Here is a 178038-nt window from a genome sequence, read left to right as displayed (position 1 = left end):
CCCCGGAGCAGCCCCGCGGCCGTCGGCGGGCCTGCGCACCGACGCCCTGGAACGGCTGCCCGTACGCTCCGCGCTGCCCGGCCTGCGGGAAGCCCTGGAGGAGCGCGGAACCGCGGTGCTCCACGCACCGCCCGGCACCGGAAAGACGACCCTGGTCCCGCCCGCGCTGGCCGGACTGCTGGCCGACGGCGCTCCGGCGCGCAACGTCCTGGTGGCGGAGCCGCGGCGGCTGGCCGCCCGGTCCGCGGCGCGCCGGATGGCGTGGCTCCTGGGCGAGCGGGTGGGCGAGTCGGTCGGCTACACCGTGCGCGGTGAGCGCCGGGTGGGCCCCCGTACGCGAGTGGAGGTGGTGACCACCGGCGTGCTGCTGAGGCGGCTGCAGCGCGACCCGGAACTGCCCGGCACCGATGTCGTGTTGCTGGACGAGTGCCACGAGCGGCACCTGGACGCCGACACCGCGCTGGCGTTCCTGCTGGACGTGCGGGCCGCCCTGCGGCCGGACCTGCGACTGGTGCTCGCCTCGGCGACGGCCGACACCGACGCCTGGGCCGAACTGCTCGCCCGGCAGGAAGGCGGCAGCCCGGCTCCGGTGGTGGCCGCCGAGGGCGTCGCACACCCCGTGGACATCGCACACGCCCCGCCGCCGCGGGACGTACGACCCCCGCACGGCACCCGCGTCGACCCGTCGCTGCTCGCCCACGTGGCAGCGACGGTGCACCGGGGGCTGGAGCGCGACCCGGACGGCGATGTGCTCTGCTTCCTGCCCGGAGTGGGCGAGATCGCGCGGGTGGCACGGCAGTTGACGGACCGGCTCGGCTCCGGGGCGGAGGTGCTCCAACTGCACGGACGGGCGCCGGCGGACGTCCAGGACGCGGTGCTGCGCGGACGCGACGGAAGGGGGCCGCGCCGGGTCGTCCTGGCCACCTCCGTGGCCGAGTCCAGCCTGACGGTGCCGGGGGTGCGGGTGGTGGTGGATTCCGGCCTCGCCCGGGAGCCGCGGATGGACCACGCGCGCGGCCTCGGCTCCCTGGTGACGGTCCGGGTCTCCCGGGCGACCGCCGTCCAGCGCGCCGGCCGGGCCGGGCGCGAGGGTCCCGGCGTCGCGCTGCGCTGTTGGGACCAGGCGGAGGAGGCACGCCAGCAGCGGTTCCCCTCACCCGAGATCGCGCTCGCCGATCTCACCGACTTCGCCCTCCAGACGGCCTGTTGGGGCGATCCGGACGCCCGTACGCTCGCGCTGCTCGACCCGCCTCCCGCGGGCGCGATGGCCGCGGCCCGCGACACCCTGCGGGCCATCGGCGCGGTGGACACCGAGGGGCGGGTGACCCCGCGCGGCAGGGCAATGGCCGGGGTGGGGCTGCACCCCCGGCTGGCTCGGGCCCTCCTCGACGGTGCGCGTCTCACCGGGCCGCGGCTTGCCGCCGAGGTCGTCGCACTCATCGCTGAGCCACCGCCCGCGCAGTGGGGCGCCGAAGTGTCGGCGGCGCTGCGCGAGGCCCGGCGGGCCGGCGAGCGGGACGCCTACGGTGGACGGTGGCGACGCGAGGTGCGACGGCTGCGGGAGGCGCTGCGCACGGTCCCCGTCGGCCGGGAGACAGGGCCCGACTCGTCCGAGGGCCCACCCGAGGGCCTGACCGAGGAACTCGCCGCGGGACTGGTGGTGGCACTCGCCCACCCCGAACGCGTCGCGCGCGGACGCGGCGCGGGCAGCTGGCTGATGGCCTCCGGCACCCGCGCCGAGTACGGATCCGGTGACGGCGGATGGCTCGCCGTCGCAGTGGCGGACCGGCCGGCGGGCGCGGCCACCGCGCGGGTGCGACTGGCGGCCGAACTGGACGAGGAACTGGCCCGGTTGGCCGCGGGAGCACTGCGACGGGAGTACACGGACATCACACTGGACGCCGACCGCGGCCAGGTGGTGGCCCGGCGGGTCGAGGCGCTCGGCGCCATCGAGCTGCGCAGTCGCGTCGAACCCGCACCCGAACCGGAGGTGGTCCGCGACGCACTGCGGACCCGGCTGCGCGAGCAGGGGCCGGACGTACTGCGCTGGCCCGAGGGCGCCGTACGGCTGCGGCAGCGGCTCGCCTTTCTGCACCGCGAACTCGGGCCGCCCTGGCCCGACGTCGGCGACGACGCGCTGGTGGCGGCGGTCGGCGAGCGGTTGACCGGCACCTCGCTGGCGAAGGTGGACGTGCACGCGGTGCTCAACTCGCTGCTGCCGTGGGCTTCGGGCGCGGCGGCGCGGTTCGAGGAGCTGGCCCCCGAACGCGTCGAGGTGCCCTCCGGCTCTCGGGTGCGGATCGACTACGGGAGCGAACAGCCGGTGCTCGCGGTGAAGTTGCAGGAACTCTTCGGCTGGGACGCCGCCCCGCGGATCGCGGGCGGGCGGGTGCCGCTGCTGGTCCATCTGCTCTCACCGGCCGGTCGGCCCGCTGCGGTGACCGCCGACCTCGCCTCCTTCTGGCAGCAGGGCTACCGCTCGGTCCGGGCGGAGCTGCGCGGGCGCTACCCGCGACACCCGTGGCCGGACGATCCGACGACGGCGCAACCGACCGGACGGGTACGGCGGCGCAGTTAGACGCCGAGACCCGGCGCGCATCCCACCGCCGCATGCACACACGCAGCGTCGGCACGCCCCGCGAGGGCACGCGTACTCCCGGCCCGGTCGCGCCCGGCGCCTGTTCACGGCGTGGGCGCGAGCTCCAGGCACGGTCGCGGCGGCCTGCACTCCGTGCCGAAGGCGGACCGCGTACGGGCGGTCGCGCGGGACACTCCCAACCTGCCGGCCGAACGTCCGCAGCGGGGCGGACGGGCGCCCCCGCGCGGGGCGGACGGGCCTCTCCCCCGGGCCCGGCACCGCTGGCCGACGCCGCTCGGCCGTCCCCACCGGGTGAGGACGGCGAGGCCTGGGCCTGATTCAGGGCCAACCGCCGTGCAGGGCGCCCGGATCGGAGGACAAGGCGCATCTCTCGCAAACAGACCGCGAGGGCACTGACCGGACGGCCCGACCGGTCAGCCCGTCCGGGCCGTCCGGGCCGTCCGGACGGTCGATTCCGCGCGGCCGAGCACGCGGACGTCCCGGCGTGACCTCAGTCCTGCCGTGGCCTCAGTCCCGGCGCAGCAGCGCGGCCCGGTCGGTGCCCGCGGTGGATCCGCCGCCCCCGCCGGAGCCGTCGTCCTCACGGCCCTCGTCCGGATCGCCCCCGCTCGGCGAGGGGTCGGGCTGCTGCGGTGCGTCGCTCTCCTCCTCGGAGGGGTCCTCCGGGTCGCAGGGGTCCTGCGGGTCGTCCGGGTCCTCGGGCTCGTCCGGATTCTCCGGGTCCTCGGGCTCGTCGGGGTCGTCGGTCGCGGAAGGCGTGGGGGTGGGGGTGCCGGTGGGGCTGGGGGTGGCCGTGGGGCTGGTCGACCCCGTCGGGGAGGTAGTCGGCCGCTCGGTGGGCTTGCCGGGCTTGCCGGGGCTGTCGGTCGCACCGGGCTTGTCGGGCCGCTGGCCCGCCGGCTTCGGCGAGGCGGGCCTCGACGGGTTCCCGGCGCCCGGGGAGTCGGGCAACGTGCCCTTGCCGTCCGGCACTTCATGGGTGCCCTTGCGGTAGAACTCCAGCCACGACAGCACCGTGCGCAGATACTCCCGCGAACGGTTGTAGCTGAGGATCGCGCGCTCCAGGTCCGCCGCTCGGGAGAGGTCACGGCCACCGGCGCACAGATAGCGGCCGGCGGCGAGCGCGGCGTCGTGGATGTTGTTGGGGTCGGAAACGCCGTCGTCGTTGCCGTCGGCTCCCCAACTCGCCCAGGTCGAGGGGATGAACTGCATCGGACCCACGGCGCGGTCGAAACGCTTGTCGCCGTCGAAGGCGCCGCCGTCGGTGTCCTTGATCAGGGCGAACCCGTTGCCGTCGAGGACCGGGCCGCGGATGGGACGCAGGGTGTTGCCGTCGCTGTCCAGCGCGCCGCCGCGGGCCTGCCCGGACTCCACCCGCCCGATTGCTGCGAGGAGTTCCCAGGGGAGGTTGCAGCCGGGGCGCTCGGCGGCGAGCTTCTTCTCCGCGTTGCGGTAGGCCGTGAGCACGGTGGCGGGGATGCCCGCGGCGCCGGCACCTGCACGGCCCGGACCACTGCCGCCCGGACGGTCCTTGCCGTCGGGTATCTCCGGGCTGTCGAGCGGCGGAAGCTCGGTGTGGTACGGCGAGTTGCCGTCGGCGGAGGTTCGCCCGTCGGTTGCGGGCTCCTCCGCCCCGGGCCCCGGGGCGCCGATCTCCACTCCCGGCGCCTGCGAGGCGGTGAGCGCCACCATCGCGGCGGCGGCGACCGCGGTCGCCGTCATTCCGGTACGAAGCTTTCGCCTGCCAACTGCCATGGGGCGCCCCCTCCTTGGCCTGCTGCCGACGCGGTCCGGTGATCGTGCCGACTTCCGGGCGAGCCTACGACATGTGTCCGACAACGAGAGCCGGAAAGTCCTGTGAGGTCCGCGGAGCCGGGACACGAGTCGTCAACGCCCCGCCCCGGGCCGGTGGTTGACCGCGCGCAGCGCCCGCACGCGCCCGCACACCCCCGCGCACGCACTCCATCCACACCGACCGGGCCGAGAACCTCGCCGCGCCGCGCACGGAACACACCACGCCAGCCCCGCACCACGGCACCCACACCGCACGCACCTCGCCGCACCCACGCACGCAGCGGCACAGGGCCGGGCAGCGCGGAACGCAGCGGCGGAAGCCGCCGCCGCTGCCGTACGTGCTCCGGCGCGGCGGCGGCACCAGCTCAGTGCGCGGCGGACTCCCAGTCGGCGCCGACGCCCACCGACACGTCCAGCGGCGCGCTGAGCGAGACCGCTCCGGCCATCTCCCGGCGCACCAACTCCTCCACGGCGGTCCGCTCCCCCGCCGCGATCTCCAGCACGATTTCGTCGTGGACCTGGAGCAGCAGACGGGAGTCGAGCCGCTCCGCGGTGAGTGCCTCCTGTACGCGGAGCATGGCGAGCTTGACGATGTCGGCGGCGGTGCCCTGGATCGGGGCGTTCAGCGCCATCCGCTCGGCCATCTCGCGGCGCTGGCGGTTGTCGCTGGTCAGGTCGGGGAGGTAGCGGCGGCGGCCGAGCATGGTCTGGGTGTACCCGACCGCCCTGGCCTCCTCCACGGCGTGCTGGAGGTAGTCGCGCACTCCGCCGAACCGCTCGAAGTAGGTGTCCATCAGCCGGCGTGCCTCGTCCGTGCCGATGCTGAGCTGCTGCGAGAGGCCGAACGCCGAGAGGCCGTACGCCAGTCCGTAGCTCATCGCCTTGATCTTGCGCCGCATCTCGGCGTCGACCCGGTCGTCGGGCACGGAGAAGACCTGGGAGGCGACCGTGGTGTGCAGGTCCTCGCCGGAGGTGAACGCCTCGATCAGGCCCTTGTCCTGGGAGAGGTGGGCCATCACCCGCAGCTCGATCTGGCTGTAGTCGGCGGTCATCAGCGATTCGTAGCCGCTGCCGACGACGAAGGCGCGACGGATGGCGCGGCCCTCGTCGGTGCGGACCGGGACGTTCTGGAGGTTGGGCTCGGTGGAGGACAGCCGACCGGTCGCGGCGACCGTCTGGCTGAACGTGGTGTGGATACGGCCGTCGTCGCCGACGGTCTTGATCAGGCCCTCCACCGTCGTGCGCAGCTTGGACTGCTCGCGGTGGCGCAGCATCAGGACCGGCAGCTCGTGCTCGGTCTGCCCGGCCAGCCACTGCAACGCGTCGGCGTCGGTGGTGTATCCGGTCTTGGTCTTCTTCGTCTTCGGCAGCTCCAACTCGCCGAAGAGCACCTCCTGGAGCTGCTTGGGAGAGCCAAGGTTGAACTCCCGCCCCACCGAGGCGTGCGCCTGGCGCACCGCTTCCTGGACGGCGTCGGCGAACTGCTGCTCCAGCGAGCGCAGCCACTCCACGTCGGCGGCGATGCCGGCGCGCTCCATTCCGGCCAGCACCGTCGAGGTGGGCAGCTCCATGTCGTGCAGCAGCTCCGCCGCCCCGACCTCGGCGAGCCGCTCGCTGAACGCCCCGCCCAGATCGAGCACCGTACGCGCCTGGCCCATCAGAACGTCGGCCTGGGCCTCCTCCTCCGCGCCCAGCGCCAACTGGCCCTCCGCCGGGGACGCCTGGGGCAGCTCGCGGCCGAGGAACTCGGTGCTCAACGCCTCCAGCGCGAAGGAACGCCGGCCGGGCTGGACCAGATAGGCGGCGAGGGCGGTGTCCATGGTGATGCCCGAGGGCCGCCAGCCGTGCTCGGCGAAGGCTCGCTGCACCGCCTTGGCGTTGTGCAGGACCTTGACTCTGCCGCTGTCCGCGCACCAGGCGGCGAACGCCGTCTCGTCCTCGGCGCTCAGCTGGGTCGGGTCGAACCAGGCCGCGGGCCCCTCCGAGGTGGCGAGCGCCACCTCGGTGACCGCGCCCGCGCCCAGACGCCAGCTGTCCACGCTCATCAGACCGAGCGGGCCGGTGCCGAACTCCCCCAGCCAGCCGGCCAGCTCGCCGGGCTCCAGCACCCGGCCGTCGATCTCCACGCCCGCGGCCGGCGGGGCGTCCGCCTGCTCGGCGGCGCCCGGATCGGCCGCGAACAACCGCTCCCGGAAGTTGGCGTGGCGGAACTCCAGCGAGTCCAGCAGACCCCGCACCGCCTCCAGGTCGTACGGGACCCGCTCCAGCTCCAGGGGGCCGCAGGGCAGCTCGATGTCCTTGACCATCTCGGTCAGCCTGCGGTTGCGCATGACCGACTCCAGATGGTCGCGGAGGTTCTGGCCCGCCTTGCCCTTGACCTCGTCGGCCCGCTCGACCAGCTCGGCGAAGGAACCGAACTGGTTGATCCACTTGGTGGCCGTCTTCTCGCCGACGCCGGGGATGCCGGGGAGGTTGTCCGAGGGGTCGCCGCGCAGGGCCGCGAAGTCCGGGTACTGGGCAGGAGTCAGGCCGTACTTCTCGTGCACCTTCTCCGGGGTGAAGCGGGTCAGCTCCGACACGCCCTTGGTCGGGTAGAGCACGGTGGTGTGCTCGGACACCAGCTGGAAGGCGTCCCGGTCGCCGGTGACGATCGAGACTTCGAACCCCTCCGCCTCGGCCTGCGCGGTGAGCGTGGCGATGACGTCGTCCGCCTCGAAGCCGTCGACGGCGAAGCGGCGCACGCCCATCGCGTCCAGCAGCTCACCGATCAGCTCGACCTGCCCGCGGAACTCGTCGGGTGTCTTGGAGCGGTTGGCCTTGTACTCGGGGTACTCCTCCGAGCGCCAGGTCTTTCTGGAGACGTCGAAGGCGACGGCGAAGTGGGTGGGGGCCTCGTCCCGCAGGGTGTTGGACAGCATCGAGGTGAAGCCGTACACCGCGTTGGTCTGCTGGCCCGTGGTGGTGGAGAAGTTCTCCGCGGGCAGCGCGAAGAACGCCCGGTAGGCGAGCGAGTGCCCGTCCATGAGCAGCAGCCGCCGCACATCCGTCGGGCTCGGGGTCTGCGTCTGGTTCGATGCTGTCTTTGCCACGTCGCCGATCCTCCCACGCGCCACTGACAACGCGGTCCGCGCAGCGGCCGGCTCGCTCCCGCGACCGCTTCGCGGCAGCCTCACGACCGACGAGCGACCGCCGCGAACAGCCCCCGCACCAGGGCCCGGTGGCAGGATGGAGGCATGAGCAGCGACAGGCGCAAGGCACCCGAGACCGACCCCGCCCAGGACGCACCGCGGGTCGGCTCACCGCAGCACGCGGCAGCGGGCCTGCCCGCCGTCGGCCACGCGCTGCGGATCGGCGAACGGCAGATGGGCGTCAGGCGGACCGCGCGCACGCTGCTGCGCGTCAACCAGAAGGACGGCTTCGACTGCCCCGGCTGTGCCTGGCCCGAGGACGACAAGCGGCACGCCGCCGAGTTCTGTGAGAACGGCGCCAAGGCCGTCGCGGAGGAGGCCACCACGCGGCGTGTCTCCGACGGGTTCTTCGCCGAGCACTCGGTCGCCGACCTCGCCGAGCGCTCGGGCTACTGGCTCGGGCAGCAGGGCCGGCTGACCCGGCCGATGCTGCTCGCCGAGGGCGCCGACCACTACGAACCGATCGGCTGGGACCGGGCGTTGCAGCTGATCGCCGACGAGCTGCGCGCGCTGGGCTCGCCGGACGAGGCGGTCTTCTACACCTCGGGCCGCACCAGCAACGAGGCCGCCTTCCTCTACCAGCTCTTCGCCCGTGAGTTCGGCACCAACAACCTGCCGGACTGCAGCAACATGTGCCACGAGTCCTCCGGTTCGGCGCTCTCCGAGACGATCGGGGTCGGCAAGGGCAGCGTCCTGCTGGAGGACCTGTACCAGGCCGAGTTGATCATCGTTGCCGGCCAGAACCCCGGCACCAACCACCCCAGGATGCTCACCGCGCTGGAGAAGGCCAAGCGCGCCGGCGCCCGGATCATCACCGTCAACCCGCTGCCCGAGGCGGGGATGGAGCGCTTCAGGAACCCGCAGAACGCACGCGGGCTCCTCGGCAGGGGCACGGCGCTCACCGACCTCTTCCTCCAGATCCGCCTCGGCGGCGACCAGGCCCTCTTCCGAATGCTCAACAAGCTCGTCCTGGACGCGCCGGACGCCGTGGACCGGGGGTTCGTGGCCGAACACACCCGGGGATACGAGGAGTTCGCGGCGGAGGCGGCGGGGGCCGACTGGGCGCAGACCCTCCGGGCCACCGGGCTTCGGCGCGCCGAGATCGAGGCGGCGGCCGAGATGGTGCTCGCCTCCCGCCGCACGGTGGTGTGCTGGGCCATGGGTCTCACCCAGCACAAGCACTCGGTCCCCACCATCCGGGAGATCGTCAACTTCCTGCTGCTGCGCGGCGACATCGGCCGTCCGGGCTCGGGCGTCTGCCCGGTGCGCGGCCACAGCAACGTCCAGGGCGACCGCACGATGGGCATCTTCGAGCGCCCCGCGCCCGCTCTGCTGGACGCGCTGCAGCGGGAGTTCGGGTTCGAGCCGCCGCGCGAGCACGGGTACGACACGGTCCGGGCGATCCGGGCGCTGCGGGACGGCGAGGCGAAAGTCTTCCTCGCCATGGGCGGCAACTTCGTCGCAGCCTCGCCCGACACCGCGGTCACCGAGGCGGCGATGCGCCGGGCGCGGCTGACCGTGCACGTCTCGACCAAGCTGAACCGCTCCCACGTGGTGACCGGCGCGCGCGCACTGATCCTGCCCACACTCGGGCGCACCGAGCGCGACACCCAGCGGGCGGGCGACCAGGTCGTCACCGTCGAGGACTCGATGGGCATGGTGCACGCCTCGCGGGGACGGCTCGACCCGGCGTCCGCGGAGCTGCTCTCCGAGCCTGCGATCGTCGCGCGGCTGGCGCGCCTGGTGCTCGGGGCCGAGAGCCGAACGCCGTGGGAGGAGTTCGAGGCTGACTACGCCGCGATCCGGGACCGCATCGCGCGCGTCATCCCCGGCTTCGAGGACTTCAACGCACGGATCGCGGTGCCCGGCGGCTTCACCCTTCCGCACGCCCCCCGCGACGAGCGCCGCTTCCCCACCCCCAGTGGCAAGGCACACTTCACCGCGGCGGGAGTGGAGTATCCGCGGGTGCCCGAAGGGGCGCTGCTGCTCCAGACGATCCGCTCGCACGACCAGTACAACACCACGATCTACGGCCTGGACGACCGCTACCGCGGTATCCGGGACGGCCGTCGGGTCGTGCTGGTCCACCCCGAGGACGCGCGCGAACAGGGCGTCGAGGACGGCTCGTACGTCGACCTGACCAGCGAGTGGCGCGACGGCAGCACGCGTACCGCCCACCGCTTCCGCGTCGTCCACTACCCGACCGCGCGGGGCTGCGCCGCCGCGTACTACCCGGAGACGAACGTGCTGGTGCCGCTGGACTCCACCGCGGACACCAGCAACACCCCGACCAGCAAGTCCGTCGTCGTACGCCTCACCCCTGCCCTGCCGGCGGCGGAGGGCCAGTGATAGGACGGTTGCCGGACACACCAGGCACCGCCGCCCGCCGCCACGGGCGCGGGCACGCGAACGGAGACGACAGCCATGGGTGAGAGAGCCGCCACGCGCTTTACCGACGAGGTACTGGAGCAGTGGGCCGATGTCGGCGTCGATCTGCCCGCCCTCTTCTCCGCCGGAGCCCTCGGCAAGCGGATGGGCGTCGAGGTGCTGGAGGCGGATCCGGAGCGGGTCGTCGGCGTGATGCCGGTGGAGGGCAACACCCAGCCCTACGGACTGCTGCACGGCGGCGCCTCGGCGGTGCTGGCCGAGACCCTCGGCTCGGTCGGGGCGATGCTGCACGGCGGCCCGGGGAAGGTGGCGGTCGGCGTGGACCTCAACTGCACGCACCACAGAGGGATTTCGTCGGGCCGGGTGACCGGCACGGCCACCCCGGTCCACCGGGGCCGCAGCACGGCGACGTACGAGATTGTCGTCACCGAGGAGACCGGGAAGCGGGTCTGCACCGCACGGCTGACCTGCCTGCTGCGCGACGCCCCGAAGCAGAGCTGACCGTCCGAAGCAGAGCTGACCACCGGCGGCAGAGCTGACCGCCCGAAGCGGACGCCCGGCCGCGCCGCGGGTGTCGGCCGGGCGTCCGCCGCGGGGAAGCGCACGACGCAGGCCGGCACCCGAGCCCGGGCACCGGCCTGCGTCTTCGCTCGCGGGCTGCCGCTACGCGCCCTCGCCCAGGTACGCCGCGCGCACCCGGGGGTCGGCGAGCAGCGAGGACGCCTCGTCCGCCATCGCGACCTCGCCGGTCTCCAACACATAGCCGCGGTCGGCCAGTTGGAGCGCCTGGGAGGCGTTCTGCTCGACCAGCAGCACCGTGGTGCCCTGCTCGTTGATCTCCTTCAGGATGTCGAAGATCTGGCGCACGATGAGCGGTGCGAGGCCCATCGACGGCTCGTCGAGCAGCAGCAGTTCGGGCTTGCCCATCAGCGCTCTGCCGATGGCCAGCATCTGCTGCTCACCGCCGGAGAGTGTGCCGCCGAGCTGGGTGCGCCGCTCCTTGAGCCGAGGGAACAGGGTGTAGACCCGGTCCATCTCCTCCCGGTCGGGGGACTTGAAGCGGTACGCCCCCATCTCCAGGTTCTCCTTGACCGTCATCCGGGGGAACACCCGCCGGCCCTCGGGGACATGGCCGATGCCGAACCGCACCAGATCGTGCGATTTGATGCCGTCGACGCGCTCGCCGTGCAGGAGAACCTGGCCCTCGCGGGGGGCCAGCATGCCGGAGGCGGCACGGAGCGTGGTCGACTTGCCGGCGCCGTTGGCACCGAGCAGAGCGACGACCTCGCCCTCGTACACCTTGACGTTGATGCCCTTGAGCGCCTCGATGGCGCCGTAGTACACACGCAGGTCACGGAGTTCGAGCAGCGGGGTGCCGGTGCGCTCCGAGCCCGCGGGCTCCTTCTTCAGATCAGCGGCGCCACTCATGCCCGCTCCTCCCCAGACTGCTTCTCGCCGTCCTCGGTACCGGTGGACGGGGTGTCGGCGTCCGGTTCGGCGGATCCGCCCGAACTCTTCGGCGAAACCGGGCCGTCCGGCGCAGGTCCGGCAGCGTGCTCCTCCTGCTCGGCGACCATCTCCGCGACGGCCGCGGTGTCCTCCTCGGCGACCGCGCCGAGATAGGCCTCCACCACCGCCGGGTCCTGCTGGACCTCGGTGGGGCTGCCCTCGGCGATCTTCTTGCCGAAGTTCAGCACCATCACGCGGTCCGCCACGGACATCACCAGGCGCATGTCGTGCTCGATCAGCAGCACGCTGACGCCCAGGTCCCGGTTGATCCGGCGGATCAGCTGCTCCAGCTCCAGCTTCTCCGTCGGGTTGGTGCCGGCGGCAGGCTCGTCGAGGAGCAGCACCTGCGGGTCGGTCGCCAGTGCCCGGGCGATCTCCAGCCTGCGCTGGTCGCCGTAGGACAGCGCGCCGCCCAGTTCGTTGAGCTTGTCGACCAACCCGACGAAGGAGAGCACCTCGTGCGCCTTGCGGTCGCTCTCCTGCTCGGCACGGCGTGCGTTCGGCAGGCCCAGCATGATCGACACCGGTCCGGCCTTCAGCCGGGTCTCCGCCGCGATCTTCACGTTCTCCAGCGCGGTGAGCGCGCCGAAGAGGCGGATGTTCTGGAAGGTGCGGGCCACTCCGAGCCGGCTGACCAGGTGCGGCTTGCAGCCGCGCAGCTCGTGCTCTCCACCGCCCTCGGGCCGGTAGCCGATCCGGCCCTCCTGCGGAACGTACGCACCGGTGAGGGAGTTGAACAGCGAGGTCTTGCCGGCGCCGTTCGGGCCGATCACGGCCAGCACCTCGCCGCGCACCATCCGCAGCTCGACGTCGTTCAGGCTGGTGACGCCGCCGAAGCGCAGCGTCACGCCGGAGGCGTCCAGTACGAGGTCGCCGTCGGCCACCGCGCCACCAGCCCTGCCCGCCTTGCTCTTGCCAAGGTCTGTGGTCATGAGTGCTTGCCTCCCGTCCCGGTAGCCTCGGCTTCGGCTTCGGCGCTGCCCGTTTCGGCCATCTTGAGCTCACGCTGTCTGCGCTTGGAGGGGATCACACCCTGCGGCCGGTAGATCATCATGATCACCAGCAGCGCGCCCAGGTACATGTGGCGGTCCTTGGGGTCCACGTAGTCCCGCAGGAACTCCGGCAGCCACACCAGGAACGCCGCGCCGAAGATCACGCCGGGCAGCGAGCCCATACCGCCGAAGATCACATAGGCGAGGACGAGGATCGACAGCAGGATGACGAAGTTCTCGGAGTTGATGTAGCCGACCTTGCTCGCGTAGGCCACACCCGCCAGACCGGAGGTCGAGGCGCCGATCGCGAAGGCCATCAGCTTGTAGCGGACGGTGTCCACGCCGGTGGAGGCCGCCGCGATCTCGTCCTCGCGGACCGCGGTCCACGCCCGGCCGACCTTGGAGTGCTCCAGCCGGACGAAGAGGAAGACCGTGATGGCGGCGAAGGCCAACAGCACCCAGTAGAAGGGCATCTGGTCGACGATCCGGAACTCGTAGCCGCCGATCTCCCAGCGGTCGACCTTGACGCCACTGGTACCACCGGTGACGTCGTTGAGGTTCTTGGCCGTGAGGTAGACGATCTCGTGGAAGCCGAGCGTCACGATGGCCAGATAGTCGCCGCGCAGTCTCAACGTCGGTGCGCCGAGCAGCAGTCCGGCGACCAGGCAGGTGATGACCGCCAGCGGGATCACCGCGAAGTTGTTCAGCTCGATCGGCGGTGCGACGGGCAGTGCGCCCGTCCAGTACGCCGCGCTGTAGGCGCCGATGGCGAAGAAGGCGATGAAGCCGAGGTCGAGCATGCCCGCCCAGCCGATCACCACGTTCAGGCCGATGGCGACCAGCACGAAGATCATCACCTGGTCGACCAGCACCGTCTGCCAGTACCGGTCGAGGCCCATCGGGCCCCAGACCGCCAGGGCGGCCACCGCGGCCATCAGCGCCCAGCGGAGCCGGGGCTGGCCGGCGAGCAGCTGCTTGATCTGCCCGAGGGGACCGTCGACGAGGGTGCCCTTGGCCTGCTTCGCCGTGGCGCCGGCCTGCTTGACCGGCTCGGAGAAGAACTCCCGCGCCACCCAGATCAGCAGGGCGATCCCGACGTAGACCCAGAGGCCGACGCCGGTGAGGTTCTCCTTGATCGCGTAGAACGGGTCGCTGTTGGTGCCCTGGACGCCGGTGACCATCGCCAGCAGCAGCGCGAGTGCGAGCAGCCCGCCGAGCCGCTGCCAGCGCGGCTCCTGGTACCAGCGCACCTGCCGCAGCCGCTTGGCCGCCTGGGCGTTCATCGTCTGGTTGCTCATGCCGTCCTCCCCAGACGCTCACCGAGAAGACCGGTCGGACGGAACATCAGGACCAGGACCAGTACGGCGAAGCCGGCCACGTACCGCCAGTCGTCACCCCAGAAGAAGACGGTCATGGTCTCGACGACGCCCAGCAGCAGTCCACCCAGCATCGCGCCGCGGACGTTGCCGATACCGCCGAGCACGGCGGCGGCGAAGGCCGTGATCCCGGGCAGGAAGCCCATGGTGTAGACGACCTTGCTGTTCACGCCGAAGAGGAAGCCCGCCGCGCCACCGAGCAGACCGCCGATGACGAAGGTGCGGGAGACGACCTTGTCGATGTTGACGCCCATCAGCGACGCCACCTCGGGGTCCTGCGCGACCGCGCGGATGCCCGAGCCCAGCTTGGTGCGGTTCACCACGTAGTCGAGACCGACCATCATGGCCACCGCGGAGAAGACGATCAGCAGGTGGGTGGTCTTGATGTCGGTGTCGAAGAGCGTGAAGACCGTCTCGTTGCTGTACATCTGCGGCATCGCGACGGAACTGCGGTCGAAGAGCTTGCCCGCGAGGTTGTAGAGGAAGAAGCTCGCACCGATCGCGGTGATCAGAAAGACCAGCCGTGGCGCGTTGTGTTTGCGCAGCGGTCTGTAGGCGACTTTCTCCAACCCGTAGGCGACCGCGGCTCCCAGTGCGGCTCCGGCCGCCATGCCGAATGCCACGTAGAGCACCGACTGCATTCCGGACGGGTTCACCACGGGGGTCCAGGCGGTGAGCGCGAGGACTCCGCCGAAACCGCCGAACATGAAGACTTCGCTGTGTGCGAAGTTCAGAAGCTGGAGCACACCGTAGACCAGGGTGTACCCGATGGCGATGACGGCGTAGAGACAGCCGAGCACCACCCCTAGGACGAGATAGCCCCAGAGCTCGTTAAGGGACATCGAACTGACTTCCTTGTGGGAAAAGAAGGTCGCGGGCCCGCGTTGGTGCGCGGCTTGCGACCTGGGGGAAGCGTGCGGACCGGAGCCGGGATGGTCGCGGGAGGGGACAGCGAGATCCGGAGCGGAGACACGGAACCGGCGCGGCGCGTCGCTGCGCCGCGCCGGTCATGTGGGCAGAGCCCTGGGTCAGCCCTTGGTCAGATCGTCGATGCTGCCCTCGTACTCGATCTTCTTGCCGTTGACCTCGTACATGTAGACGGTCTGGTTCCGGAACTCACCCTTGTCGTCGAAGGAGAACTCCTTGGTGAGACCCTTGTACTTGGTCTTCTTCAGAGCCTTGAGCAGCGTGTCCGAGTTGATCTCGTCGAGTTCGGCCATCTCCGAGATGATCATCTTGGTGACGTCGTAGGACTCGGCCGAGTAGGTACCCGGGGCGCGCTTGAATTCCTTCTCGTACTTCTCGGCGAACGCCTTGGTGGCGTCCTCCTCGTTCGGGTCGGTGCAGGGGCACGTCAGCTTCCAGCCGTCCGCCGATCCGCCGGCCAGCTTGATGAACTGGGCGTCGTTGGTGCCGTCGCCCGACATCTTGATGCCGTCGAAGCCGGCCTCGTCGAGCTTCTTGGCGAACGGGCCCGCGTCCTCGTAGTAACCCGCGTAGATCATGGCGTCGGCCTTGGTGTTCGCCACGCGCTTGGCGGCGGCACTGTAGTCCGGCGTCTTCTGCGGGGTGGACTGGCGCTGGGCCTTGACGCCGGCCTTCTTCAGCTCGGCGATCGCGACGTCGGCGAGGCCGACACCGTAGTCGGTCTTGTCGTCGACGACGACGACGCTCTTGGCGCCCTCGGAGGCGAGATACTTCGCCATTCCGGCGCCCTGGGCGGAGTCGTTGGGGACGGCGCGCAGGAAGGAGCCGTAGCCCTTCGTCGTCAGGTCCGCACGGGTGGCGGAAGAGGAGACCGCCGGGACTCCCTCGTCCGCGTAGTACTCGGCGGCGGTGTCGGCGGGACCGGAGAAGGCCGGGCCGACGACGGCGAGGACTTCCTCGGAGAGCGCTGCCTGGGCGGCGGAGGTCGCCTTGTCCGGCAGGCCCATGTCGTCCGCGGCGAAGTACTCGAGCTTGAACTCGTAGTCGCCGGAAGCGTTCGCCTCGTCGATGGCGAGCTTGATGCCGTTCTCCATGTTGACGCCCAGCTGGACGTTCTCACCGGAGAGGGGCCCCTGGAAGGCGATCTTGTAAGTGCCGTCGGCAGAACCGCTGTCATTGCCGCAGCCGGTCAGTACCAGAGCCCCCACTGCCAACGGTGCAGCTATCTTCATGAATCTCTTGTTGAGCACTGTGGAACCCCCTGGATCCAGCCCAGAACGTGGACGAACGCCGCAGAATCGGCGTCGCAGAGCCGCACGTCCGTACGGCTGGGTGGGAATCTATGTCCTGGAACACAGCTCACCTAGGGAACGGTCACAGATGTGATCCCCCTGTGACCTGTGCCATGTGCCGGAAACAGGACGGTCCTTACCGCTGACCGAACGAAACACATGATCGATTGTGTCCGGCGACAGAGCGCGACAAACCGCGCAATCCACAGCGGGCCACCACCGTCGACCCGGCGGTGTCGCACAGCGACCCCGGCCGGACGCGCACACAGTCCGCAACAGACCCGAATTCGCGACCCCTTGCGGGCAGGCGCGCAGGCGCGCAGGCGCGCAGGCAGAACCCTGCGGCTAGCTCTGCTTGCGGCGCTCCTCGCCGTCCTCGATGACGGCCTCGGCGACCTGGCTCATCGACAGCCGGCGATCCATGGAGGTCTTCTGGATCCAGCGGAACGCGGCCGGCTCGCTCAGCCCGTACTGGGTCTGGAGCACCGACTTGGCACGGTCGACGAGCTTGCGGGTCTCCAGCCGCTGGGAGAGGTCGGAGACCTCCTGTTCCAACGCACGCAGCTCGGTGAAGCGCGAGACAGCCATCTCGATCGCGGGCACCACGTCGGTCTTGCTGAACGGCTTGACCAGGTACGCCATCGCGCCGGCGTCGCGAGCGCGCTCCACCAACTCGCGCTGGGAGAAGGCGGTGAGCATCAGGACAGGCGCGATGGACTCCTCGGCGATCCGCTCTGCGGCCGAGATGCCGTCGAGAACGGGCATTTTCACATCGAGGATGACCAGATCCGGGCGGTGCTCGCGGGCCAGCTCGACGGCCCGCTCGCCGTCACCGGCCTCACCGACAACCGTGTACCCCTCCTCCTCCAGCATCTCCTTGAGATCGAGTCGGATCAGGGCCTCGTCCTCGGCGATGACCACCCGCGTGGTCTGCGGCGGAACGTGCGCCTCGGCACCCTGGTCGGTGTCGGCCGGCACATGGGGCTCGGGGGCGTCAGCGGCGCTCACGGTGGTTCCTCGCTCTCGGGCAGATCAGTGCTCCACGAGCCTACCTAGCTGATGTAGGTTTGAGTCACGGCGGGTAGCTGTTAGCCTTGCTTTCCAAGGAAGCCCCGGTAGCCCAGCGGTAGAGGCAATGGTCTCAAACACCATCCAGCGTGGGTTCGAATCCCACCCGGGGTACTTTTCCTTCATTCCGAAGGCAAAAACCGACGACGCTTGATCTTCGTCCCTTCCGCGGACGGGCCGTACGTCGGCTGTGGCCGCCCTGCCTTCCCACCCGCGCCCCAGTGCGCCATCCACCACCGCTGTCCGGCCAACTCCTGTGCGCGGCCGGGGAGTTGACCCGGCCGAAGGATCCCCGAGCTCAGTCGGCCTCGCCCGCGGAGTGCGGCTCGCCCAGATGGTGCACCCGCACCAGGTTCGTCGTACCGGACACCCCGGGAGGCGAGCCGGCCGTGATGACGATGGTGTCGCCTGCCTCACACCGCCCGATGCGCAGCAGCTGCTCGTCCACCTGCTGCACCATCTCGTCCGTGGTGGCCACCTCGGGACCGAGGAAGGCCTCGACACCCCAGGTCAGACAGAGCTGCCCGTGCGTGGCCGGGTCCGGGGTGAAGGCGAGCACGGGGATCGGCGAACGGTAACGGGCCAGCCGTTGCGCGGTGTCGCCGCTCTTGGTGAAGGCGACCAGGCAGCGCGCCCCGAGGAAGTCCCCGATCTCCGCCGCGGCGCGGGCCACCGCACCGCCGTGTGTACGGGGCTTGCTCTCCGCCGTCAACGGGGCCAGACCGTGGGCGAGTTGGTCCGCCTCGGTGGCCGCGACGATACGACTCATCGTCGCCACCGCCTCGGCCGGATACTTGCCGATGCTCGTCTCCGCCGAGAGCATCACCGCGTCGCTGCCGTCCATCACCGCGTTGGCGACGTCGGACGCCTCCGCACGCGTCGGACGCGAGTTGTCGACCATGGACTCCAGCATCTGGGTCGCCACGATGACCGGTTTGGCGTTCCGGCGCGCCAGCGCCACCAGCCGCTTCTGCACCGCCGGCACCGCCTCCAGCGGCATCTCGACGCCGAGGTCGCCGCGCGCGATCAGCAGTCCGTCGAAGGCGGCGAGCACCTCCTCCAGATTCTGCACGGCTTCCGGCTTCTCGATCTTCGCCAGGACCGGACGGCGGACACCGGCCTCGTCCATCACCGTGTGCACCGCGCGGACGTCCTGCGCGCGGCGCACATGCGGCATCGCGACGAGGTCGAACCCGGCACCCAGCGCCCAACGAAGATCGTCGGCGTCCTTCTTGGTCATGGCGGGGACGCTGAGCGCAACTCCCGGCAGGTTCAGCGGCTTGTGGTCGGAAACGATGCCGCCGGTGACCACCCGGGTCCTGATCCGGGGGCCCTCCACCGCCGTGACGTCCAGCACCACCCGGCCGCCGTCGACCAGGACGCGGTCCCCGGCCGAGACGTCCTCGTGCAGGGTGTGGTGCGTGGTGCCGCAGTGCGTGTGGTCGCCCCTGGTCTCCTCGGTGGTGATGGTGAACTCGTCGTCCGCGTCCAGGAGTACGGGCCCGGAGTCGAAGGTGGTGAGCCTGATCCTCGGCCCCTGGAGATCGGCGAGCGTGCCCACGGTGCGCCCCACCTCGGCCGCGGCGGCACGCAGATGCCGGTACCTGGTGTGGTGGTCGGCCAGGGTGCCGTGCGCCAGGTTGAACCTGGCAACATCGAGGCCCGCCTCGACCAGCAGCCTGATCTGCTCATAGGAATCGGTGGCCGGACCCAGGGTGCAGACGATCTTTGCTCCGCGCATGGCTGGACCCTATGACTTACCGGCTGGTACACGGCTATCGGCAGAAGTGGCCCCGACGTCGGAGAGCTGAAGTCTCGTCGCCAACTCGCCCCCGGGCCGGCCGAGTTGCCGACCCGGCCGGATGCACGTCGCCCGCCGCGCCCGCCCGCACAGCCCCGGATCGGACGTACGGGCGGACCCGCGCGTACGGGCAGCCGCGCGCGGGCGGACCACGGTATACGGGCGGGAAGCGGTCAACTCGCGCCGGGCCCCGGTCGCGCGGCGGCACGCACCCTCAACGCCCGTCCCAGATCGTCGAGTTGGTCGACGAGCTGACGCCTCAGCGCGGGGGTCGGGTCCGCGTCGCGCAGGCACTGCTCGCCGAGCACCAGCACCTGGGGGTCGACGGCCGAGTGGGGGAAGGCGAACCGGCCGGCCTGCCGGGCGAGGGTCTCGCCGCGCTTCCTCGCGAGCGGCACCACCTCGGCGAAGTACCGCGCCCGGTAGGGCCGGGTGAGCTCCTCCTGCCCCCGCGGCCAGAACCCGCGCACCGCTGCCGCGAAGGCGTGGTGACTGAGGCTGCCCTCCGGGTCGAACAGCTCCCGCCAGACACGTTCCTTGGTGTGCGCGTCGGGCAGCGCGGCACGGCAGCGCGCGGCGGCCTCCCGGCCGGTCGCGCTCGGGTCGGCCCGGGCCTCCTCGGCGATACGGTCCGCTCCGGCCGCGCCGAGCAGGGTCAGCCGGTGCAGCACGAGCCAGCGCAGATCGAGGTCGAGGTCGATGCCGAACGGCGTGCCCCGCTGCTCCAGCCACCGCGCGAGCATCGAGTCGTCCTGGGCGGTGGCGACGAAGGCGCGCAACGCGGTCAGCCCGATCTCGGGGCGGGTGTGCTCGTCGAGGAGCCGGGCAGCGAGACGGTGCAGCCGCTCCCGGCCGGCGGGCGCCTCCTCGTCGGTGAGATAGCGGTCGAGCACGTGGTGCAGCGCGAACTCCAGCCCGGCGGTCAGCAGGGAGTTGTTCGGCTCCTGCGGCAGATGGGCCTCCGCCAGTGCCAGGTACTCGGTGGCGGGTAGCTCGGCATCGCGCACCAGATCCCGCACGGCGTTCCACAGCACGGCTCGGCTCAGGTCGTCGGGCACGGTGCCGAGCGCCTGCCGCACGGCGTTGCGGCCGGCCTCGTCGAACCGGACCTTGGCCCAGCTCAGGTCGCCGTCGTTGAGCAGTACGAGGTCGGGGCGCCGCCCGCGGAGCGCGCTGGTCAGCGGACGATCCGGCGCCAGGTCCGCCTCCAGCGGCTCCCGGGGTACGAGCCGCGGTCCGGACGGTGCGGCGTCGAGGTCGTACAGGCCGATGCGCACCCGGTGCGGCCTGCTGCCGCGGTGGTCCACCGCCAGCACCGGGCCGTCGTTTCCCTCGGTGAGGCTCGGGGTGAGGGTGTCGACTCCGGTGGTGCGCAGCCAGTGGGCGGCCCAGTCGTGCACGTCCCTGTCGGTGTGCGCCGCGAGCGAGTCGAGGAAGTCGGCGAGGGTGGCGTTGCCGAAGCGGTGGCGGTTGATGTGGTGGTTGACCCCGGCGAGGAACTCCTGCGGGCCGAGCCAGGCGACGAGTTGGCGCAGCGCGGAGGCGCCCTTCGCGTAGGAGATGCCGTCGAAGTTCTGCAGGGCGGAGGCGGCGTCCGGAATCTCCTCGGGCGTCGGGGCCACCGCGTGGGTGCTCGGCCGCTGGTCGGCGTCGTAGCCCCAGGTCTTGCGGCGGATGCCGAAGTCGGGCCAGGTCTGCGTCCAGTGGGTGGCGGCGCCGACGACGTCCTCGCCCATGTACTCGGCGAAGGACTCGTTCAGCCAGATGTCGTCCCACCAGCGCAGTGTGACGAGATCGCCGAACCACATGTGGGCCATCTCGTGCGCCAGCGTGACGGCGCGATCCTGGCGCTGGACGTCGGTGGCGGCGGCGCGGAAGACCAGGTCGTCGGTGATGGTGACCAGGCCCGGGTTCTCCATGGCGCCGGCGTTGAGCTCCGGCACGAAGACCTGGTCGTAGGAGTCGAACGGGTAGGGCGCGTCGAAGAGTTGGTGGTAGTGGTCGTAGCAGCGCCGGGTGACGTCCAGCAGCTCCTCCGAGTCGGCGTCCAGATGCGGGGCGAGCGAACGGCGCACATGCAGCCCGACCGGGACGCCGGCGTGCTCGGTGTGCACACCGTGGTACGGCCCGGCCGCCACCGCGAACAGATAGGTGCTGATCGGCGGGGTGGCGGCGCTCGTCCAGCGGCACGGATCAGCGGGGTCCCGGACGGCGACCGCGTTCGTCAGGAACGTCCACTCCTCCTCCGGAACGGTGGCGCCGACGGTGAAGGTCGCCTTGAGGTCGGGCTGGTCGAAGCAGGCGTACACCGCCGGCGCCTCGGTCTGGAAGCACATCGAGTAGAGGTAGGTGCGGCCGTCGGCCGGATCGGTGAAGCGATGCATGCCCTCGGCGGTGCCGGAGTACGGCATCTCCGCCCGCACGTACAGGGTGTGCGGGCCGGGTACGAGCCCGCGCAGCGCGAGCCGGCCGTCGGAGAGCGCCGCGGGGTCGAGCGGGACGCCGTCCAGACTCGCCTCGTGCAGGGTGTGCGGACGCAGCTCGGCGAAGGTGTCGCCGCCCCGCAGCACGGTGAACTCCACGGTGGTGGCGGACGTGAACGTCTGCTCGCCGGTCAGGTCGAGGTCGACGGTGTAGCTGTCCGCCCGCAACTGCTCGGCGCGGGACCGGGCTTCTTCTCGGGTAAGAGTGGCCATGCGGGCCATCGTGCCGCACCACGCCGACGCCGTCGGCACACGGTCGGCCCGCCCGCCGCCGCCCCGGCCCCGCGCTACGACCGACCCCGCCCCGTCGCGCTCTCGGCGCCCGCCCGGGCAGCAACTCCCTTCCGCGGGCGACCTCTTCGGGCACGTGCCGCCCGGGTCGCCTCACGGCGCTCGCTGCCCGCGACCGGTGGCCGCCGGTCACCGACCGCTGCCCGTCGACCACCGTTCGCCAGTTGCTGCCCGTCGACGGTCGTCCCCGGCCCTACGGCGTGAAGCCGTCGCGGTCGCCGGGGAGTACGCCCTCCTCCGCGATGGTCTCGTGGTGGCGGATGACCTCGGCGATGATGAAATTGAGCAGCTTCTCGGCGAAGGCGGGGTCGAGCTTGGCGTTGCCCGCCAGCTCCCGCAGCCGGGCGATCTGCCGCGATTCGCGGTCCGGGTCGGCGGGCGGCAGCTGGTGCTGCGCCTTCAACCTGCCCACCTGCTGGGTGCACTTGAAGCGTTCGGCGAGCATGTGTACGACCGCCGCGTCGATGTTGTCGATGCTCTCGCGCAGACGAACGAGCTCGGCCTGCGCTGCGGGGTCCGGCGTCCTGCGGGTGTTCATGTGGCCCGACTCTAGGTCCACGGCGCCCGCCGGCGGCCACATGTCCGCCTGGTGGAAGCCCGAATTTCGCCGACGGCACGGCGCGGTGGACCGCCCCGAGCACCGCACGGCCGCCGGCGACCGCTCTACAGTGGGCGGACGGACGCGGCGAGGGGGTTGGCGGATGGCGACGGGGCGCGGCACGGCGGACGGTGTACAGCACGGGTTCCCCCATCTGGAGACGGTCCGGGAGGCGATCACGGCGCTCTACCGGCGGCTGTCCCACGACGGGGTGCAGCAGTACGGCGCCGGCGTGCTCCCCGCCGATGTCGCCTTCGGCGAGGACGAGGAGCTCTACGCGGGAGCACAGCGGATCGCCCGCGTCATGGTGGGGCAGCTGCGGTTGCCGCAGGCGCGGATGGTGGTGGGCTTCCGGGAGATGGAGTTCGCCGCCTCGGTGGAGCTTGAGGACGGGCCCGAGTACTTCGTGGAGCTCAACTCCCGTTTCAAGGCGCACCGTCGGGACGTCGGCGCGGCCCTGGCGCACGAGGTGACACATGTCGCTCTGCACCGGCTGGGTCTGGAGTTCCCCACCACCGCCGAGAACGAGGTACTCACCGACACGGTGGCGACCTACCTCGGCGCGGGCTGGCTGCTCCTCGACGCCTTCCGCCGGGACGCGGTCGGAGAACAGAAGCTCGGCTATCTGACGCCGGAGGAGTTCGGGTACGTACTGGCCCGGCGCGCACGGGTGTTCGGCGAGGATCCCGCGGTCTGGTTCACCAGCCCGCAGGCGTACGAGGCGTACACCCGGGGGCGGGAACTGGCCGAGCGGGAGGCGACCCGGCCGCCGTTGGCGGGCGCGGGCTGGGCGGCGCGGCGGCGGTACGCCGCGGACCGGGTCCGGGCCCGCTCGCTGCTGCGGCCGGGTTCGGATTCGGTGGTCGGCGGCGACGGCTACCGCTTCGACCGCCCCTCCTCCCTGCGGGTCTCCTTCCGCTGCCCGACCTGCGCGCAGCGCCTCGGGGCTCCGGTGCGCGGGCGCGTACGGGTGCGGTGCGGGGTGTGCCGGACCGAGCTGGAGTGCGACACCTGACCCGTGCACCGCCGGGCCCGTACCCACGGCGCACACCGCCGGGCCCACACACCGCCGGCCCGGTACGCCGCCGGGGCGCGGGGCCGGGCGGCGTACCGGTGCCGGGGGCGTCAGCCCTTGACCGCGCCGGCGGCGAGGCCGTTGGAGAGCTTGCGCTGGGCCAGCACGAAGAAGACCAGCACCGGCAGGGTGATCAGCGTCGACCCCGCCATCACCGGCCCCCAGTCGTTGGTGTGCTGGCCGAAGAAGCGGTGCAGTCCGACCGCGGCGGTGAACTTGCTCTCGTCCTGGAGGAAGGTGAAGGCGAAGATGAACTCGTTCCAGGCGACGATGAAGGAGAACACGCTGGTGGCGATCAGCCCGGGCGCCACCAGCGGCAGCAGCACCGAGCGGAACATCCTCGGCCAGCCGCAGCCGTCCAGATAGGCCGCCTCCTCCACCTCCTTGGGCACCGCCGCGACGAAACCGCGCAACATCCAGATCGCGAACGGCAGCGAGAAGGCCAGATAGACGATCGTCAGCCCCAGCAGGCTGTTGAGCATCTCCAGATTCCGCATCTGCACGAAGAGCGGGATGACCAGCGCCTCCAGCGGCACCATCTGGATGATCAGCACCATCACCAGCACGGCAGTGCGGAACCGGAAGACGAACCGCGCGACGGCCACCGCCGCGAGGAGCGCGAGCAGCCCGGCCAGCAGCACCGTACCGATGGCGATCAGCAGGGAGTTCAGCAGGAACGGCCCGAAGCCGCCCTCGTCGAACACGAAACGGAAGTGGTCCAGGGTGAAGCCGCTCGGCAGCGGGCTGCTGCCGCGCGAGTTGGCCCGCGGGTCGAAGGCCGTGGTGACCATCCAGTAGACGGGCAGCACGGTGAAGACCATCAGCACCGTGACGGCCACGGCGTTGCCGACGCGTCCCAGCGGCGAACGCGGAACCGGTTTCGCCGGCCGCCGCCTGCTGCGGTCTCCCGAAGGGGAATCCTCGGCGTCGGCGGTCGGGTTGGCGGGGGTGAGGGCGCTCGGGGTGGTCACAGCTCCTCGCTCTCTTTGAAGAGCGTCCGGATGTAGACGACGGTGACGCCGAGCAGCAGCAGGGTCAGCAGTACGGCGATCGCCGAACCCATCCCGTACTGCCGCTGGGCGAAGGACTCCACGTAGGACCAGACGCCGAGGTTGAGCACGTCCCGGTTGGCACCGCTGCCCCCGGGCATCAGATAGAGCTGCACGAAGACCTTGAAGTCCCAGATGGTCGACAGGATGATCACGACCATGAAGATCGGCTTGATGGTCGGCACGGTGATGGACCAGAAGCGCTGCCAGGCGTTGGCCCCGTCGACGATCGCGGCCTCGTGCAGCTCCTTGGGAATGGTCAGCAGCCCGGCGAAGACCGTGATGGCGACGAACGGGAAGCTGTGGTGGACGACGTTCAGGGTGGCGATGGCGTAGAACCCGAGCCGGCTGGTGAACCAGTTGGTGTCCCCGGCGTCGACCACCCCGAGGCTGTCCAGGCCGCCGACCACGGCACCGCTGAGCGGGTCGAACAGCCAGATCCACACATAGGTGCCGGTCACCGCCGGCATGGCCCAGGCCATCATGATGGCGCTGCCCGTGATGGTCCGCCACAACGGCCCGAGCCGCTGCAGCAGCAGGGCGACCAGCGTTCCGAGTACGACGGTCAGCGCGACGCAGGCGAACGCGAAGCCGAGCGTGTTCGGCAACACGGTCTGCCACAGGTACGCGTCGCCGAGGATCTCGGTGTAGTTGTCCAGGCCGACGTAGTTGGTGTCGCCGCTGACGATCTCCGGAAGCCCGTAGTCCTGCACGGACATCCACAGCACCCGGGTCAGCGGCCACAGCAGCAGCCCCGCGACCGCGAGCAGCGCGGGGGCCAGCAGCAGCCAGGGCGCCCCGGCCCGCCGCCGGGCACGTCGTGCGGCGGCGGGCGGCAGCGGCGGCCGGGACTGCTTCCCTGCGGTTTCGGTGGGGCGTGGGCGGCGCGGTGCGGGTGCCTCAGTTGCCAAAGGTCTTGTCCATGTCCTTGGCGGCGTCGTCCGCGGCCTGCTTGACGCTCTTCTTGCCGGAGAGGATCGACTGGAGCATCTGGGCAAGCGTCTTCTTGCCCTGGATCTCGCCGTAGGCCGGGGTGACCGGAACGGTGGCGCCCCCCTCGATCATCTGCTTGGCGAACGGCGCGGTCAGGGCGTCGCCCTCCTTCTCGACCTTCTCCACCAGCGAGGTCTGTCCGGGGAAGTAGCCGGACTGCTCGCCCCACTTCTCGGCGAAACTGCCCGTGCTGAGCAGCTTGATGAGCTCCCAGCCGAGGTCCTGGTTCTCGGACTCGTTGAACAGCCCCAGGTGGGAGCCGCCGAGGAAGGAGGGGCTCATTCCGCCGTCGGGGCCGGGGATGGGCGCGGAGGCGAGCTTGCCCTTCAACTCCGGGGCGTCGGCCACGATGGTGGCCGGGGTCCAGCTGCCCGAGACCGCCATGGCGACCTTGCCGTTGGTGATGTTGTCGACGAGGTCGGCCTCGTTCCAGGTGGTCGCGGCCTTGGTCGACGTCTTGTGCTCGGTCGCCAGCTCGGTGTAGAACTCGACGCCCTTGATCGACTTCGGGCTGTTGATCGCGGCCTTCCAGTCGCCGTCCTTCTCGGTGGCCAGCTCGCCGCCGGCGCCCCAGACGAAGGCGTCGAGGATGTACTCGTTGTCGCCGACCACCGGGAACGGGATCATGTCCGGTTCCTTCTCGCCCAACTCGCCCGCGACGTCCTGGAGTTCCTTCCAGGTGGTGGGCGCCTTCAGATCGTGCTTCTCGAACAGGTCCTTGCGGTAGACCAGTGAGCGCACCCCCGCGTACCAGGGCATGCCGTAGAGCTTCTCGTCATAGGTGCCCGCGGTCTCCAGGCCCTCGACCAGGTCCTTGTCCAGCCCGGCTTCCCCGACCCGGTCACCGATGTCGGCGAGGGCTCCGGCCTCCGCGAACTCCGCGGTCCAGGTGGAGCCGACCTCCGCCACATCGGGGGTGGTGCCGCCGGCCATCGCCTTGGTGAACTTGTCGTGCGCGTCCGGCCAGGGCACGTACTGCACCTTGAGCTCGGCCCCGGTCTCCTTCTTGAACGCCTTGGACACCTCGGAGAAGAACGGCTTGGAGTCCGGGTTGGTGCCCTCCATGATCCAGACCGTCAGGGCCCGGTCACCGCCGTCCGATCCGCCACCGCTGCCGCAGGCGACCGCCGCGAAGGACAGGACCACACTGACGGCGATCACGCGCTTTTTCATCTGCCGGCTCTCCTAGGCTGCGCTGGGCTGCTCGGGGTCGGACCCCGACCGGGTCCCGACCGCGATTCTGACAGCGCCCACACTGAGCCATCCAGGCCGAGACATCACGGATCGGCACCGTCATTCACCCGACCAATGTCGGAAGGTCCGGCCGCCCACGGGAAGCGGACGGGCCGCCCGGACACGCGGTCCCCGGCGCGCGAGGGCCGTCTGCCCCGTCCGCAAACGGCGTTGGGGCGGTGCACGATGCACCGCCCCAACGCCATGACGCCCGTTCACTCACCGGTGGGAGCCCTTGCCCTCCTCGGTGATCTTCACCGGCTTGCCGGTGGCCGCGTCGATGATCTCGCGGTCGCCCAGCTTCTCCTTGAGCTTCACGGTCACCTCGTCGCTGACCACCTGCTCGGTGCAGAAGTCGGCCTTCTTGTCCTCCTTGGCCCAGCCGGACACGAGGATGACCTTGCCGGTCTCCTGGAGGTGCGTGCCGAAATCGGCGTCGCAACTGCCGTGTCCCACGTTCACCTTGAGGCTGGTGCTGTCGGAGTCGGCGGGCTTCACGCCTTCCAGCGGCAGCAGGGCGTTGCTCCGCTCGGCGGGGGCCACCTTCTGCGGCCACTTGGCGAGGATGGCCGAGGCGCGCTTCTCGAACGGCGTGAGCTCGTCCTTCTGCTCGTCCTTCTGCTCGTTCTTCTTGTCACCGCCCTGGCTGCCGGTCTGCACGGTCTGGTCGTCGCTCGCGCAACCCACAGCCGCCAGCGCAGTGGCTGTCAGCAGGGCGAATACCGTCGTACCTCGTCGCATGTTGCCTCCTTGTGGGGGTTGCCGATGTGACGGGAGGGGTCGCGGACCGGTTCCGCACGAGCGGAGATTTTTTCGACCGGACCTCCGCGCACGGCCGTTCGCCCTCGCCCGGAGCCTCACCCGGAGCCCCGCCCGGGCCGCTCCCCCGACCGCTCCGAAGGGCCGCTGCCCCGGCTGCGCACCGCCCACGCCCGGAGCGGCGGGTGCCGGACGCACGGAACCGCGGCGCCCGCCCTCGGTCGGGGTGAGGGCGAACGCCGCGGCGGTGTTCCGTACTTCGTCGTACGGGTGCGGTGGGTCCCCGCGCGGAACGCGGGGCACCGGGTGTCAGACCGTCAGCGAGCGGTCCGTCGGGGCGACCGGCGCGTGCAGCGAGCTGGCGCCGGAGAGGAAGCGGTCCACACCCCGCGCCGCACTGCGGCCCTCGGCGATGGCCCAGACGATGAGCGACTGGCCGCGGCCGGCGTCACCGGCGACGAAGACGCCGTCGACGTTGGTGGCGTAGTCGGCGTCGCGGGCGACGTTGCCGCGCTCGTCCAGGTCCAGGCCGAACTGCTCGACCATGCCGTTCTCCCGGTCGATGCCGACGAAGCCCATCGCGAGCGTGACCAGCTCGGCCGGGATCGCGCGTTCGGTGCCGGGCTTCTGCTTCGGTTTGCCGTCCACGAACTCGACCTCGACCAGGTGGAGCGCGCGGACGTTGCCGACCGACTCGCCCTCCTCGGGCTCGGTGCCCTCGAAGTGCGTGGTCGAGACGGAGTAGACCCGCTCGCCGCCCTCCTCGTGCGCCGAGGTCACCTTGTAGAGCATTGGGAACGTCGGCCACGGCTGGTTCGGCGCGCGGTCCTCGCCGGGCCGGGGCATGATCTCCAGCTGCGTGACGGACCTGGCGCCCTGCCGGTGCGCGGTGCCGACGCAGTCGGCGCCGGTGTCGCCGCCGCCGATGACGACGACGTGCTTGTCCTCGGCGCTGATCGGCGAGGTGACGTAGTCGCCCTCCTGGACCTTGTTGGCCAGCGGCAGATACTCCATCGCCTGGTGGATGCCGTTCAACTCGCGGCCGTCGACCGGCAGTTCGCGCGCGATGGTGGAACCGGCCGCGATGACCACGGCGTCGTAGCGCCGCCGCAGGTCGCCAGCGGTCAGATCGGTGCCGATCTCCACGCCGGTGCGGAACTTGGTGCCCTCGGCGCGCATCTGCTCGATCCGCCGGTTGATGTGCACCTTCTCCATCTTGAACTCGGGGATGCCGTACCGCAGCAACCCGCCGATCCGGTCGGCCCGTTCGAAGACGACGACGGTGTGGCCGGCCCGGGTCAGCTGCTGGGCGGCGGCCAGACCCGCGGGGCCGGACCCCACCACGGCCACGGTCTTGCCGGAGAGCCGCTCGGGCGGCTGCGGGGTGACGTCTCCGTCGTCCCACGCCTTGTCGATGATCGAGACCTCGACGTTCTTGATGGTCACCGCGGGCTGGTTGATCGCCAGCACACACGCCGACTCGCACGGCGCGGGACAGAGCCGGCCGGTGAACTCCGGGAAGTTGTTGGTCGCGTGCAGCCGCTCGCTGGCGGCGGACCAGTCCTCCCGGTAGGCGAAGTCGTTCCACTCGGGGATGAGGTTCCCCAGCGGACAGCCGTTGTGGCAGAACGGGATGCCGCAGTCCATGCAGCGGCTGGCCTGCTTGCTGATGATGGGCAGCAGGGAGCCGGGCTGGTAGACCTCGTTCCAGTCCTTGACCCGCTCCTCGACCGGACGGGTCGGGGCGACCTCGCGGTCGATGTTCAGGAAGCCCTTGGGGTCAGCCATTGGTCGCCGCCTCCATCATCTGCTTGTGGGTCTCGGACTCGGAGAGTCCCGCTCGCTCGGCGGCGTCCTTGGCGGCGAGTACGGCCTTGTAGGTGGGAGGTACGACCTTCCTGAACCGCTTGCCGGCGGAGCCCCAGTCGGCGAGCAGCTTCTCGGCGACGGTCGATCCGGTCTCCTCCTGATGACGGCGCACCACGTCGTGCAGCCAGTCCAGGTCGTCCGTGCCGAGCTCCTCCACGGCGGTGGCGAGCTCGCGGTTGACGTGGTCCGGGTCGAGGTCGACGACGTACGCGGTGCCGCCCGACATTCCGGCCGCGAAGTTGCGTCCGGTCTCACCGAGCACGACGGCGGCGCCGCCGGTCATGTACTCGCAGCCGTGGTCGCCCACGCCCTCGGAGACCACCAGCGCACCGGAGTTGCGCACGCAGAACCGCTCACCGACGCGACCGCGCAGGAACAGCTCGCCGCCGGTGGCGCCGTAGGCGAGGGTGTTGCCCGCGATCGTCGAGAACTCGGCGAGATGGTCCGCACCGCGGTCGGGGCGGACCACCACCCGGCCGCCTGACAGCCCCTTGCCGACGTAGTCGTTGGCGTCGCCCTCCAGACGCAGCGTCACGCCGCGCGGGAGAAAGGCGCCGAAGGACTGGCCGGCCGAACCGGTGAACGTGATGTCGATGGTGTCGTCGGGCAGTCCGGCACCGCCGAACTTCCGGGTCACCTCGTGGCCGAGCATGGTGCCGACCGTCCGGTTGATGTTGCGGATGTCGACCTGCGCCCGTACGGGCTGCGCCTGTTCGACGGTCTCGGCCGCCAGCGCGTCGGAAGCCAGCTTGATCAGCTGGTTGTCCAGCGCCTTCTCCAGGCTGTGGTCCTGCTCGACCACCTGGTGTCGCACCGCGCCCTCGGGCAGGTCGGGTACGTGCAGCAGCGGGGAGAGGTCCAGGCCCTGCGCCTTCCAGTGGTCCACGGCGCGCGAGACGTCCAGGTGCTCGGCATGGCCGACGGCCTCGTCGAGGGTGCGGAAACCGAGCTCGGCGAGCAGCTCCCGCACCTCCTCGGCGATGAACTCGAAGTAGTTGACGACGAATTCGGCCTTGCCGCTGTAGCGCTCCCGCAGGACCGGGTTCTGGGTGGCGATGCCGACCGGACAGGTGTCCAGGTGGCACACGCGCATCATGACGCAGCCGGAGACCACCAGCGGGGCGGTGGCGAAGCAGTACTCCTCGGCGCCCAGCAGCGCCGCGATCACCACGTCCCGGCCGGTCTTCAGCTGGCCGTCCGTCTGCACGACGATACGGTCGCGCAACCCGTTGAGCAGCAGCGTCTGCTGGGTCTCGGCCAGGCCCAGCTCCCAGGGACCGCCCGCGTGCTTGAGCGAGGTGAGCGGCGAGGCGCCCGTACCGCCGTCGTGCCCGGAGACGAGCACGACGTCCGCGTGCGCCTTGGAGACGCCCGCTGCGACCGTGCCGACGCCGACCTCGGAGACCAGCTTCACGTGGATGCGGGCCCGCGGGTTGGCGTTCTTCAGATCGTGGATCAGCTGTGCCAGGTCCTCGATCGAGTAGATGTCGTGGTGCGGGGGCGGGGAGATCAGCCCGACGCCCGGGGTGGAGTGCCGGGTCTTGGCGACCCACGGGTAGACCTTGTGGCCGGGCAGCTGGCCGCCCTCGCCGGGCTTGGCGCCCTGCGCCATCTTGATCTGGATGTCGTCGCTGTTGACCAGGTACTCGCTGGTGACGCCGAAGCGTCCGGAGGCGACCTGCTTGATCGACGAACGCCTCGCCGGGTCGTACAGCCGCTCCGGGTCCTCGCCGCCCTCACCGGTGTTGGACTTGCCGCCCAGCTGGTTCATGGCGATCGCGAGGGTCTCGTGCGCCTCCTGGGAGATGGAGCCGTAGGACATCGCACCGGTGGAGAAGCGCTTGACGATCTCGGAGACCGGCTCGACCTCCTCGATCGGGATGGAGGGGCGGTCGCCGCCCAGCCGGAAGAGGCCGCGCAGCGTCATCAGCCGCTCGGACTGCTCGTCCACCCGGGAGGTGTACTGCTTGAAGATGTCGTAACGGCGCTCGCGGGTGGAGTGCTGGAGACGGAAGACCGTGTCCGGGTCGAAGAGGTGCGGTTCGCCCTCGCGGCGCCACTGGTACTCGCCGCCGATCTCCAGCCTGCGGTGCGCGGGCGAGATCCCCGAGACCGGGTACGCCTTGGCGTGCCGCGCGGCGACCTCCTTGGCGACGACGTCCAGACCGGCGCCGCCGATCTTGGTGGTGGTCCCGTGGAAGTAGGTGTCGACGAACGCCGGGTCCAGGCCGATCGCCTCGAAGACCTGCGCACCGCGGTAGGAGGCGACGGTGGAGATGCCCATCTTGGACATCACCTTCAGCACACCCTTGCCGAGCGCCTTGATCAGGTTGCGGATCGCCGCCTCGGGCTCGGTCCCCTCCGGGAGGAAGGTTCCGGCGCGCACCAGGTCCTCGACCGACTCCATCGCGAGGTACGGGTTGACCGCCGCCGCGCCGTAGCCGATCAGCAGCGCGACGTGGTGCACCTCGCGGACGTCTCCCGCCTCCACCAGCAGACCCACCTGGGTCCGCTTCTTGGTGCGGATGAGGTGGTGGTGGACGGCGGAGGTCAGCAGCAGCGACGGGATCGGCGCATGCTCGGCGTCGGAGTGCCGGTCGGAGAGCACGATCAGCCGGGCCCCGGAGGCGAGCGCCGCGTCCGCCTCCTGGCAGATCTCGGCGATACGGGCGGCCAGCGCCTCGCCGCCGCCGCTGACGCGGTAGAGACCGGAGAGGGTGGCGGCCTTCAACTCGGGTCGGTCGCCGTCGGCGTTGATGTGGATGAGTTTGGCCAGCTCGTCGTTGTCGATCACCGGGAAGGGCAGTGTGACGCTGCGGCAGGACGCCGCCGACGGCTCCAGCAGGTTGCCGGCCGGGCCGAGCGGGGAGATCAGCGAGGTGACGAGCTCTTCGCGGATCGCGTCCAGCGGCGGGTTGGTGACCTGTGCGAAGAGCTGGGTGAAGTAGTCGAAGAGCAGCCGGGGCCGGTCCGAGAGCGCGGCGATCGGCGAGTCCGTACCCATCGAACCGATCGGCTCCGCACCGGCCTTGGCCATCGGCGCGACGAGGATGCGCAGCTCCTCCTCGGTATAGCCGAAGGTCTGCTGGCGGCGGGTGACCGAGGCGTGGGTGTGCACGATGTGCTCGCGCTCGGGCAGGTCGGCCAGCTCGGTGAGGCCGGCGGCCAGCCAGTCCTGATAGGGGTGCTCGGCGGCGAGGCCGGACTTGATCTCGTCGTCCTCGATGATCCGGTGCTCGGCGGTGTCCACCAGGAACATCCGGCCGGGCTGGAGACGGCCCTTGCGGACCACCTTCGCGGGGTCGATGTCCAGCACGCCGACCTCGGAACCGAGGACGACCAGTCCGTCGTCGGTGACCCAGTAGCGGCCGGGGCGCAGGCCGTTGCGGTCGAGGACCGCGCCGACCTGGGTGCCGTCGGTGAAGGTGACGCAGGCCGGGCCGTCCCACGGCTCCATCATCGTGGAGTGGTAGCGGTAGAACGCGTGCCGGGCCGGCGACATCGAGTCGTGGTTCTCCCAGGCCTCGGGGACCATCATCAGCACCGAGTGCGGCAGGGAGCGGCCACCGAGGTGCAGCAGCTCCAGCACCTCGTCGAAGGAGGCCGAGTCCGAGGCGCCCGGGGTGCAGATCGGGAAGATCCGCTCCAGCTCGCCCTCGCCGAAGAGGTCGCTGGCCAGCTGCGACTCCCGGGCACGCATCCAGTTCCGGTTGCCCTGGACGGTGTTGATCTCGCCGTTGTGCGCCACGAAGCGGAACGGGTGGGCGAGCGGCCAGCTCGGGAAGGTGTTGGTGGAGAACCGCGAGTGGACCAGCGCGATCGCCGAACCGAGCCTTCGGTCGGAGAGGTCGGGGAAGAACGGCTCCAACTGCCCGGTGGTGAGCATGCCCTTGTAGACGATGGTCCGCGCGGACAGCGAGGGGAAGTAGACGTCCACCTCGCGCTCGACGCGCTTGCGCACCACGAAGGCCGCGCGGTCCAGGGCGATGCCCTCGCGCGGCTGGGCGGTAGCGGCGCCGTCCTCGGCGTCGGCCACAAAGAGCTGGCGGAAGGCGGGCATGGTCGCCCGCGCGCCGTTGCCGAGCAGCTCGGGAGCGACCGGCACCTCGCGCCAACCGAGGACCGCGAGCCCTTCCTCGGCCACGATCGTCTCAATGCGCGAGACGGCTTCGGCGGCCCCGCTCTCGTCGGCGGGCAGGAAGCCGATGCCCACGGCGTACGCGCCGGGCGCCGGCAGTGCGAAGGAGACGGCCTCGCGCAGGAACGCGTCCGGGACCTGGAGCAGAATGCCCGCTCCGTCGCCGGAGTCCGGTTCGGAGCCGGTGGCGCCGCGGTGTTCGAGGTTCCGCAGTACGGTCAGCGCCTGCTGAACGAGCTGGTGACTGGCCTCGCCGGTGAGGGTGGCCACGAAACCGACACCGCAGGCGTCGTGCTCGTACCGGGGGTCGTACAACCCCTGCTTGGCAGGGTGGGCCGCCGTGGACGCTGAACGCATCGGCTCTCCCGTCGTCGTCAGTGGCAAGTGCAAGTGCCGAGGGACGACGTTGGCCCTCTGCGTTCTCAGAAATTTTCGTGCAGATTACATGATGGATCGCTTGCCAAAGGCTGGATAGACAGGTCCATCATGCGGACACGTAAAAGGGGTGCGCAACCGGTGCTGGTGGGGGTGTGACCCTGGCTGCCGGCCGCGTGCGGCGCGGTACGAGCTCCATTGCCCGCGGTGCTTCCGGCTTCTGCCCGGAAGCAAACGAACTGAAACCGGCGAGTAACAAACATTACCCACCGCAGTCGTACGACTCCGCCCGCCCCGAGGGCTCGAAGCGGTTCGCGAGCGGAGCCTCTCACGCGGTCCCGGCCGCGCGGGCCGGGAAGAGGGCCGGGAACAGAGCGGTGGCCCGTGGGCTGCTGCGCCCACGGGCCACCGCTTCGTTCGGCTACGGGCGCCGCGGCGCCCGGTTCGCTCGGTCAGTCCCCGGTCGGGGCGCTCCCCGTCCGCTTGCCCGCCGGTTTGGCAGCGCCCCCGGCGTCGGACTCGACGGCGGCGCTGTCGTCGGACGCGGACGCCTTGCCGGACGCGCTGTCGGACGTCTTGCCGGCAGCATCGTCGGACGCGCCGCGGTCGGAGCCGCTCGCGCTCTTCGCCGAGCCGTCCGGGTCGTCGTCATCCGCACCGGGTTCGACGACCTCCTCGCGCCCGGGGGCCCGCTTGGCGGAGATGACCAGGTAGGCCACGGCGGCGGCGAAGACCAGCAACGACGTCCAGTTGTTCAGACGCAGACCGAGGATCTCGTGCGCCTCGTCGATCCGCATGTACTCGATCCAGAACCGCCCGACCGTGTACGCGGCGACGTACAGCGCGAAGGCGCGTCCGTGGCCGAGGGTGAAGCGGCGGTCGGCCCAGATCACCAGGAGCGCGACGCCCACGCACCACAGCGACTCGTACAGGAAGGTCGGGTGGAAGGTGCCGCTGTCCACGCCGTTGTCGATCTCGACCGCCCAGGGCAGATCGGTGGCACGGCCGTAGAGCTCCTGGTTGAACCAGTTGCCCCAGCGGCCGATTCCCTGGGCGAGCACGACGCCCGGCGCGACGGCGTCCGCGTACGCGGGCAGCGGGATGCCGCGGCGGCGGCAGCCGATCCAGGCACCGACCGCGCCGAGGGCGACGGCGCCCCAGATGCCGAGGCCGCCCTCCCAGATCTTGAAGGCGTCGATCCACTCCCGGCCCTCGCCGAAGTAGAGCTGGTGATCGGTGATGACGTGGTAGAGGCGACCGCCGACGAGACCGAAGGGCACGGCCCAGACGGCGATGTCGGTGACGGTTCCGGGGCGTCCTCCCCGGGCCACCCAGCGGCGCCCGCCGAGCCAGACCGCGAAGAAGATGCCGACGAGGATGCACAGCGCGTAGCCGCGTAGCGGGAGCGGACCGAGTTCCAGCTCACCGGACGACGGGCTCGGGATATAGGCGAGGATGTCCATGGCGCCTCAGACGCTACCCTGCCGCCGACCGCTCGCGGCAGTCGCGTCGCGTTACTTCTTGGCTTCCTTTGCCGCTTCCTCGACCTTGCTCACCAGGATCTCGGGAGTGAAGGGCGCGGTGCGGTCGGCCGAGAGGTTCTCGCCGTCCAGCAGGAGGGTGGGGGTCGCGTCGTACCCGGAGCTGCCGAACGCCTTGGTGGACTCGGCCACCCAGCCGTCGTGGGTGCCCTCGTCGACACAGTCGCGGAAGGCCGGCGTGTCCAGGCCCTCGACCTTCGAGGCGAGTTGGAGCAGGTGCTTCTTGTCGGCGAACCGGTCCTCGCTCTCGGCGGGCTGATGCGCGAAGAGCTCGTCGTGGTACGCGGTGAAGTATCCGGCGTCCTTGGCACAGGCGGCGGCGTTGGCCGCGTTGGTGGAACCGGTGCTGTTGTCCTTGCGGTCGACGATGGCGACGATGTGGTAGTCGACCTTCACCTTCCCGGCTTCGCGCAGCTCGTTGATGGTCTTCTTGAAGCCCTGCTCGAACTGGGCACAGCCGGGGCAGCGGAAGTCCTCGTACACCGAGAGGGTGACCGGGGCGCTCTGCCTGCCCTCGGTGATCGGGTCCGAGGCGCCGCCGCCCGCGGAGTCGTCGCCGGCGCCGTCGCCACTCATCACCACCGCGGCGAGCGCGCCCGCCGCGGTGAGCACTCCGGCCACGGCGAGCGCGGCGGTGAGCGTACGCCTGCGCCGACGGGTCGCCTCCTCGCGCTCGCGGTCCGCGCGGATGCGGTCCCTGGCGTTGCGGCGGTCGCCGGTGCGCCGGGCGTTCGTCTGCTGCTCATCGTCCTGGCTCATCACACGCGGACCAACGAGCGCCTGCGCCGGTGAGTCCGCCCCCTGCCGCTGATTCGCTCGAAAGTGTCATCCGTGCAAGGGAGTTGAGTACCCGTACCCACGCACGCCCCGCCCCGCCCGGAGCACGCCCCGCCCGGCACACACCGCAGGCTGCGCGCACCGACAGGCCACGCGCCGCGCACCGCGACGGCTACCGCTCGGCGCACATTCGCGCCGCCCGTCGTACGGAGAGCTGCCGTTCGACGCGCGCACCGCGCACTCACCGCATAGCGCCGAGTGCCGCTTTCCCCCGGATGTGACGCTGCTTACGTTCCCTCCACCACAGGTCAGCCGGGGCACCGCTCCCCCGACCTCAGCACGAACGAGGAGACGTCAATGCCGACCGAACTCCCCCCGCAGTCCCGCTCCCCCGAGGACGGGGGTGAACCCACCCCCGACATCGTGATGCACACCGACCCGCGCTTCATCGAACTCAAGCGCAGGCTGCTGCGCTTCGTCTTCCCCATGAGCATCGCGTTCTTCGTCTGGTACCTGACCTACGTCGTGATGTCGGCGTACGCCCGCGACGTGATGGCGACGGAGGTGTTCGGCCGGACGAACCTGGCGCTGGTCTTCGGGCTGCTGCAGTTCTTCTCCACCTTCGGCATCGCGATCCTCTACTCGCGCTACGCCGCGCGCCGCCTCGACCCGCTCGCGAGCGAGCTGTGCGAGGAGCTCACCGGCGGAGGCGAAGCCGGCAGCAAGGACAGCGGCAACAGCACGGAGGCACGCGCATGAACCTGCTCGCAGAAGAGGCCGGCGGCAACCGCGCGCTGACCTTCGGCATGTTCCTCGCCTTCATCGCGGTGACCCTGGCGGTCACCGTGTGGGCCAGCCGCCACACCCGTTCGGCGACGGACTTCCACTCCGGCGGACGGCAGTTCTCCGGACTCCAGAACGGTTTCGCGATCGGTGGCGACTACATGTCGGCCGCCTCCTTCCTCGGCATCAGCGGCATGATCGCGCTGTACGGCTACGACGGCTTCCTCTACTCCATCGGCTTCCTGGTCGCCTGGCTGGTCGCGCTGCTGCTGGTCGCCGAACTCCTGCGCAACAGCGGCCGGTTCACCATCGCCGACGTGCTGTCCTACCGCATGAAGCAGCGTCCGGTACGGACGGCCGCGGCGGTCTCCACGATCACCGTCTCGATCTTCTACCTGCTGGCGCAGATGGTCGGCGCGGGCGCACTCATCGCGCTGCTGCTCGGCATCTCACCGGGCGAGACGTTCCTCGGCATGGATGCCGAGACCGCGAAGATCGTCGGCATCATCGTGGTCGGTCTGCTGATGACGGTGTACGTCAGCTTCGGCGGGATGAAGGGCACCACCTGGGTGCAGATCATCAACGCCGGCATGCTGATGGGCGGCGCGATCCTGATCAGCCTCATGGTCATGGGGATGTACGACTTCAACTTCAACTCCCTGATGGGAGACGCCGCGAGAGCCAGCGGCGAGGGCAAGTCGTTCCTGGAACCGGGGCAGTTCTACGGGAAGGAAGTGGCCGGCGACGCCCTCCAGACCCTCTGGAACAAGCTGGACCTGATCAGCCTCGGGCTGGCGCTCGTCCTCGGCACCGCCGGTCTGCCGCACGTCCTGATCCGCTTCTACACCGTGCCGGAGGCGAAGGCCGCCAGGAAGTCGGTCAACTGGGGCATCGGCCTCATCGGCACCTTCTACCTGATGACGCTGATCATGGGCTTCGGCGCGGCGGCGATCGTCGGCAAGAACGCGATCACCGAACAGAACGAAGCGGGCAACACGGCAGCGCCACAGCTCGCGGAGTCCGTCGGCGACTACTTCGGCGGCAGCGGGCTGGCCGCCATCATGCTCGCGGTGATCGCCGCGGTCGCCTTCGCCACAATCCTCTCGACGGTGGCCGGCCTGACCATCGCCTCCTCCTCGTCGCTGGCGCACGACTTCTACAACAGCGTGCTGCGCAAGGGACAGGCGAGCGAGCAGGAGGAGGTGCGGGTGGCCAAGTTCTCGGCGCTGGGCGTCGGCATCGTGGCCATCGTGCTGGCAATCTTCGCGCAGAGCCTGAACGTCGCGTTCCTGGTGGCGCTGGCCTTCGCCATCGCCGCCTCGGCCAACCTGCCGACCCTGCTGCTGAGCCTGTTCTGGCGGCGGTTCAACACCCAGGGCGCGGTGGCCGGCATCTACGGCGGTCTGATCAGCGCGGTGAGCCTGGTGATCTTCTCGCCGGTCTTCTCCGGCTCGGAGGGTGCGCTGGTGACGGGCATCGACATCAACTGGTTCCCGCTCTCCAACCCGGGCCTGGTCTCCATCCCGCTGGGTCTGCTGTGCGCGGTCGTCGGCACGCTGATGTCGTCCGAGCGCAACGACCGCAAGTTCGCCGAGCTCCAGGTGCGGGCACTGACCGGCGCCGGCGCGGAGAAGGCGGCCGAGCACTGAGCCGGCCGTACCACGAGGCACGGTGAACGCCCCGTCCGGACCGAGCAGTCGGGCCCGGACGGGGCGTACGTCCTCCCGCGCCCTCCCGGCGTCCTCCGGTGTTCCGCGCGCGGCGCTCTGCGGCGCACGGCCGCCGTACCGCCCCGCTGCCGCGAACGGGCGTCTCCACGACGGGTTCCACCTGCGGCGTGCTGCGTTACGGTCTCCGCGTGGAGTGGAGACCGTGGTACCCGGCACGCCGGCCCGGCAGCCTCTGGCGCCGGGGCTCGGCTTCGAGCGTCGACACGGGTGCCGGCGCCACCGTCGCCGCGCTGCGGGAGGCACGGTTGCTCGGCAGCGACCTGCGCGGCGGGCTGCACGGCAGCGGCGGCACAGCGGCAGCCCGCCGCATCCGCAGACTGCTGGACGCCGACGCGGTCGTCCTCGCCGATCTGGAGGGCCCGGCCGCCCAGCACGGTTCGCTGCCGCCGGGCAGCGAGGCCGGCGCGCTGCTCGACGAGGTGTACGCGCGCGGGGAGGCCCTGCGCCAGCCGCCGCTGTGCGCCGCGCCGTTGCTGGTCGCGGACGAGCTGGCCGGCTGTGTGATCGCCGCGGGCGAGGTCGCGGCGGAGGACCTGAGCGAGGTCGCCGGTCTGGTCGCCGAGGCGTTGGACCACGCCGAGCTGAGCGGCGCGCGCGCCCGTATCGCCGCGGCCGATCTGCGGACCCTGCGGGCGCAGATCTCGCCGCACTTCCTGCACAACGCGCTGGCGGTGATCGCCGCCCACATCCGCAGCGACCCCACCCGGGCGCGCGGCCTGCTGACGGACTTCGCCGACTACCTGCGCTACAGCTTCTCCACCAAGGGCGACTACGCGACCGTCGCCGCCGAACTCCAGGCGATCCAGACCTATTTGGAGCTTCAGAGCGCGCGGTTCGACGACCGGCTGGAGATCACCGTACGGATGGCGCCGGAGATCCTTCCCGTCGCCATCCCCTTCCTGGTGGTCCAGCCCATCGTGGAGAATGCCGTCCGGCACGGGCTGGAGAAGAAGGCGGGCCGCGGCCACATCGGTGTCTCCGGCTACGGCGAGGGCACGATGTGCGTCATCGAGATCGAGGACGACGGCGTCGGGATGGATCCCGAACTGGCCCGGGCGATCCTCGCGGGCAGCGGACCGCGGTCCAAGGGCGTGGGGCTGGCCAACGTGGACCAGCGGCTGCGCACCGTGTACGGCCAGGAGTTCGGCCTGCTGATCGAAACGGCGCCGGACCACGGCACCCGGGTCGAGGCCCGGGTGCCCCGGTACAGACGAGGAGTGGTGGCGCAGTGACCCGGCTTCCGGCGCAGTCGCGACAGACCGAGGCGTCCGGCGCCCCGTCGGCGCTGTCGGTCCTGGTGGTCGAGGACGAGCAGCACACCAGGGCCGAGCTGACCGAACTGCTCGGCGACCTCCCCGAGATAGCCGAGGTCAGCGCCGCCGACAGCGGCGAGGGCGCGGTCCGCCTGCTCGGCGGCTCCACCTTCGACGCGGTCTTCCTGGACATCTCCATGCCGGGGCTGACCGGCATGGACGTGGCTCGGGTGACCAGCATGCTCTCCGAGCCCCCGGCGATCGTCTTCGTCACGGCCTCGGAGTCGCACGCCATCGAAGCGTTCGGGATCGGGGCGGTGGACTACCTCCTCAAGCCGGTCCGCCCCGAGCGCCTGGCCGAGTCGGTGGCCCGCATCGCGCGACGGCCCCGCGGCGCCCTGTCGGCCCCGCCCGCCGACGAGTTGGCGGTGGTGCAGATCGAGCACAGCCGCCGCACCGTCTTCGTCCGCCGCGACGACATCCAGTACGCGGAGGCGCACGGCGACTACGTACGGCTGCACACGGCCGAGGACACCCATCTCATCCGGCTCTCGCTGTCCTACCTGGAGGAGGTCTGGGCACCCTCGGGTTTCGTACGGGTCCACCGCGGCTATCTGGTCGCGGTCGGCTGGGTGCACGACCTGCGGGTGACCAGCTCCGCCGGGCTGGTCGCCTGTACGCCGGCCGGCGACGTACCGGTGAGCCGGCGACACGCGCGCGGACTCAAGGAGCACCTCATCGACGCGGCCCGCAGCGGCCAGATGGGCAGGGCGGCCAGATGAGCGGGGGCCGCCGGGTCAAGGTCACCAGCCCGCAGACCAGGATCGCCCTGGCCCGGCGCTCGCGGGGTGTGCGCGGCTCGCTGCCGCTGCCCGGACCCGCCGACCCGCAGCGCGCGGCCCGCGTCTTCCGGGAGCAGCGGCGGGCGGCGCTGCGCACGGTGGCGCTGCTGGGCCTGGTGCTCTTCGGAACCAGCGGGCTGCTCGCGGCGGCCCCCGCGCCGGCGGATCTGACCGTCTCGGGGCTCCCGCTGTCCTGGCTGGTGCTGATGTCCGCGACCTACCCGGTGCTGCTGGTGATCGCGGCGCTGCATGTGCGCACCGCCGAGCGCATCGACGCCCGGGTGCCCGACCCTCCCGCGGGGGAACGGGGTTGACCGGTCTGCTGGCGATCGGTCTGCTGATCGCCGCGAGTCTGGCGATCGGCGTGTACGGGGTGCGCGCGGCCCGTACCGCCCCCGATTTCCTGGTCGCCTCCCGCCGGGTGGGCACCGGCCGGAACGCCATGGCGATCGCCGGGGAGTACGTATCGGCCGCCTCCGTCCTCGGACTTGCCGGGCTGCTGCTGAAGAACGGCATCGGCACCCTGTGGATCGCGATCGGCTTCACGGCCGGGTACGTCGCCGTGGTGGCGCTGGTGGCCGGGCCGATGCGCCGCTCAGGGGCGTACACGGTCCCGGACTTCGCGGAGTACCGGCTGGGTTCGCCTGCGATCCGGAAGCTGTGCGGGGCGATCGTCCTGGTGATCATGTGGCTTTATCTGGTGCCGCAGTTCAAGGGCGCGGGCGTGGTGCTGCAACTGGTGAGCGGGACGCCGTACTGGGTGGGGGTGGTGCTGGCCGGCGTGGTGGTCAGCGGCTCGATCGCGGTGGGCGGGATGCGCTCGGCGACGTATGTCCAGGCGTTCCACTACCTGGTGAAGCTGGTCTTCATCGCGGTGCCCGCGGTCTATCTGATGGTCCACGTCGGCCCGGAGGTCCGGGCGGACGCGCTGACCCCGGTGGGTGTGCCGGAGAGCTGGAGCCGCCCGCTGCTGGACATCGAGAACTCCGGCCATCCGCTGCTCGCCACCTGGTCGATGCTGCTGGCGACGACCCTCGGCGCGATCGGCCTGCCGCACGTGATCATGCGCTTCCACACCAGCCCCAGCGCCCGCGCCGCCCGCAGGGTCGGGGTGATCGTGATCGCGCTGCTCGGCCTGTTCTACCTCTTCCCCGCCGTGTACGGGCTGCTCGGACGGGTGTTGACCCCGCACCTGGTGCACAGCAACGCGACCGACACCGTCGCCGTCGTACTGCCCGGGGAGGCGGTGCCCGGCGCGCTGGGCAGTGTGCTCACCGCACTGGTGGCGGCCGGCGCCTTCGCGGCGTTCCTCTCGACCAGCTCCGGGCTGCTGCTGGCGCTGGCGGGCGGCCTCTCGCACGACCTCTTCGGCGGTCGGGGGCTCGTGGGCCGGCTCTCGCGGCTGCGGCTGGCGGTCGCCGCCGGCGCGCTGGTCTCGGTGGGCCTGTCGCTGCCCGCCGCGCATCTGGACATCAACATGCTGGTGGGCTGGGCGTTCGCGGTGGCGGCATCCACGTTCTGCCCGCTGCTGGTGCTCGGCATCTGGTGGCCGCGGCTCACCGTGCGGGGTGCGGCGAGCGGTCTGGTGGTGGGCGCGCTCACGGCGACCGGCGCCGCGCTCGCCTCGGCGCTCACCGAGGGCCACTCCGGACTGGTGACGGTGCTGCTGGCCCAACCGGCCTCCTGGACCGTGCCGTTGGCCTTCGCGACGATGATCGCGGTCTCCCTGCGCGGCGAGCCGCCGGCCGGTGCGGAGCGCGCGGTCCTGCGGCTGCACGCCCCGTGACCGCCCTCGCGTGCGTACTGGGACCGGCCCGCGCGTACAGCCCCGGGGCACGCGTGTGCGTAACGGCCCCCGCCCCGCGCGGAGCCGACCGCCGCGGGGCGGCGCGCTCGGCGGGCGCGGCCGGCCGGCCCGGGTTCGAGCCGGCCGGACCGCACGCCCGGGAGGGGTCAGCGGCGTACGCCGTCGGCCAGCTCCTGCGCGAGCTCACGGACGGCGGCGAGGCCGGCCTGCAGATCGTCCGGGTGGTCGAGCAGCCGCTTGACGAAGGCGGAGCCGACGATGACGCCGTCGGCGAACCGGGCGACCTCCGCGGCCTGTTCGCCGTCGGAGACACCGAGGCCGACGCAGACCGGCAGCCGGTCGTCGGCCGCCCGTACCCGCGTCACCAGCGCCTCGGCCTCGCGGCCGACGGACTTCCTGGTGCCGGTGACGCCCATCAGCGAAGCGGCGTAGACGAATCCGCTGCCGGCGGCGGTGATCTTCGCCAGCCGCTCGTCCCTGCTGCTGGGGGCGACCACGAAGACCGTGGCGAGCTGGTGCTCCTCGGCGGTCTTGCGCCACAGGTCGGCCTCTTCGACCGGCAGGTCGGGCAGGATGCAGCCCGCGCCACCGGCCGCCGCGAGCTCGGCGGCGAAGCGCTCGGGGCCGTACCGGTCGATGGGGTTCCAGTACGTCATGACCAGCACCGGGGCGCCGGTGGCGGCGTGCGCCTCGCGCACCGTGCGCAGTACGTCGACGATCCGCACCCCGCCGCGCAGCGCGATGTCGTCGGCGGTCTGGATGACCGGGCCGTCCAGCACCGGGTCGCTGTGCGGGAGCCCGACCTCCACGATGTCGCAGCCGCTGCGCAGCATCTCGGTGCAGGCGGCGATCCCGCCCTCCACGGTGGGGAAGCCGGCGGGGAGGTAGCCGACGAGCGCGGCCCGGCCCTCCTCCCGGGCAGCGGCCAGGGTGCCGGTCAACAGCGCGCGCTGCCCGGAGAGTTCGGTGCTGCCGGCCATCACTCGGCCTCCTCGTCGTAGAGCTCGAAGTAACGGGCGGCGGTGTCCATGTCCTTGTCACCGCGGCCGGAGAGGTTGACCAGGACCAGTCCCTCGCTGCCGAGTTCGCTGCCGAGGTCGAGGGCGCCGGCGAGCGCGTGGGCGCTCTCGATCGCCGGGATGATGCCCTCGGTCTCGGACAGCAGCCGCAGCGCCTGCATCGCCTCGTCGTCTGTCACCGGGCGGTACTCGCCGCGTCCGGAGTCCTTGAGGTACGCGTGCTCGGGGCCGATGCCCGGGTAGTCCAGACCCGCGCTGATCGAGTACGGCTCGGTGATCTGGCCCTCGTCGTCCTGGAGGACGTAGGAGCGGGAGCCGTGCAGGATACCGGGTTCCCCGACTGTCAGCGTGGCGGCGTGCTCGCCGGAGTCGACTCCGTGCCCCGCGGCCTCCAGCCCGACGATGCGCACCTCCCGGTCCGGCAGGAAGGCGTGGAAGAGTCCGATGGCGTTGGAGCCGCCGCCGACGCAGGCCGCGACGGCGTCCGGCAGCCGTCCGGTACGCTCCAGGATCTGCCGCCTGGCCTCGACCCCGATGACCCGGTGGAAGTCGCGCACCATCGCCGGGAACGGGTGCGGTCCGGCGACCGTGCCGAAGAGGTAGTGGGTGCGGTCGACGTTGGCGACCCAGTCGCGGAACGCCTCGTTGATGGCGTCCTTCAGGGTGCGGCTTCCGGAGGCGACCGGGACGACCTCGGCGCCGAGCATCCGCATCCGGGCGACGTTGAGCGCCTGGCGCTCGGTGTCGATCTCGCCCATGTAGATGGTGCATTCGAGGCCGAACAGCGCGCAGGCGGTGGCCGTCGCGACGCCGTGCTGGCCGGCTCCGGTCTCGGCGATCACCCGGGTCTTGCCCATCCGCCGGGTGAGCAGGGCCTGCCCGAGAACGTTGTTGATCTTGTGCGAGCCGGTGTGGTTGAGGTCCTCGCGCTTGAGGAACACCCGGGCCCCGCCCGCGTGTTCGGCGAAGCGCTTCACCTCGGTGAGCGCGCTGGGCCGCCCGGTGTAGTTGACCAGCAGGTCGTTCAGCTCGGCCGCGAAGGCGGGATCCGCCTTGGCCTTCTCGTACTCGGCGGCAACCTCGTCCACCGCGGCGACCAGCGCCTCGGGGATGAACTTGCCGCCGAAGGCCCCGAAGTAGCCGGCGCTGCTGGGCACCCGGCCGTCGGGATCGGGCAGGAAGAAGTCTGTGGACATCTCGGTGAGCTCCTCGCGGGAGCCGCCGGCCGACGCGTACGCACGGGGCGTACGGCGGCGCACGGCGGCGGACCCGGCTGTGTGCGGTGGGAAGTCGACTCGGCTCGCGGACGGCGGCAGCCGCGCGCACCACCGTGCGCACGGGCGCACCGGAACGGCCGGCGGCGGGCCGGTGTCCCATGGTGGGGTGTGTCGCGGAGGTGGCGCCGTCAGCCGCGCCATCGCCTTCCGTTGATCTGGCCGGGCTCCGCACCGATGTGGTACCTGACGCGCCGGCCCCGCACCCGGCGCGCGGGCGCGCGGCAGCCGCGGTGCCAGGGCGGCAACGCGAGGCGCGGCGCTCCGCACTCGATCGGGGCGGCGGGGTGACGGGGCACGGTCAGCGTCCGTGCCTCAGTGCCGGGTGCGCGCCGGCGGCGACCAGATCGGCCACCGCGGCCTGCGGGTCCTTGCCGGTGACCAGGGACTCGCCGACCAGGACGGCGTCGGCGCCCTCGTTGGCGTAGGCGATGAGGTCGTGGGGGCCGCGCACTCCGGACTCCGCGATCTTGACGATCCCGTCCGGGATCTCGGGCGCGACCCGGGCGAAGTTGTCCCGATCGATCTCCAGGGTCCGCAGGTCACGGGCGTTGACGCCGATGATCCTGGCGCCCGCGTCCACCGCCCGCTCGGCCTCCTCCTCGTCGTGGACCTCCACGAGCGGAGTCAGGCCGATCGACTCGGCCCGCTCGATGAGCGAGACCAGCGCGGGCTGCTCCAGCGCGGCGACGATCAGCAGCGCCACGTCGGCGCCGTGCGCACGGGCCTCCCACAGTTGGTAGGAGGTGACGATGAAGTCCTTGCGCAGCACCGGGATGTCGACCCGGGCGCGCACTGCCTCCAGATCGGCCAGCGAGCCGCCGAATCTGCGCTCCTCGGTGAGGACCGAGATCACGGCGGCGCCGCCCGCCTCGTAGTCGCCGGCGAGTGCGGCGGGGTCGGCGATGGCGGCGAGCGCGCCCTTGGAGGGGCTGGAGCGCTTCACCTCGCAGATGACCTTGACGCTGTCGCCCTTCAGCGCCGCGACGCCGTCCTTGGCGCGGGGTGCACGCTCCACGCGCTCCTTGAGGTCGTCGAGGCTGACGCGCTCCTGGCGCTCGGCGAGGTCCGCACGGACTCCGTCGATGATCTCGTCGAGCACACTCACACGAGGCCCCTCTCTCTGATCGGTCTGCGGTCTGCGGTCGCACCGGAAGCGGCGGTCTCCGCCGTCCCGAGCGGCCTGCCCGGTGGTCGTGACGAGCTCCGCCGGCAGCCGTACGGATCGTCACGGTCAGCACTGTGATGGTATCCGCCGATCCTCACGTCCTTCACATCCGCCCACCACCGGTCTCACATGCCGGATGCGGCTACGGGGCCAGCGCGGCACCCGGCGGCAGGTTGCGCAGCACCGTGAAGACCAGCAGCACCGCGCCGGCCGACCACACCAGCGTCAGCGGCACCCGCGGGCGGAACGCGGGACGCGCGAACCACGCGGCCCAACCCCCCGCCGCAGCCAGCAGCACGACCACCACGAAGGCGTTCGCGGCGAACGCGGCCGTCAGATCGCCGTGCACCAGCGCGTGCACGCTGCGCAGGCCGCCGCAGCCGGGGCAGAGCAGCCCGCTGTACCGCAGAACCGGGCAGAGCGGATAGTGGCCCGGCTCATGGGGATCGACCGCGCCGACGTAACCGAGGGCGAGCAGCACACAGCCGAGCACGCCGAGCGCGGGGAGCCGGGAGGTGATCATCCCTCCAGGGTGTGCGGACCCGGTCGGCGCACCAAACACCGACGGGCGCGGCGAGCCGCACGAATGCGGCGCCGCGCCCGGTCGGCACACGGAGACGGGGTGGTTCAGCCCCTTGCGACGGCTGTCTCCCGGGCGGCGACCCGCTCCGGGGTGTCCTTGGGCTGGCCCAGACCCATCGAACGCATGATCATGCCGACGACCCCGCCGAGGAGTACGACGGCGCAGCCGGCAATCACGCCGAGCGGCTCGGCCATCACCATGAAGACGCTGCCGACGCAGAACCCGATCATGGCGATGGTCACGCCGGTCCAGGCTGCGGGGGTGTGACCGTGGCTGGTGTCGGCCATGAAAGTGCTCCTCGTAGATCCGTCTTCGGGCCGCGGTGCGGCGGGATGCTTCCCGCCCATTGTGTCAGGAGCGTGATCCTGCTCCGCCATGGGCTTGGTCACCCTCGCCCCCGGGCCCGGCCGGGCCGCCGGAGTCGCGCACGGGGCCCGGGTCCTGCGCGGCGTCCGGGTCCTGCGCGGCGTCCGGGTCCTGTCCGCTGCCCGGATCGTGCTGCCTTCCGGGCGCGGGGGCGGCGGCCTGCCGGGCCGATTCCGTACGCCCGGGCCGTTCCCGGCCGGTGTGCTCTGTCGGGTCCTCGCCGCGATCCAGCGCCTGCCAGAGGTCCTCCGGCCGCTCCTGTGCCTCCGGCCGGGCCCGTCGCGTCGCACCGCCGCGACGAGTGGAGCCGGAACGCTCGTACCTGCCGCCCATGGCGGGCCAGTACCGGCCGAAGCGCAGCGCGAGCAGACCGGCGAGGAGCAGCAGCACACCGCCGGCCACCGCTGCGTACGGCCAGGGGCTGTGGCTGACCCGGTCGACCGCGGCGTCGGCCAGGCCGGTGGCCTCGGCGGCCCGCTCCTCGAGCGCGCCGGTGTCGGCCGTGGCCAGCAGCGCGGAGACGACGACGCCCAGCCCGCACAGTGCGAGCAGCGCGGCGACGGCGGTACGGCCCTTGCGGCGCACGGCGAACACCGCGACCAGGGCGGCGAGTCCGACCAGGGCGAGCGCACTCGGCAGCCCAGTCACCTCGCTGCCGGTCACCTGGATGTCGGTGCGCGCCCGGCCGATCGCCGCACTGCCCTCGGCCCAGGTCTGCCCTGCGGCGACGAGGATGAGGGTGGCGCCCAGCGCGCCGCCCGGCAGGGCGGCTCCCAGGGCGCGGCGGGGCGCGCTGCTGCGGGGGGTGGAGGGCGTGGCGGTCACCGTTCCACGCTACCGCCGAGGAGTTCGGCCGTCCTCACTGCCCTCAGGACCGCTGCCGCCTTGTTGCGGCATTCGGTGTCCTCGGCGACGGGATCGGAGTCGGCGACGACTCCGGCGCCCGCCTGGACGTAGGCCGTGCCGTCGCGCAGCACCGCGGTGCGGATGGCGATCGCGGTGTCCGCGTCGCCGGCGAAGTCCAGGTAGCCGACGCAGCCGCCGTAGAGCCCGCGCCTGGTCGGCTCCAGCTCCTCGATGATGCGCAGGGCCCTCGGCTTGGGGGCGCCGGAGAGCGTGCCGGCCGGGAAGCAGGCGGTGAGCGCGTCGAACGCCGTTCGGTCGGCGGCGAGTTGGCCGGTGACGGTGGAGACGATGTGCATCACGTGGCTGTAGCGCTCGACCGTCATGAAGTCGACGACCTCGACACTGCCAGGTCGGCACACCCGTCCGAGATCGTTGCGCCCGAGGTCGACGAGCATCAGGTGCTCGGCCCGCTCCTTGGGATCGGCGAGCAGCTCCTCGCCCAGCTCCGCGTCCTGCTTCGGGCTCTCCCCGCGCGGCCTGGTGCCGGCGATGGGGTGCATCATCGCCTGCCCGTCGGCAACCTTCACCAGCGCCTCCGGCGAGGAGCCCACGACGTCGAAGCCGTCCGCCGACGGATCGCTCTCGTCGTGGCCGCCGAAGCGCAGCAGATACATGTACGGGCTGGGGTTGCTGGTGCGCAGCACCCGGTAGATGTCCAGCGCGGAGGCCGAACAGGGCGCCTCGAAGCGCTGGGAAGGCACGACCTGGAAGGCCTCGCCGGCCCTGATCCGCTCCTTGATGTCCGAGACCGCCTCGCGGTACCGGTCTCCGCCCCAGCGCTCGCGGTAGTCGGGCACTTCCGAGGCCGGCAGCGGGGTGGCGCTGACGTCGGCGGACCGGGACAGGTCGGCGGTCATGGAGTCGAGGCGGTCCAGCGCGTCCTCGTACGCCTCGTCGACGCCGGTGTCGAGGTCGTTGTGGTTGATGGCGTTGGCGATCAGCAGCACGGTGCCGTCGCGGTGGTCGAGCACCGCGAGGTCCGAGGCGAGCAGCATGGTCAGCTCGGGCAGCTGCAGATCGTCGGTGGTGCTGTCGCCGATGCGCTCCAGCCGGCGTACGACGTCGTAGCCGAGGTAGCCGACCATGCCACCGGTGAACGGGGGCAGTTCGGGGTCGCGCGGGGTGTGCAGCGCCTCCACCGTGGCGCGCAGCGCCACCAGCGGATCGCCGTCGGTGGGTACGCCCACGGGCGGGGTGCCGAGCCAGTGCGCCCGGCCGTCCCGAACGGTCAGGGTGGCGGCGCTGCGCACGCCGACGAAGGAGTAGCGCGACCAGGTGCGGCCGTTCTCGGCCGACTCCAGCAGGAAGGTGCCGGGCCGCTCTGCGGCGAGCTTGCGGTAGAGCGCGACGGGAGTGTCGCCGTCCGCCAGCAGGCGCCGGGTGACGGGGATCACCCGGCGGTCCTTGGCAAGCGTGCGGAAGGTCTCCAGATCGGGTGTGGTCACGCGCGCTCCTCGATGGCGTCGGCGCCTTCGGCACGGTGCCGTGCGGCGTCCTCGGTGGGCTGTCCGGCGCCGCTCTCGCCGGCGGCTCCGGTGGTGTCGTCCCTCGTGATGTGTGCTTCCGCGGCACCCGTCTGCCCCGCCCGCACCGGCCGGCCGCTCTCCCCCGCTGCCCCGTCGGTGGCGTCGGTGGCGTCGGTGGCGTCGGTGGGTCCGGACACCGGGAGCGGGTCGGCGTCGAAGCAGGTTCTGTCGCCGGTGTGACAGGCCGCGCCGATCTGGTCGACGCGCACCAGCAGCGTGTCCCCGTCGCAGTCCAGAGCAACCGACTTGACGTGCTGGAAGTGCCCCGAGGTGTCGCCCTTCACCCAGTACTCGCCCCTGCTGCGGCTCCAGTAGGTGCAGCGGCCGGTGGTCAGGGTGCGGTGCAGCGCCTCGTCGTCCATCCAGCCGAGCATCAGCACCTCGCCGGTGTCGTACTGCTGGGCCACGGCGGGCAGCAGGCCGTCCGCGTTCCGCTTGAGCCGCGCGGCGAGAGCGGGGTCGAGCGGGCTCCCGGGGTCGGGCGTGCCCCCGGCGTCGGGCGGCGGGGGCTGCTGGGGTGACGGAGTGGGAGGCATGGTCGCATTCTGCCGCGATCGCCTCGGCCGACGAAACCTGGTTCCCGGATCTGTCCGGCGGGTGGACAGCCTGCCGAGGGCGCCGGCCGCGCGGCGCATCGCACCGCGCTCCGTACGCCCTTAGGGTGGCGTTATGTCTACACATGCCAAGCGTGAACGCCTGCTGCTGGCCGACCTGTTGGAGAGCGCGGGCCCCGAGTCGCCGACGCTGTGCGAGGGTTGGACGGCCCGTGATCTGGCCGTCCACGTACTGGTGCGCGAGCGCCGTGCGGACGCCGCCGCCGGCGCCTTCCTGAAGCCGCTCCAGTCGCGGCTGGAGCGGGTGAGCGGGGAGTTCGCCGCCAAGCCGTACGAGGAGCTGGTCCGGCTCGTGCGCACCGGCCCGCCCAAGGCGTCGCCGTTCGCACTCAAGCAGGTCGACGAGGCGGCCAACACCGTTGAGTTCTACGTCCACGCCGAGGATGTGCGCCGCGCCCAGCCGGGCTGGTCCCCGCGCGAGCTGGACCCGGTCTTCGCCGACGTGCTGTGGCGCCGGCTGGAGTCCGGTGCCCGGATGTTCGGCCGAAAGTCGCCGGTCGGCCTGGTGCTGCGGCGGCCGAACGGGCAGACCGCCGTGGCGCACAAGGGCGCCCCGGTGGTCACCGTCACCGGTGAGCCCTCGGAGCTGCTGATGTTCGTGTGGGGACGCCAGTCCGTGGCTGATGTGGCCCTGGAGGGCGAGGAGAACGCGGTGGCCAAGGTCCGGGTGGCGAAGCTCGGCTTCTGAGTCCGTCCGGACTGCCCCGGCAGGGGTGGCCGGAGGGCCGCGGCCCGCATCACAGGAGCAGTCGGAGGGCTTTCCGCCGTGGGCGGGGAGCCCTCCGAACCGTGTGCGGACCAATGGCTGCGCCAGGTGCCGGAACAACGCCCCACCAGAACAGACAGCACTGTTCGCAAATAGCTGCCGGTCCCTGCGCCGCCCCTCCCCAGAGCGTTTTCGCTGTGGCATGCTCATGCCGGTTCAATGCCCATTGCGCATCCCCCACAGTGAAGGAACCGCTCATGCGACGAAGAGCCTTCGCAAGCGCCCTGGCACTCACCGCCACCGGCGCCCTGCTCTCCACCGGCACCGCCCGCGCCGCCTCCGGAAAGAACGGGCCCGGCCAGCCGCCGGCGCCGATCCCCCCGAGTCCCGCTCACCCCAACGGCGTTCAGGTCGAGACCGAGGTCGTCTCCGGACACCGCAGCCAGTTCCCGGTACTGCGCACCAAGAAGGTGCACACCCAGAACGAGCGGGTGCTCCAGGTCGACTACTAGGTCCAGGAGACCGGCTACTGGTGCGGCCCCGCGGCGACGCGCTGCGCGCTCTCCGCCCGGGTCCCCGTCCCCAACCAGGCGACCTTCGCGGCCGAACTCGGCACCCACCAGGGCGGCACCGACCACATCGGCCAGATCACCAGGGTCCTCAACAACCGTGTCGACTCCGGGACCTACTTCACCCGCGAGATGCCCAACGACCCGCCGACCCAGGCGCAGATCGACCTGCTCTGGTCGGACGTCATCGCGGACATGGACAGCAACCACCCGATCGTGGCCAACATCGTCGCGCCGCCCGGCAACCAGCCTCCGGGCTACCCGCCGGGCCAGACGATCTACCACTACTTCACGGTCATCGGCTACGACACCCTCCACAACACGGTGCTGATCGCCGACTCCGCGTCCTTCAACGGCTGGCAGATCTACTGGCTGAACTTCAGCCAGCTCGCCAGCCTCATCCCGCCGAAGGGCTACTCGGCCTGAGCAGTCCGGCCGGCAGGTGCCCCGGACCGGGCGTCCGCACTCTCCGGGGCACCGCCGCCGCCTCGCCCAACACCGGTACTGCGCACAGCCGTTGAGCTCAGCGGCGGGAGACGTGGGCGCGTCGGGCACGGCAGCACGTGCCGCGGCCCGCGTCGTACCTCCGGAGGCGTACGTACGGTGGGGGCCCGCGAGCGGAAGGCTCAGCGCACCGGGTGCCCGGCCGCGCGCAGGGTCTCCTTCACCTCGCCGATCCGCAGATCGCCGAAGTGGAAGACCGACGCCGCCAGCACCGCGTCGGCGCCCGCCTCCACCGCGGGCGGGAAGTCGGACGGGCTGCCCGCACCGCCCGAGGCGATGACCGGCACGCCGACCCGGGCACGCACGGCGGCGATCATCCCGGTGTCGTACCCGGCTCTGGTGCCGTCGGCGTCCATCGAGTTGAGCAGGATCTCGCCCGCGCCCAACTCCCCCGCCCGCTCGGCCCATTCGACCGCGTCGATCCCGGTGCCCCGCCGGCCGCCGTGGGTGGTCACCTCGAACCCCGAGGACGTCGGCGGGTGCTCGGAGTCCTCCCGGCAGCGGCGCGCGTCCACCGAGAGCACCAGCACCTGCCGACCGAAGCGCTCGGCGATCTCCCGGATCAACTCGGGCCGGGCGATGGCCGCGGTGTTCACCCCGACCTTGTCGGCGCCCGCCCGCAGCAGCCGGTCGACGTCCTCGGGGGTGCGTACGCCGCCGCCCACCGTGAGCGGGATGAAGACCTGTTCGGCGGTGCGGCGCACCATCTCGTAGGTGGTCTCCCGGTCGCCGGAGGAGGCGGTGATGTCGAGGAAGGTCAGCTCGTCGGCGCCCTCGGCGTCGTAGACCCCGGCCATCTCGACCGGATCACCGGCGTCGCGCAGGTTCTGGAAGTTGACGCCCTTGACGACCCGGCCGCCGTCCACGTCCAGGCAGGGAATGACTCGTACGGCCAGGGTCACGGACCTATGCTCCTTGCGATCCTCGGAATGCTTCGACTTCGATCTCGACCAGGATGCGGGAGTCCACGAAGCCGGAGACCACGACCAGCGTGCACACCGGCCGTGCCTCGTCGAACAGCTCCTTGTGCGCCCGGCTGACCGCGTCCACGTCGCGGCTGTGGGTGATGTACAGGCGAGTGCGGACGACCGCGTCGACACCGAGACCGAAGCGGTCGAGCGCGGCCAGCGCGTTCTCGCCCGCCGCCCTCGCCTGCTGGTACGGGTCGCCCTCGCCGTGCAGCACCCCGCCCCGGAAGGGCGTCGTACCGCCGACCAGCACCCGGTCGCCCGCGGCCACCGCGCGCGCGAACCCGATCGACTCTTCCCACGGACTGTCGGACTGCACGCGCTCGATGGTCATGCCGAAACCGCCTCCAGTGCCTCTTCGAGGGTGAACGCCTTCGCGTAAAGCGCCTTGCCCACGATCGCACCCTCCACGCCCTGCGGCACCAGGGACGCGATCGTCCGCAGGTCCTCCAGCGAAGAGACGCCGCCCGAGGCGACGACGGGACGGTCGGTGGCGGCGCAGACGCCGGCCAGCAGCTCCAGGTTCGGGCCCTGGAGGGTGCCGTCCTTGTTGATGTCGGTGACCACGTACCGGGCGCAGCCCTCGGCGTTCAGGCGCTCCAGCGTCTCGTACAGATCGCCGCCGTCGCGGGTCCAGCCGCGCCCGCGCAGTGTGGTGCCGCGCACGTCCAGACCGACCGCGATCCGGTCGCCGTGCTCGGCGATGACCTTGGCGACCCACTCGGGGCTCTCCAGCGCGGCCGTACCGAGGTTGACGCGGGTGCACCCGGTGGCCAGCGCGGCGGCCAGGGTCTCGTCGTCCCGGATGCCGCCGGACAGCTCGACCCTGATGTCCATGGAGCGGGCGACCTCGGCGATCTGCTCACGGTTGTCACCGGTGCCGAAGGCGGCGTCGAGGTCGACCAGGTGCAGCCACTGGGCACCGGCACTCTGCCAGGCGAGCGCGGCCTGGAGCGGGTCGCCGTAGGAGGTCTCCGAGCCGGACTCTCCGTGGACCAGGCGTACGGCCTGGCCGTCCCGTACGTCGACGGCGGGCAGAAGCTCAAGTGCGGCGGTCATCTAAAGACTCTCGATCCAGTTGGTCAGCAGCTGTGCTCCGGCGTCGCCGGACTTCTCGGGGTGGAACTGGGTGGCCCACAGCGGACCGTTCTCCACGGCGGCGACGAAGTCCTCGCCGTGCGTGGACCACGTGACCAGGGGGGCGCGGATGGAGGCGCTGAGGGCCTCCATCTCCCAGTCGTGCGCGGCGTAGGAGTGGACGAAGTAGTAGCGGGCGTCGCGGGGCAGCGAGGCGAAGAGCGCACTGTCCTCCGGGGCCCGAACGGTGTTCCAGCCCATGTGCGGTACGACGTCGGCCTTCAGCGGGCCGACCGTGCCGGGCCACTCGTCGAGGCCCTCGGCCTCCACTCCGTGCTCGACGCCGCGCGAGAAGAGGATCTGCATCCCGACGCAGATACCCATGACCGGGCGTCCGCCGGAGAGCCGGCGGCCGATGACCCAGTCGCCGCGCGCCTGCTTCAACCCGGCCATGCAGGCGCCGAAGGCACCTACGCCGGGCACGAGCAGGCCGTCGGCGTTCATCGCCCGGTCGTAGTCCCCGGTGATCTCCACCTCGGCGCCGGCCCTGGCCAGCGCCCGCTCGGCGGAGCGCACGTTCCCGAAGCCGTAGTCGAAGACGACGACCTGCTTCCTGGCGGTACTCATCACGTCACTCCAGTCGCATGATGCCGGCGGCCAACGCCATCGCCGAGCAGAGGCCGAGCAGCACGATCACGCCCTTGGGCATGCCCTGCTTCCAGAAGGAGACGACCCCACCCAGCAGAAAGAGACCGACGAAGATCAGCAGGGTGGAGACCGTGTTCACAGAGCGCCCTTGGTGGAGGGGATGCCGGTCTGCCGCGGGTCGATCTCGCTGGCACCGCGCAGCGCTCGCGCGAGCGCCTTGAACTGGCACTCCACGATGTGGTGCGCGTTGCGCCCGTACGGCACGTGAACGTGCAGCGCGACCTGTGCCTGCGCCACGAAGGACTCCAGGATGTGCCGGGTCATCGTGGTGTCGTAGTCGGGGCCGATCATCTGGGCCATTCCCTCGGGCTCGCTGTGCACGAGGTAGGGACGGCCGGAGAGGTCGACGGTGACGTTGGCCAGCGACTCGTCCAGCGGCACCGAGGAGTTGGCGAAGCGCACGATGCCGCGCTTGTCGCCGAGCGCCTGCCGGAACGCGGCGCCCAGCGCGAGCGAGGTGTCCTCGATCGTGTGGTGGCTGTCGATGTGCAGATCGCCCTCGGTCTTGACCGTGAGATCGAAGAGACCGTGCCGACCGAGCTGGTCGAGCATGTGGTCGAAGAAGCCGACTCCGGTGGTGACGTCGACCTTGCCCGTGCCGTCGAGCGCCAGCTCCACGACGACGGAGGTTTCCTTGGTGGTGCGTTCCACCCGGCCTGCGCGGGTCATCGGTTGTTCTCCTTCGTCACTGCGCGTACCGCGTCCAGGAACGCGTCGTTCTCCGCCGGCGTGCCCGCGGTCACCCGCAGTCGGCCGGGTACGCCGTTGTCCCGGACCAGCACGCCCCTGTCGAGCAGGGCCTGCCACATCTCGTGCGCCGTCAGCGGGAGCGTGCTCGTGGCGGCGGGGCCCTCGAAGCGGCCGAACTGGACGAAGTTCGCGTCGGATTCGGTGACTTCGAGGCCGGTCGCACGCAGTTCCGCGACGATGCGGTCACGCTCGGCTTTGAGCTGCTCGACGTACCCCAACAGCGTATCGGTGTGCTCCAGCGCGGCGAGCGCCGTGGCCTGGGTGACGGCCGAGAGGTGGTACGGCAACCGCACCAGCTGCACGGCGTCGACGACTGCCGGATCGGCGGCGAGATAGCCCAGCCGCAGCCCGGCGGCGCCGAACGCCTTGGACATGGTGCGCGAGAGCACCAGGTTCGGCCGGCCCTCGATCAGCGGCAGCAGCGAGGGGTGGTGGCTGAACTCGCCATACGCCTCGTCCACCACCACCAGCGCGCCGCTGTCCGGGCGAGCGGCCTGGGCGGCCTCGTGCAGCGCGACCACCGTCCGCGCGGCGACGGCGGTGCCGGTGGGGTTGTTCGGTGAGCAGACGAAGATCACGTGCGGGCGCTGCTCGGCGATGACCGCCACGGCCGCGTCGACATCGATGGTGAAGTCCTCCCGGCGCGGGCCGGAGAGCCAGCCGGTGCCGGTGCCGCGGGCGATCAACGCGTGCATGGAGTACGACGGTTCGAAGCCGAGCGCCGTGCGGCCCGGTCCGCCGAAGGCCTGGAGCAGCTGCTGGAGGATCTCGTTGGAGCCGTTGGCGGCCCAGACGCCCTCCGGACCGACCCGGTGGCCGGCGGTGCGGGTCAGGTACGCGGCGAGCCCGGCGCGCAGCTCGGTCGCATCGCGGTCCGGGTACCGGTTGAGCTCGCGCGCGGCCTCGGTGACCCGCTCGGCGATCCGGGCCACCAGCGCCTCGGGCAGCGGGTACGGGTTCTCGTTGGTGTTCAGCCGCACGGCGACGTCCAACTGCGGCGCGCCGTACGGGGACTTGCCGCGCAGCTCGTCCCGGACGGGCAGCTCCTCGATGCGTGTCATCGGCCCGGCACCTCTCCGCCGAATCGGACCTTCAGCGCGTCGCCGTGCGCCGGCAGGTCCTCGGCCTCCGCGAGGGTGACGACATGGCCGGCGACCTCCGCGAGGGCGTCCCGGTCGTAGTCGACGACGTGGATGCCGCGCAGGAAGGACTGCACGGACAGACCCGAGGAGTGGCAGGCGCAACCGCCCGTCGGCAGCACGTGGTTGGACCCGGCGCAGTAGTCACCGAGCGAGACCGGGGCGTACGCGCCGACGAAGACCGCGCCGGCGTTCCGGACCCGGGCGGCGATCTCGGGGGCCCGCTCGGTCTGGATCTCCAGGTGCTCCGCGGCGTACGCGTCCACCACCGCGAGCCCGTGGTCCAGGTCGTCGACCAGCACGACGCCGGACTGGCGGCCGGTCAGCGACTCGACCACCCGCTCGCGGTGCCGGGTCGCGGCAACCTGCCGGGTCAGCTCGGCGTCGACCGCCTCGGCCAGTGCCGTCGAGGGGGTGACCAGCACGGCGGCGGCCAGTACGTCGTGCTCGGCCTGGCTGATCAGGTCGGCGGCGACGTGCGCGGGCTCGGCGGAGTCGTCGGCCAGGATCGCGATCTCGGTGGGGCCTGCCTCGGCGTCGATGCCGATACGGCCCTTGAGCAGGCGTTTGGCCGCCGCCACGTAGATGTTGCCCGGGCCGGTCACCAAACTGGTCGGCGCGCACTCGCTCGTCCCGTAGGCGAACATGGCGATCGCCTGGGCGCCGCCCGCGGCGTAGACCTCGTCCACCCCGAGGAGAGCGCAGGCGGCCAGGATCGTGGGGTGCGGCAGCCCGCCGAAAGCGGCCTGCGGTGGGGAGGTGACGGCCAGCGACCGCACCCCCGCCTCCTGCGCGGGCACGACGTTCATGACGACCGAGGACGGATACACCGCGTTACCGCCGGGGACGTAGAGACCGACCCGCTCGACCGGCACCCAGCGCTCGGTCACGGTGCCGCCGGGCACCACCGCGACGGTGGTGTCCTGGCGCCGCTGCTCGCGGTGGACGATGCGGGCGCGGCGGATCGACTCCTCCAGCGCGGCCCGCACCCGGGGGTCGAGCTCGGCGAGGGCCTTGTCGATCTCCGCTGCCGGTACTCTGACCTCGGTCAACTCCACGCCGTCGAAGCGGCGTGCGCAGTCGATGAGGGCCTCGGTGCCGCGATGGCGCACGTCCTCGCAGATCGGCCGCACCTTGTCCAGGGCGGCTTCCACGTCGAGTTCGGCGCGGGGCAGCAGATCGCGGTCGACACCGTCCGCAGAGGCGGCGCCGCGAAGATCGATTCGGTCCAGCGAGATTGCTTGCAGCACGTCACCCAGTGTCGCAGACGTGCGAAGGGGGAAAGCTCGTCGTATCAGAGCGTGATACAGGTGTCGGGACGAGGCCGCTGACCGTCGGCGCGGAGCCCGTCACGCGGTGGGTTCGTGGGAGCAGGGGGATGTCGAGAGTGGGGGACCTGGAGTGAGCGAGCCGCTGGACGACGGCGAGCCGCCGGCAGCGCTGCGGTTGACCCCCACGGAATGGGCGATGTGGCAGGCGTTCCGCAACGGCAGCAGCTACGACCTGCGCACCGGCGATCTTGTCGAGGACGATCCGAACGGCATCCGGCCCTGGAGCGAGCGCCGCACCGTGCGCGCCCGGATCATCGCGCTGCTGCTGCTCCACGGTCCGCCGCCGCTGCTGGGCAGGGTCGCCGCGCTGCATCTGGCGGGCGCCCAGATCATCGGGCGGCTCGATCTGTCCGGTGGCTCGGTCCAGCCCTTCTTCGAGCTTCGGCACTGCCGCTTCGAGGAGGAGGTGCTGCTCGCCGAGTGCCGGCTGAGCACCGGTCGCTTCATCGGCTGCCGCATCCCGCGCCTGGAGGCGGCCCGGGTGAGCACCGACGGTGATCTGCACCTGCCGCGCTGCACCGTCCCCGGTGGCATCCGGCTCACCGACGCGAGCATCGGCACCGACCTGATGATGAACGAGGTCACCGTCGCCGGCGGCCGGCGCGGACGGGCGGTGGCCGCCGACGGGTTGACGGTCGGTCAGGACCTCCAGGCCAGCCTGCTGCTGGCCAGCGGCGAGGTGTCGATGCGCGGGGCGCGGGTGGGCGGCTCGCTCTTCATGTACGGCAGCGAGCTGAGCAACCGCCGCGGCCCGTACGCCCTGCACGCCCCGCAGTTGCAGGTGGAGAGGTTCGCGCACTTCGCCGCGTTCGGGCCCTCGGGAGCGCGGCACATGCTGAGCATGACTCCCCCGACCGGCACCCGCTTCCCCCAACCGGGCCGCACCACCCCGCCACCGCCCGTCGAGCCGCCGGACCCGCTGGACCCACCGCTCCAGCACTTCCACTGCATGGGCGGGATGAAGCTGGACGACGGCCGGTTCGGGGACTCCCTCGTGCTGGACCGCGCCCGGGTGGTACTGGAGCGCGGGCAGGAGCTGTCGTTGCGGCGGGTGCAGACGCCCGAGCTGTGCTTCACCCCGGAGCGGATCAGCCGGGGCCGGGTGGTGCTCTCCGGCGCCACCGTCGGCAACCTCGTGGACCGTGCCTCCAGTTGGCCGGTGAACGAAGGCCTGTGGATGGCCGGCTTCAGCTACGAGCATCTGATCCCGCTCGGCCCGTTCCCGCTGGAGGAGCGGCTGCGGTGGGTGGCGACGGCGACGCCCGAGTACTCCGCGGAGCCCTACGAGCAGTTGGCCACCGTGCTGCGCAACAGCGGCGAGGACGCCGAGGCGCGGCGCGTACTCCTGGCAAAGCAGCGGCGGCGGCGCGAGACCCTGCCGCTGGCCGGGAAGCTGTGGGGCTACCTCCAGGACTGGACGGTCGCCTACGGGTACAAGCCGGGCCTGGCGGCCGTGTGGATGGCGGTGCTCTGGGCCTCGGGCACGGTGTACTTCAGCGCCAACAAGCCCGAGCCGCGCGGCGACGAGGGCCCGCACTGGGACGCGGCGCTGTACGCCCTCGACATGCTGCTGCCCGTCATCGACCTCGGCCACGACTCGGCCTGGCGGCCCGAGGGCCACTACCAGTGGATCGCCTCCGCGCTGATCCTGGCCGGCTGGGTGCTGGCCACGACGGTCGCCGCCGGCACCACGCGCCTGCTGCGCAGGCAGTGAGCCGGGCCCGTCAGCACCGCGGACCGCCCGCGCAGCCCGGCGGAGGCGGCGCACGGCCACCGCGGTGGCGCGCCGGTGGGCGCACGGTGGCGCACCACTGCCGTTAAGCTGCCCGACTGTGACGACGCACCTGCCGCTGTTTCCGCTGAACACCGTGCTCTTCCCCGGTCTCGTGATGCCGCTGAACATCTTCGAGCCGCGGTACCGGGCGCTGGTGCGGACGCTGCTGGAGACCTCCGAGGACGAGCCGCGGCAGTTCGGCGTGATCGGCATCCGGGAGGGGCACGAGGTCGCGCCGACCGGGTCCGGGCTGCCGGACGAGGACGACCGGCCCGCCGGCCCCGCCGACGGCTTCGGCGCCGACCCCGCCGACTCGTTCTTCTCCGTGGGCTGCGTGGCGGACGCCTCGAACATCCGGGAGCGGGAGGACGGTTCGGGCTACGAGCTGCTGGCGACCGGCACCACCCGGTTCACGCTGCGCTCGGTGGACGCGAGCGGGGACCATCTGGTCGGTGAGGTCGAGGAGCTGCCCGAGGAGGACGGCGACGGCGCCGCGGCGCTCTCGCAGGGCGTGCTGCGCGCCTTCCGCACGTACCAGAAGCGTCTCGCGGGCGCCCATGAGCGCAGCCTCTCCGGCGAGCAGGAACTGCCGGAGGACCCGTCGGTGATCTCCTACCTCGTCGCCGCCGCCTCCGTGCTGGACACCCCCACCAAGCAGCGGCTGCTCCAGGCGCCGGACACCGCGACCCGGCTGGCGGACGAACTGCGGCTGCTGCGCCGCGAGTCGGCGCTGCTCGGCAAGCTGCCCTCGCTCCCGGCCACCGACCTCACCCAGCAGCCGACCTCCCCCAACTGACCCCTTGGTGGCGGAAGTCCGGATCGCGGGCAGGCACGTACGGGCGGAGGCCGGCGCGTACGTGCGAGGCGTGGCGGGCGGGTACGGGACGGGCTGGAGCGCTTGCGGGCCGGGCCTGCGGGTGTGCCCGCGGTGTGCGCCGCTCCCCCGGCGTCGGCAACTCCCGGGCACAGAGCGGGAATTACCGTGAGGAGCCCCGACACCGCGCCGTGCACCCGTCGTACAGGCGTTCCGCACATCCGTCCGTTCTCACCGCGCACGCCCCGGGAGGGCACCGCATGGCCCGCAAGAAGACAGCCACCGCAGGCACTCCGGCGACCGTCGCCCTCACTCGGGCGGGGATCGACTTCACCGTGCACGGCTACACGCACGACCCGCGGGCGGAGGACTTCCGCTCCTACGGCGAGGAGGCCGCGCAGGCGCTCGGCCTCGATCCGAGCCAGGTCTTCAAGACCCTGGTGGCGGAGGTCGACGGAAAACTGACCGTGGCGGTGGTACCGGTGTCAGGCTCACTGGACCTCAAGGCGCTCGCCGCCGCGGCGGGCGGCAAGCGCGCCCAGCTGGCGGTGCCCGCGGCGGCCGAGCGCGCCACCGGCTACGTACTCGGCGGCATCTCGCCGCTCGGCCAGCGCAGACGACTGCCCGCGGTGGTGGACTCCTCGGCGCTGGACCATCCCACGGTGTGCGTTTCGGCCGGACGCCGCGGGCTGGAGATCGAACTCTCGCCGACCGACCTGATCGGCCTCACCGGGGCGCGTACGGCCGCCATCGGCCGCGGCTGACCCGGCGGCCGGGCGCCGCGGGCGTCGGGCTGAGAACGCCGAGCACGCTGCCGCAGGGCACGTTCCCGGCGCTCCGAACGGGATCGGCCGCGGGCCTGCCCGGGCCCTGAAGCGGGCTCGGTGCGGACAGCCGGTCGCCTCGGCGACTGCGCTCAGTACGAACGACCGGGCCCTTCGGGCGACTCCGGCGGACGGTTCCCCCCGTACGGGTGCCCGTGCTGGTCCGGCTGCCCGAGGTGGGCGTCGCCCGGCGCGGCTCCCGCGTCCGGGTGCGGGCCGTACCCACCGGCGTGCGGGTCGCCGGCGGCCGGGCCCGCGGCCCAACCGGTGTGGACGGGAAGGGTCGGCTCCGGGTCGCGCGGGCCGAAGAGCGCGGTCACCAGCAGATGTGCCAGCAGCGCGGCAAGGGGCCAGACCAGCAGCGCGATCGTGGCGTGGAGTTCGAGCGGCCCGTCGAAGGACTTTCCGCGTCCGGTCTCCGCCGCGACGGCGGCGAGGTCCCCGCTCGGGCCGAGCAGCGAGCCCACCACCCGTCCGAGGAACGCGGCCAGCGCACTTCCGAGGGCGAGTCCGACGACGACTCCGATGCCGCCGCTGCGGCGGAGGAGAAAGACCAGCACTCCGCTCAGCAGCCCGAGTCCGGCGGCGAGCGCCACATAGACGCCGTCCACGCTGACCGAGTCCTCGCCCTCGGAGTTCAGCAGGAAGGCCTGCTTGCCGTCCGAGAGGTACGGGACGTTCGGGGCGAGCCACCACCAGAGCAGGCCGAGGAGCACGCCGCAGAGGGCGACCGGGACGGCGACCAGCGCGAGGTCGCGCAGCTCGCCGGGGCCGGTCGGCCCGGTGGTTTCGGCGTCGGGGGCGCCGGGCTCCGCGGTGCCTGCGGCGGCGGAACGCTCGCCCCACGGGTCGTAGGGCTGGGACGAACCGTCTGGGGATGCTGGGGTCGGTGAACTCACCCCGCCATCGTGCCAGGCTCGCTCGCCCGACCCGCCGCGGGGGACGCCCGTACGGGGGCGGCGCTCACGGCCGCCCGACCGCCCTCCGGACGCCTCGCGCGGCGTCCTCGCACAGCGGTGGAGACCCGGCGCGGCTCGGACGACGGGCGCGGTCGGCGCCGCTGTTCAGCGCGCCGCGCTCAGCGGACGGCGGCCCGGCGGTACGCCCAGGCGGCCAACACCAGCGTGACAACGCCGACCGCCGCGCTGACCGCGAGGTTGAGCAGTACGTTCACCCAGTCCGGGTCCGGCTGGAAGGTCGCGATCATCGCCTCGACCCCGTACGTCGAGGGCAGCAGGTCCCTGGCCCACTGGAGCGCCAGCGGCATCGAGGAGGCCGGCAGCACACCCAGCAGCAGCGCACCCGACATCCCCAACTGGCCGCACAGCGTAGCGAGTTCGGGACGCGGTGCGAGCAGACCCAGCAGCGCGCCGAGGCCCGCGAGCGCGGCGCCGGAGAGCGGGATCACCGCCGCCAGCACCCACAGGCCGGTCACCGGAAGCTGGAAGAGCACGCACCCCGTCACGGCCGTGACGATCACGCCGGGGACGGTGAAGGAGGCGTACGCCCCCGCCGTGCCCAGCACCACCGCGGCGGGCGGTACGGGCAGCGTGGCGTAGTGGTCGAGTCCGCCGGAGGCGCGCAGGGCGCCGAAGTACTGGGCGAGCAGGTTCAGTCCGACGAACGCCACCACCAGCACGCTGGCACCGGCGACCACCGCACCCGTCTCCTCGCTGAGACCGCCGGAGACCACACCGCGCATCAGGATCATGATCCCGACCGACTGGAAGGTGGCGACGAAAAGCAGCGGGATGCGCGCCACCCGCGCCCGGGAGAGCTGCGCCCGGTAGACGGCGCCGAGCGAGGGCCACAGTTTGGCGCGGGGCGCGAGCGGCTGCTCGGGGCCCGTACCACCGCGACCGCCCGCGGCGGCGGCCGGCGCCGGGGACGCGGAGCGCCCGCCGAGGGCGGGGGCGCCAGGGACGCCTGTGGGCTCGGACGGGGATGCGGCGGTCCTCGAGGAAAGTGTGGTCACGCTCTCGATCCGTACCTTCCCTGCGGTTCACGGCCCTCGGGCGGACGTTCCACCGCGTTCGCGGTGGCGGGGCGGTTTGCCCCGGGTCGACCCGGCCTACACGTTCTCACATCCGCACCAGGCCCTCGCCACGGCCACCGAGCGCCAGGTACACGTCCTCCAGGCTGGGGGTGGCGAGGGTGAAGTCGTCGAGCGCGGCGAAGGCCGCACCACCCGTGACGGCCGCGACCGCGGTGCGCGCCTCCTCGGGCGGCATGCGCAACGTCCAGCGGCGGCCCGTGCGTTGGGCGTGCTCACGCAGGGCGGCCACCTCCGGGATGTTCAGCGGCGGTTCCGAGCGCCACACCAGGTCCAGGCGCACATCGTCGCCGACGACCGCCTTGAGCCCGCCGGGGGTGTCGCAGGCGATGACGCGGCCCCTGTCGAGCACCGCGACGCGGTCGAGCACCGCCTCCGCCTCCAGCACGTTGTGAGTGACCAGCAGCACGGTCGTACCGTGCTCCCGGCGCCTGCGGTCGATCGCGGCCCACACCGAACGCCGTGCCAGCGGGTCCATACCGGTTGTCGGCTCGTCCAGCACCAGCAACGGGCGGTCGCCGACCAGGGCAGCGCCCACGCAGGCGAGTCGGCGCTCGCCGCCGGAGAGCCTGCGCAGCGCGCGATCGGCGAACGAGCCCAGGCCCAGCTCCGCCATCACGGCGGAGGTCTCCTTGCGGGCGTGCTCGGCGTCGCGACCGCGCAGCCGTGCGGTGGTCTCGATCGCGAGTGAGACGGTCAGCTCGTCCAGCGCGGAGGACTCCTGGCCGAGATAGGCGAGCAGCCGGGAGGCGCGGTCGGGGTGGCGCACGAGATCGTGGCCGAGCACCTCGATCCGCCCGGTGTCGGGCCGCAGCAGACCGGTCAGCTGACGCACCAGGGTCGATTTGCCGGCGCCGTTGGGGCCGAGCAGGCCGAAGACCTCACCGGCCCGGATGCTCAGATCGACCCGGTCGGTCGCGCGTACCGCCTCGGTGGCGGCACGTCCCCGGCGGGCCCGGCGGGCGGGATAGCTCTTCACCAGACCGGTGACCGCCACCGCGACGGGCGGCGCCGCGGGTTCTTCGGGCGAGCCGTCGGCCCTGCCGGTGTCCCGCTCGTCCTCGCTGAGTTCCTGTGCGCCGTTCTCCACGAATCACGAGGGTACGCGCCCGCGGACGGGCGACCGTACCCGGCCTCAGCGCTGCCCCGGGCTCTCCTGTGCGGCGGTCGGGGGGTGCTCGGTGCCGGTGCGGTCGCTCACCTCGCGCCAGAAGCCGGCCCGGATCGCGTACCGGTCGTCCTCGTCGATCTGGTCGTCCTTGTGCGCGAGGAGACCGAACCTGGCGGCGTAGCGCAGGAGTTCACCGTCGATGCGGTGCGGGATGCGCGGGTACTGCACGGACAGCTGGCCGAGGTCGCCGCGGCCTCCCAGCCGGATGATCCAGCGGCCGGCGAAGACCTGGCCGACCTCGTAGGGGTCGCCGCTGACCGTGGTGATGTCCTCTTCCCGGTCCGCCCAGCGCTGCTCGGCGGTGGTGAGCTGGGCGAGAGTGGGCAGTCCGGCGACCTCCGGGGACTCCGGCGAGGTCCCGCGGTCGGACCAGCCCTTGTCCGAGGACCAGCGGAGAGTGGCGGGCGAGGGCGGCGACTGGTGGGCGGCGGTGTGCCGGCCCAGCGCGGCCAGGTCCTTGGGGGTGGGGACGCCCTTGTGCTCGGTGTCTGCCTCGTCCTCCTGCTCCGGCTCCGGGGCGGGCGGCGCGGTCCCGTTCTCCGCCGGGGCCGCGGGCGGCTCCGGCAGCGGCGCGGAGAGGATGGCCGCGATGTCGGGCCGGGTCGCGGGCTGCGGTGCGAAGGGCCCCGTGGGATCCTTCGCGCGCACCGCACGGGTGATCCACATCCGGTCGAGCACGCGGCGCTCGTCGGCCTCCGCGACAAGGTCCTCGGACTGGTTGTAGTCGCCGTCCGCCGCCTGCACCGCCCACAGGTGGACGGCGACGCCGTGCTCCTTGGCCGACATCAGACCCGGCAGCAGATCGCCGTCGCCGGTGACCAGCACAATGTCGGAGCAGGCGCGGTTGCGCGCCAGCTCGGTCAACTCCGCGTGCATGGCGGCGTCGACGCCCTTCTGCGCCCAACGCCCCTCACTGCGGGTGAGCGCACCGAGCCGTACGGTCACGCGCGGCATGACCCGCAGCCGCCGGTGCTCGGGTTGCGGCACCCGGTCGGGCGCACCGTCGAACCAGTAGATCCGCAGCAGGTCGCGGCCGGTGTCGGACTCGGCCCGCTCGCGCAACCCCTGGATCAGCGAGGAGTGGTCGACAGTGATCCGGGAGCGCATGGGCTCACCTGCGAGGAGACTCGCGGCGGCGCCCAGCAGATACCCGGCGTCCACGAGAACGACGCAACGGTCCACGGTCCACCCACTTTCGTCTCACCGCACGGGCCACCGGGGCGGCCAGGGCGTATTCACGTCGAGTCTGCCCGACCCTAACCGGCGTTAACTGTCGGAACTCGATCTTCGGCGTGGCGGGCCGCAGTTGGCCTCCGGCCCGACCACAGCCGCACCGTACGTCCACGGCGCGACCGGAACGAACCTCGCAGCCGCACCGCGAGGCGAAGTGACCGATATGCGAAGAATGATGGGTCATGCGAATCTGAACTCGGCCATAGTTCCGAGGACCCGGGAGGTCAGCATGGCCAAGAACAAGAACCGTGTGCCGCACAGACCCGAGGACCGGGCCAAGTCCACGCAGGAGCAGGGCAGAAGCTCCGAGGAGCAGCTGGAGTCCGGCCAGGGCACCGGCAAGATGGAGCGCAAGCGGCAGTCGAAGAAGTTCGGCCACAACTGACCGTCCCGTCGGCCGTCCTCGACGACGATCGGCCGCCGCCGAGACCCGCGCCGCCCGTACGCCCCGGCCCTCCCGCCTGTGCAGCAGGCCCTCCCGGCGGGACGGCCCCCGGAGCGGGGCGGGCGCGAGCAGGCACCGGCAGCCAGGCGGACGGCAGTGAGTGAGGGGCTCCCCGGCGGGGGAGCCCCTCACTCGTGCGTACGGACCGACCGCTACCGGCCGCCGGGCCCCGGCGCCGCGCTCAGCCGGCCAGGCAGGACGGGCCGAGCAGAGCCTTGAGGTCCCCGAAGAGCGCCGGATCGGCCGTCACCCGGTGCCGGTCGAGCCGCAGCACGGTCGTCTTGCGCGCGCCCTGGAGCTTGACCCGCACCTCGGTGGCGCCGCGGTGGTGGCCGAGGACCTCTCCCAGCCGCTCCACCAGCGGCGGGGTGATCTTCACCGTCGGAATGGTGATCGTCACCGGGGCGTTGGCGGACGCCTCGCTGAGGTCGGGGATCATCAACTCCATGGCGACCAGGCGCGGCACGTCCTCGCGCTTGTCCAGCCGGCCCTTGACGAAGACGACCGCGTCCTCCATCAGCTGGGTGGACACCAGCTGGTAGGTCGCGGGGAAGAACATGCACTCGATCGAACCGGCCAGATCCTCGACGGTCGCGATCGCCCACGCGTTGCCCTGCTTGGTCATCTTCCGCTGAAGTCCGGAGATGATGCCGCCGATGGTGACGGTCCAGCCGTCGCTGTACTCACCGCCGGTCAGCTGCGAGATCCCGGCGTCGGCCTTCTCGTTGAGCACGTGCTCGATGCCGAAGAGGGGGTGGTCGGAGACATAGAGGCCGAGCATCTCCCGCTCCTGGGCGAGCAGATAGGTCTTCTCCCACTCCTCCTCGGAGAACTCCACGTCCAGACCGAAGCCGGGACCGTCGTCCGCGGCGGCGTCGCCCATGTCGCCGAAGAGGTCGAACTGGCCCTCCGCCTCCTTGCGCTTGACCTGGACGACGTTGTCGATCATCGGCTCGAACTGCGCGCTGAGCCCCTTGCGGGTGTGGCTCATCTCGTCGAACGCGCCCGCCTTGATCAGCGACTCGACCGTGCGCTTGTTGCAGACGACGGCCTCGACCTTGTCCAGGAAGTCGGGGAAGGAGGAGTACTTCCCCTTCTCCTTGCGGCACTTGACGATGGAGTCCACGACGTTCTGGCCGACGTTGCGCACCGCGGTGAGGCCGAAGACGATCGTGTCGTCGCCGCGCGGCGTGAAGTTGGCCTCGGACTCGTTGACGTCCGGGGGCAGGACCTTGATGCCCATCCGGCGGCACTCGTTGAGGTAGACGGCGGACTTGTCCTTGTCGTCGCGCACCGAGGTGAGCAGCGCCGACATGTACTCGGCCGGGTAGTTCGCCTTCAGATAGGCGGTCCAGTAGGTCACCAGGCCGTACGCCGAGGAGTGCGCCTTGTTGAACGCGTAGCCGGCGAAGGGCACCAGCACGTCCCAGACGGCCTGGATCGCCTCGTCCGAATACCCCTTGTCCCGGGCGCCCTGCTGGAAGTTGACGAACTCCTTCTCCAGCACCTCCGGCTTCTTCTTGCCCATCGCACGACGCAGCAGGTCGGCCTGGCCGAGCGAGTAGCCGGCGAGCACCTGGGCCGCCTTCTGCACCTGCTCCTGATACACGATGAGGCCGTGGGTGATCTCGAGGACCTCCCTCAGCGGCTCCTCGAGCTCCGGGTGGATCGGGACGATCTCCTGCTGGCCGTTCTTGCGCAGGGCGTAGTTGATGTGCGAGTTCATGCCCATCGGACCCGGCCGGTAGAGGGCCGAAACCGCGGAAATGTCCTCGAAGTTGTCGGGCTTCATCATCCGCAGCAGCGACCGCATCGGTCCGCCGTCGAACTGGAAGACGCCGAGGGTGTCGCCGCGCTGGAGCAGCTCGTAGGTCACCGGGTCGTCGAGGGTGAGATCGAGGAGCTTGATCTCCTTGCCCTTGTTCTTCTCGATCGCCTTGACGGCGTCGTCCATGATCGTGAGGTTGCGCAGCCCCAGGAAGTCCATCTTCAGCAGGCCGAGCGACTCGCAGCTCGGGTAGTCCCACTGGGTCACGACCACACCGTCGTTCTTCGGGGAGAAGACCGGAACATGGTCGATCAGCCGCTCGCTGGACATGATCACGCCGGCCGCGTGCACGCCCATCTGCCGCACCAGGCCCTCGATGCCGCGCGCCGCGTTGATCACCTTGGTGACGTCCGGCTCGTTCTCGTACATCGAGCGGATCTCGCCGGCCTCGCTGTAGCGCGGGTGGTCCTTGTCGGTGATGCCGGACAGCGGCAGGCCCTTGCCGAGCACGTCCGCCGGCATCGCCTTGGTGATGCGGTCGCCGACGGCGTAGGGGTATCCGAGCACCCGCGCCGAGTCCTTGATCGCGTTCTTCGCCTTGATGGTGCCGTACGTGCCGATCATCGCGACCTTGTCGGCCCCGTACTTCTCGGTGACGTACCGGATCACCTCGCCGCGCCGGCGCTCGTCGAAGTCGATGTCGACGTCGGGCATGGACAGGCGCTCGGGGTTGAGGAACCGCTCGAAGATCAGCCCGTGCTCGATCGGGTCCAGGTCGGTGATGCCCATCGCGTACGAGACGATCGAGCCCGCCGCCGAACCGCGGCCGGGGCCCACCGCGATGCCCTGCTCCTTGGCCCACATGATGAAGTCCGCGACCACGAGGAAGTATCCGGGGAACCCCATCTCGATGATGACGCCCATCTCGTACGCCGCCTGCCGCTCCCGGTCTGCGGGGACACCGCCCGGGTACCGGCGGGCCATCCCGCGCTTGACCTCCTCCTGGAACCAGCTCACCTCGTCGTACCCCTCGGGCACGTCGAAGCGCGGCATGAGGTTGCGCGGCTTGAACATGCCCTCGGTGTCGATCCGGTCGGCGATCAACCGCTGGGTGTTGAGACAGCCCTGCTGCCAGGCGTCGGAGTTGTCGATCGCGTACATCTCGGCGGCGGACTTCAGGTAGTAGCCGGAGCCGTCGAAGCTGAAGCGGTTGGGGTCGGAGAGGTTGCTGCCGGTCTGGATGCACAGCAGGGTGTCGTGGGCCGAGGACTCGTGCTCGAAGGTGTAGTGCGAGTCGTTGGTGACGACGAAGGGGGCGTCGAGCTTGCGGGCGATCTCCTCCAGCCCGGCCCGCGCCCGGCGGTCGATGTCGATGTTGTGGTCCATCAACTCGACGAAGAAGTTCTCCTTGCCGAAGATGTCCTGGAACTCACCGGCCGCCTTCAGCGCCTCGTCCATCTGCCCGAGCCGGATACGGGTGGACACCTCGCCCGAGGGGCAGCCGGTGGTGGCCATCAGGCCCTCGGAGTACTCCGCCAGCAGCTCACGGTCCATGCGCGGCTTGCGGAAGAACCCCTCCAGGCTCGCCCGGGACTGGGCCCGGAAGAGGTTGTGCAGGCCCGTGAGGTTCCGCGACCACATCGTCATGTGGGTGTACGCGCCGGCGCCCGAGACGTCGTCCCGCTTCTGGTGCGGGGCACCCCACTTGACCGGCCGGGTGTAGCGGCGGGACTCCGGCGCGACGTACGCCTCGATGCCGACGATCGGCGTCACTCCGGCCGAGGTCGCCTGGTGGTAGAAGTCGTAGGCGCCGTGCAGGTTGCCGTGGTCGGTCATGGCGATGTGGGACATCTCCATCTCGCCACATGCCTTGAACATGTCCTTCAGTCGCGCCGCGCCGTCCAGCAGCGAGTACTGAGTGTGCACGTGCAGGTGCGTGAACGGCTTGTCGGTCACGGTGCGAGCCACCTCCGGCGGGGTCGATCCTGGGCGTGGGGAAGTCTACGGCGGCCGACTGACAACACGGATACCCGCAGGTCGGCGAGGTGTGCGGCGCCGAACGGCCGCCCGCCCCCGCACGGTTGACGGACACCGCCGAAGGCGGGCGCGCGGCGGGTTGATCACGGTCGCGCTGCGGTGCGCTCACGGATCGGCCCTCCTCACCGGACGCTTACACCCCCGCGTGGCACACTCTCCTGCGATGGGTGCGAGAAGCGACGGTCCGGCCCCCGGACCACAACCGGCCTTCCGGGCAGCACGGGCCGCGGTGTTCACCGCGGTCTGCGTCACGCTGTCCGCAGGCACCCACGTACTGCTCTCCGGCGTCCCGGTGCCGCTGATCCCGCTGTGCGCGGTCGCGCTGGTGGTCTTTGCCTGCTCCTACGCACTCGCGGGCCGCGAACGCGGTTTCTGGCCGATCGCAGCGCTCTTCCTGCCGCTCCAGCTCGCCGCGGACACGGTCTTCACCACCGGACAACTGGCCTGTTACGGCACCGCCGGCGGCCCGGTGGTCGGACCGCTGCGCTCGATGGGCGTCCATCTCATCTGCACCGGCGGCGAGTTCGGCACCCCGCTGGCGCGGCTGGCCGCCGACCAGCCGGCCGGCGCCGCCCTCGGCCACCACCCCGCGGCGCCCTGGCTGCTGCTGAGCGCCCACCTCGTGGTCGGGCTGCTCGCCGCCGGCTGGCTGTGGCGGGGCGAACAGGCGCTTCGCGAGCTGCTGGTCGCTGCGGTCGCCGAGGCCGTACAGCTGGTGAGCCCGCTCTTCCGCCGGCCCTTCGGCGCGACGACGCCGGCCCCGCGCGGGCGGGCGGTGCGCACCGCACACCGTCCGCGCCTGTCCGGTGCTCTGCCGCTGCTGGTCCACTCCGTGGTGCGAAGGGGCCCTCCGGCGCGGTTCGCTCTCTGCGCCTGAGCCCTGCCCGACCGCGTCCCGCGGCGCCCACCCCCGTTGGTGCCCGACGCACGTCCGGGCGTGCGGGGTCTTGACGCACCGCGCCCCCTCGGGCACATCCTCTGACCGGCCCAGCCGGCCAACCCTTCACACCTCTCGGAGTTCTGACCATGAGCAAGCGCAACAGCCAGGAAGCCAAGCGAGTCGCACGCGAGCGGCTGCGTCTGGAGCGGGAGAAGCAGGCGAAGCGGGAGAAGATGCGCCGGCAGCTCACCGTCGCCGCCGCGGTCGTCGGCGCGCTGGCACTGATCGGCGGCGCGGGCTTCGCCGTCAACCAGATGATGAAGGACGACACCAGCGAGGCCCAGAAGCACTGGGACGACGCCGAGAAGGTGGCCGAGGGCGAGAAGACCGCCGGCCGCTACACCTCCTACGAGAAGCCCGACAACACCGCGGGCAAGCAGGGCGTCGACATCGTCATCGGCGAGAAGGACGCCAAGAACACGGTGACGATCTACGAGGACATGCGCTGCCCAGTCTGCGCGAGCTTCGAGCAGGCGAACGGGGAGACGGTCTCCAAGGACATCGATGACGGCAAGTACAAGGCCGAGTACGTGTTCGGCACCTTCCTCGACGACGCCGAGGCGATCGCGGGCACCGGCTCGCGCAACGCGCTCAGCGCGCTGGGCGCCGCGCTCAACGAGAGCCCCGAGGCGTTCATGGAGCTGAAGAAGATCTTCTACTCCAAGGACAAGCACCCCGAGGAGCGCAGCGACGACTTCGGCGACGACGGGAACCTGATCGAGCTGGCCCAGGGCGTCGAGGAGCTGAAGGGCAACAAGGCGTTCGAGAAGGCCGTCAAGAACGGCACCTACGACCCGTGGGCCGTCAACATGGACAAGAAGTTCGAGGCGGCCAAGGACGTCACCGGCACGCCGTCGCTCAAGGTGAACGGCAAGAAGATCGAGACCGGTCAGGGCACCGCCCCGATGGCGCCGCAGCAGTTCGAGCAGATGGTCCACGGCGCGCTGGAGAAGTAACCGAAGGTGTACCGATTCGGCCTGCGGAGGCCACCCTCCGCGGTTTCCGCGGGCCGAATCCGATGGACCGCACGTCGCACGTCGGGTCGAGTCGCCCCGCCGGACGCCGAAGCCCGGGAGCCCCTCGGCGCGTGCACGCGGCACCCGAGTCCGGTGGGTGGGCGGAGCCGTGGGCCCGGCGGTGCGTCAGGCGGTGCGTCAGGCGGTGCGTCAGGCCCGCCAACGGGCCGCCGGAGCACGGGAGTCAGGCGACGGCGCGCTCCAATGCGCACTTCTCCTGTATCCCCTTGGGGCCCTTCTTCAGACAGACCTTGATCGTGACCGGCGTTCCCTCGGGGATGTCGAAGGTCTGGCGTGCGCAGGAGTTCCCGGCGCCGCTGCTGTCCTCCGTCAGAGTGTGGTGGCTGCCTCTGAGGTCGGTCCACAGCAGCCGGCCGACGACTCGTCGTCCGTCGGCCTTCAGATCGCACACCCGGAGCGTGTCTCCGTGGTGGACGAAGGTGGCGCTGCCCGCCGAGTCCGCAGTGCGGACGGTGACGTCGCGCTTGGCCGGCGCGGAGTGCGCGGGGGCGCTCAACGCTCCGAGAAGCGCGGCGCCGAGCGCGCAGACCGTCACCGTACGACCGGTTCCACGATTCATGCCGTTCCCCTCCGCGGCCCCGGGCAGGTGGTACGCCACCTCTGCCCCGGACCGCCCCGCTCACCGGCCTCGCGCCGGGCCGCCGGACAGGTCGGTTCCGGCGTGCGGCAACGATACAGGAGCCCTCCTCGGCGGAATTGCCGGATTCCGCCCTATTCCACGCCACTTCACCGTGCGAACGGAACCCCTCGCCGAATCCGCACCCCGGCACCCGGCACCCCGGCACCCGAGTCCGCCCTGGGCTCGCGCCGCACCCGCCGCACCCCGAATTCCGAACACCGCGCCGCGAACGGGGAGTTGAAGTGCCGATGAATCCCGGCCCGCCCGGAACAGGCGCCCTACCCGCCGGTCACCGGCCGCCATAGTCTTCCGCCATGACGCCGAACGGGGACCACCACAAGCGCTCCGACAGATCTTCAACACCGCGCCGCCGCACGGTCGTTGCCGCCGCTGCCGGCGCGGGCGGCCTCGCGCTCGTCCCGCTCGCCGCGCGTGCGGCGGAGCGCGGGAGCGGCTCGGGCGGCACCGGGAGCGAGGACGCGCCCGCGTTCCTGCACGGCACCGCCTCCGGCGATCCGCTGCCCGACGGCGTACTGCTGTGGACGCGGCTGACCCCTTCCCCGGAGGCGGCACCCGGCTCCGGCAGGGGTGTCGCGACCGCCGTGGGCTGGGAGGTCGCGGAGGACAGCGGCTTCGGCAAGGTCGTCGCCGAGGGCAGCGTCACCACCGACGCGGCTACCGACCACACGGTCAAGGCCGATGTGCGGGGCCTGAAGCCCGACACCGCGTACCACTACCGCTTCACCGCCGCCGGTGTGCGCTCCCCGGCCGGCCGCACCCGTACCGCGCCCGCCGACGACGCCGCCGCGGACCGGCTCAGCTTCGGCGTGGTCTCCTGCTCCAACTGGGAGGCGGGCCACTTCTCGGCCTACCGGCACCTCGCCGAGCGCACCGACCTCACCGCGGTGCTGCATCTGGGCGACTACCTGTACGAGTACGCCACCGGCGAGTACGGCACACGCGGCACCGTCGTACGTCCCCACGAGCCCGCCCACGAAATGGTCTCGCTCGCCGACTACCGGACCAGGCACGGGCAGTACAAGACCGATCCGCATCTGCGGGCGCTGCACGCGGCGCACCCGGTCATCGCGATCTGGGACGACCACGAGTTCGCCAACGACACCTGGTCGGGCGGCGCGCAGAACCACCAGCCCGAGGAGGAGGGCGAGTGGAGCCGACGCGTGTCGGCGGCCAAGCAGGCGTACTTCGAGTGGATGCCGGTACGCCCCTCGGTGAGCGGCACCACCTACCGCCGGCTGCGCTTCGGCACCCTCGCCGATCTGCACCTGCTCGATCTGCGCTCCTTCCGCGACCAGCAGGTCGGCATCGGCGACGGCGACGCCGACTCGCCGGAGCGCACACTCACCGGCCGGGCCCAACTGGACTGGCTGAAGACGGGACTTGCCACTCCCGGCGCGCGGTGGCGGATGATCGGCACCTCGGTGATGATCTCCCCGCTCGCCTTCGGCTCGCTGCCGGCCTTCCTGCTCAAGCCGCTGCTCGAACTCATCGGCCTCCCCGAGGGCGGGCTGTCGATCTTCCCGGACCAGTGGGACGGGTACACCCACGACCGCCGCGAGCTGCTGGACCATCTGAAGGCGAAGAACGTGGACAACGCCGTCTTCCTGACCGGCGACATCCACATGGCCTGGGCCAACGAAGTCCCCGAGCACGCCGCCACCTATCCGCTCTCGCGCAGCGCGGCCACCGAGTTCGTGGTGACCTCGGTGAGTTCGGACAACCTCGACGACTACCTGCGGGCGAAGGAGGGCACCATCTCTCCGATCGTTGCCACCGCACTGCGCGCGGCGAACCGGCACGCCAAGTGGGTCGACTCCGACCAGCACGGCTACGGCGTCTTCCATCTCGACTCCGCGCACGCGCAGATGGACTACTACGCCGTCTCCGACAAGACCGACCCCGACGCCACCAGCCGGCACGTCCGCTCCTACCGCACCGCCGCGGGCACCCGGAAGCTGGAGCGGATCGACACCCCGGTCCGCTGACCGCCCGGCAGGGGGCGACGGCAGACGGCCCGGGCGTCGGGGCACGAGCGTCGCCGGCACGACCTCCAGGACCCGGTCCGCTGAACGCCCGGCGCTCTGGGCCCGCAGGAGTCGCCCGGTTCCGTACGGCCCGTCCGCCGCGGACGCGGGGCCGTACGGCTCAGAACCACGTCCACCAGAACGCCGCCCGGTAGAACACCGGCAGCGGCATCGCGGTCAGCAGCGCGGAGACTGCGACGACGACGAGCAGCACCAGCACCTCGGCCCGTGCGGGCGCGGCCACGGCCACCGGGTCGGCCTGGCCGCGCAGCCGCCGGCGGGCGAGCACCGCCAGCACCGCGACCGCGGCCACCAGCAGCACTTTCGCCAGCAGCACCCGCCCGTACGCGGTGGTGAGCAGGTCGTCCGGCGGCAGCCTGCGCGCGGCGCTGACCGCTCCCGTGACAGTGAGCGCCGCGAACAGCACCAGCGCGACCCGCGAGTACGCGCCGAGCAGGGCCGTGCCGCGGGCGGGGGCCGCACGGCGCCAGGCGTACAACACCCGCAGCACGTACAGCAGTCCGCCGGTCCACAGCGCCGCGCTGCCGAGGTGGACCAGGGTGAGCGCGCTGCCGAACAGCGGGCTGTGGACCTCGGGATGGGCCCGCAGCGCCTCCGCGAGGACCACCGCGAAGAGCGGCAGCGCGGCCAGGCCCGGACGTCGGCCGCCGGCGCACAGCCCCGCGGCCAGGAAGCCGTTGACCGTGATCAGGGCGAGTGCGCCGTCGCGGGTGCCGTAGAGACCGCCGACGTCCATCCGGGACAGGTCGAGTGTCACCAGGTTGCCGGTCGAGACGATCAGTGCGAGGCCGAGGGCCGCGAGGAAGCCGACCACCGCCGCCCCGGTCGCCCAACTCCCGGGCGCCGCGGGCTCGTCGGCCTCCGTCGGCAGGGGCAGCCGACGCACCAGCAGCAGCCCGAACAGTTCACCGGCGTGGACACAGAGCGCGCCGAGCATCAGTGTCCGCAGCGCGGTGACGGCCGTCGAACCGGGCGCCGTGCCCTCCCCCGTGCCGTCCAGCGCGATCTGCGGACCGAGCAGCGGCACCAGCAGCGCCACTGCCGGCAGGACGAGTACGGCGGCGGCGCGGCGGCGCGCCGGATCCCCGCGGCCGGTCGGTTCGGAGGTGGGTCTCGGAGTTGTCATCTCTGGTCTCTGCTCGCATGGTCTGCGCTCGCATGGTCTGCGCTCGCGTGATCTCTGTCCGCACGGCCCGTGCCCGCGGCTCGACGGGTGGGCCGGCGGGGCGGAGAACGTACGGGAACAGCGGGCCCCTGTCCGGTCATACCAGTTTCTACCGCATCAACTCGGGGGCCAGCGGCGGCAGTCGGCGCAGACGGGGCCTACGCTTCATCCCATGAGTGGGGGCAGCGCGGGCCGGCGCATCGACGGCCGCTTCGAACTGGTGGAACCGCTGGGCAGCGGAGGCATGGGGACTGTCTGGCGGGCCCGCGACCACGCGCTGGAGCGCGAAGTCGCGCTCAAGGAGGTGCGGGCACCCTCATCCTCCGCACTCACCGACGAGGACACTGCCTCCCGCAAGCTGCGGGAGCGGGTGCTGCGCGAGGCCAGAGCGCTGGCGCGGATCAACCACCCCGGCGTGGTGACGATCCACCACATCGTCGACCAGAAGCCGCACCCCTGGCTGGTGATGGAGCTGGTCCCCGGCGACAACCTCCACGAGCGGCTGGCACACGGCCCGTTGGAGCCGACCGTCGCGGCCCGGATCGGACGCCAGATCCTCGGCGCGCTCCGTGCGGCGCACGCGGCGGGCATCCACCACCGGGACGTAAAGCCGGCCAACGTGCTGCTGCGCGCGGACGGCAGCGCGGTGCTGACCGACTTCGGCATCGCTGCGGTGCAGGGCTCCACCTCGGTCACCGCCACCGGCGAACTCGTCGGCTCGCCCGAGTACATCGCCCCCGAACGCATCCGCTCGGCCGCCGACCACCCGGCCGCCGACCTGTGGTCGCTGGGCATGCTGCTCTACATCGCCGCCGAGGGCCACAGCCCGCTGCGGCGGGAGACCGCGCTGGCGACCCTGGCGGCGGTGCTCGACGAGCCCGTGCCCCCGCCCATCCGCTCCGGACCGCTCACCCCGGTCCTCAACGCACTGCTGGTGCGCGACCCGGCCGCCCGCCCGGACGCGGCCCGCCTCGACGCGATGCTCGCGTACGCGAGCATCGCGTCGAGGCGGGCCGCGTCCGGAACCCCCGGCACCGCCGAACGCCCCGACCGTCGGCTCCTTTCCCGCTCACCCGCCGGCGTCTGCCACGACCCCGCCGGGCTTCCGGTCGGCCGAGCCGTCGGAGGGTTCGTCGGCCCGATCGGCGCCGTTCTCGGGCGACTTGTCGGCGTCGCCCGGGGTGGTCGTACCGGTCTCGCCGGGCCCGGCCGTGCCGTCCCGGTCGCCGCTCATCAGCTGGAGGCCGCCGATGATGCCGCCGCCCAGCAGTAGCGCACCCACCGCGGAGCCCCCGCCGCCGTCCGGAAGTCCGTTCCGCAGGCGCGGGTGCTGCGCAGCGACGACCACGCGTCGCTGAACCCGGGCTACTGGGTGATCTACGCGCCCGGGCCGTTCGCCGGCGGCAAGGAGGCCGTGGCCTTCTGCGCGGCCAAGGGCCGTACCGGCTCCGGCGACTGCGTCGGCCGCTACCTCAGCGACGCCGCCGCCGACCGGGTCTACGTGTGCCACCCGCAGGGCGGCGGCAGCGGCAGGTGCACCCGCTCCTGACGAAGCCGCCGGGCGCCCTTCGGCAGGCACCCGACGGCGACGGGCGGTGCTAGGCGGCAGAGTCCCGGCTGCCGACCTCGGCGACGAAGTCCAGTGCACACCGCCAGGCCCGCTCGGCGGCCTCCTCGTCCCAGTCGGGCAGGCCGCGGTCGGTGAAGAGGTGGCCGGCGCCGCGGTAGTGGTGGACCTCGACCTCCGCGCCCGCCTGCCGCATCTGCAGGTACCAACTGCTCAGCCAGTCGTGCGATTCGAAGGGGTCCGGGTCCGCGACGTGCAGCTGCACCGGGAGCTCGTCCACGCTCGTGTCCTCCGCGAGGTCGGAGGTGCCGTGCAGCAGCAGGAGCCCGCGGGCGTTGCGGTCGGCGGTCGCCAGGGTCTGGGCGACGGCGGCTCCGAGCGAGAGCCCGGCGTACACCACTCCGCGCTCGGAGAGCCGGGCGGTCGCGGCGACGGCGCGGCGCAGCAGTTCCTCCCGGCCGATCTCGTCGGTCAGGTCCCGTCCCTCCTCCACGGAGTCCGCGACCTTCCCCTCGTACAGGTCCGGGACCTCCACCTCGTGGCCGGCCGCGCGCAGGCGCTCGGCTGCCTCGTGGACCGCGGGCCCGGGCCCGTGGACGGAGTGGAACAGCACAACGGTGGCCACGGTGTCACTTCCTTCACATCTCCCGCCCGGGGCCGCCCGGGACGTCCGGCCGCCCATCCTGCCAGGTACGGTCTGTGGTGCCCGAAATCCAATGAGGAGTCGAAAACACCATGGAATACGTGCTGCGGCCAGCCATTGTTTTCGGCGGCGCTCTCGTAGTCGCCTGGATCATCGCCTGGGCCGTGGACCGCGCCCTGATACGAGTCGACCGCCGACACCCCGAGACCCCGATGTGGGGTCTGCTGCGGGGCATCCGGGTACCGCTCCAGGCCGTGCTGTTCGTCGCCCTCGTCAGGGTCTTCTTCGACAGCACCGAGCTGGTGCGGGACGACCGCGAATCGGCCCAGCTGTGGCTGGCTGTGATCATGATCGGCGCCTCCGCCTGGCTGGCGATGCGAGTGCTGGGCGCGGTGGTCGAGACCGTCTCCGGGCGCTACGCGGGCGTGGCGAACGACGCCGCCAGGGCCCGCCGGGTGCGTACCCAGCTCACTCTCGTCCAGCGGCTGCTGACCGCCGTGGTGTGGGTGATCGCGGGCGCCGCGATGCTGCTCCAGTTCGACGCGATGAAGACGTTCGGCACCTCGATGCTCGCCTCGGCCGGCGTGCTCGGCATCGTCGCCGGCATCGCCGCCCAGTCCACCCTGGGCAATCTCTTCGCCGGCCTCTCGATCGCGTTCGGCGACATGGTCCGCATCGGCGACACCGTCGTCGTGGACGGCGAGTACGGCACCGTCGACGAGATCACCGTCTCGTACCTGGTGGTGCTCACCTGGGACGAGCGGCGCATCACCATGCCGGTCTCGTACTTCACCAGCAAGCCCTTCGAGAACTGGTCGCGCGGCGCCTCGCAGCTCACCGGCACCGTCTACCTCCAGCTGGACCACACCGCACCCATCGCCGATCTGCGCGCCAAGACCGAGGAGTTCGTGCGCAGCAGCGACTACTGGGACGGCAGGCGCTGGAGCCTGATGGTCACCGACTCCACACCCACGACGATCGAGGTGCGCGCCGCGATGACCGCCCGTACCCCCGACGACGTGTGGATGCTCCGGTGCGAGCTGCGCGAGGCACTGCTCGGCTGGCTCCAGGAGAAGCACCCCTCCGCGCTGCCGAAGATCCGCACCGCCGCCGAACCGGCCCTGCCCCAGCCGGAGTTCAAGAGCCTCTGACGCTCCAGCGGGAGGGCACGGCGCGGTGCGCACCCGGCAGGACGCGCGCTGCAGGCAGCCGCGCACCCGGAGTGCGAGGCAGCGCCGCCGGCGGAGTCAGGAGCTCTCGGCCCGGACCCGCTCCAACGCCTGCCGCAGGTCTTCGGAGTACTCGGTCCCGAACTCCACCCAGCGACCGTCCGAGGGGTGCTCGAAGCCCAGCCGCACCGCGTGCAGCCACTGCCGGCCGAGGCCGAGCCGCTTGGCCAGCGTCGGGTCCGCCCCGTACGTCAGGTCGCCGACGCAGGGGTGCCGGTGCGCGGACATGTGGACCCGGATCTGGTGCGTACGGCCCGTCTCCAGTTTGATGTCGAGCAGGCTGGCTGCCCGGAACGCCTCGACCAGGTCGTAGTGCGTCACCGAGGGCTTGCCCGCCGAGGTGACGGCCCACTTGTAGTCGTGCTGGGGGTGGCGACCGATCGGGGCGTCGATGGTGCCGCTCATCGGGTCGGGGTGCCCCTGGACGAGCGCGTGGTAGCGCTTGTCGACGGTGCGCTCCCGGAACTGCTGCTTGAGCCTGCTGTACGCACGCTCCGACTTCGCGACCACCATCAGGCCGGAGGTGCCGACGTCCAGCCGGTGGACGATGCCCTGCCGCTCGGCCGCACCGGAGGTGGTGATGGTGTACCCGGCCGCGGCGAGACCGCCGATCACCGTGGCCCCGGTCCACCCCGGGCTGGGGTGGGCTGCGACGCCGACGGGCTTGTCGATGACGACGATGTCCTCGTCGTCGTGCACGATCTCCATGCCGTCGACCGGCTCGGCGACGATCTGCACCGGGCCGGGCGCCGCGGGGATCTCCACCTCGAGCCAGGAGCCGCCGAGCACCCGGTCCGACTTGCCGGCCTCGCTGCCGTCCAGTCGCACCTTTCCGTCGGCAGCCAGTTCGGCCGCCTTGGTGCGGGAGAAGCCGAACATCCGGGCGAGAGCCGCGTCGACCCGTTCGCCCTCCAGTCCGTCGGGAACGGGCAGGGTGCGGAGCTCGGAGGAGCCGGGAACGGGCGCAGAAGCTGGGTTGGTCACCCGACCGAGTATGACGGACCGCTCGCACCGGCCGAGCCCGCCCCCCGACCGCCGGTCACCGGGCCACGGGCTCGCGGGCGCCGTCGCGTCAGTTGCGGTGGACGGTGCCGTCCGGGTCGAGTCCGCGGAAGGAGAGGATCACGATCAGGATGCCGCCGCAGACGATCGCGGAGTCGGCGAGGTTGAAAACCGCGAAGTTCTCGGGGGCGATGAAGTCGACGACCGCGCCCTCGAAGACGCCGGGCGAGCGGAAGATGCGGTCGGTCAGATTGCCCATCGCACCGCCGAGCAGCATGCCGAGCGCGATCGCCCACGGCGTGCTGTAGAGCTTGCGCGCCAGCCGGAGAATGACCACCACGACCGCCGCCGCGATCACCGTGAGCACCACGGTCAGCGCTTCCCCGACGCCGAAGGCGGCGCCCGGGTTGCGCACGACGTAGAACTGGAGCAGCGTGCCGACCACCTCGATGGGCGGCTCGTGCTCCAGCTTCGCGACCACCACGAGCTTGCTGGCCAGATCGAGCGCGTACGCCAGAGCCGCGACCACCAGGAGGACGGCGACCCGCCGCTTGCCGCTCGGCCGCTCGTCGCGGCCGGACTCCTCGGCGCCCTCGGCTCCGTCGGCGGCGCCGGTCTTCCGCTCTGGTGCTTCGTCGATGGCCTGCTCCGCCTCTGATGTCACGGGATGAGCGTACGACACGCCCCGTCGGGCGCGTTCAGCGGCGTTCCTGCCGCTGCTTGCACTCGACGCACAGGGTCGCCCGCGGAAACGCCTGCATCCTGGCCTTGCCGATGGCCTTGCCGCAACGCTCGCACAGGCCGTACGTGCCGGCGTCCATCCGCTCCAGTGCACGCTCGATCTGGTACAGCATCTCGCGGGCGTTGCCGACGAGGGCGAGTTCGTGCTCCCTGGTGATGTTCTTGCTGCCGGTGTCGGCCTGGTCGTCCCCGGCGCCGTCCCCGGAGTTCTGCATCAGCCCGGCGAGCGCCTCCTCGGACGCGGCGATCTCGCTCCGGCGCAGGCCGGCCTCGTCCTGGAGCTCCTTGCGCGCCTCCTCGACCTCCTCAGTCGTCCACGGCTCCTCTCCGGTGCGCACGGCGAGCTCGCCGGGAGCGACCGCCGTGCCGCGGGCCTGCGGCACCGCCGAAGGCTTCTGGGTCGTGGTCTTCTTCGCAGCCACCGTCCGGGCTCCTGTCTGCTGTGCGTCCGCCCGCTCGGCGGTCGCCCGCTTCGCGGTCTTCTCGGTCGCGGTCTTCTTCGCGGGGGTCTTCTCGGCGGTCTTCTTCGCCGCCGCCTTCTTCGCGGGGGCCTTCTTCGCGGACGGCTTCTCGGCCGTCGACTTCTTCGCCGCCGCCTTCTTCGCCGAAGCCTTCTTGGCCGCGGCCTTCTTCGCGGGTGCCTTCTGCGCCGTCTTCCGCTCGGGGGCGGGCGGTTTTGCCTCGTCCCCGACCTGCACGGAATCCTGGGTGGAATCGTCTGCAGCGCTCCGGTGCTCCTGCTCGGCCCCGCCGTCCGCCGTCGTCCTCGCGGCGGATCTGCCTGAAGTCATGGCCGCGACCCCTTAACACAGTGTGATCTAGCGAGCAAACGTGTCGAGAACGATAAAGAGACCCCAATCTTCTCGCAAAGGGGCACGCCGGACAAAAGCCTCACCGAGCGTTGCGCTGCCCGGACCCGCGTTGGCGTTGTGCCCTTCCGTACGCCGTGGAAACCGTTCGCAGGCGCTCCCGTGCGCCCCGTACACTGGCGGCAGCGAACGGCAGAGATGGGGACGAGTAGCGTCCGTACGCGGCCACGAGCGACCCGGGGACGGTGGAAGCCCGGGGGCAGGCGCGACGTGAAGATCACCCCGGAGCCGCCGGAAGAAAGCTCCACGAGCGAGTAGACCCGGCACGCTGTCCTCAACGAGAGGGCGGTCGGGAGCAGGTCTTCCGCCGCCAAGGAGGGTGGTACCGCGGGACGCGCCGCACGGCGGGCGTCTCGTCCCTCTGACGGAAGTGGTCATGTCCGCCGGAGGAACACCAGATGAGCCCGACTCCGCTGTACCGCCAGGTGCCCGCGCAGGTCAATCTGCCCGAGGTCGAGCACGCCGTGCTGGACTTCTGGCGCGAGCAGAAGATCTTCACCCGCTCCCTCGAGCAGTCCCGGGGCCGCCCCGAGTGGGTGTTCTACGAGGGGCCGCCCACCGCCAACGGCATGCCGGGCGCCCACCACATCGAGGCCCGCGTCTTCAAGGACGTCTTCCCCCGGTTCCGCACGATGCGCGGCTACCACGTCGCCCGCAAGGCCGGCTGGGACTGCCACGGGCTGCCCGTCGAGCTTGCCGTCGAGAAGGAGCTCGGCTTCAACGGCAAGCAGGACATCGAGGCGTTCGGCATCGCCGAGTTCAACGACAAGTGCCGCGAGTCGGTCACCCGGCACACCGACGCCTTCGCCCGGCTCACCGAGCGCATGGGCTACTGGGTCGACCTCGACGACGCCTACCGCACGATGGACCCGCAGTACATCGAGTCCGTCTGGTGGTCCCTCCAGCAGATCTTCGACAAGGGCCTGCTGGTGCAGGACCACCGCGTCGCGCCCTGGTGCCCGCGCTGCGGCACCGGCCTGTCCGACCACGAGTTGGCGCAGGGGTACGAGACGGTGGTCGACCCGTCGGTGTACGTGCGGTTCCCGCTGACCGCCGGCCCGCTCGCCGGCCGCGCCGCCCTGCTGGTCTGGACTACCACCCCCTGGACCCTGGTCTCCAACACCGCGGTCGCCGTCCACCCCGAGGTCACCTACGTCGTCGCCACGGACGGGGAGGAACACCTGGTCGTCGCCGAGCCGCTGCTGGAGAAGGCGCTGGGCGAGGGCTGGGAGGCCACCGGCGAGCGGTTCACCGGCGCCGAGATGGAGCGCTGGACGTACGAGCGCCCCTTCGATCTGGTCGCCATCGAGGACGCGCACTACGTCGTCAACGCCGAATACGTCACCACCGAGGACGGCACCGGACTCGTCCACCAGTCCCCCGCTTTCGGCGAGGACGACCTCAAGGTCTGCCGCTCCTACGGCCTGCCGGTGGTCAACCCGGTCCGGCCGGACGGCACGTTCGAGGCCGAAGTCCCCCTCGTGGGAGGGGAGTTCTTCAAGAAGGCCGACGAGGTCCTGGTCGCCGATCTGGAGTCCCGCGGAAAACTCTTCCGCCACCTCGCGTACGAGCACAGCTACCCGCACTGCTGGCGCTGCCACACCGCGCTGCTCTACTACGCCCAGCCGTCCTGGTACATCCGCACCACGCAGATCAAGGACGCTCTGCTCCGGGAGAACGAACGCACCAACTGGTTCCCCGACTCCGTCAAGCACGGCCGTTTCGGCGACTGGCTCGGCAACAACATCGACTGGGCGCTCTCCCGCAACCGTTACTGGGGCACCCCGCTGCCCATCTGGCGCTGCTCCGAGGACCACCTCACCTGCGTCGGCTCGCTCGCCCAGCTCTCCGAGCTGACCGGCACCGACCAGAGCGGCCTCGACCCGCACCGCCCCCACATCGACGCGGTCACCTTCCCCTGCACCGATGAGGGCTGCACCCTCACCGCCGAGCGGGTGCCGGAGGTCATCGACGCCTGGTACGACTCCGGTTCGGTGCCCTTCGCGCAGTGGGGCTACCCGTACCGCAACAAGGAGGTGTTCGAGCAGCGCTACCCCGCGCAGTTCATCTCCGAGGCGATCGACCAGACCCGCGGGTGGTTCTACACGCTGATGGCCGTCGGCACCCTCGTCTTCGACCGCTCCTCGTACGAGAACGTCGTCTGCCTCGGCCACATCCTCGCCGAGGACGGCCGCAAGATGTCCAAGCACCTGGGCAACACCCTGGAACCGATCCCGCTGATGGAGCGTCACGGTGCGGACGCCGTGCGGTGGTTCATGGCCGCCGGCGGTTCGCCCTGGGCCGCGCGCCGGGTAGGCCACGGCACCATCCAGGAAGTTGTCCGAAAGACACTCCTCACCTACTGGAACACGGTCGCCTTCCAGGCCCTGTACGCCCGTACCTCCCAGTGGGCTCCGAGCGGCGCCGACCCCGCCGAGGCGGACCGGCCGCTGCTCGACCGCTGGTTGCTCAGCGAACTGCACGCACTGGTCGACCTGGTCACCCAGGCCATGGAGAACTACGACACCCAGCGCGCCGGCAAGCTGCTGTCGACCTTCGTCGACGACCTCTCCAACTGGTACGTGCGCCGCTCCCGCCGCCGCTTCTGGCAGGGCGACCCGGCCGCGCTGCGCACCCTGCACGACGTGCTGGAGACGGTCACCCGACTCATGGCGCCGGTGGTCCCGTTCATCTCCGAGCGCGTCTGGCAGGACCTGGTGGTCCCGGTGACGCCCGGCTGTCCGGAGTCGGTGCACCTGGCGCAGTGGCCGGACGCCGACACCGAGGCGATCGACGCGCAGTTGTCCGCCGACATGCTCCTGGTGCGCCGGCTCGTCGAGCTCGGTCGGGCCACCCGCGCCGAGTCGGGAGTGAAGACCCGTCAGCCGCTCTCCCGCGCGCTCGTCGCGGCGCAGGGATTCGAGCTGCTGGCCGACGATCTGCGCGACCAGATCGCCGAGGAGCTGAACGTCAGCCACCTCGCCTCCCTCTCGGAGGTCGGCGGTTCACTCGTCGACACCACGGCGAAGGCCAACTTCCGCGCGCTGGGCCGCCGGTTCGGCAAGGGCACCCAGCCGGTCGCCAAGGCGATCGCCTCGGCCGACGCGGCGAAGCTGTCGGCGGCGCTGCGCGCCGGCACGGCCACGGTCGAGGTCGAGGGCGAGACGGTGGTGCTCTCCCCCGAGGAGGTCATCATCACCGAGACGCCGCGCGAGGGCTGGTCGGTCGCCTCCGACACCGGCGCCACCGTCGCCCTCGATCTGGAGATCACCGCCGAGCTGCGCAGGGCCGGTCTCGCGCGCGATGTGATCCGGCTGGTCCAGGAGGCCCGGAAGAACTCCGGCCTCGAAGTGGCGGACCGGATCGCGCTGCGCTGGCGTTCGGAAGACGCGGAGCTGGTCACCGCACTCACCGATCACGCCGCCCTGATCGCCAACGAGGTCCTCGCCGAGGAGCTCGCCGGGCAGGAGCCGGACGACACGTTCGGCGACGCTTTCGCGGACGAGGCTCTCGGCCTCACCTTCTGGCTGCGCAGGAGCTGAACAACAGTGGGGCCGATCGCATCGGATGCGGTCGGCCCTCCCTGCTCCCGGTCACCCGGGCATGCGGAAGGGGCCGGCCCGAGTGGGCCGGCCCCTTCCTGATATGCCGATCGCGGCCGTCGTCAGACGGCTCCGCTCAGCTGTCGTCCTCGTCGATCAGGAAGCCCCGCATGGGCGACGGAGCCTGCTGCATCGGCTGCGGACCCTGCGGTCGCACCGGAGCCATCGGCTGGGTCATCGCAGGAGACATCTGCTGCTGACCGCCGTAGGTCTGGTTGCCGCCCTGGGTGTGGCTGCCGTGACCGGAGGCCGGGCTGCTGCCCATCGGGCTGTTGCCGCCCATCGACTGGTGACCGCCCATGGTCCCGCCGCCACCGGCCGCGCTCGCTCCGGCAGACGCCATCGAGGGCGATGCCGGCAGCGAAGGGGCCTGCGGCGAACGCGGCGGCGCCAGCGAGTCGTCGGCCTGGCTCTCCAGCTGGCGCAGCTGGCTCTCCAGGTACGACTTCAGCCGGGTGCGGTACTCGCGCTCGAAGCCCCGCAGGTCCTCGACCTTGCGCTCGAGGGTGGCGCGGGCCGACTCCAGCGAGCCCATGGCCACGCGGTGCTTCTCCTGCGCGTCCCGCTCCAGGGCGTCGGCCTTGGCACGGGCGTCCCGCTCCAGACCCTCGGCACGGCTGCGTGCCTCACCGACGATCTTGTTGGCCTCGGAACGGGCCTCGGCGATGGCCTGGTCGGCCGTCTGCTGAGCGAGCGAGAGAACGCGTGCGGCACTGTCGTTGTTCTGACCGCCCCCGCCCATCTGCTGCTGCGGCGGGCCGCCCATCTGCTGCTGCTGCGGCGGGCCACCCATGGGGCCGCCCTGACCCATCGGGCCGGGACCGCCGTGCGGGGGACCCTGCTGGCCACCGGGACCCGCCGGCAACTGCGGCGCACCGCCGGGCAGTTGCGGCGGGCCGCCCATCTGCTGCTGCCCGGGCGGCACCGGCTGCGGTCCGGATATGGCGGCAGGCACAGGTGCGCCCTGCTGCGGGCGATCCTGCGGCTCCTGCTGCTGCTTCCGCATGTTCTGCTGGTTCTGTGCGGCAGCCCGGGTCGCTGCGGCCAGCTTGGCGCGCAGGTCCTCGTTCTCCCGGAGCAGACGGGTCAGCTCTGATTCCACCTCGTCCAGGAAGGCATCGACCTCGTCCTCGTCGTAGCCTTCACGCAGACGGACGGTCGTGAACTGTTTGTTCCGCACGTCCTCGGGGGTCAGCGGCATCTCTTCACCTCAACGTAGGTCATCGGCATATCGGCAAGACCGTACTCGTTCACACGCTCGCCACGATGCTCATTGCGATGTAAACGATGATCATCAGTACGAAGAAGGACAGGTCGAGCGCCACGCCCCCGAAGCGTAGCGGCGGGATGAACCGCCGCAGCAGCTTCAGTGGCGGATCAGTGACAGTGTAGGCGGCCTCCAGTACGACCACCATCGCCTTGCCGGGCTGCCATGAGCGGGCGAACATGAACACGTAGTCCATCACCAGGCGGAAGATCAGCACTCCGAGAAAGCACTGAAGCACAATGAGGATCACCTGTTGTGCTGTGCCCATCTCGTGCTTCCCTCTCCCCTGGTGGAGCCCCGCCCGCTGACCGGGGCTTGTCTGGTGTTGCGTATCAGCTCTGGTTGAAGAACCCGCCTTCTGCGATGCGGGCCTTGTCCTCCGCCGTGACATCGACGTTAGCAGGAGACAGAAGGAAGACCTTCTGCGTCACCCGCTCAATACTTCCGTGCAGGCCGAAGACCAAACCTGCGGCGAAGTCGACAAGTCGCTTCGCGTCAGTATCGTCCATCTCCGTCAGGTTCATGATCACCGGGGTGCCCTCACGGAAGTGTTCCCCGATGGTACGGGCTTCGTTGTACGTCCGGGGGTGCAACGTGGTGATGCGGTACGGCTCCCGCTCGGACACGACCTTGGGCATCATCACCGGCGCACTCTTCTCCAGGCTCGGACGTTCGGGTGTGATGGATGACACGGGTGCGATCCTCGGAACTCGCCCCACATCGCCCACCAAAGCGGGAGATTGCTCACGTTCCCGTTGTGCAGGAGGCTGCACGACCCGGACCGACTCCTCCGGTTCGGGCTCGTGGACGGGTTGGTGCGCCTGTCGTCGCCGATCCCTCTCCGGCTCCGGTTCGGGCTCGAAATCATCGTCGGGGTCGTACCCCCTGCCGTCATACCCATCGTCCTCCACGAGGCCGAGGTAGACCGCCATCTTGCGCATCGCGCCGGCCATGCTCCGCTTCCTCCGCTCTGTGGTGGATCAGCTCCGTCACCAGTGACCCAGAACCCACGTGACCTGTCCGATACAGTCGGAATGACCATATTTTCTGCTGTGGTCCGACTTGCTTGGCGACGTTACCGGAGCGCGGGACGGACTCCGAGCACCGCGCTACCAACGCGTACATGTGTCGCACCGGCGGCCACGGCTTCCTCCAGGTCCGAACTCATCCCGGCCGAAACCATGTTGGCACCGGGGTCCACCGTACGCAGACTCCGTGAGATTTCCATCAGCCTCTCGAACGCCGCTCGCGGGTCACCGGCGTACGGCCCGGACAGGGGTGCGACGGTCATCACTCCGGCGAGTCTGAGGCCGGGCGCCGCGACGACCGCGGCGCCCAACTCCCGGACGTCCGCCGGTGTTGCGCCGCCGCGTCCGCCGCCCTCGCCCGACTCCTTGTCAAGTGCAATCTGGAGCAGGCAGTCCAGATCCCGACCTCTTCGCTGAGCCGCTCCGGAGAGCGCGGCAACCAGGCGCGTTCTGTCCAGCGAGTGGACAACATCGGCGTACTCCGTGACGGAACGGACCTTGTTGGTCTGGAGCTGTCCGACGAAGTGCCAGGTGAGGGGCGCGTCGTGGCACTCGGCCGCCTTGCGCGCAGCCTCCTGGTCACGATTCTCGGCGACGTTGCGAACGCCAAGGTCGGCGAGCAGCCGGACGTCCCGCGCAGGGTGTGTCTTGGTCACCACGACGAGAGTGACCTCGTTCGGATCGCGTCCGGCACCCGCGCAGGCGCGTTCGATCCTGGCCCGCACCGCGGCGAGGTTCTGCGCCAACTCGGCTCTGCGGGCGGCCTCGTCGGGCGTGGAGGGTTCCGTCATCCCCGCTGCTCCAGCCATGTGTAGCTCGCCAGCCGGCCGGTGGTGCGCTCGCGCCGGTAGGAGAAGTGGTCCTGCGACTCGAGTGTGCAGACGGCCGGATCGGTGACGTCGAAGACGCCCGACTCGGCGAGCTGGCCCCGGACTCCCGCCGGTACGTCGATGGCCGGCGTGCCCCAGGAAGTGGTGGCGCGGGAAGCGGGCGCGATGCCTGCCGCCTCCTCGCGCATCTGCTCGGGAACCTCGTAGCACCTGCCGCAGACGGCCGGGCCGAGGCGGGCGGTGATCCGCTCGGGATCCGCGCCCAGTTCGACCATCCGTGCCACCGTCGCGGGCACGACTCCGGCCAGCAGGCCCGGCCGGCCCGCGTGCGCCGCCGCGACCACACCGGCCGCGGGGTCGGCCAGCAGCACCGGGGTGCAGTCGGCGGTGAGTACGGCGAGGACCGTGCCCGGCGTGGCGGTGACAACGCCGTCGACCGGCGGGAGTTCACGGGGCGGCTGCGCACCTTCGACAACTGCCACCTCGTTGCCGTGGACCTGGTTCATCCAGACGACCCGGTCGGCCGCCACGCCCAGGGCCACGGCGGCGCGCTCGCGGTTGGCCGCGACGTCCTCCGGGCTGTCGCCGACCGCGCCACCGAGGTTGAGGGTGCCATAGGGAGCGGCGCTCACCCCGCCCCACCTGTCGGTGAAGGCGAAGTGCGCGCCGCATACTGCTGTGTGAATCGGTATCACGTGTGAAGTTGCCGGTTCCGTGAGGTCACTTGAGGAAGTCCGGGACGTCCAGCTCCTCGGCCTGGCTGTCCTGGTAGGGACGGGCCGAGGGGACCTGGGGGGCGGAGGCGGGCGCCGAGGATTCGCCGACCGGGACCGCCGGAGCGGGCTCGCTGTCCTCCTCGCGGGCGGGCACCGCACCCAGACCGCCGAACGCGGGGCGCTCGGGCTCGGGCTCGGTACGGGCCGGGCTCGCCGGCTCCTCCTTGCCGCTGTAGGCGCCCAGGACCTTCTCGCGGTTCTTCGAGGGCGGCTGCCCGCCGTCGAATCCCGCAGCGATGACAGTGACCCGCACCTCGTCGCCGAGGGCGTCGTCGATGACCGCGCCGAAGATGATGTTCGCCTCGGGGTGCGCCGCCTCGCTGACCAGCTGGGCGGCCTCGTTGATCTCGAACAGGCCGAGGTCCGAGCCACCGGAGATGGACAGCAGCACACCGCGTGCGCCGTCGATGGAGGCTTCCAGCAGCGGGGAACTGATCGCCATCTCGGCGGCTGCCACCGCGCGGTCGTCGCCGCGGGCCGAGCCGATGCCCATGAGCGCCGAACCCGCCTCGGACATCACGGACTTGACGTCGGCGAAGTCCAGGTTGATCAGGCCCGGGGTGGTGATCAGGTCGGTGATGCCCTGGACACCGGAGAGCAGCACCTGGTCCGCCGACTTGAAGGCGTCCAGCACGCTGACCTGGCGGTCCGAGATGGACAGCAGCCGGTCGTTGGGGATGACGATGAGGGTGTCGACCTCGTCGCGGAGCGCCGCGATGCCGTCCTCGGCCTGGTTGGCGCGGCGGCGGCCCTCGAAGGTGAACGGGCGTGTCACCACACCGATCGTCAGCGCACCGAGGGAACGGGCGATGTTGGCCACGACGGGGGCGCCGCCGGTACCGGTGCCGCCTCCCTCGCCCGCCGTCACGAAGACCATGTCGGCACCCTTGAGTACCTCTTCGATCTCCTCGCGGTGGTCCTCGGCGGCCTTGCGGCCGACATCGGGGTTGGCGCCGGCTCCGAGCCCCCGGGTGAGTTCCCTGCCCACGTCCAGCTTGACGTCGGCGTCGCTCATCAACAGGGCTTGCGCATCGGTATTGATCGCGATGAACTCGACGCCCTTGAGACCGACCTCGATCATCCGGTTGATGGCGTTGACGCCACCGCCGCCGATGCCGACGACCTTGATGACTGCGAGGTAGTTCTGCGGTGCTGCCACGTCGAAGGCCTCTCGCCTCGAGTTACGTGTCGCCCCCCACAGTGGTTGTGGGACCGACGACTTATGCCGATGGGCCGGTTCGAAAGCCGACCCCAACCCTGACCCTGAAGTCGAGGGTTAACAGTTGTCGTTCCTTGAAGTCCTAGGAACGGACACTAAGTCGACAAGCGCTGCGCGTTCAACGAACACGCCGAACCTCCCGTTTTTCTTTTCACCCTATGTGATCAGCCGTTGCGGTCGCCAGCCAGGGTGCTGGCCTGCACGTACGTACGTCAACTTCCCGCCGCTGCGGGGGCGCTGGGAACGCTCACGTCGAAGTAGCGCACAGCGCTGTCCTTGTGATGCGCCTTGAGCAGCGCGCGGAGGGTTCTGGCCTTTGCGGCACCGTACTCGCCGCTCCCCCACATCACCACGCGGTTCCCGGTGAGTTCAAGGCTGATCGAGTCGTAGGAGCGGACCCGTACGGTCCGCACGTCGCGGGCGACGAAGCCCGGGAGCGCGTCCGCCACCGCGGCCGCCTCCTGCCGCAGCCGCCGCGGGCCGAAGCGCTTGGCGTCGGCCGACTTCTCCCGGTCCACGACGAGCAGCGGCTTGCCCTTGGGGCGCTTGTCCACTTTCGCGTAGCGCACACCCCCTGCGTCGATCTCGACGTACTCGCCGCCCGCGCGCTTCTGGGCCAGCACCGGGGTGCGCTCCGTCACGTGCAGCCCGATGCCCGAGGGCCAACTGCGGACCACACGCACCGAGTCCACCCGCGGCAGCGCCTCGGTGACGCGACGCTGCGCGGCGGCCTTGTCGACCGAGGCAAGCGGGGTGCCGACCGCGACGGCGGCTGCCTCGCGCACTTCCTCCGCCGTCAGTACGGCAGTCCCGTCCACCGAGACCTTCTCCACCCTCAGCCAGGGCGAGCCGTACAGCGCCCAGACACCGAAGCCCACGAAGGCCACGAACGCCAGCGAGCACGCAACGGTGACCCTCAGTCCGGGCAGACGCAGTCGGCGGCGGGCGGGCGGGGGCGGCGGCGAACCGGACCGTGAGTGCGGCGGATCGTCCGCACGACTGGGTGTGCTGGTCACTTGTCCGGCTGCGCCGCCCACGCTTCCCTGCTTTCTGTGCCGGCGGGTCTGGCTCAGCCCTGCCGACGTGTCGCGATCGCGTCGTACACCATGCCGACCAGCAGCTCGTCGGCGTCCGGACGACCGAACTCGGCGGCGGCGCCCGCCATCTCGTGCAGACGGTGGGGGTTGGTGAGGACCGGCAGCACGTTCTGCTGGATCCACTCCGGCGTCAGTTCGGCGTCGTCGACGAGAAGTCCGCCGCCGGCCTTCACCACCGGCTGTGCGTTGAGCCGCTGTTCACCGTTGCCGATGGGCAGCGGGACGTAGGCCGCGGGAAGGCCGACGGCGGAGAGCTCGGCGACGGTCATCGCGCCCGCGCGGCAGAGCATCATGTCCGCCGCGGCGTACGCGAGGTCCATACGGTCCAGATACGGTACCGGCACATACGGTGGCATTCCGGGCATGTTGTCCGGCTGCGGCAATTCGTTCTTGGGACCGACCGCGTGCAGCACCTGGACACCGGAGCGCTGGAGCGCGGGCGCGATCGTCTCCACGACCTCGTTGAGCCGCCGCGCGCCCTGTGAACCGCCGGTCACCAGCAGGGTCGGCAGATTGGCGTCGAGGCCGAAGGCGGCACGTGCCTCGGCCCTCCGTGCCTCGCGGTCCAGCGTCGCGACCGAGCGGCGCAGCGGAATCCCGATGTACCGGGCGTGGCGAAGCTTGCTGTCCGGCGTGGCGACGGCGACATGCTTGGTGTAGCGCGAGCCGATCTTGTTGGCCAGCCCGGGACGCGCGTTGGCCTCGTGCACCACGATCGGCACGCCCAGCCGCTTGGCGGCGAGGTAGCCGGGCAGCGCCACGTAGCCGCCGAAGCCGACGACACAGTCGGCCTTGGCACGCTCCAGCACCTGCTCCGCGGCCTTGATCGTCCCGCGCAGCCGCCCGGGGACGGTGATCAGCTCGGCCGTCGGCTTGCGGGGCAACGGTACGGCCGGGATCAACTCCAGCTCGTAGCCCCGCTCCGGGACGAGCCTGGTCTCAAGTCCGCGCTCTGTTCCCAGAGCTGTGATGCCCACGGTCGGGTCCTGCCTGCGCAGGGCGTCCGCGAGGGCGAGCGCGGGCTCGATGTGGCCGGCGGTCCCCCCACCGGCGAGTACGACATGCACCGAATTTCACCGCTCTCCGGACGACCGCTCTCTGACGCGTCGTCTCATCGTCTTCACTCTCACCCCGGCCGCCTTACGGCCGACACCAGGCTGCCGCATGGCAAGCGCCGCGCGCGCGGCGGGGTCGCTGCGCGCGAACGCGATCAGCAACCCGACCGCGAACATCGTCGGCAGCAGGGCCGACCCTCCGTAGGAGAACAGCGGCAGGGGGACACCGGCGATGGGCAACAGCCCCAGTACCGCACCGATGTTGATGACGACCTGGGACATGATCCAGGCCGTCACCCCTCCCGCTGCGAACCTGACGAAGGAGTCCTCCGTGCGTCCGGCCACGCGGATACCCGCATAGCCTAGAGCCGCGAACAGGGCGAGTACCGACAGAGTCCCCGCCAGACCCAGTTCCTCACCAGTGATCGCGAAGATGAAGTCCGTGTGCGGCTCGGGCAGTTCACCCCATTTTTCCACACTGGCGCCCAGACCCGAACCGAACCAGCCACCGGAGGCCAGGGCGTAGATCCCGTGCAGCGCCTGCCAGCACTGGTCGCCCGGCCCTGTGTCCGTGGTGCCGAGGCAGGCGATCCGTCGCATCCGGTACGGGGCGGTGAGAATCAGCACCGCCCCCGCCACGCCCGCCGCGCCCAGCACTCCGACGAAGAGCCGCACCGGCGCCCCCGCGATCCACAGCAGGCCGAACAGGATCGCGACCATCACCATCACGGTGCCCATGTCGCCGCCGACCATCACCAGCGCGCAGATCAGCAGCGCGCCGGGGACCAGCGGCACCAGCAGATGCTTCCACTGGTCCAGCAGTCGCTTGTCGCCCTTCCTCGCCAGCAGGTCCGCGCCCCACAGCACCAGCGCGAGCTTGCCGAACTCGCTGGGCTGCAACTGGAACGGACCGCCCAGCTCGATCCAGTTGGTGTTGCCGTTGACCTCGGTGCCCACCCCTGGCACCTGCACCAGCGCAAGCAGCGCCACCGACACCAGCAGCACGGGGTAGGTGAGCGCGCGCAGCAGCCGTACCGGCATCCGCGAGGCGATGAGCAGCAGCACGGTCCCGATCACGGCGGCGAGCAGCTGCTTGCGGAAGTAGAAGGTGGCGGGCAGGTCGTAGCGCAGCGCCTGGATCTGCGAGGCCGAGAAGACCATCACCAGGCCGAGCAGCGTGAGCAGCAGGCTTCCACCCAGGACCAAGTAGTACGCCGTCAGCGGCCGGTCCCAGGCCCGCCGCGCGCGGGACCGCAGCCGGCGGACCGCCTCCGGCGGGCGCAGCCCTCGCCCGCGCCCTGCGGGGCGTCCGGCCGGCGAACGGGGCTTGCGCCGGGGCGCTTTCGACGCGGCCCTGCTCGGCGCGGCCTTGGCCGATGCGGCTTTGGCCGGCGCAGCTTTGACCGGCGCGGCTTTGGCCGATGCGGCTCTGCTCGGCGGGGCTTTGGCCGGACGCGCTTTGGCAACCCCGGCCGGCGTCCTGGACTTCGCCGACGGGGGCGGGTCCGCCGCGGCCGGCCGTTTGCGCGGGGAGCCCTGGGACTCGCGCGGTGCGGACGTGCCGCCGCCGCGCCCCGGCTTACCGGTGGCGCGGCCGGTCGGCGGCCGGAGCCGGTTCTCGGGCGTCATCTGCTGTCCGTCCCCTCCTGGGGCCCGCGGGGGCGACCCCCTGCTGATCGGGGCCCACAGGCAAAGGGCTAACCCTCCACGCCGTCCTGGCTCTCCATCAGCTCCTGAACGGCCGCGGCGAAGGCCTCGCCGCGCTGACCGTAGTTGGTGAACATGTCCATCGACGCACAGGCCGGGGCCAGCAGCACCGTGTCCCCCTGCTTGGCCAGGCGGGTCGCCTCCCGGACCGCCGCCGACATCGCCTCAGTGTCGGTCCGCTCCAGGTCGGTCACCGGCACATCGGGCGCGTGTCGGGAGAGCGCCTCGCGGATCAACTCCCGGTCCTGGCCCAGCGTCACGACACCACGAAGCCGCGGCAGCGCGCCTTCGACCAGCTGGTCGAAGGTCGCGCCCTTGGCGAGACCGCCGGCGATCCAGACCACCGATTCGTACGCGGCCAGGGACGCCTGGGCCGCGTGGGTGTTGGTGGCCTTGGAATCGTTGACGTAGGCGACGCCGTTCACGTCCGCAACATGGGCGATGCGGTGCTCGTCCGGCCTGAAGGCACGCAGTCCGTCGCGCACCGCCTCCGGCGGTACGCCCCAGGCGCGCGCCAGTGCCGCGGCGGCCAGGGCGTTGGCGACGATGTGCGGGGCGACATGGCCGGACGGCGGCGCCAGATCGGCGACCTCGGCCAGCTCCTGGGCCTGCTGCTGCCGGTCCGGAACGAAGGCGCGATCGACCAACAGTCCGTCCACGACGCCGAATTCGGACGGCCCGGGGCTGCCCAGAGTGAAGCCGATCGCACGGCAGCCCTCGACCACGTCCGCATCGCGCACGAGATGCTCGGTCGCCGGGTCCGCACTGTTGTAGACGCAGGCGATCTGGTTGCCCTCGTAAACACGCCCCTTGTCGGCGGCGTAGGCGGCCATGGAACCGTGCCAGTCCAGGTGGTCCGGGGCGAGGTTGAGCACGGCCGCGGAGTGGGTGCGCAGGGAGGGCGCCCAGTGCAGCTGGTAGCTGGAGAGCTCGACGGCGAGCACGTCGTAGGGCTCGTCGGAGAGCACCACGTCGAGGATCGGGGTGCCGATGTTGCCCACGGCAGCCGTGCGGAGCCCGGCGGCGGCGAGCATCTCGGCGAGCATCCGGACCGTGGTGGTCTTGCCGTTGGTGCCGGTGACGGCCAGCCAGCCGGCGGGCTGCGAGTGCTTCAACGCCCGCAGCCGCCAAGCCAGTTCGACGTCCCCCCACACCTCGACGCCGGCCTCGGCCGCCGCCGCGAAGAGAGGGGCGGTCGGCGGCCAGCCGGGTGAGGTGAGGATCAGTCCGGTGCCCTCGGGCAGGGTGTCGCCGTCGCCCAGGCGTACGGAGATCCCCTCGGCCCGCAGCTCCTCGGCGCGGGCCCGGCGGCGCTCGTCGTCCCCGCCGTCGACCACGGTGATCTCCGCGCCCAGAGCGGCCAGGGCACGGGCGGCGCTGATGCCGCTCACCCCGAGGCCTGCGACGACGACGCTGCGGCCCGCGAAGTCCGCGGACGGATCCGTGGGCTGCTCCGTACTCCGGGCGCCCGTCACTTCTGCGCCGCCCAGGCCGCGTAGAAGATGCCGACACCGACGATGGCGCACATGCCCTGGATGATCCAGAACCGGACCACCACCAGCACCTCGCTCCAGCCCTTCAGTTCGAAGTGGTGCTGGAGCGGCGCCATCTTGAACACGCGTTTGCCGGTCAGTCGGAACGAGCCGACCTGGATGACCACCGAGAGCGTGATGAGGACGAAGAGACCGCCGAGGATCGCGAGCAGCAGCTCGGTGCGCGAGAGGATCGCCAGACCCGCCAGCGCGCCGCCCAGCGCGAGTGAACCGGTGTCGCCCATGAAGATCTTGGCGGGAGAGGTGTTCCACCACAGGAAGCCGAAGCAGGCACCCATCAGGGCCGCGGCGACGACCGCGAGATCGAGCGGGTCGCGCACCTCGAAGCAGCTCGGACTGCCGCTGATCGCGCAGGAGTCCTGGTACTGCCAGACACCGATGAAGGTGTACGCGCCGAAGACCATTACCGAGGCGCCGGTCGCCAGGCCGTCCAGACCGTCCGTCAGGTTCACGCCGTTGGACATGGCGAGAATCATGAACAGGGCCCAGATGACGAAGAGCACCGGCCCCAGGTGCCAGCCGAAGTCCTGGGTGAAGGAGAGCCGGTCGGACGCCGGGGCGTTGCCGCGCAGATCCTCGAAGTTGAGCGCGAGGACGGCGAAGGTGATGCCGACGATCAGCTGCCCGAGCATCTTCGCCTTTGCCCGCAGGCCGAGGCTCCGCTGCTTGACGATCTTGATGTAGTCGTCCAGGAAGCCGACCAGGCCCATGCCCGCCATCAGGAAGAGGACCAGCACGCCCGTGATGGACGGCTCGCTGCCCGTGATCAGCTTGGTGAGCACATAGGCGACCAGGGTCGCCGTGATGAAGGCGATACCACCCATGGTGGGGGTACCGCGCTTGCTGTGGTGGTCACGGGGGCCGTCGTCCCGGATGTACTGGCCGTAGCCCTTCTTGGCCAGCAGCTTGATCAGCAGCGGTGTGCCGACCAGCGTCAGGAAGAGTCCGATGACTCCGGAGAAGAGGATCTGCCTCATCGACCGGTGACCTCGCCCTCCGTGTCGGCGAGCAGCGCCTGCGCCACCTGCTCCAGACCTACCGAACGGGAAGCTTTCACCAGTACGACATCCCCCGGGCGCAGTTCACTGCGCAACAGGTCGATCGCCGCCCGTGTGTCGGACACGTGCACCGACTCCTCACCCCACGAACCCTCGTTCTTGGCGCCCATGTCGATCCACGCGGCCTCCCGGCCGCCGACCGCCACAAGCTTGCTGACGTTGAGTCGGACGGCGAGCCGTCCGACCGCGTCGTGCTCCGTGAGCGCGGCGTCACCGAGTTCGGCCATCTCACCGAGCACGGCCCACGTACGCCGTCCGCCGCCCCTCGCTCCCCCGCCCGCGATGGCCGACATCGCCTTGAGCGCTGCCTTCATCGAGTCGGGGTTCGCGTTGTACGCGTCATTGACGACGGTGACGCCGTCGGCGCGTTCGGTGACCTCCATGCGCCACCGGGAAAGCGTGCCCGCGCCGGTGAGCGCCTGGGCGATCCGGTCGGCGGGCATGCCCAGTTCATGGGCGACGGCCGCCGCGGCGAGCGCGTTCGACACGTGGTGCTCACCGTACAGGCGCAGCGTCGTGTCGCTGCACCCGGAGGGTGTGTGAAGCGTGAAAGAGGGGCGCCCGTCGGCCTCCAGCCGTACGTTCTCCGCCCGTACGTCCGCTTCGCTCGATTCGCCGAACAGCACCGTACGGGCCGCGGTGCGCGCGGACATGGCGCGCACCAGGGCGTCGTCGGCGTTCAGCAGTGCGACACCGCCCTCCTCGGCGGACGGCAGGCTCTCCACCAACTCGCCCTTGGCGAGGGCGATTCGGTCGCGTCCGCCGAACTCTCCGATGTGCGCGGTGCCCACGTTCAGCACCAGGCCGATCCGAGGCGGAGTCAGCTCCGCAAGATAGCGGATGTGGCCGACTCCGCGGGCGCCCATCTCCAGTACGAGGTGGCGGGTGTCGGCGTCGGCGCGCAGCGCGGTGAGCGGCAGGCCGATCTCGTTGTTGAGATTGCCGTGCGGGTAGACGGTCGGGCCGAGCTGCTCCAGCAGTTGGGCGATCAGGTCCTTGGTGCTGGTCTTGCCGACCGAGCCCGTCAGACCCACCACCGTCGCGCCGAGGGCGGCGACGGTGTGCCGGGCGAGGGCGCCGAGCGCCGCGGTGACGTCCTCCACCACGATCGCGGGTACGCCCACCGGCCGGGTGGCGAGCACGGCGACCGCACCGGACTTCACCGCGCCCGCGGCGAAGTCGTGCCCGTCCACCCGCTCGCCCTCGAACGCGACGAACAGCGAACCGTCGGCGACCTTCCGGGAGTCGGTGACCACGGGGCCGGTGACCGCCGCGCGCTCATCCGGTATGTCGCTGGGCCTGCCGGAGACGATCCGGGCGACCTCGGCGAGTGTCAGAGGGATCATCGTGTCGGCCGCTCCCGGCTCTCGGAGTCGGCGCCCGCGTCGCCCTCTGTGCCGCCCCGGCTGCCCGCGGCGGCGCGGATGGTCGCGCGCAGCACCTCGCGGTCGTCGAACGGACGGATCACGCCGGCGATGTCCTGGCCCTGCTCGTGGCCCTTGCCGGCCACGACGACCACGTCACCGGGCTCGGCCCGGGCCACCGCGGCCTCGATCGCCGCGGCGCGGTCCTCCTCCAGCAGCACCGTGCCGCGCTCGTAGGACGGCACCTCGGCGGCGCCGCCGAGCATGGTCGCGAGGATCGCCAGCGGGTCCTCCGAGCGCGGGTTGTCCGAGGTCAGCACGGCGGTGTCGGCCAGCCGGGCCAGGGCCGCGCCCATGGCGGGACGTTTGTGCGGGTCGCGGTCGCCACCGCAGCCCAGTACGGCGTGCACCCTGCCGTCGGTCACCTTGCGCAGGGCGCGCAGCACCGACTCCACGGCGTCGGGCTTGTGTGCGTAGTCCACGACGGCGAGGTAGGGCTGGCCCTCGTCGACCCGCTCCAGCCGGCCGGGCACGCCGGGCACCGCGGCGACGCCCTCGGCGGCAGTCTGCAGATCGATGCCGGCGACGACCAGCGCGGTGATCGCAGCGAGCGCGTTGGAGACGTTGAAGGGGCCGGGCAGCGGCGCGGCGGCGCGCACCGACTGGCCCTCCGGCCCGAGCACGGTGAACGCCGAGCCCAGCGGCCCCACTTCCACATCGTCGGCACGCCAGTGGGCGTCCGGGTGGCCCTCGGCGGAGAACGTGATGACCGGCACCTCGGACTCCTGCACCAGTCGCTGGCCCCAGTCGTCGTCGATGTTGACGACGCCGAGCCGGGAGCGCGCCCTGGTGAACAGCTGTGACTTGGCCCGGAAGTAGTCCTCCATGTCCGGGTGGAAGTCCAGGTGCTCGGGGCTGAGGTTGTTGAAGACGGCGACGTCGAACACGCAGCCGTCGACCCGGCCGAGCACCAGCGCGTGGCTGGAAACCTCCATGGCGACCGAGGTGACCGCGCTCTCGCGCATCACCGCGAACAGCGCCTGGAGCTCGGTGGCCTCCGGGGTCGTGCGCTCGGACTTCACCCGGCGGTCGCCCACCCGCGACTCCACCGTGCCGATCAGGCCGGTGAGTTCGCCCTCCTTGGCCGCCGCGCGCAGACCGCCGTCGACGAGGTAGGCGGTGGTCGTCTTGCCCGAGGTGCCGGTGATGCCGATCTGCAACAGATCGCGACCGGGCTCCGCGTAGATCTCGGCAGCGAGCCTGCCCATTCGGCCGCGCGGGTCGGGCACGGTGAGCACCGCAAGCCCCGCGTCCAGGCCGCGCTGTGTTCCGGCCGGGTCGGTGAGCACCGCCACGGCGCCCAGCGAGGCGGCCTGCACGGCGAAGTCGACACCGTGGAACCGGGCGCCGGGCAGCGCCGCGTACACGTCACCGGGGCGGACCGCGCGCGAGTCGTGGGTGATGCCGGTGACCTGGATCTCGCCGCCGTCCTCCGGCTCCGGAGGCTGCCGACCGGCTCTCTCGGCCGGCGGCTGGACCTCGACCCGGAGCGACCGGGCCAGCTCGGTCAGCGGTACGGGTCGCAGTCCCGAGGGACGGACTGCGGGAGCACCTTCCGGTCCGGTGGTGCTGGAATCGCTTGGGGTCTGATCTGCTTGTGGCACGGCGGTGAGATTACCGGGCTCGGGAGCGTCCGAGCCAAGTGAGGGGCGTGAGGGCTGGGCGGAGCCGGAGGGATCCATCGCCTCGGTGATCGTTTCCACGTGCGGTTCTTTCGTCGGTTGCCCTGGAGGATTGCGCTGCCGGGCGGTTTCAGTCGCCCGGGTCGAACGTGGTCGGCAGCCCGGCCGGCTTGGTGCCGGAGGGCGCTGCCTGGAGGGTCTTCAGCGCGAACTTCATGACCTGCTGGTAGACGGGTCCGCAGACCTCGCTGCCGAAGTAGCTGCCGCGCTTGGGGTTCTGCACGGCACAGTAGACAGTCACGCGCGGCGCGTCGGCCGGTGCGAAACCGGCGAAGGACGAGGTGTAACCGCGGTAGCTGCCGGTCTCGGGGTCGACCCGGTTGGAGGTGCCGGTCTTGCCTGCGACGCGGTAGCCCGGGATCTCGGCGACCTTGCCGGTGCCCTCCTCGTCGTGCACGACCGACTCCAGCATCCGCGAGAGCGTACGGGCCGTCTTCTTGCTGACGACGCGCTCGCTGTCGGGCTTGGGCGCCGCGGTGTACCGGCCGTCGGGCCCGCTGGTGCCGCGTACCAGGGTCGGGGTGGTGCGCAGTCCGCCGTTGGCGATCGTGGAGTAGACCGACGCCGCCTGCACGGAGTTGACGGACATGCCCTGGCCGAAGGGGATCGTGTACTGCTGCGAGGCGTTCCAGTCCCCGGGGTCGGCGAGCAGCCCGCGGGTCTCGCCGGGGAAGCCGAGTCCGGTGCGCTGCCCCATGCCGAAGCGGGTGAGGTAGCGGTGCAGCACCTTGTTGGCCTCGCTCTGGTTCTTCCCGAGCCGCTCCGCCGCCAGGATCGTCCCGATGTTGCTCGACTTGGCGAGCACCCCGGTGAGGGTGAGGTGGTACGTGGCGTGGTCGTGGTCGTCGGCGAAGGCACGGTCCGCCCTGGGCAGCCGGTTCGGGACGGTGACCCGGGTCCCGGGCGCCGCCTTTCCCTCCTCCAGCACGGCGGCCATCGTCATCAGCTTCGCGGTGGAACCGGGCTCGTAGACGTCCTGGAGGGCGGGGTTGCCGAGCGCAGCGCCGCTGGCGGTGCTCAGGTCGTTGGGGTCGTAGCCCGGGGAGTTGGCCAGCGCGAGCAGCTCGCCGGTCCTGGTGTCCTGGACGACGACGTAGCCGCGGTCGGCCTTGGACTTCTTGACCTGGTCGGTGATGGCCTGCTGGGCGGCCCACTGGATGTCGCGGTCGAGCGTCAGCTCTATCGACGTGCCGGGGGTCGCCGGCTGCTCGTCCGCGCCCACGGTGGGCACCCTGCGACCGGCGGACTGGGCATAGGTGATCTTCCCGTCCTTGCCCGCGAGCTGCTTGTCGAACTGCGCCTCCAGCCCGCCGCCGCCGGCGCCGTCGCCGGTGACGAACCCGAGGACACCCGCGGCCAGTTCCTTGTTGGGGTAGACGCGCTTGGAGCCCGGCTCCGAGTAGACGCCGGCGAGCGCGTTGTGCCCCTCGTCCTTGCCCTGTTTGTCGGCCAGGGTGCTCTTGAGATCCTGGATCTGCCGCCAGGTCTGCGGGGTCTGCTTGCGGGCCAGCACCACGAAACGCGGCGCGGGGGGATTGGTGAGCTTCTCGCGCAGCTCGGCGCGGTCCTCGCCCAGTATCGGGGCGAGGAGTTCGGCGGCCCGGTCGGGCGCGTCCGGCACCCCCGCCTGCGCCGGTTTGAAGAGGTAGGGGTCCGCGGTGATGTCGTAGGTGTCGACGGTGGTGGCCAGTTCGCGGCCGGTGCGGTCGGTGACGCTGCCGCGCTCCGCGGCGATCGGCGCGGTGATGTAGCGGTTGAGGTTGGCCTGTTGGGCGTAGCTGTTGGCGTCCACCGCCTGCACCTGGAGCAGCCGCAGGACGAAGACCAGCAGGACGAAGGTCAGGCCAACGCTGATGAAGCGCAGCCGCGGCCGGTGGTCGCCCAGCCGCAGCAGGGCCGGACGGTCGCCCCCGCGCCCGGGTCCCGGTCGGCTGCCCGGCCGCGGGCCGGGCCGCGCGGAGCGGGCGGGGCGGGGCACACGGCGTACTCGGCGCGGTTCGTTGGAGCCCACGGCCGCGTCACCTCCCGGAGTCTGGGCGGGCTGGTTCGGGGACGCCGACGACACCGCCGTCGGACTTCAGGAAGGCCGGCACGCCGCCGGGCACCAGGCCCAGCTCCCTGGCGCGCTTGTCCAGCGCGTCGGGCGCCGAGAAGCCGTCGACCTGGCCCTGGAGCTCCTGCCGCTCGTCGCTCAGCAGCTTGGACTGCTTCTTGAGCTTGCTGAGTTCGAACGACCCCTGGTTCAGGGAGGCGTTGAGCAGCAGCAGCCCGAGCAGTCCCGAGCCGAGCAGCACCACGATCAGCAGGACGAAGGGCGTACGCGCCGCGCCGGGGCCGTTGGCGGCCAGCCGGGTGAGGGCTGCGAGGCGGGCGGGCTGTCTGGGCCGGGGGCTCATGGCTGCGCTTCCTCCCGTACGCGTTCGGCACCGCGCAGCCGGGCGGGAGCCGCGCGGCGGTTGGTCTCGATCTCCTCCTCGGACGGCAGCTCCGAGCCGCGGGTCAGCAGCCGCAGCCGGGGCTGGTAGCGCTCGGGCACGACGGGCAGGCCGGGCGGCGCGGTGGAGGCCGCCCCCGCCGCGAGGACCTGCTTCACCAGCCGGTCCTCGAGCGAGTGGTAGGAGAGCACGGCGATGCGCCCGTGCAGCGCGAGGGAGGAGACGGCGGCGGGGATCGCCCGTTCCAGAGCCCGGAGTTCGCCGTTGACCTCGATGCGAAGCGCCTGGAAGGTGCGCTTGGCCGGGTTGCCGCCGGTGCGCTTGACGGCCTGCGGCAGCGCCGCGCGGATCAGCTCGACCAGCCGGGCACTGTGGGTGAAGGGCTCCCGCGCCCGCTCCCGCACGACCGCTTCGACGATCCGCTTGGCCTGCTTCTCCTCGCCGTACGCGCGCAGAATGCGCACCAGTTCGCCCGGGGCGTACGTGTTGAGGACCTCCGCCGCCGAAATGCCGGTGCTCTGGTCCATCCGCATGTCCAGCGGGGCGTCCTGCGCGTAGGCGAAGCCGCGTCCGGCCTCGTCGAGCTGCATCGAGGAGACGCCGAGGTCGAAGAGAATGCCGTCCGCCCCGGGGACGCCCAGTCGACGCAGTACGTCGGGGAGTTCGTCGTAGACCGCGTGCACGAGGGTGACGCGATCGCCGTACGGGGCGAGGCGCTCACCGGCGAGCTTCAACGCGTCCGGGTCGCGGTCCAGGCCGATCAGCCGCGCCTGCGGATGGGCTTCGAGCAGTGCCTGGCTGTGCCCGCCGAGCCCGAGGGTGCAGTCGACCACCACCGCGCCCGGACGTGTCAGCGCGGGCTCCAGGAGGTCCAGACACCGCCGGAGCATTACGGGGACGTGTCGCTCTTCGCCGCTGCTCATGCGCCCTCTCAAATCCGGCGCGGGCTGCTGCACATACAGCTCGGTCCCCGCCCGCTCTGAAGGGGAAGTGGCTTCCTGGCGCCGGGGAAGTGGCGTCGGGCCGCCGGAGCGGGAGGAGGCCGAGCCGTATGTGCGAACCGCACAGCCGGTGGGGCGTCGTCTACCGGGATGTCCGGCCGGCATCTGCGCTCGCGTCTCCCACTGGGCGTCACCTTAGTCCACCCGGTCGCGTGGTCAACCAACCGGAGGGGCGCGTCCCTTCCCGTTCCTCCAGCGGTTTTGCGGGAGTTGGGACCGGCGCAGGCAGAGGCGGCACGGGGCGGCGCACCGCGCGGAACTGGGGCCGGTGGCGGCGCAGGACGGGGCGGCGCCGGTGCGGACACGCGCGCTCCCCCGCGCGCTCCCGCATTCGGACGTATCCGCGCGAACCCCGTGTGCACTAGGTCACACGGGGCAGGAATGCCTGCTGTGCCCCGGTCCGCACCGCTTCGCGACGCACCGGGGCGGTCGTGCCCCGATACGGTTTCGCCATGCCGACCTCTCGTGACCAGCAGCCGGTGACCGATCAACTCACCGCCGCCAACTCCCGCTACGCGGCGAAGTTCACCGATCCGGGCATGGATGCCCAGCCCGTGCTGAACGTCGCCGTCGTCGCCTGCATGGACGCCCGCCTCGACCTCCACGCCGCCCTGGGCCTGCGCCTGGGCGACTGCCACACCATCCGCAACGCGGGCGGAGTGGTCACCGACGACGTGATCCGCTCCCTGACGATCAGCCAGCGGGCCCTGGGCACCCGGTCGATCGTGCTGATCCACCACACCGGCTGCGGCCTCCTGGACCTGACCGAGGACTTCCGGCACGAGCTGGAGCTCGAGGTCGGGCAGCGGCCGGCCTGGGCGGTGGAGGCGTTCAAGGACCTCGACCAGGACGTACGACAGTCCATCCAGAAGGTACGGACCTCTCCGTTCCTCCCGCACACTGATGATGTACGCGGTTTCGTCTTCGACGTGCGGACGGGCCTGTTGCGCGAGATCGACCCGGAGAACGGCCAGGAGCGGTGACGCGACGGGCGGTCTCCATGAAGAATGAACCGTCAACCGGTTGGTTCCGCAGGAGCTGAGCCGGGAGTTTCGGGACGGGCCGGCCCAAGTGACCTCCGGCCCGGCTACTGGAGTTGGGCCGAGGAGGGCCGGGTGACGACCTATGAAGAGCGTGCGAGCCTCAGTGACCTGACGGACACCGCGGATCGGGTGCGCAAGTCCGTCGAGCGGGTCATCGAGGGCAAGCCCGAGGCCGTCCGGCTGTCGCTGACGGTGCTGCTCGCCGAGGGGCACCTGCTGATCGAGGACGTCCCCGGGGTGGGCAAGACGATGCTCGCGAAGGCACTCGCCCGCTCCATCGACTGCTCGGTCCGGCGCATCCAGTTCACGCCGGACCTGCTGCCCTCTGACGTCACCGGGGTGAGCGTGTACGACCAGGAGCGCAAGGAGTTCGAGTTCAAACCCGGGGCGATCTTCGCGCAGATCGTCATCGGGGACGAGATCAACCGCGCCTCCCCCAAGACGCAGTCGGCGATGCTGGAGTCGATGGAGGAGCGCCAGGTCACCATCGACGGCCACACCTACGAACTGCCCGACCCCTTCATGGTCGTCGCCACCCAGAACCCGGTGGAGATGGAGGGCACCTACCCGCTCCCCGAGGCCCAGCGCGACCGGTTCATGGCCCGGGTCTCCATCGGCTACCCCAGCGTCGAGGCCGAGCTGGAGATGCTCGACGTGCACGGCGGCGTCTCGCCGCTGGACGACCTCCAACCGGTGGCGCACGCGCACGACATCGGCAAGCTCATCGACGCGGTGCGTGAGGTCCACGTCGCCGAGACGGTGCGCCGCTACGCCGTAGACCTGGTCGGAGCCACCCGCAACCACCCCGAGCTGCGACTCGGAGCCTCACCGCGGGCGACGCTCCAACTGCTGCGCGCCGCCAAGGCGTCGGCCGCGCTGGCCGGCCGCGACTACGCGCTCCCCGACGATGTCCAGAACCTGGCCGTGCCGGTCCTCGCGCACCGGCTGCTGCCGACCGCGCAGGCCCAGCTGAACCGCCGTACCACCGAGCAGTTGGTGGTGGAGATACTGCAACGCACCCCGGTGCCCGACGCCCAGCAGTGGGGGCCCTACGGGCGGCCGGCACCGCGGGGCCACTGATGGACACCGGGAGCGGCGACCAGGAGCAGCGCGGCTCGCTGCGCACCTCGTTGAGCGGGCTGACGACCCGGGGCCGTTCCTTCCTGGCCGCCGGCCTGGCGGCGACCGCGTGCGCCTACGTCCTCGGGCAGGGCGACCTGCTGCGGGTGGGCATGATGCTGGCGGTGCTGCCGCTGGTCTGCGTGGTGGTGCTGCACCGCACCCGGTACCGGGTCGCCGGCTCCCGGCTCCTGCAGCCGACGCGGGTACCGGCGCGCAGCGAGGCACGGGTGCATCTGCGGGTGGAGAACATCTCGCGGCTGCCCACCGGTCTGCTGATGCTCCAGGACCGGGTGCCGTACGTGCTCGGCCCGCGGCCGCGCTTCGTCCTCGACCGGGTGGAGGCCGGCGGCCGGCGCGAGGTGTCCTATCGGGTCCGTTCGGACCTGCGCGGGCGGTACGCGCTCGGGCCGCTCCAGCTGCGGCTGACCGATCCGTTCGGAATGGTCGAGCTCACTCGTTCGTTCAGCGCACATGACACTCTCACCGTGGTGCCGCGCACGGAGCCGCTGCCTCCGGTCCGGCTGGCCGGCGAGGCCGGTGGTTACGGCGACAGCCGTCAGCGTTCGCTGGCACTCGCCGGGGACGACGACGTGATCCCGCGCGAGTACCGCCACGGCGACGACCTGCGCCGGGTTCACTGGCGCTCGACGGCCCGGTACGGCGAGCTGATGGTCCGCCGCGAGGAGCAGCCCCAACAGGCGCGGTGCACCGTGCTGTTGGACACCAGGGACGAGGCCTGGGCCGGCTCCGGGCCCGACTCTCCCTTCGAGTGGGCGGTCTCGGCGGCGGCCTCGACCGTGATGCACCTGATCGAACGCGGCTACGGCGTACGGCTGTTGACGGACTTCGAGGGCTCCGGCGTGGACACCGGCGGCCTGATGGGCGACTCCTCGGAGACGGCCGGGCTGCTGTTGGACTCGCTCGCGGTCGTGGAGCACTCCGCCGAGCCGAGCCTCGCCCGTATGGGGGAATCACTGCGCGGGGACGGCCTGCTGATCGCCTTCCTGGGCGCGATGGACGAAGAGGACGCGGCGCAGACCGCACGGACGCGGGCCCGGGCCGGCGGCGCGGTCGCGTTCCTGGTGCGGGGGCGCGCCACCCGGGCGGAGGACGAGGCGCGGGCACGGGCGCTGCGGGAGAGCGGCTGGACGGTGGTGCTCTGCGACGCGGGCGACCCGTTCGCCGAGCTGTGGCGGCAGACGGACCGGGCAGCCGCGGGCAGCGGTGCGGCGGAAGGCGGGAACGCATGAGCGGCGGAGCTCGGTTGACGCTGGCGGCCTGGTGGGCCTCGGTCGCCTGCGCGTGTGCGCTGCTGCCGCTGGTCTCGGCGGCGAGCTGGCTCTTCCAGGCCGCCGCGCTGCTCGCGGTGCAGAGCGCGGTGGGCATGGCCGCCCGCCGCGTTCCGTTGGCCAGGCCGGTGACGATCACCGCACAGCTGCTCGTCTCGTTCGTGCTGCTGACGCTGGTCTTCGCGCAGGAGAGCGCGCTGGGCGGTGTGCTGCCGACTCCGGCGAGCGTCGAGCAGTTGGGCCTGTTGGTCGGCCAGGGCAGCGAGGACGTCACCAGGTTCACCATCCCCGCGCCGCTGACGGACGGCATCCAGTTGATGCTGGTCGGTGGAGCGCTGGCGATCGGTCTGCTCGTGGACGTCATCGCGGTGACCTTCCGCAGCGCCGCGCCCGCCGGTCTGCCGCTGCTGGCGCTCTACTCGGTGGCCGCGGGCCTCGGGCAGGGGGAGGTCAGCTGGCTGTGGTTCCTGGTCGCCGCGACCGGCTATCTGCTCCTGCTGCTCGCCGAGGGGCGGGACCGGATCTCCCAGTGGGGCCGGGTGTTCAGCGGCGCCGCGATGCAGCGCGGCTTCGGGCAGCGGTCCGAGCCCCCGGTGTCCGCGCCGGTGCGCACCGGACGGCGGATCGGGGTCGCGACGCTGGGTCTCGCCCTGCTCGTGCCCGCGCTGCTCCCCTCGCTGGGCAGCGGGGTGCTCGACCCGGCCGGGCGCGGATCGGGCAGCTCCTCCGACGGGACGGTGTCCGCGGTCAACCCGCTGGTGGCGCTCCAGGACAGCCTCAACCAGCCGGAGAACCGCACCGTCCTCACCTACCGGACGAACGCGCAGAGCAACGAGGACATGTACCTGCGCATCGTCTCCCTCGACCAGTTCGACGGGACCGCGTGGAAGCCGTCGGAGCGCCGCATCACCTCCGTGCCCGACCCGCTGCCCGACGTACCGGGGATGTCCCCCGACGTGGACGTGCAGCGCACGACGACTCTCATCGAGGCGGCGGACTGGTACAAGCAGAGCTGGCTGCCGATGCCGTACCCGGCCCAGCGGGTGGACGTCGACGGCCGCTGGCGGTTCGAGCCCGAGGGGCGCACTCTGGTCGGCGACCGCGGGCAGACGACCCAGGGCGCGAACTACCAGGTGGTCAGTCTCCAGGTCCGGCCCACCGCCGAGCAGTTGAAGAACGCACCACCGGCCCGCGAGGAGATTCGCCGCGAGTACACCGACGTGCCGGGCTCGCTGCCCCGCGAGGTGGAGAGCATCGCGCGCAACGTCGTCCAGGGCTCGGACAGCGACTACGAGCGGGCGCTCGCGCTCCAGGAGTGGTTCGCCCGCGAGGGCGGTTTCACCTACAACACCGAGGTGCGTGCCGGCAGCGGCAGCGCGGCGATCACCCGCTTCCTGGACCAGCGCGAGGGGTTCTGCATCCACTTCGCCTTCTCGATGGCCGCCATGGCCAGGACCCTGGACATCCCGGCGCGGGTGGCGGTCGGTTTCACGCCGGGCACCCCGGCGTCCGGCGGCCGTACCGAGGTGGGGTTGCAGGACGCGCACGCCTGGCCCGAGCTGTACTTCGAGGGCGTCGGCTGGACCCGGTTCGAGCCCACACCGTCGCGCGGCAACACCCCCGGTTACGCACAGCCCGATCTGCCCGACCCCTCCGTCCCGGAGGACGAGGAGACCGGGCCGGAGGAGACCACCGGCCCCGGTCCGGAGCCCACCGAGGAGGAGGAGTGCACGGCGGAGCGCCGGCAGGCCGGCGAGTGCGGTGAGCTGGACGCCGTCGGTCCGCCGCCCGGCGACGGGGGCTTCCCGTGGCAGCGCGCCGCGCTGATCACCGTCGCGGCGCTGGCCGTGCTGACGCTGCCGCTGCTGCCTGCGCTGTGGCGCATCCGGGCGCGCGGCAGACGGCTCGCCGCGTCCGGCGGTCCGGCAGCCGGTTCCGCGGATGCGGTGCTGGCCGCCTGGCGGGAACTTCTGGACACCGGCTGGGACTTCGGCATCGCGCCCGACGATTCCGCCACCCCCCGCAAGGCCGTGCGCCGCCTGATCACCGAGGGCCGGCTCGACGCCGATTCCGCAGCAGCCGCGCACCGGGTCGCGGACGCGGTGGAGCGGGTGCTGTACGCCCCGAGCCCCGCGCGAAGCAGCGGTGCCGACGGCGATCCGGCCGCCGATGTGCACACGGTGCGTGCGGGTCTGCGGTCCGTCGCGGACCGGCGGACCGGGCTGCGGGCACTGCTCGCTCCGCGTTCGGCCGTACGGGTGGGCTGGGCCGTGCGCCGCCGCTGGGCGTTCGCGGCGGAGCAGGCGCGGGCCAGAGTGGTGAGGGCAGGCGCGGCAGTGCGTTCGGTGCGCAGGCGCCGGGCCTGATCCGCGGCCCCGGCCGATCCGTCGGTCGGGGCCGCGGTGGCCACCCGGCGTACACCCCTTCACGGCCACGCGCGGGTGGCAGCGCCCGTGGCCCGTTCCACGGCCGAGCGTCGCCGCCTCTCCTCCCTCACCGGCTCCGGCGGCCGTACTCGCTGGCTCAGGGCTTACGGGCTCAGGGCTTACGGGGCCCCTGGGCTCCGTGCCGGCAGGCACCGGGCGGGCGAGCACCGGCTGCGCACGTCAGGTCCCGCGTACACCGGTTCCGCGAACGCCGGGCCCGCACCTGCCGGTTCCGCGGGGCGCCGGGAGCCTGGATGCGTGCCGGGGCGGGGCGGGCCTGCGCGAGCCGGGTTCGCGGACCACGGTTCTGCGGTCCCGGAGCCGTCTGCTGCCTACGCGCTCGCGGCGCCTCGCGGCCCCGCGCACAAAAGCGGTGGGTCGCTCTCCCGGGAGAGCGACCCACCGCTTTCGAATCTGGTCCTGTGTGGTGCCGTCGGAGCGCCGTGGCGTCGGCTACTGGCGCTCGTCGCGACGCCGCTGCCAGCGCTGCTCGATCTTGTTCATCATCGATTTGCGCTGTTTGGGCTGCCGTCGGGAGGAGGCTCCGCCCCTCGCAGGGCCGGCCTCACCACCGCCTTCGGCTTTGGCGTCGTCGGTCTTCGGGCCTTTCCGCCAGCCGGTGACGGCCAGGACGGTGCATCCGAGCATCACGAGGAAGCCGAGGACGCTGACCCAGATGATCTGCGCGACCATTCCGGACATCAGGAGCGCAACGCCCACCAGAAAGCCCGCAACCGCCTGGTAGACCCGCTTGCGGGTCGGCGCGCGCAGCTCGCTTCCCTCGAGCGCTGTCGCGAACTTGGGATCTTCGGCGTACAGCGCTCGCTCCATCTGCTCGAGCATGCGCTGCTCGTGCTCAGAGAGCGGCACGGAGTCCTCCTACTCGTCGGTCGCGGGGGGCGACCGGATGCGACCCTTCAAGGATAGGCAGGGAATCGCCCCCGTGAAACCCGCCCCTGTACGCCAGTCCCTTCCGTGAGGTCGGTCGTGGCTGACACAGCAGTGGCCAGTTCATTCCCCTACTACCCGCCCGTCATGCCCGACGGTCTGCCTCGATCATACGGCGCCGGGCGCGGAAGCGGGCACCCACGGCCGAGGGCTGTCAGGTCAATCTTGCCGGATCTCCGAAAGGGCCGCGAGGGGGGCCGCCGCACCCACGGTGAACTGGCACTCGCAACCGGGTGGCCACCCGCGCCGGCAGCCCTCGAGAAGGCGCCCGGGCCCGCTCCGTGCACGTACCGCGGCGCACGACTAGCGCAGTTCCGCCAGCACGTGCAACTGGCCCGCGACCGAGCGAAAGGCGGGCAGCTCGGCCGCCGCCGCCTCCAGTTGGGCGAGCGCTTCGACCGCCTGCGGCTCGGAGTCCACCAGCGCACCCGGCACCAGATCGCCGAAGATCCGAACGCCCTGGATGACACCGACCTCCAGCCCGGTCTCGACGAGAAGCTCGCTCAGGTGCTCCGGGGAGAACCGGCGCGGCATCGGGTCCGCGACGCCCCAGCGGCCGTCCGGGTCCTCCAGCGCGTGCCGGGCTTCGGTGAAGTGGCCGGCGAGCGCCCTGGCGAACACGGCGCCGCCCAGCCCGGCGGCGAGCACACTGAGGGTGCCGCCCTCGGGCCGCAGCGCGGCGACCGCGTTGCGCACGGATTCCGCGGGATCGTCCACGTACTCCAGCACTCCGTGACACAGCACCGCGTCGTAGCCGCCGCGCTCCGCAACGTCCAGCAGTCCGTGCGCGTCTCCCTGCACGCCCTGCACCCGCTCGGCCACGCCCTCCTCGGCGGCCCGGCGCTCCAGCGCGAACAGCGCGTTGGGGCTCGGGTCGACGACTGTGACCCGGTGGCCGAGGCCCGCCAGCGGCACGGCGAAGTGCCCGGAGCCCCCGCCCGCGTCGAGGACTTCGAGCGAGGCCCGTCCGGCCCGGGAGGCTCTGCGGTCGAGCGCTTCCCGGAGCACCTCCCAGACCACGGCGGTACGGAGAGCGGCGCGGGGGCGGGTCATGGCGGTGCTCCTCGGCGACTGAAGTGGCTGATCGGGCCCAGCCTATTGCCTCCCCCCGGACGCCGACGGACGCCGCCCTCCTGCCGGGCCTCCCCGGCCCGGACGGGTGGGCCCGCGCCGGTGGGGCAGCCCCGAGTCGATGATCAGGGTCCGCTCCACCAGCAGGCGGAACTCCTGGGCGGTGCGCAGCAGCTCGTCCGCGTGCGCACCGCTCACCGAGCCGTGGACACCCGCCTCGGCGAGCGCCCGCCGGCTCGCACCGGAGGCGAAGTACGCGCTCCACTCAGCGAGTTCGGGGGCTGCCTCGCGGAGTATGTCCCAGGCGCTGCGTATACGGCGGCGGGCCCGCTCGGAGGCCTCCGGCCGGCCGCGCGCCGCCAGGACCGCGGCGGCGGCGTGGAGTGCGGCTCGGTGCGCGGCGACGTAGCGCTCGTGGGGCGTCCGGAGGACAGCGGCTTCGGCCAGCGCCCGGTGCGCCTGGGCGAGTTGGGAGAGGGCAGCCGTCGAGACGGCCGGCGGGTGGGTGTCCGGCGCCGGACACCCACCCGCCGGCCGTCTCGACGGCTGCCCTCTCCCAACTCGCCGGCTTCCGCGCACAGTTCGACGTCCCGGAAGACCGTGCCCCGCGGCCCGTCCATTCCGAGGCCCTCGGCGGTGACTGCCGCCCCCCGCATATGCTCTCCTTTTTTGAACTGACCAGTCAGTTCAAAAAAGGAGAGCATATGCGGGGGGCGGCAGTCACCGCCGAGTGCCTCGGAGGCTTCTCGTGCTCCGCGAGAGCGCGCGGGAAGACCCCACGCCCATGGTGACTCCCCCCACTGACAACGAGGGGTGGGACCGGTGCTCCGAGGCGACTGCTAGTCTTTGAACTGACCAGTCAGTTCAAAAAAGGAGAGCATATGCGGGGGGCGGCAGTCACCGCCGAGGGCCTCGGAATGGACGGGCCGCGGGGCACGGTCTTCCGGGACGTCGAACTGTGCGCGGAAGCCGGCGAGTTGGTGGCGGTCCAGGGGCCGTCGGGGTCGGGGCGCACCTGTCTGCTGCTGGCGCTGACCGGTCGGATGCGGACCACTGCGGGCCGGGTCGAGGTGGACGGTCTGCCGCTGCCGAAGCGGATGGCCGCGGTGCGCGAGATCACCGCGCTCGGGCCCGTACCGGACGTCAACGACCCGGAGCCCGCTCTCACCGTCGCCGAGCATCTGCGCGAACGCTCCCTGCTGCGCCCGTACTTCCGCGGCTGGCGGCGTGAGCGCACGGCCGCCCGCCGGGAACGTCTCGACCACGCGCTGGAGCTCGCCGGCCTCTCTCTCGAAGAGCTGCCCAAGGGGCCGCGCACCACCGTGCGGCAGCTGGAGCGGACGCAGGAGCTGCGACTGGGCGTCGCCCTCGCGCTGCTGGACGAGCCGCGGCTGATCGCCGTCGACGATGTCGGTCTCAAGCTCTCGGACGCCGAACGGCTGGAGATGTGGGGGCTGTTGCGCGCCGTCGCCGCGGCCGGCGTCACCGTACTGGCCTCGTGCACCCAGGCACCGGAGGACGCGGCCGTGCTGCGGATCGACGCCGCGCAGGCGCACGACCCGGCCCCCGGCACCGGGGGCGACGGCGTCCCCGACCCGAGCGCGACGGAGCGGCCCGGCCCGGCAGCGGACGCCGACGAGGCCGGCACGACCGAAGAGCCGACCGCGCAGCACGCCACCGACTCCCCGCAGCAGACCGCGACTTCGAAGGAGGGCCCCGGGGATGCGTTCGCCGAGACTGGCCGCGCTTGAGCTCAAGCGGTTCGGAAGGGGCCGGATGCCCCGGGCGGCGGTGGCGGCGATGCTGCTCATCCCGCTGCTGTACGGGGCGCTCTACCTGTGGTCGTTCTGGGACCCGTTGGGCAGCATGGACCGGATACCGGTGGCGCTGGTCAACGACGACAGGGGCGCGCACGCCGAGAGCGACGACGGAAAGCGGCAGCGGATCCAGGCGGGCGAGGACATCGTCTCCGGGCTGCACGACAGCGACACCTTCGACTGGCAGGAGGTCGGCGCCGAGGAGGCCGAGAAAGGCGTGGAGGACGGCAGTTACTACCTCTCGCTGACGATCCCCGCCGACTTCAGCGCCAAACTCGCCTCCAGCTCCGGGGAGAACCCGGAGACCGGCGCCCTCAGAGTCCGCACCAACGACGCCAACAACTACATCGTCGGCCAGATCTCCCGGACCGTCTTCTCCGAGGTGCGCGCCTCAGCCTCGTCCAAGGCCTCGGACGGTTTCTTCAACCGCATCTTCGTCTCCTTCTCCACCCTGCACGAGCGCACCGGCGAAGCCGCCGACGGAGCCGGCCGGATCAACAAGGGGGTCGGCGACGCCAAGGACGGAACGAAGGAGCTGCTCGCCGGAGCGGGCAGGGCACAGAAGGGCAGCGGCGAACTGCACTCGGGCGTCACCAAGCTGCACAAGGGCGCGGCCACGCTGCACAGCGGTACGAAGCAGGTCGCCGGCGGCACGAAGAAGCTGGCCGCGAAGGTGAACGGACTCGCCAAGGCCGTCGAGCCGCTGACCTCGCCCGAGGCGGGTGAGGACATCGCCAAGCTGGCGGGCAGGGTGGCCAAGGGGGCGAAGGCCGCGCAGAAGCACGTCGGCAAGCTCCCCGAGGACGCCGAGCGCGCGGAGAAACTGGCCCGCGGCGCGGCGAACGGCGCCGAGAAGCTGCACAACCGGCTCTGCGGCGAGGAGAGTTCGGCCGAGCCGGCGGCGGTCGACTGCTCCGAGCTCGAGAAGCACGTGCAGCTCACCCGCCGAGCCGCCGACGCCGCGGAGGGCCTGAACGACCGCGTCCAGGAGTACGAGGACCTGGACGAACTCCGCAAGGACCTGGTCAAGGTCGAGCGCACCGCCCGACAGGTGCAGCAGCGCGCACCACACCTCGGCAAGGACCTCGACACCGCCGTCAAGCAGGTGAACGCACTCGACGCCGGCGCCCGGAAGGTCAACGCCGGAGCGGGCCGGCTGCACACCGGCCTCGGCACCGCGAAGAGCGGGTCCTCTCAGCTGGACAGCGGTCTGAGCGAGTTGAGCGCGGGAGTGAAGCAGCTGGACGGCGGACTCTTCAAGCTCGCGGACGGTTCGCAGAAGCTGGCCAAGGGGCTCGACGACGGCAAGGCCCGTATCCCGGACTACGGCGACGACGAACGCGCCGAGCGCAGCTCGATCATGGCCGACCCGGTGGACCTGCAGAGCCGGGCCGCCCACCAGGCGCCCAACTACGGCACCGGTTTCGCGCCGTACTTCATCCCGCTCGCCCTGTGGGTGGCGGCGATGATCTGCTACATGCTGCTGCCCGCCCTCAACCGGCGCGCGCTCGCAGCCGGCGCGCCCTCCTGGCGCACCGCGCTGGCCGGTTGGCTGCCGGTGGTGGGCCTTGGCCTCGCCCAGGTGGTGACGCTGATCTCCGTGCTCCACTGGGGGCTGGGACTCCAGATGGAACGCCCGGCGGGCACTGTGGGCTTCCTGCTGCTGACCACCGCCTGCTTCAGCGCGATCGTCCAGTGGATGAACGCGCGGTTCGGGCCGGCGGGGCGCATCGTGGTACTGGTGGCGCTGATGCTCCAGCTCACCTCCGCGGGCGGCACCTACCCGGTGCAGACCAGCCCGGACTTCTTCAACGCCATCCACCCGTACCTGCCCATGACCTACGTCGTGGACGGACTGCGGGTGCTCATCACCGGTGGCGCAATGACGCCGGTGTGGCAGGCGTGTGGGGTATTGCTGGGCTTCACCGCGGGTGCGCTGGCACTGACCGCGTTCACCGCCCGGCGCGGTGCCGTGTGGACGATGAAACGGCTGCACCCGGAGCTCACGCTGTGAGCCCCGGCCGGCAGCGGCGAGGAGGCGGCAGGAGCGCGGACCGCGACAGCGGGGCCGCGGCGCGGAGTGCGCCGTGGCACGGAGTACGACGTCGCGGGTGCGGCGCGGAGACTGCGGCGGGGTCGCCGCAGTGAGGAGACTGCGGTGTGGAGAAGGCTCCCCGGATGAAGAACGGCAGCGGCGGCGGGACGACGCGCGGCCCTCGTACGAGCGCGACGCGCCAGAAGCTGTACGAGGCGGCGGTGACGCTCATCGCCGAACAGGGCTTCTCCTCCACGACGGTCGAGGAGATCGCCGAGCGGGCCGGCGTCGCCAAGGGCACCGTCTACTACAACTTCGCCAGCAAGGCGGACCTCTTCGAGGAACTGCTGCGTCACGGCGTGGAGTTGCTCACCACCGAGCTGAGGGACGCGGCGGCGCAGGAGAGCGCGCGGGGTGGCGGCCGGGTCGACTCGCTGGACGCGATGATCAAGGCTGGCCTGCGGTTCATCGACCACTATCCGGCGTTCAGCCAGCTCTACGTCGCAGAGCTGTGGCGTCCCAACCGGGCGTGGCAGAAGACGCTGATGGTGGTCCGGGGACAAGCGGTGGCCGTGGTGGAGGATGTGCTGCGACTCGGCGTCCAGGAGGGGGAGTTCAGCGAGGAGATCGACATCCAGCTGACCTCCGCGGCACTGGTCGGGATGGTGCTGGTGGCGGCGCTGGACTGGAAGGCGTTCCAGTCGGAGCGTTCGCTGGGGGATGTGCACGGCGCGCTCTCGCTGCTGCTCCAGGGCCGGGTCGGCGGCAGCGGCAGCGGCAGGCTCGGCGGCCCGGCCGACGACTGACGCGGCCCCGCGGGATCGCCGCCGTCCGGCCGCCTCCGCCGTACGCGGGAACACAGCGTGCGCACGGGCGGGACGTGCGGCGCGTGGGCACGTGTGCGGCGCGTGGGCACGTGTGCGGCGCGTACGCACGTGTGCGGCGCGTGGGCACGTGTGCGGCGCGTGGGCCGCGGACGTGCCCGTGCTCTGGGACGGCCCGGTGACCCGTACCCGGGCCGGTCGCCGGGCGGACACGGGTGAGCGACCGGCCCCGGCGTGTGCCGAGCCGGCCGCTCGTTCCCCTGTGATTCCCCTTCATTCCCCCGTTGCCGGTGGTCCGCCGGCCCCGGAGGTGCACGCCTCGGTCTCGGCCACCCCGTGTCGGCCGTTCCCGTGCGCCCTCCGGTGTCCCACACTCTGCCGTCCCCCGGCGCACGATCCCATCCGCGCTCGTACTCAACTCCCTTGCTGGGTACGCGCACTCAGGGCTGAGCAACTTCGCCCAGAGCTCGGCGCGGGGCTGCCGCGCCCCGATACGATCTGCTGGTGTCGGTGCTCCCCCTGATCTTCACCAGCAGCTGGGCCAGCGGTATCAACGCCTACGCCGTGGTCCTCCTGCTGGGTCTCCTCGGCGCTGCCGGCGCGGGCTCGGAGGAGGTGCCGCAGACGCTGCAGCGCCCCGATGTGCTGGTGGCCGCCGGTGTGCTGTTCGTCATCCAGGCGGTCGCTGACAAGATCCCCTACGTCGACACCTTCTGGGACGTGCTGCACACCGTGGTGCGCCCGGTGTCGGGCGGGGTGATCGCGGCGCTGCTGGCCGGCGAGGACGGTTCGCTCTCCCAGCTCGCGGCGGGAGCGATCGGCGGCGGTACCGCACTGCTCAGCCATCTGGTCAAGGCCGGTACCAGGATGGCGGTCAACACCTCGCCCGAGCCCGTCAGCAATATCGCGATGAGCTTCGTGGAGGACCTGGCCGTCGCCGCGCTGGTGGTCTTCGCTCTCTTCCACCCGGTGGCCGCGGCGGTGATCGCCGGCACGCTGCTGGCCCTCGGGATTGTGCTCGTCTGCCTGCTCGTACGCCGGATCCGCCGATTCCTGGCCCGTCGTCGGGCCCGGCGCGAGGAGCGCGCGACAGGCACCGCGCGACCGTACACGCCCCCACCCGTGGCGAGCGCACGTACCCGCACCGTGGCGACCGCCGGGCGCGCCCTCCCGCAGCAGCCCGCCTCCGCCGCCCGGGGCGGACGGGCGGACGGGGACGCGGGCTAGAGTCCGGGGCATGGCAGATGTAGTGGTCGTGGGCGCCGGCATGGGCGCGATGGCGGGGGCGGCTCGGCTGGCCGTTGCGGGACACCGGGTGCAGGTCCACGAGCGCGCCGGCCGCCACGGCGGCTCGGTCGAGCGGTACGAGCGCGACGGGTTCGGCTTCGACACCGGGCCGGGCCTGCTCCAACTGCCCGCCGTCTGGCGGGACTTGTTCGTCAAGACGGGCCGAGCACCGCTCGAGAGCTGCGTGACGGCCCACCAGGTGGACCCCGCGTCCCGGCATCTGTTCACCGACGGCACCGAGGTGACACTGCCCGCCGCCTCCCGCGCCGGCGTCATCGACGCACTCGACTCCGCGCTGGGCGCCGGCAGCGGCGAGCGCTGGACCGATCTCGTCTCCCGCGCCCGTACGGTCTGGGACACCACCCGCAGGCCGCTGCTCGAGGAGCCGCGCACCCTGCCCGGCTCGGCGCGCGGCCTCCCCGACCCGTACCCGGCCGGCCGCCGCGGCCTGCTCAGGCGGCGCACCCCGACCCTGGACGAAGTCGCGCGCGCGGAGCTGCGCGATCCGCGCCTGGTGGCGCTGCTGGGTTCGTACGCCCGCAGTTGGGGGCTCGACCCGCGGCAGACACCGGCGAGCGCGTCCGTGCTCGCGTACCTGGAGCAGACCTTCGGCAGCTGGTACGTCGTCGGCGGGATGCAGGCGCTCGCGGACGCGGTGCACGGGCGCTGCCTGGAGCGGAAGGTGGTGTTCCGCTTCAACTCCGAGGTGGTGGGCCTGACGGTGGCCGACGGACGCGCCACCGGCGTCGAACTGGCCGACGGCAGCACGGTGTCGGCGGACCACGTGGTGGACGGGACCGGTCGGCTCTCGGCCGGTACGGCGCCACACCCGGCAGGAGCGGTGGCAGCCGCAGGAGCCGCGCTCGACGCCGGGGCGGGCCGCGGGGGCGCGGCGCCGGGGCAGTCCCGTCACACCCTCCTGCTCGCACTGCGCGGCGCCCGTCCCGCCGACGCCGTACACCGGACCCATGTGCACTCCGACACCGGCGTGGTCACCGTCTCCCGGCCGGCCGACCGGACGCTGGTCCCCGACGCCGCGCACGAGGCCGTGGTGGTCGACGTCGCGGTGCCGGCCGGGAGTTCGCCCGACGACACGGCCGAGGCGGCGCTGCTGGCAGCGGCCGAGCGCGCCGTACCGGATCTGACGCGACGGCTGCTGTGGCACGAGGCGCGCACCCCGGCGGACTGCGCCGAGCGTACGGGTGTGCCCGGCGGGGCCGTGCCCGTACCGGCACTGGCCGGAGCCGACGAACGGGACCTGGCGCCCAACCTCGGGACGGTGCGCGGCAGTTGGAGGCTGGGCGGCTGGGCCCATCCGGGCGGCGGCCTGGCGCACGCGGGTATGTCCGGCACGTTGGTGGCCGGACTGCTCGTCGAGGGCGAGGACTGGCGCGGCTCGCGCTGACCGCCACCGGCCCGGCCCCATCGACGGCACCGCCCGGGTGCCGCAGGCGCCCGGTCCGGAGCCGCTTCGGGCCGACCCGGTTTCAGGCCAGCCCGGTTTCAGGCCGACCCGGTTTCAGGCCGACCCGGTTTCAGGCCGGCCCGGTTTCAGGCCGGCCCGGTTTCAGGCCGAAACCGCTTCAGGCCGAAACCGCTTCGGGTGCCCGCCCGGCCCCGGGACCCGGCGGGCCGTGCGCGGGTCCGGTTTCCCGGTGACTCAGGGGCGCTGCGGGTCGTAGTAGCCGTAGCAGCCCGGCTCCTGCGTCGGTCGCTGCGGGTCGGCCTCGCGCTGCTGGGGCACCCACACCCCGCCGGGCGGCGTCTGCTGGGCGTACGGGTCGTACGGCTCGGCCCGCCGGTCCTCGGCCCCGTACCCGCCCTGCTCGCCCTGGGCGGAGTAGGTGCCCGCCGGGTAACCGCCGCCGGGGGCCGGGTAGTTGCCGGTCAGCGGGTCGTAGAGGTCGTTGGCCCCCGGGTAGCCTCCGTAGCCGGCAGCGCTCTGGCCGCCCGTGTACGGGTCCGCGTACGGCGCGTACTGCTGCTCGTCGTAGCCGTACGCGTCGCCGTAGGGCTGGCCCGGGGCGGCGGAGTAGAGCGGGCTGCTGTATCCGGTCTGGTCCTGCGTCCCGCCGTGGACGGGAGCACCCCAGCTGTCGTCGGGGTGCGGGGTGCCGTGGACCGGGGGCCCCTGCGAACTGCCGTGATCCGGCGCCCCGTAGGGAGTGCCGTAACCGGAGCTGTCGGAGGAGCCGTAGCCGGCGGGGGAGTCGTACCCGTCGGACGAGCCGTAGGGGTCCGAGGAACCGTAGACGGGGGTGCCGTACGGCGAGGAGCCGTACGGCGAAGTGTCGTAGGACGAGGTGCCGTACGGGGAGGCGTCGTAGGACGAGGTGCCGTAGGAGCCGTAACCGCCCAGGGCGTCGTAGCCGTTGGAGTCGTGGTTGGCCGGGGAGTCGTACCCGGAGGTGGTGAAGCCGCTCGGCGCTGCGGCCGGCGGCTCCTCCCGGTCGTACACGCCGTACTGGCCGGTGTCGTCGGGCAGCGGCAACGGCTGGTAGGTCGAGGTCTCCTCCAACTGGGAGACCTCCAGCACCGGTTCGCTGTCCACGGGCGGGGGCGGCGGGTCGTCCGCCTCCGCGCCCTCGGCGCGGCGTCGGCGGCTGGAGCCCGGCCGGCCGCCCAGCGCCCAGCCGGTGGAGAAGCCTCGGCGGAAGGAGAGGGTGACGAAGAGCTGTCCGGCCCCGAATGCCGCCGTGCCCACCAGGATCACCAGCAGCTCGGACATGAGGACGCCGAGAACCACGCAGAGGAAGCCGCAGAAGGCCAACAGCCGCCAGCGCAGCCGGGCCTTGTACTGGAGCAGGACCTCCCCGAGCAGCCACAGGGCCACACAGCCGAACGCGATGTAGAGGACCGTCCAGCCCATGTACGCCCCTCCCCTGCCGAGATCAGAGCCGCTCGTGCAGCCCCAGCTTCTCGTAGATTTCCAACGTAGCCGTGGAGTGGTTGAGGGTGATGAAGTGAAGACCTGGGATGTCCTCGTCCATCAACTTCGCGCAGAGCTCCGTGGCGTACTCGATCCCCACTGAGCGTACAGCGGCCGGGTCGTCCTTGACCGCGAGGATGCGATCAGCCAGCTCGGGCGGGAACGTGGCGTTGCTCAGCTGGGCGAAACGCTCGATCTGCCGCACGTTCGTGACCGGCATGATCTCCGGAATGATGGGCGTCTGACAACCGGCGGCGGCGACTCTGTCCCGAAGGCGCAGATAGTCGTCGGCCGAGAAGAACATCTGGGTGATCGCGTAGTCGGCGCCCGCGCGGCACTTGTCGACGAAGTGCCGGATGTCGCTGTCCCAGTCGGTCGAGCGGGGGTGCATCTCCGGGTAGGCGGCGACTCCGACGCAGAAGTCCCCGGCCTCCTTGATCATCTCGACCAGCTCGGCGGCGTAGGTGACGCCCTCGGGGTGCGCGATCCACTCCCCCATCGGGTCGCCGGGCGGATCGCCGCGCAGCGCCAGCATGTTGCGGATCCCGGCGTCGGCGTACTGGCCGATGACGTTGCGCAGCTCCGCCTTGGAGTGGTTCACGGCGGTGAGGTGGGCGACCGGGGTGAGGGTCGTGTCGGTGGCAATGCGCTCCGTCGCCCGTACGGTGCCCTCGCGCGAGGACCCGCCGGCGCCGTACGTCACCGAGACGAAGGTGGGGCGGACCGCCTCGATGCGGCGGATCGCGTTCCACAGGGTCCGCTCGCCCTTCTCCGTACGAGGCGCCATGAACTCGAAGGAGAAGGACTTCTTCCCGGAGTTCAGCAGCTCGCGGATGGTGCGCGCGCGGTCCGTGCGGGTGGACGCGATTCCAAGGGCCATGTGCGGAAGGCTAACGCTCGGGCAGGTCACGGCAGTAGCCAGGTCCAGGACATGGACACGTACCTGCCACGGTTTTCGGCCCCTTCTCGGAAGGCACGGCAGCGACCTCGCGGGCCGGCGGGGTCCGCCCTCGGCGGGTACGCGCGGCTCCGGCGCCCCGCCGGCCGCGAGAGCGGGGTCAGGCCTCCGCGAGCCGTGCGCGCAACCGCCCGGCCGCCGCCCCGGGGTCGGCCGCCTCCGTCAGGGCACGCACCACGACCACTCGCCGGGCGCCCGCTTCCCACACCTCTTCGAGACGCGCCTCGTCGACACCTCCGATGGCGAAGAACGGACGGTCGCTGCCGAGCTCCCGCGCTCTGCCCGCCGCGTGACGCACCAGGTCGAGCCCCGGCGCCGGGCGGCCGGGCTTGGTGGGGGTGGGCCAGCACGGGCCGGTGCAGAAGTAGTCGACGCCGGGGTCGGTGAATGCTGCCTCCACTTCCGCCCGCGCATGGGTGGAACGTCCGATCAGCACGTCCTCGGGTGTCGGTCCGAGAATCGCGCGGGCAGCGGGCACGGGCAGATCGCCCTGCCCGAGGTGGAGCACGTCCGCACCGGCGGCATGCGCCACGTCGGCACGGTCGTTGACCGCGAGCAGTGCGCCGTGGCGGCGTGCGGCCTCGGCGAAGACCACGAGGTGCTCCAGCTCCTCGGCCGCCTCCATCCCCTTGTCCCGCAGCTGGACGATGTCCACTCCGTTCGCGAGGACCTCGTCCAGGAACTCGGGGAGGTCGCCGCGCTCCCGGCGGGCGTCGCTGCACAGATAGAGGCGCGCGCCCGCGAGACGCTCCCGGGCGGTGGGCGCCGTACGCGCGCTCGGCACCGAACCCGGCGGCGGAATCGGCGTGGACCTCCCGCTCGCCTCGGCTGCGGGCGCGCTCGACTCGGGCGCGGACATGGGGCCTCCCCTGCGGGGCGTACGGACCGCGCACCTGCGCGGCCCGTACGCCGGGAACGGATGTGGAACCGACCGGGACGCCCGGTCGTACGGCGCTGCGGCCGGGAGCGCTCACGCGCGCGGACCCGGCCGGACGCCGGTCAGACGGCGAGGGCCTGGGCTCGGCGCTTCACCTCGGTGCCGCGGTTCTCGCGCAGGGCGTCGGCGGGCGTGCCGGGGAGGGTGTCGTCGGCGGTGAACAGCCACTCCAGCATCTCCTCGTCGCTGAAGCCGTCGTCCCGCAGCAGGGTCAGGGTGCCGGCCAGGCCCTTCACGATGCGGCCTTCGCCGAAGAACGTCTCGGGCACCATCAGCACCCTGTTCTCGCCGCGGCGAACGGCCAGCAACTGGCCCTCGTTGATCAGCTGTCGCACCCGGGTCACCTGGACCTCGAGCAGCTCGGCGATCTCGGGCACGTTGAGCCAGGCCGGAACGAGGGCATCTGTTTTCACGTCAATCTCGGTCACGCTCCAAGACTGCCATCAGCCACGGACATTCACACGCCCCCGGTCCCCGATACGGCCCGCAGCGGCTTCCCGGCGGGCACCGGGCCGGTGCGTACGGCACCGCCACCGCGGTCCGGCGCACACCGCACCGCCCACCGATCCGGCCCGGTCCCTGCGCACACGGCACGGTCCGACACACGGCACGGTCCGACACACGGCGCGGTCCGGCGCACGGCACGGCCCCTTGAACCCAAGCGGCACGCACGGGCCCCGGGCCACGGGGCGGCTACGCACCCGGCGGGGCCACGGCGGCCTTCTTCAGCGGGACCGCGGGATCGGCGGCCAGTTCGCGATCGAGCCCGGCTCCCCGCTCGACGAGCTTGCGTCCCTGAGCCAGGTCGCGCGGTCTGCCGACGGCGAGCAGGGCATTGAGCCGCCCCTCGCGCAGCCAGCACACGGACCAGGAATGCCCGCCCGGCTCCCCGCGCCACAGCAGCTCGTCGCCGTCGCGGTGATGGCCCACGTACTGCACGAAGCGGCCGAACTGCTCGGACCAGAAGTAGGGCACCGGGTCGTAGACCGTGCCGCCGAGCGGCACCGCCTGTCCGCCGTCGCCGCCGGCGATCCCGGCCGCGACGGCCCTCGGGCCCTGGAGCGCGTTGTCCCAGTGGTGGATCAGCAGGCGCTCCCCGTAACGGGCGGAGGGGAACGACGCGCAGTCGCCCACCGCGTACACCCCGGGCACGGAGGTGCGCAGCTGCTGGTCGACGCGTACCGAGCCGTCCGATGCGAGGTCCACGCCGCAACCGCGCAGCCAGTCCGTCGCGGGGCGGGCGCCGATGCCGACGACCACCGCGCTCGCCGGCAGCACGGTGCCGTCCGCGAGCTCGACCTTGGCGGCCGGGTCCTCGTGCACGGCGCGCACCGCCACCCCGGTGCGCAACTCGGCGCCGGCTTCGGCGTACCAGGCGGCCATCGGGGCCGCGACCTCGGCGGGCATCGTGCCGGCCAGCGGTCGGTCGGCGGCCTCCACCACTGTCACCGGGCAGCCCGCCTCGCGTGCGGCCGTGGTGAACTCCGCACCGATCCAGCCGGCGCCGACCACCACCACCGGTTCGCCGGACTCCAACACCGGGCGCAGCCGGCGGGCGTCGTCCAGAGTGCGCAGCAGGCCGACGCCGGGAACGTCGGTGCTGCCGGGCAGTGTCAGCGGCTCGGCACCGGTGGCGAGCACGAGGCGGTCGTAGCGGAGCTCACCGGCGTCCGTCAGAACGGCGCGGTCCCGCACTCGCAGGCCGGTGACGGTGACGCCCAGCCGCAGCTCGATGCCGAGCGCGTCGAAGTCCACGTCGAACTCGGCGTTCTCCGCCCGTCCCGTCAGCACCGCCTTGGACAACGGCGGGCGGTCGTACGGCACATGGGGCTCGGCACCGATCACGGTGATCGCGCCCAGCCACTTCTGCTCGCGCAGGGCGACACCGGTCTGCACACCGGCCAGACCCGCGCCGACGATCACTGTGTGCGCGCTCGCGCTGTCCATGCTCAATGAGGTCACCGGAGCACTCTAGGACTCCGCCTCCCGCCGTCGGGAGCCTCGGCAGTACGCTGGGTCGCAACTGCATCGCGGGAGCCCGGCGCACCGGGCTGAGAGGGAGGTCGCGGCCTCCGACCGTAGGAACCTGATCCGGGTCATTCCGGCGAAGGGAGAGGCTGGAGCTCGTGCGTGTCTGCATTGTCGGCGGCGGTGTCATCGGTCTGGTGACGGCCTGGCGCACCGCACAGCGCGGCGCCGAGGTCACCGTGGTGGACCCCTTCCCGGGCGGCGGCGCCGCACAGGTCGCGGCGGGCATGCTGGCCGCCGTCACCGAACTCCACTACGGCGAGGAGCAGTTGCTCGCCCTCAACCTCGCCTCCGCACGCCGCTACCCCGACTTCGCCGCCGAGCTCGCCGAGGCCAGCGGGCAGCAGCTGGGCTACCGCGCCTGCGGCACGCTCGCCGTCGCGCTCGATTCCGACGACCGCGCCCATCTGCGCGAACTGCACGCCCTCCAGCAACGCTGCGGACTGAGCGCGCAGTGGCTGAGCGGCCGGGAGTGCCGGCGGCTGGAGCCGCTGCTGGCGCCCGGTGTGCGCGGCGGGCTGCGGGTGGACGGCGACCACCAGATCGACCCGCGGCTGCTCTCCCGGGCGCTGCTCACGGCCTGTGAACGCGCCGGGGTCGTCACCCTGCGCGCACGCGCGGCCCGGCTGCGGACCGGCAGCGGGGGCGTCGCGGGCGTGACCCTGGCCGACGGGAGCGAACTCGCCGCGGACGCCGTGGTGCTGGCCGCCGGCAGCGAGAGCGGGCAGCTGGCGGGGGTGCCTGCCGAGTGCGTGCCTCCGGTGCGGCCGGTCAAAGGGCAGGTGCTGCGGCTGCGGATGCCCGACCCGGCGGGCCGGCGGCCCTTCCTGTCGCGCACCGTGCGGGCGGTCGTGCGCGGCGGGCCGCTGTACCTGGTGCCGCGCGAGAGCGGCGAACTGGTCGTCGGCGCAACCAGCGAGGAGCGCGGCTGGGACACCACCGTCACGGCCGGCGGAGTGTACGAACTGCTGCGGGACGCCCACGAGTTGCTGCCCGGCATCACCGAGCTGGAGCTGGTCGAGACCCGGGCCGGACTGCGCCCCTGCTCACCGGACAACGCCCCGGTTCTCGGCCCGACCCCGCTGCCCGGGCTCCATCTCGCCACCGGGCACCACCGCAACGGCGTACTGCTCACCCCGGTCACCGGCGACGCACTGGCGGCCTCGCTCACCGACGGGCAACTGCCGCCCGAGGCCGCCGCGTTCGGCGCCGGCCGCTTCACCGCCGAGGTGACCACCACCGACATCGAGCAGTCACGGGAGCGACAGCCATGAGAATCAGGGTCAACGGTCGGGAACGGAGCGAGAGCGCAGGGCTGACCCTCGCGCAGGTCGTCGCGGGCGTCACCGACGCCGTCGGCGGAGTCGCGGCTGCCGTCAACGAGAACGTGGTGCCGCGCAGCCGCTGGGACACCACGACGCTGGGCGACGGGGACCGCGTGGAAATTCTGACCGCCGTACAGGGAGGGTGACGACGTGCCCGAGCACCGCACCACCGCCGACTCGACCACCGCCGGCACCACCGACACAGCCACTGCCGCCGGCACAGCCACCACCGCGCAGCCCGGTGCCGAACCGCTGACGATCGGCGGCAGCACCTTCGGCTCGCGGCTGATCATGGGCACGGGCGGAGCGCCCAGTCTGGAGATCCTGCGCTCGGCGCTGCTGGCCTCCGGCACCGAGCTGACCACCGTGGCGATGCGCCGACTGGACCCCGGTACGCAGGGCTCGGTGCTCAGCGTGCTGGAGCGGCTGGGCATCCGCGTGCTTCCCAACACCGCCGGCTGCTACACCGCGGGCGAGGCCGTGCTCACCGCGCAGCTCGCCCGCGAGGCGCTCGGCACAGACCTGGTGAAGCTGGAGGTCATCGCCGACGAGCGCACCCTGCTGCCGGACCCGGTGGAGACTCTGGACGCGGCCGAGACGCTGGTGGACGACGGGTTCACTGTGCTGCCGTACACCAGCGACGATCCGGTGCTCGCCCGAAAGCTGGAGGACGTCGGCTGCGCCGCCGTCATGCCGCTCGGCTCGCCCATCGGCTCGGGCCTGGGCATCCGCAACCCGCACAACTTCCAGCTGATCACCGAGCGCGCCGGGGTACCGGTCATCCTGGACGCGGGAGCGGGCACCGCCTCCGACGTGGCACTCGCGATGGAGCTGGGCTGCGACGCGGTGATGCTCGCCTCCGCCGTGACCCGCGCCCAGCACCCGGCGCTGATGGCCACCGCCATGCGGCACGCGGTACAGGCCGGGCGGTGCGCGTGGCAGGCCGGCCGCATCCCGCGCCGCCATTTCGCCGAGGCCTCCTCGCCCGTCGGGGGCGTCGCCGATCTCGATCCGGAACGCCCCGCCTTCCGCTGACCCACCGCCGGCCTGCCCCGACGCCGGGCACGCACGGCGGAGAGCGGGTCGCGGCCCCGGTGCGCACGGCCGGTCGAGGCCGGCGAGCACCGGAGCCGGGCGTCCGGGGCCGGGCGCGCTCGTCCGGGCGCGGGGCGGACACCGGCCCAGCGCGCGTGCGTCGCTTCGCGCCCGGCCCGCGCGCCTGCCCGCGCCGAGCGCCCGGCCACGTCGGGGCTGCGGCTCTGTCACCGTTCCGCTGCAGACGGCGCAGCCCGCGGACCTCGCCGCAGGTGACGGGGTCGGCCGCTCGTACACTCGTCTCTCGTGGATGCGCCCCTCAAAGACCCCCTGGTCGGTCAGACGCTTGACGGTCGGTACCGCGTGCTCGCGCGCGTGGCCGTCGGTGGCATGGCCACGGTCTACCGCGCGATGGACACCCGGCTCGACCGAGTCGTCGCGCTCAAGGTGATGCACCTCTCGCTCGCCGGCGACCCGACCTTCGTCGAGCGGTTCATCCGGGAGGCCAAATCCGCCGCCCGGCTCGCGCACCCCAACATCGTCGCCGTGTACGACCAGGGCACCGACGGCACCTACGTCTACCTGGCGATGGAGTACATCCAGGGCTGCACCCTGCGGGATCTCCTCATCCAGCGCGGGGCGCTCCAGCCCCGAGCGGTGCTGGACGTGCTGGAGCCGGTCCTCGCCGCGCTCGGTGCCGCCCACCGCGCCGGACTGATCCACCGCGACGTCAAGCCCGAGAACGTGCTGATCGGCGACGACGGCAGGGTCAAGGTCGCCGACTTCGGCCTCGTACGGGCCGTCGACTCCCAGACCTCGACCTCCACCACCTCGGTGATGGGCACCGTCTCCTATCTCGCCCCCGAGCAGATCGAGCACGGCGCCGCGGGCACCACGTCCGACGTGTACGCCTGTGGGGTGATGCTCTTCGAGGCGCTCACCGGTTCCAAGCCGCACGGCGGCGGCACCCCGGCACAGGTCCTCTACCAGCACCTTCACCGAGGCGTCCCGGCCCCCTCCAGCAGGGTGTCGACGCTGCCGGAGGCGCTGGACGCCCTGGTGCTGCGCGCCACCGACCGCGAGCCGACCGCCCGCCCCGCCGACGCGGTGGAGCTGCTCCACGAGGTCCGGGAGGCCAGGGCCGCGCTCAGCGACAGCGAGCTGGACACCGAACCTGCGACGGCGCTCCCCGGCGAAGCCGCCTCCCACGACGACAGCGAGGCGACCGACCGGCACCGGCAGGACCACGACACAGCGGTCCTCTCCCGCCGTCTCCCCGCGGACCGCGGCACCCCCGCGACAGGAACGGGGACGGGTGCCGGGAGCGGTGCGGGCCGGGACCCGGAGCACACCAGCTTCCTGCCGCCGCTGCCCTCGATGGCACCCACCGCCGAACCCGAGCCGCGGGACCAGGGACCCGGCGGTCCCTGGTCCCGCATCGGCCGCTCCCGACGGGCGCTGGCCGCGATCGTGGGCGCTGTGGTGCTCGTACTCGTGCTCGGCGCCGGGGTCTGGTACATCAACTCCGGCCAGTTCACCCAGACCCCGAGCGTGCTCCGGCTCACCCAGTCCCAGGCCGAGCAGAAGCTCGACGAGGCCGGGCTGCGGGTGAAGGTCAGTCGCGCCCACCACGCCACCGTCGACCGCGGGCGGGTGGTCGCGACCGATCCGACTCCGGGCTCGCGCATCAGGGGCAACGGGACGGTGACCATCACGGTCTCCCGCGGTCCCGAGGTGGTGAAGGTCCCGCAGCTCAAGGGCGTGCCGCTGGCGGAGGCGCGCAAGAGACTCAAGAGCGCGGACCTGGCGGCGGCCACCGTCACCAGGGAGTTCAGCGACACGGTCAAGCGCGGCGCGGTCCTCTCCACCGACCCGAAGGCCGGCAGCGAGCGGCGGCCCGGCTCCGCCGTCTCCCTGGTGGTCTCCAAGGGCGAGCAGCTCGACGTCCCCTCGGTGACGGGCCTGACCGAGGAGGAGGCCCGCGAGGAGTTGACCGAGGTCGGCTTCGAGGTGAAGGTCGCCTCCGCCCGCGTGCACTCCGAGGAGGACAGCGGCACCGTCGCCCGCCAGTCCCCGGACGAGGGCGCCACGGGCGCCTCCGGCGACACCGTGACCCTCACGCTCTCCAAGGGCCCCGAGATGGTCGAGGTGCCGGACGTGGTGGGCATGGACGAGGACGAGGCCGTACAGGAGCTCGAGGACGCGGGCTTCAAGGTCACCGTCCGGCGCTTCTTCTTCACCGGCAAGGTCTTCAACCAGTCCGTGGACGCGGGCGAGGAAGCCGCGAAGGGCTCGAAGGTCACCGTCTACATCCGCTGACCCACCCCTGACACCGGGTGCAGATGCAACTTCACCGCGTAGCACAAACCCTGCGCCGTTGTGATCCCCGGCATAGGACCCAGGTCACTTACGACCTGCGTTAGTTGCCGCTGACCAGGCACCAGAGCGGGCGCGAGCGGATAAAACCGGACACCTCCCACGAAGAGCGGTAGTACGTCACATCATTGCCAGGCCAATTTCCGGGCGCTAACAATTCAGGTCGTCGCAACGCGCCGTGGATCGAAACGGCGTCCATCGCCGTAACGGCCCAGCGACCCCCGCTACCCGGAAGGTCCCCCCCGCCATGCCCGAGATAAAGATTCCGAGCCAGCGCCGTGGCATCTCCAAGACCCAGAAGTTCACCGCGGCCGGTGTCGCCGCAGCCGCGGGTGTCGCCGGTCTCGCTCTGAGCCTTACCCCGGACAGCACCGAGAACACGACCCAGGCGAAGCCGGTCAACCACAGCGCGGGCATCTCTCTGACCCCCACCGGTTTCCCCGACCAGCAGGACAGCATCAAGAACCAGCTCGCCAACGCCGAGAGGCGCGCCGTGGTCCAGAAGGACGAGCAGTCCAAGGCCGCCAAGGCCCTCGCGGCGAAGAACGACGCAGCCGAGTCCCGGTCCGGGAAGGCCGCCAGCCGCTCCACCGAGCGCACGGCGCCCGAGGCCGCCCCGAAGCAGTACACCGACAACCTGGACGGATGGATCCGCGAGGCCATGGACATCATGGCCGCCAACGGCATCCCCGGTACCTACGAGGGCATCCACCGCAACGTCATGCGGGAGTCCAGCGGCGACCCCAGCGCGATCAACAACTGGGACGTGAACGCCGTCAACGGAGCCCCCTCCATCGGCCTGCTCCAGGTGATCAAGCCGACCTTCGACCACTACCACGTCGAGGGCACCGAGAAGGACCAGTACGACCCTGTCGCCAACATCGTCGCCGCCTGCAACTACGCGGCCGACAAGTACGGCAGCATGGACAACGTCGACAGCGCCTACTGAGCCCGCCCCACGGGCCCCGGCACGCCAGTGGCACCCTGGGTGCGGTGAGCAACCCCTCCCCCGCCACCACCCCCGTGCCGCGCAATCCGATCGGCGGTCATGTCCCCGTAGCCGGGGGCCTGGCCGCCGTCGGCCTTTCCCACGCCCGCGACCTGGCGGCGGAGGCCGTTCAGGTCTTCGTGGCCAATCCGCGGGGCTGGGCGACACCGCCCGGCGACCCGCGGCAGGACGAGCAGTTCCTGGCCGGCTGCGCGGCCGAATCACTGCCTGTGTACGTGCACGCGCCGTATCTGATCAACTTCGGCTCCTCCAACGCCGAGACGGCCGAGCGGTCCGTGCGTTCCATGCGCCACTCGCTGCGCAGGGGCCGGGCCGTCGGCGCCCATGGCGTCGTCGTGCACACCGGCTCGGCGACCGGCGGACGGTCCCGGGAGGTCGCCCTCGCGCAGGTGAGGGAGCTGGTGCTGCCGCTCCTGGAGGAGCTCACCGACCCGGCCGACCCCTGGCTGCTGCTGGAACCGACCGCGGGACAGGGCGCCTCCCTGTGCTCCACGGCGGAGGATCTGGCCCCCTACTTCGACGCACTCGACCGCCACCCGATGCTCGGCGTCTGCCTGGACACCTGCCACGCATTCGCCGCGGGCCACGACATGGCGGCGCCCGGCGGCACCAAGAAGATGCTGGACGAGATGGTCGCCGCCACCGGCCCCGGCCGGCTGAAGCTCATCCACGCCAACGACTCCAAGGACGTCGCCGGCGCCCGCAAGGACCGTCACGCGAACATCGGCGCCGGCCACATCGGCACCGAGCCGTTCGCGGAGCTCTTCCGGCACCCCGAGACCGCCGGTGCACCGCTGGTCATCGAGACGCCCGGCGGCCCCGACGGCCACCGCGCCGACATTCGCCTGCTGAAGTCCCTGCGCGACGGCTGACCCACTGCACCACAGCCGGCACCTGCGCGACGTGCGGGTGCCGGCTGCGTCGCACACGTACGGCACGCACGCACCTTCCGTGTGCGGCCGTCGCACAGTGTGCGGCCGTCGCGCGCGACTCAGAGCTCCGGTCCGTCGCCCGGCTGCTCCTGGTAGGAGTAACGCTGCTCGCGCCACGGATCACCGAGATTGTGATAGCCGCGTTCCTCCCAGAAACCGCGCCGGTCGGCGGTCATGTACTCCACTCCCCGCACCCACTTCGGCCCTTTCCAGGCGTAGAGGTGCGGAACCACCAGACGCACCGGAAATCCGTGTTCGGCGGTGAGGAGTTCACCCGCCCGGTGTGTCGCGAACAGCGTTCGGCTGTCGGTGAAGTCGGCCAGCCGGAGATTGGAACTGAATCCGTACTCCGCCCAGACCATGACGTGCGAGACCTCGTCGGCGGGCGGGGCGAGTTCGAGAATGGTGCGCGCCGGTACGCCGCCCCATTCCACGTCGCGCATGCTGAACTTGCTGACGCAGTGGAGATCTCCCACCACCGTCTCGTACGGGAGCGCGGAGAAATCCTCGTGCGTCCAGCAGTGTTTGCCGCCGTCCGCGGTGGCGCCGAAAACCCTGAACTCCCAGCGCTCGACGCGGAACTTGGGCACCGGCCCGTAGTGGGTGACCGGCCAGCCGCGCTGCTGCCGCTGACCTGGCGGGAGCGGAGAACGCTCCGTTTCCTCGCTGTCCGGCTGGCCCATGAATCCATGGTGACAGACCAGGGGGGATGCTCCGTCCCACCGCGCTGTCGCGTCCCAACAGCCCGAAAATCGGGGCAATTTCGGTAAGCCTGTACTTACTGGACGTGATCGCCGTCGCGGTGCAAGGATGCCCGGCACACCCGACCGAACCTCTTCCGGAAGGAGCCCGGTGCCATGCAGGGCGACCCCGAGGTCATCGAATTCCTCAACGAGCAGCTGACCGCCGAGCTCACCGCCATCAACCAGTACTTCCTGCACGCGAAAATGCAGGAGAACTTCGGTTGGCCCAAGCTGGCGAAGTACACCAGGGCCGAGTCGTTCGACGAGATGAAGCACGCGGAGATCCTGACCGACCGCATTCTCTTCCTCGAAGGACTGCCCAACTACCAGCGCCTGTTCCACGTGCGCGTGGGGCAGACGGTCACCGAGATGTTCAACGCGGACCGGCAGATCGAAGTGGAGGCCATCGACCGCCTCCGGCGCGGTATCGAGGTCATGCGCAACAAGGGCGACGTCACCTCGGCGAACATCTTCGAGGACATCCTCGCCGACGAGGAGCACCACATCGACTACCTGGACACCCAGCTGGAACTCATCGAGAAGCTCGGCGAGCCGCTGTACATCGCGCAGTTGATCGAGCAGCCGAGCGAGGCCTGACCCGGCCGGCGGCCCCACGGGGCAAAGGCGCGGTTGCCGAGCCACGGCGCCCGGGCAGCGGCCCATCAGCGGACTCCGTGCGCCGGGGGCGGACACCGCGCGATCAGGCAGCCGTCTCCGTCGTCGCCAGCTCGGCGAAGACACCGGGGCGGACTGGCGACCCCGGCCGGGCGGCAGGGGGCGCGGGCCGGACGTCGCCCGCGCTCTCGGCCGACTCCGAACTGGCCAGCAGCGCTGCGGCCTCGCGGCTGACGCTGCGGTCGCCGTACGCGCCGCGGCCGAGCAGCCCCTGGATGCGGCGCACACACGACCCGCAGTCGGTGCCCGCCTTGCAGGCGGAAGCGATCTGGCGGGGAGTGCAGGCACCGGCGTCCGCGTGCTCACGCACCTGCTGCTCGGTCACTCCGAAGCACGAGCAGACGTACACGCGGCTCACCTCCTGCGGGCTGGGTTCCCGGACCGCAGAAGGGCCGCGGGGAACTAAGGTTAAGCTCACCTTACCCCCGCCCGAGGGGCGGCAAAAGCAGCTGGGGCACGGATCTCTGTGATCCGTGCCCCAGATCGTTTCGTGCGCCGCGACCCCGTTTCTCGACCGGCGCCGGAGCGCCGAGCGAGGAGACGTCGTACGGGACGAGCCGTCCTGCCCGCGCCTACTGGTCCCGGTACATCTCCGCGACCAGGAAGGCCAGGTCGAGCGACTGGCTGCGGTTCAGCCGCGGGTCGCAGGCCGTCTCGTAGCGCTGGTGCAGATCGTCCACGAAGATCTCGTGGCCGCCGCCCACGCACTCGGTGACGTCGTCGCCCGTCAGCTCGACGTGGATGCCGCCGGGGTGCGTGCCGAGCTCCTTGTGCACCTCGAAGAAGCCCTTGACCTCGTCCAGGACGTCGTCGAAGCGACGGGTCTTGTGACCGGAGGCGGCCTCGAAAGTGTTGCCGTGCATCGGGTCGCAGACCCAGGCGACCTGGGCGCCGGAGGCGGTGACCTTCTCCACGAGGGTGGGCAGCTTGTCGCGGACCTTGTCCGCGCCCATCCGCGTGATGAAGGTGAGTCTGCCCGGCTCACGGTCCGGGTCGATCCGGTCGATCAGCGTGAGCGCCTCCTCCGGAGTGGTGCCCGGGCCGAGCTTGACGCCCACCGGGTTCTGCACCCGGGAGACGAACTCGATGTGCGCGCCGTCGAGTTGGCGGGTGCGCTCGCCGACCCAGACCATGTGGCCCGAGACGTCGTACAGCTTGCCGCTGCGCGAGTCGGTGCGGGTCATCGCACCCTCGTAGTCGAGGAGCAGCGCCTCGTGCGAGGAGAAGAACTCGACGATCTTGAACTCCTCGGGGTCCACCCCGCAGGCGTTCATGAAGTTCAGCGCGCGGTCGATCTCGCGGGCGAGGGCCTCGTAGCGCTGGCCGGAGGGCGAACTGCGCACGAAGTCCTGGTTCCAGGCGTGCACCTGTCGCAGGTCGGCGTAGCCGCCCGTGGTGAAGGCGCGCACCAGGTTCAGCGTGGAGGCCGAGGCCTGGTACATCCTCTTCAGCCGGTCCGGGTCCGGCGTGCGGGCCTCGGGCGTGAAGTCGAAACCGTTGACCGAGTCGCCCCGGTACGTCGGCAGGGTGACGCCGTCCCGGGTCTCCGTCGGCTTGGAACGGGGCTTGCTGTACTGGCCGGCGATCCTGCCGACCTTCACCACCGGCACCGAACCGGCGTAGGTGAGTACGGCGCCCATCTGCAGCAGCGTCTTCAGCTTGTTGCGGATGTGCTCGGCGGAGACACCGTCGAAGGCCTCCGCGCAGTCTCCGCCCTGGAGCACGAACGCCTCGCCGCGCGCGACGGCGGCCAGCCTGTCCTTGAGCTGGTCGCACTCGCCGGCGAAGACCAGCGGCGGATAGGACTCGAGCTCGGCGATCACATCGCGCAGAGCCTTCGAGTCCGGGTAATCGGGCTGCTGCGCCGCGGGCAGGTCTCGCCAGGTGTGGGCACCGGCGTCGGATTTCGCGTTCACGGTCACGGCGACAGGTTACGTGCTCGCCGGGAGAGCCATGGCCACAGCTCACGGGATGAGACGCCCGGGCCTCGGGCCCCTCCGGGACCGACGGGGAAGGCCGCAGGTCCGGTAGGGTTCGGCTGTGCTCACGCAGTTCTCACAGGTCTCGCAGACCCGTACGTGGTGGTGGCCCGCTGATCCGGCGGCCCACTGACTGCGCGTACCCCCAGTACATGTCCAGGCCGCCCAAGGGCGGCCTTTCGTGTTTCCCGGGACCGCCCTTCCGTGCTGCCTCACCGGAAGGAACGAACGTGCCGCTGCGCCTGCTCTCCGCACTCCTGACCGACGACGACCCGCCTCCCTTCGCGCTGCTGCGCCGCCGTACGCCGGGCCGTGACCCCGACACCGTCGAACTGCTCACCGGCCCCGTGCGGGAGGTGGACCGGCTGGCGGACCTGCCGGACCGCGAACAGGGCGCGCTGGCCCTGCTGCCGTTCCGGCAGATCGCCGAACGCGGGTTCACGGCACGCCAGGACGGCACCCCGTTGAGCGTGCTGCTGCCCGAGCAGCGCGCCGAGCTCCCGCTCGACGCGGCCCTCGCCCTGCTGCCCGACCACCGGGTGGCGGTGGCCGAGGGCGGCTTCGACCTCGACGACGCGGCGTACGCGCGGCTGGTGCGCCGGGTGGTCGAGGAGGAGATCGGCACGGGTCAGGGCGCCAACTTCGTGATCCGCCGCACTTTCCGCGGCCGGGTGGCGGATTACACGGCCCGCGACGGGCTCGCGCTGTTCCGCACGTTGCTGGAGACCGAGCGCGGTGCGTACTGGACGTTCGTGGTGCACACCGGCCGGCGCACCCTGGTCGGCGCCGCCCCGGAGGTCCATGTGCGGATGAGCGGCGGCACCGTGGTGATGAACCCGATCAGCGGGACCTACCGCTACCCGCCGGACGGCCCGACGCCGGAGGGTCTGCTCGACTTCCTCGCGGACGGCAAGGAGCGCGAGGAGCTGTCCATGGTCGTGGACGAGGAGCTGAAGATGATGTGCGCGGTCGGGGACGCCGGCGGAGTCGTCGTCGGCCCGCGGCTCAGGGAGATGGCTCATCTGGCGCACACCGAGTACGAGTTGCGCGGACGCAGCAGCCTGGACGTGCGCGAGGTGCTGCGCGAGACCATGTTCGCCGCGACCGTCACCGGGTCGCCGGTGCAGAACGCCTGCCGGGTGATCGAACGTTACGAGCCGACCGGTCGCGGCTACTACGCCGGTGCGCTCGCGCTGCTCGGCCGGGACGCGGGCGGCGCGCAGACCCTGGACTCCCCCATCCTCATCCGCACCGCCGACATCGACGCCGCGAGCGGACAGCTGCGCGTGGGGGTCGGGGCCACCCTGGTGCGGGACTCGGACCCGGCGAGCGAGGTCGCCGAGACCCACGCCAAGGCCGCCGGTGTGCTGAGCGCGCTCGGAGTGGGGTCGGTGCGCCGGCCCGCCGCGGGGGCGACCGGTGCGTCCCTGGCGGACGACCCCCGGGTCCGGCGGGCGCTGGACGCCCGCCGGGCAGGTCTCTCGCCGTTCTGGCTCCGGATGCGTACGGGCGACTCCCGGCCGGTGGCCGCACCGCCCGGCGAGGTGCTCGTCGTGGACGGCGAGGACACCTTCACCGCGATGCTGGCCCACCTGCTGCGGGCGACCGGCCCGTCCGTCTCGGTGCTGCGCCACGACGAGCCGGGACTCGCGGAGATCGCGCGCGAGCACCGAGGACCGATCGTGCTGGGCCCCGGCCCCGGCGACCCGCGTGCGCGGACCGTGCCCGCGGTGCGCGCGCTGCGGGCGCTCGCCGCGGAGCTGCTGGCCTCGCACCGGCACGGGCTGCTGGGCGTCTGCCTGGGACACGAGATGATCGCCGCCGAGCTGGGGCTGGACCTGGCGCCGAAGCAGCGCCCGTACCAGGGGACGCAGCTGACCGTCGACTTCTTCGGCCGGCCGGAGACCGTGGGGTTCTACAACTCCTACACCGCACGCTGCGACGAGCCGACCGAGACGGAACTCGCGCTGCACCGCGTCGAGTTGAGCCGCGACCCGGCCAGCGGCGAGGTGTACGCGCTGCGCGGGCCGGGCTTCGCCGGCGTGCAGTTCCATCCCGAGTCGGTGCTGACGCTCAACGGGCCGGAGCTCCTCGCCGATCTGCTCGCCGGAGCGCTCACCGGCTGAGCCGGCCCGGGCGCCGCGACGGTCGTGGCCCTCGCGGCGCCCGCCGGCCCGCACCGCGGTACGGCGACTCACGGGCGGTACGGGTCGACTCACGGGCGGTACGGGTCGACGCACGGGCCGTACGGGTCGACGCACGGGCGGTCGGGCAGGCGTCGGCACACCCGCGGGGCGGGGCGGTGCAGAGCCGGGCGGTACAGAGCCCGGCGGGCTCAGCCGAAGAAGATCTCGTTGTCCGCGTACAGCGAGGCGTCGACCCTCTTGCCCCGCGATACGGCGTCAGCCAGCCGCACCCGCTCCACGCTCGCGCCGTGCACCGCGACCATCGCGCCCCAGTCCCCCTCGTGCACCGCGTCCACGGCGTGCAGCCCGAAACGGGTGGCCAGCCAGCGGTCGTACGGGGTCGGGGTGCCGCCGCGCTGGATGTGGCCGAGCACCGTCGTACGTGCCTCGTGCCCCGTGCACCGCTCGATCTCCCGGCCCAGCCACTCGCCGATGCCGGACAGCCCGGTGAGGTCGACCTCACCGGAGGCCGGCAGCGCACTGTCGGAGACCACCACGATCGGCGAGTACGTCGCCTGGAAACGGGACTCGACGTGGCCGCAGACGCGGTCGAGGTCGAAGGGGAACTCGGGGACGAGCACGCAGTTGGCGCCGCCGGCCAGGCCCGCGTGGACCGCGATCCAGCCGCTGCTGCGGCCCATCACCTCCACGACCAGCACCCGCTTGTGCGATTCGGCGGTGGTGTGCAGCCGGTCGATGGTCTCGGTGGCGACCGTCACCGCGGTGTTGAAGCCGACGGTGTAGTCGGTGCCGTGGATGTCGTTGTCGATGGTCTTGGGCACTCCGACGCACGGGACGCCGTGCCGGTCGGCGAGGACCGCGGCGGCGGTGAGGGTGTTGATGCCGCCGATGACGATCAGCCCGTCCACGCCGCGGTTGCGGAGGGTTTCCGCGATGCGGCGCGGGCCGTCGGGCGCGGTCAGCGGGTCGGTGCGGGAGGAGCCGAGGATGGTGCCGCCCCGGGGGAGGGTGCCGCGCACGGCGGGGATGTCGAGTTCGAGGGCGCGGTCGTGCAGCACGCCGTCCCACCCGTCGAGGAACCCGACGACGGAGTCGCCGTAGCTCTGCACGCCCTTGCGGACGATGGCGCGCAGGGCCGCGTTCAGCCCCGGGCAGTCGCTGCCCCCGGTCAGTACTCCGATCCGCATGGCACTTCCTCTCCGCAGACCACCGTTGTGCGGCCCGGCGCCCGGCAGACCGTCGGTCTGCGGCCGGGCCGCTGGTCACCGTACGTCAGCGCGGGCCCAACTCTCCCCGGCGCGCCACGATTTGGGCGGGTTGGACGCGGCAGGCCTCACTCTCCGTCCAGCCCGCGTTCGATGGCGTACCGCACCAGCTCGACGCGGTTGTGCAGTTGCAGCTTGCCGAGGGTGTTCTGCACGTGGTTCTGCACGGTGCGGTGGGAGATGAACAGCCGCTCGGCGACCTGCTTGTAGGAGAGCCCCTTGGCCACCAGCCGCAGCACCTCGGTCTCCCGCTCGGTGAGCTGCGGCGCCGCGGCCTCCTGCGGCTCGGCCGGGCTCTGCGCGGCGAGCCTGCGGTACTCGCCGAGCACCAGCCCGGCCAGCCCGGGCGTGAACACCGCGTCCCCCTCGGCGGTCCTGCGCACGGCGTCCACGAGCTCCTGCGTACTGGCGGACTTCACCAGGTAGCCGGTCGCGCCGGACTTCACCGCCTCCAGCACGTCGGCGTGCTCTCCGCTGGCCGAGAGCACCAGCACCCGCAGCGCCGACCCCTTGCCGACCAGCTGCTTGCACACCTCCACCCCCGGCAGCGTGGGCAGGTTGAGGTCGAGCACCAGCACATCGGGCTCGCAGGTACGGGCGCGGCGCACCGCCTGCGGCCCGTCCTCGGCAGTGGCGACGACCTCGAAGCCGGCCGCCGCCAGGTCCCTGGCCACGGCGTCCCGCCACATGGGGTGGTCGTCGACCACCATGACCCGCACCGGCGCGACGCCCCCGCCGGTGCGTGCGCCCCCGCCCGTACGCGGGTCCGCCGGTGCGTCCCTGCGGGCGTCCACCCCCTTGTCCCCCGGTGTGCCCGTACGCGCGTCGGAACGTGTGTCCTCGTCCGCGCCGGTGTGTGCGTCGCTCATTTCGGCACCCTCAGCTCGACTTCCGTACCCTGCCCGGGAATCGACACCACCTCGGCGGTGCCCCCCACTTCGTGCAGCCGTCCGACGATGGACAGCGACACCCCCATCCGGCCCTCGCGCTCGGCGGCGGCCAGCCGCCCGGCGGCGACGCCGGGGCCGTCGTCGCGCACCGTCACCAGCACCGCGTCCGGCTCGTCCTCCAGCAGGATCCACGCACTGGCGCTCTCCCCCGCGTGCTGCCGCACGTTGTCCAGCGCCGCGGCCACCGCCGCGTCCGTCATCCGCGCCGCGCGCTCGGGCATCGCGACGGGGCTTCCCGGACCGGCGAAGGTCACCGCGGTACCGGCGCGGGCAGCGAGCAACTCCGCAAGATCCCGGGTGACTTCGCCGCCCGCACCCGCGCCGGAACCGTACTCGGATCCGGCCACGTCTCTCGCCGCGTCCGCGGCGGTCGGACCGGTGGAGACCAGGGAGCGCAGCGCGACCTCCTGTTCCCCCGCCAGCCGGCCGATCTCAGCCGCCCCGCCCCCGATCTCCGTCCCTCTGCGCTGCACCATCGCGAGCACCTGGAGGACGTTGTCGTGGATGTCGCGGGCCAGCCGCTCCCGCTCCCGGGTGGCCGCCTCCACCTTCAGCGCCTCGGCGAGGGTGTGCTCGCTGGCGCGGGCGACCTCGACGACGTAGCCGATGCCGATACTCGCCACCGTCACCAGCAGCACGTTGTGCACGGTGTCCCGGGTCAGGCCGCCCTCCTCCAGCACGTTGGCGGCTCCGACCACCAGGGAGGCGCCGGCCGCCCAGCGCCAGCCGTGCTTGATGGCGAGCGCGAGCACCGGTCCGGCGACCCAGATGGTCGGCAGGCTCGGATTCACCGCCCCCGTCGTGTCGGCCACCGGTGTCAGCAGGATGCCCCCGACCCCCAGCGAGAAGTCGCACCCCAGGAAGACCGGGGTGCAGCGCTCTGCGGAGGAGACGTGGCGCAGGGTGGCCAGCGTCCAGCAGACCAGCACGGCCAGGTACACCACGCCCACCAGCGGACGGCCGTAGGTGTCGTGGTGGTAGAGGAAGACGCCGGTGGCGTACGCCGTGGTCAGGAGTCGGTAGCCGACCAGCGCACGCCACAGCGGGGCCTCCACCGAGACGTTCGGCGCGGTGGCGGTCGGGGTGTCGGCCATCGGTGCGTCGGTGGCGCGGGATGCTGCGGTCTCGGTCACGTTCCCCCTCCGGGTGCCCGGCACGGTACGGCCCGGCGGCCCCGGGCGTCTGTCCTGCGGCGCGTCCGGAGCCCGAACTCCGGTCGCCGGCAACGGAATCGGTCCCGCTTCCGGTTCTGCTTCCGGTTCTGCTTCCGGCCCTCCCTGCCCGGAGCCTTCACCGCCTCGTCGATCCGGCGCCCGGCGGCGCCGACGTAGATGTCGACGTACTCCTGCCCCGAGAGCCGCATGATCTCGTACATCACCTCGCCGGTCAGCGCCCGGGTGATGAACCGGTCGTGCTCCGTGCCGTCGTAGCGCGAGAAGTCCGGCGGAGGGCCGATCCGCATCCCTGGCCGCAGCAGCTCGGGAACCACCTTGCCCGGGGGCTGGATCTCCTCGGTGCCGATCCCCGCGACGGCGATCACCGGGGCGCCGCTGCCGGGCGCCGGCGGAAGGCGAGCTTCAGCGAACTACCGACGGGCAGCTTCATCGCGCCGTACAGCAACCGGACCTCCCCGTGTCGGACCTGCCGACCCTATCCCGCCACGTTCTGGCGCGAACTCTGCACGGACGGTCCCGCCGTACGGCCTCCGCCCCCGCGCGCGCACTGCGGGCTACCCGGCCGGTGCCCGCTCCGCGTAGGGTGATCGGACCCCCGAAACGCGTGCTGTCGAACGGAGACCACGGTGCCTCTGCTCCCCGGTAGTGAGCCGATGTTCCACGAGGGCGGCCGGACCGGCGTGCTGCTCTGCCACGGCTTCACCGGCTCGCCGCAGTCGCTCCGCCCCTGGGCGCGCCACCTCGCCGAGCAGGGCCTGACCGTCTCGTTGCCGCTGCTTCCCGGGCACGGCACTCGCTGGCAGGACCTCCAGCACACCGGCTGGCAGGACTGGTACGCCACCGCGGACCGGGAGTTGCGGCTGCTCGCGGAGCGCTGCGACCGGGTCTTCGTGGCGGGGCTGTCGATGGGCGGCGCGCTCGCGCTCAGGCTCGCGGCCCGGCACGGCGACACCGTCAGCGGTGTGGTCGTGGTCAACCCGGGGATGACGATGAAGCCCCTGGACTCGCTGGCGCTGCCTGTCCTGCGCCATCTCAAGGCGTCCACCCGCGGCATCGTCAGCGATATCGCCAAGGAGGGCGTGGTGGAGAGCGGATACCAGCGGGTTCCGCTGCACGCCGCGTACTCCCTGCGGAACTTCTTCACCCTGGTGCGCGGGGAGCTTCCGCAGGTGACCCAGCCGCTGCTGGTGCTGCACAGCAGGGTCGACCACGTGGTGCCGCCGAGCGATTCGGCGATCGTACTGAACAAGGTCTCCTCCACGGATGTGACGGAGACCGTCCTGGAGAGCAGCTACCACGTGGCCACGCTGGACCACGACGCGGAGCGCGTCTTCGCGGACTCCTGCGGATTCATCACCCGGCTGACGACGAGGAAGATCAGCACGTGACGGAGCGTGAGCACGGGCGCGGCGAAGGCCGCGAGCCCCTCGACGAGGAAGCTGCCTGGGCGCAGATCGTGGCGGGTTACGACCGGGACGGACGTTCCCCCTCGGAGTCGGACCCGGCCGAGGACCTGGCCGGGCGGATCGGCCCGGCGTCCCCGGGCGACCGGCCTCCGGCCTCCCGGGAGACGGGCTCCTCGGAGGACGGCCCCTCGAAGGCCGAGGACGGTACGGGCGGCGAGGACGGCACCGGGGCGCGTCCTGGCCACGGCCCCGACCGGACTTCCGGAGCGGACGAGCCGGGTTCGGGCAGCCTGCTGGAGAAGCGCCGCCCCTCCGGCGAGGACGAGGACCGGCCCGACGGGGACGAGCCCGGCAGCGGCGACGGCGACGGCGACTCGAAGGTACGCACCTTCACCGTCTACGCCGCAGGCACCGGCCCTCGCGACTGGCAGCCCGCCGAAAGCGACGAGGACGACCACTTCGTCCCGCCCGAGCCGCCGCCGTTGCCGAAGCTCGACACCACTGCCCGGTTCGCCTGGCTCGCGGTGCTCGGCGGCCCTGCCCTGCTCTTCGGGGCGGTGCTCTTCCAGATCCCGATGAACTGGTGGATCACCACGCTCGGAATCGGCGGCTTCCTGGGCGGTTTCGGCACTCTCATCGCCAGGATGCGGTCGGAGGACGACGAGGAGGGATTCGAGGACCCGGGCCGAGGCGCCGTCGTCTGAGCCGGTCGGTACGCAACCGGCGCCCGCGAGAGATTGCCGGGTTCTGGCAATGCGCCCCGGCGCCCCCAGCTCCAGACTGAGGTGACCACACACCACAGGACCTGGGGGAAACATGGCCCTGCTGCTCGTCTTCTCAGCCATAGCACTGCTCACCGGCTGGGCACTGGCCGTTCAGCGCAATCGCGAGGCACGCGCCCGCGAACAGCGCCCCGAGGAGGAGTGAACGACACTGCAGGGGCGGGCAGTTGCCGAGGGCCCGCAACCGCGCCGCGGCGGTGGCAGCCCCGGCGCACCGAACCCCGACGTACGAGCGGCGGGCACCCGGGGGCCGGCGCCGCGGCCCCGAGGAGCCGGTCCGAACGGGCCGCGCCCGGTGCGCGGGACGGGGCCGCGTCAGCGCGACGGGGGCAGCCGCAGGGCGGCCAGCACCGGGAGGTGATCGCTGGCGGCGACCAGATCGGCGCGGGAGACCCCGGCCAGCCCGTCCGGCACCCCGCAGCCCAGCACCTCCACCGAGGAGGAGGCGAGCACCGCGTCGATGCGCTGGTGCGGACGGGCCGGCTCGGAGGTGTGACCGCCTCCCCAGGGCCGTACCGCGTAGCCGTCCTGGAGCCGGTCGGCCAGTCTGCGGAAGGACCGGCCGTCCGGGCGCTCGTTGAGATCGCCGGCGGCGACCGCGCCGACCGGCCCGCCCCGCAGCTCCCCCCGCGCGGTGAGCGCGTCCAGCCGGTCGAGCAGCATGTCCGCCTGGCGCCGGCGCTCGTCCTTCTGCAGGCTCAGATGGCAGCTGACCACTGCCAGCCCGGCGCGGTCGCCGAAGCGCAGCACGGCGGTGGCGAAACCGCGGCGGTGCAGTCCCGGCGTGTGCGGCAGCAGTACGTCCTCGGCCCACTCCACCCGCGCCCGGAGCGAGGAGAGGATCATCTGCCCGTTGGCGGTGGCGCCACCGGTGACGTGCACCAGACCGGACATCCCGGCGAGCCGGGCGGCGTGCGAGCGCCAGCGGAAGAAGCGCGGCGCCTCCTGCACACAGACGACGTCGGGGGCGCACGCCCGGATCACCCGGGCGAGCGCCCCCACGTCGTCACGCATGGAGCGGATGTTGTAGCTGAGCAGCCGGACGACCGCACCGCCGTCGGTGTCCGCGGCGGACGCGGGCAGGTCCGTGAGCGTCATCCCCGCAGCGTACGGCGTCAGCCCTGGCGCGCCAGGTCGGCGACACCCACCAGTCCGGCCTTGCCACCGAGTTGGGCGGCCAGCACCTGCGCCTGCGGACGCCACTGCGAGCCGACGAGCCAGCGGCGGTAGGACTTGCGGATCGGCTCCAGCACCAGCTCGCCCTCGTCCGAGACGCCGCCGCCGACGATGAAGGCGGACGGGTCGAAGAGGCTCGCCAGGTCGGCGAGGCCGGCGCCGGCCCAGCGGGCCAGCTCGCGGAAGGAGTCGATCGCCACCGGGTCGCCCTCCAGGGCGGCCTGGCTGACGTGCTTGCCGTCCACGCCCTCGGGGGTGCCGTCGCCCAGCCCCAGCAGCAGTGCCGCCCGCTCCGGGGTGGCCACCGCGCGCTGCCGGGCGTACCGCACCAGCGCGCTGCCGGAGGCGTACTGCTCCCAGCAGCCCTGGTTGCCGCAGCCGCAGAGCAGTCCGTCGGGCACCATCCGGATGTGGCCGAACTCCGCTGCCACGCCGAACCGGCCGCGGTGCAACCGGCCGCCGATGATGATGCCGCCGCCCAGGCCCGTACCGAGCGTGATGCAGACGACGTCGTCGTGGCCCTGGCCGGCACCGAAGCGGTACTCGCCCCAGGCAGCGGCGTTGGCGTCGTTCTCGATGACGACGGGCAGCCCGACCCGCTTCTCCACGAGGTCCTTCAGCGGCTCGTGCCGCCAGCTGAGGTTCGGGGTGAACAGCACCGTGGCGCGCTTGTCGTCGACGTACCCGGGGGCGCCGATGCCCACGGCGTCCACCGTGTGGTGGGCGCTGGCGCCGCGGACGGCGTCCGCGATGGCGTCGATCACTCCCTCGGTGGTCTTGGGGGTCGGCACCTTGCTGGTCTCGAGGATGTTGCCCTCCTCGTCGACCACACCGGCCGCGACCTTCGTACCGCCGATGTCGACACCAATGGTGAGTCCCATATGTCCCTCAGTTATCCGGTCGAACCCCGCCGCGCACAACGGTACCGGAGGCCCTGGAGGGCTTGTGACCCGCTTCAGTCCAGGTCGATGCGCTCGGTCGCGGGCGGATCGTCGCCCCCGGGGCCCCCGGAGGGCTCCTCGCCGCCCACGGAGCCGGCCCGCTCGCCGTCGCCCGCACGCCCGGCGGCACGGGGCTCCTCGCCGCTCGCGGCTTCCTCGCCGTCCTGCTTCCGTGGCTCCTCACCGGCCTGCCCGCAAGGCGCGGGACCGGACGTGGGAGCGGCTGGTTCGTCGTCCCGGGGAACGCGGACACTGGCAGCTTCCTGCCGCGTCCAGCGCTGCTCGTGGCCGGAGACCGCCGCCTGGTAGGCCGAGAGCAGCTCGGAACCGGCCGCCGCCAGATGCTCCAGCACTCTCGGGTTGCGCTCGACGACCGGCCCGAGCAACTCCTTGGCGCCCTCGGCGAGTTGACGACTCCACTGCTCGGCGGTGGACTCGGCCGCCCGTCGGCCGGCGGACTCCCCGGCGGCACCGGCCAGCGGGGTGGTGAAGTCGGAGATCCTGCGGGCCACCGAGTCGACCAGCCTGCCGAACTCGTCCGCCGCACTCGCGGGACGCTCTCCGGCCTGCTCGCGGCGACGAGCCCGCTCGGCCGCCAGATCCTCCGCGCAGGCCTCGGCCCAGGCACTGCCGTCCGGCTCTTCGGAACCGCGAGGGCTCTCGGAGCGCTCCGATCGCTTCGGGCTGTCCGGCTCGCTGGAATCGCTCATCACTTGCTCCCGCGGATTCTTCTCGATCGGGCGTTGGAGGCTCTGACCGTTCAACGGGCCCCGACCGCCGAACGTTCCGGTCGCCGGGTGCCCCGCATCAGCGGACACGCCGCACTGACGGGTGCCACGCTCGGCGAGGCGTCGCGCTGTCCGGCATCCGAACGTCCACCTGCCCCTCTTCGACAGTACCGCTCAGCGGGACCGCGGCCACAGTGCCGGATCCGGCCGAAACCGCACGGCGAGTTCACCCTCGGTCAGCCGTGCCCCGGCCACCGTGCAGCGTCGCAGCGCCGGCGGCAGCGGGAGCGCCCTGCGGTACGGGCCGACGGTCACGATCGCCTCGTCGCCGCGCCGCACCACTGCGAGCCGCTCCTTCTGCGCGCCCGGCAGCGGCAGCCACCAGACCAGCTCGCCCTCCTCGCTCAACCGGTCCTCCACCCGTCGCCGCACACCGCTCGAAGCGTCGCGGGGCCGGCCCGCGTCCGCCGCTCCGGGGTCTGCCGCGCCACCGGCCTCGGAGGGGCCGGCCGCGACACCTGCCGCGCCGGCACCTTCCTCGGTACCGCTCGCGCCGGGATTTGCCGTGCCCGCGTCCGCCGCGTCATCGTCCGCCGCATCGAGATCCGCCGCTGCCAGGACGGCGGCCAACTGCTCCGTCGGGTCCGAACGGCCGCCCAGATGCGGAAGTTCGACCACGGGCACGGGCCCGGCGGCCTCGGCGAGCTCCTCGCACACGGCGCGCTGCTCGGCGGCCCAACCGGTCTGCCAGGCGTCGCCGCCGTCCGGCACCATCCGGTTGGCGATCAGTGCCGTCACCGGCACTCCGGCGAGCGCCATCCCGGCCCGGGTCTCGGCGACCGTCCGCTCGGTCGAGCCGCCCGGCTCCACGACCAGGACGGCCGTGCTGCCGACGCTCTCGACCAGCTCCGCGAGGGCCGTGCACTCCGCCCGCATCCGCTCTCCGACCTCGTACAGCTGCCGCGCGGGCATCGGAACCCCCGCGAGCTGGGCCAGCATCGGCCGCAGCGCCCTGGCCGCCTGCCGCTCGGCAGGCATCAACCGGCCCAGATAGCGGTCGAGTTGGGCGGGCAGGAGGAGCAGCCGTACGGCCTCGGCGGCCGGCGGCAGGTCGACGACGATTCGCCGATGGCCCGCGGCGACGGCTTCGCGCAGCGCGCGCAGCACCGCCAGCGCGGTGGCCCCGGGAAGTTCGGTGACCTCGTCGCTCTCCAGCGGTTGGGCGCCGAACTGGTCCAGCAACTCGCCGCCGCCGCGCTGCAGATCGGCCACCCGGTCGCGGAAGTCCGCGACCACGTCCACGGCAATCACCTCGACCGGGGGCTGCCCGGCGGGAACGCTGTGCCCGGCGGACGCCGACAGCACCGCCGGCTCGGTGGTGATCAGTGCGGTGCGTACGCCGCCGGCACGAGCGAGGGCCGCGGCGACGGTCGTACGCCCCGCGCCGCCCGCGCCGGTGACGAACCGCACCCGTACGCCGCCACGGCCGCCACCGGCGCCGTCCGCGTCGGCCCCTGCGCCCCGCGATGCGGCGTCCCGCGCTTCGGCGTCCTGCGCTGCGTCGGGGCCCAGCGCCGCGTCGCCGGCGCGCGATGCGTGCTCGGACACCTAGGCCGTGCCGCCGGACGTGGACTCGACCCGCTTCTTCAGCCCGTCCAGCGCCCGATCGATGATGACCTTCTCGGCCTTGCGCTTGATCATCCCGAGCATCGGAATCTTGACGTCCACGGTCAACTGGTAGGTGACCTCCGTCTGTTGGCCGGTGGTGCGCAGCTCGTAGGAGCCGTCCAGCGCGCGCAGCATCTGCGACTTCACCAGCGACCAGCGCACCGAGAGGTCCGAGGACCACTCGTAGGCCAGCGTGTGCTCGTCCTTGATGGCCCCGGCGTCCAGCAGCAGCCTGACCTCCTTGGCCCTGCCCTGCTCGTCGGTGGAGAGGACCTCGGCCTCCTTCACCTCGCCCGTCCACTCGGGGTAGCGCGCGAAGTCGGCGATGACGCCCATGACTTCGGCCGCCGGCGCGTCGATGGTGATACTCGACCTGGTGTGTTCCGCCATCCCTGCGGCTCCTTTGGAAGACCCGTGCTGACCGGAGTTGCTGTCGCGACCGCTGCGCCGCGGTGACCGGCGGCCGTCCGCCGCCCGGGCAGAACATGCCGGAGCGGGTTGTCCGGGCGCCCGGGGGCGGGTGCCGCCCGAGCCCGTGCGTACGGCCGCCTGCGCAGGCTATCGCGCGCCCGGGGCGGCGCCGTCACCACTCCAGGACGTACGGCTTCCCGGTCGCGTTGAAGTGGCCGACGTTGACGCACTCGGTGGCGCCGATCCGCATCCGGGACGCCAGCGGCTGGTGGACGTGGCCGAAGAGCGCCCATCGCGGGCGCACTTCGCGGATCGCCTCCAGCAGGGCGGCGCTGCCCCGTTCGAACCGGCGGGCCACGGTGTCGTAGCAGAGCTCGGGCACCTCGGGCGGGATGTGCGAGCACAGGACGTCGACCCGGCCGAGGGCGGCGACCTTGGCGGCGTACGTCTCGTCGTCGATCTCGTACGGGGTGTTCATCGGGGTGCGAAGTCCGCCTCCGACGAAGCCGACCGTCAGCCCGCCGATCTCGACCGTCTCGCCGTCCAGCACGGTGGTGCCCGGGCGGGCGAACTCCGGCCACAGGTCGGGGGCGTCGACGTTGCCGTAGGTGGCGTAGGTCGGGGTGGGGAAGGCGGCGAAGAGCTCGGTGTACTGCCGGCGCACCGCGGCCTGGACCGCGGCTTCCCGGTCCACCGTGGCCCAGAGCCGCCGGGTGAACTCCCTCGCCTCGGTGAAGCGGCGGGCGGTGCGCAGCTCGACGATCTTGTCCGCGGCGGCCTTGCCGAAGAGATCGGGGAAGATCCCGCGCGAGTGGTCGGCGTAGTCGAGGAAGAGGATCAGGTCGCCGAGGCAGAGCAGCGCGTCCGCGCCCTCGCCGGCCCTGGCGAGATCGGCCGCGTTGCCGTGTACGTCGCTGACCACATGAATCCGAGTGCCGCCCATGGCGGCCAGCCTAGGACCCGGCCGCCGGACCGCGGGTCGGAACAGCGACTTCCGCCGTCGTCGCGGCAGGGGCAGCCGGTCGCGCCGGGCGGAGGGGAAGCGGGCGGGACACGGATCACGCCCGATCGATCTCGGGCTGTTACCACAACGGACAAAGGGTCGCTTACTCTTCCCTTCAGCGACACATGACCAGGCAAGTCGATGTGTGACACACCGAACATCTGACCCAGACCCCCTATCCGCGAAGCCATACCCGTGGGTAACGTCCGGGCCGTCCAACTCAAGGTTTCCGCCTTGAAGCGAGCCAACGGAGGCCGACGCAACGGCCGATGTTCCGGCGCCGATGAGGAGCAGCAGTCTTGCGCGAGTTCAGCCTTCCGGCCCTGTACGAGGTGCCCGCGGACGGAAATCTGACCGATCTGATCCGCCGGAACGCAGCCCGGTACCCGGACGCTCCGGTGATCGCGCGCAAGGACGCGGCGAACCCCGAGGCGTGGCAGGACCTCACGGCGGTGGAGTTCCGCGCCGAGGTGCACGCCGCGGCCAAGGGCCTGATCGCGGCCGGAGTACAGCCCGGAGACCGCGTCGCGCTGATGTCGCGCACCCGCTTCGAGTGGGCGCTGATGGACTTCGCGATCTGGCACGCCGGCGGCGTCACCGTGCCGATCTACGAGACGAGCTCGCCCGAGCAGATCGCCTGGATCCTCAGCGACTCCGGCGCGGTCGGCATCCTGGTGGAGAACGCCTCGCACGCCACCCACGTGGAGTCCGTGCGCGAGCGCGTACCGGGTCTGCGGGACGTGTGGGTCATCGACGACGGCGCGGTCGAGCAGCTGAACGCCGCGGGTGCCGGGGTCGACGAGGCGAAGCTGGCCGAGCACGCCGCCGCCGCGAGCGCCGACTCCCCCGCCACGATCGTCTACACCTCGGGCACCACCGGACGCCCCAAGGGCTGTGTGCTCACCCACCGCTCGTTCTTCGCCGAATGCGGCAACGTGGTGGAGCGGCTGCGCCCGCTGTTCACCCCGGGCGAGGGCTCGGTGCTGCTCTTCCTGCCGGCCGCGCACGTCTTCGGCCGCATGATCCTCATCGCCTCGGTGATGGCGCCCGTACGGCTGGGCCTGGTTCCCGACATCAAGCAGCTCACCGACGAGCTGGCCTCCTTCCGGCCCAACGTCATTCTCGGGGTGCCCCGGGTCTTCGAGAAGGTCTACAACTCGGCGCGCGCCAAGGCACAGGGCGAGGGCAAGGGCAAGATCTTCGACAAGGCCTCCGCCACTGCCATCGCCTACAGCAAGGCGCTGGACGCACCCGGCGGCCCCTCCCTCGGCCTCAGGCTCAAGCACAAGCTCTTCGACAAGCTCGTCTACACCAAGCTGCGCAACGTGCTCGGCGGTCGTGCCTCGCACGCCATCTCCGGCGGCGCGGCGCTCGGTGAGCGGCTGGGGCACTTCTACCGCGGCGTCGGCTTCACGGTGCTGGAGGGGTACGGCCTGACCGAGTCCTGTGCGGCGACCGCGTTCAACCCGTGGGACCGGCCGAAGATCGGCACCGTCGGACAGCCGCTGCCCGGCACCGTCATCCGCATCGCCGACGACGGCGAGGTGCTGCTGCACGGCGAGCACCTGTTCACCGGGTACTGGGAGAACGAGACCGCCACCAAGGAGTCCCTCACCGAGGGCTGGTTCCGCACCGGCGACCTCGGCACCCTCGACGAGGACGGCTACCTGGCGATCACCGGCCGCAAGAAGGAGATCCTGGTCACCGCGGGCGGCAAGAACGTGGCGCCGGCGGTCATCGAGGACCGCATCCGTGCCCACGCACTGGTCGCGGAGTGCATGGTCGTCGGCGACGCCCGTCCGTTCGTGGCCGCGGTGGTGACCCTGGACGAGGAGTTCCTGCCGCGGTGGGCCGAGGAGAAAGGCAAGTCCGGCCTCAGCCGCGAGGAGTTGATCGCCGACGCCGAGCTGCTGGCCGCCGTCCAGCAGGCCGTCGACGACGGCAACGCCGCGGTCTCCCGGGCCGAGTCGGTGCGCAAGTTCCGGGTGCTGACGAGCCAGTTCACCGAGGAGTCGGGCCACATCACCCCCTCGCTGAAGCTCAAGCGCAACGTGGTCGCCAAGGACTTCGCCGACGAGATCGAGGCGCTCTACCGCTGACCCGGCCGGCGCCGGACGGAGCACGGCCGGCCGCCTCCGTACCGCTCGCGGAACGGGAAGTGCCCGCAGTCCGCTCCGGACCGCGGGCGCTTCCCGTTCCGCGGCCGGCGCCGGCGCGGGGCACCGAGACGCGTCGTGGCGCGGGCCGCCACCGGGCCGACTCGCCGGGCACGGGCCGAGCGGGCAACTCGCCGAGCGGCCCACCACCCGCCAGGCCATCACCACCCGCAGGCCGTCACCGCCCGCCGCCGGGTCGACGGGCCACCGGGCCACCGCTGCTCGCCGGTGGCGGAGCGGGCGCGGACCGGACGTCCGGGCCGTCAGGGCTCGCGGCGGAGCAGCTCCTTCAGCCGCTCGGCCAGCAGGTCCCGACGCCACTTCTCCTCGACCCAGGCGCGACCGCGCTCCCCCATTCGCCGCCTCAACTCCGCGTCCAGCAGCAGGGTGGCGACCCGCTCGGCCGTCTCCGCCGCGTCGCCGCCGCGCACGACCCAGCCGGTCTCGCCGTCGAGCACCGCGTCCGGGGCGCCGCCGGAGTCGCCGGCGACCACCGGGAGCCCGGTCGCGGAAGCCTCCAGGTAGACGATGCCCAGCCCTTCGACGTCCAGGCCCTTGCGGCGCGTGCGGCAGGGCATGGCGAAGACGTCGCCCGCCCCGTAGTGCGCCGGCAGCTCCTCCCACGGCACCGCACCGGTCATCCGCACCGAGTCGGCAACACCGGTGCGCTCGGCCAGCGCCCGCAGCTTCTGCTCGTACGGTCCGCCGCCCACGATCAGCAGCACGGCGTCGGGCACCCGGGAGAGGATCGCGGGCATGGCCTCGATCAGGGTGTCCTGCCCCTTGCGCGGCACCAGGCGGGACACGCACACGACCACCGGGCGGTCGCTCAGGCCCAGCCGCTCGCGCACCAGGTCGCCGCCGGAGCCGGGGTGGAAGGTCTTCTCGTCCACGCCCGGGGGGAGTTGGGTCATCCGGGCAGCCGCTTGCGGGCTCAGCGCCCGGGCGATCCGCGACCGGGTGTACTCGCCGAGGTAGGTCATGGTGTCCGTCGCGCCGCCGATTCGGCCCAACAGCTGCCGTGCGACGGGCAGTTGGGCCCAGCCCGCCTCGTGCCCGTGGGTCGTCGCCACCAGGCGCTGCGCTCCGGCCCTGCGCAGCGCCGGGGCCATCAGTCCGAGCGGCGCCGCGGCACCGAACCACACCGAGGTGCAGCCGTGCTCGCGCAGCAGCGCGGACGCCCGGCGCGTCACCCGCGGGGTCGGCAACAGCATGGTGGCGCGGTCGCGGACCACGGTGAACGGCTGCTCCGCGTCGAACTTCTCGGCGGCCGCCAGCCCTTCGGCGGTGCGCTTCCAGGTCGAGGCGTAGACGACCAGCCGATCCGGGTCGAGACGGAGCGCCATGCTGTGCAGAAACGCCTGGATTCCACCCGGCCGGGGAGGAAAGTCGTTGGTGACGATCAGGGTCTTTTCCATCAGCGCCGACAGTACCGGGTGGTACGGAGCACCACGTACGGTCGGGGGATGCGTCCGACTCTGCCCGCCCTCCTGACCGCCTGGGCGGCCACCAGGGCCGTGCTGCTGCTCTACGTCCTCCAGGTCCTCACCCTGCCGGGGCCGGTGGTGACCACTGATGTCGAGGTGATCTACCAGGGCTGGTCCGAGGTCCTGCGCACCGGCGTCTTCCCCGAGGACGACGTCACCTGGCAGTACCCGCCGGCCGCCGCGCTGCCCGTGCTCGCGCCCCTGCTGGTGCCGTTCCTGGAGTACGCCCCGGCGTTCTACACGCTCGCCGTGCTCACCGACACCGTCGTCCTCACGCTGCTCCTGCGGGCCGGCCGGGGCAGGGGCCGCAGCCGTGCGGGCGCCTGGCTCTGGGTGGCGGGAGTACCGCTGCTCGGCCCGACCGTCTACGCCCGGTACGACCTGATGGTCACGGCGGTCGCGGTCGCCGCACTGCTGTGCGCGGTGCGCAGACCGAGGGTCGCGGGTGCACTGGTGGCCTTCGGCGCTCTGCTGAAGGTCTGGCCCGCCCTGCTGCTGGCCGGCGCCGCACGTGGCCGCAGCGGCCGACGGATGTGGGGCGCCGCGGTGCTCACCGGACTCGGGGTGGCGGGGGCTTTCGCCCTGGCCATGCCGAACGCGCTGAACTTCCTGACCGCGCAACGCGATCGCGGTGTCGAGGTGGAGTCGCTCGGCGCCCTGGTCTTCCACATCGCCCGCCACTTCGGGTGGGAGGGACGCGTCGAACTGCACTACGGCTCCATGGAGTTCCTCGGACCCCATGTGTCCACCGTCGCCGACCTCTCGCTGCTGCTGAGCCTGGTGGCGTTCGGGTGGCTGCTGTGGTGGCGGGTGCGCGCGGTCGAGTGGACACCCACCACCTGCGCCGACGCCGCGTTCGCCGCGCTGCTGCTGTTCACCGTCACCAGCCGGGTCATCAGCCCGCAGTACATGGTCTGGCTGGTCGGGGTCGCCGCGGTGTGCCTGACGCTCGGGTCCCGGCGTCAGCGGACGCCCGCCCTGCTGGTGCTGGCGGCGACGGGCGCGACTCTGCTGGAGTTCCCGATCTTCTTCGGCGAGGTCGTCACCGGTGAACCCCTGGGCGTGGCCCTGCTGGTGCTGCGCAACGGCCTGCTGGTCGTGGCGGGCGTGGCCTCCTGCCGGGCGCTGTGGCACACCACGGTCACCGCGCCCCGCCGCCGGGCGGCCGAGTCCGCGCCCGACCGCACCGGAGCCGGCACGACGCCGCGTGACGAACGCGACCCGCTGCTCACCCGGTGAGCCCGGCCCCGCTCACCCGGCAGGCCCCTGCCCGGCTCACCGGCAGGCCCCACCGGCGACTCCGGCGGACGCGGCGCCGCGGGAGCGGTCAGCCGAGCTTGTGCCGAACGTACTGCCGCCAGCGAGCGTGGAACTCCTGCTCGTCCACGCCCAGTTCCGCCCGCAGGGCCCGGTCCAGCGCCCCAGGGCCCGGTCGGCCGGCGGCGGCGTAGAACCTCCGCAGGCTCTGCTCGCCCCACTGCTCGGCGACCATCAGCGCGCCCAGCCAACCCGCCTCGTAGGACAGCGCCAGCGCGTGCGCCGGGCCGTCGAAGGCGAAACCGCCGTCGCCCGGCAGCCGCTCGGGCAGCGCGCCCTCCTCCAGGGCAGCGCGCAACCGGGGTGCCGCGCCCGGCAGTTGCGCGTCGGTCCCGCCGTAGCCGATCCAGTCGGCCAGGCCTTCGGAGAGCCACATCGGGGTGGTCTCCGTGGTGGCCTCGCGGGTCGCCACATGGGCGGCCTCGTGGGTCATGACCACCTGCCGCCCGGCCGCGCTCAGGGTGCCGAACGGCCCGGGGTTGACCACGATCCGGTCCGCGGCGCGCCCTCTGCCGTTCTCGCTGGTCGTCACCGCGGCGATGCCGCGATACTGCGCGGGCGCGGCGGACAGCAGCTGCGCCGTACGGTCCAGATCCGCCGGCGCCAGCACCACGATCCGACGCGGCCAGCGGCCCGGCCACAGCGCGCTGACCTCGGGCACGGCGCGGTCGGCGGCCCGCGCCAGGGCGCGCAGCTCGCTCCGGGGCCGCCCGGAGCCGAGCACCAGCGAATGCCTGCCGGTGACGACGTCCAGCCGCCCCTGCTCCCACACCTCGCGGGTCTCGGCGAAGCGGGTGCTGTCGCGGTACCAGCGGCCGTCCCGGGCGACCACGGTCCAGCGCTGGGTGGCAGTGCGCGTGCCCTCGTCGTATCCGCGCAGCCGGTAGCGCAGTTGGGCGACGACCTCGGCCCGGGCCCGGCCGCCGACGGAGCCCTCGGCGAGCGAGACGTCGGCCACTCGGTAGGACCACTGGGACAGCGGCAACCGGCGCACGTTGCGCAGCAGCCGCCGCTCGGTGTTGCGGTAGCGCACCGCCAGGGGGTCCACCGTCTCCAGATAGGCCGCCTCGTCCCCCTCCCGCACGGCCGCCGCCTGGCGGTCCAGCAGGCGCTGCATCCGGTGCTCCGAGGGTGCTTCCAGCAGCGAGGTGACCGCAGGTACGCAGCTGAGCGAGGCCGCCGCGAGTGCAGCCGCCAACAGGCAGAGCAGCACAGGCCGCAGTCGGGCACGGGCGCCGGGCCCGCTCACCGTCCGCGCCGACCGCGTACGCACCCGCCCGGGCCCGATGCCGCTCCCGCTGCACCTGCGCACCGCGAGGGCCCGGCCGCGCCGACGCCCGGCACCGCCCGTACGAACCCCGCAGCTCCCGCCCATCCCGCCGACCACACCGACCCCGCCGTGCCTTCCGCCCGGACCCTCACGGCCGCTGCACCGCGCTCACCGGCATCATCCCGATCGGGTCGTACCGGACCGCGGCGCCCGGGTACGGGGAATGGATCACCTGCCCGCCGCCCGCGTAGAGCGCGACATGGCTGGCGTCGCCGCGGTAGATCACCAGGTCCCCCGGCTGCGCCTGCGCCGGCGGCACCGAACGGCCCACCCCGGCCTGCCCCTGGGAGGTGCGCGGCAGCGCCACGCCGGCCCTGGCGTACGCCCACTGCGTCAGCCCGGAGCAGTCGAACGCCGAGGGGCCGGCCTGCCCCCAGGCGTACGGACGCCCGAGCACGCTCCTGGCGGCTGCCAGCGCGGCGCCCGCCCTGCCTTCCGCAGCCGGGCCCCCCGCGGCGGACGCGGGGCGCACAGCGCCCTCCTGGCGGCTCTCGCGGGCCTCGCGCTCCTCGGCGCTCATCCGGTTCAACAGCCGCTGGGCGGTGGCGAGTCGGCCGCGCACGTCCTTGCGGTGGTCGGCGAGCTCGGTCCTGCGGCGCTCCAACTCCGCCAGGGCCCTCGCGCCTTCCTGCCGGTGCTGGCGCAGCACCCGCTGGGCCCGCTGGAGTTCGGCGAGCCGCCCGGCCGACCGATGCCCGGCCCGCTCCAGCGCGGCGGCGCGCGCGAGGTAGGCGTCCGGCTCGTCGGTGAGCAGCAGGGCGAGGGCGGGGGCGAAACCCGCGGAGCGGTACTGACTTCCTGCGACGGTGCCCAACGAGTCGCGCAGCCTGTTCACTTCGGCCTGGCCGCGTGCCGCGCGGTCCTGGACCCGGCTCAGCTGCCGCTGGAGGCCGCCGACCCGCTCGGCCGCCGCGTTGTACTTCTCGGTGGCGCGCTCGGCGTCCGCGTAGAGAGCATCGAGCGCGGCGGGCGCGTCTTCGGCGGGACGGGCGACGGCCGTACCGCCGCCCAGCGTGGCCGCCGTCGCGGCAGCCGCGGACAGTGCCGTCAGCCCCCTGCCCCGCGGGGTGGACGCCCTGTGTCGTGAGGACCGGTGAGACACCACGGGTGCCGCACTCCTTCCGCCGGCGCTCCCCCGGCGGGAGCGGCGCGAGCAGACAGTAGCGCCGGCTCGACCGGCGTTCCACCGACCGGGCGCCGCCCGGGAACGCCGAAGCCCCGCCGCTGACGCAGGTCACCGACGGGGCGAACGCTTTCGCGACCGCTGCCCCGAATCACCCGTACGAGGGAGATTGACGGGGCCGCGACCGCGGGCAGCGGCGGAGGCGTCAGACGCGGACGCCGAACATGAACGGCATGTTGTTGATCGACTCGTACCGCACGTTGGCGCCGGGCTTGGGCGCGTGCAGGATCTGGCCGTTGCCCGCGTAGAAGCCGACGTGGTGCAGGTCGTTGTAGAAGAACACCAGGTCGCCGGGGGCGAGTTGGCTGCGCGAGATCCGGGTGCCGATGTTGGCCTGCGCCTCGGAGGTGCGCGGGATGGAGACGCCGGCCTGCTGGAAGGCCCAGGAGGTGAGCCCGGAGCAGTCGAAGGAGCTGGGGCCGGTGGCGCCCCAGACGTAGGGCAGGCCGACCTTGCTCTGCGCCGCGCCGTACGCGCTGGACGCCCGGCCGGGCGCGGGGGCCTCGCTGCCGCCGCCGAGATCGGCACGGTCGCCGGCGGCGCGGCTGGCGCGCTCCTCGTCCGCGGCGATCTGCTGGCGCTCCTCGGCGGTGAGCTCGTTCAGCAGCGACCGCGCCTTGCTGAGCTTGCCCTGGATGTCCTTCTTCTTGCTGCCGAGCTCCTTGCGGGTGCTCTCCAGCTGGTCGAGCTTGGTCTTGGCCTCCTTGCGCTGCTGCGCGAGAGACCGCTGCTTGTCCTGGATCTGCTTGAGCTCGCCGGCCTGCTTGCCGCTCATCTGGTCCAGCGTGGCGGCCCGGGAGAGGTAGGAGTCCGGGTCCGCGGAGAGGAAGAGCTGCATCGAGGGGTCGACGGAACCGCTGCGGTACTGCGCGGTCGCCATGGCGCCGAGCCCGTTGCGGAGCTTGTTGAGCTCGGCCTGGCCGCGCGCCACGGAGTCGCGCAGACGCTCCGTCTGCTTCTCCAGCTTGTCGGCCTTCTCCTTGGCTCCGTTGTACTTCTCCGTAGCCGCGGAGGCTTCCTCGTAGAGCTTGTCGACCTTGGCCTTGACTTCCGACTTGGACGCGTTCGGATCAGCCTGGGCGCTCTGAGCGGTGACAGCGACAGCAGCAGCGGCGGTCGCGGTGAGTACGGTCACGCGGGTGCGGCTCGGCTGCTTGGGACGACGGTGGGACGCCACTGGGGCGATCTCCTTCTTCCTCAGCCGCCTGCCAGAAGTTGGGCGCTTCCGGCTCCGCGTGAACGCCGCGGAATCGGCGGTTCCTTCACTGCCGCCCCGGGTGGGCGATCAACCGTGCGAAGGTTCGAGGGAAGACACTAGCCAGCTGCGGAATGCGCTTCAAATCTTCGCGGGAAAAAAGTTGCTTCTGCCGGGAATCCTTTACCAACCTCGTACGGGCAGCGACCACCAACTGACCCTGTGTAGAAGTGAGATGGCTTCGCGGTGACGCGTAACACACCCTCCGCCACCATCCGGGCAGCCCGGCCCATTCGCCCAAAAGGCGTCAGGTACGCCCAAGTCGCTTCAACAGCAGGCTGGAAGGGACCGGCCGCGCACCCGCGGCTGCGACCCCGTCCGCCACCTCCCGGTCGGTCGAGACCACGACCACCGGACGCCCCTTGGGCTCGGCCCGCACCAGACGACGGATCAACTCGTCAGCCGTCTGGCCGGACTTGCTGAACAGCACCCGGACCCCGCGCGGCGGCGCCAGCAGCACCGGCACCGCCAGCTCGGCCCCGTCGAACACACAGGTGACCTCCGCTCCCGACTGCGCCGCCAGCATCGACAGCCCGCCCAGCAGCCGCAGCCGCTGCTTCTCCAGCGGCAGCGACGGGTACCCGGTCTTGGTCACGTTGTAGCCGTCGATCAGCAGATGCACCTGCGGCAGCGCCAGCAACTGGTCCAGCAGCGCCGGGTCCTGCTCCGTCAACGCCCGCTGGGCGATGTCTCCGGGCGTCATCCGCCCCGGTTCGACCGCGTCCACCAGATCCGCCGGGTGCTGGCTGGTGGGCGGCAGCGCCAGCTCGCGCCGCAACCCCTGCGCCGCGTCGAGCACGGTGTCCAGCAGCAGCCGCACCCGCATGTCCTCGACGCTGCGCCCTTCCCGCACGGCCCGGCGGCCGGCCTCCAGCGCCGCCTCGGCCTCCTCCGCGCGCGTCCTCAGCCGCCGTGCCTCACTGTCGGCGGCGGTGCGGTGGTGGGCCAACCGCCCGCGCAGCTCCTCGGACTCCGCGTGCGCCTTGCGCACCGCGGCCTCGCCCCGCTTCACGTCGCTCAGCGCGCTGCGCAGCTTGCGGTGCAGCGCGTCGTTCTCCTTGCGCGCCGCCTCCAGATCCGCCTTCACCCGCACGGTCTCGTCCCGGGCGGCACTCTGAGCCTGCGTCAACTCCTCGCGCAGCCGGGCCGCTTCGCGAGCGGCCTCCTCGCCGGCCCGCTCCGCCTCGGCCCGCTCGGCCTCTCCGCCGGCGGCCTCCACCAGCTCGCCCCAGCCCGGTGGCCGCAACAGGTACGCGAGCGCAGCCACGTCGACCGGGTCGGCGGCGGGCGGCAGCGCACCCGCGTTCAACGCCTCGGCCAGCGCCGGGAACTCCTCGCGCTGGTGGTCGGCGATACGCCCACGGAAGACCGCGTCGCTCTCCAGCGCGGCGGCCATCGCGTTGCCGCCGAACCGCGCCCGGCGCGAGGGCGTGAAACGGGCGTACTGCCGCAACGACGCGGGCAGTTCGGAGACGGTCATCCCTCCGAGCGCGTCGTCGGTCAGCGCCACCACCTTCCGCCGGACTTTCTCCGGCAGGGGGCGCCGCGGCTCCTCGGACGGCTGCCGGTCCTCGTGGGCCGGCTCACCGCCTGTCCGTTCCTCCACCTCTCACACCGCCGCCCGCTCAGACCTGCGCGCCGGGCCGGTCGACCAGCTCCACCCGGTCGACGGCGTCGCACCAGCGGCAGCGCACGGACTCGACGGATTCGCGCAGCACTTCGCGCTCCTCGACGGTGGGCTCACCCGCGAGGTCGAGGTGGACGTACTCCACGACCCTGCTGCTGCGCGTGACGTCGAAGCGGGTGAGATTCCCGCACAGCGTGCAGCGCCAACGGGTCTGCGCCGTGGGCTCGGGGACCGTCATGGCTCGTCCTTCACTTTCGCGATGTGTGCGCGGCACGCCGACTGTGCCCGACCGGCGGGCCGCCGCGGACTGCACTGTTCCGCTCGGTTCGGCTCTCTGTGCCGCAAACCCTACGGCCTGTGGTGCGGCGCGTGTGTCGGCACGGCTGGTCCGTGGCCGAGCCGTCATCATCCACCCCATGCCGCGTACCCCGGGGAGCAACCTGATCGGACAACTGGCCGGACAACCCGTCGCCACCTACGGGCTGGCCGCCGTGAGCGTGGCGCTCTTCCTGCTCGGGCCCGCCTCCGGCTTCACCACCGTGCACGGCGAGGGCGCCGAGCTGCGGGCGGCGCAACTGTCGTACTTCCAGCAGTGGGGCGTGGTCCCGGTACGGCTGTGGGACGGCGGCCTGCGCGCCTGGACCACTCCGCTGACCGCACTCTTCCTGCACGGCAACTGGTTCCACCTGCTCGGCAACGTGCTCTTCCTGCTCGTCTTCGGCCACCTCGTCGAGGAGCGGACAGGCCTGCTGCGCTTCCTGTGCGCCTATCTGTGCGTCGGGTACGCCGCCACGGTGGTCTACGCCGTCGCCCACCCCGACTCCTCGGAGTCGCTCGTCGGGGCCTCCGGCGCGATCTCCGGCGTGCTCGGCGCCTTCCTGTACCTCTTCCCGCGCGCACGGGTCACCAGCGTCTACCCCTTCCTCTTCTTCCTCCCGCTGCGGCTGCCCGCCTGGCTGGTGCTGGTCTTCTGGGTCTCGCTGCAGTGGCTGGCACTGCGGATCGGCACCGAGGGCCCCGGGGTCGCCCACCTCGCCCACGTCGCGGGATTCGCCATGGGCTTCATCTGGGCGTGGGTCTGGTCCCGCGGACGCAGGAGTAGGGTGAGCACGCCGGCTCAGGCGACCGAGGGAGAGGCAAGAACGTGATCACTTCGATCGTGCTCATCAAGACCAGCACCGACCGCATTCCCGAGATCGCCGAGCAGATCGCCGCGCTGGAAGGTGTCAGTGAGGTCTACTCGGTGACCGGCGCGCACGATCTGATCGCGATGGTCCGGGTGGCGCGGCACGACGACCTGGCCGAGGTGATCCCCGGCCGGATCAGCAAGGTGCCCGGCGTGGAGGCCACCGAGACGCACATCGCCTTCCGCACGTACTCCCAGCACGACCTCGAAGCGGCCTTCGCCATCGGGCTGGACGCCTGACGCAGCGCCGAAGGCGGAGGCAGACCGGCCCCTCCGCATTGCCGGCCTGCCTCCGCGTTGGTCAGTGTGCCGTCTTCTCGCCGGTCGGAGCGTTGCGACGCGGCGCCGACGCCACGTCCGGCACACAGCGCCCCTCCTCCGTGCGGTAGTTCAGCTTCGCTCCCTCACGGACCAACTCCCGCACCGCCGCGACGAATCGGTCGATGTGCTCGTCCGGGGTGCCGACCCCGAAACTCACCCGTACGGCGTTCAGCGACCGCTCCCCCGGCGCCGCCTCGGGCGCGCCGCACTCACCGGGGTCCGCGTCCTCGGCGCCGAGGAGGGCCCGCAGCAGCGGATGGGCGCAGAACAGCCCGTCGCGGACCCCGATGCCGTGCTCGGCCGAGAGCGCCGCGGCGAAGTGCGAGCTGTTCCAGCCCTCGACCACGAAGGAGACCACGCCCACGCGCGGCGCGTCGGGACCGAAGAGCGAGAGAACCCGCACCTCGGGCAGTTCGGCCAGCCCCCGGCGCAGCCGCCGGAGCAACTCCCGCTCCCTGGCGACGATCCGGTCGAAACCGGCCTCTGCCAGCGCCCGGCAGGCCGAGGCGATCGAGTACGCGCCGATGACGTTCGGCGAACCGGCCTCGTGCCGGGCGGCGGTCGTCTGCCACTCGACGGCCAGCTCCCCGTCCGCCTCCCGCGACACCTTGCGGCTGGCACCGCCGCCGGCGAGGTAGGGCTGCGCCGCGCGCAGCCAGTCCGACCGGCCTGCGAGCACCCCGGCACCGAAGGGCGCGTACAGCTTGTGGCCGGAGAAGGCGATCCAGTCCACGTCCAACTCGCCGATGTCCACAGGGTGGTGGGGTACCAGCTGCGCGGCGTCCAGGACGATACGGGCGTCGTGCCGGTGCGCGACCTCGGCCAGTTCGGCGACCGGCCAGAACTCACCGGTGACGTTGGAGGCTCCCGTCACACAGACCAGTCGGGGCCCCTGCGGCGCCGAGGCCAGCGCGTCGGCCAGCAGCTCCACCGCCTGCCCGGGCGTGCGCGGCGCACCGAGCACCTGCGTCGTGTGGTCGCGCCAGGGCAGCAGCGAGGCGTGGTGCTCGGTCTCGAAGACGAAGACCCGGGTGCCCTGCGGCAGCGCTGCGGCCAGCAGGTTCAGCGAGTCGGTGGTGGAGCGGGTGAAGACCACCTGGTCCGCCTCTTCGGCCGGCGCGCCCTCGGCGGCCGGGCGGCAGCCGACGAACCGCGCGACGGCGGCCCGGCTCTGCTCGAAGAGGTCGGTGGAGAGCTGCGAGAGGTACCCGGCGCCGCGGTGGACGCTGCCGTAGTACGGGGCGTAAGCGGACACGTCGTCCCACACCCGGCCGAGCGCGGGGGCGCTTGCCGCGTAGTCCAGCGCGGCGTACTCGATCTCGCCGCCGGCGGCGAGCGGGACCCGGATGCCGTCGCCCAGCACGGGCAGCACCGGGGTGCCGGGGACGCCGACGGACTGAGCGGAACGGCCGTCCGCCCGGGGACATTCGGCGAGCTGGGCGGAAGCGGGCACGGAGGAAACAGACATCAGGAGATCTCCCGGAAAGGGCGAGGAAGTCCCGGCAGGAGGACGCACCGCGGAAGGATGACGTCGGCTCCGGCCCGGGTGTGGTGAAGGGCGGGCGGCTGTCGGGGCGTGCAGCCCTACCGCATTCGCTGATTCATCGACGTACTCCCTCGACCGCGCTTGCCGCAGACCTTGCTGTCGTGCGGCCTGGTCATCACCCGGAGCACCCCGCCACGGACGGAGGGTTGCCGGACAGCAGGCCGGGGCCTTCTCACGCTGTCACTCGTGACCTGAAACGTGAGTCTGCCACACAGCCGCCGCCGGGAACACCCGGTCCGTATTCCGGACCGAACCGGCCGCCCGCGCGGCCCCCGCGAGGCTCGCCGTACCCGCTGCCCGTACCGGAGCGCGCCAATGCGGGCAGCGGCGCGAACGGCCGCGGGGGCGGCGAACCACCGTTCGCCGCCCCCGCTCACACTTGCCCGCGCCGCACCGTCGCCCTCCGGGCAACCCGCCGTACGGCCCTCAGCGGTGGCTGGCCGCCACCCAGCGCTCCAGCGCGCTCCGCGCTGCACCCGAGTCGATGGACTCGGCCGCCTTCGCCATTCCTGCCGCGATCCGCTCGTGCAGCCCCTCCGCCGTCGGCTCCAACGCGGCAAGTGCCGCGGCGGAGTTGAGCAGCACCGCGTCGCGCACCGGCCCGTGTTCGCCCTCCAGCAGCCGCCGGGCGACATCCGCGTTGTACGCCGCGTCCGCGCCGCGCAGCGCCTCGATGGGCACCAGCTCGACGCCCACCTTCCGCGGGTCGAAGGACTCCTGCCGCACTTCGCCGCCCTCGACGATCCAGACCGTGGAGGTGCCGGTGGTGGTCAGCTCGTCGAGCCCGTCGTCGCCGCGGAAGACCAGGGCCGAGGTGCCGCGGCGGGCGAGCACCCCCGCGAGGATCGGTGCCATACGGGCGTCCGCGACCCCGGTCGCCTGCGCCTGCACCCGGGCGGGATTGGTCAGCGGGCCGAGGAAATTGAACGTGGTCGGAATCCCCAACTCCCGCCGTGTACCGGCGACATGACGCAGCGACGGGTGGAACTTCACCGCGAAGCAGAAGCTGATGCCGGCCTCGGAGGCGACCTCGGCGACCCGCTCCGGGCTCAACTCCAGGTTCACGCCCAGCTTCTCCAGCACGTCGGAGGAGCCGCTGGCGGAGGAGGAGGCGCGGTTTCCGTGCTTGACGACCCTGGCGCCGGTCCCGGCGACCACGATCGCCGACATGGTGGAGATGTTGACCGTACGGGCCCGGTCGCCGCCGGTGCCGACGATGTCCACCGTGGCGCCGGGGACCTCGATGGTGTTGGCGTGCTCGTACATCGTGCGCACCAGGCCCGAGACCTCCTCCACGGTCTCGCCCTTGGCGCGCAGCGCGACCGCGAACCCGGCGATCTGCGCGTTGGTGGCCTCTCCGCGCATGATCCGGTCCATCGCCCAGGCCGTCGCATCGGCGCTCAGATCTTCACCCGCGAGCAGGCTGCTCAGGACGTCCGGCCAGGAGCGCTCGGCCACGGTGTCGCCTCCGACTGGGGTCCCAGCACTCATCGCTCACGCTCCGGGTAAGTCGATCCCTGTGAATGCCCGCCACCCTATCGAGGGTGGGCGAACAGCGCTGAGCCCCCGTCCAAGGAACGGACGGGGGCTCGGCTGTGTGGCGTGAAAGCGGCGCTGCCGCCCGGAAATCAGTGGTGGCCGTGGCCGCTCATGATCTCCTTGTACTCCTCCGGCGTCGCCTTCGGCACCTGGCCGTGGTCACCGAAGTAACCGCGGCTGATGCGCACCCGCACCTTCTCGATGATGCCGGGCCGACTCTCGACACCGTTCTTGTCGACGGCCGGCGGCAGTTCGGCCGCCTCGTACTGGTGGTGCTGCGTCAGCAGGTGCAGCTGCTCCGGCGGCAGCGGCTCGTGCACCTCCACGAACTCACCGTGCGGCAGCCGCTTGATGATGCCGGTCTCGCGACCGTGCAGCACCTTGTCGCGATCCCTGCGCTGGAGCCCCAGGCAGATCCGGCGCGTGATCATGAAGACCACGACCGGCACCACGAAGAAGCCGATTCGGACGAACCAGGTGATCGTGTTGATCGACAGGTCGAAGAAGATCGCCCAGAGGTCGTTTCCACCGCCGACCAGCAGCACGAAGTAGACGCTGATCCAGGCTGCGCCGAAGGCGGTGCGGGTGGGAACGTTGCGCGGGCGGTCCAGCAGGTGGTGCTCGCGCTGGTCCTTGGTCACCCACGACTCGAAGAACGGGTAGACCGCGATCGCGCCGAGCACTGCGGGCAGGAGCATCAGCGGGATGAACACACCGAAGTTGATGGTGTGGCCGGTCGGGATGACCCACTCCCATGCCGGCATGGCCCGGATCAGTCCCTCGGAGAAGCCCATGTACCAGTCGGGCTGGGCGTTGGTGGAGATCTTGTCCGGCCGGTACGGCCCGAGCACCCAGACCGCGTTGATGGTGAACGTCGCCGAGATCATGGAGATCACGCCGAACACCAGGAAGAAGAAGCCGCCGGCCTTGGCCATGTAGATCGGCATCAGCGGGTAGCCGACGACGTTGTTGTTCGTACGGCCGGGGCCCGGGTACTGGGTGTGCTTGTGGTAGAAGACCAGGATCAGGTGGGCCACCACGAGACCGAGCATGATGCCCGGCAGCAGCAGCACATGGATGGCGAAGAACCTCGGGATGATGTCCGTTCCGGGGAACTCCCCGCCGAACAGGAACATAGCCATGTACGTGCCGACCAGCGGCACCGCGAGGATCGCGCCCTCCATGAAGCGGATACCGGTGCCGGAGAGCAGGTCGTCCGGCAGTGAGTAGCCCGTCAGACCGGTGAACATGCCGAGGACCAGCAGCAGGAAGCCGAACAGCCAGTTCAGCTCGCGCGGCTTGCGGAACGCACCGGTGAAGAACACCCGCATCATGTGGACGAACATCGCGACCAGGAAGATCAGCGCCGCCCAGTGGTGGATCTGCCGCATCAGCAGACCACCGCGCACGTCGAAGCTGATGTCCAGCGTCGAGGCGTACGCCTCCGACATCAGCACGCCCTGCATCGGCACGTAGCTGCCGTGGTAGTGCACCTCGGCCATGCTCGGCTTGAAGAACAGGGTCAGGTAGACGCCGGTGAGCAGAATGATGATGAACGAGTAGAGCGCGATCTCACCGAGCAGGAACGACCAGTGGTCGGGGAAGACCTTGCGCAGGTTCTTCTTCGCACCGCCGTAGATCCCGAGGCGTCCATCCGCCCAGTCGGCCACCCGCTCGCCGGCGGGGGCCTTGCCCCGGCTCTGGGTTTCAGTCTTGGTACTCATCCGCGCTCCCAGAAGCTCGGCCCGACGGGCTCGGCGAAGTCGCCTTCTGCCACGAGTTCACCGTCGTTGTTGACGTTGATGTTCAGCTGCGGCAGCGGGTGGCCGGCCGGGCCGAAGATCACCCGTGCGCCGTCGGTGAGGTCGAACGTCGACTGGTGGCAGGGGCACAGCACGTGGTGCGTCTGCTGCTCGTAGAGGCTGACCGGGCAGCCGACGTGCGTGCAGATCTTGGAGTACGCCACGATGCCCTCGTGGGACCAGTCGAGCTCCTGCTTGTCCTTGATGTCCTTCGGTTCCAGACGGACGAGCATCAGCGCGGCCTTGGCGATCTCGTGCATGAACTCGTGGCTGTCGTCCTCCAGGCCGTCCGGCTTGGCGAAGACGAGAGAGCCCACCGTGATGTCCTCGGGACGAAGCGGCTCACCGGTGTTCTGGTTGATGAGCCGAAGGCCCTTCTTCCACATGGTGCGCCGGAGCTTGTCCTCCGGAAGCGGGCCGAGGTCGCGCAGCAGCACCACACCGGAGAGCGGCACCAGCGCCAGCGCACCGATCATGGTGTTGCGGATCAGCTTGCGACGGCCGAGGCCCGAGTCGGCTGCGCCCTGCGAGAACTCCTCGATGGCGGCGGCCTTGGTCTCCGGCGACGCCGCGATCGGGTGCCGCTCCTGGACGTGCTCCTCGCCGCTCATCAGCGTCCGCGACCAGTGCACCGCACCGGCACCGATGCAGAACAGCGCGATGCCCAGGCTCAGTCCGAGCGAGAAGTTCAGCGCGGAGATGTGGCCCAGCGGGAACAGATAGAAGATCTTGTCGACCGGGAAGGCCACGAACGAGGCGATGAAGGCGATCGTCGCCAGCATCGACACGATGAAGAACATGGCGACGGTGCGCTCGGAGCGCTTGGCCGCGCGCTCGTCGATGTCCTGGACGCGCGGCTCGTGATGCGGAATACCGGGGTCGGCGAAGGGGTTCTCGTCCACCTCCGCGACAGCGGTCGAATCCTGCGCCGAAGGCAGGTGCTTCTCTGACACGTCTTTGTGAGATCCAGTCTGGCTACTCATGACTTCCTGGCCTTGGCGTTGCGGGCCGCGATCCAGACGGTGATTCCGATGAGGATCGCCAGCACGATGGTCCAGGCGAACATGCCTTCGGAGACCGGGCCGAAGCCGCCGAGACCGAACCCGCCGGGGCTCTCGGACTCGGAGGAGTTGACCTTCTCCAGATAGGCGATGATCTGCCGCTTCTCCTTCTCCGGCATCACCGTGTCGGGGAAGGCGGGCATGTTCTGCGGCCCTGTCTCCATGGCCTCGTAGATGTGCTTGGGGCTGACGCCGTCCAACCCCGGGGCGTACTTGCCCTTCGTCAGCGCGCCTCCCTCACCGGTGAAGTTGTGGCACTGCGCGCAGTTCTGCCGGAAGAGGTCGCCACCGGCGGCGATCTCCTCGTTGTCCAGCCCCTCAGTGCTGTACTGCTCCTTGCCGGGCACCGTGGGTCCCGCACCGAGCGAAGCGACGTACGCCGCCAGCTGACGGGTCTCCTCGTTGTTGTAGACCGCCGGCTTCGCGGGGGCCTGCACACCCGGCGCCTGCATCGGCATACGGCCGGTGCCGACCTGGAAGTCGACCGCCGCCGCTCCCACGCCGACCAGGCTCGGGCCGTCGGAGGTGCCCTGGCCGCCGGTGCCGTGACAGCTGTTGCAGCCGACGGCGTAGAGCTTCTTGCCCTCCTTGATGTCGAGGGACTGGTTCGACTTCTCGGCCTTGGCCTCACCCGCAGGAGCGAACGCGGCGTACAGCCCCCCGGTGGCCGCCAGCGCGAAGAGTAGAACGACGATCGCCGCCAGCGGATGGCGCCGTCGTGCGGAGAGCTTTTTCACGGATTACCCCGGTGTCAGGATCTGCTGCGTCGATACTTCTGAGCAGTGTCTGTCGATACGTCTTGCGGGCGCGCGCCTGATTACTTGATCAGGTAGATCGTGGCAAACAGGCCGATCCACACGACATCGACGAAGTGCCAGTAGTAGGACACGACGATGGCCGCGGTGGCCTGGTGGTGGGTGAAGCGCCGCGCCATGTACGTCCTGCCGAGGACGAACAGGAACGCGATCAGCCCGCCTGCCACGTGGAGCCCGTGGAAGCCGGTCGTCATGTAGAAGACCGAGCCGTACGGGTCCGACGAGAGGGAGAGGCCCTCGTGCTTGACCAGTTCCGCGTACTCGAAGATCTGACCTCCGATGAAGACGGACCCCATGATGAACGTGACCACGAACCAGCTGCGCAGCTTCTTCACGTCACCGCGCTCGGCGGCGAAGACGCCGAGCTGACAGGTGAGTGAGGAGAGCACCAGGATCGTGGTGTTCGTCAGTGCGAACGGGAGGTTGAGCAGGTCGGACTTCTCCGTCCAGTACTCGGCTCCCATCACCGATCGCAGGGTGAAGTACATCGCGAAGAGGGCCGCGAAGAACATCAGCTCGGAACTCAACCAGATGATGGTTCCGACGCTGGTGAGGTTCGGCCGATTGACCGATGGGTGCGCGTGCCCGGTTTCTACTGCAGTTGCTGTCGCCACGCCGACATTATGTCGGTCGCTTATTCCGTCCTCACTTCGGGGGGTGCTCTTCGGTGTGTCCATCCCCCGTGGGCTGCGCAAACGCCCGGGAGCACCGGCCACAGAAGGTGGTTCCGGACGGTGTTGACGGGGCGCCAGAGGGAGTAGCATCCCGGGCACGCGCATCGTGGCGCGCGCGGTGACCGACCGGACGGCCTGCGAGCAGGTGCGGGCCGGCCCCGTCCCACCGACCGCCACGCGCCGCGTACTTGACACTCACGACGTCTCGCACCGCCGGACCAGGCGGCGACCCGGTACGACAACGCGGAGGAACGATGCAGTCCACGGCCACGGTGCTGGTCTACAGCGACGATGCGAGCACCCGCGAGCAGGTGCGCCTGGCAGTCGGTCGGCGCCCGGCCGCGGACGCCCCGAGCGTGGAGTACGTGGAGTGCGCCACACTTCCGGCTGTCCTGAGCGAGCTGGAGAAGGGCGGGATCGACGTCTGCGTGCTGGACGGCGAGGCGGCGCCCGCCGGCGGCATGGGCGTGGGTCGGCAGATCAAGGACGAGATCTACAACTGCCCGCCCGTACTGCTGCTCATCGGCCGCCCGCAGGACGCCTGGCTGGCGACCTGGAGCCGCGCCGAGGCCGTGGTGGCCCACCCGCTGGACCCGGTCGCCCTCGCCGACGCCCTGGCCGGTCTGCTGCGCGGGGACGTCAACAGCGCCGCCTGAGGCCCTGCGCGCACCTCGCGCCCCCTGGGCACCGCCGCCGGCAGGCCGGCGGCGAGGGAACCACTCGCGGGGCCCGTGCCGCGGACCGGCCCCCGCACAGGGCCGCACTCGACAGGTGCGCGGCACGACAGAACTGGGCGCGACCGTCCCCGTGGACGGTCGCGCCCAGTCGTGCGCGGGGCCGGTGCCCGGCCCGGTCGAGGTGCCGTCAGAGTCCGGGACGCAGCCGGGCGGAGTCGGCGGAAGCCGTGCCGAGGTCGCGTTCCACTCCGAGGTCGGAGCCGTTCTTCTCCGTAGACCCGGCGTGCTTGGCGTCCTTGGTCCCGGCCTCGGGGTCCTCGCCCTCCCCGCCGCCGCGCTCGCGCTCGCCGCGGTCCTGCTCGGGCGTCGGGCCGTCGTGCAGGGCGCTGCCCTTCTGCCACTGTTCCCAGTTCAGGTTCCACTCACCGAAACCGTTGTCGAAGACGGTCATGTCCTCGCCCTCGGTGTTGGTGTGGGTGACGAGGTCGCCGGCCCGGACGGTGTCGTAGAACCACTTGGCGTTCTCGGTGCTCATGCCGGTGCAGCCGTGGCTGACGTTCGCCGCGCCGTGCGAACCGGAGGACCAGGGCGCGCCGTGCACGTACTCGCCGCTCCACGTGATCCTGGTCGCCCAGTGCACCGGCAGGTCGTAGAAGTCGGCGCTGCCCTCGCCGATGCCGATGCTGGTGCTCTGCATCCGTACGAAGGGCTCGCGCTCCAGCACCACCTTGGTGCCGTTGCGGGTGCGGAAGCCGGCCTTGCCGGTGGTGATGGGTATGGACCGCAGCACCTCGCCGTTCTTCTTCACCGTCATACGGAGCTTGGCGGCGTCCGCGACCGCCTCGACCCGGTCCCCGGTGCGCAGCTTCAGCGCCTTGTTCGCGCCGCCGTACAGGCCGTTCCTGATGCGCAGGCCGGAGAGCGTACTGCGGACGGATATACGGGCGTTGGTGGGCCAGTAGGCCTTCGGGCGGTAGTGCAGCTTCTTGTCGTCGACCCAGTGCCAGGAGCCCTCCACCTTCGGGCTGGAGTCGACCTCCAACGCGCTCTCCACCACTCGGCGTTCGGTGCGCTCGGAGACGGCGCGGCTGAGTTCGGCGGTGACCGGCTGGCCGACCCCGTACGTACCCGCGTCCGGACCGAGCTTGAGCCCCAGCTTCCTGGCCTTGCCTCCGGGGGCCCTGGTGTCGAAGGTCATCGAGGCGCGGCCCGGTCGGCCGCTCTTCTCGGTGCTGACCTTCACGGAGTACTTGGCGCCGGCGGCCAGGGCGCCGGTGCTGCGCCAGCGGCTGCCGTCCGCGGAGAGTTCGCCGGCGAGTCTGCGTCCGGCATCGTCGACGACGACCACATCGGTGATCTGGTCGTCGTCGCTGTCGGCGGTGACGACCAGCGGGTCGGCCGGGTCGAGGGGCGTGCTGCCGGAGTGGACCTTGCCGGCGCCGCCCAGGCTCACCCGCTTCGCCGCGTCGTACGGTTCGGAAGCCAGTGGGTGGGAGGAGTCGCCGCACGCGGTGAGCACCATCACGGGTGCCATCAGCGCACAGCCCAGCGCGATTCGGGGTGATCCCTGCGTACGGTGCCTCATGCAGCAAAGCTATGAACGCGGCCGTGCGGGGGCGCGTTCTGTTCGTACAAAAGAGTCACCCCCGGAAGGCCCTCCGGGGGTGACTCTTGACTTTCCCTCAGCGAGTGCTCACGCGGAGCGGGCGACTCACTGGTTCTGGTTCTCGCCGTGGTAGTACTCGAACGTCCAGCCGAAGATTCCGGCCAGCAGCACCGGCAGCGAGATGAACAGCAGCCACCAGCCGAAGACGACGCCGAGGAAGGCCATCGCGCAGCCCCCGGCGAGCACCAGCGGCTGCCAGCTGTGCGGGCTGAAGAAGCCCAACTCGCCCGCGTCGTCCGCCACTTCGGCGTCCTTGTTGTCGCCCGCGCCGGTGTCGACCCGCTTTGCGGTGAAGACCAGGTAGAACCCGATCATGATCGACAGGCCGAAGGCCATGAAGAGTGCGCTGGTGCCGACCGGCTCCTTCGCCCACAGTCCGTACAGGACTGCGATGGCGAGGATGAACAGGGCCAGCCACAGGAACATCTTGCCCTGGATCTTCACTTGCCGGCCTCCTTGCCGCTCTCGCCGTCATCGGTCGAGACCGCGCCGACAGCGACGGCTTCGCCGAGCTGGTGGCCGGTGTTCTCCATCTGGTCCAGCGCAGCGATCTCCGGGTGGTGGAGGTCGAAGGCCGGGGATTCCGAACGGATCCGCGGCAGGCTGGTGAAGTTGTGCCGCGGCGGCGGGCAGGACGTCGCCCACTCCAGCGAGCGGCCGTAGCCCCACGGGTCGTCCACATCGACCTTCTTGCCGTACTTGGCCGTCTTCCAGATGTTGTAGAAGAACGGCAGCATCGACAGGCCGAGCAGGAACGAGCTGATCGTGGAGATCGTGTTCAGCGCGGTGAAGCCGTCGGCGGCGAGGTAGTCCGAGTAACGACGCGGCATGCCCTCCGCACCCAGCCAGTGCTGCACCAGGAACGTGCCGTGGAAGCCGATGAACAGCGTCCAGAAGGTGATCTTGCCGAGGCGCTCGTCGAGCATCTTGCCGGTGAACTTCGGCCACCAGAAGTGGAATCCGGCGAACATCGCGAACACCACGGTTCCGAAGACCACGTAGTGGAAGTGGGCCACCACGAAGTAGGAGTCGGAGACGTGGAAGTCCAGCGGCGGCGAGGCCAGGATGACACCGGTCAGACCGCCGAAGGTGAAGGTCACCAGGAAGCCGATGGTCCACAGCATCGGGGTCTCGAAGCTCAGCGACCCCTTCCACATGGTGCCGATCCAGTTGAAGATCTTCACGCCGGTCGGTACGGCGATGAGGAACGTCATGAAGGAGAAGAACGGCAGCAGCACGCCGCCGGTGACGTACATGTGGTGCGCCCAGACCGTCACCGACAGACCGGCGATCGCGATCGTCGCGGCGATGAGGCTGATGTAACCGAAGATCGGCTTCCGGGAGAAGACCGGGACGATCTCCGAGACGATGCCGAAGAACGGCAGCGCGATGATGTACACCTCGGGGTGGCCGAAGAACCAGAACAGGTGCTGCCACAGCAACGCACCGCCGTTGGCGGCGTCGAAGACGTGCGCACCGAACTGTCTGTCGGCCTCCAGCGCGAACAGGGCGGCGGCCAGCACCGGGAAGGCCAGCAGCACCAGCACACCGGTGAGCAGCACGTTCCAGGTGAAGATCGGCATCCGGAACATCGTCATGCCGGGTGCGCGCATGCAGATGATCGTGGTGATGAAGTTGACCGCGCCGAGGATCGTGCCGAAGCCGGAGAGCGCCAGGCCCATGATCCACATGTCGGCGCCGACGCCCGGCGAGCGGACCGCGTCGGAGAGCGGCGAGTAGGCGAACCAGCCGAAGTTCGCCGCGCCGTTGGGGGTGAGGAACCCGCCCACCGCGATCAGCGAACCGAAGGAGTAGAGCCAGTAGGCGAACATGTTCAGCCGCGGGAACGCCACGTCCGGGGCGCCGATCTGGAGCGGCATGATCCAGTTGGCGAAGCCGGCGAAGAGCGGAGTCGCGAACATCAGCAGCATCACCGTGCCGTGCATGGTGAAGAGCTGGTTGAACTGCTCGTTCGAGACGATCTGCGAGCCGGGGCGGGCGAGTTCGGCGCGCATCACGAGCGCCATCACGCCGCCGATGATGAAGAAGACGAACGACGTAATCAGATACATCGTGCCGATCGTCTTGTGGTCAGTGGTCGTGAGCCACTTGACCACGATGTTGCCGGGCTCCTTGCGCCGCACCGGCACCGCGCCCTCGGGCGCTTCGGGTGCCGCGGTGGCACCCTGGGGTTCGTTGACGATACTCACGGGTTGTTCGTCTCCGCATTCCTAGCCGAGTCTGCCTGCGGGATCCCCGCGGGGAGGTAGCCTTCCTGGCCCTTCGCCTTCAGCTGCTCAAGGTGCTCCTGGTACTTCTCCGGAGAGACGACCTTGACGTTGAAGAGCATCCGGGAGTGGTCCGTACCACACAGTTCGGCGCACTTGCCCATGTAAGTGCCCTCCTTGGTGGCGGTGACCTCGAAGCGGTTGGTGTGGCCCGGAATGACGTCCTGCTTCATCAGGAACGGCACCACCCAGAACGAGTGGATGACGTCGCGAGAGGTCAGGATGAACTGGACCTTCTCACCCTTGGGCAGGTAGAGCGTCGGACCCGGGTTGTTGTTCTGCGGGTTGCGCACGCCGGGGTTGCCGACCTCGTGGACGCCCTCGGCGCCCTCGGGGAAGGCCTTCTTCATACGGTCCGGGATGGCGGCGAGTTCTTTCTCCTCCGCGGCGTTGCCCGTACTCGCGTCCCCGTCGACGTCCTCGACGTAGTTGAAGGCCCAGCTCCACTGGAAACCCACGACGTTGACGACGTGGGCCGGCTTGTCCGAGGTCTCCAGGAGCTTCGCTTCGTCGCGAGCGGTGAAGTAGAAGAAGACCGACACGATGATGAGCGGAACCACCGTGTACAGGGCCTCGATCGGCATGTTGTACCGCGTCTGCGGCGGAACCTCGACCTTGGTCCTGGAACGCCGGTGGAAGTACACACTCCACAGGGTCAGGCCCCAGGTCAGTACGCCGACGATGATCGCGGCGACCCAGGAGCCCTGCCACAGGGAGAGAATCCGTGGCGCCTCCTCGGTGACCGGGGTCGGCATACCGAGGCGAGGGAGGTCTTCTGATGTGCAACCGGTGGCTGTCGCCAGGACCAGGCCCGCAGCCAGCACCTGCGGCAGGGTCCGCCGCATCGGGCGCCGCGACGAGCGGTCGGAGCCGTTGGGACTCACGTAGCGCCTTCCCGAGAGTCTCGCCCGCTCGGCCTGGCGCGGCCCTTGGTGACCGGGCGCCGGCCCTGGCGCGGGCAGGGTTTGGATGTTTATGCGGACCAAACCCTACTGGACGCAATTTGGCGCTGCGCGGGGAGGGTCACTAACGCGCCGCCGGTCCCTCCGAAGGAGTGGAATGCCCTGTTCGCGGGGGTCTTCTGACGCGGATTCCTCTCCTCCGCGAGGGGCGCGCTAGCGTCGTCCGGTGCCCTACTTCGACGCCGCTTCCGCCCTCCCTCCGCACCCCGTCGCACGGCAGGCGATGCTCGCCGCGCTGGACGAGGGGTGGGCCGACCCGACCCGGCTGCACCGCGAGGGCCGCCGCGCCCGGCTGCTGCTGGACGCCGCCCGGGAGAGCGCCGCCGAGTCCCTCGGCTGCCGGCCCGACGAGCTGGTCTTCGCACCGTCCGGGACCCGCGCGCTGCACACCGCGGTGGCGGGTGCGCTGACAGGCCGTCGGCGGGTGGGCAACCGGCTGCTGGTCTCCGCGGTGGAGCACTCCGCGGTGCTGCACGCGGCCGAGGCCCACGAGGCCGGCGGCGGCCGGGTCTCCCGGCTCGGCGTCGACCGGGAGGGCCGCGTGCTGCTGGAGGAGGTGCGCGCCGCGCTGGCCGAGGAGAAGGGCGCGGCGGCGCTGTTGTGCCTCCAGTCCGCCAACCACGAGGTCGGGACCGTCCAGCCGCTTTCCGAGGTCGCCGCGTACTGCCTGGATGCGCGAGTGCCACTGCTGGTGGACGCCGCGCAGACACTGGCCTGGCAGAACCCGCCCGGGGGCTGGTCCCTGCTGACGGGCAGCGCGCAAAAATGGGGCGGGCCCGCCGGCGTCGGCCTGCTCGTGGTGCGCAAGGGCACGCGCTTCGCCCCGGCGGGCCCACTGGACGAACGCGAGCGGGGCTGGATGCCCGGCGCGCCCGGCCTGCCGGCGATCGTCGCGGCGGCGGCCTCGCTGCGCGCCGCACGGGCGGAGGCCGCCGTGGAGAGCGAACGGCTGCGCACGCTGGTGGACCGCATCAGAACGGCGGTGCCCCAACTCGTCCCGGACACCGAGGTGGTGGGGCATCCGCAAGAACGTCTCCCCCATCTGGTCACCTTCTCCTGCCTCTACGCCGACGGGGAGTCGCTGCTGCACGCGCTGGACCAGGCGGGGTTCTCCGTCTCCTCCGGGTCCTCGTGCAGCTCCAGCACGCTGACGCCGTCTCATGTGCTGCGGGCGATGGGCGTGCTCTCCGAGGGGAACGTACGGGTCTCGCTGCCGCCGGGCACGACCGGCGCAGAGGTGGACGCGTTCCTCGCGGCGCTGCCGGAGGCAGTGCGTTCGGTGCGCGCCCGGCTCGACCCGCCCGCCGGGACAGGCGGTGGCGCAACGGCGACTTCGGGCGGTACGGCGGCTTCGGGCGGTACGGCGACTTCGGGCGGTACGGCGGCGGACGTTGCGGAGACCTCGGGCAGTGCGGAGACCTCGGGCAGCGCGGCGGCGACCGGCGGCGGAGAAGCGGCGGGAGCCGGCACCGCGGGTGCCCCGGTGGGGCTCACGGTGGACGCGTTGGGGCGGCGCTGCCCGATGCCGGTGATCGAACTGGCGAAGGTCATCGACCGGGTTCCGGTCGGCGGGATCGTCACGGTGCTGGCCGACGACGAGGCGGCTCGGCTGGACATCCCGGCCTGGTGCCGGATGCGCGGCCACCGCTATCTGGGAGCCGAGGGCACGGCGCACCGGGTGGCCCGGGAGAAGTAGCCACACGCACCGCTGCGTCCAGGGGGCGGCGGGCGGCCGGCCGGGGAGGGCCGCCGGGCGGCCGGAAGAGAAGGCGGTCGCGCGGAGGGGCAGCAAAGGCGGCGGGTGTGCGAATACGGGTGCGGGGCGGGGGCCGCGACCCCCGCCCCGCCACTTCCGCTGCCGGGATCAGCCCAGGTACTTCTTCACCTCGGCCGCTGCCTCGTCGCCGTAGGCGGCGGTGAAGCGCTCCAGGAAGTGCGCCCGGTGCAGCTCGTACTCCTGGGTGCCGACGGTCTCGATGACGAGGGTGGCCACCATGCAGCCGACCTGTGCGGCCCGCTCCAGGCTGACGCCCCAGGCGAGACCGGAGAGGAAGCCCGCACGGAAGGCGTCGCCGACGCCGGTCGGGTCGACCTTGGCCTCCTCCTGCGGGCAGCCGACCTCGACGGTCGGCTCTCCGGCGCGCTCGATGCGGACGCCGTTGGCACCGAGGGTGGTGACCTTCGTACCGACGCGCTCGAGCACCTCGGCGGCGGTCCAGCCGGTCTTGCTCTCGATCAGCGCGGACTCGTACTCGTTGGAGAAGAGGTACGCGGCGCCCTCGGTGAGCGCGCGGATCTCCTCGCCGCCCATGCGGGCCAACTGCTGGGAGTAGTCGGCGGCGAAGGGGATGCCCCGCTTCCGGCACTCCTCGCTGTGCCGCATCATCGCCTCGGGGTCGTCCGCGCCGATGTGCACCAGATCCAGGGTGCCGACGCGCTCGGCGACGGACTGGAACTCGATGTTGCGTGCCTCGCTCATCGCACCGGTGTAGAAGGAGCCGATCTGGTTGTGGTCGGCGTCCGTCGTGCAGATGAAGCGGGCCGTGTGCAGCACCTCGGAGATCCGTACGGACTGGGTGTCCACGCCGTGGCGGTCGAGCCAGGCGCGGTACTCGGCGAAGTCCGAGCCGGCGGCACCGACCAGCACCGGGCTGGCGCCGAGCTGACCCATGCCGAAGCAGATGTTGGGGGCGACGCCACCGCGGCGGACGTCGAGCGAGTCCACCAGGAAGGACAGCGAGACGGTGTGGAGCTGGTCGGCCACGAGCTGGTCGGCGAAGCGACCGGGGAACGTCATCAGGTGATCTGTGGCGATGGAACCGGAGACGGCGATACGCACGGCGGGCTGCTCCCGAGGAGGGCGACGGTGTGGACGCTTCACGCTACCCGTTCGGAGGATATTTCCCGAGTCCCTGAAACTACCCGAAAGTAGGGCTTACCAGCCTCTCTCGGTGTGCGTAGCGTGACTCTCATGACGAAGCAAGTGCCTTCTGCCGCCGACCGCTACACCCACGCTCCCGAGCCGGATTCGATGGACGACCTCCGCCAGGACTGCGCCCGGATGTCCGCCCGCTGGACCCCGGTCGGCGTGACCCCGGCCCGGGAGAGTGTCTCGCACTCGCGGCTGCACGGCGTACGCGTTCCCGAGCGGTCGGCCCGGATGCTCGACGGAATGTCCGACTACGGCGACTGATCAGTCGGCTTCGCCCACCCCGTTCCACTCCGACTCGGTTCCCCCGGGCCCCGCTCCGCGGGAGTCCGGGGGAACCGTTCGTCACCACGGCTCGTCCCACCGCTGTCAGGGCATCCGGAGTCGAAGGAGTCAGTGGTGAGCGCCGAATCCCACACCCACGGCGAAGCCGAGCGGGACCACGCGGACAAGCCGCGCCGCCGCAGGCTCGCAGCCGTCTCCGTCGCCGCCGCGGTGGTGCTGGCGGCGGGCGGCACCTATTTCGCACAGGCCCAGGTCGGCTCGGACTCCTCGTCCGGCGCCCCGTCGGCGCAGCGCGAGGACGACCCGGAGCCGCTGGAGCTGGACGGCCACGGCGGTGCGGGCGAGCCCGGCAAGAGCGCTGCGCCCTCCTACGAGTTGACCGGCGACAGCGACCGCGGACCGGCCCGGGCCCCGGTCTACCGCACGGCGAAGGTCGACGAGAAGTCCGTGATCGACCTCGCCCGTGAGCTCGGCGCGGAGGGCGAGCCGGACAAGCGCGGCGAGACCTGGGTGGTGGGCGAGGGCCGGTCGGGGCCGGCACTGCGGGTCAGCGGTACGTCCGAGGGTCGCCAGGGCCAGTGGTCGTTCAGCCGCTACTCCCCCGGCGCCGAACCGCGGTGCGGAAAGCTGCCGCAGCCCGACAAGCCGCCGCGCTGCCCCTCGACAGCCGCGGGCCCGGACACCCCGGCAGGGTCCGAACCGACCCCGGGCGACGGCACAGCCGCAGAGCGCCCCGCAGGCCAGGAGCCGGTTTCCGAGCGGGAGGCGCGGAAGTCCGCCGAGCCGGTGTTGCGCGTACTGGGCCTGGAGAAGGCCGAGTTGGACAGCTCCACCACCCAGGGTGCGCTCCGTACGGTCAAGGCGCGGCCCGCCCTGGGCGGGCTGGCGGTCGAGGGCTGGGACACCCGGCTCACGATCGGCTCGGACGGCAAGCTCGTACGCGGTCACGGGGCGCTGGCGCCGCTGACCAAGGGCTCCGAGTACCCGGTGCTCGACGCCGACCGGACTCTCGCGGAGCTGAACAGGCACCGCCCCGTCCACCACCCCGACATCCAGTGCATCAAGGAGCCGTGCGAGGGGCCGAAAGGCGGCCCGGCGAAGGTCCTGGACGCCTCGTTCGTGCTGGCGGCGCACTCCGCACAGGGCAAGAGGGTGCTGGTTCCCTCCTGGAGCTTCGAGCTGGGCGCGGGGAAGTCGGTCAGCCATCCGGCGATCGATCCCGAATTCCTGGCGAAGGAAAGCCGGAAGGACGGGACTTCGGGGAACGCGGGCAGCGGCTCACAACCGGGGCGCCCCGGATCCGAGCAGCCTGCCGACCCCTCCCCTCCGGGCGAGAGCGTGGAACCGTACCGATCGGGCGACCGTGAGCTGACCGTCCACTTCTGGGGCGGCGCCTGCTCGGACTACACCGTCAAGGCCGAGGAGAGCGGCGAGCGGGTGCGGATCACCGTGGTGGAGAAGCCGCGCGATCCGGGAGGAGTCTGCATCAAGGTCGCCAAGGCGATGGAGGAGACCGTGACGCTGGACGCGCCGGTCGGCGACCGCGCCGTGGTGGACGAGAAGGGCAAGGAGCTGCCCCGGCGCTGAGCGCCGCGGGCAAGCAGCACGAGCCGCTGTGGACGAGCCGCTGTGGGGGCGGCAGGCAGGAAGGGCGGGCCCTCCCCGATTCGGGGAAGCCCGCCCTTCTTGTGCGTCGGTGTGGCTCAACGCCCGCCCGTGCGCCACGACTTCGGCGCCGCGACTCGGCGAACGCGCGCCCCGCGGCTCAGCTGAAGGAGTCGCCGCAGGCGCAGGAGCCGGTCGCGTTGGGGTTGTCGATGGTGAAGCCCTGCTTCTCGATGGTGTCGACGAAGTCGATGGAGGCGCCGCCCAGGTACGGGGCGCTCATCCGGTCGGTGACGACCTTCACACCGTCGAAGTCCTTCACGACATCGCCGTCGAGCGAACGCTCGTCGAAGAACAGCTGGTATCGCAGGCCCGAGCAGCCACCCGGCTGAACGGCGACGCGCAGCGCCAGGTCGTC

The 178038-nt window shown here is 71.6% G+C and carries 146 protein-coding genes, 1 tRNA gene, 6 pseudogenes and 2 riboswitches (1 of these 155 cut by a window edge); of the genes and pseudogenes, 51 read left to right on the top strand and 102 right to left on the bottom strand.

Annotation, left to right across the window (positions count from 1 at the left end; all coding sequences use genetic code 11):
• Nucleotides 1-31 precede the first annotated feature (31 nt).
• Nucleotides 32-2578, top strand: a complete 2547-nt coding sequence (hrpB, locus tag JGS22_RS18895) for an ATP-dependent helicase HrpB (RefSeq protein WP_216815097.1) — start codon at nt 32-34, stop codon at nt 2576-2578.
• Between the two features lie 528 nt (nt 2579-3106).
• On the opposite strand, the gene JGS22_RS18890 is transcribed toward hrpB, so the two are convergent.
• Complete coding sequence (locus tag JGS22_RS18890) at nt 3107-4354, bottom strand: lytic transglycosylase domain-containing protein (RefSeq protein WP_216815038.1); 1248 nt, start codon at nt 4352-4354, stop codon at nt 3107-3109.
• 404 nt (nt 4355-4758) lie between these two features.
• The gene (gene polA / locus JGS22_RS18885; protein ID WP_216815037.1) at nt 4759-7482 is read right to left on the bottom strand and encodes a DNA polymerase I; all 2724 of its coding nucleotides are present in this window, start codon (nt 7480-7482) and stop codon (nt 4759-4761) included.
• 144 nt (nt 7483-7626) lie between these two features.
• Here polA and JGS22_RS18880 point away from each other — a divergent pair, with 144 nt between their 5' ends.
• Complete coding sequence (locus JGS22_RS18880) at nt 7627-9930, top strand: FdhF/YdeP family oxidoreductase (RefSeq protein WP_211042299.1); 2304 nt, start codon at nt 7627-7629, stop codon at nt 9928-9930.
• Nucleotides 9931-10005: 75 nt separating this feature from the next.
• On the top strand, nt 10006-10470 hold the full coding sequence (locus JGS22_RS18875) for a PaaI family thioesterase (protein ID WP_211042300.1): 465 nt from the start codon (nt 10006-10008) through the stop codon (nt 10468-10470).
• Between the two features lie 162 nt (nt 10471-10632).
• On the opposite strand, the gene JGS22_RS18870 is transcribed toward JGS22_RS18875, so the two are convergent.
• The 6 genes from JGS22_RS18870 to JGS22_RS18845 all read right to left on the bottom strand — a co-directional run bounded on the left by JGS22_RS18870 (nt 10633) and on the right by JGS22_RS18845 (nt 17073).
• Nucleotides 10633-11397, bottom strand: coding sequence for an ABC transporter ATP-binding protein (locus JGS22_RS18870; protein WP_211042301.1), 765 nt, complete (start codon nt 11395-11397; stop codon nt 10633-10635).
• Nucleotides 11394-12410 carry an ABC transporter ATP-binding protein gene (locus tag JGS22_RS18865; protein WP_211042302.1) on the bottom strand — a complete coding sequence of 339 codons (1017 nt, stop codon included), beginning with the start codon at nt 12408-12410 and terminating at the stop codon, nt 11394-11396. Before JGS22_RS18865 ends, JGS22_RS18870 begins: the two co-directional genes overlap by 4 nt.
• Nucleotides 12407-13768 (bottom strand): branched-chain amino acid ABC transporter permease, encoded by a 1362-nt coding sequence (locus JGS22_RS18860; protein ID WP_211042303.1) that lies wholly within the window; start codon nt 13766-13768, stop codon nt 12407-12409. Before JGS22_RS18860 ends, JGS22_RS18865 begins: the two co-directional genes overlap by 4 nt.
• Nucleotides 13765-14688, bottom strand: coding sequence for a branched-chain amino acid ABC transporter permease (locus tag JGS22_RS18855; RefSeq protein ID WP_211042304.1), 924 nt, complete (start codon nt 14686-14688; stop codon nt 13765-13767). Before JGS22_RS18855 ends, JGS22_RS18860 begins: the two co-directional genes overlap by 4 nt.
• Before the next feature lie 186 nt (nt 14689-14874).
• Nucleotides 14875-16005 carry a branched-chain amino acid ABC transporter substrate-binding protein gene (locus tag JGS22_RS18850; RefSeq protein WP_236073205.1) on the bottom strand — a complete coding sequence of 377 codons (1131 nt, stop codon included), beginning with the start codon at nt 16003-16005 and terminating at the stop codon, nt 14875-14877.
• A 405-nt stretch (nt 16006-16410) separates the two neighbouring features.
• Nucleotides 16411-17073 (bottom strand): ANTAR domain-containing response regulator, encoded by a 663-nt coding sequence (locus tag JGS22_RS18845; protein ID WP_216815036.1) that lies wholly within the window; start codon nt 17071-17073, stop codon nt 16411-16413.
• Nucleotides 17074-17174: 101 nt separating this feature from the next.
• Between JGS22_RS18845 and JGS22_RS18840 the strand changes: the two genes are divergently transcribed.
• Nucleotides 17175-17247, top strand: a tRNA-Leu gene (locus tag JGS22_RS18840).
• A 184-nt stretch (nt 17248-17431) separates the two neighbouring features.
• Here the strand turns inward: JGS22_RS18840 and pyk are convergent.
• The 3 genes from pyk to JGS22_RS18825 form a co-directional block, all read right to left on the bottom strand.
• A complete protein-coding gene (gene pyk / locus JGS22_RS18835; RefSeq protein ID WP_216815035.1) occupies nt 17432-18874 on the bottom strand; it encodes a pyruvate kinase in 1443 nt (480 codons plus the stop codon).
• Nucleotides 18875-19107: 233 nt separating this feature from the next.
• Nucleotides 19108-21630: an aminopeptidase N gene (pepN, locus tag JGS22_RS18830; protein ID WP_216815034.1), complete on the bottom strand. Its 2523-nt coding sequence runs from the start codon at nt 21628-21630 to the stop codon at nt 19108-19110.
• A 271-nt stretch (nt 21631-21901) separates the two neighbouring features.
• The gene (locus JGS22_RS18825) at nt 21902-22246 is read right to left on the bottom strand and encodes a chorismate mutase (protein WP_211038981.1); all 345 of its coding nucleotides are present in this window, start codon (nt 22244-22246) and stop codon (nt 21902-21904) included.
• Nucleotides 22247-22409: 163 nt separating this feature from the next.
• Between JGS22_RS18825 and JGS22_RS18820 the strand changes: the two genes are divergently transcribed.
• Nucleotides 22410-23321, top strand: coding sequence for a hypothetical protein (locus JGS22_RS18820; RefSeq protein WP_211038980.1), 912 nt, complete (start codon nt 22410-22412; stop codon nt 23319-23321).
• A gap of 110 nt (nt 23322-23431) precedes the next feature.
• Here the strand turns inward: JGS22_RS18820 and JGS22_RS18815 are convergent, their stop codons facing one another.
• The 8 genes from JGS22_RS18815 to JGS22_RS18780 form a co-directional block, all read right to left on the bottom strand.
• Nucleotides 23432-24202: a carbohydrate ABC transporter permease gene (locus JGS22_RS18815; protein ID WP_211038987.1), complete on the bottom strand. Its 771-nt coding sequence runs from the start codon at nt 24200-24202 to the stop codon at nt 23432-23434.
• A 146-nt stretch (nt 24203-24348) separates the two neighbouring features.
• A complete protein-coding gene (locus JGS22_RS18810) occupies nt 24349-25341 on the bottom strand; it encodes a carbohydrate ABC transporter permease (RefSeq protein WP_236073204.1) in 993 nt (330 codons plus the stop codon).
• Nucleotides 25331-26596, bottom strand: a complete 1266-nt coding sequence (locus JGS22_RS18805) for a sugar ABC transporter substrate-binding protein (protein WP_211038979.1) — start codon at nt 26594-26596, stop codon at nt 25331-25333. The genes JGS22_RS18810 and JGS22_RS18805 overlap by 11 nt, the downstream gene beginning before the upstream one ends.
• A 279-nt stretch (nt 26597-26875) precedes the next feature.
• Nucleotides 26876-27397 (bottom strand): hypothetical protein, encoded by a 522-nt coding sequence (locus JGS22_RS18800; protein WP_211038978.1) that lies wholly within the window; start codon nt 27395-27397, stop codon nt 26876-26878.
• A 327-nt stretch (nt 27398-27724) separates the two neighbouring features.
• Complete coding sequence (locus tag JGS22_RS18795; RefSeq protein ID WP_211038977.1) at nt 27725-29203, bottom strand: glutamate synthase subunit beta; 1479 nt, start codon at nt 29201-29203, stop codon at nt 27725-27727.
• Nucleotides 29196-33779, bottom strand: coding sequence for a glutamate synthase large subunit (gene gltB, locus JGS22_RS18790; protein ID WP_211038976.1), 4584 nt, complete (start codon nt 33777-33779; stop codon nt 29196-29198). Before gltB ends, JGS22_RS18795 begins: the two co-directional genes overlap by 8 nt.
• A 470-nt stretch (nt 33780-34249) precedes the next feature.
• Nucleotides 34250-35260, bottom strand: coding sequence for a prolipoprotein diacylglyceryl transferase (lgt, locus tag JGS22_RS18785; protein ID WP_211038975.1), 1011 nt, complete (start codon nt 35258-35260; stop codon nt 34250-34252).
• Nucleotides 35261-35311: 51 nt separating this feature from the next.
• On the bottom strand, nt 35312-36097 hold the full coding sequence (locus JGS22_RS18780; protein ID WP_211038974.1) for a DsbA family protein: 786 nt from the start codon (nt 36095-36097) through the stop codon (nt 35312-35314).
• A 375-nt stretch (nt 36098-36472) separates the two neighbouring features.
• On the opposite strand from JGS22_RS18780, the gene JGS22_RS18775 reads away from it, so the two are divergent.
• The 6 genes from JGS22_RS18775 to JGS22_RS18750 all read left to right on the top strand — a co-directional run bounded on the left by JGS22_RS18775 (nt 36473) and on the right by JGS22_RS18750 (nt 42509).
• Entirely contained in the window at nt 36473-36874 is a 402-nt protein-coding gene (locus tag JGS22_RS18775) for a DUF485 domain-containing protein (protein ID WP_211038973.1), read from the top strand.
• Nucleotides 36871-38547, top strand: a complete 1677-nt coding sequence (locus JGS22_RS18770; protein ID WP_211038972.1) for a monocarboxylic acid transporter — start codon at nt 36871-36873, stop codon at nt 38545-38547. The genes JGS22_RS18775 and JGS22_RS18770 overlap by 4 nt, the downstream gene beginning before the upstream one ends.
• A gap of 209 nt (nt 38548-38756) precedes the next feature.
• Entirely contained in the window at nt 38757-39860 is a 1104-nt protein-coding gene (locus tag JGS22_RS18765) for a sensor histidine kinase (protein ID WP_308405748.1), read from the top strand.
• A complete protein-coding gene (locus JGS22_RS18760; protein ID WP_308405747.1) occupies nt 39857-40663 on the top strand; it encodes a LytR/AlgR family response regulator transcription factor in 807 nt (268 codons plus the stop codon). The genes JGS22_RS18765 and JGS22_RS18760 overlap by 4 nt, the downstream gene beginning before the upstream one ends.
• Nucleotides 40660-41037: a hypothetical protein gene (locus JGS22_RS18755; RefSeq protein ID WP_211038971.1), complete on the top strand. Its 378-nt coding sequence runs from the start codon at nt 40660-40662 to the stop codon at nt 41035-41037. Before JGS22_RS18760 ends, JGS22_RS18755 begins: the two co-directional genes overlap by 4 nt.
• Nucleotides 41034-42509 carry a sodium/solute symporter gene (locus tag JGS22_RS18750; protein ID WP_211038970.1) on the top strand — a complete coding sequence of 492 codons (1476 nt, stop codon included), beginning with the start codon at nt 41034-41036 and terminating at the stop codon, nt 42507-42509. The genes JGS22_RS18755 and JGS22_RS18750 overlap by 4 nt, the downstream gene beginning before the upstream one ends.
• A 167-nt stretch (nt 42510-42676) precedes the next feature.
• Here the strand turns inward: JGS22_RS18750 and trpA are convergent, their stop codons facing one another.
• From trpA to hisI, 9 genes and pseudogenes are all read right to left on the bottom strand, one after another.
• Nucleotides 42677-43510: a tryptophan synthase subunit alpha gene (gene trpA / locus JGS22_RS18745; protein WP_211038969.1), complete on the bottom strand. Its 834-nt coding sequence runs from the start codon at nt 43508-43510 to the stop codon at nt 42677-42679.
• Nucleotides 43510-44745, bottom strand: coding sequence for a tryptophan synthase subunit beta (gene trpB, locus JGS22_RS18740; RefSeq protein ID WP_211038968.1), 1236 nt, complete (start codon nt 44743-44745; stop codon nt 43510-43512). The genes trpA and trpB overlap by 1 nt, the downstream gene beginning before the upstream one ends.
• Nucleotides 44746-44954: 209 nt before the next feature.
• Entirely contained in the window at nt 44955-45098 is a 144-nt protein-coding gene (gene trpM, locus JGS22_RS27440; protein ID WP_372454321.1) for a tryptophan biosynthesis modulator TrpM, read from the bottom strand.
• 26 nt (nt 45099-45124) lie between these two features.
• Nucleotides 45125-45931, bottom strand: coding sequence for an indole-3-glycerol phosphate synthase TrpC (gene trpC, locus JGS22_RS18735; RefSeq protein ID WP_211038967.1), 807 nt, complete (start codon nt 45929-45931; stop codon nt 45125-45127).
• 202 nt (nt 45932-46133) lie between these two features.
• Complete coding sequence (locus JGS22_RS18730) at nt 46134-46514, bottom strand: DUF2752 domain-containing protein (protein WP_211038966.1); 381 nt, start codon at nt 46512-46514, stop codon at nt 46134-46136.
• A gap of 104 nt (nt 46515-46618) precedes the next feature.
• Nucleotides 46619-46861 (bottom strand): HGxxPAAW family protein, encoded by a 243-nt coding sequence (locus tag JGS22_RS18725; protein ID WP_211038965.1) that lies wholly within the window; start codon nt 46859-46861, stop codon nt 46619-46621.
• A 286-nt stretch (nt 46862-47147) separates the two neighbouring features.
• Nucleotides 47148-47765 (bottom strand): annotated as a pseudogene (locus JGS22_RS18720) (TIGR02234 family membrane protein); the annotation flags it as partial.
• Nucleotides 47762-49291 (bottom strand): anthranilate synthase component I, encoded by a 1530-nt coding sequence (locus tag JGS22_RS18715; RefSeq protein WP_211038963.1) that lies wholly within the window; start codon nt 49289-49291, stop codon nt 47762-47764. The gene JGS22_RS18715 and the pseudogene JGS22_RS18720, both read right to left, overlap by 4 nt.
• 209 nt (nt 49292-49500) lie before the next feature.
• Nucleotides 49501-49916, bottom strand: a pseudogene (gene hisI / locus JGS22_RS18710) (phosphoribosyl-AMP cyclohydrolase); the annotation flags it as partial.
• A 125-nt stretch (nt 49917-50041) separates the two neighbouring features.
• On the opposite strand from hisI, the gene JGS22_RS18705 reads away from it, so the two are divergent.
• Nucleotides 50042-50674: a TIGR03085 family metal-binding protein gene (locus tag JGS22_RS18705; protein WP_211038962.1), complete on the top strand. Its 633-nt coding sequence runs from the start codon at nt 50042-50044 to the stop codon at nt 50672-50674.
• Between the two features lie 275 nt (nt 50675-50949).
• Nucleotides 50950-51687 (top strand): annotated as a pseudogene (locus JGS22_RS18700) (C39 family peptidase).
• A gap of 200 nt (nt 51688-51887) precedes the next feature.
• Here JGS22_RS18700 and hisF read toward each other — a convergent pair.
• Genes hisF through hisD form a run of 8 tightly spaced genes read right to left on the bottom strand, consistent with a single transcriptional unit; the run spans nt 51888 to nt 57657 of the window.
• Nucleotides 51888-52667, bottom strand: a complete 780-nt coding sequence (gene hisF, locus JGS22_RS18695; RefSeq protein WP_211038961.1) for an imidazole glycerol phosphate synthase subunit HisF — start codon at nt 52665-52667, stop codon at nt 51888-51890.
• A 4-nt stretch (nt 52668-52671) separates the two neighbouring features.
• Nucleotides 52672-53067, bottom strand: coding sequence for a RidA family protein (locus JGS22_RS18690; protein ID WP_211038960.1), 396 nt, complete (start codon nt 53065-53067; stop codon nt 52672-52674).
• A complete protein-coding gene (gene priA / locus JGS22_RS18685) occupies nt 53064-53792 on the bottom strand; it encodes a bifunctional 1-(5-phosphoribosyl)-5-((5-phosphoribosylamino)methylideneamino)imidazole-4-carboxamide isomerase/phosphoribosylanthranilate isomerase PriA (protein WP_211038959.1) in 729 nt (242 codons plus the stop codon). Before priA ends, JGS22_RS18690 begins: the two co-directional genes overlap by 4 nt.
• Nucleotides 53793-54437, bottom strand: a complete 645-nt coding sequence (gene hisH, locus JGS22_RS18680; protein ID WP_211038958.1) for an imidazole glycerol phosphate synthase subunit HisH — start codon at nt 54435-54437, stop codon at nt 53793-53795.
• Nucleotides 54438-54441: 4 nt separating this feature from the next.
• Nucleotides 54442-54597, bottom strand: a complete 156-nt coding sequence (locus JGS22_RS18675; RefSeq protein ID WP_211038957.1) for a CG2302 family histidine operon protein — start codon at nt 54595-54597, stop codon at nt 54442-54444.
• Complete coding sequence (gene hisB / locus JGS22_RS18670) at nt 54594-55187, bottom strand: imidazoleglycerol-phosphate dehydratase HisB (RefSeq protein ID WP_211038956.1); 594 nt, start codon at nt 55185-55187, stop codon at nt 54594-54596. Before hisB ends, JGS22_RS18675 begins: the two co-directional genes overlap by 4 nt.
• Nucleotides 55184-56329: a histidinol-phosphate transaminase gene (locus tag JGS22_RS18665; RefSeq protein WP_211038955.1), complete on the bottom strand. Its 1146-nt coding sequence runs from the start codon at nt 56327-56329 to the stop codon at nt 55184-55186. The genes hisB and JGS22_RS18665 overlap by 4 nt, the downstream gene beginning before the upstream one ends.
• On the bottom strand, nt 56326-57657 hold the full coding sequence (gene hisD / locus JGS22_RS18660; protein ID WP_308405746.1) for a histidinol dehydrogenase: 1332 nt from the start codon (nt 57655-57657) through the stop codon (nt 56326-56328). The genes JGS22_RS18665 and hisD overlap by 4 nt, the downstream gene beginning before the upstream one ends.
• A gap of 151 nt (nt 57658-57808) precedes the next feature.
• On the opposite strand from hisD, the gene JGS22_RS18655 reads away from it, so the two are divergent.
• The 3 genes from JGS22_RS18655 (at nt 57809) to ybaK (ending at nt 61090) form a co-directional block, all read left to right on the top strand.
• Nucleotides 57809-59452: an oxidoreductase gene (locus tag JGS22_RS18655; RefSeq protein WP_211038954.1), complete on the top strand. Its 1644-nt coding sequence runs from the start codon at nt 57809-57811 to the stop codon at nt 59450-59452.
• A gap of 118 nt (nt 59453-59570) precedes the next feature.
• The gene (locus JGS22_RS18650; RefSeq protein WP_211038953.1) at nt 59571-60308 is read left to right on the top strand and encodes an LON peptidase substrate-binding domain-containing protein; all 738 of its coding nucleotides are present in this window, start codon (nt 59571-59573) and stop codon (nt 60306-60308) included.
• A 278-nt stretch (nt 60309-60586) separates the two neighbouring features.
• The gene (gene ybaK / locus JGS22_RS18645) at nt 60587-61090 is read left to right on the top strand and encodes a Cys-tRNA(Pro) deacylase (RefSeq protein ID WP_211038952.1); all 504 of its coding nucleotides are present in this window, start codon (nt 60587-60589) and stop codon (nt 61088-61090) included.
• Nucleotides 61091-61242: 152 nt separating this feature from the next.
• Here the strand turns inward: ybaK and JGS22_RS18640 are convergent, their stop codons facing one another.
• The 4 genes from JGS22_RS18640 to JGS22_RS18625 all read right to left on the bottom strand — a co-directional run bounded on the left by JGS22_RS18640 (nt 61243) and on the right by JGS22_RS18625 (nt 65556).
• The gene (locus JGS22_RS18640) at nt 61243-62049 is read right to left on the bottom strand and encodes a hypothetical protein (protein ID WP_211038951.1); all 807 of its coding nucleotides are present in this window, start codon (nt 62047-62049) and stop codon (nt 61243-61245) included.
• A gap of 179 nt (nt 62050-62228) precedes the next feature.
• The gene (locus JGS22_RS18635; protein WP_211038950.1) at nt 62229-63125 is read right to left on the bottom strand and encodes an ABC transporter permease; all 897 of its coding nucleotides are present in this window, start codon (nt 63123-63125) and stop codon (nt 62229-62231) included.
• Nucleotides 63126-63231: 106 nt separating this feature from the next.
• Nucleotides 63232-64200, bottom strand: coding sequence for an ABC transporter ATP-binding protein (locus JGS22_RS18630; RefSeq protein ID WP_211038982.1), 969 nt, complete (start codon nt 64198-64200; stop codon nt 63232-63234).
• 138 nt (nt 64201-64338) lie between these two features.
• A complete protein-coding gene (locus JGS22_RS18625) occupies nt 64339-65556 on the bottom strand; it encodes an NYN domain-containing protein (RefSeq protein WP_211038949.1) in 1218 nt (405 codons plus the stop codon).
• A 280-nt stretch (nt 65557-65836) separates the two neighbouring features.
• Here JGS22_RS18625 and JGS22_RS18620 point away from each other — a divergent pair, with 280 nt between their 5' ends.
• Nucleotides 65837-65992, top strand: a complete 156-nt coding sequence (locus JGS22_RS18620) for a hypothetical protein (RefSeq protein ID WP_211038948.1) — start codon at nt 65837-65839, stop codon at nt 65990-65992.
• Nucleotides 65993-66233: 241 nt separating this feature from the next.
• On the opposite strand, the gene dnaE is transcribed toward JGS22_RS18620, so the two are convergent.
• Nucleotides 66234-69776: a DNA polymerase III subunit alpha gene (dnaE, locus tag JGS22_RS18615; RefSeq protein WP_211038947.1), complete on the bottom strand. Its 3543-nt coding sequence runs from the start codon at nt 69774-69776 to the stop codon at nt 66234-66236.
• 244 nt (nt 69777-70020) lie between these two features.
• Between dnaE and JGS22_RS18610 the strand changes: the two genes are divergently transcribed.
• Nucleotides 70021-70734 (top strand): hypothetical protein, encoded by a 714-nt coding sequence (locus JGS22_RS18610; RefSeq protein ID WP_211038946.1) that lies wholly within the window; start codon nt 70021-70023, stop codon nt 70732-70734.
• 149 nt (nt 70735-70883) lie between these two features.
• Complete coding sequence (locus JGS22_RS18605; RefSeq protein WP_211038945.1) at nt 70884-71753, top strand: thioredoxin domain-containing protein; 870 nt, start codon at nt 70884-70886, stop codon at nt 71751-71753.
• 244 nt (nt 71754-71997) lie between these two features.
• Here JGS22_RS18605 and JGS22_RS18600 read toward each other — a convergent pair whose 3' ends face one another.
• Nucleotides 71998-72393, bottom strand: coding sequence for a hypothetical protein (locus tag JGS22_RS18600; protein ID WP_211038944.1), 396 nt, complete (start codon nt 72391-72393; stop codon nt 71998-72000).
• Between the two features lie 374 nt (nt 72394-72767).
• On the opposite strand from JGS22_RS18600, the gene JGS22_RS18595 reads away from it, so the two are divergent.
• Nucleotides 72768-74459 carry an alkaline phosphatase D family protein gene (locus tag JGS22_RS18595; protein WP_211038943.1) on the top strand — a complete coding sequence of 564 codons (1692 nt, stop codon included), beginning with the start codon at nt 72768-72770 and terminating at the stop codon, nt 74457-74459.
• 160 nt (nt 74460-74619) lie between these two features.
• Here the strand turns inward: JGS22_RS18595 and JGS22_RS18590 are convergent, their stop codons facing one another.
• Nucleotides 74620-75645 carry a CopD family protein gene (locus JGS22_RS18590; RefSeq protein ID WP_211038942.1) on the bottom strand — a complete coding sequence of 342 codons (1026 nt, stop codon included), beginning with the start codon at nt 75643-75645 and terminating at the stop codon, nt 74620-74622.
• Nucleotides 75646-75856: 211 nt separating this feature from the next.
• Between JGS22_RS18590 and JGS22_RS18585 the strand changes: the two genes are divergently transcribed.
• Together JGS22_RS18585 and JGS22_RS18580 are read left to right on the top strand one after the other, a co-directional pair.
• Nucleotides 75857-76957 carry a serine/threonine-protein kinase gene (locus JGS22_RS18585; RefSeq protein ID WP_216815033.1) on the top strand — a complete coding sequence of 367 codons (1101 nt, stop codon included), beginning with the start codon at nt 75857-75859 and terminating at the stop codon, nt 76955-76957.
• Nucleotides 76958-77011: 54 nt separating this feature from the next.
• Nucleotides 77012-77233: a hypothetical protein gene (locus JGS22_RS18580; RefSeq protein WP_216815032.1), complete on the top strand. Its 222-nt coding sequence runs from the start codon at nt 77012-77014 to the stop codon at nt 77231-77233.
• Between the two features lie 49 nt (nt 77234-77282).
• Here the strand turns inward: JGS22_RS18580 and JGS22_RS18575 are convergent, their stop codons facing one another.
• Nucleotides 77283-77876, bottom strand: a complete 594-nt coding sequence (locus JGS22_RS18575) for a dienelactone hydrolase family protein (protein ID WP_308405744.1) — start codon at nt 77874-77876, stop codon at nt 77283-77285.
• Between the two features lie 110 nt (nt 77877-77986).
• On the opposite strand from JGS22_RS18575, the gene JGS22_RS18570 reads away from it, so the two are divergent.
• Nucleotides 77987-79045, top strand: coding sequence for a mechanosensitive ion channel family protein (locus tag JGS22_RS18570; RefSeq protein ID WP_211039741.1), 1059 nt, complete (start codon nt 77987-77989; stop codon nt 79043-79045).
• A gap of 96 nt (nt 79046-79141) precedes the next feature.
• On the opposite strand, the gene JGS22_RS18565 is transcribed toward JGS22_RS18570, so the two are convergent.
• The 3 genes from JGS22_RS18565 to JGS22_RS18555 form a co-directional block, all read right to left on the bottom strand.
• Nucleotides 79142-80107 (bottom strand): RluA family pseudouridine synthase, encoded by a 966-nt coding sequence (locus JGS22_RS18565; RefSeq protein ID WP_211039740.1) that lies wholly within the window; start codon nt 80105-80107, stop codon nt 79142-79144.
• 88 nt (nt 80108-80195) lie between these two features.
• On the bottom strand, nt 80196-80789 hold the full coding sequence (gene lspA, locus JGS22_RS18560) for a signal peptidase II (protein ID WP_211039739.1): 594 nt from the start codon (nt 80787-80789) through the stop codon (nt 80196-80198).
• Nucleotides 80790-80823: 34 nt separating this feature from the next.
• On the bottom strand, nt 80824-81657 hold the full coding sequence (locus JGS22_RS18555) for a TraR/DksA family transcriptional regulator (RefSeq protein WP_211039738.1): 834 nt from the start codon (nt 81655-81657) through the stop codon (nt 80824-80826).
• Nucleotides 81658-82133: 476 nt separating this feature from the next.
• Here JGS22_RS18555 and ileS point away from each other — a divergent pair, with 476 nt between their 5' ends.
• Nucleotides 82134-85277 (top strand): isoleucine--tRNA ligase, encoded by a 3144-nt coding sequence (gene ileS, locus JGS22_RS18550; protein WP_211039737.1) that lies wholly within the window; start codon nt 82134-82136, stop codon nt 85275-85277.
• Nucleotides 85278-85413: 136 nt separating this feature from the next.
• Here ileS and JGS22_RS18545 read toward each other — a convergent pair whose 3' ends face one another.
• From JGS22_RS18545 to rsmH, 16 genes are all read right to left on the bottom strand, one after another.
• Entirely contained in the window at nt 85414-86538 is a 1125-nt protein-coding gene (locus JGS22_RS18545; protein WP_211039736.1) for a DivIVA domain-containing protein, read from the bottom strand.
• 49 nt (nt 86539-86587) lie between these two features.
• Complete coding sequence (locus JGS22_RS18540) at nt 86588-86872, bottom strand: YggT family protein (RefSeq protein ID WP_211039735.1); 285 nt, start codon at nt 86870-86872, stop codon at nt 86588-86590.
• Nucleotides 86873-86936: 64 nt separating this feature from the next.
• Complete coding sequence (locus tag JGS22_RS18535) at nt 86937-87557, bottom strand: cell division protein SepF (RefSeq protein WP_211039734.1); 621 nt, start codon at nt 87555-87557, stop codon at nt 86937-86939.
• A gap of 122 nt (nt 87558-87679) precedes the next feature.
• Entirely contained in the window at nt 87680-88423 is a 744-nt protein-coding gene (locus JGS22_RS18530; protein ID WP_211039733.1) for a YggS family pyridoxal phosphate-dependent enzyme, read from the bottom strand.
• Nucleotides 88420-89157, bottom strand: a complete 738-nt coding sequence (gene pgeF / locus JGS22_RS18525) for a peptidoglycan editing factor PgeF (RefSeq protein ID WP_211039732.1) — start codon at nt 89155-89157, stop codon at nt 88420-88422. Before pgeF ends, JGS22_RS18530 begins: the two co-directional genes overlap by 4 nt.
• Nucleotides 89158-89182: 25 nt before the next feature.
• Nucleotides 89183-90397, bottom strand: coding sequence for a cell division protein FtsZ (ftsZ, locus tag JGS22_RS18520; RefSeq protein ID WP_211039731.1), 1215 nt, complete (start codon nt 90395-90397; stop codon nt 89183-89185).
• Between the two features lie 272 nt (nt 90398-90669).
• Nucleotides 90670-91473, bottom strand: coding sequence for a cell division protein FtsQ/DivIB (locus tag JGS22_RS18515; protein ID WP_211039730.1), 804 nt, complete (start codon nt 91471-91473; stop codon nt 90670-90672).
• Nucleotides 91474-91526: 53 nt separating this feature from the next.
• Entirely contained in the window at nt 91527-92621 is a 1095-nt protein-coding gene (gene murG, locus JGS22_RS18510; protein WP_211039729.1) for an undecaprenyldiphospho-muramoylpentapeptide beta-N-acetylglucosaminyltransferase, read from the bottom strand.
• Nucleotides 92622-92627: 6 nt separating this feature from the next.
• Complete coding sequence (gene ftsW / locus JGS22_RS18505) at nt 92628-93893, bottom strand: putative lipid II flippase FtsW (protein WP_372454320.1); 1266 nt, start codon at nt 93891-93893, stop codon at nt 92628-92630.
• A gap of 413 nt (nt 93894-94306) precedes the next feature.
• Complete coding sequence (gene murD, locus JGS22_RS18500; protein ID WP_211039727.1) at nt 94307-95791, bottom strand: UDP-N-acetylmuramoyl-L-alanine--D-glutamate ligase; 1485 nt, start codon at nt 95789-95791, stop codon at nt 94307-94309.
• Complete coding sequence (mraY, locus tag JGS22_RS18495; protein ID WP_211039726.1) at nt 95788-96846, bottom strand: phospho-N-acetylmuramoyl-pentapeptide-transferase; 1059 nt, start codon at nt 96844-96846, stop codon at nt 95788-95790. Before mraY ends, murD begins: the two co-directional genes overlap by 4 nt.
• The gene (locus tag JGS22_RS18490) at nt 96843-98273 is read right to left on the bottom strand and encodes a UDP-N-acetylmuramoyl-tripeptide--D-alanyl-D-alanine ligase (protein WP_211039725.1); all 1431 of its coding nucleotides are present in this window, start codon (nt 98271-98273) and stop codon (nt 96843-96845) included. Before JGS22_RS18490 ends, mraY begins: the two co-directional genes overlap by 4 nt.
• The gene (locus tag JGS22_RS18485) at nt 98270-100054 is read right to left on the bottom strand and encodes a UDP-N-acetylmuramoyl-L-alanyl-D-glutamate--2,6-diaminopimelate ligase (RefSeq protein ID WP_372454279.1); all 1785 of its coding nucleotides are present in this window, start codon (nt 100052-100054) and stop codon (nt 98270-98272) included. Before JGS22_RS18485 ends, JGS22_RS18490 begins: the two co-directional genes overlap by 4 nt.
• 49 nt (nt 100055-100103) lie before the next feature.
• Nucleotides 100104-102044 (bottom strand): peptidoglycan D,D-transpeptidase FtsI family protein, encoded by a 1941-nt coding sequence (locus tag JGS22_RS18480; protein WP_211039724.1) that lies wholly within the window; start codon nt 102042-102044, stop codon nt 100104-100106.
• Nucleotides 102045-102051: 7 nt separating this feature from the next.
• A complete protein-coding gene (gene ftsL / locus JGS22_RS18475) occupies nt 102052-102429 on the bottom strand; it encodes a cell division protein FtsL (protein WP_236073203.1) in 378 nt (125 codons plus the stop codon).
• Nucleotides 102426-103391: a 16S rRNA (cytosine(1402)-N(4))-methyltransferase RsmH gene (gene rsmH, locus JGS22_RS18470; protein ID WP_211039723.1), complete on the bottom strand. Its 966-nt coding sequence runs from the start codon at nt 103389-103391 to the stop codon at nt 102426-102428. The genes ftsL and rsmH overlap by 4 nt, the downstream gene beginning before the upstream one ends.
• Before the next feature lie 530 nt (nt 103392-103921).
• Between rsmH and JGS22_RS18465 the strand changes: the two genes are divergently transcribed.
• The 4 genes from JGS22_RS18465 (at nt 103922) to JGS22_RS18450 (ending at nt 109289) form a co-directional block, all read left to right on the top strand.
• On the top strand, nt 103922-104452 hold the full coding sequence (locus JGS22_RS18465; RefSeq protein WP_211039722.1) for a beta-class carbonic anhydrase: 531 nt from the start codon (nt 103922-103924) through the stop codon (nt 104450-104452).
• Nucleotides 104453-104584: 132 nt separating this feature from the next.
• Nucleotides 104585-105592, top strand: a complete 1008-nt coding sequence (locus tag JGS22_RS18460; protein ID WP_211039721.1) for an AAA family ATPase — start codon at nt 104585-104587, stop codon at nt 105590-105592.
• Nucleotides 105592-106884, top strand: a complete 1293-nt coding sequence (locus tag JGS22_RS18455; RefSeq protein WP_211039720.1) for a DUF58 domain-containing protein — start codon at nt 105592-105594, stop codon at nt 106882-106884. Before JGS22_RS18460 ends, JGS22_RS18455 begins: the two co-directional genes overlap by 1 nt.
• Nucleotides 106881-109289 (top strand): transglutaminase TgpA family protein, encoded by a 2409-nt coding sequence (locus JGS22_RS18450; RefSeq protein ID WP_211039719.1) that lies wholly within the window; start codon nt 106881-106883, stop codon nt 109287-109289. Before JGS22_RS18455 ends, JGS22_RS18450 begins: the two co-directional genes overlap by 4 nt.
• A gap of 513 nt (nt 109290-109802) precedes the next feature.
• Here JGS22_RS18450 and JGS22_RS18445 read toward each other — a convergent pair.
• The 3 genes from JGS22_RS18445 to JGS22_RS18435 all read right to left on the bottom strand — a co-directional run bounded on the left by JGS22_RS18445 (nt 109803) and on the right by JGS22_RS18435 (nt 111947).
• A complete protein-coding gene (locus JGS22_RS18445) occupies nt 109803-110219 on the bottom strand; it encodes an SCO2097 family morphological protein (RefSeq protein WP_211039718.1) in 417 nt (138 codons plus the stop codon).
• 381 nt (nt 110220-110600) lie between these two features.
• Complete coding sequence (locus JGS22_RS18440) at nt 110601-111350, bottom strand: methyltransferase (protein WP_211039717.1); 750 nt, start codon at nt 111348-111350, stop codon at nt 110601-110603.
• 42 nt (nt 111351-111392) lie between these two features.
• Nucleotides 111393-111947, bottom strand: coding sequence for an SAV_6107 family HEPN domain-containing protein (locus JGS22_RS18435; protein WP_216815030.1), 555 nt, complete (start codon nt 111945-111947; stop codon nt 111393-111395).
• Between the two features lie 302 nt (nt 111948-112249).
• On the opposite strand from JGS22_RS18435, the gene JGS22_RS18430 reads away from it, so the two are divergent.
• The 5 genes and pseudogenes from JGS22_RS18430 (at nt 112250) to JGS22_RS18410 (ending at nt 118736) form a co-directional block, all read left to right on the top strand.
• Nucleotides 112250-113119, top strand: a complete 870-nt coding sequence (locus JGS22_RS18430; protein WP_211041552.1) for an ATP-binding cassette domain-containing protein — start codon at nt 112250-112252, stop codon at nt 113117-113119.
• Complete coding sequence (locus tag JGS22_RS18425) at nt 113091-115199, top strand: YhgE/Pip family protein (protein ID WP_211041551.1); 2109 nt, start codon at nt 113091-113093, stop codon at nt 115197-115199. The genes JGS22_RS18430 and JGS22_RS18425 overlap by 29 nt, the downstream gene beginning before the upstream one ends.
• A 164-nt stretch (nt 115200-115363) precedes the next feature.
• Nucleotides 115364-116026, top strand: coding sequence for a TetR/AcrR family transcriptional regulator (locus JGS22_RS18420; RefSeq protein ID WP_211041555.1), 663 nt, complete (start codon nt 115364-115366; stop codon nt 116024-116026).
• 522 nt (nt 116027-116548) lie between these two features.
• Nucleotides 116549-117163, top strand: a pseudogene (locus tag JGS22_RS18415) (DUF4126 domain-containing protein); the annotation flags it as partial.
• A gap of 118 nt (nt 117164-117281) precedes the next feature.
• Entirely contained in the window at nt 117282-118736 is a 1455-nt protein-coding gene (locus JGS22_RS18410) for a phytoene desaturase family protein (RefSeq protein ID WP_211041549.1), read from the top strand.
• Nucleotides 118737-119384: 648 nt separating this feature from the next.
• On the opposite strand, the pseudogene JGS22_RS27435 reads toward JGS22_RS18410, so the two are convergent.
• From JGS22_RS27435 to JGS22_RS18385, 5 genes and pseudogenes are all read right to left on the bottom strand, one after another.
• Nucleotides 119385-120200, bottom strand: a pseudogene (locus tag JGS22_RS27435) (hypothetical protein); the annotation flags it as partial.
• Between the two features lie 22 nt (nt 120201-120222).
• Entirely contained in the window at nt 120223-121140 is a 918-nt protein-coding gene (gene metF, locus JGS22_RS18400; protein WP_211041548.1) for a methylenetetrahydrofolate reductase [NAD(P)H], read from the bottom strand.
• 178 nt (nt 121141-121318) lie between these two features.
• A complete protein-coding gene (thiE, locus tag JGS22_RS18395; protein ID WP_211041547.1) occupies nt 121319-122077 on the bottom strand; it encodes a thiamine phosphate synthase in 759 nt (252 codons plus the stop codon).
• Nucleotides 122078-122217: 140 nt separating this feature from the next.
• Nucleotides 122218-122583, bottom strand: coding sequence for an Rv2175c family DNA-binding protein (locus JGS22_RS18390; RefSeq protein WP_211041546.1), 366 nt, complete (start codon nt 122581-122583; stop codon nt 122218-122220).
• A 265-nt stretch (nt 122584-122848) separates the two neighbouring features.
• Nucleotides 122849-124102 carry an NAD(P)/FAD-dependent oxidoreductase gene (locus tag JGS22_RS18385; protein ID WP_211041554.1) on the bottom strand — a complete coding sequence of 418 codons (1254 nt, stop codon included), beginning with the start codon at nt 124100-124102 and terminating at the stop codon, nt 122849-122851.
• A 73-nt stretch (nt 124103-124175) separates the two neighbouring features.
• Nucleotides 124176-124285: riboswitch (TPP riboswitch) on the top strand.
• On the opposite strand from JGS22_RS18385, the gene thiO reads away from it, so the two are divergent.
• The 6 genes from thiO (at nt 124282) to JGS22_RS18355 (ending at nt 130800) form a co-directional block, all read left to right on the top strand.
• Entirely contained in the window at nt 124282-125457 is a 1176-nt protein-coding gene (thiO, locus tag JGS22_RS18380; protein ID WP_308405742.1) for a glycine oxidase ThiO, read from the top strand. Its footprint overlaps the riboswitch before it by 4 nt.
• A complete protein-coding gene (thiS, locus tag JGS22_RS18375; protein WP_211041545.1) occupies nt 125454-125654 on the top strand; it encodes a sulfur carrier protein ThiS in 201 nt (66 codons plus the stop codon). The genes thiO and thiS overlap by 4 nt, the downstream gene beginning before the upstream one ends.
• Before the next feature lie 145 nt (nt 125655-125799).
• The gene (locus JGS22_RS18370; protein WP_236074110.1) at nt 125800-126543 is read left to right on the top strand and encodes a thiazole synthase; all 744 of its coding nucleotides are present in this window, start codon (nt 125800-125802) and stop codon (nt 126541-126543) included.
• 306 nt (nt 126544-126849) lie between these two features.
• On the top strand, nt 126850-128862 hold the full coding sequence (gene pknB, locus JGS22_RS18365; RefSeq protein WP_211041543.1) for a Stk1 family PASTA domain-containing Ser/Thr kinase: 2013 nt from the start codon (nt 126850-126852) through the stop codon (nt 128860-128862).
• A gap of 304 nt (nt 128863-129166) precedes the next feature.
• Complete coding sequence (locus JGS22_RS18360) at nt 129167-129868, top strand: transglycosylase SLT domain-containing protein (protein WP_211041542.1); 702 nt, start codon at nt 129167-129169, stop codon at nt 129866-129868.
• Nucleotides 129869-129912: 44 nt separating this feature from the next.
• Nucleotides 129913-130800 carry a deoxyribonuclease IV gene (locus tag JGS22_RS18355; RefSeq protein WP_308405741.1) on the top strand — a complete coding sequence of 296 codons (888 nt, stop codon included), beginning with the start codon at nt 129913-129915 and terminating at the stop codon, nt 130798-130800.
• A gap of 119 nt (nt 130801-130919) precedes the next feature.
• Here the strand turns inward: JGS22_RS18355 and JGS22_RS18350 are convergent, their stop codons facing one another.
• Nucleotides 130920-131543: a sulfite oxidase-like oxidoreductase gene (locus tag JGS22_RS18350; protein WP_211039745.1), complete on the bottom strand. Its 624-nt coding sequence runs from the start codon at nt 131541-131543 to the stop codon at nt 130920-130922.
• A 174-nt stretch (nt 131544-131717) separates the two neighbouring features.
• Between JGS22_RS18350 and bfr the strand changes: the two genes are divergently transcribed.
• Nucleotides 131718-132200 carry a bacterioferritin gene (gene bfr, locus JGS22_RS18345; RefSeq protein WP_211039746.1) on the top strand — a complete coding sequence of 161 codons (483 nt, stop codon included), beginning with the start codon at nt 131718-131720 and terminating at the stop codon, nt 132198-132200.
• 103 nt (nt 132201-132303) lie between these two features.
• Here the strand turns inward: bfr and JGS22_RS26440 are convergent, their stop codons facing one another.
• Complete coding sequence (locus JGS22_RS26440; protein ID WP_308405825.1) at nt 132304-132627, bottom strand: (2Fe-2S)-binding protein; 324 nt, start codon at nt 132625-132627, stop codon at nt 132304-132306.
• Between the two features lie 223 nt (nt 132628-132850).
• Entirely contained in the window at nt 132851-134200 is a 1350-nt protein-coding gene (locus JGS22_RS18335) for a class II 3-deoxy-7-phosphoheptulonate synthase (RefSeq protein WP_211039747.1), read from the bottom strand.
• 209 nt (nt 134201-134409) lie between these two features.
• On the opposite strand from JGS22_RS18335, the gene JGS22_RS18330 reads away from it, so the two are divergent.
• The gene (locus JGS22_RS18330) at nt 134410-136383 is read left to right on the top strand and encodes an anthranilate synthase family protein (protein WP_211039748.1); all 1974 of its coding nucleotides are present in this window, start codon (nt 134410-134412) and stop codon (nt 136381-136383) included.
• A 209-nt stretch (nt 136384-136592) separates the two neighbouring features.
• Here the strand turns inward: JGS22_RS18330 and JGS22_RS18325 are convergent, their stop codons facing one another.
• The 4 genes and pseudogenes from JGS22_RS18325 to JGS22_RS26435 all read right to left on the bottom strand — a co-directional run.
• Nucleotides 136593-137591 (bottom strand): ATP-dependent 6-phosphofructokinase, encoded by a 999-nt coding sequence (locus JGS22_RS18325; protein ID WP_211039749.1) that lies wholly within the window; start codon nt 137589-137591, stop codon nt 136593-136595.
• Nucleotides 137592-137737: 146 nt separating this feature from the next.
• The gene (locus JGS22_RS18320; protein WP_211039786.1) at nt 137738-138379 is read right to left on the bottom strand and encodes a response regulator; all 642 of its coding nucleotides are present in this window, start codon (nt 138377-138379) and stop codon (nt 137738-137740) included.
• Between the two features lie 155 nt (nt 138380-138534).
• Nucleotides 138535-139713 carry a MacS family sensor histidine kinase gene (gene macS / locus JGS22_RS18315; protein WP_211039787.1) on the bottom strand — a complete coding sequence of 393 codons (1179 nt, stop codon included), beginning with the start codon at nt 139711-139713 and terminating at the stop codon, nt 138535-138537.
• Between the two features lie 35 nt (nt 139714-139748).
• Nucleotides 139749-140180 (bottom strand): annotated as a pseudogene (locus JGS22_RS26435) (1-acyl-sn-glycerol-3-phosphate acyltransferase); the annotation flags it as partial.
• Between the two features lie 240 nt (nt 140181-140420).
• Here JGS22_RS26435 and JGS22_RS18305 point away from each other — a divergent pair.
• Nucleotides 140421-141182 carry an alpha/beta hydrolase gene (locus JGS22_RS18305; RefSeq protein ID WP_211039750.1) on the top strand — a complete coding sequence of 254 codons (762 nt, stop codon included), beginning with the start codon at nt 140421-140423 and terminating at the stop codon, nt 141180-141182.
• Nucleotides 141179-141904: a hypothetical protein gene (locus JGS22_RS18300; protein ID WP_211039751.1), complete on the top strand. Its 726-nt coding sequence runs from the start codon at nt 141179-141181 to the stop codon at nt 141902-141904. The genes JGS22_RS18305 and JGS22_RS18300 overlap by 4 nt, the downstream gene beginning before the upstream one ends.
• Nucleotides 141905-142297: 393 nt before the next feature.
• Here the strand turns inward: JGS22_RS18300 and JGS22_RS18295 are convergent, their stop codons facing one another.
• The 6 genes from JGS22_RS18295 to JGS22_RS18270 form a co-directional block, all read right to left on the bottom strand.
• Nucleotides 142298-143080: an endonuclease/exonuclease/phosphatase family protein gene (locus JGS22_RS18295; protein WP_211039752.1), complete on the bottom strand. Its 783-nt coding sequence runs from the start codon at nt 143078-143080 to the stop codon at nt 142298-142300.
• A 17-nt stretch (nt 143081-143097) separates the two neighbouring features.
• Nucleotides 143098-144039 carry an ROK family glucokinase gene (locus JGS22_RS18290; RefSeq protein WP_211039753.1) on the bottom strand — a complete coding sequence of 314 codons (942 nt, stop codon included), beginning with the start codon at nt 144037-144039 and terminating at the stop codon, nt 143098-143100.
• A gap of 74 nt (nt 144040-144113) precedes the next feature.
• Nucleotides 144114-144809 (bottom strand): DUF5304 family protein, encoded by a 696-nt coding sequence (locus tag JGS22_RS18285; protein ID WP_211039754.1) that lies wholly within the window; start codon nt 144807-144809, stop codon nt 144114-144116.
• A gap of 192 nt (nt 144810-145001) precedes the next feature.
• Nucleotides 145002-146435: an ArsA family ATPase gene (locus JGS22_RS18280; RefSeq protein ID WP_308405739.1), complete on the bottom strand. Its 1434-nt coding sequence runs from the start codon at nt 146433-146435 to the stop codon at nt 145002-145004.
• Nucleotides 146436-146885: an SRPBCC family protein gene (locus JGS22_RS18275; protein WP_211039755.1), complete on the bottom strand. Its 450-nt coding sequence runs from the start codon at nt 146883-146885 to the stop codon at nt 146436-146438.
• A 193-nt stretch (nt 146886-147078) separates the two neighbouring features.
• Nucleotides 147079-147849, bottom strand: a complete 771-nt coding sequence (locus tag JGS22_RS18270) for a metallophosphoesterase family protein (protein ID WP_211039756.1) — start codon at nt 147847-147849, stop codon at nt 147079-147081.
• Nucleotides 147850-148208: 359 nt separating this feature from the next.
• Here JGS22_RS18270 and JGS22_RS18265 point away from each other — a divergent pair, with 359 nt between their 5' ends.
• Nucleotides 148209-150008 (top strand): AMP-dependent synthetase/ligase, encoded by a 1800-nt coding sequence (locus tag JGS22_RS18265; protein WP_211039757.1) that lies wholly within the window; start codon nt 148209-148211, stop codon nt 150006-150008.
• Between the two features lie 320 nt (nt 150009-150328).
• Here JGS22_RS18265 and JGS22_RS18260 read toward each other — a convergent pair whose 3' ends face one another.
• Nucleotides 150329-151483, bottom strand: a complete 1155-nt coding sequence (locus tag JGS22_RS18260) for a glycosyltransferase family 4 protein (protein WP_211039758.1) — start codon at nt 151481-151483, stop codon at nt 150329-150331.
• 48 nt (nt 151484-151531) lie between these two features.
• Here JGS22_RS18260 and JGS22_RS18255 point away from each other — a divergent pair, with 48 nt between their 5' ends.
• Entirely contained in the window at nt 151532-152791 is a 1260-nt protein-coding gene (locus tag JGS22_RS18255) for a glycosyltransferase 87 family protein (protein WP_211039759.1), read from the top strand.
• Nucleotides 152792-152879: 88 nt separating this feature from the next.
• On the opposite strand, the gene JGS22_RS18250 is transcribed toward JGS22_RS18255, so the two are convergent.
• The 5 genes from JGS22_RS18250 to JGS22_RS18230 form a co-directional block, all read right to left on the bottom strand.
• The gene (locus JGS22_RS18250; protein ID WP_308405738.1) at nt 152880-154118 is read right to left on the bottom strand and encodes a hypothetical protein; all 1239 of its coding nucleotides are present in this window, start codon (nt 154116-154118) and stop codon (nt 152880-152882) included.
• 169 nt (nt 154119-154287) lie between these two features.
• Entirely contained in the window at nt 154288-155304 is a 1017-nt protein-coding gene (locus tag JGS22_RS18245; protein ID WP_211039760.1) for a C40 family peptidase, read from the bottom strand.
• Nucleotides 155305-155527: 223 nt separating this feature from the next.
• Complete coding sequence (locus JGS22_RS18240; RefSeq protein WP_211039761.1) at nt 155528-156559, bottom strand: C40 family peptidase; 1032 nt, start codon at nt 156557-156559, stop codon at nt 155528-155530.
• 325 nt (nt 156560-156884) lie between these two features.
• Nucleotides 156885-158243: an NYN domain-containing protein gene (locus JGS22_RS18235; RefSeq protein WP_372454277.1), complete on the bottom strand. Its 1359-nt coding sequence runs from the start codon at nt 158241-158243 to the stop codon at nt 156885-156887.
• Between the two features lie 19 nt (nt 158244-158262).
• A complete protein-coding gene (locus tag JGS22_RS18230) occupies nt 158263-158502 on the bottom strand; it encodes a hypothetical protein (protein ID WP_211039762.1) in 240 nt (79 codons plus the stop codon).
• A gap of 178 nt (nt 158503-158680) precedes the next feature.
• Between JGS22_RS18230 and JGS22_RS18225 the strand changes: the two genes are divergently transcribed.
• Both JGS22_RS18225 and JGS22_RS18220 read left to right on the top strand, forming a co-directional pair.
• The gene (locus JGS22_RS18225) at nt 158681-159412 is read left to right on the top strand and encodes a rhomboid family intramembrane serine protease (protein ID WP_211039763.1); all 732 of its coding nucleotides are present in this window, start codon (nt 158681-158683) and stop codon (nt 159410-159412) included.
• Nucleotides 159409-159690 (top strand): Lrp/AsnC family transcriptional regulator, encoded by a 282-nt coding sequence (locus JGS22_RS18220; RefSeq protein ID WP_211039764.1) that lies wholly within the window; start codon nt 159409-159411, stop codon nt 159688-159690. Before JGS22_RS18225 ends, JGS22_RS18220 begins: the two co-directional genes overlap by 4 nt.
• Nucleotides 159691-159751: 61 nt before the next feature.
• On the opposite strand, the gene JGS22_RS18215 is transcribed toward JGS22_RS18220, so the two are convergent.
• The 6 genes from JGS22_RS18215 to ctaE all read right to left on the bottom strand — a co-directional run bounded on the left by JGS22_RS18215 (nt 159752) and on the right by ctaE (nt 167148).
• Nucleotides 159752-161239, bottom strand: a complete 1488-nt coding sequence (locus tag JGS22_RS18215) for an aminotransferase class V-fold PLP-dependent enzyme (protein WP_211039765.1) — start codon at nt 161237-161239, stop codon at nt 159752-159754.
• Between the two features lie 150 nt (nt 161240-161389).
• Nucleotides 161390-161509: riboswitch (SAM riboswitch) on the bottom strand.
• Between the two features lie 234 nt (nt 161510-161743).
• Nucleotides 161744-162808, bottom strand: coding sequence for an anthranilate phosphoribosyltransferase (gene trpD / locus JGS22_RS18210; protein ID WP_211039766.1), 1065 nt, complete (start codon nt 162806-162808; stop codon nt 161744-161746).
• A 137-nt stretch (nt 162809-162945) separates the two neighbouring features.
• Nucleotides 162946-164580 carry a cytochrome bc1 complex cytochrome b subunit gene (gene qcrB / locus JGS22_RS18205; RefSeq protein ID WP_211039767.1) on the bottom strand — a complete coding sequence of 545 codons (1635 nt, stop codon included), beginning with the start codon at nt 164578-164580 and terminating at the stop codon, nt 162946-162948.
• Nucleotides 164577-165641 (bottom strand): cytochrome bc1 complex Rieske iron-sulfur subunit, encoded by a 1065-nt coding sequence (qcrA, locus tag JGS22_RS18200; RefSeq protein WP_211039768.1) that lies wholly within the window; start codon nt 165639-165641, stop codon nt 164577-164579. The genes qcrB and qcrA overlap by 4 nt, the downstream gene beginning before the upstream one ends.
• Entirely contained in the window at nt 165638-166456 is an 819-nt protein-coding gene (qcrC, locus tag JGS22_RS18195; protein WP_211039769.1) for a cytochrome bc1 complex diheme cytochrome c subunit, read from the bottom strand. Before qcrC ends, qcrA begins: the two co-directional genes overlap by 4 nt.
• Nucleotides 166457-166536: 80 nt before the next feature.
• On the bottom strand, nt 166537-167148 hold the full coding sequence (ctaE, locus tag JGS22_RS18190; protein ID WP_308405735.1) for an aa3-type cytochrome oxidase subunit III: 612 nt from the start codon (nt 167146-167148) through the stop codon (nt 166537-166539).
• Between the two features lie 314 nt (nt 167149-167462).
• Here ctaE and JGS22_RS18185 point away from each other — a divergent pair, with 314 nt between their 5' ends.
• A complete protein-coding gene (locus JGS22_RS18185; protein WP_211039771.1) occupies nt 167463-167864 on the top strand; it encodes a hypothetical protein in 402 nt (133 codons plus the stop codon).
• Between the two features lie 208 nt (nt 167865-168072).
• On the opposite strand, the gene JGS22_RS18180 is transcribed toward JGS22_RS18185, so the two are convergent.
• From JGS22_RS18180 to ctaC, 4 genes are all read right to left on the bottom strand, one after another.
• On the bottom strand, nt 168073-169470 hold the full coding sequence (locus JGS22_RS18180; RefSeq protein WP_211039772.1) for a L,D-transpeptidase: 1398 nt from the start codon (nt 169468-169470) through the stop codon (nt 168073-168075).
• A 126-nt stretch (nt 169471-169596) separates the two neighbouring features.
• A complete protein-coding gene (locus JGS22_RS18175) occupies nt 169597-169995 on the bottom strand; it encodes a cytochrome c oxidase subunit 4 (RefSeq protein ID WP_211039773.1) in 399 nt (132 codons plus the stop codon).
• On the bottom strand, nt 169992-171761 hold the full coding sequence (gene ctaD / locus JGS22_RS18170) for an aa3-type cytochrome oxidase subunit I (RefSeq protein WP_211039774.1): 1770 nt from the start codon (nt 171759-171761) through the stop codon (nt 169992-169994). Before ctaD ends, JGS22_RS18175 begins: the two co-directional genes overlap by 4 nt.
• Entirely contained in the window at nt 171758-172723 is a 966-nt protein-coding gene (ctaC, locus tag JGS22_RS18165) for an aa3-type cytochrome oxidase subunit II (RefSeq protein WP_211039775.1), read from the bottom strand. Before ctaC ends, ctaD begins: the two co-directional genes overlap by 4 nt.
• Before the next feature lie 244 nt (nt 172724-172967).
• Between ctaC and JGS22_RS18160 the strand changes: the two genes are divergently transcribed.
• Nucleotides 172968-174497, top strand: coding sequence for a cysteine desulfurase/sulfurtransferase TusA family protein (locus tag JGS22_RS18160; RefSeq protein WP_211039776.1), 1530 nt, complete (start codon nt 172968-172970; stop codon nt 174495-174497).
• Nucleotides 174498-174665: 168 nt separating this feature from the next.
• Here the strand turns inward: JGS22_RS18160 and JGS22_RS18155 are convergent, their stop codons facing one another.
• Nucleotides 174666-175640: a carbohydrate kinase family protein gene (locus JGS22_RS18155; protein ID WP_211039777.1), complete on the bottom strand. Its 975-nt coding sequence runs from the start codon at nt 175638-175640 to the stop codon at nt 174666-174668.
• 132 nt (nt 175641-175772) lie between these two features.
• Between JGS22_RS18155 and JGS22_RS18150 the strand changes: the two genes are divergently transcribed.
• Together JGS22_RS18150 and JGS22_RS18145 are read left to right on the top strand one after the other, a co-directional pair.
• Complete coding sequence (locus tag JGS22_RS18150; RefSeq protein WP_211039791.1) at nt 175773-175994, top strand: hypothetical protein; 222 nt, start codon at nt 175773-175775, stop codon at nt 175992-175994.
• A gap of 135 nt (nt 175995-176129) precedes the next feature.
• Nucleotides 176130-177602, top strand: a complete 1473-nt coding sequence (locus JGS22_RS18145) for a hypothetical protein (protein ID WP_211039778.1) — start codon at nt 176130-176132, stop codon at nt 177600-177602.
• A gap of 178 nt (nt 177603-177780) precedes the next feature.
• Here the strand turns inward: JGS22_RS18145 and JGS22_RS18140 are convergent, their stop codons facing one another.
• A protein-coding gene (locus tag JGS22_RS18140) for a HesB/IscA family protein (RefSeq protein ID WP_211039779.1) crosses the window boundary here: on the bottom strand, nt 177781-178038 show its 3' portion. It continues 99 nt past the right edge of the window; 258 of the gene's 357 nt are visible here — the last part of the coding sequence; its start codon lies beyond the right edge, outside the window; it ends in the stop codon at nt 177781-177783.

The organism is Streptomyces tardus, assembly GCF_018101125.2.
Lineage (GTDB): Bacteria > Actinomycetota > Actinomycetes > Streptomycetales > Streptomycetaceae > Streptomyces > Streptomyces tardus.
This window is presented reverse-complemented; position numbering and strand designations above follow the sequence as displayed.

Bases quoted from the DNA above. Each gene is read 5' to 3' on its own strand.
- JGS22_RS18890 (WP_216815038.1), bottom strand. From the start codon at position 4,354: ATGGCAGTTGGCAGGCGAAAGCTTCGTACCGGAATGACGGCGACCGCG.
- JGS22_RS18880 (WP_211042299.1), top strand. From the start codon at position 7,627: ATGAGCAGCGACAGGCGCAAGGCACCCGAGACCGACCCCGCCCAGGAC.
- JGS22_RS18875 (WP_211042300.1), top strand. From the start codon at position 10,006: ATGGGTGAGAGAGCCGCCACGCGCTTTACCGACGAGGTACTGGAGCAG.
- JGS22_RS18870 (WP_211042301.1), bottom strand. From the start codon at position 11,397: ATGAGTGGCGCCGCTGATCTGAAGAAGGAGCCCGCGGGCTCGGAGCGC.
- JGS22_RS18865 (WP_211042302.1), bottom strand. From the start codon at position 12,410: ATGACCACAGACCTTGGCAAGAGCAAGGCGGGCAGGGCTGGTGGCGCG.
- JGS22_RS18860 (WP_211042303.1), bottom strand. From the start codon at position 13,768: ATGAGCAACCAGACGATGAACGCCCAGGCGGCCAAGCGGCTGCGGCAG.
- JGS22_RS18855 (WP_211042304.1), bottom strand. From the start codon at position 14,688: ATGTCCCTTAACGAGCTCTGGGGCTATCTCGTCCTAGGGGTGGTGCTC.
- JGS22_RS18850 (WP_236073205.1), bottom strand. From the start codon at position 16,005: ATGAAGATAGCTGCACCGTTGGCAGTGGGGGCTCTGGTACTGACCGGC.
- pyk (WP_216815035.1), bottom strand. From the start codon at position 18,874: ATGCGCGGAGCAAAGATCGTCTGCACCCTGGGTCCGGCCACCGATTCC.
- pepN (WP_216815034.1), bottom strand. From the start codon at position 21,630: ATGGCCACTCTTACCCGAGAAGAAGCCCGGTCCCGCGCCGAGCAGTTG.
- JGS22_RS18825 (WP_211038981.1), bottom strand. From the start codon at position 22,246: ATGAACACCCGCAGGACGCCGGACCCCGCAGCGCAGGCCGAGCTCGTT.
- JGS22_RS18820 (WP_211038980.1), top strand. From the start codon at position 22,410: ATGGCGACGGGGCGCGGCACGGCGGACGGTGTACAGCACGGGTTCCCC.
- JGS22_RS18815 (WP_211038987.1), bottom strand. From the start codon at position 24,202: ATGGTCTTCACCGTGCTGCCCGTCTACTGGATGGTCACCACGGCCTTC.
- JGS22_RS18805 (WP_211038979.1), bottom strand. From the start codon at position 26,596: ATGAAAAAGCGCGTGATCGCCGTCAGTGTGGTCCTGTCCTTCGCGGCG.
- JGS22_RS18800 (WP_211038978.1), bottom strand. From the start codon at position 27,397: ATGCGACGAGGTACGACGGTATTCGCCCTGCTGACAGCCACTGCGCTG.
- JGS22_RS18795 (WP_211038977.1), bottom strand. From the start codon at position 29,203: ATGGCTGACCCCAAGGGCTTCCTGAACATCGACCGCGAGGTCGCCCCG.
- gltB (WP_211038976.1), bottom strand. From the start codon at position 33,779: ATGCGTTCAGCGTCCACGGCGGCCCACCCTGCCAAGCAGGGGTTGTAC.
- lgt (WP_211038975.1), bottom strand. From the start codon at position 35,260: ATGGACATCCTCGCCTATATCCCGAGCCCGTCGTCCGGTGAGCTGGAA.
- JGS22_RS18780 (WP_211038974.1), bottom strand. From the start codon at position 36,097: ATGAGCCAGGACGATGAGCAGCAGACGAACGCCCGGCGCACCGGCGAC.
- JGS22_RS18775 (WP_211038973.1), top strand. From the start codon at position 36,473: ATGCCGACCGAACTCCCCCCGCAGTCCCGCTCCCCCGAGGACGGGGGT.
- JGS22_RS18770 (WP_211038972.1), top strand. From the start codon at position 36,871: ATGAACCTGCTCGCAGAAGAGGCCGGCGGCAACCGCGCGCTGACCTTC.
- JGS22_RS18755 (WP_211038971.1), top strand. From the start codon at position 40,660: ATGAGCGGGGGCCGCCGGGTCAAGGTCACCAGCCCGCAGACCAGGATC.
- trpA (WP_211038969.1), bottom strand. From the start codon at position 43,510: ATGGCCGGCAGCACCGAACTCTCCGGGCAGCGCGCGCTGTTGACCGGC.
- trpB (WP_211038968.1), bottom strand. From the start codon at position 44,745: ATGTCCACAGACTTCTTCCTGCCCGATCCCGACGGCCGGGTGCCCAGC.
- JGS22_RS18730 (WP_211038966.1), bottom strand. From the start codon at position 46,514: ATGATCACCTCCCGGCTCCCCGCGCTCGGCGTGCTCGGCTGTGTGCTG.
- JGS22_RS18725 (WP_211038965.1), bottom strand. From the start codon at position 46,861: ATGGCCGACACCAGCCACGGTCACACCCCCGCAGCCTGGACCGGCGTG.
- JGS22_RS18705 (WP_211038962.1), top strand. From the start codon at position 50,042: ATGTCTACACATGCCAAGCGTGAACGCCTGCTGCTGGCCGACCTGTTG.
- JGS22_RS18690 (WP_211038960.1), bottom strand. From the start codon at position 53,067: ATGACCATCGAGCGCGTGCAGTCCGACAGTCCGTGGGAAGAGTCGATC.
- priA (WP_211038959.1), bottom strand. From the start codon at position 53,792: ATGACCGCCGCACTTGAGCTTCTGCCCGCCGTCGACGTACGGGACGGC.
- hisH (WP_211038958.1), bottom strand. From the start codon at position 54,437: ATGAGTACCGCCAGGAAGCAGGTCGTCGTCTTCGACTACGGCTTCGGG.
- hisB (WP_211038956.1), bottom strand. From the start codon at position 55,187: ATGACCCGCGCAGGCCGGGTGGAACGCACCACCAAGGAAACCTCCGTC.
- JGS22_RS18665 (WP_211038955.1), bottom strand. From the start codon at position 56,329: ATGACACGCATCGAGGAGCTGCCCGTCCGGGACGAGCTGCGCGGCAAG.
- ybaK (WP_211038952.1), top strand. From the start codon at position 60,587: ATGGCCCGCAAGAAGACAGCCACCGCAGGCACTCCGGCGACCGTCGCC.
- JGS22_RS18620 (WP_211038948.1), top strand. From the start codon at position 65,837: ATGGCCAAGAACAAGAACCGTGTGCCGCACAGACCCGAGGACCGGGCC.
- JGS22_RS18610 (WP_211038946.1), top strand. From the start codon at position 70,021: ATGGGTGCGAGAAGCGACGGTCCGGCCCCCGGACCACAACCGGCCTTC.
- JGS22_RS18605 (WP_211038945.1), top strand. From the start codon at position 70,884: ATGAGCAAGCGCAACAGCCAGGAAGCCAAGCGAGTCGCACGCGAGCGG.
- JGS22_RS18600 (WP_211038944.1), bottom strand. From the start codon at position 72,393: ATGAATCGTGGAACCGGTCGTACGGTGACGGTCTGCGCGCTCGGCGCC.
- JGS22_RS18595 (WP_211038943.1), top strand. From the start codon at position 72,768: ATGACGCCGAACGGGGACCACCACAAGCGCTCCGACAGATCTTCAACA.
- JGS22_RS18590 (WP_211038942.1), bottom strand. From the start codon at position 75,645: ATGACAACTCCGAGACCCACCTCCGAACCGACCGGCCGCGGGGATCCG.
- JGS22_RS18585 (WP_216815033.1), top strand. From the start codon at position 75,857: ATGAGTGGGGGCAGCGCGGGCCGGCGCATCGACGGCCGCTTCGAACTG.
- JGS22_RS18570 (WP_211039741.1), top strand. From the start codon at position 77,987: ATGGAATACGTGCTGCGGCCAGCCATTGTTTTCGGCGGCGCTCTCGTA.
- JGS22_RS18555 (WP_211039738.1), bottom strand. From the start codon at position 81,657: ATGACTTCAGGCAGATCCGCCGCGAGGACGACGGCGGACGGCGGGGCC.
- ileS (WP_211039737.1), top strand. From the start codon at position 82,134: ATGAGCCCGACTCCGCTGTACCGCCAGGTGCCCGCGCAGGTCAATCTG.
- JGS22_RS18545 (WP_211039736.1), bottom strand. From the start codon at position 86,538: ATGCCGCTGACCCCCGAGGACGTGCGGAACAAACAGTTCACGACCGTC.
- JGS22_RS18540 (WP_211039735.1), bottom strand. From the start codon at position 86,872: ATGGGCACAGCACAACAGGTGATCCTCATTGTGCTTCAGTGCTTTCTC.
- JGS22_RS18535 (WP_211039734.1), bottom strand. From the start codon at position 87,557: ATGGCCGGCGCGATGCGCAAGATGGCGGTCTACCTCGGCCTCGTGGAG.
- JGS22_RS18530 (WP_211039733.1), bottom strand. From the start codon at position 88,423: ATGACGGAACCCTCCACGCCCGACGAGGCCGCCCGCAGAGCCGAGTTG.
- mraY (WP_211039726.1), bottom strand. From the start codon at position 96,846: ATGAGGCAGATCCTCTTCTCCGGAGTCATCGGACTCTTCCTGACGCTG.
- JGS22_RS18490 (WP_211039725.1), bottom strand. From the start codon at position 98,273: ATGATCCCTCTGACACTCGCCGAGGTCGCCCGGATCGTCTCCGGCAGG.
- ftsL (WP_236073203.1), bottom strand. From the start codon at position 102,429: ATGAGCCCCCGGCCCAGACAGCCCGCCCGCCTCGCAGCCCTCACCCGG.
- rsmH (WP_211039723.1), bottom strand. From the start codon at position 103,391: ATGAGCAGCGGCGAAGAGCGACACGTCCCCGTAATGCTCCGGCGGTGT.
- JGS22_RS18465 (WP_211039722.1), top strand. From the start codon at position 103,922: ATGCCGACCTCTCGTGACCAGCAGCCGGTGACCGATCAACTCACCGCC.
- JGS22_RS18455 (WP_211039720.1), top strand. From the start codon at position 105,592: ATGGACACCGGGAGCGGCGACCAGGAGCAGCGCGGCTCGCTGCGCACC.
- JGS22_RS18450 (WP_211039719.1), top strand. From the start codon at position 106,881: ATGAGCGGCGGAGCTCGGTTGACGCTGGCGGCCTGGTGGGCCTCGGTC.
- JGS22_RS18440 (WP_211039717.1), bottom strand. From the start codon at position 111,350: ATGACCCGCCCCCGCGCCGCTCTCCGTACCGCCGTGGTCTGGGAGGTG.
- JGS22_RS18430 (WP_211041552.1), top strand. From the start codon at position 112,250: ATGCGGGGGGCGGCAGTCACCGCCGAGGGCCTCGGAATGGACGGGCCG.
- JGS22_RS18425 (WP_211041551.1), top strand. From the start codon at position 113,091: ATGCGTTCGCCGAGACTGGCCGCGCTTGAGCTCAAGCGGTTCGGAAGG.
- JGS22_RS18420 (WP_211041555.1), top strand. From the start codon at position 115,364: ATGAAGAACGGCAGCGGCGGCGGGACGACGCGCGGCCCTCGTACGAGC.
- JGS22_RS18410 (WP_211041549.1), top strand. From the start codon at position 117,282: ATGGCAGATGTAGTGGTCGTGGGCGCCGGCATGGGCGCGATGGCGGGG.
- metF (WP_211041548.1), bottom strand. From the start codon at position 121,140: ATGGCCCTTGGAATCGCGTCCACCCGCACGGACCGCGCGCGCACCATC.
- thiE (WP_211041547.1), bottom strand. From the start codon at position 122,077: ATGTCCGCGCCCGAGTCGAGCGCGCCCGCAGCCGAGGCGAGCGGGAGG.
- JGS22_RS18385 (WP_211041554.1), bottom strand. From the start codon at position 124,102: ATGGACAGCGCGAGCGCGCACACAGTGATCGTCGGCGCGGGTCTGGCC.
- thiS (WP_211041545.1), top strand. From the start codon at position 125,454: ATGAGAATCAGGGTCAACGGTCGGGAACGGAGCGAGAGCGCAGGGCTG.
- JGS22_RS18370 (WP_236074110.1), top strand. From the start codon at position 125,800: ATGGGCACGGGCGGAGCGCCCAGTCTGGAGATCCTGCGCTCGGCGCTG.
- JGS22_RS18360 (WP_211041542.1), top strand. From the start codon at position 129,167: ATGCCCGAGATAAAGATTCCGAGCCAGCGCCGTGGCATCTCCAAGACC.
- JGS22_RS18350 (WP_211039745.1), bottom strand. From the start codon at position 131,543: ATGGGCCAGCCGGACAGCGAGGAAACGGAGCGTTCTCCGCTCCCGCCA.
- bfr (WP_211039746.1), top strand. From the start codon at position 131,718: ATGCAGGGCGACCCCGAGGTCATCGAATTCCTCAACGAGCAGCTGACC.
- JGS22_RS18330 (WP_211039748.1), top strand. From the start codon at position 134,410: ATGTCCAGGCCGCCCAAGGGCGGCCTTTCGTGTTTCCCGGGACCGCCC.
- JGS22_RS18325 (WP_211039749.1), bottom strand. From the start codon at position 137,591: ATGCGGATCGGAGTACTGACCGGGGGCAGCGACTGCCCGGGGCTGAAC.
- JGS22_RS18320 (WP_211039786.1), bottom strand. From the start codon at position 138,379: ATGGTGGTCGACGACCACCCCATGTGGCGGGACGCCGTGGCCAGGGAC.
- macS (WP_211039787.1), bottom strand. From the start codon at position 139,713: ATGGCCGACACCCCGACCGCCACCGCGCCGAACGTCTCGGTGGAGGCC.
- JGS22_RS18295 (WP_211039752.1), bottom strand. From the start codon at position 143,080: ATGACGCTCACGGACCTGCCCGCGTCCGCCGCGGACACCGACGGCGGT.
- JGS22_RS18290 (WP_211039753.1), bottom strand. From the start codon at position 144,039: ATGGGACTCACCATTGGTGTCGACATCGGCGGTACGAAGGTCGCGGCC.
- JGS22_RS18285 (WP_211039754.1), bottom strand. From the start codon at position 144,809: ATGAGCGATTCCAGCGAGCCGGACAGCCCGAAGCGATCGGAGCGCTCC.
- JGS22_RS18275 (WP_211039755.1), bottom strand. From the start codon at position 146,885: ATGGCGGAACACACCAGGTCGAGTATCACCATCGACGCGCCGGCGGCC.
- JGS22_RS18270 (WP_211039756.1), bottom strand. From the start codon at position 147,849: ATGGGCGGCACTCGGATTCATGTGGTCAGCGACGTACACGGCAACGCG.
- JGS22_RS18260 (WP_211039758.1), bottom strand. From the start codon at position 151,483: ATGGAAAAGACCCTGATCGTCACCAACGACTTTCCTCCCCGGCCGGGT.
- JGS22_RS18255 (WP_211039759.1), top strand. From the start codon at position 151,532: ATGCGTCCGACTCTGCCCGCCCTCCTGACCGCCTGGGCGGCCACCAGG.
- JGS22_RS18230 (WP_211039762.1), bottom strand. From the start codon at position 158,502: ATGACGGTCCCCGAGCCCACGGCGCAGACCCGTTGGCGCTGCACGCTG.
- JGS22_RS18225 (WP_211039763.1), top strand. From the start codon at position 158,681: ATGCCGCGTACCCCGGGGAGCAACCTGATCGGACAACTGGCCGGACAA.
- JGS22_RS18215 (WP_211039765.1), bottom strand. From the start codon at position 161,239: ATGTCTGTTTCCTCCGTGCCCGCTTCCGCCCAGCTCGCCGAATGTCCC.
- trpD (WP_211039766.1), bottom strand. From the start codon at position 162,808: ATGAGTGCTGGGACCCCAGTCGGAGGCGACACCGTGGCCGAGCGCTCC.
- qcrB (WP_211039767.1), bottom strand. From the start codon at position 164,580: ATGAGTACCAAGACTGAAACCCAGAGCCGGGGCAAGGCCCCCGCCGGC.
- qcrA (WP_211039768.1), bottom strand. From the start codon at position 165,641: ATGAGTAGCCAGACTGGATCTCACAAAGACGTGTCAGAGAAGCACCTG.
- JGS22_RS18185 (WP_211039771.1), top strand. From the start codon at position 167,463: ATGCAGTCCACGGCCACGGTGCTGGTCTACAGCGACGATGCGAGCACC.
- JGS22_RS18180 (WP_211039772.1), bottom strand. From the start codon at position 169,470: ATGAGGCACCGTACGCAGGGATCACCCCGAATCGCGCTGGGCTGTGCG.
- JGS22_RS18150 (WP_211039791.1), top strand. From the start codon at position 175,773: ATGACGAAGCAAGTGCCTTCTGCCGCCGACCGCTACACCCACGCTCCC.